Genomic DNA, 226342 nt, shown 5'->3' with positions numbered 1-226342 from the left:
TGTGCTGACTCTCGTGATTACAGGCGCGGCTCGACGCGCATGCGCTGCGGATTGTTCGGCAATGGCGGGCGACCGTAACGGTCATCACCGGCAGCGCCGAACGGCTGATCGTCGTCGCGATCATCGGCACGCGCCGCCGCGTTGGCCGCCTCGGCCTGCTCGCGGCGGGCGCGCGAGGCGCGTTCGATCGGGAAGCGGATCAGCACGAAAATCAGGTAGATGCCGAACGCAATCATGCCGTACATGAACAGATCGGAAATCGCCCGCCAGGCGTTGTTGCCGACCTTGAAGGCCAGGTCCAGCGCGGTAATGGCGATCGACGGCGCAACCTTGGCTTTCACCGGGTCAATGATGGTCGGGCTGAACAGCAACACTGCCATCAGCACCCGCAGCGGCTCGCGCAGCCAGCGCCACATCCAGCGGGTCAGGCGCATCCATACCAACAGGCAGCCCACAGCGGCAAAGGCGTAGAGGCCCCAGGCGATCAGATAGTCGTTCTCGGTCATGGTGTCCATGGCAAGGCAGGCAAAGAGGCGCTTATAGTAACGACTTTTCGCCCGTCAGGCTTGTCCCAATGCCAGACGGCCCGCAGCATACCCTGTGGGAGCGAGCCTGCTCGCGAAAGCGCCGGGTCAGTGAAACAAATGTCATCTGACAGAACGCTTTCGCGAGCAGGCTCGCTCTCACAGGGGCTGAGGCGGTTTCAACAACCGCGAACACCATTATTCCGAATACTGTCCGAGAGCCTTCCATGCCCGAATCCGCCCACGTCATCCGCGCCCCGATCGCCCGCAAGGCTGCCGGTGCCGACCCGTATGCCTGGCTGCAGGAACGCGACACTGACGCGGTGCTCGACTACCTCAAGGCCGAAAATGCCTATCAGGAAGCACAGACCGCCGATCAGGCCGGCCTGCGCGAACGCCTGTTCGAGGAGATCAAGGGCCGGATCCTCGAAACCGATCTGTCCTTGCCCTCGCCCTGGGGCCCGTATCTGTATTACACGCGCACCACGGCGGGTGACGAGTACGCCCGCCATTACCGTTGCCCGCGTCCGGCCGACGACAGCCTGACCCTCGACGAAAGCCGCGAGCAACTGCTGCTCGACCCGAACGTTTTGGCCAACGGCGGCTTCTTCTCGCTCGGCGCGTTCAGCATCAGCCCCGACCACCAGCGTCTGGCCTACAGCGTCGACGCCTCGGGCGACGAGATCTACACGCTGTTCGTCAAGGAGCTGGCCAATGACAAGGTCAGTGAACTGGAATTTCAGGACTGCGACGGCAGCATGACCTGGGCCAACGACAGCCTGACGCTGTTCTTCGGTGTGCTCGACGACACCCATCGCCCGCACAAACTGTTTCGCTATCGCCTCGACGGCACCGCCGCCGAAGAGGTGTTCCACGAGCCGGACGGGCGTTTCTTCCTGCATTGCTACCGCTCCAGTTCCGAGCAGCAATTGCTGCTGACCCTGGGCAGCAAGACCACCAGCGAAGTCTGGGCACTGGACGCGCATCAGCCGCACCTGCCCTTCACTTGCATGGCGCCTCGGGTCGAAGATCACGAATACGATGTCGACCACGGCGCGCTGGATGGCGTGTGGACCTGGTTCATCCGCACCAACCGTGACGGCATCAATTTCGCCCTGTATCAGGCGCCGGACACCGGTGTGGTACCGAGCGAAGCCGACTGGCAGAACCTGATCCCGCACAGCGACACGGTGATGCTCGACGGCGTGACGCTGAACACCGCGGCCATGACCCTGAGCCTGCGCGAAGGCGGTCTGCCGATCATCGAAGTTCATCCGCAAGGCCAGACGCCGTATCGCGTGCAATTGCCGGACGTGGCTTACAGCCTCTATGTGCAGAACAGCCTGGAGTTCGAGAGCGACCGCATCCGTCTGCGTTACGAGGCGCTGAATCGTCCGGCACAGGTGCGCCAATTGCTGCTGGCCAGCGGCGAGCAAACCGTCCTGAAAGAAACCCCGGTGCTCGGCCCGTTCGACGCCGACGCCTACGTCAGCCAACGCCTGTGGGCCACCGCGCCGGACGGTACGCAGGTGCCGATCAGTCTGGTGATGAAACGCGAAATGGCCGGCAAACCGGTGCCGCTGTATCTGTACGGTTATGGCGCCTACGGTTCCAGCCTCGACCCGTGGTTCTCCCACGCACGCCTGAGCCTGCTGGATCGCGGCATGGCCTTCGCCATCGCCCACGTACGTGGCGGCGGCGAGTTGGGCGAAGCGTGGTACCGCGCCGGCAAACAGGAACACAAGCACAACACCTTCAGCGACTTTATTGCCTGCGCCGAATTCCTGATCCTCAACGGCATCACCACCGCCGAGAAACTGGCGATCAGCGGCGGCAGCGCTGGCGGCTTGTTGATTGGCGCGGTGCTCAATCAGCGCCCGGATCTGTTCGGCGTGGCGATTGCCGAAGTGCCGTTCGTCGACGTGCTCAACACCATGCTCGACCCGGACTTGCCGTTGACCGTCACCGAGTACGACGAGTGGGGCAACCCTGAAGAGCCAGAGGTCTACGAGCGGATCAAGGCGTACGCGCCGTACGAAAACGTCACCGCGCAGAATTATCCGGCAACCCTGGTCATCGCCGGCTACAACGACAGCCGCGTACAGTACTGGGAAGCGGCCAAGTGGGTGGCGAAACTGCGCGCGACCAAGACCGACGACAACTTGCTGCTGCTCAAGACCGAACTCGGCGCCGGGCACGGCGGCATGAGCGGGCGTTATCAGGGATTACGTGACGTAGCGCTCGAATATGCATTTGTGTTCAAGGTTTTGGGCCTGGCCTGAGGAACTCCGCCGGTCACTTGGGTCTTAACTCCAGACCCCGGTGGTCGATACACCACAGATCCCATTGTGGGAGCGGGTTTGCTCGCGAATGCGGTGGGTCAGTCGACACTGATATTGACTGAACCACCGCATTCGCGAGCAAGCCCGCTCCCACAGGGGTCCGTGTAGTGCCTGAAAACCGTGAAAACAATAAAGACCGCAACGACATGTCAGAACCGACCTTACTGAACAACGAAATTCGCGACTGGCTGATGGATTGTGGCCTGTTCGATCAATTGCAACTGGCGGACTTTGCCGCAGCCTCGGGCTACTTCAGCATCAGCACCGTGGCGGAGGGCGAAGCGATCTTCCGTGAGGGTGATGCCGGCAGTTTCATGTGCATCCTCCACAGCGGCCAGGTCGCCGTGCAAAAGACTGGCCCCGACGGCCAGGTCATCACCATGGCCACCCTGCGCAGCGGTCGGGCGTTCGGGGAAATGGCCGTGCTCGATGGCGAACGCCGCTCGGCCACCTGCATCGCGGCGAGCAACTGCCAACTGCTCAATCTGGGCAAGGACTCGCTGGAAAAAATGCTCAACGACGCGCCGAAGATCGCCGCCAAGATCATCCGCGCCCTCGCCGTGTCCCTCTCCAAACGCCTGCGCATGGCCGACGGCCAACTGGCGGCGCAACAGGTTTAACCGCCGGGGGATTTGGCCTTGGTGCCGCCCGGTTCGATGCCCGGCACCGGTTGATCCTTGCTCGGCGGGCTGGGCATTTCGATCGGCACCAGCGGCGGGCTACCACTGCCGGCACCGGCCTTCGGTGCGCTGATCGGGGTGATTTGCGGATACGGGGTCGGCGTGGCGGTTCCCGGCGAGCCGGGTTGCGGCGTCGGGCTGACCGGAATGGTCTGCTGCGCCTGCACTGCAGTAATCGAGAGCGCGGCCAGGGCAATGGCCGTTAGAATGGTGCGCTTCATCAAGGGCTCCGTTTGGCCTTTAGTCTGCGCTCAGGCTACTCCCAACGGGCCTGCTTGCCTCCCCCCTTGTAGAGATTTCCATGAAACGTTTCGTTCTGCTCGACACCACGCCGATCCCTGACAACGGTGGCGCCCTGTGCCTGTTCGAGTATGGCGAGGATTTCGTCATCAAGATCCAGGGTGGCGACGGCGGGCAATTGATGAACACGCGCATGCACGGTTCGGAAGATGCGCTGGCCGAGTTCCCTTGCCGCAAGGTCGCCGGCCGGCCGAATTCGCGTGTATTGATCGGCGGTCTGGGCATGGGGTTCACCCTCGCCTCGGCGCTCAAGCATCTGGGCAAGGGTGCCGAGGTGGTGGTCGCCGAACTGGTGCCCGGCGTGGTCGAGTGGAATCGCGGGCCGCTCGGTGAAAAGTCCGGACGACCATTGCTCGACCCGCGCACAGTGATCCGTCAGGACGACGTGGCCAAGGTCCTGCAAAGCGAGCCGAACGGCTTCGACGCGATCATGCTCGACGTCGACAACGGCCCCGAAGGCCTGACCCAGAAGGCCAACAGCTGGCTGTACTCCGCCGCTGGCCTCAACGCCTGCGCCAAGGCCCTGCGGCCCAAGGGCGTGCTGGCGGTGTGGTCGGCCAGCGCTGACCGGCAGTTTTCCGACAAATTGAAGAAGGCCGGATTCAAGGCCGAAGAAGTCCAGGTCTTCGCCCACGGCAACAAGGGCACCCGCCACACGATCTGGATTGCCGAGAAGCTCAAGGGCTGAGCTAAACTCTGCACATAACCGTCATCAGTCTTTTTTACAAAGGTGAACCCATGAGTTCGTCCACCCCGACCAACACGTCGAAGCTCGATCGCATCCTTGCCGACAACCAGCGCGACAAGGAAATGGGCTACCGCGACAAGGCCCTGAAGATGTACCCGCACGTCTGCGGCCGCTGCGCCCGTGAGTTTTCCGGCAAGCGCCTGAGCGAACTGACCGTGCACCACCGCGACCACAACCACGACAACAACCCGCAGGACGGCTCGAACTGGGAGCTGTTGTGCCTGTACTGCCACGACAACGAACACTCGCGCTACACCGACCAGCAATATTTCGGCGACGGCTCGCTGAGCACGCCAAAAATCGCCAAGGCCACGCATAACCCGTTCGCCGCCCTCGCCGGCCTGATGAAAAAAGAAGACTGAAGATCTTCAGCGCCTGAACCGGCCCTTTCGCGAGCAGGCTCGCTCCCACATTTGATCGGTGGTGTACACAAAATCAATGTGGGAGCGAGCCTGCTCGCGAAGGCGGCCGGCCAGACACAACAGATCTCGAATCTGCCCGCCCTCCCCCAATCCCCGTATAATCGCCCTCTTTTTCCCGAAGGCACCCCGCTCGTGGCAGACAAACGTTACAGCTGCATTGGTTTGTACAACCCCAAATCACCGGAGAACGTCGGTTCGGTGATGCGCGCCGCAGGCTGTTACGGCGTGGCGTCGGTGTTCTACACCGGCAAGCGTTATGAACGCGCCGCCGATTTCGTCACCGACACCAAGCGCGTGCACTACGACATCCCGCTGATCGGCATCGACGACCTGAAAAAGATCCTCCCGCTCAACTGCGTCCCGGTCGCCGTGGAACTGGTCGAGGGCGCTCGCCCACTGCCGGAATACACCCATCCGGATCGTGCGCTGTACATCTTCGGCCCGGAAGACGGCTCGCTGGATAAAGAGATCCGCGACTGGTGCGAAGACGTCGTGTACATCCCGACCACCGGTTGCATGAACCTGGCGGCAACGGTCAACGTCGTACTCTACGACCGCATGGCCAAGGGCCTGAATACCCGCTCCGGGCCGAAATTCCGCTGAAACGTCGCACATCCGATGGAACGAGCCGGCCGCTGCGGCAGTCAGCTTATCTATCTATTGCACATTGCCTGGGAGACAGATCATGACCGAACTCAAACGCGTCCAACGTATCGATTCCACCCCGTTCCAGAGCCCGACCGAGCAGAACGTTCAGGGCTGGGAGCGCATCGGCTCGCTGGCCGGTGGCGTGATCATGGTCGGCAAGGGCCTGCGCCGTGGCGGCGTGTTCGGTCTGATTCAGGTGGCGATTGGCGGCGTGGCGATGGCCCGTGGCATCACCGGCCACAGCTCGGTGAAAAGCCTGCTGGAGAAAAGCCGTCAGGACATAAACAACGTGCGGGCGAAGATCGAGCGCGCCGGTGAAGAACTGAGCCAGCTCAAGGCCAACGCCGAGGCGGCGACCAGCACCGCGACGGTGACCGGCAATGATTCAGTGAAATCATCAAAAGCCGGGGTTTGATTCGAGATTTTCGTTGAGGCTTCTGGCCTCTTCGCGAGCAAGCCCGCTCCCACATTGAAAGCTGGAATGCGATCAAATGTGGGAGCGGGCTTGCTCGCGAAAGCGGTATTACTGCAGCAATGCGCTATCGAGGACTTTGGAGGATTCGCCCAGAACACTCTCGGCCAGTTGCACAAACTCCTTGGTACTCACCGTCCCCAGATGCATCGCCCCGCGCAACACATCATCCAGCGAACGTTTGTTGCGCGTCTTCAAGCGAATCTCGCGATCCAGTTCCTGCAAGACAATCACCGCTTTTGCAAGCTGCGCCGGGCTGATCTGTTCGCCGCGCAGGGTCGTGACTTTCTGACTGTCCTTGGTCAATTTCGCCTGCAACGCCTGATAGCGCTCATCGCTCATGCCCCCGGCACGCCGCAGCAGTTCGATCGCGTAGTACTCGGCAAAGCCTTCGCTGATCCAGTCGCTGCGCTGCTCGTCATTGATGCGCCCGAACACCTGCGCCAGCTCACGCACCAGCGCACTGCTGCCGCTTTCGCTGACCAGCGGCAAACGCGTGTTCAGGTAAATGGACTCGTGCGCGCCGAGGCTGCCGCGCCACATCGGGTCGTTGGCGCCGACGATCAGCAGTTTTTTCGGATGCCGGGGATAGACCGCTTGCACCTGTGGCCAGACGAACGTCAGCAAGGTCAGCACATCCATGCGACGCATGCCCTGCCCTTGTGGCGAGGCCACGGTGACTTCGGTTTCGCCCAGGCGGGTGCGGCGGCTGCCGAGGTGACCGGCGAGCATCCAGCCGGTCGGGCGGTCGAACAGGCGTGACGGGTTATCGATGCGGAATTTGTTCTTGCCGATGCGCGGCCAGGCGGTTTCAACGCTTTGCCAGCCATTGGGCAGTTCGAATTGCAGACGCGACACCAACTCGATGCCATCCTGCTGATCGAGCCTGGCCGGCGGCACCAGATCATCACCTCGCAGCAGCGCCCAGCTCGGGGTCATGCGCGTGTCGAAGCTGCCGCTCTTGCGGCCGTGGCTGATACTGACGCGATAAGTCAGGCTGGGCTTGTCGCCGATCGGGCGCCAGAGGCCCCGGGTCTGTTTGCCCGGGGTCAGTTGCCACTGGCCGTCGGCCTTGAAGTCGCTGTAATGGCTGCCGTCACCGAGGTCAAAGTCGAGACTGCGCACCGCTTCGCCTTTGGCCAGGGTCAGGCGTACTTCGGCCTGATCGCTTTGCGGCAACAGGCGTACGTGGTAATCGAGGTCGACTTTTTTCGCCGCCCACACTGGTGCGCTTAGCGCCAGCAGGCCGATCAGCGATGCCCGCAGCAATCCCCCAGCCATACACACTCCTTGTTGAATCCTGGAAACCCTGGGTGCTTAACCAGCCCGGAAAATCAGGTGATCTTCCCAGTCGTCCTCCGGCACACTGCCTTCGGCGAGCATGCGCCCGGACTGGGAAATCCGTTCGTGGTGCACCGCGTCACGATCGCCGCACACCAGGTGGTGCCACAACGGCAGATCCTTGCCTTCGCTGACCAGACGATAACCGCAGGTCGGCGGCAGCCATTTGAATTCTTCAGCCTGGCCCGGAGTGAGCTGGATACAGTCCGGGACAAACTTGATGCGATTCGGGTAGTCGCTGCACTGGCAGGTCTTCAGGTCCAGCAGTTTGCAGGCAATGCGCGTGTAATAGACGCTGTTGTCTTCTTCATCTTCGAGTTTCTGCAGGCAGCACAGACCGCAGCCGTCGCACAGCGATTCCCATTCCTCGTGATCCAGTTGCTCGAGGGTTTTGCGTTTCCAGAACGGTTCGACTTTGGCGGCCATGGCTCAAGCATCAACATCAGGTGGTGAAAAGGCCGCCAGTCTAGTGCCCAAGGCCTTGCGGGCCAAGCGCTGGCGACTGTCGGTAAATCGCGCTTGTCAGCCGAATCGCCGCCCAGTAGGGTTTTGCCACGAATTCATGACTCAAACACAGCAAGGAATCTTTCGATGAGTGCCAACCCTCGCGTCGCCGATTACGCCATTCACCCGCAGTTCACCGACCGCTGGTCGCCCCGCGCCTTCACCGGCGAAGCGATCCCGGAAGAAACCCTGCTGAGCTTTTTCGAAGCCGCACGCTGGGCGCCGTCGGCCTACAACTCGCAGCCATGGCGCTTTCTGTATGCGCGCCGTGACACGCCGAACTGGGGACGCTTCCTGGGTCTGCTGAATGAATTCAACCGCAGCTGGGCGCAACACGCTTCGGCGCTGGTGATCGTGATTTCGAAAACCACCTTCACCGCACCCGGTGCCAGCGAAGAGTCCCCGGCGCTGTGGCACACCTTCGACACCGGCTCGGCCTGGGGCCACCTGGCGCTGCAAGCGAGCATCAGCGGCTGGCACACCCACGGCATGGCCGGTTTCGATCAGGAGCTGACCCGCAAGGAGCTGAACATTCCGCAAGGTTATGCGCTGCATGCGGCGGTCGCTATCGGCAAGCTGGGTGACAAGGCGACCTTGGCCGAATACCTGCAAGCTCGTGAAATGCCGAGCCCGCGTCGTCCGCTGAGCGAGCTGGTGGCGGAAGGCGACTTCACCCTGTAAGCCAGCACAAAAATAAATGTGGGAGCGAGCCTGCTCGCGAAAGCGGTATGTCAGACAACGATGATGTTGGCTGACACTCCCCCTTCGCGAGCAGGCTCGCTCCCACAGTTTATTCGGCGAACATTCAGTAACCGCGGTTGAAATCCACTTCCCCGCGCAACGCTTCTCCTGCCTGATACGCCTTAAGGTTCTCGACAAACAACTGCACCATCAATGCCGGCGACGTCGGTGCCGAGCTGTGCCCGGTCAGCAGCAGGCCCCAGGCGGTCCAGAACGGATGGCGTTGCGGCAATGGCTCCTGACGGCAGACGTCGATCACCGCACCGGCCAGATGCCCTTCCTTCAGGGCTTCCACCAGATCCGCATCAACCACCGCCACGCCGCGCCCGACGTTGATGAACAACCCGGTCGGCTTGAATTGCTTGAACAGCGCCGCGTCGTAAATGTCGTGGGTGTGCTCGGTATTCGGCAGCAGATTGACCACGTAATCGACCGCGCCGACCAGTCGCGGCAGATCCGCCATCGAGCCGACTTCGACGAACGGCGCCTGCTCGCGCGCGCTGCTGGCGATGCCGTACAGCTCGACGCCAAACGGCAGCAGAAACTGCGCCACGCTCTGGCCGATATCGCCGGTGCCAACGATCAACACCTTGCGCCCGACCAGACTCTGGCCGGTGCGGTTGTCCCACTTGCGCTCGACCTGGCTGACCAGGCGCGCCAGCACTTCACGCTCGTGGCCAAGCATGTAGGTCAGCACGTATTCGGCCATCACCTGACCGAAGATTCCCACCGCGCGGGTCAGGCGATAATCGCGGCGCAAGCCGTCAGCGAGCAGCGGCGTGATGCCGGCCCAGGTCGATTGCAGCCATTGCGGCTCATGGCCCTGACGCAGCAGGGTCGCCAGCAGATCCGGCTGCCCCAGCCACACCGGGCAATCGGCCGCCTGCCGGGCCAGTTCGGCGGAGTCGCCACTGGTCAGTACTTCAAGCTCGGGGGCCGCCTGACGCAGCAGCCGGGCGTACACCGCGTGGTCGTGTTCAGCAATCAGAACGCGCATCTTCAAACCTTTCGCAAACCGTGCAGGCAACCGCCGAAGGAGTCGCGCTCCTTCGTGGCGGTCGTCGCCGTAAAATCAGTTCCAGGGTGGCAAGAGGCCCAGAACAGGGCCTCGCAGATCAGACCGGGTCGTTGCGTCGCAGCAATTCTTCGGGCAGGTGTTCGATGTACTCGTCCTCGGCCGGTGGCATCTGCAGGTGATAGCCCTGCTTGTCGAGGTTTTCCAGGACCACGACGATGTCCTCGGTGGCCAGCTTGCGCTCAGGCGACAGCACCAGATCGAAGGCATGTTTCGGCTTGCCGAACGCCAGCATCAGGGGCTCCGGCACACGCTCCAGAGCATCGCTCTTGAGCACATAAAGGTACATTCCGCTTCGCTTGGAGCTTTGGTAAATGGAGCAAATACGTTTCAAGGCTGTTCTCCGGCGGTGGCCAGGCTGTCGAGCAGCTTCTGGCCCATGAGTTCGCGGCGCCAGCCACGCAGCGACTCAGGCAATTGATAAGGGCCCTCGGGGAAGCCGCTTTTGACCAGCGCTTCGAGGGTTTTCTTGCGCAGCATCAGTTCCGGGGCGATGCCCAGGCGTTCGGCTTCGACCTGGCCGAGGGCGCGCAGTTGCTTGATCAGCGCAGCCGCTTCGACCGGCAATGGCTCCGGCACCGCCGGCGGCCATTGATCAGGCCCCACACTGCCAGAGCGCTTGATCAGATCAAGCAGAAATTGGCCGTCCTGACGCACGGTACGCGGGTGCATGTCTTCGATCTTGCCCAGCGCGGCGAGGTTGTCCGGCTGCGTGCGGGCCAGCGGCCACAGCGAGTGCTCACGGACGATGCGGTTGCGCGGCAGATCACGGGCACGCGCTTCTTTTTCACGCCAGGCGCACAGTTCACGCAGCACCGCCAGTTGCGCACGGGACAGTTTCCACGCCAGTTTGGCTTCGCGGTAGACCTCGTACGGGTCGGTCTCGCGGCGCAGGTTGGCGACCAGTTCGGCGCCGTCCTCCAGCACCCAGGCAAATTTGTCGTCGGACAGTTTCGGCCGCAGCTGTACGAAAACTTCCGCCAGATGCACTGCGTCTTCAGCGGCATAGCTGATTTGTGTGTCGGAAAGTGGACGCTGCAACCAGTCGGAACGGGTTTCGCCCTTCGGCAACTCAATGCCCAGCACTTCCTGCACCAGTCGCGAATAGCCCATCGAGAACCCGAGGTTCAGGTAGGCCGCCGCCAGTTGCGTGTCGAACAACGGCGCCGGCAGGCTGCCGGTCAGACGCAGCAGCACTTCGAGGTCTTCGCTGCAGGCGTGCAGGACTTTGAGCACCGCCGGGTTTTCCAGCAACGCCGCCAGCGGTTGCCAGGCGTCGATGGTCAGCGGATCGATCAGGTAGGCGCGTTTGCCGTCGCCGACCTGCAGTAAACCGGCAATCGGGTAGAAGGTGTCGACCCGCATGAATTCGGTGTCGAGGGCAACGAACGGCAGTTGCTGCCACTCGGCGCAAAACTGCGCGAGGCTTTCGTTGTCGCGAATCCAGTGAATATCGATGGCCACACGGCTCTCCCTTGAAGAATGGCGCGCAGTATATATCGCCGCCGGCGTTTTACGCGCCTGCGCTGGGCCAGAGCTGTAACGAAATGTCCTGCCAGAAAGAAAGAATAGTCTTACAGCGTGGTCAGCAAGAGGAATCCGAACCTCCCCATGTAGGAGAGCCATATCTAATTTTTAAATAATGCTCGGGAAATCTGATTTGCCGATAAGTGCTGCGCGCCGCCTAATCGACAGCCTCCGCAATCCAGAGTCTGCCGATGGAACACGTCCGCGCCCCCGCTCGCCCCGTTGCCTGGCTGATGTTCGGGATCATTCTCGTCGCACTCAATCTGCGCCCATCCATGGCCGCCGTCGGGCCGTTGCTGTCGGCAATTCGTGGCGATATCCCGCTGAGTTTCAGCGTGGCATCGCTGCTGACCATGCTGCCGGTGATGGCGATGGGGCTGGCGATGTTTTTCGGTATCGGCATCAGCCGGCGGCTGGGCGAGCAACGCACGGTGATCCTGTCATTGTTGATCATCGGCCTGGCGACGCTGTCGCGGCTGGTGCTCGATTCGGCACCGCAGTTGATTGGCAGCGCGGTGCTGGCCGGGATGGGTATCGCCCTGATTCAGGCGCTGATGCCGGTGCTGATCAAGTCGCGCTTCCCCGAACATGTGGCGCTGTGCATGGGCTTGTATGTCACATCGATCATGGGCGGCGCCGCGCTGGCCGCCTCATTTTCGCCGCTGGTGCTGGGGCAGACCGGCAGCTGGCGCATCGGGCTGGCAATCTGGGCGGCACTGGCCTTGCTCGCGTTGCTGGTCTGGTGGACACAGTCGATCCCGTCATCCATCCAAAACACGCCTGTAGGAAAAGAGTCCTTCACGCGTAATTCCCGCGCCTGGCTGCTCGCCCTCTTCTTCGGCCTCGGCACGGCGTCCTACACCTGCGTGCTCGCCTGGCTGGCGCCGTACTACGTGGAACAGGGCTGGAGCGAACAGCAGGCCGGGCTGCTGCTGGGTTTTCTGACCGCCATGGAGGTGATTTCCGGGCTGCTGACGCCGGCCATCGCCAACCGTAGCCGTGATCGCCGTACCGTCCTCGCAGCATTGCTGCTGCTGATCATCGGCGGCTTCTGCGGATTGATCCTCAGCCCGCAACACCTCAGCCTGCTGTGGCCGTGCCTGTTGGGGCTGGGGATTGGCGGCCTGTTCCCGATGAGCCTGATCGTCTCGCTCGATCACCTCGACAACCCGCAGCGCGCCGGCAGCCTGACCGCGTTCGTGCAAGGCATCGGCTACCTGATCGCCGGGCTTTCGCCGCTGCTGGCCGGAATCATCCGCGACCGTCTCGGCAGCTTCGAATGGGCCTGGTGGTCGCTGACCGCAGTGATGGTGGTGATGCTGCTGATAGTGCTGCGCTTTGACCCTCGGCTGTACGCCCGACACATCCGTTGAAGCCGAATGCCGCCGCCGGGCTAGAGGCCTGTTGCCATCTTTTTGCGGTTTATTGACCTACGTCGTGTTGCTAAAAGTTTCTGTCCCACTGGCGACATTGAAACGTCCTACAGGGCTTTGTCCTGGCACCATCGTTCCGCTACGATCATGCGCACACGTTTGCGCGGATTCAGCGCAAGGAGCACAGCGGGACGGAACGGATGCTGAACAGTAACTTGCTTCGAAAGCTCGACATGCAGGACCTCATGGTGTTTATCGCCGTGTATGAGCAAAGCAGCGTCACGGATGTCTCGGAGACGCTGTGCGTCAGCCAGTCCACTGTCAGCTATTGCCTGAAAAAATTGCGCACCAGTTTCGAAGACGAGTTGTTCATCAACACCCGCACGGGCATGCGTCCCACCTACAAGGCCGGCACCATGTACGGCCATGTGCAGAAGATCCTCGAAAGCATCAACCTGTGCCACGCCGGCGCCCCGGCCTTCGATCCGACCCGGCAAGCGGTGACCTTCAATATCTGCGCCCCGGAATACTTCGAGCAATTGGTGCTGCCACGGCTGTTGAAGCGTTTCGACTTCGACGATTTGCCGGTGGTGGTCAACATGCACAAGTTCGAGACCGATGTGCCCGCCGACGAACTGCGCGACGGCAGCCTCGACCTGGTGATCTGTTTCGGCCCCAACTTCCACCGCAGCCACACCGACCTTAAATCGCGGATGCTGCTGGAGGACGATCTGGTCTGTGTCTTCGACAAACGCGCCACGCCGCTGGAACCGCGCCTGAGCCTGCAGGCCTTCACCGAGCGGCGCCATGTGTTCCCGACACCGTGGACTTCCACCACCAACATGGTCGATGGCTGGCTGGCGCGTCAGGCGCAGAAACGGCAGATCGTCGCGCGTTCCAACAGCTACAGCGCGGCATTGAAGATGATCACCGGCACCGACTTCATCCTCACCCTGCCCCGGCGCATCCAGCGCCTGCTGACCAACGACGCGGTGTTCAATCACTGCGAGGCGCCGAACGGCCTGCCGGGGTTTACCCTCGACATGCAATGGAGCCAGAACGCCGATCAGGACAGCGCCAACGTCTGGCTGCGCGAGCAGGTGATCAAGGTGTGCAGTGAGCTGGAAGCGGCCTGAGTCCTACATGCCGATGGCGGTCTTGGTGTAGGAATCGCGGTCGATATCGAGCAACTCCACACACAACTGCACTTCGACCCCGGCCGGCCATTCGCACAGATCCTGCAACACCGCCAGCAGGCTGTCCGAGAGCTGCTTCTTGATCTGCGGCGAACGACCGCTGAGCAGCGCCAGCTTCACATGGATGAAAGCACGCTCACCCATGCCGGTACCGACCTTGAAGGTCTCGACCTTCACCGCCCGGCTCTTGATATCGAACTCCGCAGCGAACTGACCGGAACCCACCAGGGCGTTGTTGAGCCGGATCAACGCCACATCAGCGTTCAACTGCGGCAGGTTGGCGGTGTATTCCATGTGCAGGTGTGGCATGGGGTGCTCCAGTCAGTCGGCAGAAAGGTCGTACATATACCACAGCGCTGCCCTACTCTCCTGCGGCTTTTTCCGAGGTTATCGAGGCCGACGCCTGACGCAATGCCAGGCTTTCCCACAGCGCCACCAGCACCACGATCGCCGTGGTCAGCGCCCCGAGCACCAGCGCCGAAAACCAGTGATTCAACGCCAATGGCAGCGCCAGCATGAGCAACACCAGCCCCGCCAGATGCGACAACGGCGGCAGCGGTCGGTCGGACATGACCCACTTGAACAGCGCATTGCCCAACAGAAACAGCCAAGGCCCGCCCACGATCACCAGGATCCCGGCGTAACTGGCGTGATCCGGATGCACCAGCACCAGTTCGTCGGCCACCGCACTGACAATCACCCCGGCAACAATCAGCACGTGCAGGTAGGTGTAGGCGATGCGCGCCTGGCGCCCGGGATCGCTCGAATGCGCGATGCGGTGATGCGCGCGCTCGGCGCCGCTGTCGAAGTACACCCACCACATGCCGATGCTGCCCAGCACCGCCACCAGAAACGCCATGACTCCGGTGGCGCTCAGCGTCAGTTCAGCGAACGTCGCACCGGTGACCAGCAACGATTCGCCCAGGGCGATGATCACGAACAGCGCGCAGCGCTCGGCCATGTGATTGCCTTCGACGTTCCAGTCACTCAATGACGAACGCCCCAGCCCCGGCACCCAGAAATACAGCGAAGGCGAGATCAGCTCGATCAGCAGCGCCAGCGCCCAACACAGCAGACGTTGCTGCCCGTCAAGAAAGGCCCCGGCGATCCAGAACACGCCGGAGCACATCAACCACGCCAGAATTCGCTGGAAGTTGCGGGTCATGCTCAGCGATTCGCCACGCACCGCCCAGATCGCAAACAGCGTGCGCCCGACCTGCATGAACACGAACGCCGAGGCAAACATCAGCCCGCGCTCGGTGAAAGCCTTGGGGATCGAGGACGACAGCAACAGACCGGCGATCATCAGCCCGAACAGGCCGAGACGGATCGGCAATTTTTCCGGGTCGAGCCAGTTGGTGATCCACGAAGTGAAAATCCACACCCACCACACCGCGACCATCAACAGCGCCACCTGCACCGCGCCCAGAATCGACAACTGCGCGAGCAACGAATGCGAGAGCTGAGTCACGGCAAACACGAACACCAGATCGAAAAACAACTCGACCATGCCGACCTTGCCACTGTCGAGACTGCCGCGCCCACGCAGCAACGATCGGGAAATGCTCATCGGGACAGGCCTCCGCCAAGGTTACTGCCATTGAGCAAAGCAGCCCGACCAGACGAACGCAAACCCTTGTAGGAGTGAGCCTGCTCGCGATGGCGTCGTGTCAGACAACATCAATGTCGACTGACACACCCTCATCGCGAGCAGGCTCACTCCTACAGGGGAGATTTGTGGTGGGATTCAGGGGGCGGTCAGTGGCCGCTCACTCATGAACGCCTCAAGCCGCGACCGCAGCCAGCGCTCGGCCGGGTCGCTGTCGACGTGGCTGAGCCAGACCATCGACAGATCCAGCATCGGCGTCTTGAACGGAAACGGTTCCTTGAACAACAGCCCGGAGGCAGCCATGGCTTCGGCGGTGTAGTCCGGCAGGCTGGCGATCAGGTCGGTGCCGGCCAGCAATGCCGGCAGCGCACTGTATTGCGGCACCGACAACACCACATGCCGGGTGCGGCCGATTTCCGCCAGCCACTCATCGGCATAGCCGCTGATGTTGGCGGTGTGCGACACCAGTACGTGTGGGCGCGAACAGTATTCATCGAGGGTCAGCGGCGAATCCGAGGCGTCGGCGCGCAGAATGCTTGGCTGGATATGCCGCAGCAGTTTGCGCTTGGCATTGGCCGGCAGGCCCCGGGTCTGACTGATGCCGACGGTGATGTCGCCGGCGGCCAGCAGGTCGGGGATGCGCCAGTAGTCGACGTGTTGCACCACGAACACTACGCTGGGTGCTTCCTGACGCAGCGCCCGCAGCAACGGTGGCAGCAGGCCGAATTCGACGTCATCGGACAGGCCGATCCGGAACGTCATGTTGCTCACGGCCGGGTCGAAATCGTGAGTCAGGCTCAGCGCCACTGACAGCGAGTCGAGGGCCGGCGACAGGTACTTGAACAGCTCTTCGGCCCGGGCTGTCGGCTCCATGCGATGGCCGACGCGAATGAACAGCGGATCGTTGAACATCGCGCGCAAGCGATTGAGCGCCGAACTGATGGTCGGCTGGCCGAGAAACAGCTTCTCCGCCGCACGAGTGACGTTGCGTTCGAGCATCAAGGTCTCGAACACCACCATCAGATTGATGTCGGCCTTGCGTAATTCATTTCGATTCATCCATTGCCCCTACTCCCCGGTCTGCGGGCAGTTTAGAAAGGCCCATGGACAGCGTCTATGGGCGAAAGGAACAACACCGGCTCAATTCACCGTCAACGCCTGTATCCCGATCGCCAGCTTGCGCATGTCCTTGCCCATGCCCAACTCCCCCGGACTGATAGCGTTGGCGTATTTGAAACGAATATTCAGCACACCTTGTTGCTCGACACGCTGCTGCACTTCGACCGGCAACTCGACATTCAGGCGATTCGCTTCAGGCTTGACCAGCCGGGTGGACAGCACGCGTACATCGTTGACGAAAATTTCCACTGCTTGCTCGGTGTGTGAAGGGGCCAGCAGCGCAGTGGTTTCCAGCAAGAACGAGTGCACCCGAGCAGTCGGCCGCAGGGCAATTTGCGACTCATTCCCCTCGGACCAGGTGCCCCACGGTTCATTGTTCGCCCACCCTTTACCGAGGAAAAACGTCGCCAGACTGCTGGGATTGAACACGACTCTCTCGCCCGACTTGAGTGGCGGGATCAGCGTCAATGGGTCCGGGGCCGATATCGGCAGGCAGTCGGCGCAACGCCTCCAGCCCGGCGCCAACACGTTCAACCCGTCAATTCTGGCGAGCACATCGGTGTCACGATTCACGGTCAGAGCTGCTTCCAGCACAGTGCGGTTACTGAGCACGTACAGGGTATCGGCTGCATAGTTTCCAGAACTGACCATTCGATCCGACACCGCTTGAGCGGCTTCAGTGGCAACCGTACTGACGCGCCCAAGGTAGACCGCGTTGGTCGGCAAGTGATGGCGACCCGAGTAGTCGGCCAGGGTCATCCACTGTTCCGGATAATTCTCCGGTCGCAGCCAGCGCACTGCCTGATAACGCTTCGCCGCCTGCTCCCAGAACGGGTCGACCAATGGCGTCTTCCATGTGGGCGACGGCGTGGCCATGAAGAAACCGCGCGACACCGCCCAGCCGGCGCGCGTGTCTGCCACCTGAACCACCAGCGCCACACTCAGCAGCATCAACGCCACGCGCGAGGAGTGCCCGCGAATCACCACATAAAGGATCGCAAAAATGGCCATGTACATGAGCGGCCAGATCATTCGCCCCGAGCCACGAAAAATCGTGGCCACGGCAACCACCGCATCCGGCAGCGGAATCCTGAATTCGAATGGCCCTATGCCGATATTGTTGGAAACGGCGAATATCGCCAGCCCTGCCAGCGCGAGCAAAACCAACGGGTAACGGCGAGCCTTGGCTCCCAGGTCAGTCGTCCCTTGCAGCACCGGCACCAAGGCAAAGATCCCCAGGCAGATCACGCCCAGGCCCAGAAATGCAAACCCGTCGCCGTCGCCCAGTACACCTGGCATGTCCTGCAAGGTATAGGACCAGACACCCGCATCGAAAAAGGTCAGCACATTCGCCCGGAACAGGCCATACCCCATCAACGCCAGACCGCTGTCGCCGATGCTGAAATAACCCGCCTGCCAGCAGCAGACACTGACCAGCAGAAACAGACCGATCAACTCGATCAAGGCCTTACCCGTCGTCTGGCGCCGCTGAAGGGTTTTGGCGGCAAGGTCGGCAAGCCAGATCAACGCAACCATCGCCAGCAAATAAGCGTGCACCAGCGCAGCCGCCGCCAGCAGCGCGCCCCAGGCGAGGCGGCGTTTCGGCGTAAAGGGGCGCAATGCCAGATATAACCCCGCCAGCAACAGAAAATGCCCAGCCAGGGACAGATGTACGCTCATGCGGACGATCATCGCCGGAATGAACAAAAACATTCCGGCACCAAGCAAACGCAACGCCACGTCGCGACTGAACAGGCCAATCAGCTTCCAGGCAAACCAGCTCTGCAGAATGAAACACGTCAGTAGCCACAGCCCGAAATACTGGAAGGGTTCAGGCAACAGGGCTGAGAACGGTTTGAAGATAAAGGCGAACAACGGATTGGAATCCGAGAAAATTATCCCGTTACCCAACTCCAGCCCATAGCTCGGGTTAAGCCCCAGTGGAAACGTCCAGGGCGAATGACGAAAAAAAACCCAACCCTGATAGTGCGTGGCGGGGTCGCCGTCGCCCAGCCATGCAATGTTCATCGGGTTCAAGGCACGTGGGCCGACCACAATGAAAAACGCCAGAATTCCCAAGAGCACGGGCAGCAGCGCAGTCGCCCGATGTGTTGCGGAGAGCTTCATCGATACGTCCAGAAGTTGTGCAAGACAAACGTGAATGCCGGAATCGTCAGCGCCACCGCGACAATGCCCAACAGATAATTCAACCCGGCCACCTGCGCGGCCCAGGCGACAAACATCGCCAAGAGAAAACCGCACGCCGATACCGATAAAAATCGCAGCAATGTTCTGCCGTGCAGTCGGGCTGAGAAACTCCAGGTGGTGTTGATCACGTAAGACACCACCGTCGCCACGGCAAACGCCACTCCGTTGGCCAGCGGCGGTTGCGGCGCAACGAAATTGATGAACAGTACAGCCACCAGCGCATGCAGCGCGGTGACGAACAGACCGGTCACGGCAAAGCGCAGACCGCGCTGGATCAGCGTTTTCCTTTCAACTGAAGTCACGGTTTTTGCGCCAGCACGAACACGCTCAGCCCGGCCAGACGGTTGTGGCTCATCAGCGGCAGTTCGAGGCTGCACAACGTCTTGAGCACGCCGTTGACCAAGGGATGATGGCGTTTGAGCTGAGACTGCGGCGCTGCGGCCTGCGGCCCTTTGGGCAGCAAACGCAACGCCGCCGCGATCGGAAACACCGCGCCGAAATAGTAGGCACCGCGCTGCACGCTCAAACCGGCATCACGGGCCAGGGTTTCAAACTGCGGCAGGGTGTAGCGGCGCTTGTGTTCGAGGAAGTCGTCGTGACCGCTCCACAGGAACTGGAACGCCGGCACGGTCATCAGGAAACGGCTGCCGGACGGCACCTTGTCAACGTAAGCCTTGAGCAGACCAAGGTCATCGTCGACATGCTCCAGCACATCCATGAGCAGCACCAGATCGGCGTCGATGGCGTCGATATCGCGGCGGTAATGCACCGGTTTGCCGGCGGTGGTCGCATCGGAATCGGCGGGGTAACTGATGTCGACGCACCACGCTTCGCGCGCATCGGTTTGAGTCAGCAGGTGATGGGAGAAGAAACCCGAGCCGGCGCCCACGTCGAGAATCCGCGTGATCGGTACATCACCGAGCAGACGACGAGTCGCCGCCGCTTTGGAGCAGTAATACCAATGCTCACCGATGCTGTCGCCGAGGATATCGGTTTCCTTGAGATCCATGTTTCAGTCCTTGGGGTCGTAGACGCGACGCACCAGAAAAACCGGCCGGCGTTTGGATTCGATATAAGTGCGGCCGAGGTACTCGCCGAGTACGCCGATGCCAATCAATTGCAGGCCACCGAGGAACGTCACGGCCACCATCAGCGAGGCATAACCGGGCATGTCGACGCCGTGGATCAGCGTGCGCAACACGATAAAAATGGCAAAGGCAAAGGACACCAGCGACACCGCGGCGCCGATGTAAGTCCAGATCCGCAACGGTTCGGTACTGAAACTGGTGATGCCTTCCAGGGCAAAATTCCACAGCCGCCAGCCGTTGAATTTGCTCTGCCCCGCCACGCGCTCGGGCCGCTCGTAATCAACGTGGGTAGTCCGAAAACCGACCCAGGCGAACAGGCCCTTCATGAAGCGCCGGGACTCGGGCAAAGTCAGCAAGGCATCGACTACACAACGGTCCATCAGGCGGAAATCGCCGACGTTTTCCGGCAGCGGTTGCTCGGCGATCTTGTTGTGCAGGCGGTAAAACCAATGCGCCGACGTCTGCTTGGCCCAGGTGTCGCTGCGGCGGCTGACGCGATGACCGAGCACCACTTCATAGCCCTCGCGCCATCGCTCGATCATTTGCAGAATGACTTCGGGTGGGTCCTGCAGATCGGCATCGATAGGCACGACAATCTGCCCGTTGGCGATTTGCAATCCCGCAGACAACGCCGCCTCTTTGCCGAAGTTTCGGCTCAGATCGACGATGCGCAGCCGCGAGTCGTGCCGCTGACGATCCAGCAGCCGCTCAAGTGTGGCATCAGTGCTGCCGTCATTGATGAACACCAGCTCCAAAGCAATTGAGGCTTGGTGCTGGAAGACTTCATCGATGCGCAGAATGAACGCGTCGAGACTGTCCTCCTCGTTAAAAACCGGGACAACCAGCGATAACGTGACCCGTGTGGCCTGTGCCGTTCCATGCTCAGTCAATGGAGTGCTCTTTTTATAGTGTTTGTCGGTCGTCGAAGCATTTTCAACGCCATGAGCCGTCCCGTATTAAGCAGTAGCGTCGATAGCCTTGCAAGGTGCAAAGGGCGACATTCTGGCCAATCCAGACGCCGATGCGTGCGCTCTAGCCCGCACTCTTCAGAAACATCTGCCAACGATTGGAAACAAATACCCGATAGCGAAAAAAACTCGCTCCGCTAGGCTTGCGACGATGCGCCACACAGGTTGTCGCAAACACCATCGCAAGGAGCGAACTGAATGTATTTCGAGATCTACAGGCAATCCCGAGGCACCCCGAGCACCGGCAAAGGCCAATGGCGCTGGAGACTGCGGGCGGGGAACCACGAGACGATTGCCAGTGGCGAGTCGTATGTGAACAAGGCCGATTGTTTACACGTGATCGAGTTGATCAAGGGTGTGCAGGGGGAGACGCCGGTGAAGGAAATCTGATGGCGCCGCGTCCTACAGCCTCTTCCTTTTTCGTCTGAAGCACTGGCAAAGCACTTTTGCGCCCCTACGCTGTTCAGCGTACGGGGCCATCCAGCCCTGTTTCGCCAAATGATGTTCAAACTCAAAAGGAGCCGCACCATGGCTAGAGACAAAGCGAAAGACGACAAGCACTTCAACTGCACCCAAACACACGAAGCCGACTACGTCGCCAGCCTCTATCCGCACGCCAAGGACGAAGTGAAAACCTTCCTGGCCTCGGCTTGCAAGGACAACACCCTGCGCAACTCGACGCACAAGGAAGTGTATGACCTGATCAAACAGAAGCTCGGGCATCCGCAGCCGTGAGTGGCTGAGGCGGGTGCTCGGTAAAACTCGCAGATACAAAAAAGCCCCGTAGCTTCTCAGCTACGGGGCTATTTGCTCTGCTCGGGAACGACGTACATAAGATCTTGTAGTTCCACATCAGAATCAAGCTAGGCATGGGCCTCTCGGTCAAGAACATCCGCAACCCACTGATTAATGCTTTTTTGAGCCAATTGCGCTTTTACGGCAACAGTCGCATGAAGAGCTGGCGCCAAACGCAGACTGAGATTGCCCGAATAAGGCCTTTGCGGGGCACGACCCAGTTTTGCGCAAGTCTCCAGATAGTCAGTAACAGCCTCTTCGAACGCTGACCGAAGCTCTTTCACAGATTCGCCATGAAAACCTACTACGTCCTTGATCCCAGCGATATGACCAACAAAAAGACCATCTTCATCACTGTATTCAATTCGGGCTGCATACCCGTTGTAATTCATCACGTTCATGGAGTGACTCCTGCTTGTTCAAGGAAAGCCCGAGCATCACGAACCTGATAGGGCTTTGCTTCTTTATCCGGGTGAGGTCGGTGGAACGTAGCAACCACACCTCTTAATTCAAACCGAACTCGCGAACCATTGCCTTCCACGGTTCTGGCCCCGACCGCATTGAACAGAGACTCGATGCGCGCCCATTCCAACGTGGCGGGTGTGGGTCGTGAAAATATAGCTGCGAGCGTACCGAGTTGTTTGTTGTTCATAGTATTACACCATGATACCGCGCAGGAAAAATTGACAATCGCGATTCATATCGCTGATCCATGAAGCGCCCCCTTGAACAAGCGGACAACGCCACCCTCCAAGCTTGAAAACGGCGTCTTTTTATCCGAATCCGGTCAATATTGGGCACATAGGTCAGGATAAGGAGTGATTGGAAATAGAGCTGTAGGTAGACTCCGAGAGTTACGTACGAACCGGCATCAATCGAGTCACATCCGATTATCGAGTTTTCAACCTCGGGTTCCGGCGACAGGATTTGCTGATTACTCAAGCGAGCAGAAACAAAAAAGCCCCGTAGCTTCTCAGCTACGGGGCTTTTTCTATATATGGCGGAGAGATAGGGATTCGAACCCCTGCCACATCACACTCATGCCGCCTCAGGCCACGAAAGCATTGCCTTGGAGCCATCTGGGTTGGTCTAGAGAGGCCCGGATAGGCCCATGATATGTCCTAAATTTGCCCTAAAAAACGCTGAATAGCGCTCAGCTTTTTTTAGAGTGTGCAGCTCAGGTTAGATCCTAGTGCGAAACACCGCTAGCTAAAGAAAATCCAGGAGGCTACCCTAAGCACTGTCTATTCATACAGTTAAGGACCACCATGATGAGTGCTGAAATTATCGATTTCTATAGAGTTAAATCCGACTCCGAGGCGGCCGAGGACGCCGACCTGTTAGCTTTTTTTCAAAGGCTACCGCTCACCTTTTCTGCAGATCACAGTTCTGTAGCGAGAAAAATGCTGGGCTGGAGCATTGAGGCATTAGCCTTTCGTTCCTCCGTTTCCGTGAAAGCCATCAAAGATCTTGAGAGCGGCACAAGGAAGTTGAATCAGGTAACGATGCAAGCCTTGGCTTACGCCTTCGAGAACGAAGGGCTAATTTTTATGCCAGGTCACCCACCGTCTAAAGGCGAGAACTGCCGAGGCGCGACATCCAATCCCAAGCATCGCGACGATTTCCACTTAATCGAATAACGAACCAATGAAAAGCAGCAGCCAAGGGCGGTGAGTAACAGCCCCGTCGCCAGCCCAGTCGCCCTGTCATTAGCCAAACGGCAGCTAACGGCCAGAAGCGGACATTGGCAAGCCGCCTTTGGCCAAGAGCAGCCCGTCAGGGTCATGGCAAGCACAGCTGAACAATTGAGGCGTCGGGGCTCACTGTCCGACTATACAGGGAAAATTTTTCCCGCCGTTCGGGTACCGACACCTGCAGATGCGGCCGACAGCCATGCGGCAGCCCTTTAGAACACCATACTTTTCGATGGCTTGTTTCGCATAGTTTGAACAGGAAGGCTCAAAGCGGCAGGCATTTCGCAATCGAGAGGAAGCAACTCGCTGATAGCAACGAATTGCTGAGACGGCGCAAAGCTTGATCACCGGGGCTTGCGCATAGAAATCACGTAATATTGGTTCAGAACGTTTTTCTTCCCCATTAACGCGTCGAAACATCCCGGTTTGACTGAAACGCCAATCGTGTCTATCCGATAAAACTCCCCCCCATCTTCAGCATGAGTGTTGACCACATTTTATAGATAAACTGCGGCCTCGTTCACTCGGTGCTCCTTCGCACGAACTTCAATGGTTGGCGGCACTTGAACCATTTTGTAGATGTACATCCGTGATCACCTTGTGAATGCTTGTATTCCCATGACGACATCGTCACGCTCACCAAAAGCAAGCAGCGGGAATTACTTGATTGGGTCAGCCTGGGTATCAACCTGATCGGTGTTTTACCAGCCCCTCCGACCATGGCTGCTGCTCGTATGAGTTTGCGCCCTACCTTGTTTTTAGTACATCAGGACTGCGTAACAGCGCCAAGATGTTGTTGGGCGATTCAATGACCGAAGTGCTGGTCGGGCACTTGAACGCCACCATCGTCGGCACGATCGATGACTTCGTAAAACAGGCCCAAGGCAAACTTTCGGGCATTCTTGCCGATGCCGGGAACTTGGGGGCAAGCGCGGTAAAAGAAATTGCGAAAGGGCTTGAAGCCGTCGTCAACGGCAAGCTCGACGCAAAAGGCGATGCGCGCCGCGGGTCAGAAAATCACTGCTGCCGGCAATCAATTGCTTAGCGATCCCAAGGCGGCCATCAGCAATATCTTTGGGGCTGCATTTAGCGCCTACAAAGCCGTAGGTAAAGGAGTTGCCAATAGCGCAGCGAAAAACCTTCTGCCGGACCAGGCTAAAAAACTGGTGATGACGCACACCGGCACATTGAGAGCGATGGGGCCAGAAATCAAAACCCAACTGAGTAAGTTGGTTGATCCGGGAACGCGACACTCCGTCGGTTGGTTGTTGCAAAGGCTCAGCGGCGCTGTGGTGACTTGGCGTAAACGCCGAGGACATGGACAGAGCGCTAGTGTTAAACCTAATGCCACCAGTAAGGCGCAGAGCAGAGCAGGTGAAGGCCGGCTCGAAGCCAGCAGCCGTCAGGCTCCTGCGAATGCTAACGCCAAACCGCCAGGCAGCTTGGGATGAGCCGCTCGACGGTAGGCTTTCTATGAGCTCGCTCCCCTACCACCGAAAACTAGGGGAATGGTGCTCAGGGCAATCAGGTATCCCTACCCCGTTTTTTAGCTTCGGTTATCGGTGGCCCTATCAGACTGAAGAGCTTGTAGCAGGTAAATTTCCAGAGCGGAAACGTTAGCTCAGCTACCCCACTTATACTGAAGAGGTTGTCAGGTTTGCCTGGGCCCAGTTCTCAGCGGTCGTGAGTTGAATCGACTGCTGCTCGTTGAAGGTGCCTGCTTTAGGCCATGACACACCTTTGCCCTGAGCAAATACGGCACGGTACTTCTTGATGTGATGGGTGGGGTCTTTTTCCAATTCTTGGAGCAGGTACGGAACAGTCCACACGTTTCGTTTGAACGGGCGACCCAGCACACGTTCAAGGAGGCTGGCGACCTCTCCGTACGTCACAGTGTCTCCAGATAGATAAACAATTTCATTGCGAAAGCGGGGTTCGAAGAAAACGATTTCCGCTGTCAAGGCGCCGATGTCGTCTGGAGTCGTAAGCGTCACGCTGGTTTCGAGACTGCCTAGTGCGTTCACGGTGTCGTTTTCGAAATCGACCACCTCGAATACAGGCTCGAACAAAAAGCTGGTGAACATACCAGTCGAGATGATTACCCATTCAGTTTTATCCTGGGCGCGAAGCAATTCGCGAACATCAAGCTGAGCATCGAACAGATCCTGAGGACTGCCCCGACCGATTGCCTCGAAGTCGGCACCAAACTGCCACGGGAAGTAGCGCTTCACACCTGACTTCAGAGCAGCGGTAGCCAGTTTCATCGGGGTTTCCCGGCCTGCAACCATGCCTGCACAGCCGATTACGGTATCGTAACGTGCGAATACTTCCGCCAACTGATCGATTGAGTCATTCACGAGGTCTGCGGCTACCATCTGGATGCCTAGGGCCCGAAGCTCATCGATTTCAACCTTTTTCTCAGGAATTTGAGTGTTGATGGTCGAGTCCCTGAGGAGGACGCTGATTGTGGAACCTGGCGCACGCTTTGCTACCCGCGCCAGGTTGCGCAAAACCGGCAGTCCAAGCTCACCGGCGCCTAGAACGAGAATGGATTGGGGGGAAAGCTGGGTCACTTCGGTCATGATTTCTCCTGAGCCCTGTTGCCTGTAAGATGAACAAATGCTTGCACGATTAGGCAACGCTTGTAAGAAGGCACACCGGTGATACCAGACAAAGAAATGTCCAGTCAGGAGGCTCTCAGCCAAGCTGAGACAATCTGCCGAACGCTTAGAGAAGACGATGATGGCGTCAGAAGGGAAGTGCTTGCTCACGCAGGCAGCCGCTGGTCATTAGGCATTCTGCATGCCCTAGGGGTGTACGGCACAATGCGCCATGCCGAAATAAAACGGCAGATGACCGGAGTGACTCAGCGGATGTTGACTAAGACATTGCGCGCCATGGAGCGGGATGGCTTAGTGAATCGGCGGGAGTTTGATGAAATTCCACCACGTGTCGAGTATGAGCTCACGCCGCTAGGCATGGAACTATTGATCCGCATGTCCCCCATCTGGACGTGGGTTGTCGAAAACGTTGAGGATTTCCGCAAGGCGCGGCGTAATTTCGACAATCAGAATGATAAAAAGCCTGTATGGCAAATACCCACGTCGACACCATTAGGCTCAGAAGCGTCTGACTGATTTACTCGCAGCGTACTAGAAGCCCGGTGCTGAGGAATAGCGTAGTAATTAATCAATCGCACTGACGCTCTTTATTGGGCCATCAGCATGACCATGCATTGCACATAGTGACACCAGCACAGGCGACGCCTGCGCTGGCTGTTAATGTTGGGCCCCAATGCTGCTGCTCAGTCGACACTAAAAGGCCAAAGCATCGAAAAAATCAATAGTCTGATTTATTGCCAATAAATTGACTCGATTAGTCTCAGCAGGGTTATCTTCGCAGATGAAGCTGTGTCCTACTTCCTCATATATATAAAAAAGATTTGGCACACCCACACGATCAAGCGCGTCCTTCATTTGCACGCTTTGGAGATATGGAACCTTCCGATCCTTTTTCCCGGTTAAAATCAGCATCGGCGAAGTTCGAGATGTGGGGTGAAAAGCGGGACTGGCTGAGCGAAAACGAGCAGTGCGATCCTGGCCAGGCTCTGCCCCTATAAGCCTCCACTCCGGCGCATCATCTGGAATGTCAATTCCCAGCTGTAGCGCTTGATCACCGAGAGTGGTGAAGTCGAAAACTCCATACCAAGCCGCTACGCCATGAACGCTTGCCGTGACCGGACAATGCTGATCCTGACTACTTACCGATTCAGTTGGATTGCCCAGCGAGGCAGCCAACTGAGCTCCGGCTGACACGCCCCAAGCGTAGACCCTTTGCGGATCTATACCGAATGCATCAGCTTGGTTCAGCAGAAAACTGACAGCAGTTCGAACATCGTCGATTTGCGCTGGCCATTTCGCCTCTGAGCTAAGTCGGTAATTCACCGCTGCGACGACATAACCTCTGCTCGCAATATCGCCCAATAATCTCGGAAAGTCAGTGAAAACACCGCATCGGTGACTGTCACCACGCCTCCAACCTCCTCCGTGGATATAGATCAGCAGGGGTAACTGCCTTGGGTGAGGCTGCCCTTTCTTCAACGGGGAGTAGAGGTCGAGCGTCAGGGGACGGTAGCCATCAACTCTATGATATTGCAGCCCCCCAAGAAGCGTAACGCCGCTCGCAAGCACTGTCTCCATCACAGGGAAAAGATCTTTATAGACCATTGAAGGCTCAGTCACGGGGTTCAGCCAAGTTGTTGATCTGAGCAATTAGATTCATCCTCGGGTAGCGGAGATTGCCAATTGAGGCGGCCATAGCAGAGACGTCCAAGAACGGCATAGGCTCATGAGAGAGGTTATCGCCTCATTCAGCCAGTGCAGATCTGGTTTTTTTCATGAGGATTCAAGCGGGCATGGCGACATGGGCGTCGAACTCGCCACTGTCACCAAGAGCCTTAGCTACGAATCCACTTCGCAATTGGCGGTTAACGAAGCCCTGGACATACTCCGCCGCAATATCGCGGCCTTTAGGCACTGCCAGTGCCTGACGGATTTCTGTGAAGTTATCCATTAACACCCTCACGCCAGTAGTCGACTTGGCGAAACGCTCCAATGGTTGGCGAACACCAGCGGCTGCATCCAGGCCCAACTCCAGGAAGGTGTGGACAGCTTCAGACGAGGTTTCCGCTCGGACGAGGTTAGCATTCTTGAGTGTGCGGGACAGGAACAAGTCGTAGGCGGCACCCTTTCCTACGGCGATACGGTTTCCGCCTGTATCCAGAGCAGAGGCTCGATGGAATTTGCTATCGGTCTTCACAAGATAGGTTCCGTCGATACAAACGTAGGGGTTCGAGAACGCGATTTTCTCGGCCCGAACTGGCTCGATTGCCAGAAATGCAAGATCCCAAGCCTGTTCTTCTAAAGCAGCGAACACCTTGCCGGCAGCATCGTACGTCGCCATCGAAATTTGGATGCCAAGCTCATCGGCAAGGGCCTTTGCCAACGCAACTGACACTCCGGAAAGAACTCCAGTTTGCTCATCTCGCTTCGCCAAGACAGGATTGCCAAGGTTAATGGCCACCCGCAGTGTCCCGTGAGGAGCCAAATCCCTACACACGTTGGCAAGTTCAAATTTCACGATCGCTCGCTCCTTTCCGCTTCTGACTGGCTAGCGCCTGCCCCTTTCCAATGGATAATCATTTTTCCGATAATCAAAATCATGAGCGCACCTAATGCTCCAGCGGCGTAATGAGACCATGTCGGCACTGCCGGCACGCTAATGTCGGTGATCGCCATCCTACCCGCGATCCAGCCCAGCAGTGCCGCTCCCAGCGTGATGACTATCGGGTACCGATCCATGAAGTGCAGCACCAACTTGCTGCCCCAAATGATGATGGGAATGCTGATGACGATGCCGAAGATCACGAGTTCCAGTTGGCCGTTGGATGCTCCCGCCACAGCAACGACGTTATCCAGGCTCATCACCGCGTCGGCGACGATGATCGTTTTGATTGCCCCCAGAAGCTTGGGGCTCGCAGCCAAGTTGTCGTGAGCGTCCTCGCCTTCGGGAACGATCAGTTTGATCCCGATCCACAGAAGGAGCACGGCGCCAACTAGCTTTAGGTACGGCAGCTCCAGCAATTGCAGAGCGAAGAAGATCATGGCGATCCGGAGAAGGATCGCCCCCAACGCGCCACCAATGATGGCGCGATTGCGCTGAGCTTCTGGGAGCTTGCGGCAAGCCAGCGCGATGACCACCGCGTTGTCGCCACCCAGCAAAATATCGATGGCGATGATTTGCATCACCGCCAGCCAGAACCCTGGCGAGTTTATGAGTTCGATCAAAATGAGCTCTCCAAGCCAGGGGGCCGGTTAATCAGACAGTTTTGAAGATCATGCAGACCGGGCTGCCGGTCTTGATCACCTGACCGTTCGAGGTAAGCACCCCGGAAGCCTGATCAACATCAAAGCCGACAATGGTGTCTGTCTCTTCGTTGGCGACAAACAGACGCGTGCCATCCGGCGTCAGGTTCATGAAGCGAGGCTTACGTCCTTGAGACGAAGTGTGAGCCTTGGCAGCAAATGCCCCACTCTCTTCCAGCGCGAAAGTCGTCACACTGTCATGGCCCCGGTTCGACACGTAGAGGTATTTTCCAGACGGCGCCATCACGATGGCCGCGGCACGGCTATTGCCTGTGAAGTTCGACGGCAGAGTGGAGACAATTTCCTGAGGCTTTAGCGAGCCTTGCTCAGGATCGTAGGCGTACCCGGTGACGCTGCTGTCGAGTTCGTTTACGACGTAAGCGCTCTTCCCTACCGGCGTAAATACCACGTGGCGCGGGCCCGAGCCTTCGCGTGCTTTGACCATGCTGACCTGGGTGGCGCCATATTTCGCGTTGTTCTGCTGCACCCGGTAGACGAAGACGCCATCCAATCCTTTGTCGGGAATGACCAAGAATCGTCCGGACGGATCGAAAGGAATCATGTGTGGATGAGAGCTGCTTTGCTCCACTTTATGCGGCCCAGGCTCGCCAGGCAGCGACTCCAGATGAGCCAGCGCGCCGAGGCTACCATCATCCTGAATCGGGAAGATCGCAAAACCGCCAGTGGCATAGTTCGCAACAGCCAGGAACTTACCGGAAGGATCGACGCTGAGATGAACGGGGTTCTTGCCTTGGGTGCCAACTGTATTGAGCTTGGTCAGCTCACCGCTCTTCGCATCAATAGCGAACGAGCTCACCTCGCTGAGATCACCATGTACGCAGTAAAGATGAGTCTGCGAGTGGTCGAAGGTCAGAAACGATGGATTCACAAGATCATTGAGCGCCTGAACCAACGTGCACGCACCCGTTTCAGGCGCATAACGGTATACAGTAATGCCTACGCCACGGGCATTGCGCTCTTTGGTTGTGCGTGATCCAACATAAGCAAACCGAGGGGTATGCGACCGTTTGTTATTGGTCATCTTGCTTTTATCACTGGTAGCAGCAGCGTGTGCCGGGAGGGTGAAGCCACCAGCCAATACACCGCCTGCCGCGAGCGCAGAAAGCTGAATGAATTGGCGGCGGAGCATCGAGTGACGCGGGAATTCGGATGAACTCATGGTGTGGTTCTCTGTTGTTTTTATTATTGATCAGGGTTGTGCTCATGCCGGACGGAAGCCGACATGAGCACGGGCTGGATCAGAGGACTTCAGGAATCCGTACCCAGCCCTCCATCAGCCGGCGAGCACTGCGGCTCATCACAGCCTTGTCCACACTCCAGGCACCGTCCTCCAGCACAGTTTTTGCGCCTACTGCCACACTGCCAGCGGTATGCCCCATACGAACTTGACGATCCCCGATGTCACCCACGATACGATTCACCAGCGTGCCGTCGAGAGCTGCCGCGACGGCGACAGCGACTGCACCCGTACCCGTAATCGCATGGTGAAGTTTGCCCATCGACAAGATCCGGGCGATCACATCGATATCACCAGGCTCAACGAGCTTGCCGCCTGCCGCCTGATAGGCCTGAGGCTTGGCCACGAAGCACAGCTTCGGCGTGTGCGGACGCAGACGAGTTGCCTCTTCGGCGGTGGCGGCCAGTCCCATGGCAACGGTGCAGTGGGCACGGATGGTTTCGCAGCGTGCCAGCAGCTCAGCATCCCCATTGACCTGATCCTGAGTTTCGGTGCCCTTCAGGCCCACTCGGTCAGCTTCAACGAAGATGGTAGGGTTACCAGCGTTCAACAACGTGACGGGCATATTGCCAATGCCTGGAATATTTAGTTCGTCGATGGCGTTACCCGTCGGCAGGATGCTGCCCCCCGAGCCGCCTGGTTTAAGAAACTCCAGCACGACTTCAGCAGCGGGGAACGCCACACCGTCGAGCACGAAATCACCTTCTTCCAGAACCTCGCCGTTGCGCATAGGCACATGCGCGATGATGCGTTTCTGGATATTGGCCTGCCATATACGGACGACGGCGATGCCATCGCGAGGCGCATCTACCAGACCTTCAGAGATGGCGTATGGGCCGACAGCCGAGCTCAGGTTGCCGCAGTTGCCCGACCAGTCGATCACTGGCGTCTCGATGGCCGGAGCCCCGAACAGGTAATCCACGTCACAATCTTCGCGACTAGATTTACCGATGATCACCACCTTGCTGGTACTGGAGGTCGCACCACCCACCCCGTCGATCTGCTTGCCGTACACATCCGGGCTACCGATCACGCGGAGCAGGATGGCATCTCGCTCTTGGCCTGCAGGCGGCAGATCCTTGTCGAGAAAGAACACACCCTTGCTGGAGCCGCCACGCATGTAAACGGCTGGAATACGTCTTTGAGTCATTTGATATCTCCTGCGACAAATCAGCGGCACATCAGTTAGCGGATGCGTTCTTCATGCTTTCGATCAGCAACTGCGGCAACAGACCACCATTGCGGAAGTAACGAACGTCCTCGAAGGTATCCAGACGACTCACCACAGTGACGCGCTCGGTTTCGCCGTTTTCGCGCTCGATCACCAGAGTGACCTTGGCGCCTGGCTGGAAGTCATCGGTGATGCCTTCCACGCTGAACGTTTCGCGGCCATTCAGACCCAGGCTTTGGCGCGAGACACCCTGCTCGAACTGCAGCGGAAGAATGCCGAGACCCGCCAGGTTGGTACGGTGGATACGCTCGAAGCTCTCAGCTACTACCACGCGCACACCCAACAGGCGTGGGCCTTTAGCCGCCCAGTCACGAGACGAACCACTGCCATATTCTTTGCCGGCGACAACGATCAGGGACTGCTTGCGATCTGCGTAGATCTCGGCAGCCTGAAAGATCGTGGTGACCTCTTTCTCAGGCAGCAGCAGCGTCCATGGGCCTTCACGACCATCTTCGAGCAACTCGTTCTTGAGGCGCGGGCTGGCGAAGGTGGCGCGCTGCGCAGCCTCGTGGTTGCCGCGACGTGTGCCATAGGAGTTGAAGTCAGGCACCGCGATGCCGTGCGATTGCAGGTATTGGCCCGCATCGCTTTCCGGCAGGATCGCACCCGATGGAGAAATGTGGTCGGTGGTGATGTTGTCCGACAGCATGGCGAGGACGCGCATGTTGCTCAAGTCTTTGCTGATGTCAGTGGCCGTCACCGCATCGCTCCAGTAGGGAGGTTTGCGAATGTAGGTGCTGTTCGCTTGCCATGCGTATTGGTCGCTGACACCGGCGCGCAGGTCGCTGGCAATCAGTCCGGCTTCGCGCGGGACGTCTTCGTACGCCTTGTCGAACAGGTCGGCGGTGAGGTTTTCAGTCTCGATTGAGGTGAGTTCCTCGTCGCTTGGCCACAGCTCGTGCAGGTAAACAGGCACACCGTTGTCATCCACGCCCAGCGCGTCTTTTTCCGGATCGATCAGATAGGTACCGGCGATGGCGTAAGCAACGATCAGCGGCGGCGACATGATGAAAACTTCGCGAGCCAGCGGATGAACACGGCCTTCGAAGTTACGGTTGCCCGAGGTCGCAGCCACGGTTTCCAGCTTGCGGGTGCGGATCTCCTCTTCGATCTCAGGGCTCAGCAATGGCCCCGACATACCGTTACAAGTGGTACAGCCGTAACCGACCAGGTTGAAGCCCAGTGCATCCAGATCATTGTTCAGACCCGAACGCTCCAGGTAACCAGCAACCACCATCGAACCTGGCGCAAACGAAGTTTTTACCCATGGAGCGCGCTTCAGACCACGCTTGCGGGCGTTGCGTGCTACCAGACCAGCGGCGATCACACCACGGGGGTTGGAGGTGTTGGTGCAACTGGTGATTGCAGCCAATACGACCGAACCATTGTCCAGGCCAGTTGGTAGATTGGTTGCCGGTGCCTTCTGACCCAGCACGATACGCTGGTGAGGCTGTTTCGGGCCGGCGATGGAACGCTCCACGGTGCCGAGATCCAGGGTTACAACGCGGTTGTATTCAACCGCGCCGAGGCTGTCATGCCACAGGCCTTGAGCACGAGCATAGGCTTCAGTCAGCCCCGAGATCTGACCGCCACGACCGGTAATGCGCAGGTAATGCAGCGTGCGGTCGTCGATGGCAAACATGGCAGCGGTAGCGCCGAACTCAGGCGCCATGTTCGACAGGGTGCCTCGGTCAGCAAGAGACAACTGTGGAACACCTGGGCCGAAGAACTCCAGGAAGGAGCCGATCACGCCAGCCTTACGCAGCAGCTCGGTCAGAGCCAATGCGATGTCCGTTGCCAGGTAGCCTTGGGGCAAGGTGCCTTCCAGACGCACACCGACAATTTCAGGCAGACGAAGCATCAGGGATTTACCCAGCATAGCTGCCTCAGCCTCGATACCACCGACACCCCAACCCAGCACGCCGATGGCATTGATCATGGTGGTGTGGCTGTCGGTGCCGACCAGCGTATCCGGGAACGCCCACAGCTCACCATCACGGCGCTGAGTGCCAATTACGGTAGTCAAGCGTTCCAAGTTGATCTGATGAAGGATGCCTTTGCCCGAAGGGATGATCGACAAATTGCTGAACGCCTTGTTGCACCAGTCCAGAAACTGGAAACGTTCGGCGTTGCGCTCACGCTCAATGGCTTCGTTATCGGCGAGTGCACTGGCGTCACCCCAACGCTCTACGTTGAGCGAATGATCCACTACCAAGTGGGTCGGTGTAACAGGGTTAACCAGCCTCGGGTTGCCGCCTTGAGCAGCGACGGCATCGCGCAGACCCGCGAGGTCGACCAGCGCCGGCGTACCGAGCAGATCCTGCAGAACGACGCGAGCTGGACGGAAAGGAATGTCGAATTCTTTAGAGCGGGCGCAGATGACTTTGAGCGCGGCTTCAGGGTCAGCCTCTCCACGCAAAACGTTCTCGGCAAGGATTCGCAAGCTGTAGGGCAGCTTCGCGTAATCACCACCCAGGTCGGTCACGACCCCCCGGATGTCGCTGACACGGTACTCGATTCCGTTGGCGGAAACGATTTGACCCTTTGACTTAGGCATTGACTATTCCTCACAAACAACACGGGTAACGTTCTTGTGGGACGCATATTGCACTTTGTGATGATATAGGTCAATGTTGGGTCATCCGATTCATCTTGTTTGAGTGTCGGACGTACCCAACCAACGATTTCTACTGCGCATGCTCGCTCCTTCGACGTAGCGCCCAGTCAGGTACGGTAGAAAAAATAAAGATAAGAAAAATCGAGGCCCGCCATGATCAAGCTCTTTTGCCCCCGCTCCCCCACCACTCCCATTTGGATCGAGCCGGTCTCGACCTGAGACCTATTGCGCTATCCAGGCCATATGGCCGACCAGAGCCACATAGATCTGAAAAATGGGAGTTCGACCGTGCTAACAGTCCTTGGCTTTTCAATGGTTATCTGTTTCATGTACTTGATCATGACGAAGCGCCTTTCTGCGCTCATCGCGTTGATCTTGATACCTATCGTTTTCGCGCTGATCGGAGGCCATTACGTAGGCCTCGGTGCCATGATGCTCGACGGCGTCAAAACACTTGCTCCAACCGGCGTGATGCTGACCTTCTCGATTCTCTACTTCGGCATAATGATCGACGCTGGGCTGTTCGACGGGCTCGTCCGCTTCATCTTGAAAGTGGTGAAAGGCGACCCTCTCAAGGTCTCGGTAGGCACTGCGGTGCTGACGATGCTGGTGTCGCTGGATGGTGACAGCTCGACTACCTACATGATTGCCTGCGCTGCATTCCTGCCGCTGTATCAGCGACTGGGGATGAGCGTGCTGGGCATGACATGCCTGGTGAACATTGCCAGCGGGATCATGAATATCTCGCCGTGGGGTGGGCCAACTGCTCGCGCAGCAGCAGCGCTGCATGTGGATGCAATGGAGATTTTCCTGCCCATGATTCCTGGCATGCTGCTAGGTTGCGCCTGCCTCATCTTTACTGCCGTAGTCATTGGGCGCAAAGAGCGTGCGCGCATTGGCATTCTTGATATGGACGGTCTTCATCACGGCCCTGTGTCGCTGGGCAATGGATCAGCAGAGCAATGTGATGAAAATCGTCGTCCGAAAATGTTTTGGCCGAATTTGATCTTGACACTAGGCCTCATCACTTGCCTGATCATTGGCGCAATGCCTATCCAGATCCTGTTCATGGTCGGCTTCGCCATTGCCATCATGCTCAACTACCCGAACATTGAGCAGCAAAAAGCACGTATTGCCGCTCATGCGACGAATGTGTTGGCCGTTACAGCAGTCATTTTTGCTGCGGGCATTTTCACGGGGATCCTTTCCGGAACCGGCATGGTGGACTCAATGGCGAAAAGCTTGCTGCATGTAATCCCACCAAGCTTCGGCCCGTTCCTGGCTGTCTTCACCGCCCTCGTTAGCCTGCCGTTTACATTCTTCATGTCTAACGACGCGTTCTACTTTGGCATCCTTCCGGTGATCGCACAGACTGCAGCCCAATACGGGATAACTCCACTGGAAATCGCGCGGGCTTCGGTTGTGGGTCAACCCGTCCACCTACTCAGCCCGCTGGTGCCATCACTCTATCTGCTCGTTGCCTTGGCCAAAGTAGATCTCGGAGATCATCAACGCTTCGCGCTCAAATGGGCTATTTTGGCCAGCCTCGGCCTGTTGGTGGGCGGCCTTCTGTTTGGGGCATTTCCCTTCTATCAGGTTCGGTAAGCCCCGCTGGACGTCATAATTGAGGCGGAGGCCAAACGGTCTCTGCCACAGCGTAAAATGACGCGCTAGAATGGGCTTTCTTCGGTTCAGATCTCTGTGGTTTCCGACCTAATGCCTCTAAGCCCGCTGCAAGCACGCATCGCGCGTGACATCGTTTCCCACGTCCGACGTGAACGCTTCCCTGTTGGCCATCATCTGGTTGAATCACAGCTAGCGAACACACTGAATGTGTCGCGCACGCCTGTGAAGTTTGCCCTGGGCCATTTGGTTGAAAAGGGTATGCTGACCTACGACCGCAACAGGGGATTTTTCCTCGCGCGATCCAGTGACGACTTGAGCGACCTTGTCTCTGAAGTCATGGAGAAGAGCGACGATCCTCTGTACCTGACGCTTGCAGAACTTCGCCTCAGTCGGCAGCTTCCTGAACTGTTTACCGAGATCGAATTCATGCGGCAGTTCGATGTGTCCAGAGCAGCTCTGAGGGCCGTGCTGTCTCGGATGCAGCAAGAAGGGTGGGTTGAACAGCGTGCAGGCCAAGGGTGGCGTCTGCTTCCCATGATCGACTCTGTTGAGGCTTACGAAGAAAGCTACTCCTTCCGAGCGACCGTCGAACCTTCTGGCCTTTTGTCACCGACTTTTCAGATTGATCGCGAGACGTTGGCGGCATGTCGTAAGCAGCAGGAATTCATCGCGAACGGCGGCTACCTGACCATGACGCCTCAGGAGCTTTTTGAGGCCAATTCCCAGTTCCACGAGACATTGGCAGCGTGCTCGGGTAACCGTTTCCTGCAGCAGACTGTCCGCCGTCTCGACCAGTTACGACGCCTGGTGGAATACCGCCAGGCCAGCGCACGCACACCCCGTAAAGGCCAAGCGGAAGAGCACTTAGCGATTCTCGATTGCCTGGAACGTGGCGACCGCTTGGCTGCTGCTGACCAGATGCGGCGCCACCTTGAACAAGCTCGCCGACACAAAGTCGATCCTGCTTTGTTTGAATAAGATTTCCACTCCCTAGCCCCTAGAGCATTGACGCGATCAACCTGGTCGCATGCGCTCACTCCTGGCGCTTGGACGACGCTCTGCCAGCTAGCGGTATCGTCGTAGTCCCATAACGCGCTGATTGACTTATATTTCCATATAAAACATTCGAACTAAGACATCCGAGTGCGCGCTTTCGTGTCATTTTGCACCCAGCTCGATCACGCTGTTAGACGAGGTCGACCTCAAGTTTTGTAACCGTCCGGCAAACATATCTTCCTCGAACGACTGCTAAAGGCCATGGTTTCCACCTAATTTAAGTAGACACCATCTCTGGCCCAGAGAGCGGATTTCCCATGATCCATGGCGACCCGCAACATGTCGCTCATGTGACGGTACAGGCTGTTCGATGCAGCCAGGCCGGCATACAAAAGCCTCTCTCTGGTGCAAAGGCATGAGTAACCTACCGACTGATCGGACATAGACGCGCCCCACATCCCAAAATACGCATTAAGGCTTTTATTGAGTGGCCAAGTGCTATCCTGCCAATCTCCACCTGCCGTCTCACTGGGAGCATGACGTCGGCCAGTGAAACTGAGCAAAACCGATACGTTCCGCATGTCGACGCTCGCTGCTCACCAAGGCCTTTGACTCGCTATGACTTCAGATTACGGCAAAACCTGTTTTCACAGCATGCAAGGAGTGCAAGATGCAGTACGTGGCTTGTTTACGAGTTGGTCAGAATGACGTTAAGGCGCTGATAAATCTGGAAGACCACAGGCGGGAAGTAGTGGCTCCGCTGTTGGACATGCGAGGTGACGACGACAGACACCTTCAAACATTCCTAGCGAGTTGGACTGAGCATCCTTTTTTCCTGGACGTTTCAAGAATAGCTAAGGACGTTGGTGAAGAATTCATTACTACCAATGACCTGCACAATCCTCATGGCGCGTTTGAGAACAAACGTCGCTTCTTTTCCGATGTGGCAGCCATCAACCAGAATGTTATACCGGTGGTCTCCTGGGTTGATGACGATCCCCAACGAGCAGTCATCCAAAGTGCACTTGCTCTCCAGGGCGATTTCCCCCATATAGCCATAAGGGTTACCTGCCCGGAAAACCCCACCTCGACTTCGTGGAGCAGATTGCTATCAATCCTGGATGCTCTTGAACGCCCGGACACCGCGACGGTGATTTTAGACTTCGGTGCCACCGCTCCGGCCAACACCGCCTCAGGGTCAGATTTCAACGTATCCCTGAGACAACTGAACAGCTATCAGATACGAAATCTGATCCTCATGAGCACTTCCTTCCCTATCGATAAGCCGGCTTCAAACACTTCACGTTCCTCCGCCTGTTACGACGTTGCGTGGCAAGCAAGGGTCGATACCAGTGGCATAGAGTTGGATATCGTCTACGGGGATTACGCCGCCACCAATCCGACCGCCTCGATGGAATACATACGAGGCATGCCTGTGCTTCCTTTTGCCTGCTATTACACGCCAACAGAATGGTGGCAACGACGCAAAGGTTCGGACAAGGAGTTTGTACGGTACGTTGAAATCGCCCAAGAAATCAGAGGCCTGCCGGGTTACCACGGTGATGACTTTTGCTGGGCTACTCGTGAGTACAGCAGAATTGTCGCCACATCTACAGGTTACGGGAACAATGGCACATGGAATGGGTACAGGATCAATCAGCATATCTGCGCCATGATCGAGTCCATCGTAGATACGGATAACAGTTTCGATGACTTTGATGCCGACGACTTACTCTAGCGAGCGATAGCGTTGTTTCAAGCTTGCTAGTACATGCGATCTGATCACGTTCATGGGGAGGGCGTCGCATAGCTGGCGACGCACCTCTTTTATGAGGTTGCGACTTTTCGTTGGCACCCCATACTGGGCCGCGAGTGCGTCCAACTCGCTACGCCACAAGAATCCCGTAAGGTGAAATTTATCCTGGAGCTTGTTGGGCTTCGCCCTTCGAATCATCGCCATGCCCGAATAGTCATCGACTACGAGCACTCCAACATGCGGTAGACAGGACTCAAGAGCCTTCACCAAGTGCTTCGAATGGCAGCATAGCCAGACTTCGTCAAAGCATGCCATATAGGCCTGCTGCTGGCCTTCCCAGCGAGCCAAGGTATCAGCATGCGATTTGATTTCGAACGCGGTTAGCTTTCCATTGGCGTGAACGAGATCGGCGCGTCTGGCCTTATCAATGAAGCACAGCTCCTCGATGAAAACGTCACTCTCTTCATGGGACATCGCTTTCGCGACCCACTGCTTGAGGATTGGGCGGATTTCGGTTGGATTCAGCATGCGCGGATTATAGACAGACAGTTGAGGCTTCTCACGCTAAAAAAGCATCCGGTCGTCTAAGGCCACAGAGCCCGCATCTGTATGATAGCCATCTTGCACGAAGTGGGGATGCGCCCGGTAGAAGCTTGGTGGGTTCATTCCGATGCGGCTAGAAATTGGCATTTAGAGCGACGCCCGAGGCTAGAACCCAGTACTCAGCTCAGTAGCCCTGAAAATCGCTCTTCAGAAAGTCCCGCAGCGACAACGGCTTCGGCTTTTATCAGCGCACCATCGGAACATGTCGGCTTGTCCAGGCCTATCAGCGCGCTGGTGCTGTACAGCGTGGTATAAGCGGCGCCCGCTAACACTGGGCAAGTGGTCTGAATACACGGGGAGTCGATTACGCGATCGACTTTTCCATCCGGCGCATAACGCACCACCCTGCTGCCGCCCCATTCGGCATTCCAGAGAAACCCCTGCGCATCAATGCAAGAGCCATCTGGAGCGCCTTGACCGTCAACCGTCGTGAACACACGCTGGTTTTCCAGTGAGGGGTAATCGCAGCAGAAAATACGTCCCTGCAGGGAGTCCGCGTAATACAGAGTGAAGCCGTCCGGGCTGAAACAGATGCTATTCGGGATCGCCACTGCGGGAATGTCCAACGTTTCTGTTTCGAGCGTCGACGCATTGAGGCGGTGAAATCTGCCGATGGTTTGCACCTGCTCACTGGCGTCCATCGTGCTGAACACAAAGTTGCCCATACGGTCGCAGCGGCCATCATTGATTCGGGTTCCGGGTACACCAGGCGTGACTGCAATTCTGCTGAAACGGCCTGTGCTCAGCTGATAGTAGCCCAGGCAGGATGCCAGTCCCATTAGCAATACGTCTTCGTCTGCCGTGAGGGCAAATGAGCCTAGCGACTCGGGCAGCGGCCAGCACTGCACTTCACCGCTTACGAGATCTATAGCACGTAACTCGCAGCTTGGAATGTCCGTCCAGAACAGGCGTTCGGTTCTTTCACACCAGACAGGGCACTCGCCAAGCATGCTGGTGGTGTCGGTTAGAGTTTTAAACATGGTTGCTTCCTACGAAACAGAATGGGGTAAACAAGGTAGTCAGTTGGAGAAAAGCGCTGACCAACGGTCACCGAACAACGCGATAGCCAAACCTGCGAGCATCACCACCGTCCCGACCAACTTGATGGAAGACACCGGCCTCTCCAATGCCCCCATCAATCCGAAGTGATCGATCGCCAGTGACGAAATGATCTGCCCAGCGATAGCGAGGCCAAGCAGTGCTGACAGACCGATTTTCGGTGCCAGCACTACATAACTGAGCAACGCGCTGGCACCCAGCAAACCACCCAACAGGCTCCACCAAGGCTGTGCAGGTATGGCCGCCAGTGAGGCTGCTATCCCCCCGCGCATCAATGAAAAAATGCCCAGGCATACCGCGCCAGCAGTAAAAGAGAACAGCGCCGCCGCTACGGAGTCTCCACCCACACCTTTAGCGAGTTGGCCATTCAGTGTGGTCTGCAGGGTGATGCCAAGCCCCGCGCAGATGGCCAGCAGGTAGTAGGCTGCATTCATCTCACACCTCCTTACTTGGCTGACTCAAGCGGCAGGAATTTCTCGGCAAAGATATCCGGCTGATAGCCTGCAGCAGCAAACAGATGCTCACGGGACTCGTTGATCGCCGCACGCAGCCTTTCGCTATCCACACCTAAAACCTTGCCACCGCGCTTGACGATACGCCCGCCAATCATGACGGTGTCGACATTGCTGCGCTCTGCCGCATGTACCACGGTACCGAAGGCATTGCCTGACGGATAAAGGTTGATGTCCCGCGCGTTTATCAGGATCAGGTCAGCCTGCTTGCCGGGACTCAGGCTGCCGATTTTGTCCTGTAAACCGGCACAGACCGCGCCGTCGACGGTGGCGGATTTGAGCAAACCATGGGCGGGCAGGGTCACCACCGGATGATGGTCTTCACCGCAGCAGCGCTGGTGGTGCATGCCCATGACGCGCTGCAGGTAGAACGCCACCCGCATCTCCATGAACATGTCACCGCTGTAGGAGGTTTCGTTATCGACACTCAGGCCTGGACTGATACCGTGACGTTGGGCCGACTGCATGGCGAACATTCCATCTTCAATGCCGTAGTGGGCATCTGAACGCGGGCATACGTTGACCCGAACGCCAGCCTCGCGAAGGATTTTCCAGCCGGCGTCCGGCAGCGCGGTGCAGTGGTTGAAGATGTTGTCGGAACGCAGCAGCCCCTCGCGATGCAATCCTTCCAACTCAGCCGCCATGTCACCGCCAAAGAACTCGGTGATGATAGGCAGCCCTAGGCGTCGGGCCTCAGCCCACAGCTCAGGCTCCAACTGCGCCATCACCGCCAGAGAGAGCAGCGGGTTGTCGCCTTTCTTGATGTATTTTTCCTGCAGACGCTCCAGATTGCCCGGCCAGTGGGCTTTGTCCCACTCACCCGCAACCGGCGCCCCCGAGGCGTGTACGGCGCGTATGCCTGCATCGAGCAGCGCTTCGACAGCGGCATCGGAGTGCTCACCCGTGCGGCTGTTATGCGAGTTGTCCACCAAGGTCGTTATACCGGCATCGATGCAGCCCAATGCGCTCAGGAGGTTGCCGATATACATGTCCGCCGGGCGATAGTATTTGGCGAACGAGAAGTGGGTTGCGTTGCAGTAGTCCTCCAGGGTTGCGGCGTTCGGATTTATTCGCCGTAGTTGCCCCTCCCAGGAGTGACGGTGGGTATCGACCATGCCCGGCATAGCGATCATGCCGGATGCCTCAATCACGACAGAGTCGCCGGCTTCGAGATTTTCACCGATTGCCGTGATGGTGGTGCCTTCGATAAGAATATCGCCACGCGCCAGATTGCCGATGTCGCCATCCATGCTCAGTACAGTGGCGCCGCGGATAAGTGTGCGTGCGGCCGGAGCGACTGGGGCCTGCACAATGCTGCGGTTGTATTCAGCCATTTCAGTACACCTCTTCCAATTTCGTTGGAAGAAATGTACGCAAGGCGATACTGCGGGAAAAAGATGATTAAACTGTTTTTATTATTCAAGAATGACGAATAATAATGCTTTCCCCGGTCACTGCTTTGAGGCTGCTAACAGTCATGGATCGTATTCAAGCGATGCAGGTATTCGTCCGTGTGGCTGAGGCAGGAAGCTTTATCCAGGCGGCGCAGACGCTCTCTTTGCCGGCCTCGACGGTTACCAGCACCGTCAAGAATCTTGAGAAGTACCTGCAGGTGCGCTTGCTCAACAGAACCACGCGGCGGGTTAGTCTGACGCCTGAGGGCGCACAGTATCTGGCGCAATGCCGGGAAATATTGGAGCTGATAGAACACACAGAGACTAGTCTGACGGATTCCGTAAAACGGCCACAGGGACGTTTGCGGGTTGATATGCCGGGCGGCATTGCACACTTCATCGTCATGCCAAATCTGCAAGCTTTTTACATGCGCTACCCAGATATCTACCTAATGATCGGCGTCAGCGATCGGCAGGTTGACCTTGTTCAAGAGGGTGTAGATTGCGTCATTCGCACAGGCGAGCTCGACGATTCAACGCTTGTTGCGCGCCCCCTTGGCCGATTTCGCTGGGTGACCTGTGCATCTGTTGCCTATCTCGAAGAAAACGGTACTCCGCAAACACCACTGGATTTGTCACACCACCGGGCCATCCATTACTTTTCGGGCCACGCAAGGCACGCGGGCGAAATGCGCTTCGCCAGTGGCTCTGAAAAGCTCTCGGTTCAGGTGAACGGAACAACAGCCGTCAACGAGACTGGGCTCTACATAAAATTGTGCCTTGAAGGCTTTGGGCTGGCGCAACTCGCCGAGAACGTGGTTTCCGAGCACCTGCGAGAAGGGCGGTTGGTGGAAGTACTTGCTGACTGGCAACCGGCTTCGATTCCTGTGCACCTGTTATACCCGCATCAGCGCTTTCTTTCGCCAGCCGTGAGCGCATTCGCTGACTGGATCTCCGAGCTCGTTCGTGACGGGGATTCAGCCTGAGTTCAGTGGCTGCAGGGCTGAACAAACAGGCTCGAATATTCAGCTGGTGCGCCAATAGCGACGAGTAGCCAAGCGCAGCGAAGTGCTCGGCGGCCAGTGTGGCGAACGTATTGTTTAGTTCTCCCTTGGAGATGAGAAATGGCTTGGCACCGTTGATGATCAGTACGTTGCTCGCGAGGCTTAATCACCGACGATGAGGATCGTGATAGGGCCGCTCGGTGGCGATCGACACGTATTTGCCATGTTTGCTGGCCTAGCTGTGTTGCATGGGCGTGCTTCTGTAATGAGTGGGTTCGAGTTGAACATTGCGCCCGGCCAGCATGCCGGTGGATGCGCCGGCAACGGCGATTGCCGCTGTGATCAACAGCGGTGCTGTCCAGCCATCAGTCCAGTCGTGCAGTTGGCCCAGTAGCAATGGGCCTGTGGCCGCCATCAGATAACCCACACACTGCGCCATTCCTGATAGTGCCGCCGTGTCGCCGGCATTTTTTGTACGCAAGCCAATGAACGTCAGGCCAAGCATCATGCTAGCGCCAGAGCCGAAGCCCAGGAAAGCTGCCCACAACATGGCGTAGCTTGGTGCGTAAATGAGCCCGATCAAAGATGAGGCGGTTAACAGGCTAACGGTAGCGGCTGCCAGTTTCTGGTCTTTGAGACGGCGAAGCGTGGCCGCCAGAATCAAGCCGGGAATGGCGGTGGTCAATTGCAGCGTGCCGTGTACCATGCCAGCTTGCTCCGGGGATATACCATGATCCATCAGCATGGTCGGCAGCCAGCCTACGGCGACGTAAAAAGGCATCGCGTTCAGGCCCATAAACAGTGTGACCTGCCACGCCAGCGGTGAACTCCAGACGTTCACGGTTGCCGCTTGTTTGGGGCCGGACAGAACAATATGTTCGTGTTTTTTCAACTGGGGTAGCCACACAATCAGCGCCAACAGCGGGGCTGCTATCAACAAACTCAGGGCAATCGGCCATCCCCATGATTGGGTCAGCGGAATGATAACGGCGGAACCGGCAGCACCTGCTGCCCCCATCGTGATGGAGTAAGCGCCCGTCACAGACGCCATCTTCGTCGAGAAGTCGCGTTTGATCAGGCCAGGCAATAGCACGTTGCCCAGTGCGATCCCGGTGCCTATCAATACCGTACCGGCATACAACGCCCATGCGCTGCCTGCCGAGCGCAGCAGGATGCCTGCTGAAATGACCAACAGTGCACCGAAAAGCGTGCGTTCAATGCCGAACCTGCGGGCAACCGAAGCGCTAAGCGGGGAAAAGGCGGCAAAAGCCAGAAGTGGTAGTGAAGTAAGCAGGCCTAGAGCTGAGGCGCTTAAGCCAAAGTCATTCTGAATGAGCGGTAAAACAGGGGCGATGCCCGTAAAGGGAGCGCGTAGGTTTACGGCAATGAGCAGAATGCCCGCGACGAGCGCGATGGCATGCCACTTGTTTTTTGTATCTGACATATTCTGTAGCTGTCCTCTGAAAAGAAGACCACTGTAGAGAGCTTCAGAATTATCTAATATAGATATCAAGACACCTGATACCTAAATTATGCCAAGCTCAAAAAATGTCGTTACCTCGCCGGAAGATTTCGATTCAAATCTCTTCGCTCAGGCTGCGATTGCGCTCAAGGTTGCGCCTGCCCCCAATGATTCGGTTGCCCGCGCCCATGATCATCGAAAAGGCCAGCTAGTCCTGTCTTTGCACGGAGCGGTGAGCTGTGAGGTGCAGAACGCACTTTGGCTTGTGCCTCCCCAACATGCGGTATGGATTCCCGGCGGCACGCCGCACAGTTGCCGCATGACCGAAAACGCCCGCACTTGTTTTTTGTTTGTTGAACCCGATGCAGCAGAGATGCCTGACGCCTGCTGTACGGTTGCCATTACCCCCATTGTCCGCGAGATGATCCTTCACCTCGCAGAGCAGGAACCCTCCTGTCTTTGCGAGGGTAAAACTGCGCGGCTGGTTGCAGTACTGCTTGAGCAGCTTTCCGATGCTCCGCTGAAAGAGCTGCATTTGCCGATATCCGACCACCCCAAGATCAAACAAATCGCGGATACGCTCTTTGCAGACCCCGGTGACCGAACCACGTTGCGCGAGTGGGCCAATCGGCTTGCAACGAGTGAGCGAACGCTAGCCAGACTTGTGGAAAGTACGACTGGGCTGAGCTTCGGACGCTGGCGCCAGCAACTGCATCTGATGATCGCACTGAGTCATCTGGCAGAAGGCGTATCCGTGCAGCATGTGGCAGGCATCCTGGGCTATGACTCTGTTAACGCCTTTATCACGATGTTCAAGAAAGCTTTGGGAAAACCGCCCACTCTGTACTTTTCCTCTCTGCGATAGTGCTTTGCTTGTTAAATATCCGACCCATTGAGTCGTCGAGCCACCTGCACGATTCTGGGGATCACCCCCTGCTCAGCTTCTCCATCTGGAGTCCTCGTCGCAGACACCCACTGACCATCGGCATCACTAAATTCTGTAAAATGGGAAAGTGCGGTTCTGACACGGCCAGTCGTGAAGTGAGAATGGAGCCATCAAATAGTTAAGGATTGCTGACATGTCACGTTTCAAGGGCCGCCGCCTCAGGCAATACAGGTCGAGTTCGACCATCATAAAGATTTCAACATAGCTCACCCGACCATAGGCCTGTAATCCTAGGGATTGGTGAAGGCACCAGCCAGTTGCTACAACAGCCTGGCGGGAATATCCACCTCAGTGCGGGCACCTATGCCAAGAGCATGGGTACAAATGCTCTGAAGTGTGAACGGTGCGACGCAACAGTAATTCATGTCAATTCCTTCACTCGGGGCTGCTACTACAAAACCTCTAAGGTTCGGGCCTGCTTCCGCCCGCAAGCGAATGGAACGCATGGCCCCAACTGTCGTTTCGGTGTTGATAAGCAAATCGTTGAGCTCGCCAGCACCTCTAACTGCCTGGTCGAAAGCGTCCAGAAAAACCGCTTCCGCATGCGTCGGTCGCGGTGACAGAAGAGTTGAAAGCAAATGCTAGACGACTCAAGAAAGATGACGGTGGTGAGACATCCTCTACTGCCATCTGAACCTACACACCATCATCCAATCGGTTGTCCTCCTATATCAATACCGCACAAAGCGTCCTCAGACTGCGCGCAATGTGCGACGAAGACGCTGACATCGACGAGCACCTAGAACCAGTGTTTGCAGGCAATACCGTTGGCTGGAATCAGTTCTACTTCGACCATGCCCGGCAAATGGAGGCCCACTACGCCGTCTCAAAGAGTTCGACTCAATACCCGATCGCGATCCAAGGACGCGTGGGTAAGATCAAGCGGCGTGTCAACGGCGATACCACGCTCAATGTCATGAATCTCGAACGACTCAGGGTGACCCAGGATCCCAACGAACCCCACATATGGTATTAGCCTAGAAGTGGGTGTATGGGCGGCCTAGGCAAGCTGGTTTGATGGGCTAAGCGAAAACGACGAGTTCATAAAATCTGTCTGTGGAAAGCACCTCCCCCGGCCCGGAGCAAGGCCACCAAGGCGGGGTCTCTTGCATTACCGAATTGGCAAGTGCGTCAGTGTGCCGTGCCGGTTTCGCCAGGGTGGGCAGTCGCTTCTATTTTCTACCAATTGGTGGTCCCAAATGGGATGTCGGTGAGCTGCATGGGATTATCTCGGACGAGGGCGGGGTGGAATCGTACCAAGGTAACAAGGAAGCCAATAGATACAGATCCGGTTGATTTCATCAATGCTCGAGGGAAGTTGTTGCTCTCCCGTCGATTTACGTCCGTGTCCGCCCCCCCTTGACTGGCCGCTTCGGCCGATAGCTGCCGCTCACGAACGGCGGCTTTCGGCCAAAAGCGGACACTCAAAGATGCTAACGAAGCCAGGGAACGCAATCCTCCTGGACGCCAGTAGGATCCCTGGGCAGGAATGCGTTTTCTCCACTACCTACCTATCATCGCCTTCTCGGCTCTGATGGCCAGCTATGCCTAACTGTGGCTGATTATACCGACGTCTCTTTTAAATGATTTGGCTTAAACCAGTAATTACAGGTCATGGCAATCAACGCATCACTTAGAGCAAATGGCTTCTTCGCCGGCCTTTTGGAGTCAGAATTGTTGCTCGCTGCATCGCTCGAGTTACGGCTACTGGTACAAAAGGAAATAAATGAGAAAACAAAGAATGAACTGAGACAAAGATTTCTTTGGTTCGTGGTGGTGATTGCTGAACCCACTTTGGGATTTCGAATAGATAAGGCGTTCTCGATATTAATGGGACTGACTGAGATGAGCGCCTTAATGTCCGTAAAAGCAATTTTAAGAAAGGGCGAACTCTGTCCTATGGAAAACTTCCTCTTCTCCACATCTAAAGCAGGTTGCCTGTCGCCGCACTACAGTATTTCCATACTTAATGTGAGCGACATGACGGCTTGAGAGAGCACCGGTTCAGTTCAACGATGGGCTGCCCCACCTCAGGCCGATAAAAAATAACGTCATGCCCGGGATTACTTAAACGCTACAGACACCATTCCCCTTAATGCTGGAGTTGGAAGGCGAGTTCGCCGGACGCTTACACTAAAAATCTAAAAAAATAGCGAGGGGGGGGGCTGCCAACCGGCTAGAAAATGCAAATTTATTTTTATCTCCCTATATAATCAACGTCTGATGTTCGTACAGTTGACTATTCAGAAATGCCATCTTGCGTATCCTAGCTTACTGGTTTTTCTCGGACGAACTGGACGGACAGCTCTCCACTGGTCCAGCGTACAGATAAAACTATTTTATTCACTATGGTGGGTTCTTGTTGATTTTCAAATAGTATTTTTCGACCGGTCGTGAAGTTTAATTTCAGTACCAATGTTGGGTAATCGGTAAGATCTTTTTGTCCGACAGATTTATTAGATTTATTAGATTTATTTTTCGTGGATACGGGGGATGGTTCTTTTATGAGGTTTTCCGCAGCGAGTACATCAGAACGGGCTTTTTGGGATGCCTTGTCGTTTTTTCGTAATAACTTATTAGGCATTGAACCGGAAAGCGCGGTGGGAGTACCGACATCCGAATCAAACAAACCAGCAGTATGAAAAGTTTCGCCAGGAATATAGAGCTCGCTAAATGCGCGCTTTGCTTTTTTGCATTGAAGCTCAATATCTCTTTTCTCTTTGGCTTCGGCGTAATTTTTTTTATAATCATCAAGAAGCAAGTGATTGGTAATTCTTATTTTAACTTTCTCTACGAACTGGGATATTAAAAACGGATAATTGTGGGCAATCCATGTTTCCCCATCAGTTGTCCCGCTCCTGTCAAGTGGCCATGCGTTGTTCGGACTTGCAATGAAAATATCCGCAATTAAAATGTCGTCTGCTAATGGCATTTCACCTTTTTGGCCGGATAATTGAGTGAACGCATCTCTGATGGCATTATTTACTGCTGATGGTGTATCGCAAATGGTATGTTTCAGCTGAATAACCTTTCCTTGGCTTTTTCCCTCCTCGTTGTATTTATTGGTTGTTGTTGTAATGTCACCGCGGTTTTTTTTGACGACCTTGTTATTAACTTTTTCAGAAAAGCCTCCTGCGAAATTTTTTTTCTTAAGATGTTTTAGGCCTTTTGCGGATTCTACGTAATACCCCATTGCTATGCCAGTTATCGAATTTTCCCAACCATTGTGTTTGTCCAACAGCCAGTCTCGTGACTTTTTGTTTGCCGGCGTTTCCGGGAGTTCCTGCGTAGAAATTAGCATTTTCTCCAGAAGGTTGAGAGCGTTTTTGGCTCCGGGGTAATAAACTGAATCTGGCATTTCACCGACTCCATTACAGAATGGCGTTCAATAAATAATGAACGCCATTCCAAATATTAGTTTCTATAGATTGCTTTGGGCGATAAGACACCGGATGCAGCATCGAAGTGAAGCCCGATGGCCAGAAGGCCCTGATTATCCGGTGACTCTATATTGGAAAGGAAGGTACTGGAAACACTCAGCTGTTGAGGCTCGTCCGATGCATCATCTGCCACAAAGGTCCAAGCACTATCCGGCTTCAATTTGTATTGAAAGCAAAGTCGCTTGCTTTTGGGCTTTACATCGAGCTTGATTGCGTGTATCGGCTCCTCGGGTAAGTATAGAAACTGAGTGTCGATACCCGTGACAGAATCGGAAGTGATTTCTAACACTTGATCATCATCCGGCTCATTATGGGTTTCATAGGCGGGCTTAGCATTTTCCCGCGAAACACCTATCGTCAGCTGAACGGCATAGCCTTCATTGATTGACCAAAAACCACCACGTTTGATGAGCTTAAGCGCAAGCGAAGTCAGATTTCCCGCGATAATTAACTCTCGCCGATCTATCATCTTCGCCCATTCATTACTTCGCTGCGAATTGGCTACTATTTGCTTGTAGCTGGTGTATCCCAGGCTCTTCCCAACTGTGACTTTCGTCCACTTCTGTTTAGAAGCTGTACCACTGACCCTCATGGCTAAAGGGTTACCAGTTTTCGCGTTGTTGGAGTCATTACCGGCCGCGATTACCAAATCCGCCAGCTCTGAATGACGTGACACGATTAGCTGGTCGTTTTGCAATGTCCATCGCTGGGCAAAATTGGGTGACTCTGGGCTCACAACCAGGGCTTTGGTTTTAAGGTCGGCTGACAATAGTAGATCCATGAAGCTCCCAGCATCCTGCGCTTTTACAGCTGAGATCAACCGTCCTTTCGCATCCAGTTGCCATATTTGATGTGCACCATTGATGTCAGGTTGTGTAACTACCGAACATTGTGAAGTCGAAAGCACAGACTCCAGGCCTTCGCCGCCATTGATCGAAAGAACCGGACCGCCGTCGGCTAGCCGAAGTTTGAACCAGAGTGGAGCAGTGTCTTCGTTAGCGGCTTTGATTAGGTTGTCGACAAAATAGAGGGGTATCTCGTCCAGTTGCCATAGTCGATCATTACGGGTGTTATCTGTTCGTGCTTTCAGTAGAATTTTATTTTCCGCTGCAGCAAGCAGTGCGTGGTTTTTCCCAATCCCGACATTGGTGATTTCACCGGAGCCTGCTGATTCCCAGATTTGGTTATCTGCTTTACCAAGCTGATGGGCGATTAGCGTATAAACGGCATCTTGGGTACCAGAGGCCTTTTCGGGAGTGATGGCGAAAGTGATATCCCCGCGGGCGCCCCACGCGCCAGCCTTACGTGTGACCAGGCTCACTATGTGGCCTTCGGCAGTCATACGCCACAGCTGTGATCGCTCTGGCGCATCTTCACTTTTTTTCCAGACGATGGCAGTTCCTTCAAGCTCGGTGTCGGATGCCAAGCTCAATAGTGCGTCGTTATTTTTGTTGCCAATCGTGAAGTAGATATCCTTGGCCAGGCAGCCTACGGAATCTCCATATTCGCCATAAAAAAGGAACCACGCGTTTTCCTCAAATAGCAGAGCGCGTTTCGTTTGAGTTTTTGCATAGCGCTTCAACATTGCCCAGCACTTGCTGGATAACTCATCCGGTAACACGTTGATGCTCGGAATCAGGTTCTCTCTTTGAACTGCTGCCCAGCGTTTGTAATCGTAAAGCGATTCGGCCCATCGAGCCGCATCTTGAACCACGATGCCTTCACCGCCGACGGCATGGAAGGTTGATGATTGCGATTCGTTGCTGGACTTGTTCTTTTCGTCCGCCTGAGTGCTTTTTTCCGCAGATGCGGACAACTGCACATCAACTGTCGGTGCGCTGAGGCTAGCTTGAACCTTCGCTGCGAAACGTTCAGTCAGGCTGGATTTATCTTCCTTTCCGTCAAATACCTTCGACTGCGTTGCGAAAAGGCGTCCTCCTACTAGGGTCCGCGTCGAGACGAAATGCCCGTAATACCCGAGCACCTTTTTCAGAGCTTTGAACTGTTCGGTGTCGTCTTCTTTGTCCATGGCAGCCTGGCATTTTTCGAAAAAGCTCTGACTGGCGCATGGTTTATGTTCGTCGAACGACAATTCGATGCGGGGTAGGAAGAAGTTGGCCGTGGTGTACGACCTCTTTCCAATCATTCCAGCACTCGATTGCTCTTGGCTGGCATAGCTGGCTGCCATCCCGACGCCGACGGTCGTCATAGCTCCGCCGGCGACTGCTAGCGAAAAGGAGAGGTTGGATATTCCGCTTTTTTGCGTTTGATGCACCGCTTCAGAAAAGGTGAATTGGTTCTCAAAATAACCGGAAAACAGCGGTTTCCTGTACAGCACTGTGGCTGGAGACAGTTCATTGTTATCGACCTGTGTCGCACTGAAGTCCGGGCGACGGAGCACTTCTCGAAAGCTGGCATCTATAGACGTCGACGGATCGAGGACGATACCGCGGTAAAAACCAACACGATCGAGTAAGTCATCACGTTGAGCCACTGTCAGGTCAAAAAAATCCTGCGCATCCTTTAGAGGAGCCAATTGCGCCTGAAGCAATGCGACCTTTTCTTGAGGAGAGAACTCGTGTCCTTCGTGCTCAAGGCTTTCCATCTTCTCGAACAGCTTCGCGCTCAAATCCGGCGTTGATGCCTCGACGGCCTTCAACAACTGCGCACGCCTGTCTTTCGCTTCTTTCCGGAACTTCTCCGCTTCGGCCTCGCTTTCTTTCTCCATCTTGCGCACATCCAAAGCATGCTTGCGCAGCAAGATACGGTCGAGTCGTTTATCGATGTCGTCAGCGGAGATAGCATCCAGATCATCCGGTTCTTTGAATCCGTTGCTCTTCCGTTGCGGCGGTTCGTTGGAGAGGGGCCTTCCTCCCTCTGGGTTTTCCGAACCTTCGCCATCTTCAAGTACGTCGTCGACCATGAGCGCTTCTCTACGGATTGAGATTTGCGACTGACAGTGCCATATTGCCATTATCAGGTTCAAGACCCTTGGTGCAATGCCTCGACGTGAATGCGAAACCCGCTTTACTAAATTTCTGCAGATTCGAGCCACATTGCCGATACACGCTGATCCCAGAATAAATTGCAGTCTGAACAGCCCCCTTCACTTGGCTGGCAATTGCGCTTGAAACAGGTTTGTCGGAATGTCCCTGACACGGAAGCTAATTTTCACTGCGGTTGCCAGAAATCTTGCGCTAACTTTGCTAGCGACGGCGTCCCTTTTTGGTTTCTCTCCATCGGTATATGCCCTCTCCGCAGGGTGTACAACCTTGAACGCCCAAAGCGGTACGACGTCTTTCTCGCGATCATTTGCTGCAGGATCTTTCGATCCTGGTGATACCTTGACTGTCTCGTTTTCGGATAACGGTTCAAACGTCGGAAATTCCAATCCCAGTTCTGCAGATTCGGTCATTCTTCGTAATCCGACGACGTTTACCGCCTACTATGATTACCGAAGCAACACCGGTAGCGGAGGTAGTCACACTGGTGGTGCGACATCCTCACAGTTGACCGGTGGCGCGTTCGTCAGCATCAAAGCTGGGACATACTTGAGTGCAGTGTCGATTTCCTGTGGGTCGGCAGTATCCAGTGACGCCACGCTTTCCAATCTCATTCCGTCGACTGGCACGTTGTCTCCATCATTTTCTCCAGGTACCACCAGTTACAGTATTTCTGTTGCTAACAGCGTTTCTTCGATTGGCTTCACGCCGATTGCCAGCAGTGGCAATGCTACGATTAATGTAGGCAGCAATACGGTTGTATCTGGTGCGGCATCTCCCACGATCGGTCTAAGTGAAGGCACAAATCCGATCAGCATTTCCGTCACAGCCCAAGACGGCACCACCACGAATCTCTATTCAGTAAGCGTCTTGCGAGCAGTCGCAGTCCCAATTTCGAATGCAGTGACGGCGACTGTCTCGGCCAACAGTTCGAATAACATTGTCACGCTGTCCAACTCAGGAGGCGCTTATACGTCGGCTGCGGTGTCCGTAAATGCGTCTCATGGCAACGCAGTAGCGACAGGTACATCGATTTATTACACACCTACAGCCGGCTATTCAGGGGTAGATAGCTTCCAGTACACCCTTAGCAATGGAGCTGGTAACTCACAGTCTGCCACGGTGACAGTTACAGTGACGGCGCCACTGTTAGCGCTGTCGCCGGCGGCCGGAACACTAAACTCTGGTCAGATGGGTGTTGCGTACAATCAGTTCTTCAGTGCTTCGAGCGGTACAGCACCCTACAGTTATGTGGCTACGGGAGTTCCGCCAGGTCTTATTTTTGATCCCTCCAATGGGCACCTCAGCGGCATCCCGAGCAGCAGCGGTACCTATAATTTGTCTGTTACCGCTACCGATCATTTCGGTGCCACCGGTAGTGCCAACTACACGTTGAATGTTGCTGCTGCTGCGTTACCTGTCGCCAATCCAGTCTCCGCCACCGTTTCGGCCAATACCAGTAATGCTGTTTCCGTCGCGTTGTCGGGAGGCACAGCGACATTTGTAACGGTAGCGTCTGCACCGATGCATGGCATTGCCGTGGCTAGCGGTACTTCAATCACCTATACGCCGAATGCAGGTTATTCAGGCGTCGACAGTTTTACCTATACAGCAAGCAATGGTTCTGGCACATCTGCGCCGGCAGTGGTCACTTTGACCGTCACATCGCCGACACTTGTTCTGACACCGACTTCAGGCACGTTGACGTCGGCGCAGGTCGGCGGCACTTACAGCCAATCTTTCAGCGCATCCGGCGGTTCGGCTCCCTACAGTTACGTCGGTTCGGGCCTTCCCGTAGGTATGAACCTGGACTCAATCAGTGGACTGCTCAGTGGCTCGCCTACTGGTACAGGCACTTTCAATTTGTCTGTTACGGTGACAGATAGCCATGGCGCAACCGGAAGTGCGAACTACACGTTGAATGTTGCGGCTGGAGCACTACCCGTTGCGAATCCAGTCTCAACCACCGTTGTTGCCAACAGCAGCGGCGCGGTCGCATTGTCGATCAGTGGTGGGACGGCAACTGCTGTGGCGGTAGTAACACCGCCATCACACGGTTCGACGGCAGTCAGTGGAACTTCGATTTTCTACACACCGGTAGTAGGTTTCGCCGGCACAGATAGCTTCCGATACACAGCCAGTAATGCCTCGGGGACATCACCAGCAGCGACGGTCAGCATTACTGTCGCTCCGTCAGTGCTTACAGTTTCGCCGGCGGGGTCGGAGTTACCCAGTGCAACAGTTGGTGTCGCTTATTCGCAGCTCATTAGTGTTTCAGGCGGAGCCACCCCCTATCATTTTGTAGCGGCAGGCCTGCCAGCAGGGCTTATTATCGATGCATCCTCAGGCGTCATCAGTGGCATGCCGACCACCTCTGGTACGGCCAATGTTTTGGTAACAGTGAGCGATAATACGGGCACATCTGCGAAGGTTCCCTATAGCCTGACGGTGAATGGCTCGGTGCCAAGTGGCGCGGATCGTAGTACGTCTTTGTTGGCAGGTCAGTCACTAACGGTTGATCTCACCGATAACATCAGCGGCGGTCCATTTACTCAAGCCTCATTGCTTGATATCCCACCCAGAGCAATGGGACAGGTCAGTCTGAACGGTATGAACCTCACTTTTCTTGCGGCCGCTCAGGCCTCGGGAGCGACAGTGATCCATTACACGTTGAGCAACCGTTGGGGGACTTCTCAACCTATTGCGCTGAGCGTGCAGATTACCGGGCGATCCGATCCAAGCAAGGATCCAGAGGTTATCGGTATGGTCGGCGCTCAAGCACAGAGCTCCACGCGCCTTGCTCGCGCGCAGATCGACAACTTCAATGATCGGCTTGAACAGTTGCACGACGACGAAAGCCGGCGGAATAGAGGCTTCAATTTACAGTTGGGTCTACCGCAGTCCCGCCCATCTCGCACCGGAAATACCAGTGCTGCCGAGATGTATCAGGCACTGTCGTCGCTGAGCGGTAACGATGCTCCGGCAATTGAGCGGCACGCTGCAGCAGGTGAGCAGGATGGTTGGTTGGGAGACGATAACCTCGCGTTGTGGAGCGGCGGTTACGTGAATGTTAGTGATACTCATCGAGATGACGTCAAGTTCGACAGCACGATGGTGGGGGTTAGTGCGGGTGCTGACTATCGTTTCTTCGATACCTTCACCGCCGGCATCGGCTTCGGTTATGGAAGTGATTCGAGCGATATTGGTTCCCGGGATAGTCGCAGTAAGGGGCGCTCATTCAGCACCGCGTTGTATGGCAGCTTGCATCCTGGACGGATATTCGTCGACGGCTTACTCGGCTACAGCAGCTTGTCATTCGATAGTCGGCGCTACGTTACCGATAACGGAGGCCGCGCCAAGGGCAGCCGCGATGGAGATCAAATATTCGGCTCCCTGAGTTCTGGCTATGAGTTCCGGGACGAGAATTGGAAGGTCGCGCCTTATGGCCGCATGGATATTTCTTCGACCAAGCTGGACGGATTTCGCGAGAGCGGTAGCGGCATCTATGACCTGGCTTACGCGGAGCAGCGTATGACAGTGTTTTCTGGCGTTGGTGGGGTGCGCGGGCAATATGGCATACCGTTGACGCAGTCAGCCGTTACTCTGAGAGGTCGAGTCGAATACAGCCATACGTTTAGCGGCGATAGTACTGCACGTGTTGGCTATGCCGATGTCAGCGATTCTACCTATGCCATCTCAACGGTAGGGCAGAGCGAGAACATCATGACGGTGGCGCTGGGATTAGACTTCCTTCTGTCATCGGGCGTGAGTACTGGACTGACGTACCAGGGCTCATATGGACTCGGCGATGACTCAAGATCGAATGCGTTGATGTTTCGGGTCGGCAGCCGTTTCTAACCGCCGACCCAAGCGTCCTGCACACCCCATTACTCGCAGCCCGGCCATCTCTCCAGACAAATTATGTTTTTTTGCATAATTGCGCATAAAGCTAGTCTTTTAGATTTTGCCCGCCCGTTCACCAACCGGATCTCAAAGATCTAACCACATCAAGCGACGCTTTCATTGGCGAGCATGCTAATGCTTCATAGCGTGCTTGCCTCTGTTTCTTTGGCCCCACACTGAGGGTAGAACTGGGGGCCTTGGGCATTATCGCGACTACAAGGCCGCTCGTTGCCGGGCCTCTTCTCGTGCCTGAAGCTGCAACTGAAGCTGGGCTTGAATCTCGGTGTAGAGCTGAGCCTGCTCGTTATCACGGTCGGCTAAGTAACATCACTCAGGAGGATTGTGATCTGATAGACGACTTGATGACACGATACTCTGTGTATGAGCATTCTCAGGCAGACGATCTTCCAGCGGTCCCCCCCGAACTCGCCCAACTCGAAACAGATGTGCGATCGCTTGCGGACTGGATAGAGGGGTACTCGAAGCGAGTGGCCTGACCCACATTGAAACGCCGACTGCTTGTTACCTGTAGCGGTCGCTAGTGAGCGTCCGCTTTTGGCCGAAAGCGGACCATTTGGCTCACCCTGTGAACTCCTCTCGCCTTAGCACTCGTCCGATAAAAGTCCAAAGTCGTCGCTGGACACTTGAGCTGCTTCATTAAGCCGTTGACGTAGCGCAGCGGTCAGCTCCCGCTCCACTTCCCACGGGTCCGATAGCGCAGCAAGTTGAGGCGCCAACTGTGGCGACAGGCTCATCAGGGACTGATTGAGCGAACGCGCCGTTTCATAAGCGGCCTTCTGCACGAAGCTGACTTCCACCAGTTCACCTTGGGCCTTGCGAAACTCCATCTCCGCCATCCGCGCCAAGTAGTGCTCGCGATGCGCTCGTGCTTTCTGAAAGTCCGGGGACTGCCCTTGCGCGGGATCAGCGGGCGGCGGCGCAGCCATGTTAGTCGGCTCGGATTGTGCAGCGACGTGGCTGTACACATCACGCTGAATCCGCTCCTGTTGATGGCGAGCAGCGACGGCAGCCTTGCTCGGGTCGGCGGTATCGCGGATCAACGCTTCAGTGGCCAGCACGTCGACCTGCTTGCCATTGGGAGACAGGACCAGTCGGCCGTTTTCCTTAAGCCAGGTGATGTAACTCGGTGACCGGCCGATGTGCGCAGCGAAGGCGCTCTTGGATAGGTAGGTGGCTACGGTCATAAGCCCTCCTTTTCAGCGGCTTTTCAATGAATCCTTTCAAGATTTCAGTGGATTGAAATTTCAGTAAGCTGGCGGGCCTCCCACTAACAAGATCCCGCGGGTTTCCGACCCCGTGTCCTTTGAAAGTCCCCAGGGTCCCCGGCGGGTTTCTGCCGGGTCCGGCCGGTCGAGCCAGCATCCGAGTGCCATGCCCTGCCCCAATTCCGTTGGAAAGACGGACATCCCTGCAACCATTTCAGCTAGAGAGATTCCGCGAGTTCGATAACCCGTGTAGGGGGCGGCCCTTGGGGAGGACCCGTGAAATCTGCGCCCTACCCGGCCCGCCCGGCTCATGCTTTCGGCTCGGCCTCGCTCAGGTCCAGCCGCTTGGCCACCCAGCGCTCGTACAAGCCGATGGCGACATCGGCGCCGGCCATCGCGGTCAGGCAACCCAGGGCGCCCGCTGTCCAGATCGACAGGCCCGCACCGAACAGCAACATCATCGCCGACACGCCGCACACGATGCAGGCACCGGAGCGAAGTACTAGCCGGCGCAGTAACGCCCAACCTCGTGCCCCGTCCTTGTCGGCGCGCCACATCTCGCCGGACACACCGCCAACCAGGGAAAGAGCAATCACCAACCAGATCGGCATCTCTGCCAGTGCCTGTTGCTCGTTCGTCATTGCCCTGCCCCTTAAACAAAAAGACCCGGCGCAATGGTCGGGTCAGGTGGTGGGTGGCCTGCCGCGCTTTGCGGTCGCACCCATCGAAGATGGCCCCTTTTTACAGGTCGATTCTGGTGGCAGCAAGACCGTTTTAATGCCACCCGGTGAATGTGTGGGTGACACCCGGTGAACGGCTGGCGAATGTCGGTGAATATCTGTCCCGGCTGTCTTTTGCTTTTCTGGCGTCCCATGCGTCCCACCTCTTTAAAACGAGGTGGGACGTCTGAAAGCCCCGCAGATTGGGGCTCTGCCCCACCGTCCTACTTTTATCTCTCTTTTCTCGTGTATAGAAAGAAATTTAAAAAGCACGCGTGCGCGTAAACGCGCGTACCTGTACCCGCTACGCACACACGGGCGGGAGGCATGAAAAAGGTGGGACGGTGGGACAGCCCAACAACGACGCGGCCTGCGCCCGTCCCACCACCGCAAAAAGCGGTGGGACGGAGGCAGGCCAGTGGGACGGCATGAGCCAGAGAGATGCCCACGATCAAGCCGCTTCCCCCAGGAGGAAGTGCTCGACCACGATGTGGGCGTCGTGCAGGCGCTGGTAGTAGACGTTGCGCGTGCAGCCACTGCGGGTCAGACGTGCGGCTAAGGGCGCGTCAGGCTGGAAGTAATGCACCTTGACCACGGTCATCAGCTCGGGGTCGAGGCGTTTCTTGACGATGCGCTCAATGTCCAGCGAGGCTTCCAGCGGCACCCGGCTCCCGCGCCGGCCGCGCACCAGTTGACCACCGCTCTCCATCATCATGGCGACCATGTTGCCGCCCGAATAACCGGCGGCCACTTCGTCGCTGTGCAGCTCCTGGGCCCATTGTTTGAGGGCCATATCGATCGCTTTAATCATCGAAGCACGGCTCCTCGAATTCTTCCTTCTGAAGTGCAGGCGCCCTGCCCCAGTGCTCGGGTTTCTTGTACGCCCATGGCCGCTGACCGCTCTTGTTCAAAGCCCCCAGACGGAACCGTCGCCACCCCAGTCGATGCAGAATCGCACCGACGCGCATCTGCTCGGGTTTGCCCCAATGACCGGGATCGAGCTTGAGCGCCTGACTCATCACCTCACTGCCGGTGGTGGTCTCGCCAATCTGCGACTCTTCGAGCCAGTTCAGAATCGGTGTTTCCCATTCGTCCACCACAAAGCGTTCGTCCTGCTCCTCGCTGAACATCGGTGCTTCCTCTCGTGTCACCCACCAGAGATCGCCGGCCTCGAAGCAGAACACCGCTTCGGCCCACAGCTGGTCGCGGATCTCGCGCAGCAACGGCACATCGACCTTGGTACAGGCCACCGGCCAATAACGCCGGTTGCCGGTGGCGTCCTTGAGGTACTCGTCCTGGTTGGTGGTCCCGACGAAAACACACTGGCGTGGCACGTCCAACGTTCTGCGGCCATAGCTTTCGCGGTAGGTGTCGGTCGACGCCGAGAAGAACTGCTTGGCCTTGGTGCTCTCGGCCTTGTTGAAGCTGTCCAGTTCGCCCAGCTCGACAATCCACTTGCCACGAATCGCCTGAAAGCCGTCCTTGTCGCCGAGGGCAAACGGCGTGTCCATGAACCACTCGCCACCGAGCACGCTCATCGCGGTCGACTTACCGGCGCCTTGTACGCCTTCGAGGATCATCACCGAGTCCGCCTTGCAGCCCGGCTTCATCACCCGCGCCACGGCGGAGATCATCCAGCGCTTGCCGACCTTGGAGGTGTAATCCGTTGCCTTCACCCCCATCACATCCGTCAACCAACGCTCCAGGCGCGGCACACGATCCCATTCGAGTTTTTTCAGGTACTCGCGCACCGGGTGAAAGGCGTGGTCGTGGGCCACGACACTCACCGCCTCGATCACGTGCGACGACTTCACGCGCAGGTTGTACTGCTGCGCGAGCCACTTCATCACCCGCACGTCGTCGATGTCGGCCCACTCGCCGGTACCACCCCCATAAGGAGCAGCCCGCAGCTTGACGATCTTCGAGCTGAAGGCGCAGTAGCTGATCACCCCGGCCCAGCGTTCGTCATGCGCGAGGATCAGTTCGACGTTCTGCATGTGCGCGATCAGGGCCCCGCTCTCGCTGCGAGCCAGCTGATCTTTCCAGCCACCGGCGGCCGGTGGACGCACAACCGCGAGCACTTGTCGGCGAACCGCATCCAAACCTTCGGCGACGTGCAGGTCGTTGAAGTCGGTCCACTTGTCGTGGCGCTCGAGCGCGAAGGTCGGCGCAACCACCTGGGCACCGACAATCAGCGCGGCGTTGCCGGCCTTCTCTTCGCCGGGGTTCCACGCATCACCGTTGGGCTTGGTGGTCTTCCAGTCATCGTCGCGGCAGATGATCAGCGGGCATCCGGCAAAACGCTCACGCATGGCTTTGCACACCGCGAGCAGGTTGCCCGCATCGAAGGCCACCGCCACAGTGAGCGAGGTCGCCATGTGCAGGCTGGCGCCGGTGGCGTAACCCTCACACACCAGCACCGGTTCACCCGGCTCCGGGTGCGGACCGAGCAGGTGAAAGGTGCCCTCCTTCGCCATGCCGTAAGGCCAGTAGGATTTGTCGCGGCCAGTGTCTTCCTGCTTGCTGGGGAAGATCACCTGCAGGCCCATGATTTGATCACGGGCATTTTTCATCGGGACCAGCACGGCGCCGGTGCGCGGCGCGTAACGCACATTGATCCCGACGATCTGTTTGCGGTCCAGGTAGTCGCTGCGTCCGGTGGTCGGCATGCGCTCGAACAAACCCTGCGCCCTTTTCGCCGCCCGCCGCGCAGCGTTGTTCGCGATTTCGGCGGCACGGCGCTTGGCTTCCTCCTGGCGAGCGCGCATCACTTCGCGCTCTTCCGGCGACATGCGCCCGGCCTTGACCTTGATCTTCTGCGTCTCGCCCGAACGCCAATCACCGAAGGCGCCGAAGATCAGCGTGTCGCCCTTCTCCGTGCGCTGCTCGTGAACCACGTACCAGCCGTTCTTTTCCTTGCCCTTGTCCTGCGCTGTCTTGCAGCGGGTCAGCTTGCCGAACACCAGCGGTTGCGCTGGCTCCAGACCGTAGTCGGCGAATTGGCCCAATACCTCATCGAGCATGCTGAATCCCCCGCTCAGACAGGGACTGGCAGCTGATGCACTGCGAGCAACCCGGTTGGGCCAGTCGGCGTGCTTCCGGAATCGGATCGTCACAGGCTTCACAGAACAGCAAGGAATGGGCAGCACTCTCGGCCTTGGCAGCGCTGCGCGCTGCCATGGCCTGATCGATGCGTTCCTGCACCAGATCGTTGGCGAAATCGGCGATGTCAGCCACGGTCGGCACCTCGCGTCGTCTGGTTGACGTAGGTGGCGCGGTTGAACAACCCGAGCAGCCCTTGAATGCCGCGGAACACCTGCAGGCGAATCGCCGCCAGTTCCTGATCAGTCACCACACCGTCGCCAATGCTCTTGGCCCAGGTCTCGGCCAGATCGGCGACCTGACGGAAGTATTCGGCGATACCCGTGGTCAGGGTCTCGGGCATGTCGTTGGTGTAGGTGTCGGCTAGCTCCTGCCAGATCGTATCGCCGACCAGCGCATGCACCGCATCCAGAATGCGGCGATCCTTGGTCAGTTCGAGGATTTCGCCAAACTCCTGAATGTTGATGGAGTGGCTCGGATGGGTTGGCGACAGCTTGTGCTGCAGCGTGGTCGGGTTACGACCGGTCGTGGCAGCGATGGCAGCAGCGCCGCCTGGGTATTCGCGAGCGGCGTGGTACAGCGCTAAATCGAGCGGCAGGATTTCCCGCTGCGCCCGTTCCAGAGAACTGAGAGCGATTCGGCTCATGGCATTAATCCTAAAAGTTGCCAGTGCCATGCGACAGATGTTGGTGATACATTTGCCGCGTGGTCTGGAGAGGCCCAAACGCCGGTAACCCTTGCAGGGGACAACCGGCACCGTGCCGGGGCGAACAATCCGTTGTTCCCCCCTGGCGCAACAGCTGCCAGCTCTGTGGTAAGAACGGCAGCAACACCAAGGCTTCCGAGCCTTGGAAACGCGATGGAGGTCGGCGGCATGTGGTGTGCGCACCTACCGACATCGCGCCCCGGCAGCATGTGATGATGCTAACGGGAGGAACTGGGCGGCCCTTGGGTCGCCTTTTTTCTAGGTTTTATGCAGCGACAGCGGAAATAGCTGGAGCTGGAGCTGGAGCTGGAAAAAGATCAGGTAAATCAGGACGCAATTCGTGGGGTAACACTTTTCCTTCCGATGCCTTAGCAACCGAATGCACACGTTCGGTGGGAACCCGCCCCGCCCTGACCCATTTCCAGACATGCGGTTGCTTGACGTTGCAGCGGCGAGCAAGCTCTGACTGGTTGTTACCGCAAATCTTGATGACCTTTTCTAAGGCCTGCCGACATAGCTCGGCGTCTTTAACGCAGTAAGTCACTGATTAAGCTCTCCCTGATGAACGACGAAGCGAATCTACAACCTTCGTAATAGACAAGTCAACACCCAATAGTTTAGGACGCCCTATAACCGAGGTCGTAGAATTACCCCATGAAATACTTACCGATCGATCTCCTCCCCACGCTCTCCGATCGGCTGAAATATGCCATGGAGCAACTCAACCTCAGTCAAACTGATGTGGCGAAGCTTTCGGGATGCTCTCAAGCGACGATTTTCAAAATCGTAGATGGCCAAACACGAGAAAGCCGCAAAACAGGCGCTATAGCTCGCGGACTTAACCTTTCGTTACCGTGGCTTGAGAATGGCGATATGCCAGCCAGCATAGTGCCCATCACTCGTCGTCAGGAAAAATCACCCCCGCCTCTTATTCTTGAACCGGTATCCGCGTGGGATAACGACACCCCCTTGAATGATGACGAGGTGGAGATACCACTTTTTAAGCAAGTTGAGATTTCAGCTGGGGCAGGGAGAACAGCTGTTCAGGCTGAATATGGCCGTGTGCTTCGTTTTTCCCTTGCAACACTTCGGCAGTGCGGCGTCCACCCTGCTAATGCGTTATGTGCGCCAGTCACAGGTAGGAGCCAGGAACCGTTAATCCTTCACGGTGCGACGGTCGGAATAGACCGCGGCATGACCAAAATCATTTCTGACCATCTCTATGCCATTGAGCAAGAGGGCGCGCTGAGGATTAAATTCCTGGAACGTTTGGAGGGTGGTGGACTGAAGCTCGTGAGCTATAACAGAGCTGAACATCCAGATGAATCCTATACATTTGACCAGTTTGTAGAGCAGCAAATGAAAGTTTTAGGTCGAGTATTTTGGTGGTCGACAATCCGCCCCGTGAATGCTCCTCCTCTTCCAAGAAATTGAAGATCTAAAACCAAAGTAATTGCATCATGCTAACACCTAGGTTATTTTCGCCTCACTCTCCTACCACAGTGAGGCTTCACCATGCGTACCACCGCATCCCTGCATGTCCATCCGGCATGCGTCAGCAATCGAAAACTGATCGAACAGCTGCAGCTCGCCACGGGCTGCCTGGTCGTCATTCATAACAGCAAACCCAAGCTTGTCGCCAAGTCCTGTCAGCCCTCTCCTGTTCATCCGAACGGCGGAGGGCACGCGGCATGATCAAGTTCAAGATCGACAACCGTACCCTGCAGTTGCTCAATGCCCAGGTCAACCTGAGCGAGACCTTCAACCATGTTCTGCGCACAGCGCCGAAGCGCGAGTGCCTGGCATTCCGTCTCAAGGCTGAGCGCGGCCCCGTGGAAAGCACTTTTGTCATCGAGCTGGGCAGTGAACGCCACACGCTGACCCTGCCGAACGACAAGAAGATGCACCTCAAGCTAGCCGACTTCATCGAAGAGATTGCCAACGGCCCGCTTGATCCGAGCAACACCAGCGACCCGGCGCATCGCGCGCATGCCGATCGCCAATACGGCCGCTTTGACGTCCAGGACAAGCAACGGGTGTTCGAGCTGATTCGTACCGGCGGCGTGCTGAGCCTCGACATGGGTTTCGATCTGCCGCTGCACGTGGCTGTTCATCGCCCGCACACTCTCTCCTGCATCACCGCCATCCTCAGCATCGGCAAAAAGAGCCCGCGTACCCGGTGTTTTACCGCGTGCGGTACCGATGTCGAGATCTACGGCAAAGTCAGCGAATCCATCAGCCAAATTGCTGCAGCGGCCACTCCTGCTGCACACGCGGCTTAAGGTGGGCGACATGGAACGTACCCTCGCCCAAACAGCTGCTCATCTCGGCCTGACCCGCCCCAAGCTCATCGCCCGCATGCGCGAAAAGGGTCTGCTCAAGGGAAACCTGCCGGCGGATCTCAACCGTGACGATGATTATCTGCGGATCAAAAGCAGTCCCTGGTACGACGAGAAATACGGCATGCAGTACAGCCAGTCGACTCGGGTCAAGCAGGCCGGAATCCGCTGGCTGGCTGACCAGTTGGGTATCGACCTCCCCGCCATTCCGGCAGGCCGCCGTGACGTGGCCTAGGGAATACGCCCGACAGATCATCGCAATGCGAACACGTGAGGAGCGCAATGCCGCGCTCCAGGAGGTGCCTGAACATCTGCGGGAATTGACCAAACGCCATTGCCTGAACGCCTGGAACCACCCATCACGATCCAAACGCAAGGAGGCTCAATAGCCACATGAACAACGCGAACCAAACACCGCTTCGCCTTCATCCGGCGCCTGAATCGACCACCGTTGAAATGCTCTATCGCACTTTCGGGAATGTGCTGATCCCGCTGGAAAAAATTCGGGAGGCCTATTTTCGCAACCTGAATTCGCAGTTGTTCGTGACTGAGATCTACAACGGCCGGATTCAGCTTCCGATCACCACGATCGACGCCAGTCGCAAGGCACTTAAATACGTCCACATCCGGCACATGGCCTCGTTGATCGACATCTGCGCCTACAAGGCCGATGAAGACATGCAGCGACAGCAGGAAGACCAACCCGATGCTGCACCCACTCCATTAACGGCAGTTACCACTACCCCACGACAACCCCAGGAGCACACCAAATGATGACTCCAATACAAATAGTTGCACTCGTCATCCTGACGGCGCTCGCCGCTCTCCTTATTTGGGGCGATTACATCATGGGCCGCAGAGATGGTCTGGAGGTCGGCCTGCGCGAGAGTGAAGACATTCAGCGCGCCGTGAGCGCCAAAACCATACGCGAGCTTCAGGCCTCCCTGCAGTTCATCAGGGCTGATCACGCGCGCCTGGCACAAACTTGCAAACTTCTTGAAGCAAGTCCGCAGTTCGGCCCGACAGAAAAGCAGACGCTGGTCGCCATCGGCGACCTACTGCGAATTGCCGCCGAAACCTTCAGCGTATTTCGTACTGGCAAGAAGCTCGAGCGCGACGCCAGACCTCTACGAGAACAAGCGCTTCAATTAGCAAAACGCGTAGTAACCCAAAAAAGGACCGATCACATGAAAGGCATTCAGCCAAAAGGAGTGAGAGCATGAGCGCCGCAGAAAAAATTGATTTCCACATAACTCCAGGCGCCTGGTTTCGGCAGGATCTGCTGTATCCAGTTTTTGGATTAAGCACGGAAGCAGTCCGCAAATACCGATCCCGCGGGATCTGGCTAGAAGGGAAGCACTATCGAACCGACCCAGCGAACGTGCTTGTTTATAACAAGGAGGCCATTGAAAAGTGGATGGCAGGCCAACCATGACTGACAAGATGCCCACAGGCGTCGAGATGAATGGCAAGCAATTACGCATCTGGTTCATTTTCAACGGCCAACGTTGCCGAGAACCTCTCGAAGGAATCTCGAAAGTAAACAAAGCCGCAATTGCATACGCCGACAACAAACGGCGCACCATCTTAGCGGAGATTAGAGAGGGCCGTTTCGATTATGCGGCTCACTTTCCCAACTCACCAAGGGCCGCCATGTTCACGGACACCGGCGGCCCGTCCCTAAAGCGTACAGTCAAAGAAGGTATCGACCGATGGCTGGAGGTTCAAAGGGCGCTTAAAGCATCAAGTACCGTCGTTAACTATGTCAGCAAGGCCAAGCACGTCGATAACAAATTTGGCAAACGCCGAATCGTCGACATCAGCAAGAGCGATATAGAGCTATTCCAAGCTCAATTGCTAAAGCAAGGGCTATCCCCTAAGACAGTAAACGACATCTTCACCGTCGTTCGTGGCGTCTGGGCTGACGCCTTTGGCGACGGCATTTTGAAAGCCAACGCACTGGACCGAATCAGTAACGTCGGTTCGGACGTAGACCTTGAGCACGCCGATCCCTTCAGCCGCACCGAGATCGAGCTGATCGGCAAAGCGGATCCGGACAGACGACATGATAGCAGGATGATTGAGTTCAACTGCTGGGCCGGACTTTCGCTATCCGAGCTCATCGCGCTCGCTGTCGAAGATATCGATCTCGATGCCGGCCTAGTGCAGGTTCGTCGTGCGCTGGTCGTTGGTGAGTTCAAAGTCCCGAAAGAGCGCTCCAGGGTTAGGGTGATAGAGCTGATCGATCCTGCACTTGTACTGATGCGAGAGATCGTAGCTGCTGCAAGAGAGGTCCCCGCGGAAGAGATCACCGTTATCCAGCGTGACAACATCACGTCGAAGTAGATGAAAGTCAGGTTTCTTTTCCGCAGCTCCACCAGCGGGCTGCTATGGAGCGGAAAGACCTTGAGCAATTGGTTCACGGCTCACCTGAAGAAGGCAGAGGTCCGACACCGAGGCGCCAACCAATGCCGTCATACCTTCGCGAGCCAGATGCTGTCGAGCTATGTACCAGTGGAATGGGTAGCGAGACAGCTTGGACATGCTGACACCACGATGGTGAGAAAACATTATGGGAGGTGGATACCCAAAGACACCAAGAGCATGGCCGGTGTCGTGTCGAAAATGCTGGGGTTTAGGACGGACTAGAGCGGCATAACGGGCAAGGTTTATGCCCTAGAAATGCCCTAAATGGATCGACAGAAACGAAAAAGCCCCTGTAATCATCAATGATTACAGGGGCTTAGTCTTATTCGATAATGGCGGAGAGATAGGGATTCGAACCCTAGGTACCGGTGAAGGTACAACGGATTTCGAATCCGTCCCATTCGGCCACTCTGGCATCTCTCCAACGGCGCGCATCATAACAACACTTCTGCCGAAAGCAAACCCTCTTTCGAAAATTTCTTCGTGCTATCAGATGCTTGCGTCGATTAAAGCGGTACACCCAGACGATTGGCGACTTCTTCGTAGGCTTCGATGACGTCACCAAGGCCCTGGCGGAAGCGGTCTTTGTCCATCTTCTTCTTGGTGTCCTTGTCCCACAGGCGGCAGCCGTCCGGGCTGAACTCGTCGCCGAGGACGATCGAGCCGTCGCTGAACACGCCGAATTCAAGCTTGAAGTCCACCAGCAGCAGGCCTGCGTCGTCGAACAGTTTGCTCAGGACTTCGTTGACCTTGAGCGACAGTTCTTTCATGCGTGCCAGTTGCTCGGCGGTGCCCCAACCGAATGCCACGACGTGGGATTCGTTGATGAACGGGTCGCCCTTGGCGTCGTCCTTGAGGAACAGTTCGAAGGTGTACGGGTTGAGCTTCATGCCCTCTTCGACGCCCAGACGTTTTACCAGGCTGCCGGCGGCGTAGTTACGCACGACGCACTCGACCGGGATCATGTCCAGCTTCTTCACCAGGCACTCGTTGTCGCCCAGCAGTTTGTCGAATTGGGTCGGAATGCCGGCCGCTTCGAGTTTCTGCATGATGAAGGCGTTGAACTTGTTGTTCACCATGCCTTTGCGGTCGAGCTGCTCGATGCGCTTGCCGTCGAACGCCGAGGTGTCGTTGCGAAACAGCAGGATCAAACGGTCAGCGTCGTCGGTCTTGTAAACCGATTTGGCTTTGCCGCGGTAGAGTTCTTCACGTTTTTCCATGATGGGCTCCGCTTGCTAAGTAGATGGGCTAGGCGATATGGCGCCAGTCGAGCCCTGAATCTTGATCGGCCAGTTGCAGCCAGTCCGGGTCGCACCCGAGGGTGTCGACGAAACATTGCCGGGCCAGCTGCGGCAGATTGTTCTTGCTGCTCAGGTGGGCGAGAACCAGATGCTGCAAGCCCTGCCACCCCAACTCGGCCACCAGGAATGCCGCCTGATGGTTGTTCAAATGTCCCAGCTCGCCGCCCACCCGTTGCTTGAGAAAGTACGGATAGTGACCACGGGCCAGCATGTCGCGGCAATGGTTGGACTCGATCATCAACGCATCGAGATCCCGATAGCCGTCCAGCACCCGCTCGCAATAGGAACCCAGGTCGGTCAGCAGGCCGAAGCGCCGCTGCTCGTTATCACTGAATACGTACTGGGTCGGCTCCTGCGCATCATGGGCCACGGCAATGACCCCGATGTTCAGAGCGCCGATCTGCAGCTGCTCGCCGCCGGCCAGATAGCCTGCGGGTTCGATCGGTTTGCGCATCCCGCGCAGTGTGCCGCGACTGAGGTAGACCGGCAGATTGTAGCGCCGAGACAGCAAACCCACGCCATGCACGTGGTCGGCATGTTCGTGGGTTACGAGTATCGCGCTCAGTTGCGCCGGGTGAACCCCCAGACGCAACAGGCGTTTTTCGGTTTCCCGCAGGGAAAAACCACAATCCACCAGCACATAGGTATCAGCGCTGGCGATCAGCGTGCCGTTCCCTTGGCTACCGCTGCCGAGAACGGCAAAGCGCATGTGATCAGCCCAGGTTGTCCTGAATCACGCTCAACACTTTGCGCGCCACATCGGCCGGCGCAACGGTATTGATGTTCTTCTCTACGGTCACCTGAACGTTCTCACCGACCTTGCTCAGGCGAACCTGATAACGCTCGGCGCGGGCTTCAACTTCTTCCTTGGTCGGCGCACTGCCGAACAGGCTGCTGAAGAAACCAGGCTTGTCGTCTTTCTTCTCGGCTTTCTCGGCCAGGTTGATGTAGTACAGGCCCAGGCTGCGGTTGATGTCTTCAACGCGCCACTGACCTTGCTCCAGCGCACGACCGACGCTCGACCAGGCACGATCGAGGTCAGGACCGACGTTCAGCACCGGGTTGCCGCTGCCGTCTTCGCTGAGGCTGACACGGCTCGGGGTATCGAAGTCACGCGAAGCCAGCATCGACACCGAACCACCCTTCTCGGAGATCCGGCTCATGCTCGCGAGCATGTCGTCGACCAGCGCTGCGTCCAGGCCAGTGTTGACCGAACGGTTGGTGAAATCGACGTCGGCGGTGCTGCCGGCAGGACGCTCGGCGCTGACCACGTAGATTTCACTGGTGTTGCGCTGCACGCCTGGCTCGATACGCACCCGCACGCGGGTTTCGCTGTCGGCACCGACACCGGCGGCGCTCAGGCGCTTGGCCATGGCGGCGGACAGTTCGTCGGAATGCTGCCAGGTGGTGGTGAATTCGCCGGTTTGCGGACGCTGTTCATCCAGCCGGAAACCATTGTCCTGGAAGAACTGTACCGCCACTGGCCAGACTTCGGCCGGCGGGTGCTGGGCCACGACCCAACGCGAGTCACCGCTCTTCTGCAGCGAGTAGTCGGTCGCCTCGGCAACCGCCGTCAGCGGTTGCGGGCGCGGTACCACGTATTCGCCCTTCGCCGTGTCATCAGCCACGTTGCGCGGGATCGGCAACAGCGGATCCAGACGCTTGGAGGTGCTGACATTCGGTGGCAGTTGCATCGGTGCAGTCTGTTGCGCTTCCAGGTAATCGCTACCACGGTCACGGAAATAACCTTCCGGGCCCCAGACCCATCCGCAGCCACTGGTGCTGGAGATAATCAAGGCAAGTGCGGAAAGTCCGGCCATTCGCTTCATGCGTTGTACTTCCTCAATTAAACCAGGACGCTGCACTGGCGCAGGGCCGTGCGAAGCGTTTCATGACAAGGAGCGCTCAGCCAGGTCAACGGCAGGCGGATGCCTTCGTGCATCAGGCCCATTTCAACCAAAGCCCACTTCACCGGAATCGGGTTGGCTTCGATGAACAGGTCCTTGTGCAGCGGCATCAATTTTTCGTTGATCGCCCGTGCGGTCTCGGCGTCGCCTTTCAACGCGGCCTCGCACAGGTCAGCCATTTCGCGCGGGGCGACGTTGGCCGTTACGGAGATGTTGCCTTTGCCGCCCAGCAGGATCAGCTCAACCGCGGTCGGATCATCGCCGGACAGCACGATGAAGTCCTTGCTCACGCCGTCGATGATGGCTTTGGCGCGTTTCAGGTCGCCGGTGGCTTCCTTGATGCCGATGATGTTCGGCACGCTGGACAGGCGAATTACGGTCTCGGCCTGCATGTCGCAGGAGGTGCGGCCGGGAACGTTGTAGAGAATCTGTGGAATGTCGACGGCTTCGGCAATGTGCTTGAAGTGCTGGTACAGGCCTTCCTGGGTCGGCTTGTTGTAGTACGGAACTACCAGCAGGCAGGCGTCGGCGCCGGCTTCCTTGGCGTTGCGGGTCAGCTCGACGGCTTCGCGGGTCGAGTTGGCGCCGGTACCGGCGATCACCGGAATGCGCCCGGCTACCTGTTTGACCACGGCTTTGATGACGGCGATGTGTTCTTCTACATCAAGGGTCGCCGACTCGCCGGTAGTACCGACCGCGACAATGGCATGGGTGCCGTTCTTGAGATGGAAGTCCACGAGTTTGCTGAGGCTGTCCCAGTCAAGACGCCCTTGTGCATCCATGGGAGTGACCAGTGCCACCATACTGCCCGCAATCATGAAACCGCTCCTGCCGGAAAAAGAGAGCGGTAATGGTACTGGCGCCAAGATGCTTGCACAAGCGAAGTACTGCGCCGCCATTCCCCTTGGCGTCGGTTTTCGCTACCCTTCAGACTTTGATCGGTACAGATCAGCTTGTACGCCGGGTTCCAGCCTCCCCTTTCGGCCTCCCAGGCCCCGTTCCAGTGTCGCTGCTGCACGCTCCGCCTTTATTGGAGCGAATTGCGAGCCACGGCCCGGGGCTTTCTGAACGGGCACGCGCAGACGCTTCCCGACGGCCAACGCCCATCGACCTACCGACCGCTCATCGCTTTAGGAATGCTGCATGTCCACCCCCACAGTTCGCGAACAATTCCTTGTCATCAGTGCCCTTGGCGCCAACCCCATGGAGCTGACTAACGTCCTGTGCCGCGCCAGCCATGAAAATCGCTGCGCCGTCGTCACCTCCCGCCTGACTCGCCATGGCGAATGCAGCGCCCTGGTGCTGGAAATCTCCGGCAGCTGGGACGCGCTGGCCCGCCTCGAAGGCAGCCTGCCGACCCTGGCCAAGCGCCACGCATTTACCGTCAACGTGGTGCGCAGTGCGGCCCTGGAAAATCGTCCACAGGCCCTGCCGTACGTGGCTTATGTCAGCTCGGCGTATCGCCCGGACATCATCAATGAGCTGTGCCAGTTCTTCATGGATCACAACGTCGAGCTGGAAAACCTGACCTGCGATACCTATCAGGCCCCGCAGACTGGCGGCACCATGCTCAACGCCACGTTCACCGTAACGCTGCCGGCCGGCACCCAGATCAGCTGGCTGCGCGACCAGTTCCTGGACTTCGCCGACGCGATGAACCTGGATGCGCTGATCGAACCTTGGCGCCCACAAAACCCAATGTAAGGAAGCTTTCATGGCCGTTGTCATCGACCAACCGGTTGCGGATTTCGACGCACCTGCCACCAGCGGGCAGACCGTCAGCTTGTCCGCCCTGAAGGGCAAGCAAGTGGTGATCTACTTCTATCCGAAGGACAGCACCCCCGGCTGCACCACCGAAGGCCAGGGTTTTCGTGACCAGTACGCGGCGTTCCAGGCCGCTAATACCGAGATTTTCGGTATCTCCCGCGACAGCCTGAAGTCTCACGAGAACTTCAAATGCAAGCAGGAATTTCCGTTCGAGCTGATCAGCGACAAGGACGAAGCCGTCTGCCAGCTGTTCGACGTGATCAAGCTGAAGAAACTGTATGGCAAGGAATATCTGGGCGTTGATCGCAGCACGTTCCTGATCGACAAGAACGGTGTACTGCGTCAGGAATGGCGCGGCGTGAAAGTGCCGGGGCATGTGGATGCGGTGCTGGCTGCGGCTCAGGCCTTGAATAAAGCCTGAAGGTTTTGCGTCGCCCTCATTGACGCCTTCGCGAGCAGGCTCGCTCCCACATTGAACTTGTGAACGGCACAGATCCAATGTGGGAGCGAGCCTGCTCGCGAATAGCCTTCATCTAAAATCTGGCTCAACCGCTACAGCAGCGGAGCGACAACCGGCTCCTTGCGCGGCCACGCATCCAGCACGGCCTTGAACAGCGTCGCCAGCGGAATCGCGAAGAACACGCCCCAGAACCCCCACAACCCGCCAAACAACAGCACCGCGCAGATGATGGCCACCGGGTGCAGGTTGACTGCCTCGGAAAACAGCAACGGCACCAGCACGTTGCCATCCAGCGTTTGAATGATCCCGTAGACCGCCATCAGATAGATGAACTGATCGCTCCAACCCCACTGGAACAGCGCGATCAGTAACACCGGCACGGTCACCACCACCGCGCCGACGTACGGCACCACCACCGATACCCCGACCAGCAACGCCAGCAGCGCCGCATAGTTGAGGCCAAGCGCGACGAAGGCGATGTAGGTCACGCCGCCACAGATCACGATCTCGATGACCTTGCCGCGAATGTAGTTGGCGATCTGCCGGTTCATTTCCTGCGCCACGCGGGTGATCAGCGCTCGCTCACGGGGCAGATAGCCGCGCACCCACTCGCCGATCATGGCCCGATCCTTGAGAAAGAAGAACACCAGAATCGGCACCAGCACCAGATAGATCATGATGTTGACCAGCAGCGGCAGGCTCGACAGGGAAAAGGTCAGCGCCCATTGGCCGAACTTGCCGATTTCGCCACGCGCCGCTTCGATGGCCTGCAGCACCTGCTCGTCAGAGACCAGATGCGGATAGCGCTCGGGCAGCAACAGCAGCAGCGACTGCCATTTGGCCAGCATCCCCGGCAATTCGTTGAACAGCGTGATCAACTGATGCCACAGCAACGGCAAGACCACCACGATGAACACCAGCAACACGCCCATGAACAGCGCAAACACCAGCCCCACCGCCGCCGCGCCAGGCACGCGCATACGCTCCAGTGCGAGTACCAGCCCCTGCATCAGATACGCCAGCACCATCCCGGCCAATACCGGCGCGAGCATGCCACCGAGCGTGAGCACCGCGGTAAAGGCGAGAAACAGCAGCACCGCCAGCACCACCGCTTCTTCGTCGGAAAAGTAGCGCTGAATCCAGTCGCGTAACACTTTGAACATCAATAATCCTTAGGTCTTTTACGCTGTCGGTTTCAGGCTTTTTTCAACCAGTAACGGTAGACGCCCGCTTCGTCTTCTTCGCGCAGCAGCGTATGACCGGCCAGACGGGCAAAGGTGCGGAAGTCGCGCTGCGAACCCGCGTCCGTGGCGATCACCTTGAGCACCGCGCCGCTGGGCAACTTGTTGAGTTCCATCTTGGCCTTGAGCAACGGCAACGGGCAATTCAGGCCACTGGCGTCCAATTCACAGTCATGGGCTACAGCGTCGGTCATTGCGTCACTCCGGTTCAGGTGGTTGAGGCGCCTAGAATATCTGGTCGCAAGCCCGGTGTCCGGCTACAGTAAGGTCTTTGTCTTCTAAGGCTTTGTGCATGACATTTCTGCGCCCTACCCTGCTGACGCTCGCTTGCCTGCTCGCCTCACCGGGCTTTGCCGACGATCTGCCGTCACTTGGCGACGCCAGTTCTGCCATTGTCTCTCCGCAACAGGAATACCAGTTGGGCCGCGCCTGGCTGGCCATGTTGCGTAGTCAGGTTGCACAGCTCAACGATCCGCAGCTCAAAGACTACGTCGAATCCAGCGTCTACAAGCTGGTGGAAACCAGCCAGGTGACCGATCGTCGCCTGGAATTCATTCTGATCAACAGCCCGCAACTCAACGCTTTCGCGGCGCCGGGTGGCGTGGTCGGGGTCAACGGTGGCCTGTTCCTCAACGCGCAGACTGAAGGCGAATATGCCTCGGTACTGGCCCACGAACTGGCTCACTTGTCACAGCGCCACTTCGCGCGCGGTGTAGAAGCTTCGCAGCGGATGCAGGTGCCGATGATGGCGGCGCTGCTCGCCGGGATCGTGATTGCCGCCGCCGGTGGCGGTGATGCCGGGATCGCGACCATCGCCGGCACTCAGGCCGCAGCCATTCAGTCGCAGCGTACCTTCTCGCGCCAGAACGAGCAGGAAGCCGACCGTATCGGCATCCTCAACCTGGAAAAGGCCGGATACGACCCGCGCTCGATGCCGACCATGTTCGAACGTCTGATGCGCCAATACCGCTTCGACGCCAAGCCGCCAGAATTTCTGCTGACTCACCCGGTGACCGAATCGCGTATCGCCGACACCCGTAACCGCGCAGAACAAGCGCCAGCGGGCGGCATTGAAGACAGCATGCGCTATCAGTTGATCCGCGCCCGCGTACAGCTGATCTACGAAGAAACCCCGGGACTGGGCGCCAAGCGCTTCCGTGCACAACTGGATGAGAATCCGAAAAACGACGTGGCGCGCTACGGCCTGGCGATCGCTCAGATCAAGGGCGGCCAGCTCAATGAAGCCAGGGAGAACCTCAAACAGTTGCTGGCCAAGTCGCCCAACGAGATCATCTACAACCTCGCGCAGATCGACCTGGACATTACCAATAACCGCCTGCCGGATGCGCAAACGCGGGTTGACCGGATGCTCACGCAATATCCGGGCAACTACCCACTGAATCAGGTTCGGGTCGATCTGTTGCTGAAACAGAATCGCACCGCCGACGCCGAGAAAGCTCTCGACAGCTTGCTCAAATCCCGTCCGAACGATCCGGACGTGTGGTATCAGGTCGCCGAAACCCGTGGTCTGTCCGGCAACATCATTGGTCTGCACCAGGCCCGCGCCGAGTACTTCGCGCTGGTCGGCGATTATCGTCAGGCGATCCAGCAGCTTGATTTTGCCAAGCGCAAGGCGGGCAGCAACTTCCCGCTGTCCTCGCGGATCGATGCACGCCAGCGCGAGCTGATGGAGCAGGAGCGCATGATCAAGGACATGATGGGCTGAGTTTTCATCAGCGACATAAAAATTTCAGGCATAAAAAAACCGCCTCTTTCGAGGCGGTTTTTATTTCACCGCAACCGGGTTATTCAGCCAGTTTGAAGGTGATGAAGCTCGCACGACCTTCACGCAGAACGCGCATCGACACCGAACGATTCTTCGGCAGCGCCTTGGCGATCTCGGTGAACTCCTTGGTGGAGCCGATGGCCTGGTTGTTGAGGTGAGTAATCACGTCACCCGGTTGCAGACCGATCAAAGCCGCAGGACCGTCCTGAACTTCCTTGATCACCACTCCGCCCTTGAGGTCGTAGGTTTTCTTCTGCTCAGCGGTCAGTTCCGCCACCGAAACGCCGAGGCGGTTGCTGCTGCTTTCCGCACCCGACTTCGGCAGTGCAGCCAGCTCTTTGTCCTCATCCGGAATCGCGCCGACAGTCAACTCGACATTCTTGCGCTTGCCGTCACGGATCACTTCGAGGCTGGCCTTGGCGCCCGCTTTCAGCGCACCGACCAAGTGTGGCAGGTCGGCGGACATGACGATCGGCTGACCGTTCATGCTCAGGATCACGTCGCCCACTTGCAGGCCACCCTTGGCTGCCGGACCGTCATCCTGAATCTGCGCAACCAGCGCACCGGCCGGCTTATCAAGACCGAACGACTCGGCCAGATCCTTGTTCACTTCCTGGATGACCACACCCAGCCAGCCGCGGCTGACTTTGCCACCGCTTTTCAGCTGATTGGAAACGTCCATCGCCACGTCGATCGGAATGGCGAACGACACACCCATGAAGCCACCGGAACGGGTGTAGATCTGCGAGTTGATCCCGACCACTTCACCGTTCAGGTTGAACAGCGGGCCACCGGAGTTACCCGGGTTGATCGGCACGTCGGTCTGGATGAACGGCACGTAGTTTTCGTTCGGCAGGCTACGGCCGACGGCGCTGACAATGCCTTGGGTCACGGTGTGGTCAAAGCCGAACGGCGAACCGATCGCTACAACCCACTGACCCGCCTTCAGGTCCTGGGACTTGCCAAGCTTGAGCACCGGCAGATCCTTGCCATCGATCTTCAGCAAGGCCACGTCGGAGCGCGGGTCAGTTCCGATCAGCTTGGCTTTCATTTCACTGCGATCAGCCAGACGCACGAGGATTTCGTCGGCATCGGCAATCACATGGTTGTTGGTCAGGATGTAGCCATCGGAGGAAATGATGAAGCCCGAACCGAGCGATTGCGCTTCACGCTGACGATCGCCGCGCGGCGAACGCTGCTGAGGCGGCATGCCACGCTCGAAGAACTCGCGCAACATCGGCGGCAAGCCTTCCAGGTCAGGCATCTGCTGGTTCACCTTGCGGTCCGGCAGCTTCTGCGTGGTACTGATGTTCACCACTGCAGGCGAGGCCTGTTCAACCAGTTGGGTGAAATCCGGCAGGTCGGCCGCCTGGACAGCGGGGACAGCCTGACCCAGCACCAGCACGGTGGCGAAAATGGAGAGATAAGACTTCAAGCTAAGTATCGACATACAGCTCCCGTTACGACGAGCAGGGTTAAGCGATATGGAGCAAGGAACACCGGGAACCGCGGGCCGGTATTTTTGTTCCGGGAACAACAGACAAGGCCAGAGCCGTGAGGCTCTGACCTATAAAAAACTTTCGGGTGATTTGCAAATGAAAATGCTGAGCAAACATTTCATCTACGTCTCGAAGAAGAAGTGGAAATGACTGAAATCAGCTCACTGCTTGCTGGTTGCAGCGCCATCGTTGCGCATCGAAAGGGCAATCCTCTCGGCCGTGCCGATTGGAATTTCGCCGACCACCGTCACCATCATCTCGCCCTCAGGCGTAGTGAGGCGGCGGGAAACAGCGACAGTTGGCCCCAACTGCGTGCGGGTATCGGTCACTGTTGCACCGTTCAACGGCTCAAGAAATACCGAAAACCGTGCCAGCCCGTCGTCATACATCAGGCTACTGACTTGAGTCTTGGTTTCAGAATCTTTGTGTGAAGTGCTGCTGGTCAGCACAAAACCCGGAGGCAGCCAGTCGGAATGCCAGACCTGAGCCGTTTTCACGGCAGAGGCCTTGTCACTATCAATAGTGACGGCCTTGCACTCGGTGCCAGCTTGCAGATCTTTGTCCGACGGGACATCAGCGGTATCGAGGCTGGTGAACTGGAAACGCTCGAGTAGCTGCCCCTTGTCGTTGAGCAACAACGACTTCAGTGGCAAACCGGTCTGTTTATCCATATGCAGCTCGAAACCATAACGATGCTGGTCGCGGGGCGTCAGCGATACAATGACCGCATCACGCCCGGCCACGCGCGACTTGCCGATGACGGCAAGCTCATACCAGTTTTTCAGCTTTTGGGGATCAAGCGAACGAGCGGTCGAGTTGGGAGAGTCTCCCAACCCCGCAATCAGAGTGCCGCTGACGCATTGAGTATGCCCATCAACACGCACGACTTCCTGAGCCGAGCCGTCGAGCTGAAGCAAACGCTCGCGGACCTGACCGTTCTGGACACGATGCCAGATATTGTGGGTAGAAAAACTACCGTTACGCTCGTATACGAAAGTGCCTTGGAAGCTTTGCTGCTGCTCGGCCTGACCCAGGCGGATCAACCAGTCCTGGGCCTCGTCGGCATGGGCTGGAACAATGAACCAGCCGCTAAGCAGAAGCGAAAGTAGAGGTATGGCGCGCATGATCCTCCTTAACGGTTTTCCATGCTTGCTGCACGCGCATAAGGCAGAGCGCTTTCAGTACCTTTCAACGCAGCTTGCTGGGCATGCTGACGCAGATAGCCTGGCAGACGCTGATCGTGCCAGCCTGGCTGACCTTGCAGGACGCCGTTGGCCATCGGACCGGTAGTTTCCGAGCTTTCCTTGTAGCCTGCCAGAACAGCCGGGCCTTTGACCTGCGGCGCAACCAGCGAAGGCTGATTGGACTGCTGGGCCAGTTCGACGCCAGCGATTTCGTCCTGGTTGTACAGGCGCACACCAGCCAGTACCGCAACGGTCACCGAAGCCGCAACGGCCAGACGACCCAGGTTGCGCCAAGGGCCGCGGGATACTTTGGCTGGAGCCGTTTCGTCTTCCAGCGCAGCAGAAACTGCCGCAGCAATGTCCAGACGCGGAAGCAGCAGATCCTTGTGCATGGCTGCCCGAGCGATCTGATAACGAGCCCAGGTCTCACGGGTTTCAACATCGTCCAGTGCATTGATCACTCGACGCAATTCCAGTTCGTCCGCTTCGTTATCCATCACTGCGGACAGCGATTCCTGCAGGGCTTCACGACTCATGGCGTTCCTCTCTTGGCTGTCGCCGCTGTCTCAGTTTTCCTGCAACAACGGCTGCAGGGCTTTATCGATGGCCTCCCGGGCGCGGAAAATCCGGGAGCGCACGGTACCCACCGGACACTGCATGACGCTCGCAATGTCCTCGTAACTCAGACCATCGAATTCACGTAAAGTTAAAGCCGTACGTAAATCCTCTGGCAGTTGCTGAATGGTTCGATGGACGGTGCCTTCGATCTCATCCCGCAGCAACGCGCGTTCCGGCGATTCGAGATCCTTCAGGCCATGATCGCCGTCGTAGAACTCTGCATCTTCAGAACTTACATCGCTATCCGGCGGCCGGCGGCCGCGTGAAACCAGATAGTTCTTTGCCGTGTTGATGGCAATGCGGTAAAGCCACGTATAGAACGCGCTGTCTCCGCGAAAGTTTCCTAGCGCTCGGTAGGCCTTGATAAAGGCTTCCTGAGCCACATCCTGGGCTTCATGGGTGTCGTGCACGAAACGCACGATCAACCCGAGAATTTTGTGCTGATATTTCAGCACCAGCAGATCGAAAGCTCGCTTGTCGCCACGCTGAACGCGCTCGACCAGCTGCTGATCCTCTTCCTGGGTTAGCATGAACACTCCTCGATAAGCATGGAGGAGGCTTGCATAACTAAACGACCAGACTTGCAAACATAGACTCGGGCTTTTCGCAAAAGTTCTCCCCCTCCAGGCAAGTTTCCTGCGGGCTCTGATTTGGCACGCACGAAAAACGCAGCGCGGGATAAACCGGCTGCGCGAATAATCTTGTCATCGGTTCGCCGGCAAAAACCCAATCGCAGGTTCTGCATTGAAGCCGACACTGTCCCGTGCTTCTGGCAACTGACTATTGATCTTGGGCCTCTGGCAAAAGTTCCAATTATTTATAGCCGTGCTGAAGCGACATTGAGCAACCGCGTGCTGAAAAAGCCTGTTTCATCCTCGATACAGTCGCCTTTTCCCAAAACGACAGAAAAAAACGTCCGACGAAACGTCAAGCTTTTGTCGTCACAGTAGTTTCACAATGCCATACGGGCCCGGCTATTGTGCCGCTCCACCCCTCTATATACTAGTGGGCTGTGTGGCTGTCTTGACTCGCCGATCCAGCTGTCCTGCGCCACCCCCGATCCGGGTCGCTTTGAGCGGAATCCTGAAATGAGCCAACAGTTTCAACACGATGTTCTGGTGATTGGCAGCGGCGCTGCCGGTTTGAGTCTCGCGCTGACCCTGCCGGGTCATTTGCGCATTGCCGTATTGAGCAAAGGTGATCTGGCCAACGGCTCGACTTATTGGGCCCAGGGCGGCGTCGCTGCCGTGCTGGACGATACCGATACTGTCGAATCCCACGTCGACGACACCCTGAATGCCGGCGGCGGTCTGTGCCATGAAGACGCGGTGCGTTTTACCGTCGAGCACAGCCGCGAAGCCATCCAGTGGCTGATCGACCAGGGGGTGCCGTTCACCCGCGACGAACAGTCCGGCACCGAAGACGGCGGTTTCGAATTCCACCTGACTCGCGAAGGCGGCCACAGCCATCGGCGCATCATCCATGCCGCCGACGCAACCGGCGCAGCGATTTTCACCACCCTCCTCGCCCAGGCCAGAGAGCGCAGCAACATCGAACTGCTGGAGCAGCGAGTTGCCGTTGATCTGATCACCGAACGCCGTCTGGGCATGAGTGGCGAGCGCTGCCTCGGCGCCTATGTGCTGAATCGCGCGACCGGCGAAGTCGACACCTACGGCGCACGCTTCGTGATCCTCGCGTCCGGCGGCGCCGCCAAGGTCTACCTCTATACCAGTAACCCCGACGGCGCTTGCGGTGACGGCATCGCCATGGCCTGGCGCTCGGGCTGCCGAGTGGCGAACCTGGAATTCAACCAGTTCCACCCTACGTGCCTGTATCACCCGCAGGCCAAGAGTTTCCTGATCACTGAAGCCTTGCGTGGCGAAGGCGCGCACCTGAAGCTGCCCAACGGCGAACGGTTCATGCCGCGCTTCGACAAACGTGCCGAACTGGCGCCACGCGACATCGTCGCCCGCGCCATCGACCATGAAATGAAGCGCCTGGGCGTCGACTGCGTCTATCTCGACATCAGCCACAAGCCTGAAGCCTTCATCAAAAACCACTTCCCGACCGTCTACGAACGTTGCCTGGGTTTCGGCATCGACATCACCAAACAGCCGATCCCGGTCGTGCCGGCGGCGCACTACACCTGTGGTGGGGTGATGGTTGACCAGCACGGTCGCACCGACGTGCCGGGGCTGTACGCAATTGGCGAAACCAGCTTCACCGGCCTGCACGGCGCCAATCGCATGGCCAGCAATTCGCTGCTCGAATGCTTCGTTTATGCCCGCTCGGCGGCAGCGGACATCCTTGCACAACTGGATGACGTCACCGCGCCAACCGCCCTGCCCGAGTGGGACGCCAGCCAGGTCACCGATTCCGACGAAGACGTGATCATCGCCCACAACTGGGACGAGCTGCGCCGCTTCATGTGGGACTACGTGGGGATCGTGCGCACCAATAAGCGCCTGCAACGAGCGCAGCACCGCGTGCGTCTGTTGCTGGACGAGATCGACGAGTTCTACAGCAACTATAAAGTCAGCCGCGACCTGATCGAGCTGCGTAATCTGGCGCAAGTCGCCGAACTGATGATCTGCTCTGCCATGGAGCGCAAGGAAAGTCGCGGTCTGCATTACACCCTCGACTACCCGAACCTGTTGCCCGAGGCGTTCGACACTATTCTGGTGCCGCCCACCTACGCCGGCTGAACTTGAGCCGCACTCGCAGGCGTCGGTGCACATCCGCTGTCTGCGAGTCTCGCGGTACACAGATCGAGCGCACCCGCCGCTCCCCGCGCAAACGAAAGCGCAGCACCACGATCAACGGCAACGCCAGGCTGTCAGGGCGCAGCTGGACTGCTTGCCAGCCGCCCGCCTGATTCCACAATTGCCAGCCATCGGCATCGCGGCGCAATCGGCAAAAAGCCTGCGGATGCGTCAGCAGAATCTGCCGTGGCAACACCCACACGGCGTGCAGCAGACAGGCGAAAGCCCCGAGCAGACAGGCCCAGAGTGGAATCGACAGAAGAAACAACAGACCCAGCGCGAACGCCTGGGTCAACAGATACGCCGCCAGCAACTGCCGAGAGGCATGCCAGCGGCATTCGAACGTATTACTTGGGCTGAACACGGTCCAGGATCATCCGGACCATGCGCTGCAGCTCAGGGTCTTCGGACTCACTGCGCTCCATGAACCAGCCGAACATGTCCTGATCCTCACAGGTCAGCAGACGGACATACAAGTCGCGATCGACCTGGTTGAGGTGCGGATAGACCTCTTTCACGAACGGCACCAGCAGCACGTCAAGTTCCAGCATGCCGCGGCGGCTGTGCCAGAAGAGGCGATTGAGTTCAACTTGTTCGACCATGGAGCCCTCCTCAAATAGGCGCGCAGTATACAGCCCCGGCGCGGGTCGCACAGTCGGCTTTGGTCGGGCACCACCGATCCTTTATCAACTACCCATTTCAACAACGCGCCCTTATGATGTGCCCCAGACTTTTTTACCCTGCGATGACCCATGGCCGATTCTGCTTTTTTCTGCACCCTGTCTCATGAAGGCGTACTCGCGGTTCGCGGCGTGGATGCCGGCAAATTCCTGCAAGGCCAATTGACCTGCAACATCAATTACCTCAGCGACAGCCAGGCCAGCCTCGGCGCGCGCTGCACGCAAAAAGGCCGGATGCAGTCGAGCTTCCGCATTCTGCTCGAAGGTGACGGCGTGCTGCTGGCAATGGCCAGTGAACTGCTGGAGCCGCAACTGGCGGATCTGAAAAAGTACGCGGTGTTCTCCAAATCCAAATTGACCGACGAAAGCGCCGCCTGGGTGCGTTTTGGCCTGGAGCACGGCGACGCTGCGTTGGCCAGCCTGGGTCTGAACCTGCCAAGCGAAACCGACAGCGTGGTGCGCAACGCAGGCCTGATCGCGATTCGCGTCTCGCCGGACCGCGCCGAACTCTGGGTACCGGCCGATCAAGCCGATGCCATCAAGGCCAAACTGTCCGCCGCCCTGCCTGAAGGCGAATTGAACCAATGGCTGCTGGGGCAGATTCGCGCCGGTATCGGTCAGGTCATGCCGACCACCCGCGAGTTGTTCATCCCGCAGATGCTCAACCTGCAGGCCGTCGGTGGCGTGAGTTTCAAGAAAGGTTGCTACACCGGCCAGGAAATCGTCGCGCGCATGCAGTACCTGGGCAAGCTCAAGCGTCGTCTTTATCGCGTGCAACTGGACGCGAGCGAACTGCCGGAGCCGGGCACCCCGCTGTTCGCCCCAAGCCACAGCAGCGCCATCGGCGAAGTGGTGATTGCCGCCCGCGCCGCAGAAAAGATTGAACTGTTGGCGGTGTTGCAGGCCGAAGCTGCCGAAGCGGGTGATCTGCACCTGGGCGACCTCGAAGGGCCAGCCCTGCATTTGCTCGACCTGCCCTACGAACTGGATCGCGACCGCGAAATCCAGCGCTGATCGCAGCTTTTGTTGCAACACCCTAGAGAATCTACATGAGCGAGCTGGCAGATAAGGTCCAACAGGATTTGGTTGAGGCCATCGATAACGATGACCTGGTTCTGCCAACGTTACCGGAAGTGGCCCTGCAAATTCGCAAGGCCGCCGAAGACCCGGAGATCAGTGTCAGCGACCTGAGCAAAGTGATTGGCCGCGACACGGCGCTGTCGGCGCGCCTGATCAAAGTGGTCAACAGCCCGTTGCTGCGCGCGACCCAGGAAGTCACCGACCTGCACACCGCGATCACCCGACTGGGGGTGAACTACAGCAGCAACCTGGCGATCGGCCTGGTGATGGAACAGATCTTCCACGCCCGCTCCGAGGTGGTCGAACAGAAGATGCGCGAAGTCTGGCGCAAGAGCCTGGAGATCGCCGGCGTCAGCTACGCCCTGTGCCGTCGGCACACCCAACTCAAACCTGATCAGGCGGCGTTGGGCGGCCTGGTGCATCAGATCGGCGTATTGCCGATCCTCACATACGCCGAAGATCACTACGAACTGCTGTCGGACCCGGTCAGCCTCAACCATGTGATTGACCACATTCACCCGCTGCTGGGCGACAAGCTGTTGCGGGTCTGGGAATTTCCCGAACAACTGGTGGCGTTGCCGGGGCTGTACCTGGATTTCAAACGCGACTCGGCGCACCTCGATTACGTCGATCTGGTGCAGGTGGCGAGTCTGTATTGTCACAAGGACAGCGATCATCCGATTGCGCGGATTGACCCGCTCAGCGTGCCGGCGTTCAGGAAGCTTGGGATCGATCCGGAGAACAAGGAGTTGTGCGCGGATCTGGAAGAATCGCGGACGATGTTTTACTGATCCGGAACCGCGGCGCGGCCTTCGCGAGCAAGCCCGCTCCCACAGGGGATTTGTGTACGGCGTGGATTCCCTGTGGGAGCGGGCTTGCTCGCGAAGAGGCCCGCACCAAAACCACATTTATCCGGCAATAAAACTCACCCGGACCTTCAAACCGGCCTGCTCTCCATCGTGCAAGGTGATCTGCGCCAGATGCGCCCGGCAGATCTCTCCGACAATCGCCAGCCCCAACCCTGAACCCGCGACCTGCTGATTGCGCCGATAGAAGCGTTCAAACACCCGATCACGCTCTTCCAGGGGAATCCCCGGCCCGTCATCTTCAACCTCAAGCACCGCCGGCGCCGCGACCCGCAGAATCACGTTGCCGCCCGGTGGCGTATGCGCCAGTGCGTTGTCCACCAGATTGCTCAGCAGCTCATTGAGCAACGTCGGCTCACCGCGCAGCCACACCGGCTCATCCGCCTCCAGAGCCAGCGCGACCCCGCGCGCATGAGCCAACGGCGCCATAGCCATGCCCAGCTCGCGGGCCAACTGACTCAGATCGAGCAGTTGCGCGCCGCCCTCGGCAATCGCCCGGGCACCGTTTTCCACCCGCGCCAGCGACAGCAGTTGATTGGCCAGATGGGTCAGGCGATCAGTGCTTTGCGCAGAGGATTCCAGGGTTGTGCGCCAGGTTTCCGCTTCAGTCGAACGCAGCCCAAGTTCCAGCCGCGCCTTCAACGCCGCCAGTGGCGTGCGCAGTTCGTGGGCGGCATCGGCGATGAACTGCGCCTGCCGCTCGAACTGCCCGCGCAAGCGTTCGGTGAAGTGATTGAGCGCGCGCACCAGCGGCCACAATTCATGTTGCACTTCCACCAGCGGCAGCGGCCGCAAATCATCGGGCTGACGCTCCTCCACCGCCGTGCGCAAACGCTCCAGCGGGCGCAGCGCGGCACTCACCGCAAACCACACCAGCAACAAGGCGCCGATCGCGAGCATGCCCAGACGCAGCAGCGTATCGGCCGCCAGACTGCGGGCCATGCTGACTCGCGCCTCATCGGTTTCGGCGACACGGATTTCCGCCATGCCATTCATGTTCGGTTCGGTGACCGCTTTGAGCAGGCTGACCACGCGCACGTTCTGCCCGCGATAGGTCGCGTTATAGAAGCGCGCGAGCGCTGGATAATCGTCGGTTCTCGGCGTACCGGGTGGTGGTCCGGGCAGGTTTTCGTAGCCGGAAATCAGCTTCTGATGGATGTCGTTGACCTGGTAGTAAATCCGCCCGGCGCTGTCGTAAGCGAAGGTGTCCAGCGCCACGTAGGGCACGTCGGCGCTGAGGGTGCCGTCGCGCTGCGACAGGCCGGCGGCAATGGTTCGCGCCGAGGCCAGCAGGGTTCGGTCATAAGCCGTGTCGGCAGCTTCGCGCCCGTTCCAGTAAGCGCTCAGACCACTGGCGAGCATCAACACCACCAGCAGCAACGCGAGGTTCCACAGCAACCGCCAGCGCAGGCTGCTGGGCTTATGCATCGCGGCTTTCCAGCAGGTAACCAAGGCCACGGAAGGTCACGATCGCCACCGGTTGACCGTCGAGTTTCTTGCGCAGACGATGCACGTAGATTTCGATGGCATCGGGGCTGGCTTCTTCGTCGAGACCGAACACCTGTGCCGCCAGTTGCTCCTTGCTCATCACTCGTCCCGGGCGGGCGATCAACGCTTCGAGCACTGCCTGTTCGCGAGAGGTCAGGGTCAGCAGTTCTTCGCCGAGACTGAAGCGCCGGGTGTCGAGATCGTAGGCCAGCACGCCGCAGCGCTGCTGACGTTCGCCACCGAGCACACTGCGCCGCAGCAGGGCTTTGACCCGGGCTTCGAGCTCGGTCAATTCGAACGGTTTGGCCAGATAATCGTCGGCGCCGAGATTCAAGCCGTGGACTCGATCCTTCACGTCGCTGCGCGCTGTCAGCATCAACACCGGCAGGTTTTTACCGCGTGCGCGCAGGCGTGCCAGCACCTCGAAACCGTCCATGCGCGGCAGGCCGACATCGAGGATCGCCATTGCGTATTCCTCGCTGCCCAGCGCCAGGTCGGCGGCCACGCCATCGTGCAACACGTCCACGGTCAGACCGGTGCTCTTGAGCGCCTGGGCGACGCTTTCGGCCAGTTGCAAATGGTCTTCGACGAGCAGAACACGCATGGATCTCTACCTCATTCAGGGATGGCCGACGCCACTCTTTGCCGCGGAGTTTACAGCCGCAACCGCCGCTGTGAAGCCCGAAACCCGCGAAATCCAGCTGAAAGGTTAGTGAAAGGTTAGCCCGTTAGAGTCCGGTCACGGACAGTTTCGACTGCCGTCGCTGCTGCCACACAGCGCTACGAAAAACGCCTCGAAGCGTTTTCGACCAATAAGAACAATAAACGGAGTACACCCGCATGCCGTCCTTGCAGACCAAGGCTTCTACGCCTGTTCGTCCTTCTCGTTTGCGCCACGCCACCCTCGCCAGCACCGCTGCCCTCGCCGGTTTCTCACCGTTGAGCTACGCCGACTTCATCAAAGACAGTTCCGCCACCTTCGAAACCCGCAACATGTACTTCAACCGCGACTTTCGCGACGGCACCAGTGCCCAGCAAAGCAAGCGTGATGAATGGGCGCAGGGTTTCATGCTCAACCTGCAATCGGGTTACACCGACGGCACCGTGGGCTTCGGTGTCGATGCGCTGGGCATGCTCGGGGTCAAACTTGATTCGAGCCCGGATCGTACCGGCACCGGCCTGTTGCCGACCCACGATGACGGGCGCGCCGCCAACGAATACTCGAAAGTCGGCCTGACCGGCAAAGTGAAAATCTCTGCCACCGAACTGAAAATCGGCAGCCTGATTCCCGAACTGCCGATCCTCAAACCGAATGACGGGCGCATCCTGCCGCAGACGTTCGAAGGTGGTTTGCTGACCTCCAAAGAGCTCAAGAACCTGACCTTCACCGGTGGGCGTCTGGAGAAAGCCAAGGATCGCGACAGCACCGATTTCGAGGACATCGCCCTCAACAACAAGAACAGCCGCTTCGCTGGCACCGTGGCCGGCAAGCATTTCGATTTTGCCGGCGTGGACTACAAGTTCACCGACAAGATCACCGGCAGTTACCACTTCGCCCAACTCGACGAAGTCTATAACCAGCACTTCTTCGGTCTGGTCGCCTCGCGGCCGATGGGCCCGGGCACCTTCGCCACCGACCTGCGCTTTGCGGTCAGTGACGATCAGGGCGCGGCCCGTGGCGGCGAGATCGACAACCGCTCGCTCAACGGTCTGGTCAGCTACGCCCTGAGCGGCCACAAGTTCAGCGCCGGTTATCAGCACATGTCCGGCGACAGCGCGTTCCCCTATGTCGATGGCAGCGACCCGTACCTGGTCAACTTCGTGCAGATCAACGACTTCGCCGGCGCCGAAGAACGCTCCTGGCAGGCGCGTTACGACTTCGACTTTGCCCGCCTCGGCATCCCCGGCCTGTCGTTCATGAGCCGTTACCTGAGCGGTGACAACATCAAGCTCAAGAATGGCGAAGAAGGCAAAGAGTGGGAGCGCAACACCGAGATCAAATATGTAGTACAAAGCGGCGCCCTGAAGGACGTTGCCGTACGCCTGCGTAATGCCACCTACCGTTCCAACTACTCCGCTCGCGATGCCGATGAAGTGCGTCTGCTGGTGAGCTATAGCGTTGCCCTTTGGTAATTCAGTACGTCCATAACAACAACTCCCAAGGAGACATAGATGAACTTATCACTGCGTAAAGTTGCTCTGGCCGCTGGCGTCATGTTGTTCGCCGGCCAACTGATGGCCGAACCGAAACGTCCGGAATGCATCGCCCCGGCCTCCCCCGGCGGTGGTTTCGACCTGACTTGCAAACTGGCGCAGAGTGCGCTGGTCAACGAAAAACTGCTGACCAAACCGATGCGCGTGACCTACATGCCCGGCGGTGTCGGCGCGGTGGCGTACAACGCGGTCGTCGCCCAGCGCCCGGCCGATGCCGGCACGCTGGTGGCGTGGTCCAGCGGTTCGCTGCTGAATCTGGCGCAAGGCAAGTTTGGTCGTTTCGATGAAACCAATGTGCGCTGGCTGGCCGCCGTCGGCACCAGTTACGGTGCCATCGCGGTGAAAAGCGATTCGCCTTACAAGACCCTCGACGATCTGGTCAAAGCCCTGAAGAAAGATCCGAGCTCCGTGGTGATCGGTTCCGGCGGCACCGTCGGCAGCCAGGACTGGATGCAGACCGCACTGATCGCCAAGGCTGCCGGGATCAACCCGCGTGACCTGCGTTATGTCGCCCTCGAAGGTGGCGGCGAAATCGCCACCGCGCTGCTCGGCGGTCACATCCAGGTCGGCAGTACCGACATCTCCGACTCCATGCCGCACATCCAGAGCGGTGACATGCGTCTGCTCGCAGTGTTCGCCGACAAGCGCATCGACGAGCCGGAAATGAAAGACATCCCGACCGCGCGCGAGCAGGGCTACGACATCGTCTGGCCGGTGGTGCGTGGTTTCTACCTTGGGCCAAAAGTCAGCGACGAAGACTACGCCTGGTGGAAAGACGCCTTCGACAAACTGCTGGCCTCCGATGAGTTCGCCAAGCTGCGCGATCAGCGTGAACTGTTTCCGTTCGCCATGACCGGCCCGGAGCTGGACACCTACGTGAAGAAGCAGGTCGCGGACTACAAAGTGCTGGCCAAAGAGTTCGGCCTGATTCAGTGATCGTCTCTGTCTAGCGGCTGCGGCCTCGCGCATCGAGGCCTCGGCACAGGAGTTTCCCATGCTCTTACAACGCATTTTCGCCTCGGTGCTATTGCTGGCCTGCGTCGGCCTGGCGCTGATGGCGTGGCCGTATCAAGCGGCTTTTTCTTACGAACCAGTCGGCCCGCGCGCCTTTCCTCTGCTGATGCTCGGCCTGATGGGCGTGGCGCTGCTGTACATGGTGTTCCGCCCGGCACCGATCAAACACAGCGAAGACGAGCCACCGCTGGATCGCGAAACCCTGACCAAGATCGGCATCTGCGTGCTGTTGCTGCTGGTGTTCGCCGGCCTGTTCGAACCGCTGGGCTTCATCCTCAGCAGCATCCTGATCGGCATCCCGATGGCGCGCCTGTATGGCGGTCGCTGGCTACCGAGCATTGTGGTGACAACGTTGATGGCCATCGGTCTGTACCTGCTGTTCGACCGTCTGATGGACGTTCCACTGCCTCTGGGCCTGCTCGACGTTCTGGAGAACTGATATGGATACTCTCGGTTATTTGGGTCAGGGCTTCGGCGTCGCGCTGAGTCCGTACAACCTGGTCACGGCCCTGACCGGCACGCTGATCGGCACCGTGGTCGGGCTGTTGCCGGGCCTGGGTCCGATCAATGGCGTGGCCCTGCTGATCCCGATCGCCTTTGCCCTCGGCCTGCCGCCGGAGTCGGCGCTGATTCTGCTGGCGGCGGTGTATCTGGGTTGCGAATACGGCGGGCGGATCAGCTCGATCCTGCTGAACATTCCGGGCGAAGCCTCCACCGTGATGACCACCCTCGACGGCTATCCGATGGCGCGTCAGGGTCTGGCCGGTGTCGCCCTGTCGCTGTCGGCGTGGAGTTCGTTCATCGGTGCGTTCATCGCCACCTGCGGCATGGTGCTGTTCGCCCCGTTACTGGCGAAATGGGCGATTGCCTTCGGCCCGGCGGAATACTTCGTGTTGATGGTGTTCGCGATTGTCTGCCTCGGCGGCATGGCCGGTGATCGACCGCTGAAGACTTTTATTGCGGCGTTGATCGGGCTATTTCTGTCGACCGTCGGCATCGACGCCAACAGCGGCGTATACCGCTTCACCGGCGACAACATTCACCTGACCGACGGCATCCAGTTCGTGGTGCTGGTACTGGGTCTGTTCTCGGTCAGTGAAATCCTCCTGCTGCTGGAAAAAACCCATCGCGGTCAGGAAGCGGTGAAAGCCACCGGGCGCATGATGTTCAACTTCAAGGAAGCGGCGTCGGTGTTCGTGGTGAACATCCGTTGCGGCCTGCTGGGTTTCATCATGGGCGTGTTGCCGGGTGCCGGCGCGACGCTGGCCAGTGCTGTGGCCTACATGACCGAAAAACGCATCGCCGGTGCCGGCGGCAAATTCGGTCAGGGTGACGCCCGTGGCCTTGCCGCTCCGGAAACCGCGATCGGCGCTTCGGCCTGCGGCGCACTGGTGCCGATGCTGACCCTCGGCGTACCCGGTTCGGGCACCACCGCCGTGATGATCGGCGCGCTGTCGCTGTACAACATCACCCCGGGGCCGCTGCTGTTCCAACAGCAACCGGACATCGTCTGGGGCCTGATCGCTTCGTTGTTCATCGCCAACATCATGCTGGTGATCCTCAACATCCCGATGATCCGCATCTTCACCCGCATCCTCGCCGTGCCGAACTGGGCACTGGTGCCGGTGATCGCGATCATCACCGGGATAGGCGTCTACGCCGTGCATGCGACCACTTTCGACCTGTTCCTGATGGTCGGCATCGGCATCTTCGGCTACATCCTGCGCAAGCTGGATTTCCCGCTGTCGCCCGTGCTGCTCGGGTTCATCCTCGGTGGGCTGATGGAACAGAACCTGCGTCGTGCACTGTCGATCTCCAACGGTGCGCTGGAAATCCTCTGGTCGAGCCCGATCACTTTCGGCGTGTGGATCCTGACCGCGATCATGTTGCTGATGCCTCTGCTGCGCATCTGGCGCAAACGCTCGGCGGCGCAACGCGCCATCGCCGATGTCTGATCGGTCTTCCCTCCGAAGCTGGTGGGCGACCCCGCTGGTCGGTCTGCTTGGCGGTTTCATCGCCAGCCAGATCGGCTGGCCACTGCCGTGGATGGTCGGCTCGTTGCTGGCGATCATCCTCGTGCGCTGCCTGACTCCGTGGCAACTCACGGAAATCCCCGGCGGGCGCAAATGCGGCCAATGGATTGTCGGCATCGGCATCGGCCTGCACTTCACCCCGTTGGTGATGGAGCAGGTGCTGAGTCATTTCGGATTGATCTTCTTCGGTGCCCTGGTCACCAGCCTGTCGGCGGTGGTCGGGGTGTGGTTGATGCGCCGCACCGGCGAAGATCGCGCCACGGCGTTTTTCTCAAGCATGCCCGGCGGCTCCGGGGAGATGGTCAACCTCGGCGCGCGCAATGGCGCGCTGCTCAGCCATGTCGCCGCGGGGCAGAGTCTGCGGGTGCTGGTGGTGGTGCTGTGCGTGCCCGCCGCGTTCAAGTATCTGCTGGGCGACGGCACGCCGATTTCCCACGCCGGCAACGTCGATTGGCGCTGGCTGGCGATTCTGTTTCCTACGGGCGCCCTGCTCGCTTGGCTCTGGCAGCGTTTGCGTCAACCCAATCCGTGGCTGTTCGGCCCGTTGCTGGTCAGTGCCACGGTGAGCATTGCCTGGGATTTGCACATCGGCCTGCCGGACGGTGGAAGCCAGATCGGCCAGTGGCTGATCGGCAGCGGGCTGGGCTGTCACTTCAACCGACAGTTCTTCCGCCGCGCGCCGTCATTCATGGGCCGTACGCTGATCGGCACGGCGCTGACCATGTTGATCGCGACATTGGCGGCTTTGGGCTTGAGTGCGCTGACCCATCTGGATCTGCGTTCGCTGACGTTGGGCATGATGCCCGGGGGGATTGCCGAGATGAGTCTGACGGCGGAGACCCTGCAACTGTCGGTGCCGCTAGTGACGGCGATGCAGGTGATGCGGCTGCTGTTTGTACTGTTTCTGGCGGAGCCGTTGTTCAAGTACTGGAACCGTAATCCCGAGTAATACCGCGCCGCCCTTTTCGCGAGCAGGCTCGCTCCCACAGGGTTTTGAGGTGTTCACACAATCTGTGGCAACCACAGGAACCTGTGGGAGCGAGCCTGCTCGCGAAGGGGCCCGCCCATTCAACCCATCAAATCGGCGGCAGACGCCACTCAATTGGCTCTTCGCCATTTTGCTCGAGAAACTTGTTGGTCCGACTGAAATGCCCGCAGCCGAGGAAGCCACGATAAGCCGACAACGGCGACGGATGCACCGACGTCAGCACCAAATGCTTGGTCGCATCAATCAGCTTCTGTTTGCTCTGCGCATGCGCACCCCACAGCATGAACACCAGATGCGGCTGGCGTTCGCTGACCACCTCAATGATCCGGTCGGTGAAGAACTGCCAGCCCTTGTCCTTATGCGCGTTGGCATTGGCCCGCTCGACGGTCATGGTGGTGTTGAGCATCAGCACGCCCTGATCGGCCCAGCTCTGCAGGTAGCCGTGGTCGGGAATGTCGATGTTCAAGTCGCGCTTCAACTCTTTATAGATGTTGACCAGCGACGGCGGCGCCGGCACGCCCGGTTGCACCGAGAAGCACAAACCATGGGCCTGGCCCGGGCCGTGATACGGGTCCTGGCCGAGGATCACCACTTTGACTTTATCCAGCGGCGTCGAATTCAGCGCATTGAAAATCAGCGGTCCCGGCGGATAGATTTCCTTGCCGGCCGCCCGCTCCTGCTGCAGAAAATTGCGCAACTCTGCCATATAAGGCTGGTCGAATTCAGCACGCAGTGCCTCCTTCCAGCTCGGTTCGAGTTTGATACGGTCGTCAGCAGTCATGGTCATACCCGGCAAAAACAATGGGGCGAACCCTAGGAAAGCCGACCACGCTTGTCAATTGATCTGACACAGATCCGGCACTTTCCCACACAGCGATCATACTGAACGCTCAATTTCCCGATCGAGGTCACGATGAATCCGCACTTCGAAGAACTCACCGGCACCGACGGCGCCCGCCTCGGGATCGCCAGCCTGGATGCTGAAAAGTCGCTCAACGCGCTGTCCTTGCCGATGATCAATGCGCTGAGCGACAAACTGAACGCCTGGGCCAAGGATCCACAAATCGTCTGCGTGCTGCTGCGCGGCAACGGCGCCAAGGCGTTCTGCGCCGGCGGCGAAGTGCGCAGCCTGGTGGAGGCCTGCCGCGCCCACCCCGGTGAAGTCCCGCCACTGGCGGCGCAGTTTTTCGCCGCGGAATATCGCCTGGACTACAGCCTGCACACCTACCCCAAACCGCTGATCTGCTGGGGCCACGGTTACGTGCTCGGCGGCGGCATGGGCCTGTTGCAAGGCGCGAGCACGCGGATCGTCACGCCGAGCAGTCGCCTGGCGATGCCGGAGATCACCATCGGTCTGTACCCGGACGTCGGTGCCAGTTGGTTTCTCTCACGGTTGCCGGGCAAGCTCGGCTTGTTCCTCGGTCTGACGGGTGCACACATGAACGGCCGCGATGCGATCGATCTGGATCTGGCCGACCGTTTCCTGCTTGAAGAGCAGCAACCGCAGTTGATCGAAGGCCTGCTGCAACTCAACTGGCAGGAACAGACCGACATGCAGCTCAACAGTCTGTTCAAGGCCCTGCAACAGGAAGCCGTCGGGCAGATGCCCGAGGCGCAGTGGTTACCCCGCCGTCAGCGGATCGACGAACTGCTCGACGTCAGCGACGTCACCTGTGCCTGGAAAGCCATCAGCCTGCAACGCGACAGCAGCGACCCGCTGATCGCCCGCGCCGCGAAAACCCTGAGCGAAGGCTCGCCGCTGACCGCGCATCTGGTCTGGGAACAGATCCTCCGCGCCCGCTATCTGTCGCTGGCTGAAGTGTTTCAGATGGAATACACCCTGAGCCTCAACTGCTGCAGGCACCCGGAATTCAGCGAAGGGGTTCGCGCGCGGCTGATCGACAAGGATCAGAAACCGCACTGGCATTGGCCGGACATCAATAACGTCCCGGACGCGGTGGTGGAAGCGCATTTTCACAAGGTCTGGGAAGGTCGGCATCCGTTGGCGGATCTGACGCAATACTGAACGCCCGGTAAATCGCAGGCACAAAAAAAGCGGCGCTCAATGCGCCGCTTTTTTGTTTGCGGATGATTACCAGCGACCGCCTCGCCCGCCGTGGTCACCGCGGTTACCGTGATGATCACGGCCGCCACGGTCACGATCCCAACCACCACCGCGGTGCCCGTCCCAGCGCCCGCGATCGTTGTCGTGCCAGCGGCGGCTCTCGTAGTAGCGCGGCGCTGGTTGGTAGTAGCGTGGCGCCGAGTAGTAACGCGGAGCCGGTTGGTAGTAACGCGGGGCCGCCTGATAGTAGCGCGGGGCCGAGTAATAGGTGCTGCCACCGCTGTAATAGGTGCCGCCAGTGTTGTAGTAAGCCGGAGCGGGTGAGGTGTAGACCTCCGAGCTGTAATAACTGTCTGCGTAGGAGTAGGGAGCGCAACCGGCAACGGAAAACATCATCGCAGCAAGTAGAAGAATTCGTCGATACATGGCGGCCTCCTGGACCGCGGGTAGCCACACCAGCGACGCTGGCAGGCATCAGTCGTTTATTCGGTGACTGACGAAACATCTGACAGCGTTTTCCGAATCTGGTGCGCTTCCGTAACAAGTTGAAACATGTGATTGATGAAATCCTGTTCATTTGGAAACCACTGTCATTCAGCCGCTGATCAGTGGTGCCCACCGTGATAGCCGCCGCCGTGATAACCGCGTCCGTAACCGCCGCGATAGCCGTGACCACCGTAGTAATAGCGCCCACCACCGTAGTAGCGCGGGCCGTAATAACCGCCGTAGTAATACGGCGAGTAATAGCCTGGATAGTAGTAAGTGGCAGGGTAAGCATCGTAAGGACCGGCGTAGTAATAACACCCGGACAGACCCAGGCCGAGCACCGCTCCCAGCAGCACCCGGCGCAACAGTTTGGAAGTAACCATGACGGCCTCCTGAAAGACCTGCGGCCGCAGCAGGACAGCGCAGCCGACACAGTTTTGACTGTCAGGTCCGGGGCAAGTGCCGGGCGCGTAAAGGCTTCAGATCAGCGGTGTCAGTCACACTGAAAATCCTCTGTGGGAGCAGGCTTGCTCGCGAAAGCGGTGGGTCAGTGACGAATCACTGACTGACAGGACGCCTTCGCGAGCAAGCCCGCTCCAACAGTTAGCCTGCGTAATGCCCAGGAATACATCGGTGCCACCACCGTACATGCTGATGACACCTTGCATATCCTGCTGTCTCGGGCCGATCATGCGATGTAGCAGGCCAGACAAACTGGCCGTAACCGCAATTGCGTGGAAATGCCTTACTCGTCCTATGCCTGATTCCGACATCAAACCCGACCTCTGCCCGGCCTGCGGCGCGCGCAACGACTGCAGCCTGGCTGACCCACGCACTGCCGACCAGGCCTGCTGGTGCTATGCCGTGAGCATCGATCCGGCAGTGCTTGAAGCCTTGCCCGCAGCGATGCGCAATCAATCCTGTCTGTGCCCGCGCTGCGCGCAGGTCGAGGCGCAACTGCAAGCAGCGCCGCGGCCGATCCCGTAAGATACGCGCCCCTTTATCCGCCGATTCCTGACCATGCGCGTCGACCGCTTCCTCAGCAACCTGCCCCGCTACAATCGTCAGCAAGTTCGCCTGTTGCTGGTGGAAAAGCGCGTGCGGATCGACGGAAAAGTCGTCAGCGACCCGCACAGCGAAGTGCTGGAATTCAGCCGCGTCGAAGTCGACGAAGAAGTGCTGCAACTCGGCAAACCGGCACGCTACTTCATGCTGCACAAGCCGCCGGGGTGCGTCAGCGCCACTCGCGATCCGCAGCACCCGACGGTGCTTGACCTGATCGATGAACCGGACAAGGACGACCTGCACATCGCCGGTCGCCTCGACTTCAACACCACCGGACTGATGTTGATCACCAACGATGGCAGCTGGTCGCGACGCCTGACCCAACCGCAGACCAAACTGCCGAAGGTCTATTACATCGAGACCGAACAGGAGATCGGGCCGCAATACGCGCTGACGTTTGCCGATGGCATCTACTTCGCCTTCGAAAACCTGACCACGCAACCGGCGCAACTCGAAGTGCTCGGCCCGAGGGCGGCGCGTCTGAGCATCGTCGAGGGTCGCTACCATCAGGTGAAGCGCATGTTTGGTCACTTCAACAACAAAGTCTTGCGCCTGCACCGCGAATCCATGGGCCCGCTGTCGCTGGATAACGCGCTAAAACCGGGCGAGTACCGCGCTTTGCGCACCGAAGAGATCCATTTGTTCTAAGCCGGCGACCGCTCAGCAGAAGTTGTCGAACAATTTACCAACGGCACTTGCGCGATCCCCATCCCACTGCTTGAATCAGGACGTCGGCCAAATTGTGACCGATGAGTCACCACATACTTCCAAGAAACTTTTTGCCGGTCGTCAGCCCCTTGGGTTGCGCCTCAGCCGGCAGACTGCCCGCCAATAACAACACCCGTCGACCGCAGTCATGGATCGACATGGGCCAAGCAAATTCCAGGCGTATGCCTACCTGTCACAAAGCTCGTGCAATCTCTATTTGCGCGCATACCCGCTTGCTTGCCAGGAGTCTTATGACATGAGGCCAGAAATCGCTGTGCTGGATATACAGGGTCAGTATCGGGTTTACACGGAGTTCTATCGCGCAGACGCCGCAGAAAAGACCATCATCCTGGTCAACGGCTCGATGGCCACGACTGCGTCGTTTGCACAAACTGTGAAAAACCTGCACCCGCAATTCAACGTGGTTTGCTACGACCAGCCCTACGCGGGCCGGTCGAAAATCCACAATCGTCACGAGAAACATCTCACCAAAGAAGTCGAAGGGCAGATCCTGCTGGAGCTGATCGACCACTTCGGCGCCGAACATGTGCTGTCGTTTTCCTGGGGCGGCGCAGCCACCCTGGTTGCCCTGGCCCATCAGCCGCGGCGTATCGAGAAAGCCGTGATCAGCTCGTTCTCGCCGGTGATCAACGCACACATGCTTGATTACCTTGAGCGCGGTGTCGATTACCTCGGCCAGCGCGATGGCGACCGCGTCGGGCACCTGGTCAACAGCACTATCGGCAAACACCTGCCGTCACTGTTCAAGCGCTTCAACTATCGCCACGTCAGCAGCCTGGCCGAACACGAATACGGGCAGATGCACTTCCACATCAGTGACGTACTGCACAGCGATCGCCAGTGCTATTTGAATGCGGCGAAGAAGATCAACGTGCCGGTGTTGTTTCTCAACGGCGAATGGGATGAATACACCGCCGCCGAAGACGCCCGGATATTCGGCAACCATGTGGCGCACAGCACCTTCACCACGCTGCAGGCCACCGGCCACTTCCTCGACATGGAGCACAAGGCTGCATGCCGCGATAGCCAGAACGCCTTGCTCGGTTTCCTGAAACCCTCAACGCAGTCGAGCCGAACGCGTTACGCGTTCGTCCAGGATCACCATGCATTGGCCATTTGAAAAAGCGTCGTCGCGAGCGAGTCTGTGGGGTTGAAAAACCAGCATTGATTGTCCTGCAGATTTGCCCGCGAATGACCGTTTTCAATGCTGTAACGCGCTGCGAGCAAAAGAAAAACTTCAAATCTGCGCCCGACTCTGGTACAAAGTCAGCCGCTCTGAGCGGGTATAGTTTAGTGGCAAAACGAAAGCTTCCCAAGCTTTAGTTGAGGGTTCGATTCCCTCTACCCGCTCCACTCATTCAGGTCTCACGTCGTGTTATGACGGGGGATGCAGGAACAGAAAAACCGGCCTACAGGGCCGGTTTTTTTGTGTCCGGGATTTTGTGGGAAGGCACCATGAATGATGATTCTCCTGATTCGGACCTCTCCTCAACCAAATTTGAATAATTCCATTTTTCTGTGGGTTATTGCGATTTTTAAAAGATAAGCCACAATAAACAGGAATAACGCATGGATGACAATTTCCTGGATAAATCCAGAATTACCGGGTTTAAAGTAGCTTTTGAGGTGTAAGACCCATTATGTTGGATTTGAGCCTTAGCAAGCCAAGTGAGATCGTCAAGCGGATCTGTGAACGCCTGCGCACTGATCGACTCGCTCTGGAGATGACACAAGCAGATGTGGCCGCACGTGCCGGCATCGGAACCAACACGGTATCCAATCTTGAGGCCGGGCGTAATGTGGGCTTCGAAAATCTGGTGCGCGTCGCCATGGTACTTGGACGCAGCAAGGAACTCGAAAATCTGTTCCTGCCAAAGCTTGAAACTCTGGACGACATCCTGCGCTACGAAAACAGCGCCAAGCGTCAACGCATCAAAAGGAAATCCGAAAATGCTTGAGCGAGTGGACGTCTACTACGAAGGCTGGGGTGAACATTGGCAGTGGGGCACGCTGGCTTCCACCACAGCTCTGACCGGTCGGCCGCTGGTCGTGTTTGAGTACAGCGACGAAGCGAAAAAAAGAGGACTCGAACTTTCGTCCCTGAAACTTCCTTTACAAGGCGCAAAATTAAGCCGGGATTTCCCGCAACATCAGTTGGGATTGCCAGGCCCCGTCTATGACTCGCTGCCCGACGGTTGGGGCATGCTGCTGATGGATCGTCTATTCAAACGTCGCGGCCTGAATCCCGCACGCATCGGCCCCTTGGAGCGACTGGCCTACATTGGCAACAATGCCATGGGCGCCATGTCGTTCAAGCCTGTGGCGCCTGACGTACTAGAACCGCAGATGCATGTTCCCATTGAATTGCTTGCAGCCGAAGTGCAGCAAGTGCTCAAAGGTGAAGGGGGTGAGCTTCTTCAGAAGTTGTTGCTGGTGGGAGGATCTCCGCAAGGTGCCAGACCAAAAGCTCTGGTCTATCGCGATCCTGATACCGGGACGTTCACCACTGCCGCCACTCCGGATTTTGAAGCATGGCTGGTGAAATTCCCGGCCCAGCACGAACACCCCGAAGTGTGCGCTATCGAAATGGTCTATGCCGAGTGCTTGCGCCTCTGCGGCATTCAAACACCAGACACGCAATACTTCAGTCTGTCAGACGGAATGGCTGCCTTCGCCAGCAAACGCTTTGATCGACAGGACGGGCTGCGCGTCCCCATGCAAAGTCTCGCAGCTTTCACCGGAGCAGATTTTCGATCCCCTGGAGCATTGGACTACGTCAACTTCCTGCGCGCGACGCAGAGATGCACCAATGATGTACGAGAAAAAGCTCGAGCGTTCGAGCGAGCTGTATTCAACGTTGCGTTCCACAATCGAGACGATCACCCCAAAAACTTTGCCTACACCATGTCACGAACTGGCGACTGGAAATTAGCCCCGGCTTACGATGTGACCTTTTGCGAGGGGCCGGGTGGGTATCACCAGATGGATGTGATGGGCGAAGCGCTGGAAATCGACCGAAAGGCCATGCTTGGACTGGCAGAAGAGGCGGAGGTTGGTGCCTATGAGGCAGGAGTTATAATTGAGCGCTTTTGCGACGTATCCAGCCAATTCTCGACTGTGGCAAATGATCTTTATCCTGGCGTGATCACTCAGGAAACCCTGCGTACCATTCAAAGCCGAATTGATCACAACATCAAGTTGTTGCGATGACTGCATATCCTTGCAAATCACACTTTTTGAAACCCTGAAGATTTTTCCGACATTACAGATCCACAACAAACCACGGTTCTCACCATCCCCACGACCCGCTAGCATTTCCACTTCACCCACCAACCCTCCCCCCTGCGCGGCCATCGACGAATACGCGTTTTGACTTTCGAGGGACTCCATGGCGCGGCCCCTGTGCCGCTGATGACCGAACTCAAAAGAGCACTTTCCCATGACGCAAAACATTTACGACGACCCCGAATTTTTTCACGGTTACAGCCAAATGAACCGTTCAATCGGCGGCCTCGATGCCGCACCGGAGTGGCCGGCGCTCAAGGCGTTGCTGCCATCGATGCACGACTTGAATGTGGTCGACCTCGGCTGCGGCTATGGCTGGTTCAGCCGTTGGGCCAGTGAACATGGCGCCGCCCATGTGCTGGGGCTGGATGTCTCGGAAAAGATGCTGGAGCGCGCGCGCGAAACCACAGCGGCGGCGAACATCCGCTATGAACGCGCCGACCTCGAACATCTCGACTTGCCGGCCTGCAGTTTCGATCTGGCCTACAGTTCGCTGGCGCTGCACTACATCAAGGATCTGGCCGGACTGTTCGCCCATCTGTACGCGGCGCTGAAACCGGGTTCGCATTTTGTGTTCTCCATCGAGCACCCGATCTTCATGGCCCCGCGCAATCCAGGCTGGCTGGTCGACAGCGATGGCCACAAGCGCTGGCCGCTGGACAGCTATCAGATGGAGGGCGAGCGGGTGACCCACTGGCTGGCCGACGGGGTGATCAAGCAGCATCGCACGATGGGCACGCTGTTGAATTCGTTGATCGCGGCGGGTTTTGCCATTCGCCATGTCAATGAATGGGGGCCGAGCGATGCGGAGGTGGCGGCGCAACCAGCGCTGACTGAAGAGCGGGAGCGGCCGATGATGTTGTTGGTGGCGGTGCAGCGCTAATTCGCGGCATATGCATTGTGGCGAGGGAGCTTGCTCCCGCTGGGGCGCGAAGCGCCCCGAATATCTTGGGCCTGCTCCGCAGTCCAGCGGGAGCAAGCTCCCTCGCCACAGAATGGGTGTTTGCCGTTACCGAGTCGCGACGATAAATAGCCGTGGAAACGGCAACAGCACCGAACCATCCGGCAACGCCGGATAAGCCTCGGCAACCGCCGCCATATACTGCGTGAGATATTGCGCCCGCTCCTCTTCAGTCAGCGGGCTCAGAAACGGAATCAAGCCACTGCCCTTGAACCACTCCACGATCCCCGCCGCTCCACCGGACAACTGATGGTGATAGGTAGTACGCCACACATCGACCCGCGAACAGTGCGGACGCAACATCGCGAAGTATTCTCTGGCACTCGCCATGTCGGTGCGCTGTCCGGCGGCGCCTGCCAGTTTCGCGGCCCACGGGCCGTTGGCGGCAACTTCGCGCATCAGTCGATGGGAAGGTTCGTTGAGGTTATCCGGCATCTGGATCGCCAGACTGCCACCGTCCGAAAGTTTATCCGCCAACGCCGGCAGCAACGTCGCGTGATCCGGCACCCACTGCAACACAGCGTTGGCGAAGATCACATCGAACGGGCCTTGATCCGCCCAACTATCGATTTCCGCGACTTCGAACTGTAACTGCGGCAGCCGCTTGAGCGCCGCGTCAATCATGTCCGCCGAGCTGTCCAGGCCCCGGACCTGCGCCTGCTCAAAACGCTGCACCAGCAGCTCGGTGGAGTTACCCGGACCGCAACCGATATCGACCACCGATCGCGCCTGAACCGTGGGAATCGCCGCCAGCAGATCACGGGCCGGGCGAGTGCGTTCATCTTCGAAAGCGACGTATTGTCTGGCGGACCAACTCATTGCGTTCTCCAGTCGGGACATTCCTGCGGTTCGTCACAATACAGGCAGCGCTGCGGACAGTTCCAGAGAGGCTTATTGCAAGGGATGTCTCCGCCTTCACAATTATTGGCAGGAGTCATTTGTAAGTAGAATTTTCATCGCGCCCCGGATGTCTGAATTTCAAGCTCTCCCAATAAGGAACATCGCAATGAAATTCGCGAAAATCTCCCAGACCCTGGCCCTCTGGGCCGGTAGCCCGAAAACCTTCATGGGCGCGTTGATCCTGATTTTTCTGTGGGGGTTGAGTGGGCCGATTTTTGATTTCAATGACACCTGGCAACTGATCATCAACACCTCGACCACGATCATCACTTTTCTGATGGTGTTCCTGATTCAGAACACGCAGAACCGTGATACCGACATCCTGCACCTGAAGCTTGATGAGTTGTTGCGGGTGAACAAGGAAGCGCAGAACGCAATGCTCGGGCTGGAATCGCTGGATCTCAAGCAACTCGAGGCGCTGCGCAAGCATTACCGCAGCCTGGGGGAAAGCGAGGTATTCGATCTTGAAGGGCTGGGGGAGAAGAGCAAGCCGAAGCAGGATTTGAATGACTGCTAAGTAAAGTTGAACAAAACAAAAGATCGCAGCCTGCGGCAGTTCCTACACCGTTCTATGTAGGAGCTGCCGCAGGCTACGATCTTTTGATTGGCAGTTGGTATCAGCGACTGGCTTGCAGCGCTCGGGCCATTTCCAGATGGCTTTGCAGTTTTGGCAGCGTCTCGTCGGCAAATGCCTTGATTTCCGGTACGTCGGTCGACTGCGCTTCCTGCTGGATCTGCTGGATGGCCTCTTCGGTCGCTTTCACCTGGCTCGCGGCGTAGGCCTGGTCGAAGGTTTCACCGTCCTTGACCTGAGGGATCATGGTCTTGGCCTTGTCGGCAATTTCTTCACGGGGAGCGACCGGCAGATCGAGTTTCTTCGCGATCTTCGCCAGATGCTGGTTGGCCGTGGTGCGGTCATTGATTACGACAATGGTGTAATCCTTGACCTCTTTGGATTCGGATTTCTGGTGCGCCAGCCGGCTGGCTTCAATGTCGGCCATGCCTTTGGCGGACGCATCGTTGATGAAGTCGGCAGGCGACTGGGCGAATGCTGTGCCCGCGAACAAACCCAACAGCGTGGCAAAACTGAAACGACGTATCTGGGTGGCCATCCGGCTCATGGTCGCGCCCTCCTATCTCTGCAAATTCAAGCGGGGGCTTGCGCCCCCGCCTCTCAATCAAAACTACCTCACCGACTACTTCGACTTCTGAGCTGGCTTGCGGCCCATTTCGGTTTTCGCAGGCTCTTTGTCGACTGTCGTGGTGGTGGTTTTCCCACCTTTGCGACCGGCTTCAGACGCCTTCGTTCGATCGTTGGAGAAGTTTCCCGAGTTCGAGTTTCTTGAATTAGGCATGATTCTCTTCCTCTTGGTGTTGATCGTTGGCGAGCAGATGCCCGCCTAGATTGAGAATTGCCGGACTGCCAAAGGTTTAGAAAAGTTGCCCGCGCCGCGACGAACGGCGCGCACTGTTTCAGCTATCCACCGCCCGATGATTGAGGCGTTTGGCGGCGTACATCGCTTGGTCGGCATGCCGGAACAATTGTTGCTCCTCACTGCCATGTTCGGGATAACGGGCCACGCCGATGCTCGGTTCGATATACAGGTTGTGACCGTCCAGGCGCATCGGCTGCACCAGCACCTGGCGGATTTTTCCGGCCACGATGTCGGCGTCTTCAGCGGCGTGAACGCTGTGCAACAGCACCACGAATTCGTCGCCACCGATGCGCGCCACGGTATCGGTATCACGTACGCAGCCCTTGAGCCGACTCGCCACCGTTTGCAGCAGCATGTCGCCGACCGCATGGCCAAAGGTGTCGTTGACCTGTTTGAAACGATCCAGATCGACGTACAGCAGCGCCATGTTTCCCGAGGTATCACGGGCAGCGGCCAGCGCAGCCTTGAGGCGGTCTTTGAGCAACCCGCGATTGGGCAACTGGGTCAGTTGATCGTATTGCGCCATGCGCTTGAGCCGCGCGTGCAACTGCTGGCGCTCGATGGCGGTGGCGACCTGGGCGCAGACGTATTGCAGCAGTTCCTTGTCCTGCTCGGTGTAACGCTCGCCGCCCGGCAGGCTTTTGACAATCAGCGCACCGATGGTGCCGTTCTTCGAATTCAGCGGCACACCGAGCCAGCACGGTGAGTCCTGCCCCGCCACCAGCGCGGCGAAGTCGGGCGAGGCGTCGGGGCTGTCCGGCGTCAGCAGAATCGGCTGACCGCTGCGGATGACCTCCGCACACAAACGCCCGGTAACGGTGCCAGGTTGCTCGGGCTGCAATTCGAGATCGTCGACGTGATAGGGAAAATTCAGCTGCGCACAGTGCTCGTCGTACAGCGCCACGGAGAAATTCAGCGCCGGCAGCCATTCGCCGATGATCAGGTGGATGCGCTTGAACAGCGCCAGCAAGTCTTCGGCGACATGCGCCGCTTCGGAAATCGCGTACAGCGCAGCCTGACGCGATTCCGCCTGCTTGCGCTCGGTGATGTCGCGGGCCACGGCGATGCGCAGTTGATCGACCTCCGACCAGCGCGCCGACCAGAGGATGTTGACGATGCGGCCATCCTTGCGCACGTAACGGTTTTCAAAGTTGTGCTTGGGTTCGCCGCTCATGATGTCGTGGGCGGCGGCCAAGGTGCGCTGGCGGTCTGCGGGATGCACCAGTTCGATCATCGACCGGCCGATCAACTCGTCAGGCGTATAACCAAAAATACGCTCGCAGGCAGCACTGACAAAAACGAAACGGCCCTGCCTGTCCACCGCGCAGACGGCATCCAGCAACAGGTCCATATAACTCGCCAACGGCGCGGAATTTCGGCTTTCCATGGTTCAGCGTGGGTGTCCGGACAATGCAGCACTGTTCAACCATCCCTGACCCTTTGTTCACGCATCCCTGCACACAACTTCAAGCCTTGTTCGGCAGCAATCCCGGTAGTGCGTGCATCAGTGCGTTGATCGCAAAACCGATGAACATCACGCCACACAAACGCGTGATCATCAGCTCGTGGCGCTGATACAGCGTGCGCACCCGTCGGGCGCCGACAACGCCGATCAAGATAGCGTAAGCCAGCAATCCGCCGAGAAAGCTCAGGGCGATCAGCGCCGGCAACATCGACCAGTTGAGCAGTTCGGCGCGGCTCGACAGCAGCGCCGTAAACGTCGCCACCGCCACCGGGTACGCCTTGGGATTGGTCAGGCCGAACAGGATGCCGTGCCAGAACGGCTGACGCGCTGCGCCCTGTGGCTGATCAGCGCTGCGCCGCTGGGCTCGCACTGCGCGCCAGCCAAGCCAGAACAGGTACAAGCCGCTGAGCACACCCAGCACATCGAATGCGGTGCTGCCGATCTCGCGGGCACCGACGATGGCGATCAGCGCGGTGCTGCACCAGACCACATCGCCAAGCAAATGCCCACAAAGAAACCCGGCCCCGGCCCGTCGCCCATGCGCCGCGCCAATGCCGAACACTGCCAGAACGCCCGGCCCGGGCGTGATGCCGTAAATGAAACCCGAGGCCAGAACGGCCATTAGCAGCGATGGAGTCATGGAAAACCTGCTGGCGCCAGTACAAATGATGGCCAGTCTATATCAGCCCAATGTGTCTGATCACGACGCGTCGTAAAAACGCATGCCCGTGTACGGTTTCAACCGACAGGCTGCCAGTCGCGAAGCCAGATCACCGACGTGAACCTCAAGCTTGTGGCCATCAGGGTCAAGAAAGTAGAACGACGCACCTTCGCTGCGGTTGTCGCGCCATTCCTTCACATTCGCCGCTTTTAGCGTCTGCACAAACAATGGAAAATCTGCCTCGGCGAGGCTGAACGCGTAATGGGTGTAGTCGACGGACGGCTCGGTGGTGCGCTGCGCATCCAGCGACAGACACAACCACAGCCCCGGCAGCGACAGATAGGCACCGGCGTCCCACGAGGCTTCGACGCGCAGACCCAATACATCGCGATAGAACGCCAGGCTACGGGGCAAATCACTGACGGCGAGGGTCAGGTGGTTGAGGCCGGTGAGCATGATTCAGTAACCTCTGAGATCTTCAGGGACGTTGTACTGCTGGCCATCGTACGTCAGGGTGATCTGTTTTTTCTTCAGGTCGGTGTTTGTCGAAACGCACTGATTGCCGGACTTGGTGTTTTTCATTTTGCTGCCGGTGGTGGTGACGATCAGATCGGCGAAACCATTGTGGCTCGTTGGAGCGATCTCGAGGGTCCGGCGGATTTTTTTGCTGTAGCCCTCGCAGTCATTCACGAACTCACCGTTGTCCTTGAAGACCACCAGGCCTTCAAGCACCGGACGTAACTCGTCCCCCTCGCGAACATACAGCGCCAGATCGGTTTTCTCGTAGGGCATGGCGTGGGAACTGTGCGCGAATTTCGCTCGCAGCCCAAAAGCGCGGATATCCGGCGTCAAACGGTAGCGCGCCGTGTCGATGCGCACATCATCCAGGCGCACGGCATCGGAGTTGTAGGCCCCCGGCTTACGGTAGGTGGCGATGGGTTTGGCGTTGCTCGCATTGAGCAGCGCCAGATCCAGATCGAACGCCCCGGCATCGTCACCACCAGAATCGGCCAGATAGGTGGATTTGACCGAAATCGCCTGACTCGGGAACGCCGGCCAGACGTTGCAGCGTGACATGGATTTGCCGTCGAAACTCTTGGTGGTGCAGGCGGCGTGGGCGTGGGGGGTGATGGCCAGCAAACCGAGGGCGATCAGGAGTCTGGTGGGGTTGAGCATGGTTCTTCCTTGATAAGTGTCGTGTTGGGCTGGCGGGTTACAGGCCTTGGAAACCGTTTGGCAAAACGTAGGATTTTCCGTCGTAGTGCAATGTTGTCAAAACGGGTTTGTTGTCAGTGGTTTTAGTTTTACATGCGTCTCCCGTCCCCACACTTGTTGTGTCTTTCTCCAAGGTTTTGACAATCAGATCTGCATAGCCGTGAGAGCTCGTTTTAGCGATTTCTACCGTTCTTGAAATCTCATATCGCTCGCCTTCGCAGTCACCATCCCACTCGCCGCCATACCGATAAACCACTAATTTATCCAATACCGGGCGCAATTTTTCGCCCTCTTTCACGTAGAGCGAAAGCAGGTTTTCTTCCATCGGATTGATTCGGGATCCGTTAGTGGATAACGCACGTACGCCAAAGGCACGAAGTTCGGCAGTCAGTGCGTAGCGAGCCGTATCGAGCGTTATTTCTCGCAAACTGACGCCATCCAATACAAATGCAGCCGCTTTGTAATACGTCGCAATGGGCTTCGATTGAGCAGTGTCCAGAACGGACAAGTCGAAATCGTAGGTACTCAGCGCTTCTGGGTCATCAGATGGGGATCCGCGCTTAAACTGTGCAGTGGCGTTGATGGTTAATCCTGGATATGCAGGCCACTCCTTGCAGACAGAAAGATCCAGATCTTCTGCCATCGGTGTTGGCACGCAACCAGCCAACACCTGCCCCGCCATCAACCACCCACTCAGGGCCACCCACCCGATCCATCCAGACTTCACTGTCACATCCCACTCCTTGATAACGTTTTCAGCCGCGCACTATCCCCTCCTCAATCCGGCGATTCAACCAGTTCAACGCCTGATCCCCACCCCGGCGCTTATGCCACGCCAGCACAAACGTGAACGGCGCAATCTCGAACGGTGGCGGCAGCACAATCAATTCCTGCTGATCAATCTCGCACACGCTGCGCGACGACACCGTGAGAATCAGATCCGTACCGCTGATCAACTCGGGGGCGACGTTCCAGTGCGGCAGGCTGATGGCGACGCGGCGGCGTTCGCGCAGTGAGGTCAGCGCCCGCTCGATTTCCGGGGTGCCGCTGCCGCGCATTTCCAGCAAAACATGCGGGCGCGACAGGTAGGTCGGCAAATCCAGTACGCCGTCGGCCAGCAAGCTGCGGCGATCCAGCAGGCAGACGTAGCGCTCTTCGAACAGCACGCTGCTACGCAACTCGTTGGGCATTTCCGGGAACACCCCGGCGGCCACGTCGATGTCGCCGTTGAGCACCCCCTCCAGCATGCCTTCGCGGCTGGCGTGGCTGATTTGCAGGTCGATGCCCGGTGCCTCGCGGCGCAAGGTGCGGATCAGTCCAGGCAGGATGATGGCCGCGCCGTAGTCGGACATTGCCACACGAAAGGTCCGCCGCGCAGTGGCCGGATCGAAAGTGTTCGGCGCCAGCAGCGACTGCACCTGGGCCAACGCTTCGGCCAGTGGCGCAACCAGTTCCAGCGCCCGCGCCGTAGGCACCAGCGTCGAACCGGCGCGCACCAGCAGCGGATCGCCGAGCAAGTCGCGCAGCCGCGCCAGCGCATGGCTGACCGCCGGTTGACTCAGGTGCAGCCGCTCGGCAGCGCGGGTGACGTGTTGCTCGCTGAGCAAGGCATCGAGGACCACCAGCAGGTTCAAATCAATACGGCGTAGATCATTCATCTCGTGCATGTTCTGGATGACAAAACGGAATTTAAATCTGCTCGACGAATACTCTAGAGTCCAGAAAAACCTGTTGGAGAGTGAGCATGAGTACGTTGCAGTGGGTTGGCTTGTTGCTGCTGGCCGCGTTTGCCGGGGCGGTGGTGCCGTTTCAAAGTGCGATCAACAGCAACCTGGCGCGGGGGCTTGGCCATCCGCTATGGGCAACCTTGGCCTCGTTGCTGGTGAGTGTGTTGGTGCTGTTGCCGGTGATTCTGGCGTTGCGCCTGCCGCTGCCGTCGCTGGGTTTTATCAGCAAGGCGCCGTTGTGGATGTGGGCTGGCGGTGCGTTCGGCGTGTGCTTTGTGGCGCTGGCGGTGATGTTGCTGCCGAAGCTCGGCGCGTCGGGGTTTGTTGCGCTGGCCTTGGCCGGCCAGGTGATTGCGTCGATGCTGCTGGATCACTTCGGGTTGTTTGGGCTGGTGGAGAAACAGCTGACGGCGTCGCGGGTATTGGGCGCGTTGTTGCTGATTGGCGGGGTGGTGTTGATTCAGTTTGGTGGGGTGTTTGAGCGGAATGTGGCGGCGGTTGGCTGATCTGAGAGCTCATGGTTTTGTGGTGTTGACGAGTCAGTCTTCGCGAGCAGGCTCGCTCCCACAGTTGATCGCATTTCAACTGTGGGAGCGGGCTTGCTCGCGAAAGGGCCGGTGAGTTCGGCTAAAAAATATCAGGACGGCGCATCTCAAAACGCATTACGGAAAATCTCCTCGATCTGCCGCTGATCCGCCGCCCGTGGGTTGGTCAGACCGCACGCGTCTTTCAACGCGTTGGTGGCGAGCACTGGAATATCGCTGAGCTTGGCGCCGAGTTCACGCAGGCCGCCGGGAATATCGACGTCCTTGGCCAGACAACGGATCGCGTTGATCGCCGCCTGAGCGCCCTCTTCCGGGCTGAAACCACGGATGTCCGCACCCATGGCGTGAGCGACGTCAGTCAGGCGTTCGGCACAGATCAACGCGTTGAAGGTCTGCACATGCGGCAGCAGCACGGCGTTGCACACGCCATGGGGCAAGTCGTAGAAACCGCCCAACTGGTGGGCCATGGCGTGCACGTAGCCAAGCGATGCGTTGTTGAACGCCATGCCGGCGAGGAACTGCGCGTAAGCCATGTTTTCCCGCGCCGCGAGGTCGCTGCCGTCACGCACGGCCAGGCGCAGGTTGTTGCTGATCAGGGTCATGGCCTTCAGCGCGCAGGCGTCGGTGATCGGGTTGGCCGCAGTCGAAACGTAGGCTTCGATGGCGTGGGTCAGCGCGTCCATGCCGGTGGCGGCAGTCAGGCTTTTCGGCATCGCGACCATCAGGGCCGGGTCGTTGACCGACAGCAGCGGCGTGACGTTGCGGTCGACGATGGCCATTTTCACGTGGCGCGATTCGTCGGTGATGATGCAGAAACGGGTCATCTCGCTGGCGGTGCCGGCGGTGGTGTTGATGGCGATCAGCGGTAATTGCGGCTTGCTCGATTGATCGACGCCTTCGTAGTCGCGGATCTGCCCGCCGTTGGTCGCACACAGAGCAATGCCCTTGGCGCAGTCATGGGGCGAACCGCCGCCCAGCGACACCACGAAATCGCAGCGACTGTCCTTGAGCAGCGCCAACCCGGCCTCGACGTTGGCGATGCTCGGATTCGGTTTGGCGCCGTCGAAGATCACCGAATCGATGTCCTGCATCGCCAGTTTTTCGGCAAGCATGGTCGCCACGCCAGCCTTGGCCAGCCCCGCGTCGGTGACGATCAGCGCCTTGCGAAACCCATAGTTGCGGATCGCAACCATGGCCTCGTCGAGGCATCCATTGCCCATGATGTTTACCGCCGGAATGAAAAAGGTGCTGCTCATGCGCGTCTCCTGACTGGGGCCGAATCGACTGCTCCGATACGGCGGATGTGCACAGGATCGACCGATCGGTCACCACCGATGTTGATCTGGCTCAATGCCCGCTCGTGATAAAGTCGCCGTCCATCCGCCCTTTGTTTTGAGACTGCCCACTCAATGACCGATTTTCTGGACGTCGACGCCACCCTCGAAGACTGGAGCGCCCTGCGCGCCACCGCCGACTTCAACGGTCTGCTGGTGGGCAATGGCGCCAGCCGCGCGGTGTGGGACGATTTTGGCTATGACTCGCTGTTCGAAAACGCGCGCACCGTGGAGGAGAAACCGCTGAGCCCATCGGAGCTGAGCGTGTTCGACGCGATGCAGACGCGCAGCTTCGAGCAGGTACTCGGCGCGCTGAAAACCACCAGCCGGGTCAACAAGGCGTTGGCCGTCAGCTCGGCGGCACCGCGCAATCGCTACTATGCGATCAAGGAAGCGCTGATCAACAGCGTGCACGCGGTGCACATTCCATGGCGCCTGGTGCAGGCCTCGACCCTGGCCACGCTCAATGAAGAACTGGCGCGGTATCGCACGGTGTTCACCACCAATTACGACCTGCTCAGCTACTGGGCGATCCAGCACCGCAGCGAGGCGATCGACGACCTGTTCAACGGTCCCGACGCCAGTTTCGATCTGAGCGCAAGCAGCAGCGCCAAACCGCGTCTGTTGTATCTGCACGGCGGGCTGCACCTGGTGCGCAATCAGGACGGCGCCGCGCGCAAACTGACCTCGACCGAGGGCACCCTGCTCGGCAGTTTCGCGATCAACAACACAATCAAGACCCTCGACGACGTGCCGCTGTTCGTCAACGAAGGGCCGAGCGCAGACAAGCTCAAGACTATCCGCAGTTCGGATTATCTGTCGTTCTGTTATGAGCAGTTATTGGGACACGCGCAGAACCTGTGCATCTTCGGTCATGCGCTGGGCGAGCAGGATGCGCACATCGTGAGGGCACTGCGTCTGGCAAAACCGGCGAGCGTGGCGATCTCGATTTATCCGCGCAGTGCGGCGTTCATCCAGCATCAGAAACGCCATTACGCCAAGGTGTTCGAGGGCACCGGGATTGCGTTGCGGTTTTTTGATGCGAAGACGCATGCGTTGGGGAGTCCGAAGCTTTCGGTTCCCGTCGAGATTTGATGTAAGCAGTACTGACGCCTTCGCGAGCAAGCCCGCTCCCACCTTGGAATGCATTCCAAATGTGGGAGCGGGCTTGCTCGCGAAGATTTTTCTGGCGGCTCATTCTTCCGAGCTGTGCACCACCACCAGCAACTGCGCCTGCACCTCGCCCACCGACCTGATCCGGTGCGGCTTCTGCGCGTTGAAGTGCAGCGCATCGCCACGTTCGAGCAGCACCCGCTCGTTCATGAAATCCACTTCCACCTGCCCTTCGTGGACGAACAGAAACTCCTCGCCCAAATGCTCCTTGAAGGTCTTGTCGGTGAACTCGCGCGGCGGGTAGATGATGAACGGCAGCAGGTTGCGTTCGCTGACCTGATGCGCCAGCACCGCATACCCCGGGCTCTGATCGTTGGCCGCCAGTGACTGGCGTTCGTGGCTGCGTACCAGGCTATAGCTGTCGAGGCTGACGTTGTCTTCGGAGAACAATTCCTCGACCTTCACGTTCAGTGCCTTCGCCAGTTTCAGCGCGGCCGCAATCGACGGGGTGTTCAGCCCGCGCTCGACCTTCGACAGATAACTCTTGGTCATGCCGGATTTTTCCGCCAGCGCCTCAAGTGTCACGCCAAGTTTTTTTCTCAACAATTTCAAACGGATAGACATGCGCAGCAGTTATTCCATCAAGGAAACGACGATTGATGCTTGCTTATGACACTTTGTGTCATATAGGCTCTTTAGTGTCATTTGCAATCACCCAAAGGACACAGACATGGCCAAGACATTAGCACTACCCAAAGAGCAACTGGTCAAGCAAGCGCTGACCCAGATGCAAAACACCCTGGCGGATAATACGTGGACTGACCGGCAAAAGCTGGCGCTGACCTGCCGGATCCTGTTCGAGAGCGGTCACGACTCCGGTCTGGCCGGACAAATCACCGCTCGCGGCCCGCAGCCGGGGACCTATTACACTCAACAACTAGGCCTGGGTTTCGATGAAATCACCGCGAGCAATCTGCTGCTGGTCAACGAAGATCTGGAAGTGCTCGAAGGCCACGGCATGGCCAACCCGGCCAACCGTTTCCACAGCTGGGTCTACCGCGCCCGGCCGGACGTGAACTGCATCATCCACACGCACCCGACGCACATTGCCGCGCTGTCGATGCTGGAGGTGCCGCTGCAGATTTCCCACATGGACCTGTGCCCGCTGTACGACGACTGCGCGTTTCTCGAAGGCTGGCCGGGCGTGCCGGTGGGTAACGAAGAGGGCGAACTGATTGCCGGTGCACTGGGCGACAAGCGCGCGATTCTACTGTCGCACCACGGCCAACTGTCGACCGGCAGCACGATCGAAGAAGCCTGTGTCATCGCCCAACTGATCGAGCGCGCCGCCAGACTGCAGCTGCTGGCGATGGCCGCCGGCACGATCAAACCGATCATTCCGGCGCTGGGGCGCGAGGCCCATGACTGGGTGTCGAAACCCAAACGCCACGCCGCCGCCTTCAACTACTACGCCCGGCAGAACCTGCGCCAACACGCCGATTGCCTGAACTGATTTCAGCTTTTTCCGGAGACTCATCATGTCCAATATTCACGGCATCATCGGCTACACCATCACCCCGTTCGGCACCCACGGCGAAGGCCTCGATCTGCCGGCGCTCGGCCAATCGATCGATCGTCTGATCGACAGCGGCGTCCATGCCATCGCCCCGCTCGGCAGCACCGGCGAAGGCGCCTACCTGAGCGACGCCGAATGGGATCAGGTCGCCGAGTTCAGCATCAAGCACGTGGGCAAACGGGTGCCGACCATCGTCAGCGTGTCCGACCTGACCACCGCCAAAGCCGTACGCCGCGCACGCTTCGCCGAAGCCCATGGCGCCGACGTGGTGATGGTGCTGCCGGCGTCGTACTGGAAGCTCACTGAAGCGGAAATCCTCGCGCACTACCGCGCCATCGGCGACAGCGTCGGTGTGCCGATCATGCTCTACAACAACCCGGCCACCAGCGGCACCGACATGTCGGTCGAGCTGATTCTGCGCATCGTCAATGGCGTGGAAAACGTGACCATGGTCAAGGAGAGCACCGGCGACATTCAGCGCATGCACAAGCTGCAATTACTCGGTGAAGGTCAGGTGCCGTTCTACAACGGCTGCAATCCGCTGGCACTGGAAGCGTTTGCCGCCGGGGCGAAGGGTTGGTGCACCGCCGCGCCGAACCTGATCCCGCAGTTGAACCTGGATCTGTATGCGGCCGCTCTGGCCGGTGATCTGCAGCAGGCACGCGAGTTGTTCTACCGCCAGTTGCCGCTGCTGGACTTCATCCTCAAGGGCGGTTTGCCGGCGACGATCAAGGCCGGATTGCGCGAGACGGGGCTGGAGGTTGGTGATCCGCGCTTGCCGGTGTTTCCGTTGAGCGAAGCTGGGCAAGCTCAGCTAAAAGCAATCCTCAACACCCTGCGCTAACACACACAAACCCATGTGGGAGCGGGCTTGCTCGCGAAAGCGGTGGATCAGTCACTGCAGATGTCGACTGACACGACGCCTTCGCGAGCAAGCCCGCTCCCACATTTTTGCTCTTAAGTGTTCTTCAGAGCACCGGCAAGGTCTTGTCCTTGATCACTTTGCTCGGCCCATTGGCCTTGACGCTCGCGATGCCTTTGGCACACGCGGCATCGTTGGAGTACGACTCGCTGCTGCCGATGATCTGATGGTTGGCAGCCTTGAGGTTGAAGTAAGGATGACCATCCTTGGTGGTCTTTTTCTCATAGCGTTCATCCAGCGGGCTATTGGTCTGCACCGAAGCGATGCCGCTGTCGGCAGCCGCGCGGGTGGTGTAGAGCTCGCTGATGAGAATGGTTTCAGCGTTGGCGGCTTTCAGCACAAACCTGAACTGGCCGTTACTGCTTTTGCTCACTTCGTACCATCCGGACATGCTCGTTTCTCCTTGGCGGTTGAAAGGTTTTGCGCCAATGAGTAAAGACCAGCCCAAGATTTCTGTCGCCTGTAATGGCCTCTTCGCGAGCAAGCCCGCTCCCACAGTAGATCTCCAGTGATCACAAAAATAGGTGAGCACTCGGCAATCAATGTGGGAGCGAGCCTGCTCGCGAAGGCGTCACCCCGGTGTTGGCTATTTCACCCCGCCCGCACCACCGACAACTCCGGCGCACTCACCCGTCGCTGACTCAGATACCGCGTGCAACTCACCCGCAGGAACGAGGCAAAATTCACCACCTCCCCGCGATAATCCATCACCTCTTCATACAGTTTGGCGATCAGTTGATTGGTGGTCATGCCATCGACTTCGGCGATTTCGCTGAGGATGTCCCAGAACTGGTTTTCCAGGCGCAGCGTCGTCACCACGCCGCAGATGCGCAACGAGCGCGAGCGGGATTCGTAGAGAATCGGGTCGGCCTTGACGTAGAGCTCGCACATCGGCGGATCCTCGTTACAGGGTGATCTTGGTGCCGAGCAGACCGAGGAAACCGGCCAGCCAGTTCGGATGCGCCGGCCACGCTGGCGCAGTCGCCAGATTGCCTTGAACGTGGCCGTCGGTCACCGGGATATCGATGAACGTGCCACCGGCCAGTCGCACTTCCGGGGCGCAGGCCGGATAGGCGCTGCACTCACGACCTTCGAGAACGCCCGCTGCCGCCAACAGTTGCGCACCGTGGCAGACCGCCGCAATCGGCTTTCCAGCCTTGTCGAAGGCGCGCACCAGCTCCAGGACTTTTTCGTTCAGGCGCAGGTATTCCGGCGCACGACCGCCGGGGATCAGCAGCGCGTCGTAATCGGCCTCGGTGACCTTGGCAAAGTCGAAATTGAGGGCGAACAGGTGACCGGGTTTCTCGCTGTAAGTCTGGTCGCCTTCGAAGTCATGGATCGCGGTGCGCACGGTCTTGCCCGCAACCTTGTCCGGGCACACGGCGTGCACAGTGTGACCGACCATTTGCAGGGCCTGGAACGGCACCATCACTTCGTAGTCTTCGACGTAATCGCCGACCAGCATCAGGATTTTTTTCGCGGCCATGGGGAGGACTCCTCTGGGAATGGACTTGCAGGAGTATTCAAGGTAGACCTTATCCGTTGGGGCGGGTAACAACCGGCTACTACCTCGAAGACCGCGTTATCGTTCTTCGCGAGCAGGCTCGCTCCCACACTGGAATGCCATCCACTGTGGGAGCGAGCCTGCTCGCGAAGAGGCCCTCAAACTGTACGCCTAAGTCTGTGCCTAGCTGTAACAGCCCGACCCGCCCGGTTTATGGCTAGATGAAGCCACCTTCCTGTCACCTTCAATTCTGGTCACTCACATGTCCTCGCGCGAAAACACCGGCATGGCCCTCGGCCTGCTCGGGGTTGTGATTTTCAGCCTGACCCTGCCCTTCACCCGGATCGTGGTGCAGGAACTGCATCCGCTGCTCAACGGCCTCGGCCGCGCGCTGTTCGCGGCGATTCCCGCGGCAGCGTTGTTTTTATGGCGACGCGAGAAGTGGCCGAGCTGGCAGCAGATCAAAGGCCTGAGCCTGGTGATCGCCGGGGTGATTCTTGGCTTCCCGGTGCTGTCGGCGTGGGCCATGCAGACCTTGCCGGCGTCCCACGGCGCGCTGGTCAACGGTTTGCAGCCGCTGTGCGTGGCGCTGTATGCGGCGTGGCTGTCCCACGAGCGGCCGTCGAAAGCCTTCTGGGCCTGCGCCGCACTGGGCAGTGCGCTGGTGCTCGGCTACGCGTTGTACACCGGAGCCGGGAGCATTCAGGCCGGTGACTTGTTGATGCTCGGCGCGATTGCCGTCGGCGGTCTGGGTTATGCCGAGGGTGGCCGGTTGGCCAGGGAAATGGGCGGCTGGCAGGTGATCTGCTGGGCGCTGGTACTGTCGACGCCGCTGCTGATCGGGCCAGTGTTGTATCTGGCGCTGCAACATCACGGTGCAGTGTCAGCCAAGGCCTGGTGGGCGTTCGGCTACGTGGCGCTGTTTTCGCAGTTTCTCGGCTTCTTCGCCTGGTACGCCGGGTTGGCGATGGGCGGGATTGCGCGGGTCAGTCAGATCCAGTTGCTGCAGATCTTTTTCACCATCGCGTTTTCGGCGCTGTTCTTTGGTGAACATGTCGAGCCGATTACCTGGGTCTTTGCCTGCGGGGTGATCGCGACCGTGATGCTCGGGCGCAAGACCGCCATCAAACCCCATGTGGGAGCGAGCCTGCTCGCGAAGGGGCCATAACAGCCAGCAGCATCCTTGGCTGGCAGTCTGCCTTCGCGAGCAGGCTCGCTCCCACAAGGTCAGGCGAGTAAGCCGTCGGCGCGCAGCAGGGTTTCCAGACAGTGCTCGCTGATGTTGTAGAAATCCTTGAGCTCCTGAATCTTCACCAGCAACTGAGCCGGGTCCACCGGCTCGGCGCGTTTCACCGCGAGAATCATCTTGTTCTTGTTGGTGTGTTCCAGCGAGATGAATTCGAACACTTTGGTCTCGTAACCGCAGGCTTCGAGGAACAGTGCACGCAGGCTGTCGGTGACCATTTCCGCCTGTTGGCCCAGGTGCAGACCGTATTGCAGCATCGGCTTGAGCAGCGCCGGGCTCTGGATCTGCAGGCGGATCTGTTTGTGGCAGCACGGCGAGCACATGATGATCGACGCGCCGGAACGGATGCCGGTGTGGATCGCGTAGTCGGTGGCGATGTCGCAGGCATGCAGGGCGATCATCACGTCCAGTTCGCTCGGCGCCACGCTGCGCACGTCACCGCACTTGAACACCAGCCCCGGGTGCTCCAGTTTCGCCGCGGCGGCGTTGCACAGGTTGACCATCTCTTCGCGCAGCTCGACGCCGGTGACTTCGCCTTCGGCCTTGAGCGTGTTGCGCAGGTAATCGTGGATGGCGAACGTCAGGTAACCCTTGCCCGAGCCGAAGTCCGCCACCCGCACCGGTTTGTCCAGCGCCAGCGGTGACGAGGTCAGCGCGTGGCTGAAGACTTCGATGAACTTGTTGATCTGCTTCCACTTGCGCGACATCGCCGGGATCAGCTCGTGTTGCGCGTTGGTCACGCCCAGGTCCTTGAGGAACGGCCGGCTCAAGTCCAGAAAACGGTTCTTCTCACGGTTGTGCTCGGCGGACGGCGCTTCACGCAATTGCTGAGGTTTGCTCTTGAACAGTGAACTCTTGCCCTTTTTGCTGTATTCGAGCTGGGCTTCGTCGGTCACGGTCAGCAAATGCGCATTCTTGAACGCGGCCGGCAACAGCTCGGCAATCACCGCCACGCCTTCGCTCAGCGGCAGATTCTTGGTGATGTCGCGGGTCTTGTAGCGATAGACAAACGACAGGTTTGGCTGCGCCTTGACCGTCACCGCTTTGATGATGATCCGCTGTAGATCCGCCTCTTCACCCATGTACTTGGCCAGCACCAGTTTGATGAAGCCGTTGTGTTCGAGGCTGGTTTGCAGCAGCTCGATGAACTGGGTGTGGTGATCGGGTGCGGGCTTGAGGGAGGGGGCGGTAACGGACATGGAAAAGCGGCCTCGGACGGGCGAAATCGGGAATGGCGGGTATTTTAGGGGGGATGGCGCTTGGGGACACGTTCTTATTTACCCAACGGCACAAGAACTCAGCGCACTGCCTGGCCCCTGTGGGAGCGGGCTTGCTCGCGAAAGCGGCGTATCAGGCGACATTGATGGTGAATGTCAGACCGTATTCGCGAGCAAGCCCGCTCCCACACTGGCTCGGCGTAATGCGGCCATATGTATCAGACAGGCCTTGCTCAGCGGGACCGGGGAGAACCGCACCCAGACTCAGCCCAACACAATCAACCGATTGGGCAATTCATTCCTCACCTGCGTCACCGGCACGTGCACCTTGAGCAGTTCCCCACAGGCCTCGATGCAGGTGACAAAGCCCTCGAGCGTGCGCCCCTGCCGCACCTGCTCGGTGAACGCGGCGACGATCGCGTCCCAGCTTTTGTTGTCCAGCCGCCGGGAAATCCCCTCGTCCACCAGAATCTCCACGTAGCGCTCGGCCTCGCAGACAAAGATCAGCATCCCGGTGCTGCCGACGGTGTGGTGCAGGTTCTGTTCGAGGAACTGCCGCCGCGCCAGGTTCGATGCGCGCCAGTGGCGCACGCGGCGCGGGATCAGATGGGTGGTGATCTTCGGCAGGCGAAACAGCAGGCACAGGACGATGAACAGCCCCCATTGCACCAGCAACAGGCTGTGCATGGTCAGCCAGCCAGTCAGGTAATGGACGATGCCCGGCACCAGCAGCGCCAGCAGGCTGGCCCACAGCAGCGGAATGTACGCGTAGTCATCGGCGCGGGCCGCCAGCACGGTGACCAGTTCGGCGTCGGTGTCGCGCTCGACCCGGGCAATCGCCTCGGCGACTTTGCGTTGTTCGTGTTCAGTCAGTAATGCCATGTCGAAAAGTGCCTGATCATTATTGTTGTGTGTTCACCAGCCGCCGGACGAACCGCCGCCGCCGAAACTGCCCCCGCCGCCGCTGAAGCCCCCGCCTCCACCGCCACCGCCAAATCCACCACCGCCGAAACCGCCCCCGCCTCCGGAGCCGCCACGGCCGGCGGGAAGCATACCGAGCATCTGGCAGACAAACACGGTCAGGATGAACAACACCACCAGAAAAACGAACAACAGCGGATGCCGCGAGACAAAATCGCTCTGCGGATCACCGCTCGACTCGTACACCGTCGATGGCTCGTCCAGAGGATTGCCGCCGAGCACCACCAGCATCGCCGCCACGCCGTCGCTGATGCCCTTGCTGAAATTGCCGGCCTTGAACGCCGGGGTGATCACTTGATGGATGATCACCGAACTCTGCGCATCGGTCAGCCGATCCTCCAGGCCATAGCCGACTTCGATGCGCAGTTTGCGCTCGTCACGGGCAACGATCAGCAGCGCGCCGTTGTTCTTGTCCTTCTGACCGATGCCCCAGTGCCGGCCCAGTTGCACGCCGTAATCCTCGATGGTGGTGCCCTGCAGATCAGGCACCGTGACCACCACCAGTTGCTCGCCGGTCGCCTGTTCATGCGCCTGCAATTGCTGGCTCAACTGGGCGCGCACCGAGGGCTCGATCATCTGCCCCTCGTCCACCACCCGCCCGCTCAGCGCCGGGAACGTCAACTCCGCCCGGGCGCTGAGGGCGAACAGCCACAGCATCAGCACCAGGCCTATCTTCAACACACGCATGGGCAACCTCGAATCAGAACTTCACTTCCGGGGCCTTTTCCGCACCGGGGGTGGTGGCTTCGAAGGTTTCGCGAATCGGCAGGTCGCTGTACATCACGCTGTGCCAGAGGCGCCCGGGAAACGTGCGGATCTCGGTGTTGTATTTCTGCACCGCCAGAATGAAATCGCGCCGCGCCACGGCAATCCGGTTTTCCGTGCCTTCGAGCTGCGATTGCAGGGCAAGGAAGTTCTGGTTGGCCTTCAGGTCCGGATAACGCTCGGAGACCACCATCAAACGGCTGAGCGCGCCACTCAACTGATCCTGAGCCTGCTGGAACTGCTTGAGTTTTTCCGGATTGTCGAGGGTGCTGGCATCGACCTGGATCGACGTCGCCTTGGCCCGCGCCTCGACCACGGCGGTCAGGGTCGCCTCCTCATGCTTGGCGTAGCCTCTGACGGTCTCCACCAGGTTGGGGATCAGGTCGGCACGGCGCTGGTACTGGTTCTGGACCTGGCCCCAGGCCGCCTTGGCCTGTTCATCGAGGGTCGGGATATTGTTGATGCCGCATGCGGTCAACAAAGTGGCAAGCACCAGCAGCGTGGCGACCTGCAGACGCGAGCGGTAGGTTGGACTGACATTCATCAAAGTGATGCTCCCTGGCATATTTCATAAAAAACCGACCGTGAAACCTTCTGCATCAGCGGTTGGGGCATAATCGGCCGCGCCACTGGATTGCAACGGGCCGATGGGCTAAAAAGAGGCCCTGCGCAAACGCAGCCGAGTGTCGGCGGGCGTTTTTGGCTCGGTCATTTTGAGCCTGCACCCGAACAACAATAGTCGCTCCCTAACTTTTGGCTGGCCGGCATTGCATTGCCGCTTGGGCCCTTGAGAAAAATATTCATGAAGAAGCTGTGTTTGCTGGGCCTGTTCGTCAGCCTGGCCAGTCATCAAGTATTGGCCGCCACGACCCCGGTACCCCTGGAAAACAAGGACGCGTTCATCAGCAATCTGATGAAACAAATGACCCTCGATGAAAAGATCGGCCAGTTGCGCCTGATCAGCATCGGCCCGGAAATGCCCCGTGAGTTGATCCGCAAAGAGATCGCCGCCGGCAACATCGGCGGTACGTTCAACTCGATCACCCGCCCGGAAAACCGTCCGATGCAGGACGCGGCGATGCGCAGTCGCCTGAAGATTCCGATGTTTTTTGCGTACGACGTGATCCACGGTCACCGTACGATTTTCCCGATTCCGCTGGCCCTGGCATCGAGCTGGGACATGGACGCCATCGGTCAGTCCGGGCGCGTTGCCGCCAAGGAAGCCGCGGCCGACAGCCTCGACATCACCTTCGCGCCGATGGTCGACATCTCCCGCGATCCGCGCTGGGGCCGCAGCTCCGAAGGGTTCGGTGAAGACACCTACCTGACCTCGCGCATTGCCAAAGTGATGGTCAAGGCCTATCAGGGCGACACGCCGAGCGCAGCCGACAGCATCATGGCCAGCGTCAAGCACTTCGCCCTGTATGGCGCGGTCGAGGGCGGGCGCGACTACAACGTCGTCGACATGAGCCCGGTGAAGATGTACCAGGACTATCTGCCACCGTACCGCGCGGCGATCGACGCCGGTGCCGGCGGGGTGATGGTGGCGTTGAACTCGATCAACGGCATCCCGGCCACCGCCAATACCTGGCTGATGAACGACCTGCTGCGCAAGGACTGGGGCTTCAAGGGCCTGGCCGTCAGCGACCACGGGGCGATCTTCGAGCTGATCAAGCACGGCGTGGCCGCCGACGGTCGTGAAGCGGCGAAGCTGGCGATCAAGGCCGGCATCGACATGAGCATGAACGACACCCTGTACGGCAAAGAGCTGCCGGGGCTGCTCAAGTCCGGCGAGATCGAACAGAAAGACATCGACAACGCCGTGCGCGAAGTGCTCGCCGCCAAGTACGACATGGGCCTGTTCAAGGACCCGTACCTGCGCATCGGCAAGGCCGAGGATGATCCGGCTGACACTTACGCCGAGAGCCGCCTGCACCGCGCCGAAGCCCGTGACGTGGCACGTCGCAGCATGGTGTTGCTGAAGAACCAGAACGACACCCTGCCGCTGAAGAAAGACGCAAAAGTCATGCTCGTCGGCCCATTGGCCAAGGCCCCCATCGACATGATGGGCAGTTGGGCCGCCGCCGGTAAGCCGGCGCAATCGGTGACCCTGTTCGACGGCATGAGCTCGGTGATCGGCGACAAGGCCAACCTGATCTACGCCCGTGGCGCCAACATCACCAGCGACAAGAAGATCCTCGACTACCTGAACTTCCTCAATTTCGATGCTCCGGAAGTGGTCGATGACCCGCGCCCGGCCAACGTGCTGATCGACGAGGCGGTGAAAGCGGCCAAGGACGCTGACGTGATCGTCGCCGCTGTGGGCGAGTCCCGTGGCATGTCCCACGAATCCTCCAGCCGCACCGACCTGAACATCCCGGAAAATCAGCGCGAGCTGATCCGTGCCCTGAAAGCCACCGGCAAACCGCTGGTACTGGTGCTGATGAACGGCCGTCCGCTGACCATCCTCGAAGAGAACCAGTCGGCTGATGCGATTCTGGAAACCTGGTTCAGCGGCACCGAGGGCGGTAACGCGATCGCCGACGTGCTGTTCGGCGACTACAACCCGTCGGGCAAATTGCCGGTGACCTTCCCGCGTTCCGTGGGCCAGATCCCGACCTACTACAACCACCTGAGCATTGGCCGGCCGTTCACGCCGGGCAAACCGGGCAACTACACCTCGCAGTATTTCGATGACACCACCGGTCCCCTGTTCCCGTTCGGTTACGGCTTGAGCTACACCCAGTTCACGCTGAGCGACATGGCGCTGTCGTCAACCACGCTGAACAAGACCGGCAAGCTCGATGCCAGTGTCACCCTGAAAAATACCGGCAAACGTGAAGGCGAAACCGTGGTGCAGCTGTACATCCAGGACGTCGCCGGTTCGATGATTCGCCCGGTGAAAGAACTGAAGAACTTCCAGAAAGTCATGCTCAAGGCCGGCGAACAGAAAGTCGTGCACTTCACCATCACCGAGGATGACCTGAAGTTCTACAACGCCCAGCTCAAGTACGCGGCCGAGCCTGGAAAGTTCAACGTGCAGATCGGCCTGGATTCGCAGGATGTGACGCAGCAGAGTTTTGAGTTGCTGTAATTATTCAGTAACCAATCCCCGTGTGAGAGGGGCCTTTGTGGGAGGGAGCTTGCTCCCGAATGCGATGTATCAGCTAAATAAATGCTGAATGACATGCCGCCTTCGGGAGCAAGCCCCCTCCCACATTGGAATCCACTGGTTTCGAAATTGGCGTTAACCGCGTCTGTCGAGGATATTGACCACCAACCGATCCACCCAGCCCCAAACCCGCTGCTTCACCCGCCGCCACAACGGCCGGCGCTGCCACTCCTCCAGACTGACCTGCTGGCTCAGACCGAAATCCTTCTCGAAACTCTGCACCACCGCTGCCGTCAACGACGGGTCCAGCGCCTCCAGATTCGCCTCCAGATTGAAACGCAGGTTCCAGTGATCGAAGTTGCACGATCCGATACTCACCCACTCGTCCACCAAGACCATTTTCAGGTGCAGGAAGCACGGCTGATATTCAAAGATCTGCACCCCGGCCTTGAGCAGGCGCGGGTAGTAGCGATGGCCGGCGTAACGCACCGACGGGTGATCGGTGCGCGGCCCGGTGAGCAGTAACCGGACGTCGACACCGCGAGCAGCAGCCTTGCGCAGCGAGCGGCGGATTTTCCAGGTCGGCAGGAAATACGGGGTGGCCATCCAGATGCGCTTCTGCCCGCTGTTCAGTGCACGAAACAGCGACTGCAGAATGTCGCGATGCTGACGGGCATCGGCATAGGCCACACGGCCCATGCCCTCGCCCATGTCCGGGACCTTGGGCAAGCGTGGCAGGCCGACATGCGCCGAAGGTTTCCAGGCCCGGCGATGGCGGTTGGCGATCCATTGCCGGTCGAACAGCACTTGCCAGTCGAGCACCAGCGGGCCGTTGATTTCCACCATCACTTCGTGCCACTCGCTGCTGTCCTGCCCCGGTGTCCAGAATTCATCGGTAACACCGGTGCCGCCGACCACCGCCAGACGCTGATCGACCAGCAGCAATTTGCGGTGATCACGATAGAAGTTGCCGACCCAGCGCCGCCAGTTCAGGCGATTGTAGAAACGCAGTTCGACCCCGGCTTTGGTCAGGCGCTGACGCAGGTGCAGGGTAAACGCGAGGCTGCCGTAGTCATCGAACAGGCAGCGTACCCGCACTCCGCGCTCGGCGGCCTGGACCAGCGCCTGAACCACGGCCTCGGCACAAGCGCCCGCCTCCACCAGATACAACTCCAGTTCGACCTGCTCCTCGGCGCGGGCAATTTCCACCAGCATGCGCGGGAAGAATTGCGGGCCGTCGATCAACAGTTCGAAGCGGTTGCCGTCACGCCACGGAAACACCGCACCGCGCATGTCAGCGCGCCGTGAAAATCAGCACCGCACCCACCGGTACCGACAGACTGATGGCCGACAGGCCGGCCAGGTCGCGCAGGGTTTCCAGCCCCGGCGCCAGATCGAAATCCTCGGCGTTGATCACCAACGGCTCCAGGGTCACCACTTGAAAACGCCGGTCGTCGAGACGGGTGGCCAGCAACTCTGCCGGGTATTCATGTTGCTTGCCGTGCAGGTTGACGGTCAGCGGCAGACGCAATTCCAGCTGCGCACCGGGGGCCAGATCGTTGATCGGGCGCAGGTCGATCCGGGTGCTGATGGTCGCTTCGGGGAATTGCTCGATCTGGAACAGCTCCTTGCGCATGCGCTCGTCGCGCAGCGGGATGCCGCTGTTGATCGAATCCAGCTCGACTTCGACTTCAGCGCGGCCATCCGGATCGACCTTGCCGTGCAGCACCAGAAAGCGCTGCACTTCAGAAATGTGGGCGTTTTTCGTGCTGACGAACGACAGCCGCGACGACTCGCCATCCAGATACCAGTTGGCCTGCGCCGGCAGCGCGGCGGCAGTCAGCAGCAGACTGGCGAAGGCTGTATAGAGGGAGCGGTTGAACATTGAATACTCGTGGGGGCGATAAACCTGCACGAACCTTAACCGCCCACGCCGTTATTGCAAACTGATCGCCGCAAATCTATCGATTGGTGAAACCTCCTGTGGGAGCTGGCTTGCCAGCGATAGCGTCGGGACAGGCTATATCTCTGTTGACTGACACACCGTCATCGCTGGCAAGCCAGCTCCCACAGGGTTATCTATTGACTGGAGGATCGAGGGTTTCAGGGATTGAGGCGGCAGCCCTGCCGTTCGCTCAGCCACTGGGCACGATTGCTGCGGCCCATGCCGCTGACGGTGATGGTTTTGCTCGCGCTGTCATCGCTAAAGTGGCTGGTTGGCAGCCACTGTTTCACATAACCCCGGCAGTATTCGGCATCGTTGTTCATCACGTAACGACACGAACAATATTCCTTGGCCGTGTACGCGCTGATGATGTCGGGGAACGCCCAGAGGTTTTCCCGTTCGAGCCAGATCCAGCCGAGCAGCACGATCAGCGCCAACAGCAACACCCGCTTCAACAGCTTCATGGCTGCACCGCCTTGAGCACGCGTTTGAGCAGCTCGTTGTGGCGATAGCTGCCGTCGCGGTCTTCGGCGTAACGCACGATCACCAGTTTCTCGCTGGGGATCACATACAGCGCCTGGCCCCAGTGGCCGAGGGCGGCGAAGGTGTCGGGCGGCGCGTCGGGCCACGGCGCGGCGGCGCCATCCGCCGGGCGATTGAGCCACCACTGACCACCGGGCACCGCTTCGTCCTGATGCACCTTGTAGCCGGCAAAGGCAGTGCGGTTGAAAGCGACCCAATCCTTGGGCAGCAATTGCCGGTCGTGCCAACGTCCGTCGCGAGCCATCAGCAGACCGACCCGCGCCAGATCCCGCGCCGTGAGATAGGCATAAGAGGACGCGACAAACGTACCGCCGGCATCGGTTTCCCACACGGCGTGGCGGATGCCCAGCGGCTCGAACAACGCGGTCCATGGATAGTCGGGATAACGCTGCGGGCCCACCATGTTCTTCAGCGCCGCCGCCAGCAGATTGCTGTCGCCACTGGAGTAACGGAACGTCTGCCCCGGCGGCGCATAAGCGTCGTGATTGGCAGTGAACGCGGGCATGTCGCGGTGCCCACGGGTGTAGAGCATCGCCACCACCGAGGATTTCAGCGGCGCGTATTCGTAGTCTTCCTGCCAGTCCAGCCCGGAAGCCCAGTGCAGCAGATCCGCCACGGTGATCGCCGGATGTTTTTCCAGCGCCGGATAAAACTTCGAAACCGGATCATCCAGTTTGAACAGGTCTTCGCCATACGCCACACCGAGTACCGTGGCCATCAGGCTTTTGCTGATCGACCAGGTCAGGTGCGGGGTCTCGGCACGGGTCGGGCCGGCGTAGCGTTCGTAGATCAACTGGCTGTCGCGGATGATCAGCAGCGCGTCCGTGCGGATGCCCTGGCGGGTAGTGTCGTCGCGGGGCGGGAAGGCGTAGGTCTCTAATGCCTCGACCGCTGCGCCGCTGATTTTTGCGCCAGTCGGCCATTGCTCACCGGGCCATTGCTCGGCCTGGACCGTGAAGCTGATCAGCAGCAGAAACAGGGACAGGCTTTTGCGCATGGTGAGGGCTCTTGGGGAGAACCTGCTGAGGGTAGTCTTGCCACATGACAGATGTGTGGTGTTTTTGCCGCCGCCTTCGCGAGCGAGCCCGCTCCCACATTTGAAACGCATTCCAAGGGTGGGAGCGGGCTTGCTCGCGAAGAGGCCAGTCAGCCCACCGCCAAAGCCTTGGCCAAGCGCTTGGCCCGCGCCCCCGCCGCCAACTGCATCACCCCCTGATCACGCTGCCACATCTGCGCCCACTCAGGACTACCCTCGGCCAACGCCTGATCGATCTCGCCCTTCAGCGCATCAAACTGCGCAAACAAACCGCCCAACAGCACATGCCCGGCCGGGTTATTCGGTGGCTGGCGACTCGCTTCCGCGCACCCGGCCAACAGCGCCAGCAAGCGCAACAGCAGCGGCTGCGACCAGCCACTGTCCTGACCGACGCCATACAGCCACGCGGTCATCGCGCTCAGCACATAGACATCTTCCAGGCTACGAAACGGCTTCACATAAGCGTCCCAGCCATCGCCCGCGAGCAATTCGCACAACGCGCCGTCCAGATGCAGCCGACCGTGACTGATGTCCGGCATCAGCGGCAGCGCCGGGAGTTTTTCCACACGCACGCCGGGCTCGCCGGGGTAAACCACCGCCAGACTCAGGCGCGGGGTTTCGCCGGGTTCTTCACTGCGCGCGGCGACGAGCAGCCAGTCCGCCGCGTCCCCGGCGGTGACGAAATCCTTTCGCCCATTGAGGCGCAAATCCGTCAGGCGCGTCTGCATGTCCGCCGGGCGCAGGCTGCGCTGTTCGGTCGCACACAACGCGCCAAGACTTGGCGGCGCGCTCGGCCAGAGCATGCGCAACGCCGCCTGATACCCCACCAGAAACGCCAGCCCCGGCGTCGCCATCCGCCGCCCTCCGGCCACCGCCAGTTCGAACGGCGTCACGTTGCCCAATTGATGCAGCAAGGTAGCGAAACCTTCCGCCAGATCAGTCACGGCGGGCAGGCGTTCATGGCTTTCGAGCAGGCTGGGCCAGGGCATAAGAGGCTCCTTGAGGGCTGTCATACAAGCATCACCAAACGTTCACGGTGATGACACCGGGGCTACATAGCCTGACTTTGCACAACATGGCTGCATAAAGAAAGTCGATCGGCTGCAACCCACGACGGGTTCAAGGCCCGTACGGAGATTCAAATGACTCAGATCGCCCGCATCAGCGACACCGGCAATGAACGCCGCCTGCAAGCCGAACGCCTGATCGGCGCCGAGGCCTTGCAGCAAGCCCAGGCCTTGCGCTTCAGCGTATTCAGCGGCGAGTTCAACGCCAAGCTGAAAGGCGCGGAACTGGGTCTGGACATGGATGACTATGATGTTCACTGCAGCCACATCGGCGTGCGTGACCTGAACACCGGACGTCTGGTCGCCACCACCCGTTTGCTCGATCACACCGCTGCCAGCAGCCTGGGCAAGTTCTACAGCGAAGAAGAATTCAGCCTGCACGGCCTCGCCCATCTGCAAGGCCCGATCCTCGAAATCGGCCGCACCTGCGTCGACCCGGCCTACCGCAACGGCGGCACCATCGCCGTGCTCTGGGGTGAACTGGCCGAAGTGTTGAATCAGGGCGGCTACAGCTATCTGATGGGTTGCGCGAGCATCCCGATGCAGGACGGCGGCGTGCAGGCCCACGCGATCATGCAGCGTCTGCGCGAACGTTATCTGTGCACCGAACACTTGCGCGCCGAACCGAAGAAGCCGCTGCCGTCGCTGGATATCCCATCGAACGTGATCGCCGAAATGCCACCGCTGCTCAAGGCCTACATGCGCCTGGGCGCGAAGATCTGCGGCGAGCCGTGCTGGGACGAAGACTTCCAGGTCGCCGACGTGTTCATCCTGCTCAAGCGCGACGAACTCTGCCCGCGCTACGCCAAGCACTTCAAGGCGGCCGTGTGATGAGCCGGTTGCGCGTGTACGCGCGAATCGCGCGGGTGCTGCTGGTGGTGGCGCTGGGCCTGACCATGGCCAGCGTCTTCGGCGTGTTCGAACGTCTGGGCCTGGCGCACTCGATGCAACGTCGGCAGCGCTGGTCGCGGTTTTTCATGGCGCGTTTGAGCAATGCCCTGCCCTTTCGCGTGACCGTGCACGGCGACCTGCCGAAGCAGCCGATGCTGTGGGTCAGCAATCATGTGTCATGGACTGACATTCCGCTGCTGGGCATGCTCACGCCGCTGTCGTTTCTGTCCAAGGCCGAAGTACGCACCTGGCCGGTGGCCGGCTGGCTGGCGGCGAAGGCCGGCAGTCTGTTTATCCGTCGCGGTTCGGGTGACAGCCAGTTGATCCGCAAACAGATGACCCGTCACCTGCAAACGCAACATCCGCTGCTGATGTTCCCGGAAGGCACCACCACCGATGGGCGTTCGCTGCGCACCTTTCATGGTCGCTTGCTGTCGGCGGCCATCGATTCGGAGGTGATGCTGCAACCGGTGGCGATCCGTTATCTGCGCAATGGCGAAATCGACGCGCTGGCGCCGTTCATTGGTGACGATGATCTGCTGTCGCATCTGATGCGTCTGTTCAGCCACGACTGCGGCGATGTCGAAGTGCATCTGCTCAAGCCGATCGCCTGTCAGGGCCGCGAACGTGCGGCGCTGGCGTTCGAAGCGCAGCAGGCGGTGCAGAAGGCGTTGTTTGGTGATATCGCCAAAGCGGCCGAACCGCGTCGCGCCGGCGAACTGATCGCTGCCTGAAACACAGATCCCCCCCCTGTGGGAGCGAGCCTGCTCGCGAAAGCGGTGGATCAACAACATGAATGTTGAATGACACTGCGCTTTCGCGAGCAGGCTCGCTCCCACATTTAGATCTTCAGTGGCTCAGCTTTTTTTGGGCGAAGTCCTGAAGTTGCGGATAGAACAAGCGGAAGTCTTCACTCAGCGGCTCATACAAACGCCGCAACTCCTGCATCGCCCCCGCCAGCTCCTCAGGCCGGGTCAGGCGGCGGGAGATCCCGCGCAGCACCTGCTCCAGCACTTCAAATTCCTGATACGAACCCAGCCAGTCATTGGCAACCATGTGCGGCGCGATCTTCGCCAGGCGTTCTGGCAATTGCCGTTCATTCGACAGCACCCGGTAAACAGCGCGGGTGAAATGTTCCAGCGGCTGATCGGCGTACAGCGTCCAGTCGCGCGCCAGGCAATGGTCGAAAAACACATCGAGGACAATCCCGGCATATCGCCGCCGGGTCTCGGTGAAACGCCCGAGGGCGATGTCCACCAACGGATGGCGATCGGTGAATACATCAATCCGCCGATGCAACTGAATCGCCGCTTCAATCTGCGGCGCAAACTGCCCCTGCAGGCGTCCTTTGACGAAATCGCCATACAGACTGCCGAGTAATTGCTCGGGGTGCTGGCCTCCGAGGTGTAAATGTGCGAGATAGTTCATGGGCGCAGCTTAGCACTGCGCGCTTTCATCGTTACAGCACACGTATCGTTATAACCCGATATACCGATTTATGCGGTCGTCAGATCAAATTCATATTGGTATATCGCGAAATACCGATTTAAAGTTCGCCTCATCGCGATATAGCGCTACACATCACGAGCATAAAGCCATGAACCTCGACCTCGACGAAATAATAAAAGCCCTGGCACACCCAGTACGGCGAGACATTCTCATCTGGCTGAAAGACCCCAAAGCCCAGTTTCCTGAGCAGATTCACAACCACGAGTACGGCATCTGCGCCGGGCAGATCGATCAACGCTGCGGCCTGTCGCAGTCGACCGTCTCCGCCCACCTGGCGACCCTGCAACGCGCAGGTCTGATCAGCAGCCAGAAAGCCGGCCAGTGGCACTTCTTCAAACGCAACGAGGACGTGATCCAGGCGTTCCTCGACGCCATCGTCAAAGAGCTCAGCGCTCCCACAAGGAATTGATTCAAATGCCCCTCTCGCTACTCATCCTGGCCTTGAGCGCCTTCGCCATCGGCACCACCGAGTTCGTCATCATGGGCCTGCTGCCCGATGTGGCGGCCGACCTCGGTGTGTCGATTCCCGGCGCCGGCTGGCTGGTGACCGGTTACGCCCTGGGCGTGGCCATCGGTGCGCCGTTCATGGCACTGGCCACTGCCAGACTGCCGCGCAAGGCCGCACTGGTAGCGCTGATGGGCATTTTCATCGTCGGTAACCTGCTGTGCGCCATCGCCAGTGACTACAACGTGCTGATGTTTGCCCGTGTCGTCACCGCGCTGTGCCACGGTGCGTTCTTCGGTATCGGTTCTGTAGTAGCCGCCGGGCTGGTGGCGCCGAACAAACGGGCGTCGGCCGTGGCGCTGATGTTCACCGGGCTGACCCTGGCCAACGTGCTCGGTGTACCGCTGGGCACGGCGCTGGGCCAGGAAGCCGGCTGGCGCTCGACCTTCTGGGCGGTGACCGTGATTGGTGTAGTGGCGCTGATCGGTCTGATCCGCTTCCTGCCGGCCAAGCGTGACGAGGAAAAACTCGACATGCGCGCCGAACTCGCCGCCCTCAAAGGCGCCGGCATCTGGCTCTCGCTGAGCATGACCGCGCTGTTCGCCGCGTCGATGTTCACCCTCTTCACCTACGTCGCGCCGCTGCTCGGTGATGTCACCGGTGTCTCGCCAAAAGGCGTGACCTGGACCCTGCTGCTGATCGGCCTCGGTCTGACGGTGGGCAACATCATCGGCGGCAAACTGGCGGACAAGCGTCTCGGCGCCACCCTGATCGGCGTGTTCGTGGCGATGGCGGTGGTTTCCACCGTGCTGAGCTGGACCAGCGTTGCGCTGATCCCGACGGAGATCACCCTGTTCCTCTGGGCCACCGCTTCGTTTGCCGCCGTCCCGGCGCTGCAAGTCAACGTGGTGACCTTCGGCAAGGCCGCACCGAACCTGGTGTCGACCCTGAACATCGGCGCATTCAACATCGGCAACGCCCTGGGCGCCTGGGTCGGCGGCAGCGTCATCGCCCACGGTTTCGGCCTGACCAGCGTGCCCCTGGCCGCCGCCGCGTTGGCCGTGCTCGCGCTGCTGGTGACCCTGATCACTTTCCGTCAGAACGGCGACGCCGGTCTGGCCCCCGCTACCCACTGATTAACCACTTCACTGACGAGGGTTGTACACATGGCAACTATTTTCGATCCGATCAAACTGGGCGACCTCGAGCTGTCCAACCGCATCATCATGGCTCCACTGACCCGCTGCCGCGCCGACGAAGGCCGCGTGCCGAACGCGCTGATGGCTGAATACTACGTACAGCGCGCGTCGGCTGGCCTGATCCTGTCCGAAGCCACTTCGGTGACGCCGATGGGCGTCGGCTACCCGGACACCCCGGGCATCTGGTCCAACGACCAGGTGCGCGGCTGGACCAACGTGACCAAAGCCGTGCACGCTGCTGGCGGCAAGATCATCCTGCAACTGTGGCACGTCGGCCGCATCTCGCATCCGTCGTACCTCAACGGCGAAACCCCGGTCGCGCCGAGCGCCATCCAGCCTAAAGGTCACGTCAGCCTGGTGCGTCCATTGGCCGACTATCCGACCCCGCGAGCTCTGGAAACCGCTGAAATCGCCGAGATCGTCGAGGCCTACCGCACCGGTGCCGAAAACGCCAAAGCCGCCGGTTTCGACGGCGTGGAAATCCACGGCGCCAACGGCTACCTGCTCGACCAGTTCCTGCAAAGCAGCACCAACCAGCGCACCGACAACTACGGTGGCTCCCTGGAAAACCGTGCGCGTCTCCTGCTGGAAGTGACTGACGCAGCGATCGACGTCTGGGGCGCCGGCCGTGTCGGCGTGCACTTGGCACCCCGCGCCGATTCCCATGACATGGGCGACGACAATCTGGCCGAGACTTTCACTTATGTGGCTCGCGAGCTGGGCAAGCGCGGCATCGCCTTCATCTGCTCCCGCGAGAAAGAAGGCGCCGACAGCCTCGGCCCACAGCTGAAAGAAGCTTTCGGCGGCGCGTACATCGCCAACGAACGCTTCACCAAGGACAGCGCCAATGCGTGGCTGGCTGAAGGCAAGGCTGACGCGGTAGCGTTCGGCGTACCGTTCATTGCCAACCCGGATCTGCCGGCACGCCTGAAGGCCGACGCACCGCTGAATGACGCACGTCCTGAGTTGTTCTACGCGAAAGGCCCGGTCGGTTATATCGATTATCCAACGCTGTAAACAACAACAACTAACAAGTAAGCCCCGCCTCGAAAGAGGCGGGGCTTTTTTATTTTCATACATTTAAAGATTCGCCATCAGAACAATATAAACCTAAGCTCCGCCCAGCAACTCATCAATTACAACCCACCAACTTAATCAAGCAAGGTTATATAAAAATGAATGATATAGATCCAAACAAACTTACATTCCTTCTGCAAATCACCAATGCCACGGACTCTACTTTCTGGCTTGAGGATTCCTCTCCAAAGCACCCACCCCTGACGCGTATCGACAAGATCCTCCCCTACCAGACCGTCTTCATGATGTTTGAAGGAGATCCTCATCTGAAGCAGGACATCGTTATTGATTACGATATCAAAAAGGAGGTATTCAGCACTTACGTCTGCTACACCAACTACAAACAGAAAGTACAATTCGACACTACGCTCAGTTATTGCTACCGACAAATGGCGGGGCACCGGCCTCCAAAGGTCGAACTCTTCTGGGATACCAATGCTTTCTCTATTGGCGCCGAACCTATCACCTGCGGCGCGGCATTGGAAAATGAAAACCCGGTTTACCCTTACAGCTATAAGATGATCGCATTCATGACGCCATCGGCCTGATAGAGAGTTTACTGCTCATGCAGTAACGGTACGGACAATGCTGACATTATAAAGGCGCGAGCAAACTCAAGGCCGTGGCTCAAGACCATCGGAAGTAACGCAGCCTGGTGGTGAGGATCGGGCAAAGGGAACTCAGAAACGAAACGGATCGGTTGGTGCGTATCGGCTGCTCGGCGCCCTTTTAGCCCGAGTCGTTAACATTCATTCACACAGTCGACACAAAACCCCTACAAAATACGTAGCTCGCTACCTATCAACCTGGCCAACGTACGTATATAAAAGCACCCATTACAAAAAGACTTGAAGCAGGGACATTTCCCCCGCTTCAAGTCTTGACACGGATAGATTCAATTACGCATTTTGTTTCATTTGCGCAGGCTGGGGCTCAGGCGCAGCATATCCAGTCCTGTATCGACCCAGCGCTCGGCTTCGGCATGCAATTGAAAGCTGTCCGGCGCCAACAGCCATCCATACAGGAGGCCATCGATATACGCATGAATGCTGATGGCCGCCCGGGCAGTGTCGAGATCTTCCGGCAACTGGCCGCGATTGACCGCATTACGCAGGGTCAGACCGATGCGCAGGTTGCAATCGAGACTGGCCGTGCGGCGCTGCTGGCGCAGATCGCACATTTCATCGGTGAATTCGCACTTATGAAACAGAATCTCGTTGATGCGACGGGTCTTCGGATCCAGGGCTACCTGATGAAACAGATGGATCAACAGCTTGCGCATGCACCCCAACGGGTCGAGTTCGTCCTCGCTCTCGCTGGCCTTGGCCAATTCATCCAGCGGTTCATGCAGGCTGTCGAGCATCGCCTGCACCAGATCGGCCTTGTTGCTGAAATGCCAATAGATGGCACCGCGCGTCACGCCGGCCATCGTCGCGATATCCGCCAGGGTCGTGCGGGCCACACCCCTTTCATAAAACGCTTTCTCGGCCGCTTCGAGAATCTGGCTGCGCGTTTCCTGAGCTTCCTCTTTGGTACGACGGACCATGGCAGTAAAACCTCAAACAGGATGTTTCAGGGATGGCTGAATATCCGCTGAATAAAGAGGGGGCTGATCTCTCACGAATCGGCTCCCCGGCCTACAATTTCAAACCTTGCGACGCATTTTGTAACAGGGTGGGTACGACGCCAAGCTATTTACAAACAGCCATGAACGTAAGTATATTCCTTAGCAAGCTACTTATCCACTCGACCCGATTTTTTTACCCTTTCACACTTCTTGTGCGCAATGCGCGCGCCTGACCCGAGGATCTTCATGCAATTCAAGCCAGCTGTTACCGCTCTGGTCACTGCCGTCGCCCTGGCATCGCTGCTCAGCGGATGTAAAAAGGAAGAAGCGGCCCCAGCCGCTCCGCCTCCTCAGGTCGGCGTCGTCACCCTGCAACCACAAGCGTTCACCCTCACGTCGGAACTGCCGGGGCGCACCAGTGCGTACCGCATCGCTGAAGTTCGACCACAGGTCAACGGCATCATTCTCAAACGTCTGTTCAAGGAAGGCGGCGACGTCAAAGCCGGCCAGCAGCTGTATCAGATCGATCCGGCAGTCTATGAAGCGACCCTGAAAAGCGCCGAAGCCAACCTGCGTTCGACCAAGTCGATCTCCGACCGCTACAAGCAACTGGTCGACGAGCAGGCCGTGAGCCGCCAGGAATACGACACCGCCGTCGCCAATCGCATGGAATCGGAAGCGTCGTTGCAGAGTGCGCAGATCAACGTGAAATACACCAAGGTCTACGCGCCGATCTCCGGCCGTATCGGCCGTTCTTCGGTGACCGAAGGCGCACTGGTCAGCAATGGTCAGGCCGACGCGATGGCGACGATCCAGCAACTGGACCCGATCTACGTCGACGTTACCCAGTCCTCGGTTGAGCTGCTGGAACTGCGCCGCGAGCTGGAAAGCGGTCGCCTGCAGAAGGCCGGCGACAACTCGGCAGCGGTCAAGTTGACCCTTGAGGACGGCAGCCAATACAAGCTCGACGGTAAGCTGGAATTCTCCGAAGTATCGGTTGATCCGACTACCGGTTCCGTGACCCTGCGCGCCGTGTTCCCGAACCCGGATCACACCCTGTTGCCAGGCATGTTCGTCCGCGCCCAGTTGCAGGCCGGGGTCAACGCCGCGGCCATTCTGGCTCCGCAACAAGGCGTGACCCGTGATCTCAAGGGCACTCCGACCGCACTGGTCGTCGGCCCGGACAACAAGGTTGAACTGCGTCAGCTCAAGGCCAGCCGTACCGTTGGCAGCCAGTGGCTGATCGAAGATGGCCTGAAAGCCGGCGATCGTCTGATCACCGAAGGCCTGCAATACGTTCGCCCAGGTGCTCAGGTCAACCCGACCGAAGCGACCAACGTAGCCAAGAACCCGGCCCCCGCTCAAGCAGCTGACAAAGCCGCTGGCGGCAAAGGGGAGTAACTCATGTCGAAATTTTTTATCGACCGTCCGATTTTCGCCTGGGTAATTGCCCTGGTGATCATGTTGGTCGGGGCACTATCGATCCTGAAATTGCCAATCAACCAGTACCCGAGCATTGCACCGCCGGCCATCGCGATCTCCGTGACCTACCCGGGCGCTTCGGCGCAAACCGTGCAGGACACTGTGGTCCAGGTGATCGAGCAGCAGCTCAACGGTATCGACAACCTGCGTTATGTGTCCTCGGAAAGTAACTCCGACGGCAGCATGACCATCACCGCGACCTTCGAGCAAGGCACCAACTCCGACACCGCGCAGGTTCAGGTCCAGAACAAGCTGAACCTGGCCACCCCGCTGCTGCCACAGGAAGTGCAGCAACAGGGTATCCGCGTGACCAAGGCAGTGAAGAACTTCCTGCTGGTGATCGGCGTGGTGTCGCGTGACGGCAGCATGACCAAGGACGACCTGTCCAACTACATCGTGTCGAACATGCAGGACCCGATCTCGCGGACCGCCGGTGTCGGTGACTTCCAGGTCTTCGGTGCCCAGTACGCGATGCGCATCTGGCTAGATCCGGCCAAGCTGAACAAGTACAACCTGACGCCGTCGGATGTCAGCGCCGCGATTTCGGCGCAGAACGTCCAGGTGTCTTCCGGTCAGCTCGGCGGCTTGCCGGCGCTGCCTGGCCAGCAACTGAACGCCACGATCATCGGCAAGACCCGTCTGCAGACTGCCGAGCAGTTCAAGGCGATCCTGCTTAAGGTCAATCAGGACGGCTCCCAGGTCCGTGTCGGCGACGTGGCCGACGTCGGTCTGGGCGGTGAAAACTCGAGTATTTCCGCCCAGTTCAACGGTAGCCCGGCGTCCGGTCTGGCGGTAAAACTGGCCAACGGTGCCAACGCCCTCGACACGGCCAAAGCGCTGCGCAAGACGATTGACGACCTCAAGCCGTTCTTCCCGCAAGGCATGGAAGTGGTGTTCCCGTATGACACCACTCCGGTCGTGACCGAGTCGATCAAGGGTGTGGTTGAAACCCTGGTCGAAGCGATCGTGCTGGTGTTCCTGGTGATGTTCCTGTTCCTGCAGAACTTCCGCGCCACCGTCATCACCACGATGACCGTGCCGGTGGTATTGCTCGGTACGTTCGGCATCCTCGCCGCCGCCGGTTTCAGCATCAACACCCTGACCATGTTCGGTATGGTGCTGGCCATCGGCTTGCTGGTGGACGACGCCATCGTCGTGGTGGAAAACGTCGAGCGGGTGATGGCCGAAGAAGGCCTGTCACCGAAGGAAGCGACCAAGAAGTCGATGGGTCAGATCCAGGGTGCCCTGGTCGGTATCGCCCTGGTGCTGTCGGCGGTACTGCTGCCGATGGCGTTCTTCAGCGGTTCCACCGGTGTGATCTACAAGCAGTTCTCGATCACCATCGTCTCGGCCATGGCCCTGTCGGTAATGGTTGCACTGATCTTCACCCCGGCGCTCTGCGCAACCATGCTCAAGCCGATTGCCAAGGGTGACCACGGCACGCCGAAAAAAGGTTTCTTCGGCTGGTTCAACCGCAATTTCGATCGCGGTGTCAGGAGTTACGAGCGCGGTGTCGGCAACATGTTGTCGCGCAAAGCCCCGTATCTGCTGGCGTACCTGCTGATCGTCGTCGGCATGATCTGGCTGTTCACCCGCATTCCAACCGCGTTCCTGCCGGAAGAAGACCAGGGCGTACTGTTCGCCCAGGTGCAAACCCCGGCCGGTTCCAGTGCGGAACGTACTCAAGTCGTGATCGACGAGATGCGTACCTACCTGCTGGATAAAGAGGCGGGTGCGGTGTCCTCGGTGTTTACCGTGAACGGCTTCAACTTCGCCGGTCGTGGTCAGAGTTCGGGTCTGGCGTTCATCATGCTCAAGCCGTGGCACGAGCGAGATTCGGGCAACAGCGTGTTTGCCCTGGCACAGCGTGCGCAGCAACACTTCTTCAGTTTCCGCGATGCGATGGTGTTTGCGTTCGCCCCGCCTGCGGTACTGGAATTGGGTAACGCCACCGGTTTCGACGTGTTCCTGCAGGACCGCGCCGGTATCGGTCACGAAAAACTGATGGAAGCCCGCAACCAGTTCCTCGGCATGGCCGCGCAGAGCAAGGTGCTCTACCAGGTACGTCCGAACGGTCTGAACGACGAGCCGCAATACCATCTGGAAATCGACGATGAGAAAGCCCAGGCCCTGGGTCTGAGCCTCTCCGACATCAACAGCACCCTGTCGATCTCCTTCGGTAGTAGCTACGTCAACGACTTCATCGACCGTGGTCGGGTGAAGAAGGTGTATGTGCAAGGTCAGGCCGGTGCGCGCATGAGCCCTGAAGACCTGAAGAAGTGGTACGTGCGCAACAGCGCCGGGACCATGGTGCCGTTCTCCGCGTTCGCCAAGGGCGAGTGGATCTACGGTTCGCCGAAACTGGCCCGTTACAACGGCGTCGAAGCGATGGAAGTGCTCGGTTCTCCGGCGCCGGGTTACTCCACCGGTGAAGCGATGGCCGAAGTCGAAGCGATTGCCAAGAAACTGCCGGCCGGTGTCGGTATCTCCTGGACCGGTCTGTCCTACGAGGAACGTCTGTCGGGCTCGCAAGCGCCAGCGCTGTACGCCCTGTCGCTGCTGATGGTGTTCCTGTGTCTGGCGGCGCTGTATGAAAGCTGGTCGATTCCGATCGCGGTCATGCTCGTGGTACCGCTGGGGATCATCGGTGCGCTGATGGCCACCAGCCTGCGCGGGCTGTCCAACGACGTGTACTTCCAGGTGGGCCTGTTGACGACCATCGGTCTTGCGGCTAAAAACGCCATTCTGATCGTCGAGTTCGCCAAAGAGCTGCATGAACAAGGGCGCAGTCTGCGCGATGCGGCGATCGAAGCGTGCCGCATGCGTCTGCGACCGATCATCATGACCTCGCTGGCGTTCGTCCTCGGTGTAGTACCGTTGGCGATCTCCACCGGTGCCGGCTCGGGTAGCCAGCACGCGATCGGTACTGGCGTGATTGGCGGTATGCTCACGGCCACGATCCTGGCGATCTTCTGGGTCCCACTGTTCTTCGTCACGGTTTCGTCCATCGGCCAGCGTAAAATCGCCGACCCGGACGAGACGACTGAAACTCCTAAAGAGGCTGGCCAATGAGCAAGTCGCTACTCTCCATCGCAGTCGCCGCCTTCGTGCTGAGCGGTTGCTCGCTGATCCCCGATTATCAGCAGCCTGAAGCACCGGTCGCGGGCCAGTACCCGCAGGGCCCGGCGTACTCGCCGGCCCAGGCTCCGGCGCAAGCCGCTGCCGAGCAGGGCTGGAAGCAGTTTTTCCATGACCCGGCCCTGCAACAGCTGATCCAGGTGTCGCTGGAAAACAACCGCGACCTGCGTGTCGCGGCGCTGAACATCGACGCCTATGCGGCTCAATACCGCATCCAGCGTGCTGACCTGTTCCCGGCGGTATCGGCCAATGCCAGCGGCAGCCGTCAGCGGGTTCCGGCCCGCGCTTCGCAGACCGGTGAAGCGAACATCAGCAGTTCCTACACCGCGACCGTCGGCATCAGCGCCTACGAACTCGACCTGTTCGGTCGGGTGCGCAGCCTGAGCGAACAAGCGCTGCAACAATACTTCGCCACCGAAGAAGCGCGCCGCAGCACGCAGATCAGTCTGGTGGCCAGTGTCGCCAACGCTTACATGACCTGGCAGGCCGACAAGGAGCTGCTCAAGCTGACGCAAGACACCCTCGGTGCCTTTGAAGAAAGCTACAAGCTGACCAGCCGCAGCAACGAAGTCGGTGTGGCCTCGGCGCTGGACCTGGCGCAGTCGCGCACCTCGGTGGAAAACGCCCGGGCGCAATTGGCCAAGTACACCCGTCAGGTGGCTCAGGATGAAAACAGCCTGACCCTGCTGCTCGGCACCGGCATCCCGGCCAATCTGCAAGCGGCCAAACCGCTGTCGGATGACCTGCTCAGCGATGTACCGGCCGGTCTGCCTTCGGACCTGCTGCAGCGTCGTCCGGACATCCTGCAAGCCGAGTACAACCTGAAAGCGGCCAACGCCAACATCGGCGCCGCCCGTGCAGCGTTCTTCCCGAGCATCAGCCTGACCGCCAACGCGGGCAGCCTGAGTCCGGACCTGTCCGGTCTGTTCAAGGGCGGCTCGGGTACCTGGCTGTTCCAGCCGCAGATCAACCTGCCGATCTTCAACGCCGGCAGCCTGCGTGCCAGCCTCGACTATGCCAAGATCCAGAAGGACATTGGCGTGGCGAACTACGAGAAGTCGATTCAAACCGCCTTCCAGGAAGTCGCCGACGGCCTGGCTGCCCGCCAGACCTACACCGAGCAGTTGCAGGCGCAGCGTGACTTCGTCGCGGCCAACCAGGATTACTACCGCCTGGCCGAGCGTCGTTACCGCATCGGTGTCGACAGCAACCTGACCTTCCTCGACGCCCAGCGTCAGTTGTTCAGTGCGCAACAGGCACTGATCACCGACCGCCTCGCGCAGCTGACCAGTGCGGTCAACCTGTACAAGGCCCTGGGTGGTGGCTGGAATGCGCAGACCGCGCAGAACGAACCGCTGAAAGAAGAAGCACCGAAGATGAAGCTGTTCTGATCATCCGGTGAACACAAGGAGCCCGCCATTTGGCGGGCTTTTTGTTGCCTGTCAGAAAAGTGTGTGGTTTGGGCTGGCCCCTTCGCGAGCAGGCTCGCTCCCACAGGGGATCGCATTCCAAATGTGGGAGCGAGCCTGCTCGCGAAGAGGCCCTGACAGACACTATAAAATCCAGCTGTATCTTGCGTTCGATAATCGCCCAAAACCCGCTTTCCCCGATTGAATCCCGCCCATCGCCCCCCGCACCATTCGCTCCACAAAACCAATAACAACAGGTTCGACTCCATGCTCCCGCGCCCTGTCCCGTCCGGCTGATCGCCGCCGCTTCATCCCTGATTCTGCAAGCTCGTGCCCGCCCCGAAAATGGCGGCAACGGCTCCGTTCGACCTAAAAAAATAACAAGAGACCCTGCGATGACTCATCCAACTGCGCCGTACGCACTCCCCGGCCTGATCGCCCTGGCCCTGACCGGCGTCGCCCTCCCCGCCGCAGCCGAAGAAGCCGGTTTCGTCGAAGGTGCCAAGGTCAACCTCAACCTGCGCAACTTCTACATCAACCGCAACTTCACCAACCCGACCAAGGCTCAGGGCAAGGCTGAAGAGTGGACGCAGAACTTCATCCTCGACGCCAAATCCGGCTTCACCCAAGGCACCGTTGGCTTCGGCATGGACGTGCTCGGCCTGTACTCGGTGAAACTTGATGGCGGCAAAGGCACCGGTGGCACGCAACTGCTGCCGCTGGATCACGACGGGCGGCCGGCGGACAACTTCGGTCGCACCAACGTCGCGTTCAAGGCCAAGCTCTCTCAGACCGAAATCAAGGTTGGCGAATGGATGCCGGTGCTGCCGATCCTGCGCTCGGATGACGGCCGTTCGCTGCCGCAAACCTTCCGTGGCGGGCAGATCACTTCGAAGGAAATCAACGGGCTGACCCTGTATGGCGGGCAGTTCCGCGCCAACAGCCCGCGCGACGACAGCAGCATGAGCGACATGTCGATGACCGGCAAAGCGGCGTTCACCTCCGATCGCTTCAACTTTCAGGGCGGCGAGTACGTTTTCAACGAAAAACGCACGCAGATCGGCCTGTGGAACGCCGAACTCAAGGACATCTACAGCCAGCAATACCTCAACCTGACTCACAGCCAGCCACTCGGCGACTGGACGCTGGGCGCCAACCTCGGCTTCTTCTACGGCAAGGACGACGGCAGCGCCCGCGCCGGCGAACTCGACAACAAGACCTGGTCGGGGATGTTCTCGGCCCGCTACGGCGGCAACACCTTCTACGTCGGCCTGCAAAAACTCACCGGCGACAGCGCCTGGATGCGGGTCAACGGCACCAGCGGCGGCACCCTGGCCAACGACAGTTACAACGCAAGCTACGACAACGCTCAGGAACGCTCCTGGCAGGTGCGCCACGACTACAACTTCGCCGCCCTGGGCATCCCCGGCCTGACCCTGATGAACCGCTACATCAGCGGCGACAACGTACACACCGGAACCATCACCGACGGCAAGGAATGGGGCCGCGAATCGGAACTGGGCTACACCGTACAGAGCGGCACCCTGCGCGACCTCAACGTGCGCTGGCGCAACTCGACCATGCGCCGCGACTTCAGCAACAACGAGTTCGACGAAAACCGTCTGATCATCAGCTATCCGATCAGCCTGCTCTGAACCCGCACGCCGGCGCTGCACAAGCGGCGCCGGCATCAACCACTGGTCAGCCCGGACTGGCGATTTGTCGAGGCGCAGATACAGTCAACAGAGTGTGTAAATTCTCCAGCCTGCTGTAGGAGCCCTTAGTTTTCTTCCGTTATCTCCGGATGCTGTACGCGAAGCTGCCTTGGCCACGGAGGTCAGGTATGAGCAAGCGAATAGTTATCGTCGGTGGCGGTGTAGGTGGAACCATGCTGGCCAATCAACTGGTCGGCAAGCTGTATCCCGAAGTTCTACGCGGCGACGTCTCGATCACATTACTGTCCAGTTCCCCCGATCATTACTACAAACCTGCGTTCATGTACGTGGCGTTCAGTCAGTTCTTCGAAGAGGAACTCAAACGTCCGGAACGCTCATTGTTGCGCCCGGAAATCAGTTTCCACGTTGAAGAAGTCACCCGTTTCGACTTTCCCGGGCAGCAATTGCGCACCCGTACCGGCAAGCGCTTCGACTATGATTTTCTGGTGATCGCCACCGGCTGCGTGCCGGCGCCGGAACGCATCGAGGGTCTGCAAGAAGCCGGCGACCACTTCTATCAATACCTTCCTGCCCGGCAGCTGGCGCAACGCCTGAACAGCATCGAAAAAGGCCGGATTTTCATTACCGTGTCCTTCCCGCAGACACCGAACGTCCCGCACCAATGCGGAATCGCACCCGTGGAAACGACATTGATGCTGGATGATTTGTTGCGTCGTCGAGGTGTTCGCGAGCAGGTGGAAATCATCTACACCTACCCGACGGTTGCCCAGCTATTGCGCAATTGTCTGTTCTTGCAGCGCCCCACGGGTGAAATTCTGCCGAGCATTTTTGCCCGGAAAAACATTCAATTTCAGCGCGGCTTCACCCTGAGCCATGTGGATCCTGATGCAAAAATCGCCTACTCAGCCGAGGGCGATGCGCAACCCTTCGACATTCTGATGGCTACTCCACCCATCCAGGCCGTCGAGGTGGTGCGTGGGTGCGGCATCTCACACGCCGCCAATGATGAAGGATGGCTGCCGACCAATCACGAAACGCTGCAGGTCTACGGTCTGGAGAATGTCTACGTGATCGGCGACACCGTCGACCTGCCGGTCAGCAAGGCCGGCGGCGCCTGTCATAACCAGGCGCCGGTGATCGCCAACAACATCACCGCCCAGATCCGTCTTGGCGCACCCAACTCGGTATACGACGGGCGGGTACAGGCGGTAGCCCAAATGGGCCTGAATGCCGGGATGCCACTCTGGTACGACTACGCCCACGATGTATTGCCAACACCCCCGACCAAATTGGGCGGTCTGCTCAGAAACGGTTTCAATCGCGGTCTTTACTGGGCGGTGGCCCGGGGAATGCTATGACCCTGCACAGGGAGGAGTGATTGCTCATGAACATGCCCGAGGAAATGTCAGCCACGCCCGGGTTCACTGCGCTGATGGCAAAACTGCAGCCGTTAATCGATGGCGGACGCCTGGAGAATATTGTCGACCTGCTTTCCCTGGTTTCCGATATCGCCGATCTGCTCGACGCGGCCATGGTGGAAAAACTCGCGCAATTGTTCGAGAGCAGCACAGCCGCCACCTGGACAGTCAGTAATGCAGTGCGCGTAGCCAAAGCCGAAGTATCGGCACAGTCAGCGGCGCCGGGCACTCTGGCATTGCTCAAACTGCTGAATGAAGAGGACACACGCAAAGGCGTGGCCGTTGTCCTGAAAACCCTCAACGTCATTGGACGACAACTGTAATCCGCCAGAGAGGACCTCCTCATGAGCGCCAAACTCGAAACGGCAGGGAACGCCTGCACCCACTGGGACGCCAAGGCGTACCAGCAGTTTTCCCGTCTCAGGCAACGCCCGGTCAACGAATTGCTCGACCGTATCGATCTGCACGACCCCAGACGAATTTATGACCTGGGCTGCGGCACCGGCATCGCCACTCAACGGCTGGCCGAGCGCTGGCCGCGTGCGCAGTTGCTGGGTGTCGACAGCTCGCGGCAGATGCTTGATCAGGCCCGGTGCCTGCCGATCAACGCCCAATGGCAAGAGTGCGACCTGCTCGACTGGCAACCTGAACAACCGGCCGATCTGCTGCTCGCGGCGGCGGTGCTGCATTTCATTGGCGATCATCAACACCTGCTGCCGCGCCTGCTGGGGTATCTGCGCCCGGGCGGCTGTCTGGCGGTGCACATGCCGGACTGGCGCGATGCCTTGTGGTATCGATTGATGCTCGACACCCTCGACGACGCGGGACCGGGACACACCCCCATCGGCACACCGCAACTGCGCCAGTGCATGGCTGCGCGGTCATTGTTGACACTGGAGGATTATTACCGCGTGCTGGCGCCGCTGACCACGTCGCTGGAGATCTGGGAAACCGAGCAATTGCAGGTGGTTGGCGGCAAATCGCCGGTGTACGACTGGGTGAAGGTCTCGGCGCTGCGGCCGGTAATGCAGACGCTGACGTCTCAGGAACAGGCGCGGTTTATCTATCACTTCCTGATGCGGGTGCATAAACATTACCCGCCGGAGAAAAACGGGCAGACTCTGTTTCCGTTCAAGCGGATTTTCATTGTCGCCAAGGTCTGAGTGTCTGTGCTGATTGATGCATCACGGGGTCTGCCGCTTTCGCGAGCAAGCCCGCTCCCACAGGGAAATGCATTCCCAATGTGGGAGCGGATTTTCATTGTCGCCAAGGTCTGAGTGGCTGTGCTGATTGATGCATCACGAGGTCTGCCGCTTTCGCGAGCAAGCCCGCTCCCACAGGGAAATGCATTCTAAATATGGGAGCGGGCTTGCTCGCGAAGGCGTCAGTTCAGGCACCATCACTCCCGGGATTCGACTCCCAGTTCATCCCACACCGACTCCGCCAGATGGAACGTCGCATTCGCCGCCGGGATCCCGCAATAAATCGCGCTCTGCATGATCACTTCCTTGATCTCGCTCCGGCTCACACCGTTGTTGGCCGCCGCACGCAGATGCAATTTCAGCTCGGCCTCGCGGTTCATCCCGATCAGCATGGCGATGGTGATCAGGCTGCGCGTGTGCCGTGGCAGGCCCGGACGGGTCCAGATGTCGCCCCAGGCGTGACGGGTGATCATCTCCTGGAATTCCGAGTTGAACTCGGTCAGCGCATTCAGGCTGCGATCGACGTGAGCATCGCCCAATACTGCACGGCGGACTTGCAGGCCTTCGTCGTAACGTTGTTTCTCGTCCACAAACTTCCCCTCACTGAGCGTTCAGAAACGCCAACACACGATCACTGAAAGCGGCACTGGCCTGCACGTTGGACAGGTGCGCAGCATAGAACTCGGCGTACTCGGCGCCGCGCACATGCTCCCGAATGAAATGCCCACCGGACGGTGGCGTTACCGCATCTTCGGTACCCGCGATCACCAGCAGCGGCAGGTTGATCGAGGCCAGTTGCTCACGGAAATCGGCATCGCGCACCGCCGCGCAATTGGCCGCATAACCTTCAGGCGACGTCGCCGCGAGCATGTCGGTGATCTTCTTCGCCGCGGCCGGATTGGCCGCGGAAAAATCCGGGGTAAACCACCGGGCAATCGACGCATCACGCAATGCGACCATCGCTGCCGGGCCATCACGCAACACGGTTTCGATGCGCGGGTTCCACACCGACGGATCACCGATCTTTGCGGCGGTGTTGCACACGATCAGTTTGTGCAGACGATGACCGGCATTGATCCCCAGCCACTGGCCGATCAACCCGCCCATCGACAGTCCGCAAAAATGCGCACGCTCGATGTGCAGCGCATCCAGCAGACTCAGCACGTCGCGGCCCAGTTGCTCGATGCTGTAAGGCCCCGGCGTCACCAACGACTGGCCGTGACCACGGGTGTCGAAACGCAGCACCCGGAAGTACTCGGTGAACGCCAGCATCTGCGCGTCCCACATGTGCAGGTCGGTGCCCAGCGAGTTGGACAGCACCAGCACCGGTGCGTCGACCGTGCCTTCAATAACGTAATGCAGTTCGCCATCGGCGAGTTGAACGAAAGCCACAGCCCTCTCCTTTCAGACAGACAATGCGTTGTGTTCGGCCACTGCGCGCTCGACCCAGGTTTGTGCCTGGCCGAGGTAATGCGCGGGGTCGAGCAGATGATCCAGTTCGGTGCTGCTCAGTTCGGCGGTCACTTGCGGCTCGTCGCCGAGCACCGCACGCAGGTGGCGCTGTTCGGCCACCGCGCGTTTGCAGCATTGTTCAAGCAAGTGATGCGCGGTGTCGCGACCAACCCGTTGCGCGAGGACGATGCTCACCGCTTCGGCCAGAACCAGCCCTTGGGTCAATTCGAGGTTGCGCGCCATGCGTTCGGCATCGACCTCCAGACCATCGGCCAGCAAGCGTGCCTGTTGCAGCGCACCGGACACCAGGCAGCAGATCTCCGGCAGGGTTTCCCATTCGGCATGCCACAGACCGAGGCTGCGTTCGTGCTCTTGCGGCATGGCGCTGAAAAGCGTCGAGACCAGCCCCGGTACCCGGGTCGCCGCACCGATCAACACCGCCGCGCCGACCGGATTGCGCTTGTGCGGCATGGTCGAGGAACCGCCCTTGCCCGGTGCCGACGGCTCGAACACTTCCGCCGCTTCGGTCTGCATCAACAGACTGACGTCGCGCCCGAGTTTGCCGAGGCTACCGGCGATCAAACCAAGCACCGCGCCGAACTCGACGATGCGATCCCGCTGGGTGTGCCACGGTTGTTCAGGCAAAGTCAGTTGCAGCTCTTCGGCCAGCGCCTGCGCGATTGGCAGCGCTTGCTCGCCGAGCGCCGCGAGGGTGCCGGAAGCACCGCCGAATTGCAGCACCAGCAGCCGCGGCTTGAGTTCGCGCAGACGCTGACGGCTGCGGGTCACCGCGCCAAGCCAACCGGCAATCTTCATCCCGAGAGTCACGGGTGTCGCGTGCTGCAGCCAGGTGCGCCCGGCCAGTGGCGTCGTCGCATGACTTTTGGCTTGGGTGGCGAGCGAATCGGCCAGCGCTGCCAGATCGCTTTCAATCAGCTCCAGCGCCTGCCGCAATTGCAGGACCAGCCCGGAATCCATCACGTCCTGACTGGTGGCGCCCAGATGCACATAACGCTCGGCCTCGGCACTGCTCGCGGCGATCTGCTTGCCCAACGCCTTGACCAGTGGAATCGCCGAGTTGCCGGCCGTGGCAATCGCCTCGCCCAGCGCCGCGAAGTCATACAGACCGGCATTGCAGGCGGCGGCAATCGGCGCCACGGCGGACGCCGGAATCACCCCGACCCGTGCCTCGGCCCGGGCCAGCGCCGCTTCGAAATCGAGCATCGCCTGCACCCGGCCCTGATCGCAGAACACCTCGCGCATGTCGCGGGCCGTGAAATAGGCATCGAACAATTGATTGCCCGGTCGCTGAGTCATAAACAGTCCTTGCCGGCGCGGGCCAATGCGGCCCGCGCACATCGGTTTACAGATCGTGGTGCAAGTACGCCGCCTGTTTCGGCAGGCGCAAGCTGAACAGGAACGCCACCGCCATCATCACCGTGACGTACCAGTAGAACGCGTTTTCCATGCCCCCGGCCTTCAGGCTCAGGGCCACATATTCCGCCGAACCGCCGAAGATCGCGTTGGCCACCGCATAGGCCAGACCGACGCCAAGGGCGCGGACTTCCGGCGGGAACATTTCGGCCTTCACCAGGCCGCTGATCGAGGTGTAGAAACTGACAATCGCCAGCGCCACGGTGATCAGCAAAAAGGCCAGAATCGGGCTGCTGATGCTTTTCAGGCTCAACAGGATCGGCACAGTGAACAGCGTGCCGAGCGCGCCGAACCAGAGCATCGAATTACGTCGGCCGATCTTGTCGGCGAGCATGCCGAACAGCGGCTGCATGCACATATACAGGAACAGCGCGCCGGTCATGATGTAGCTGGCGGTCTTGGCGTGCATGCCGGCGGTGTTCACCAGGTACTTCTGCATGTACGTAGTGAAGGTGTAGAAAATCAGCGAGCCACCGGCGGTGTAACCGAGCACGGTGATGAACGCGGCTTTGTGATCACGGAACAGCGCGCGGATGCTGCCGGCGTCCTTGTTCTCGCGCATTTCCTTGCTGGTGGTTTCTTTCAGGGAGCGACGCAGGAACAGCGAAATCACCGCCGCCACCGCACCGACCACAAACGGAATCCGCCAGCCGTAAGCACGCAGTTCATCTTCACTGAGGAACTGTTGCAGGATCACCACCAGCGACACCGCCAGCAGTTGCCCGCCAATCAGCGTCACGTACTGGAACGAGGCGAAAAAGCCGCGCTGGCCCTTGAGCGCGACTTCACTCATGTAGGTGGCGGTGGTGCCGTACTCGCCGCCCACCGACAGGCCTTGCAACAGCCGCGCGAACAGCAACAGCAGCGGAGCCCAGACGCCGATGCTGGCGTAAGTCGGCAGACAGGCGATGAGCAGGGAGCCGAAGCACATCATCAGCACCGAAATCATCATCGAGGTCTTGCGGCCCTTCTTGTCCGCCAGCCGCCCGAAAATCCAGCCGCCAATCGGGCGCATCAGAAACCCGGCAGCGAACACCCCGGCCGTGTTGACCAGTTGCACCGTGGGGTTGTCGGAGGGGAAAAATGCCGGGGCGAAATAGATCGCGCAGAAGGCGTAGACGTAGAAGTCGAACCATTCGACGAGGTTGCCGGACGAGGCACCGACAATGGCGAAGATGCGCTTGCTGCGCTCCTCGCCGGTGTAATGAGCGGTGGTAGTGGTCATTGTTTTTTACTCTGAAGGGACAGGTGAGAGTCTAGACACACTTCGCAACAGTCCCGTTCCACAGTTCCATCTGCAACACAGTTCTCCCCTGTGGGAGCGAGCCTGCTCGCGAAGAGGGAGTGCCAGACGACATTTACGTTGGCTGACCCACCGCTTTCGCGAGCAGGCTCGCTCCCACAGGGGATTGGGGCGAACTTCAGTAATCGAAGAACACCGTCTCAGCCTCAGTGCCCTGCAAAATCACATTCCACTGATACACACCCGCCGCATCCGGCTTCGCCAGCAACGTCCCGCGGCGCTCCGCCGGCACACATTCCAGCAGCGGATCATCGACGTTCGCCGGGTCGCCTTCGAAGTAGATGCGTGTCAGCAAGTGCTTGACCAGACCACGGGCAAACACCAGCACCACCAGATGCGGGGCCTGGGTCGAGCCCTTCAGGCCTTCGACCGTGCCCGGTTTGATCGTGGTGAAACGGAAGCGCCCTTCGGCGTCCACCGGCACCCGGCCAAAACCTTCGAAGTGCGGATCCAGCGGTTTGTCCTGCTCGTCTTCCGGGTGCGCGTACTTGCCGGCGGCGTTGGCCTGCCAGACTTCGAGCATCGCGTCGTTGACCACATCGCCGTTGCCGTCAACGACTTGGCCGGTGATCGCCACGCGCTCGCCGAGGGTTTGTTCGACCGCGAGGTTTTCGCGGTTCAGCCAGGTCAGGCCGATGTGGTAGTACGGCCCGACGGTGTGGGACGTGGTGGCAGTCAGCGTCATCTTATTTCTCCATCGGCGTGGCGTCGCGGCCGCGCAAGACGATGTCCCAGCGATAGCCGAGGGCGTAGGACGGAATGGTTTTTTCCAGATCGAAAGCGGCGATCAGACGTTCCTTGGCGGAGGTGTCCGGCACGCAGTTGTAGATCGGGTCGTAGGCCAGCAGCGGGTCGCCGGGGAAATACATCTGCGTCACCAGACGGGTGAGGATGCTCGGCCCGAACAGCGAGAAATGGATGTGCGCCGGGCGCCACGCGTTGTGGTGGTTACCCCACGGATAGGCGCCGGGCTTGATGGTCTGGAACTGATACCAGCCATCGGCGTCGGTCACGGTGCGGCCGGTGCCGGTGAAGTTCGGGTCCAGCGGTGCGTCGTGCAGGTCGCGCTTGTGGTTGTAGCGACCGGCGGCGTTGGCCTGCCAGATCTCCACCAGAATCCCCGGCACCGGCAAACCGTTTTCGTCGAGCACACGGCCGTGAATGATGATGCGCTCGCCCAACGGCTCGCCGTCGTGCTGCGCGGTCAGGTCGTTGTCTTTCTCGGCGACGCGTTCGGCACCGATGGTCGGGCCGGTGATCTCCGACAACGAATGCGGCAGAAACACCAACGGCTTGGACGGCGAGCGCAGGTTGGTGGATTGATACGTCGGGTGCAGGTATTCAGGCTGGGTGCCTTCCTGCGGACGACGGTAGCCAGGCTTGTCAGTCATTTCGCTTTCCTCAGTTCTTATCAGTCGACGCGCTGCGTCAGACGCGTTCGATGGCCAGGGCCAGACCCTGCCCGACGCCGACGCACATGGTCGCCAGACCTTTCTTGCCGCCGGTCTTTTCCAGCTGATGCAACGCGGTCAGCACCAGTCGCGCGCCGCTCATGCCCAACGGATGGCCCAAGGCAATCGCGCCACCGTTCGGGTTGACCTGCGGCGCATCGTCGGCCAGACCCAATTCACGCAGCACTGCCAGGCCCTGGCTGGCGAAGGCTTCGTTGAGTTCGATCACATCGAAATCGCTGACCGCCACGCCGAGACGCTCGATCAGTTTGCGTACCGCCGGCACCGGGCCGATGCCCATCACCCTAGGTGCAACACCGGCGCTGGCCATACCCAGCACTTTGGCCCGTGCTGTCAGGCCGTGTTTTTTCACCGCTTCCGCCGACGCGAGAATCAGCGCGGCGGCGCCATCGTTGACCCCGGACGCGTTGCCGGCGGTGACAGTCTTGTCCGGGCCGTTGACCGGTTTGAGTTTGGTCAGCGCTTCAAGCGTGGTGTCGGCGCGTGGATGCTCATCCTGGCTGACCACGGTTTCGCCCTTCTTGTGGGCGATCCGCACTTCGACGATTTCCTCGGCGAAGTAGCCCGCAGCCTGCGCGGCGGCCGTGCGTTGCTGACTGCGCAGGGCGAAAGCGTCCTGATCGGCACGCAACACTTTATAGTCGTCGGCGACGTTGTCGGCGGTCTGCGGCATCGCATCGACGCCGTACTGGGCTTTCATCAGCGGGTTGATAAAGCGCCAGCCGATGGTGGTGTCTTCCAGCTTCATGTTGCGCGAGAACGCTGCGTCCGCCTTGCCCATCACGAACGGCGCGCGGGACATCGACTCGACGCCGCCGGCAATCGCCAGCTCCATCTCGCCGCTGGCAATCGCACGGAAAGCAGTGCCGATCGCGTCCATGCCCGAAGCGCAGAGACGGTTGAGGGTCACGCCCGGCACGCTGTCCGGCAGCCCCGCCAGCAGCAGCGCCATGCGCGCCACGTTGCGGTTGTCTTCGCCAGCCTGGTTGGCGCAGCCGAGGAACACTTCATCGATCGCGTTCCAGTCCACCGACGGATTGCGTTCCATCAGCGCCTTGATCGGCACGGCGGCCAGATCGTCGGCGCGCACGGCGGACAGACCACCGCCGAACCGGCCGATAGGGGTACGAATCGCGTCGCAGATATACACGTCACGCATCATGCTTCTCCCGGTGCCTGGCCGTGGGCGGCGGCGGTGCGCGCTTCGAGATCGCGCAGTGCAGTCAGTTCGACCTCGGTCGGTGCAGCCGTGGTTTCAACGTTATCGGCAAAGCGGATCGCCCAGCCGGTGGCGGCGACCACTTGCTCGCGGGTCACGCCCGGGTGCAGGGCGGTGACCACGAATTCGTGGGTGCCCTGCTCCGGTTCCATGATGCACAGGTCGGTAATGATCCCGACCGGGCCAGCACCCGGCAGGCCCAGACGCTTGCGCGAATCGCCGCCCTCGCCATGACCGACCGAGGTAATGAAGTCGAGCTTGTCGACGAACGAACGCGCCGACTGCTTGAGGATGATCAACACGCTCTTCGCCGAACCGGCGATCTCCGGCGCGCCACCGGCACCCGGCAAACGCACTTTCGGCGCGTGGTAATCGCCGACCACGGTGGTGTTGATGTTGCCGAAACGGTCGACCTGCGCGGCGCCGAGAAAACCGACGTCGATGCGCCCTCCCTGCAGCCAGTAGCGAAAAATCTCACCGGTCGGGACGACGGTGTCGGCGGTTTCCGCCAATTCGCCGTCACCGATCGACAGCGGCAGCACGCTTGGCTTGGCGCCAATCGGGCCGGATTCGTAGATCAGCACCACGTCCGGCGACGAAGTCAGGCGCGCAAGGTTGGCGGCTTTCGACGGCAGGCCGATGCCGACGAAGCACACCGAGCCGTTCTTCAGGCGACGGGCCGCAGCGACGGTCATCATTTCATTGGTGGTGTAAGTCATTACTTGGCCTCCGAAGCAGCGGCCAACTTGGCCTGGAACTCGCTGAAGTCAGCGCAGCCATGGATGTATTCGTTGATCCACGCGGTAAACGTCTCACGGTCGCGGGCGATCGGATCCCACGCCTGATAGAAGCGATTGTCACGCTCGGTGTAACCGTGGGCGTAGGACGGATGCGCGCCGCCGGGTACGTGGCAAACCGCGCTCAAGGCCCAGGTCGGCAGCACGCAAGCGTTCATCGGGGCGTTGAGGTTGTCGACGATTTCCTCGACGGTGACGATGCAGCGCTTGGCCGCCAGTGCCGCTTCTTTCTGCACCCCGAGAATGCCCCACAGCAGCACGTTGCCCTGACGGTCGGCTTTCTGCGCGTGGATCACGGTGACGTCTGGACGCACCGACGGCACGGCCGCCAGCACTTCACCGGTGAACGGGCAGGTCACGGACTTGATCAGCGGGTTGACCTTCGGCAGGTCGGAACCGGCGTAGGCCCGCAGTACGGCGAACGGTAGGCCGGAAGCGCCGGCGACGTAGGCGTTGGCCAGGTCGGCGTGGCTGTGCTCTTCGATTTCCAGGGCATGCGGCCACTGCTTCTCGACCGCATCGCGCAGACGGTGCAGCGAACCCACACCCGGATTGCCGCCCCAGGAAAAGATCAGCTTGCGTGCACAACCGGCACCGATCAGTTGGTCGTAGATCAGGTCAGGCGTCATCCGCACCAGGGTCAGATCTTTCTTGCCCTGACGAATGATTTCATGACCCGCCGCCGTAGGGATCAGGTGAGTGAAGCCTTCGAGCGCGACGGTGTCGCCGTCGTTGACGAATTGCTTCACCGCGTCGTGCAGCGAAAGGATCTCAGCCATGGAGCAGGCTCCCGTTTTTGTAGTGAATCGCCAGTGATAAAAAGGCGCGAGGTTCAGCGCCGGAGTCACTGAAGATTAAGCCGCTGAAAATCGCCAAACAATCCGATAATCGACTGAGTGTTCGTTTATCGAACGGATTGTTACTCCCCTAACTATCTCCTCATTCGCGAGCAGGCTCGCTCCCACATTGGAATGCATTTCAAAATGTGGGAGCGAGCCTGCTCGCGAAAAGACCGGAACATTCAACGCAAATCAAAATGACTCGACTCAAGTCGCATCCGCATGACTGACCATGCCTTTGATCACCACCGCAGTCGTCGCCAACGCCGCCGGAATCACCAGCGCCGTCAACACCTGCTCAAAGTTCCAGCCCAACCCCAGCAACGTCGCGCCCATCCACGCCCCGAGAATCGCGCCAAAGCGACCAATCCCGAGCATCCACGAGACCCCGGTCGCGCGCCCCTGGGTCGGATAAAACCGTGCCGCCAGAGACGGCATCGCCGATTGCGCGCCGTTGACGCACATACCCGCCACCAACACCAAGGTCGCGAGCAATGTGATATTGCCCAGGCTCTGCCCTACCGCGTAGGCAAACACCCCGGCCAGCAGGTAGAAAGTGCCGATGACCTTGTGCGGATTGAAGCGATCCATCGCCCAACCCACAGCGACCGCACTCAACACCCCGCCAAACTGGAACAACGCGCCAATGAACGCCGCCTGCTCCATGCTCGCGCCGCTGTCACGCATCAGGGTCGGCAGCCAACTGGTCAGCAGATAAACGATGACCAGGCCCATGAAGTAGGTCAGCCACAGCAGCAAGGTGCCGACGCTGTAGGTGCCGGAGAAAATCACCGCGAACACATTGCGCGCCTTGACGGTTTTCTGTTCCGGCACGCTGAAACTCGAGGCCTGCGCGACGGTGACCGGATCGATCGGCGACAAGGTCTTGCGTACTTTGTCGGTGCCGCGATTGCGCACTACCAGAAAACGCGCCGACTCCGGCAGCCAGAACAGCAGCACCACCGCGAGGATCAGCGGCAGGATCCCGCCGATCAGCAGCAGGCTGTGCCAGCCGAACGCCGGGATCAGCTTCGCCGAAATGAAACCGCCACCGGCCATGCCGAGGTTGAAGCCGCAGAACATGCTGGTCACCAGCAAGGATTTCTTGCGCTCCGGGGTGTATTCCGAGAGCAGCGTGGTGGCGTTGGGCATGCCGGCGCCCAGACCGAGGCCGGTGAGGAAGCGCAACACCAGCAGTTGCTCGACGTTGGTGCTGTAGGCCGAGGCCAGGCTGAAAGCGCCGAACAGCAGCACCGCGCCAACCAGCACCACTTTGCGTCCGAAGCGGTCAGCCAGCGGGCCGGAACCCAGTGCGCCGAAGACCATGCCGATCAACGCGGCGCTCATTACCGGGCCCAGGCTGGCGCGGTCGATGCCCCAGTCCTGGGACAGTGCCGGCGCGATAAACCCCATCGCCGCGGTGTCGAGACCATCGAGAAATACAATCAGGAAACACAGGATCACCACCCGCCACTGATAGCGCGAGATCGGTTGGGCATTGATGAAGGTCTGCACGTCGAGGCAGTTACCTACAGCGGACTGAGGCTGGTTCATTATTTTTATTCCACGCAAAAAACGCAGTCGAACGGCGGCCGGCCAAAGAGCGGCACGGTCACAAGAATAGAAGATCGATATCAGGCGTTGCGGTGAATCCGGCAACAGGGAACGGAGCTGAGACAGTCGGGGAGCATGCGCATGGTGAGTTGCCTCTTGTCATTATTATGGGAGTCGACAATCCGGCAGGCTCATTCAAATCTGCGCCGGATGACGCTGCCGCGACATTAATGATCCGGGGCTTTTAGCGTCAATTCGATAAACGCAACACTGTGCGTTTATCGAACAGCTTCATCAGGCGAACAACTGCGCGCTGAGGTCGCGGCTGGCACTGAGCAGGCCCGGCAGGAAGCGTTGTTCCAGTTCGGTACGGCTGACGCGGCCGGCGTGGGTGCTGACATTAAGCGCCGCCACCACCTGGCCCGACGCGTCGTAGACCGGCACGGCAATCGAACGCAGGCCTTGTTCGAGTTCCTGATCGACAATGCACCATCCCTGCTGCCGTACTTCCTGCAGGCATTCGAGCAGACTTTCCGGGGTGTGCAGCGTGCGGCTGGTCTTGGCCACCAGTTCGGCATGGTCGAGGTATTCGCGCAGCGAGGTGTCGTCCAGCGCCGCCAGCAGGATGCGGCCCATCGATGTGCAATAGGCCGGCAGACGCCCGCCCACCGACAGGTCCACCGAGATCAGCCGTTGCGTGGTCGCCGAGCGGGCGATGTACAAAATGTCGTCACCTTCGAGCGTGGCCATGTTGCAGGCTTCGTGCAGTTGCTCGCTCATGCGGTCGAGGTACGGCTGGGCCGACACCGCCAGCGGCGTCGACGACAGATACGCGTGGCCGAGGGTCAGCACTTTGGGCAACAACGAGTACGTGCGGCCATCGGTGGTGGCGTAACCCAGTTTGATCAGAGTGTGCAGGCAACGGCGCACAGCAGCGCGGGGAATTTCTGTGCGATGGCTGATCTGGGCGATGGTCAGGTGCCGCTTGCGCTCCTGAAACGCCTGCACCACCGCCAGGCCACGGGCCAGCGAGGTCATGAAATCCGGATCGCCGGTCAGCGCCTGGATGCGTTTGGCCGGCGAAGCGACGATCGGCGGCGCCACGGAGGTGAAGGAGTTGCGCATTTGATCGTTCATTTCTTGTCCTTGTTTCCGGCACGGATCAATGGCTATACAAGCGGCTCGCCAGCAGATGCACAAGAGTCGAGACGCCAAGATTGGGCGATTATCGAACCGCCGACCGATTATCGCAATCCATCAGCCGCTGTCCTTCTTGGCTTCTTCATTCGTTCACCTGCCTGTTCATCCAACTTCGCATGCCTCATTAGTTGATCGACTTAATGGCGCCAGAAACTGAACGCGAGTCCTTAAAAGGTTTCGGCGAATTTCAACTAGCGATAAAACTTGTCAGTAACAAAACGATCACACATCCCGAACCGTTTTTAACTTGGCAAAGATAGTCATTCCCGAATCGACCGCTATAATGCACCTCAGTGGCGCCACGTTTTCACTGGCCGAGGGTGCCGCCCGCTGACCCGATGCCTATTGCCGTCAGCCCGGCCAGCGCCTGACGCTCATTATTCATGCACCGCCAGCGCGCTTGCTGAAACAGGAAACTGATGCTGCGTCAGTTTTAATCTGGTGCCGTAGCCGCCTGCAACATGGAAGTCTTGATCGCCCTGCCGATAACGCCAATGCCTGAACCGGCATGGCCCTTCGGTGGACGTGTTCAATCGACTCGTTGCCGTGCGTTTCACCAGATATTTATCTCAACTCAAACAGGTAGCACTGTGACGAAAGACGAACTGCGCGCGGAACTTGAGCGCCAGGAACAACGTTACAAGGAAGTTTACGGCGGGGAAGTCACCACCTACGCCGCGCAACCCGAACCGGAACGCAAGGCATGGCGTAAACGCCCCACCGTTCAGGATCAGGTTTTCCAGCAAGAACTGAAAAAGATGGAAGAAGAACTCAAAACCGAAGAGCCATGAACGGGCGATCCTGAGATTTTCGAGAGTCTGCGTCGCCACCGGCTAAAAGCGCGGTGATCCGACCATGCCTTGCGCGCCCGCTATCCGCGGGCAGCGGCCCACCTCCCCCGGCCTGCACGGGAAAGGAGCGTGTCTGACTCGTTTCAGAGATATTTCACACAGGCGTTTGAGGCTCTCGGGCGCTCGACGAAATGCCTGCTGCCCGAAGGTTTTTTCAAGCTAATCAAACACTTGAAAAACCCTGCAACATGCTCGGGCATTGCACCTTGCAACAATTTAATTCGACATTGATTGCTACCGATGAGCAGGTAGGGGATCGATTTCCAGTCTTTTCTGGCATAATCGCGCCCCCTTATGACCGGGTCAGAAAACCTTCATGATCGATTTATTCAGCGGACTGGATGCTTGGGTGCTTGTGAGCCTCTTGCTCGCCCTGACGTTTGTCCTCGCCTTCGAGTTCATCAATGGATTTCATGACACCGCTAACGCGGTAGCCACTGTTATCTACACCAAAGCCATGCCGCCTCACCTGGCGGTGTTCTTCTCCGGTGTGTTCAACTTCCTCGGCGTGTTGCTGGGCGGCGTTGGCGTGGCGTATGCCATTGTTCACCTGCTGCCGGTGGAACTGCTGATCAATGTGAACACCGGCCATGGCCTGGCGATGGTGTTCTCGTTGCTCGCCGCGGCGATCACCTGGAACCTGGGCACCTGGTACTTCGGTATCCCGGCCTCCAGTTCCCACACCCTGATCGGCTCGATCCTCGGTGTCGGCCTGGCCAACGCCCTGATCAACAACATCCCGTTGGCCGACGGCGTGAACTGGCAGAAAGCGATCGACATCGGCGCCTCGCTGGTGTTTTCGCCAATGGCTGGCTTCCTGATTGCCGCGTTGATCCTGATCGGCCTGAAGTGGTGGCGTCCGCTGTCGAAGATGCACAAGACCCCGGAACAGCGCCGCAAGATCGACGACAAGAAGCACCCGCCGTTCTGGAACCGCCTGGTCCTGGTAATCTCGGCCATGGCCGTGAGCTTCGTGCACGGTTCCAACGATGGCCAGAAAGGCATCGGCCTGATCATGCTGGTACTGATCGGTATCGTGCCTGCGCAGTTCGTCCTCGACCTGAGCAGCACCACCTACCAGATCGAGCGCACCCGCGACGCGACCCTGCACCTGAGCCAGTTCTACAAGCGCAATGCCGATTCCCTGGGCGAATTTCTGGCCCTGGGCAAAAGCGTTGAAGGCGACCTGCCGGAGAAATTCCGCTGCAACCCGCAGCAGACCGAACCGACCATCAACGCCCTGCTTGGCACCCTTAAAGGTGTAGCGGACTACCATTCGCTGTCCTCGGAAAGCCGCATCGAAGTCCGTCGCTACTTGCTGTGCTTGGACGACACCGCGAAGAAAGTCGGCAAGCTGCCAGGCTTGGAAGCGCGTGAGAAGGCTGACCTGGACAAACTGCGCAAAGACCTGACCACCACCACTGAATACGCCCCGTTCTGGGTGATTCTGGCGGTGGCCCTGGCCCTTGGCCTGGGTACCATGGTCGGCTGGAAACGCGTGGTACTGACCATCGGCGAGAAGATCGGCAAGCAAGGCATGACCTACTCTCAAGGCATGTCGGCGCAGATCACTACCGCCAGCTTGATCGGTATGGCCAACATCTTCAGCCTGCCCGTGTCGACCACTCACGTGCTGTCCTCGGGCGTGGCGGGCACCATGGTCGCCAACAAGAGCGGCCTGCAGGGCGGGACTGTTCGCACTATCCTGCTGGCGTGGGTGCTGACCTTGCCAGCGACTGTGGCGCTGTCGGCTGGTTTGTTCTGGTTGGCATCCAAAGCGCTGGGTAGCTGATAGACCGCAGTACATGAGAAAGGCGCGATTCGTGAGGATCGCGCCTTTTTTTGTTTTGGCTGCGAGTTGGATTGGGGGAATATCCATTGCTGCGGGGGTTGCTGATTACGGTTCCGCCCTTACGGCGGGTCACTTTTTCCAAACGCCGAAAAAGTAACCAAAAAGGCTTCCCCCGGCGTACGGCACTTCGCTGAGGCTCAGTGTTCCCTCGCTACGGTGTCCATCCGGGGGCATCGCCTCCGGTTTGCTTCGCTGCACCTCCTCTCGATGTATGCGGCTTCGCCGCATGGCGCTGCGCGCCTAACCCCCTGATGGACACCTACGCTCGGCCTGCCGAAGGGGCTGAAGATCAAAAGCCACATCAAGAGCCAAAGCCAAAGCCAAAGCCAAAGCCAAAGCAGATCAAAAGATCACAGCCTTCGGCAGTTCCTACAGGGGATTGGGTGTATTCAGTTTTGAGATTTGGTCGGCTGTCAGGCCGCCTTCGCGAGCAAGCTCGCTCCCACAGTTGGATGAGTGCATTCAGTCAGAGATCGGTCGGCTCGTAGGCCGCCATCGCCAGCAGGCTGGCTCCTACAGAAAAGCAAAAGCCGAGCGCACGCTTTTCCACCACTCAACACGATGAGCGTTAGCTCGAGTACCGCTTTTGATCTGAGGGCCCGTCGGCAGGCTGAGTGGAGGGATTTATCCGGGGGTGGGAGCGCAGCGACCGTTTGGCGCAGCCAAACACAGCGAGAGGAGGTGCAGCGAAGCAAACCGTAGGCGCTGCCCCCGGATGAATCCCGCAGCGAAGGAACCCGAGCCTAAGCGAGGGCCGAACGTCAGGGTAAAGCCTTTTGGGTTACCTTTTCGGCGTTTGGAAAGGGTGACCCGCCGTAAGGGCGGAACCCTAAGCCGCCATTACCGCAGCAACGGATATTCACAAAGCACACCCAAAGTCTGGTCGGCCCAAAGGCCGCCAAGACACAAAAAAAAGGGCAACCGAAGTCGCCCCAAAATGCCTTGCGTGCTCATCAAACCCGGAAAGACCTACTTCTTGCGCTTATTCGCATCCTTCCAGATAAAAAATCCAAACCCTGCAAAAAACAGAACCATGAGCCCCACGGTCAGAACCCCGGCAAACACCACGTTATCGAAAAACATGACTGTGGCCTCCTGGCCCCTGCTTTGCTGCGATGGAGCTAAGTTAACCAATCACGCAGGCGCAGAAATTGACCAGGATCAAGTCCGGTCAACACAGAAGGCAAAGGCGGGAAAATAACTGACCTGCATCAAAGGATGCAGGGGAAGATCAACGCTTTTTCGGTTTCTTTTTCGGCTTTTTCTGGGCTTTTCCCAACGGCATGGCTTGCTCGAAGGCCTTGCGCACTTCGTTCAGCCGCTTTTCGTTGAGATCGTGCACACGCTTGGCGCGCTCGGTGCCGAGGTCGATCAGTTTTTCATCTTGGCTCATGACGTTCAGCGCATCACTTGGAGAAAACACAACTGCCGCATCAGAGGCAGGACTGCGCCAATCATGCAGCCTGACGCCAGCGCTCGACAACAATTGATGTAAATAAGCAGACTCAGATCTCGATATCGACCCACAAGCCCTGACGCGGCTGATCTTCCATCAGCGGCACCACCGGCACGGTATTGTCGGCATTCAGCTCGGTGCCCGGCACGGCCAGATGCTCTTCCGGGTCTTCGTCGGCTTCGCGACGGCGACGATCACGTTGCTGCTGACGGCGCTGTTCCTCGCGCGCCAGCAGTCGATCCTCTTCCGGGTCGCGTTTTTGCAGGTCGATCGTGCTTTCGTTGGAGCTTTCCTGCACCGGCACCACCGGAGGAATGTCCGGCCGCTGGCGAATCGGATCCTGCTGGGAAGTGATCGGCACAGCGCTCAGGGGGAGCATCGGTGGCAGCATATAAAGGGTCTCCTGTCAGCAGGCTATCGGCTGCGGCAAAGGCGCCTTGAGCCATCCGTCGCAAATCTGTGACGCACTTGGCACCTGCAGGAGCTGCCGCAGGCTGCGATCTTTAATGGAACACCGTAGAACGCAAGCGTTCCCGAAGATCAAAAGATCGCAGCCTTCGGCAGCTCCTACACTCGTAAACCTTTGGTCTGGAGGCCGGCATTCCGTTAAGATAGCCCGCTTTTTCAAGGTGGGAGTCAGGCAGCATGGCGCAGCAGTATCAACCGGGGCAACGCTGGATCAGTGACAGCGAAGCAGAGCTTGGTTTAGGCACCGTTCTGGCACAGGACGGCCGCTTGTTGACCGTGCTTTACCCGGCCACTGGCGAAACCCGCCAGTACGCGCTACGGAATGCGCCCCTCACCCGCGTACGGTTCTCGCCGGGTGACACCATTACTCACTTCGAAGGCTGGAAGATGACCGTGCGCGAAGTCGACGACGTCGACGGGCTGATGGTCTATCACGGCCTCAACGGGCAGAACGAAGCCGTCACCCTGCCGGAAACCCAGCTGTCGAACTTCATTCAGTTCCGTCTGGCCAGCGATCGTCTGTTCGCCGGGCAGATCGACCCGCTGTCGTGGTTCTCCCTGCGCTACAACACCCTGGAACACACCAGCCGCCAGTTGCAGTCTTCGCTCTGGGGCCTGGGCGGCGTGCGTGCGCAACCGATCGCGCACCAACTGCACATCGCCCGTGAAGTCGCCGACCGCATTGCGCCACGGGTTCTGCTGGCGGACGAAGTGGGTCTGGGGAAAACCATCGAAGCCGGTCTGGTGATCCATCGCCAACTGCTCTCGGGCCGCGCTAACCGTGTGCTGATCCTGGTGCCGGAAAACCTGCAGCACCAGTGGCTGGTGGAAATGCGCCGCCGCTTCAACCTGCAGGTCGCGCTGTTCGACGAAGAACGCTTCATCGAAAGCGATGCCACCAACCCGTTCGAAGACACCCAGCTGGCATTGGTTGCCCTGGAGTGGCTGGTCGAAGACGAGAAGGCGCAGGACGCCTTGTTCGCCGCCGGCTGGGATCTGATGGTGGTCGACGAAGCCCACCACCTGGTGTGGCACGAAGACAAGGCCAGCCCCGAGTATTCGCTGGTCGAACAATTGGCTGAAGTGATTCCCGGCGTGCTGCTGCTCACCGCGACCCCGGAACAACTCGGTCAGGACAGCCACTTCGCCCGCCTGCGCTTGCTCGACCCGAACCGTTTCCATGACCTGGCCGCGTTCCGCGCCGAGAGCGAGAACTATCGCCCGGTGGCCGAAGCCGTTCAGGAACTGCTCGACAAAGGGCGCCTGTCGCCTGCAGCACACAAGACCATCCACGGTTTCCTCGGCAACGAAGGCGAAGCCCTGCTGACTGCGGTCAACGATGGCGACAGCGAAGCCAGCGCGCGTCTGGTGCGTGAACTGCTCGACCGCCACGGCACCGGCCGCGTGCTGTTCCGTAACACCCGCGCCGCCGTGCAGGGTTTCCCGGAGCGCAAACTGCACCCGTACCCGCTGCCATGCCCGGACGAATACCTCGAACTGCCGCTGGGTGATCACGCCGAGCTGTACCCGGAAGTCAGCTTCCAGGCCCAGCCGGACGCCAGCGAAGAAGAGCGCTGGTGGAAATTCGACCCGCGCGTCGAGTGGCTGATCGATCAGCTGAAAATGCTCAAGCGCACCAAAGTGCTGGTGATCTGCGCCCACGCCGAAACCGCGATGGACCTGGAAGACGCGCTGCGCGTGCGCTCCGGCATCCCGGCCACGGTGTTCCACGAAGGCATGAACATCCTTGAGCGTGACCGCGCAGCCGCCTACTTCGCCGACGAAGAGTTCGGCGCGCAAGTGCTGATCTGCTCGGAAATCGGCAGTGAAGGTCGCAACTTCCAGTTCGCTCACCACCTGGTGCTGTTCGATCTGCCGTCGCACCCGGATCTGCTTGAACAGCGTATCGGTCGTCTCGACCGGATCGGCCAGAAGCACATCATCGAACTGCACGTGCCGTACCTGGAAACCAGCCCGCAAGAGCGCCTGTTCCAGTGGTACCACGAAGCGCTGAACGCGTTCCTCAACACCTGCCCGACCGGCAACGCCTTGCAGCATCAGTTCGGCCCGCGCCTGCTGCCGCTGCTTGAAGAAGCCGACGACGGTGAGTGGCAAGCGCTGATCGACGAAGCGCGCACCGAGCGTGAGCGTCTGGAAGCCGAGCTGCACACCGGCCGCGACCGTCTGCTGGAGCTGAACTCCGGCGGTTCGGGCGAAGGCGATCAGTTGGTCGAGGACATCCTTGAGCAAGACGATCAGTTCGCCCTGCCGATCTATATGGAAACCCTGTTCGACGCGTTCGGCATCGACAGCGAAGACCATTCGGAAAACGCCCTGATCCTCAAGCCGAGCGAGAAGATGCTCGACGCCAGCTTCCCGCTGGGCGATGACGAAGGCGTGACCATCACCTACGACCGCAACCAGGCGCTGTCGCGCGAAGACATGCAGTTCATCACCTGGGAACACCCGATGGTGCAGGGCGGCATGGACCTGGTGCTGTCCGGCTCGATGGGCAACACCGCCGTCGCACTGATCAAGAACAAGGCACTGAAACCGGGCACGGTGTTGCTGGAACTGCTCTACGTCAGCGAAGTGGTTGCACCGCGCTCGCTGCAACTGGGCCGCTACCTGCCACCGGCCGCCCTGCGCTGCCTGCTCGACGCCAACGGCAACGATCTGTCGGCCCGCGTCTCGTTCGAAACCTTGAACGATCAACTGGAAAGCGTGCCACGCGCCAGCGCCAACAAGTTCATCCAGGCCCAGCGCGATCAGCTGACGCCACGGATCAACGCCGGTGAAGACAAGATCACCCCGCGTCACGCCGACCGCGTGGCCGAGGCCCGTCGTCGTCTCGCGGCGGACACCGACGAAGAACTGGCGCGCCTGACCGCGTTGCAAGCGGTCAACCCGACTGTACGCGACAGCGAACTGGATGCGTTGCGCAAGCAGCGTGAACTGGGTCTGGCGATGCTGGATAAAGCGGCATTGCGTCTGGAAGCGATACGGGTGTTGGTGGCGGGTTAAGCCGCCCTGCTCCAGCGTTGAAAACAACAAGGCCCGCAGTGATGCGGGCCTTTTTGTTTGTCTGTTATTTATCCGGTGATGCTACTGGCCCTTTCGCGAGCAGGCTCGCTCCCACAGGGATTGTGTTCACGCTGGAGATCCAATGTGGGAGCGAGCCTGCTCGCGAAGGCGGTTATGCAGTCGCCACAGAAACATCAGGCTCAACCACTGCCACCAACCCCTCCTTCATCCGCTGCGCATCGCGCACAAAACACCGCGCCGCCAGAAACAGAAACACCATGGTGAAGAACAGCGCCACCGGAATCAGGTACATCGCGTCATGCAGCCCCACAGCCTTGAACGCCTCAGTCATCTGCTCGGCCCCCGCCGAGAGCATCGCCGATTTGGCGAAATGGTCGGACAAGGCCCCCACCACCACTGGCCCCAAGCCGCCGCCGAGCAGGTACAGCCCGGCAAAGAACAGCGCCATCGCTGTGGCCCGCAGGCGTGGTTCGACCACGTCCTGAATCGCCGTGTACACGCAGGTGTAGAAGTTATAGGCAAACAGCCAGCCGACGCTGAACACCGCGACGAACACGCCGATCTCGACCCGTCCGGCATGCAGCGCCCACGCGGTGCACAGGGTCGAGATGATCAGGCTGAAGCCGGCAAACAGCAGCCGGCCGTTGGCGACTCGTTGATGAATCTTGTCAGCGATCCAGCCGCCGAGGGTCAGACCGATCAACCCGGTGACGCCGACGATCACGCCGGTCGCCACCGCCGCCTCCTGCAACGGCATCAGGAAGTAGCGCTGCAGCATCGGCACCAGAAACGAGTTGCAGGCATAGGTGGCGAAGTTGAAGCACAAACCGGCCATCACCAGCCACAGGAATGTCGGCACCGCCAGCACCCGGCGGATAGGCTTGTCGACTCTCTCTTGGGACACCTGCACGGTTTCCGCCGCGCCGCGTTTGGGTTCCTTGATGAAGAACATGAACACCGCGAGGATCAGCCCCGGCACCGCCGCGATAAAGAACGGCGCGCGCCAGCTGTCAAATGCCTTGACCATCGCGCCGATGGTGAAGAATGCCAGCAACAGGCCCAACGGCAGGCCGAGCATGAAAATACCCATGGCCCGCGCCCGACGGTGCGCCGGGAACAGGTCACCGATCAACGAGTTGGCGGCCGGCGCGTAACTGGCCTCGCCAATGCCGATGCCCATGCGCACCAGCAGAAAACTCCAGAAACTGCCGACCAGCCCGTTGACCGCCGTCAGCGCGCTCCAGGTCGCCAGGCCCCAGCCCATCAGTTTGCTGCGCGAACCGGTATCGGCCATGCGCCCCAGCGGCAGGCCGGCGATCGCATAAACCAGGGTGAACGCGGTGCCGACGATTCCCAGTTGAAAATCGCTGAGGTGCCATTCCATGCGGATCGGCTCGATGATGATCGCCGGAATGGTGCGGTCGAAGAAATTGAACAGGTTGGCAAGGAACAACAGGAACAGAATGCGCCAGGCATTCGCCGCTTGGGTCGAGTTCTGCATGGGTCCGTCTCTTTATTGTTATGTGGGCTTCACTGCCGACGCATCCGAGCCCGGAACCTGCAATCTAGACAGGCCTGCCGAGGCTGTCTGTGATCATTCGTCAGCCTGATAACGGGCCATGGCACTGTAACGAAACGTAAGCCCTTGATAACACTGAAATCCCCCATAAACCGGGGGTTTCGCGGCAAAACCCGGCTACAAAAAAATACTTTCGCGCCCCCCTTCCCAAGTTCATGGCGAAGCCTAGAATAGCCGCCGGATCCGTCCGGATTCGCCGATCAACCCCTTTGATACCCTCCCCATGTCCGAAGTCAGTCCGTGTCTGAATTGCGGTGCCTGCTGTTCCCATTTTCGCGTGTCTTTTTTCTGGGGTGAATGCGCCTCCTCCGGCGGTACGGTGCCCGATGAACTGGTGACGCAGATCAGTCCCAGTCGGGTAGCGATGAACGGCACCGACTGCAAATCGCCGCGGTGTACGGCGTTGATCGGTGAAGTGGGCAGTAACGTGCAGTGCTCGATTTACGAGCAACGCTCCAGTCCCTGCCGCGAATTCGATGCTTCCTGGGAATACGGCGAACAGAATGTCGATTGCGACAAGGCGCGCGCCCGCTTCGGCTTGCCGCCGCTCGAACCGGAATGGAATCAGATCCCTTACGACCAAACCGCCTGATGGTTTAGCGCCAATCGCTATAAGGCTCATGCCGAAATGGTTGGCGCCAATGTGCCACTACCGCTTGCATGGCAAAAACCGCCTCTATACTCCTCTCATTCGCCTGCGTTGCTGACGCAGCAGGGACGACTTCACAGACGGGGATGCTATGGAGTGGCTTGGTTTGCAGTTTGTTACCGAGCTGCCGCAGAGCGGGCAGGTCATTCTCGATTGCACACACAATCCCTTGCTGGTGCTGGTGGCCTATCTGGTCGCCTGCGCCGCGAGTTTTGCCACCCTCGACATGGCCGAGCGGGTTGGCCACGCCGAAGATCCGGGTTCGCAGCGGGTCTGGCGCTGGATCGGCGCCACCTGCCTGGCTGGCGGCATTTGGGCCATGCACTTCATCGCCATGCTGGCATTCCAGGCGCCGCTGGAAATCCATTACGAACTGGCCACCACTCTGTTTTCCCTGGTGATCGCCCTGCTCGCCTCATGGCTGGCGATGCACACCCTGAGCGTGCCTCAACCCTCGCTGATGCAATACCTGAAAACCGCCATCGTTATTGGCCTGGGCATCGCCGGCATGCATTACGTCGGCATGGCGGCGATGCACTCGGTGGCCACTGCGTATTACCAGCCGCTGCTGTTCTGCCTGTCGATCGTGATTGCCATCGGCGCCAGCTTCGCCGCGCTGTGGGTCGCCGGTTATCTGCGTGAAGGCAGCGGCCGTTTTCATCAGTTGCTCAAATACACCGCCGCAGTGATCCTCGGCGCCGGCATCATCAGCATGCACTTCACCGGCATGGCCGCGTTGCATCTGGTGGTGCCCGAGGGCGCAGCACCGACCCTGAGCGGCGAAACCAATTACCTGCAACTGGGCCTGACCGTCGCATTGATCATCCTGCTGATTCTCGGCAGCGCGATCAGCGCGGCACTCGCCGACAAGAAACTGCAAAGCAAGGAACACGATCTGCGCCGGGTCAACGCCCTGCTCGGCCAGCTCGATCAGGCGCGGATGTCATTGCAGCAAGTGGCCAATTACGACGCGCTGACCAACCTGATCAACCGCCGCGGTTTCAACCAGCTTTTCGCCGAGAAACTCAACCAGAAAACCAGCGAAGGCGGCATGCTCGCGGTGATGTTTCTCGACGTCGACCACTTCAAGCGAATCAACGACAGCCTCGGCCATGACGCCGGCGACGCCCTGCTCAAAGTCATCGCCAATCACATCAAAGGCTCGGTGCGCAGCCATGAAGACGTGGTCGCCCGCTTCGGCGGTGACGAGTTCTGCATCCTGATCAGCCTGCGTGAACGTGAGGAAGCGCGCAACATGGCGCAACGGATCATGCTGAAAATGAAGGAGCCGATCGAACTGGCCGGCCGCCGTATGGTGATGACCACCAGCATCGGCATCAGCCTGTTCCCCGACGACGGCACCACCTGCGAAGAACTGCTCAAGCACGCGGATCTGGCGCTGTATCAATCCAAGGGCGCCGGGCGTAACGGCCTGCATTTTTTCAGTGCCAACATGAAGACCCGCGCCAGCCTCGAACTGCAACTGGAAGAAGAACTGCGCCAGGCCCTGCGCGAAGAAAACGGGCTGACGCTGTATTACCAACCGATCTTCGAACTGAAAACCGGTCGAGTGACCAAACTCGAAGCGCTGATCCGCTGGCAGCATCCGGTGCATGGCTTGCTGGCCCCGGATCGCTTCATCGCGATCGCCGAAACCAATGGCCTGATCGCCGAACTGGATAACTGGGTGTTGCGCCGGGCCTGCACTGACCTTGGCGAACTGACGCGGCATGGCTGCAACGACCTGAAAATCGCCTGGAACTGCTCGCCGCTCAACCTTGCCCGGGAAGAGCTGGCCGATGAGATCGAAAGCGCACTGCGCAGCGCTGGCGTTGCGCCGGAACGGCTGGAACTGGAAGTCACCGAAAACGCGCTGATGGGCAACATCGCCAACACCCTGGTGCTGCTGCGGCAGATTCGCGCCCTCGGGGTGTCGCTGTCGATCGACGACTTCGGCACTGGCTATTCATCGCTGGCCTACCTCAAGCGCCTGCCGCTCAATACGCTGAAAATCGACCGCTCGTTCATCCTCGACATTCCCACGGCGACCGCCGACATGGAGATCGTCCAGGCGATCATCGTCATGGCCCACACCCTGCATTTGCAGGTGGTGACCGAAGGCGTGGAGAGCCTGGAACAGTACGAATTCCTCGAGCGCTCAGGCTGCGATTTCATTCAGGGCTACCTGCTCAGCCGCCCGGTGCCGCTGGACGAGTTACGCCCGGTGCTGGAAGAAATCAATCAGCGCAAACACTCGCACGCGGTCAATCCGTTGAGTCTGGCGCGCGGTACATTTGTACCAGTGTCGCTGGATCCTTCTGCAAAAAGCCCTGCGCCCCATGCAGGCGCATCAATTGTGCGGCCAATCCGCTGATCGGCGTGGCCGAGCCTTGTTCGCGGGAGAATTTCACTGCGGTATCGAGGTCCTTGAGCAGCGTGCGCACGTGCCATTTCACCGGTTCGAAACGGCTCTCGGCCATTTGCGGGGCGAGGATCTGCAACGGTTTCGAATCGGCAAAACCACCGGCCAGCGCTTCGGCAATCAGGCTCGCATCGACTCCGGCCTGTTCGGCCAGCGCCACTACTTCGGCGATCACCAGCGCATTGCAGGCGACGATCATCTGGTTGCAGGCCTTGGTCACTTGCCCGGCGCCGATGCCACCCATGTGCGTGACCCGTTGACCAAGGCTGAGCAGCACCGGGCGCACCCGCTCCAGATCCGCCACCGCGCCGCCGACCATGATCGCCAGACTGCCGGCCTCGGCACCCACCACGCCGCCGGACACCGGTGAGTCGAGCCAGCTCATCCCGGTCTTGTCAGCCAACTCGGTGGCCATTTCGCGGGTAGCAGTCGGTTCGAGGCTGGAAAAGTCCACCAGCAACTGGCCGCTTTTCGCACATTCGGCGACACCCCCGGCGCCAAACACCACCTCGCGCACCACCGCCGTGTCGGCCAGACAGAGCATCACCACGTCCGCGTGTTCGCACAGTTCAGCGGGGCTTGCCACCTGCCGGGCGCCGGCCTCGACCAGTGGCGCGCACTTGGCCGGGTTGCGATTCCACACGGTCAACGGGTAGCCGGCAGCCAGCAAACGGCGGCACATCGGCAGGCCCATCAGGCCGATTCCGGCAAAACCCAACGAAGGGAGCGTTGACATCATTTCGCCTCTTTTTGATTAAAGATCACTGAATAATGGCCGATTCATGAGCGATCAGGAAAGGATTCCCCCGTGCGACGATCAGGCCAAGCCCCTGACGCCCGGGCCAAATTCGCGCAATAAAAGACGCGAGATCTTATTCCGTGAGGCTCGCTGACACTGGTCAGCGGACCAACCAGTCCAGGTATATGGCGCACAATGACTTCTAAAAACAATCCCGCCACTGCGGTATCCGATCTGACCCTGAGCCCTGCCGCAAATAGCCCGTCATCATCGAAGCCATTGCCTCCCTCGCGCCCGCTGGGCACTCAGCAATATCTGTACTACACCGAAACCAACACCGACCGCATCCTCGACAACCTCGATGGCCTGCGTGATCTGGTGTTCCCGCGTCCACCGCACCTGGAAGGCGACAACGAACAGCACAACGATCAGGAATTTCCCTCGGTGTGCCTGATCGGCCTCGGTCGCTGCGGCTCGAACATCGCCCTCGATGTCGCGGAGCTGGTGTACAACGCGCGCAAGTTCTACCTCAACGAATTCAACAATGAAGACCGCGCGGCGGATCGGCGTCTGGCCGACAAGGGCTACAGCCCGGCGCAGTGGATCAAAAACAACCTGCGGATCGGCACCAACAAGTCGAGCAAACCGGTGTTCCTCGTCGAACCGCTGGTGATGCTCGGCGACCTCGACAAGGACATCGCCGGGCGCATCCGCTTCTCGCGCAAGGGCGAGAAAAGCGGCTTCCTGCGCGATTACAGCAAAATGAAGATCATGGACTTGTCCGAAGTCCACGCCGGTGGCGCCGGTAACGCGCCAATCCTCGGCCAGTATCTGGCGAAGATCATCCTCAACAAGGACACCCAGCGCTTCTCCAGCCCTGACTGGAAAATGATCCACTCGTACCTGATCGACAGCTGCGGCATCAAGGCCAACCAGTCGCGCCTGTACTTCTCGATCTTCAGTGCCGGCGGCGGTACCGGTTCGGGCATGGCCTCGGAATTCGGTCTGGCCCAGCAGCACTCGTACATGAACAAGACGTTCGACACCAAGCCGATGGACGAGCACGACGGCAAGAGCGGGCATTCGTTCGTGTTCGAGCCGATCTTCACCAGCGGCATCTGCGTGCTGCCGAACATTTCCGATCACCGCAGTGAAATGTCCGAGGCGCTGCACATCAACGCCGGCCGCCTGCTGTGCAAATACCTGTCGGAAGAATGGGATTTCTCCTACAACTTCGCCAATGAAGACAGCAGCGAAGCCAGCGTCATGGGCCGTATCCGCCCATGGAACGCGATGATGCTGATCTCCAACGACATCATGCGTTACGCCGAAGAGAGCGATGACGGCAACATCCAGAACATTGATGTCAATGCGATGGAGAAGCACGCCAACCAGTACATCTCGCAGCAGATCTTCAACATTCTGACGGCGCAGGCGGTGACCACCGACTACGACCAGAACTACTTCCGCCGCGCCGGCATCGACATCGGCGAAACCATTCGCCTGGATGCCAACGACCTGTTCATGAGTCTGGCCGGCCCGGTGGCGATTGCCTACGCCGAATCGGTGGTGCCGGAAACCCCGCCGCCGAGCAGCGACAAGTTCAAGGTCTTCGACAAAGAGCCGCAGCGTCTGAACATCGATGACCTGTTCTTCCGTTCGATCGACCTGCCGCACTTCAATAAAGTCACCCAGGCCATCGAAGGCATCAGCCTGCTGCCGATCGAATCCAAGCGCTATCGCGCCTCGCTCGAGCAGTACAAGAATTCCGGCTACGACGCCGCGGCGCTGCACGACCTGCACTTCTTCAAGAACTGCTCGTCGGTGGTCTCGATCGTCTCGTTGCCCAAAGACTACAAACTGTCGTACATGGACCTGAACCGGTTGAAGACCCACCTCAACAGCCTGTTCCCCAACACCACGCTCAAGCGTTATGCGCTGGTGATCGGCGCTTCGGCCAACCTGTCGCTGACCACCCTGATCGCCAAGAGCCCGTGCCTGTCGGACGACTTCCTGACGTTGATCGTGGCGTTCATCAAGCGCTGCTTCGCCAAGACGCCGTACCGTTTTGACGAGACTTTGGACAACTCGATCCTCGACTTCATCATTAATGAAGAGTTCGACGAAGACCGCATCGACGATCTGCTCAACGAGTTCGAGAACCCGGCGAAGATCCTCGACACCAACTGGTACGCGATCAAGCCGATGTACGAGAAGAAGTACCGCGAGCTGATCAACGACAAGGACAAGTTCGTCTCGATCAACGACATTCGCCTGTCGCGCGATTGCGTGAAGAAGTCGATCAAGTACCTGCGCGAGATCTACCGTCACCGGATCGGCAAGACCAAGGTTATTTCCCTGAATAACCATACGGGCAAGACTTACTCGGTCTGATCCAGACCGAGTTGCCCTATTCGCGAGCAGGCTCGCTCCCACAGGGAAATGCATTCCAAATGTGGGAGCGAGCCTGCTCGCGAAGAGGCCGCTCCAAACACCGCAAAACCTTGATTGCCAATATCCAGAAACAATTAAGCAGCCCTTCGGCTGCTCAATAAACTGTTCCCGTTACGTTTACGTCACCGTGAGGCCACCCACGCTTGTGGCCTTTCTCTACGGCAACGTGCCATCACGCTACTCGGCTACACACTTTTCGCTGCTGGCCAGGCGCACTACAAAGGTGCATAAGCTCAGACGGCCGCCCTTTCCTGGATCAGAATCCATGGACTCACCACCACCGCCCATAGCTGCGGATCACGCTCGAAAATATCCAGCGCCCGCGTTTCAGAGAGCTTGGCGACCTTGTCCTCGGCCAGCCAGGCGGCGACTTTCTCGCCATCATCCGATGCCACGGCCTCGGCGGCGGCGATCAAATCCAGGGCTGGGTCGACCCACAATAGGGCACCCTTGGCGAAGAACGGCTCCAGCTCTTTCCAGGTAATAGATGCGGTTTCACCAAGCAGCTTGGCATAGAGGGTGCTAGGTTCTTGATTCATGGGACTGTCCGGAAAAGAAATCGACGCGAATGATAACGTCGGTGGTCCGGCAGAAAAACCCGGTTGCAAATGGCTTCACCGAACGAAAAGAGCAGGAACGCCAAGGAATGCTGGTGTTTGGGATATATGCCCGCGAAAGCCCCGCCGCAATTCTGTCTTTTTCATTCAAAAATGCGACACCCCCAAGTTTTGCCCCTCGGCGCCTGCTTCCCAGGCCAACAACCGGCGCTCTACACTGTACCGGTACAGTTGCCGGGGGCATTTCCGGAGGGTATCGCAAAGATATCTGACCCGGTTCTGCTGCTGCGGCGCCAGAACTCAAAAAAATTACAACAGTAAGAGTGGAGCACTATGACTAAGGCTACTAAGCAGATTTCCAAACTGTTTGCCGCTATGGTTCTGGCCGGGGTTGCCAGCCATTCGTTCGCCGCTGACACCATCAAGATCGGTATCGCCGGCCCTAAAACCGGTCCTGTAGCCCAATACGGCGACATGCAGTTCAGTGGCGCGAAAATGGCCATCGAACAGATCAACGCCAAGGGCGGCGTCGACGGCAAGAAACTCGAAGCCGTTGAATACGATGACGCGTGCGATCCGAAACAAGCGGTAGCGGTCGCGAACAAGGTCGTCAACGACGGCGTCAAGTTCGTGGTCGGTCACCTGTGCTCCAGCTCCACCCAGCCTGCTTCGGACATCTACGAAGACGAAGGCGTCGTGATGATCACCCCGGCTGCCACCAGCCCGGACATCACCGCCCGTGGTTACAAAATGGTCTTCCGCACCATCGGTCTGGACAGCGCCCAGGGCCCTGCCGCCGGTAACTACATCGCCGACCACGTGAAGCCGAAAATCGTCGCCGTACTGCACGACAAGCAGCAATACGGTGAAGGCATCGCTACCGCAGTCAAAGCGACCCTGGAGAAGAAAGGCGTGAAAGTCGCCGTGTTCGAAGGCGTCAACGCCGGCGACAAGGACTTCTCCTCGATGATCGCCAAGCTCAAGCAAGCCAACGTCGACTTCGTCTACTACGGCGGCTACCACCCGGAGCTGGGTCTGATCCTGCGTCAATCTCAGGAAAAGGGCCTGAAAGCCAAGTTCATGGGTCCGGAAGGCGTGGGTAACGACTCCATTTCGCAGATCGCCAAAGACGCCTCCGAAGGCCTGCTGGTGACCCTGCCGAAATCCTTCGACCAGGATCCGGCCAACGTTGCCCTGGCAGATGCCTTCAAGGCGAAGAAAGAAGACCCGAGCGGCCCGTTCGTGTTCCCTTCCTACTCGGCGGTTGAAGTGATTGCCGAAGGCATCAAGGCAGCCAAATCCGAAGACGCGGCCAAAGTGGCCGAAGCCATCCACGCCGGCACCTTCAAGACCCCTACCGGCGACCTGAGCTTCGACGCCAAGGGCGACCTGAAGGACTTCAAATTTGTGGTTTACGAGTGGCACTTCGGCAAACCGAAAACTGAAGTTTCGCCTCAGTAAGGCGCGCCCTGACTGACTGCCAATAAAGCCCACGGCGTGCCGTGGGCTTTGTTTTACGAATGTATGGGCCGCGCTGGCGTGATCCGCCAGTCTCCCCACCTGAAAATCTCAAAACCGTCATCAGCGGTTCGCTGGCAAAACCCGGATTCGAAGTGGATAAAGATCCACGGGGCCGGGCGGGAAAATGACTCCACCAGTGAAATGCGTATCAGGTTTTTAGGAGCGTTGTAATGCCTGACATCTATCACTTCTTCCAACAGCTGGTTAATGGCCTGACCATTGGCAGCACGTATGCCCTGATCGCCATCGGCTATACGATGGTTTACGGCATCATTGGAATGATCAACTTCGCCCACGGCGAGGTGTACATGATCGGTTCCTACGTGGCGTTCATCGCCATCGCCGGGCTGGCCATGATGGGAATCGACAACGTCCCGCTGTTGATGACCGCCGCGTTCATCGCGAGCATCGTCGTCACCAGTTCCTATGGTTACAGCATCGAACGGATCGCCTACCGCCCCCTGCGCGGCAGCAACCGTCTGATTCCGCTGATTTCCGCGATCGGTATGTCGATCTTCCTGCAGAACACGGTTCTGCTCGCGCAAGACTCCAAGGACAAATCCATCCCCAACCTGATCCCCGGCAACTTCTCCATCGGGCCAGGTGGTGCACATGAAGTGCTGATTTCCTACATGCAAATCGTGGTGTTCGTGGTGACCCTGGTCGCCATGCTCGGCCTGACGCTGTTCATCTCCCGCTCTCGCCTGGGTCGCGCCTGCCGCGCCTGCGCCGAAGACATCAAGATGGCCAACCTGCTGGGCATCAACACCAACAACATCATCGCCCTGACCTTCGTCATCGGTGCTGCGCTGGCAGCCGTCGCCGCAGTGCTGCTGAGCATGCAGTACGGCGTGATCAACCCCAACGCCGGTTTCCTCGTCGGCCTCAAGGCCTTCACCGCTGCGGTACTCGGCGGGATCGGCAGCATCCCCGGCGCCATGCTCGGCGGGCTGGTGCTTGGGGTGGCGGAAGCCTTTGGCGCCGATATCTTCGGCGACCAGTACAAGGACGTCGTGGCTTTCGGCTTGTTGGTTCTGGTGCTGTTGTTCCGTCCGACCGGCATTCTGGGCCGTCCGGAGGTTGAGAAAGTATGACTAGGAATCTTAAACAGGCACTGTTCAGTGCCTTGCTGGTGTGGGCCGTGGCCTACCCGGTACTCGGTCTGAAACTGACCATCGTCGGCATCAACCTCGAAGTGCACGGCACCAGCCCGGCCATTCTGGCGACCATCGCCGTGTGCTCGGTGCTGATGTTCCTGCGCGTGCTGTTCAACCAGCAGATCAGCAAGGCGTGGAAATCCTCGCCGGGCCTGCCGTTGATCCCGGCCAAGGCCAGCAACTTCCTGACCCTGCCGACCACGCAACGCTACATCATCATTGCGCTGATCCTCGGTGCACTGGTGTGGCCGTTCTTCGGCTCCCGTGGTGCGGTGGACATCGCCACGCTGATCCTGATCTACGTGATGCTCGGCCTCGGTCTGAACATCGTCGTCGGTCTAGCCGGTCTGCTTGACCTGGGTTACGTCGGCTTCTACGCCGTCGGCGCCTACAGTTACGCGCTGCTGTCGCACTACTACGGCCTGAGCTTCTGGATCTGCCTGCCGATTGCCGGCCTGATGGCGGCGACGTTCGGCTTCCTGCTGGGCTTCCCGGTGTTGCGTCTGCGCGGTGACTATCTGGCGATCGTGACCCTCGGTTTCGGCGAAATCATTCGTCTGTTCCTGCGTAACCTGACCGACATCACCGGTGGCCCGAACGGCATCAGCAACATCGAGAAACCGACGTTCTTCGGCCTGACCTTCGAACGTAAAGCGGCGGAAGGCATGCAAACCTTCCACGAATATTTCGGCCTCGAATACAACTCGATCAACAAGGTGATCTTCCTCTACCTGGTGGCCCTGTTGCTGGCGCTGGCAGCGCTGTTCATCATCAACCGCCTGCTGCGCATGCCGATCGGCCGTGCGTGGGAAGCGCTGCGTGAAGATGAAATCGCCTGCCGTGCACTGGGTCTGAATCCGACGATCATCAAGCTGTCGGCGTTCACCCTGGGTGCGAGCTTCGCCGGTTTCGCCGGTAGCTTCTTCGCTGCCCGTCAGGGTCTGGTGACGCCGGAATCGTTCACCTTCATCGAGTCGGCGATCATCCTCGCCATCGTCGTGCTGGGTGGCATGGGCTCGCAGCTGGGCGTGATTCTCGCGGCCGTGGTGATGATCCTGTTGCCGGAAATGATGCGTGAGTTCAGCGAATACCGGATGTTGATGTTCGGTGCGCTGATGGTGTTGATGATGATCTGGCGTCCACAAGGTCTGCTGCCGATGCAACGCCCACACATGGAGTTGCGAAAATGAGCCGCGAGATCCTTAAAGTCGAAAACCTGAGCATGCGCTTCGGCGGCTTGCTGGCGGTCAATGGCGTGGCCCTGACCGTCAAGGAAAAACAAGTGGTGGCGCTGATCGGGCCGAACGGCGCGGGCAAGACCACCGTGTTCAACTGCCTGACCGGTTTCTACCAGCCATCGGGCGGCAGCATCCTGCTGGACGGCGAGCCGATCCAGGGCCTGCCGGGGCACAAGATCGCCCTCAAGGGCGTGGTGCGCACCTTCCAGAACGTGCGGTTGTTCAAGGACATGACGGCGGTCGAGAACCTGTTGATCGCCCAGCACCGTCACCTGAACACCAACTTCCTGTCCGGCCTGTTCAAGACCCCGGCGTTCCGCAAGAGCGAACGCGAGGCCATGGAATACGCCGAATACTGGCTGGAAAAGGTCAACCTGAAAGAGTTCGCCAACCGTACCGCCGGCACCCTGGCCTACGGTCAGCAACGACGTCTGGAAATCGCCCGCTGCATGATGACCCGTCCGCGGATCCTCATGCTCGACGAACCGGCCGCCGGTCTGAACCCGAAGGAAACCGAAGACCTCAAGGCGCTGATCAGCGTGCTGCGTGAAGAGCACAACGTCACCGTGCTGCTGATCGAACACGACATGAAACTGGTCATGAGCATTTCCGACCACATCGTCGTGATCAACCAGGGCACACCTCTGGCTGACGGTACGCCGGAACAGATCCGCGACAATCCTGAAGTGATCAAAGCCTACCTGGGGGAAGCGTAAATGCTGCAGTTCGAAAACGTTTCCACCTTCTACGGCAAGATCCAGGCCCTGCATAGCGTCAACGTCGAAGTCCGCCAGGGCGAGATCGTGACCCTGATCGGTGCCAACGGTGCCGGCAAGTCCACGCTGCTGATGACGCTCTGCGGTTCGCCGCAGGCGCACAGCGGCAGCATCCGCTACATGGGTGAGGAACTGGTCGGCCAGGACTCGTCGCAGATCATGCGCAAGAGCATCGCCGTGGTGCCGGAAGGTCGTCGGGTGTTCGCCCGACTGACCGTCGAAGAGAACCTGTCCATGGGCGGCTTCTTCACCGACAAGGGCGACTATCAGGAGCAGATGGACAAGGTCCTCGGCCTGTTCCCGCGCCTGAAAGAACGCTTCAACCAGCGCGGCGGTACCATGTCCGGCGGCGAACAGCAGATGCTCGCCATCGGCCGGGCGCTGATGAGCAAGCCGAAACTGCTGCTGCTCGACGAGCCGTCGCTGGGCCTGGCACCGATCATCATCCAGCAGATCTTCGACATCATCGAACAGCTGCGCAAGGACGGTGTAACGGTGTTCCTGGTCGAGCAGAACGCCAACCAGGCGCTGAAAATCGCTGACCGTGCGTACGTTCTGGAGAACGGTCGCGTGGTCATGCAAGGCACCGGTGAAGCGCTGCTGACCGACCCGAAAGTGCGCGAGGCGTACCTCGGCGGTTGATCCTTTTCGCTGAACAGAAAAACGGCCTTCGGGCCGTTTTTTTTGTGCCTGGCAGATAGATTGAATCCAACACAGATCCCCTGTGGGAGCGGGCTTGCTCGCGAAAGCGCTGTGTCATCCGACATCAATGGTGTCTGACACTACGCCTTCGCGAGCAAGCCCGCTCCCACACAATCAAAAGCCGTCAGTAGGGGTTGCAGTACTGCGCCACCGCCTTCGCCTGATCGACATAAGGCCGTGCCGGCTCAAGGTTCCACTCAGGCTTGTTCCTCACAGGCTTGCCGTCGTAGACCGCCGCCAGATGGCAAACCATCTGCCGCCGCAATGACCCGCCATTGACGCTGTACTCACGCCATTGCGCATCGTCCTTGTGCTTGTTGTACAGCTCGGCAAACATCCGGTCGGTCTGGTCGTCCTTGATCGCCCGACCACACGCAGTCGGTACTACCGAGAGCGACCAGGTCTTCGGCCCCAGTTTCGGATCGGGACGTTGTACCCAGGTGCTGGACTCGATGTACTTGTCGCAGAATTTCGGTTCTGTCGGCGTCGAGGTCTGGATGCACGAGAAAGAGGCCTTGGCCACCGGCGTTCTCGGGAAGTCGATCTTGATGATGTTGCGATCCTTGCCGGTCTTGGCCTTGTAATCCTTTTGATTGGCCAAGGCATCATTCAAGCCGCGCTGATCGCTGTAGAAAAACGCCAGAATCGGCAGTTCATCGGTTTTCGGATTGCCCAGGCGCAGCTCCGTCTGAGTCTGAAACTCGCGACTGTTGATGACTTTGCGCGCGCCCATGAAGTTACGAAAGGCGTCGACCCGCTCCTTGCTGCTCATCGGATTGCGCATGTTGAAACCGCACTGCAACTGGTCCTGCTGGCGATTGTTGTTGTACTGGGTGAAGTGCGCCACCCAGGCATTCGGACTCGTGATAGGTGGCTTCATGGCCTGGCAGACTGCCTCGGTCGGGGCGGTGTTCTTGTTGTCGCCACAGCCACGATCGTTGCGAAAGTCGGTCCAGGCATCGTTGGGAAACGCGCAATAGACATGCACCGGCGTCTCGGGGTCTTTCACCAGATCCCGTGGCGTAATCAGGTAGCCGTTCTGCGTGCTCATGCCAGGGTCTTCATAACTGATGCCGTCGGCGCGCATGAACGAGGCGGCAAACGTGCCCAGCTCCACGGCTTTCGGGCTGGGGTTCCAGACGTCCCACTTTTGCCCCTTGGCCGGATCGGCCCGGTGCGTGCCGCGCACCAGCAGCCCCGAGCAGTCCGAGGCGGGGTCCTGACCGCAACTGTCGACGGTATTGTTGTAGAGTTTTTCAACCTTCCTCAGCGTTTCGTCGCATGACTCGGCATTGGCCCATGCCGCATGCACCAACAGCGGCAACACGAGCAACGGGGCGATCCTGTTCAGACGTTTCTTCATGGCTTGCATCTCCTTGATTAGCCAACACACTCAACGCGGGACCGGGTTGCAACCCGCGGCGCGAGTCTCGCTGTCCGACAACGCTGGCCTGAACGGTTCCAGATTCCATGGCGTCTTGTTGCGGTAATTGACCAGCACGCAGCGCAGTTGCTGACGCATGCTGCCAGCGGACTTTTCGTTGTCGCGCCAGTTGCTGTCCGGCCCCTTGAGGGCGAACAACTGATCGTACAGAGCGCCGACCTGCTCACCGGGCAAGGCGCGTCCCGCCGCGGTGGGCACGATGCTCAGGCTCCATTCATCCTCGCGGGTGCCGGGGTCGTAACGTTTGATCCAGTCGGCGGAGGCGATGTATTGCGGCACCGGGGCCCCACCCACCACCATTTCGGCGATCGCCTGATCGGCAGCGACATAGCTGAAACGCTGTTCGGCTGGCTTGGTGAAGTCCAGACGCAGGATCGGCACGCTGTAGCCCTGGGCCTGGAGTTTTTTCTGGAAATTGCGCGCGCTGTTCAGACCGTTCTCCGGTTTCGGCGGCGCCTGATCACCGCGGGTGGCGAAATTCTGCGTGCTGTTGACGTTGTAGATGAAGGCATCGATGTACTTCATGTTTTCGCTGCCATCGTTGCTCGCGGTGGCGTTCTTCAACATGAATTCGTTGACCTGGGCACTGAAGGCAAAGGGGTCCTTGTTGGTGGTGTTCGGGCGCGACTCGTGCACGCGGATCATCGCGTGCCAGTCGCTGGGTTTTTCCGCGTTCCACGAACATTGGCTGTACTGGATCGGCCCCTTCATCAGCCCGGTGTATTTCTGCGTCCACTGCTCGGCGGTGGTGACACCGGCCTCGGCACAGGTGCCGTATGCCAGCGCGGCATTGCGATTGTTCAGCGTGACTTGCGCCGCGCGCGGCGGTTCGCGGCTGTCGAAGAAACCGCAGCCATACCATTTGCGCTCCGGCCCGGTGCCGCCATCAAACGCATAGATGCAGGTGAAACCCTGCTCTTTGACCGGCAGCTTCAACGCCGCCGCATCGGTGGGTGTGCGCAGGATGAAACCGGCCGGATGAATCAGAATCCGCGTGCTCAGATCCTTGCGAATCCACGAATAGGAAGTGGCGCCGATCTTGATCGCATAGGGGCTGTAATCCCACGGATTGAACGGCCCGTCATTGACCATGCGCAAGGTCACGCCGCTGCAGTAATACAGCCCGCGCGCAGCACCGGTATCGGGTTCCTGGCAGCTGTTCTTGAGGGTGTTGTAATTACTGTTGATGCGTTTGAGCGTGTCCAGCGGATCAACCTGCGTCTGGGCGCAAACCGTGCCAAACAGCAAGGGCAGCGTGCAGGCGAGCGCAAAAGATGAAGTCCTGCGCAATAGCGCAGCGCGGGCTGAGCGATCCTTCGTCATGAGATACCGTCCTGGTAAATCGGCCTGTCAGAGTTGGCCGTTGAAATGACTATAGAACAGGCGAGAGTGAACACAATCCAGTGTGGGAGCGGGCTTGCTCGCGAAGGCGTAGTGTCAGACGCCATTGATGTTTGATGACACACCGCCTTCGCGAGCAAGCCCGCTCCCACAGTGGATTGCCGTGTTCGAAGATTTTTCTGAAAAATTTGCACTGCGCTGTAACGCATCGCCATGAGCGTTCTCTAGTGGGGTAAGCAAGCGCACTTCGCTTGTAAAACCCAAGCTCAAATCTGGAGAAACATCATGACTGCTACCACTCGCACCCTGTCCGCCGCTGCACTGGTTCTGGCTCTTGGTTCCGCCCTGAGCATGACCGCCGTTTCCAGCGCCAATGCCGCCGACAACAGCAACATGGAAAAATGCTTCGGCGTGGCCATGAAGGGTCACAACGATTGCGCCGCGGGCGCGGGCACTACCTGTGCCGGCACAGCGAAGATGGACTACCAGGCCAACTCGTGGAAGTTCGTGCCGAAAGGCACCTGCACCACCACCGAGAGCAAGACCTCGCCGACCGGTTTCGGTCAGATGGAAGCCTATAAAGCCAAGTCCTGATCCACAGCCTGCCCGAGTGACGCCCATGTTCACCACCAACGAACCTGTCCCACCGCGCACTCGGGCAGCCATCTGCGGGCTCCCGCCCCGTGCGGGGCTGGGGCTCAAGACCGGGCACTTGCGTGAAGTGCTCGGCGCCCGACCGGACCTCGGTTTCTTCGAAGTCCACGCCGAAAACTACATGGTCGACGGCGGTCCGTTTCATCATTTTCTCGGGTTGATCCGCGAGCAGTATCCGCTGTCGCTGCACGGCGTCGGGCTGTCGATCGGGGCCGAAGGGTCGCTGGATACTCAACACCTGCAACGCCTGAAAACTCTGATCGAACGCTATCAACCGCAAGCCTTTTCCGAACACCTGGCCTGGTCAAGCCACGGCCCGGTGTTCCTCAATGACCTGCTGCCGCTGGCGTATGACACGCCGACGCTGAACCGCGTCTGCGCGCATATCGACCAGGTGCAGAACAGCCTCAAGCGCCCGATGCTGCTGGAAAATCCAGCGACCTATCTCGGCTTCGAACGCTCAACCATCGATGAGCCGGCGTTCATCGCCGAGGTGATCCGTCGCAGCGGCTGCGGTTTGCTGCTCGACGTCAACAACGTCTACGTCTCGTGCATCAATCATCAACGCGATCCACTGACCTACCTCGACGCGCTGCCGTTGCACGCGGTTGGCGAGATTCATCTGGCCGGGTTCGCCGAAGACGCCGACAGCCTCGGCGACCGCTTGCTGATCGATGATCACGGCGCGCCGATTGATGACGCGGTCTGGGCGCTATACCGACAGGCGCTCGAACGCGTTGGCCCGGTGGCAACGTTGATCGAGCGGGACAATCAGGTCCCGGCGTTCAATGTGCTGCTGGGCGAGGCGCAGCAGGCCGAAGCGTTGTTGCTGCACGCTGGGAGTCGGCCATGAGCACTCAAGCCGACTTCAGCGCCGCCCTGCTCGACACCCGCCTGCCCTGCCCCGCTGGCCTGTGCAGCGCCAACGGTGCTGATCCTGCCAGCCGATTCTCGGTGTATCGCAATAACGTGCAAGGTTCGTTGATCAACGCGCTGGCCGACAGTTATCCGGTGGTGCAGCAGTTGGTCGGCGAGGAATTCTTCCGTGGCATGGCCGGCATATTCATCCAGCAGCAGCCGCCGCACAGTCCGTTGATGAGCCGTTACGGCGACGGTCTGGCGGACTTCATTGACGCATTCGAACCGGCGGCCGAGGTGCCGTATCTGGCCGATGTCGCACGGCTCGAACGCTTGCGCACCCGCGCTTATCACGCCGCCGATGCCGCGACGGTCAGTGCGCAACAGATCAGCGCTGCACTGGCCGATCCGCAAACACTCGCCGAACTGGACATCACCCTGCATCCCTCGCTGCACCTGCTCGATTCGGCTTACGCGGTGGTTTCGATCTGGGCGGCGCATCAAGGAGAAGCGACGCAGGCAGGCATCGACATCCATCAAGGGCAACACGCACTGGTGCTGCGCAACACTCTGGAGGTCGAGGTGTTTGCCCTCGATCACGGCGCCAGCGTATTCATCCGCCATCTGCTGCATCACCGACCGCTGCTGCAAGCCGCGCAAGACAGTCCACCTTTCGATCTGCCGCAGACGCTCGCCCTGCTGATCGGCCACAACGCCATCACCGACCTGAACACCAAGGTATCGCCATGAACAACCTCATCACTCGCGCCATCGGACTCATGGAAAAAATCCCCCACAGCCTGATCGCCTTCATCGCGCGGTTCTCGATTGCCGCGGTGTTCTGGAAGTCCGGGCAGACCAAGGTCGAGGGGCTGGCCATCGACTTGATCGACGGCACCTTGCAACTCGGCTGGCCACATTTGGCGGACTCGACGATTCCGTTGTTCCAGAGCGAATACCACGTACCGCTGCTGTCACCGGAAATCGCCGCGCACATGGCGGCGTTTGCCGAACACTTCTTTCCGGTGCTGATATTGATCGGCTTCGCCACGAGGTTTTCGGCGCTGGCGCTACTGGGCATGACGCTGGTCATCGAGGTATTTGTCTACCCCGATGCCTACCCGACCCATGGCACCTGGGCGGCAGTGTTGCTGTACCTGATGGCGACCGGGCCGGGGAAATTGTCGATCGATCACATGATCGCTCACCACTTCGTAAAATAAAAAATCCATGTGGGAGCGAGCCTGCTCGCGAATGCGGTTTCACAGTCACTCCATGTGTTGACTGAACCAACGCATTCGCGAGCAGGCTCGCTCCCACAGAGGAATTGGAGTTAGCGCTGAAGCCGATCCAGCGCCTCGCCGCTGCGTTTGAACCAGCCAATCAGATAATCCGCCAGCACTTGCGTGCGTTTGGGCAAGCCGCCCTGGTAGGGGTGCACCAGATACATCGGCATCCGGCGCGTCTGAAAATCGCGCAGCAGCCAGCGCAACCGGCCATCAGCCAACTCCGTTTGCAGCAGGTACGACGGCAACCGAGCGATACCGGCGCCGGCCAGTGCGGCTTTCTTCAGCAGGTTGTAATGGTTGCTGGCGAACGGCCCCGACACCCGCACCCGCAGCAATTCGTGCTGTTGGTGATACAGCCATTCCTCGCGGCCACTGTAGTGGCTGTTGAGCAGGCAACGGTGTTCGGCCAGCTCCTGCGGGGTCAGCGGTTCGCCGAACTGTTCTAGATAGGCCGGGCTGGCGCAGGTCATTTCCTGCCAAGCCAGCAGCGGCTTGGCCACCAGCCGCTCGTCATTGGCCACCTCGGAGCGAATCGCCAGATCGAAGCCATCCCGGGACAGGTCGCGATAGTGGTTGTTCAGCTCCAGCTCGATCAGCACCTCGGGGTATTTCTGCGAGAACTCCAGCAGCAAGCCGTCGAAAAACGTTTCCCCCAGCGACACCGGCACCGTCATCCGCACCGGGCCGGCCATGTCGTCCTTCAAGCGCGCCAATGCCTGACGCGCGCGTTCCACCTGAACGACCAGCGCCTGCGCCTGGGGCAACAGCGCGGCGCCGGCGGCAGTCAGGCTCAGACGGCGCGTCGTGCGTTGCAGCAACACCACGGAAAACTGTGCTTCCAGCTGACTGATGCGTTTGGACAACTGGCCCTTGCTGCAACCCAGTTGCTGCGCCGCCAGGGTAAAGCTGCCGGCCTCGATCAACACCGCAAACGCCGCCAGATCATCCATTTCACTCATGGATTGTTTCCATTTGAAAACCAAAGGTTGCCTATTAGTGCGCTTATCCGCAGAAAAAACCACTCTAGACTGAAACCTCGTTCAACCCATTGAGGAACAGTCCCATGAAGATTCTGTTGATCGGTGCCGCCGGCACCATCGGTTCGGCCGTGGAGAAAGAGCTGAGCCAGCGTCACGAAGTGATTCGCATCGGTCGCAGCAGCGGCGACTTCCAGGTGGACATCAGCGACAGCGCCTCGATTCGCAAACTGTTCGAGCAGACCGGCAAGTTCGACGCGCTGATCTGCGCCGCCGGCAACGTGACCTTTGCTCCGCTCGGCGAGATGAACGCTGACAGCTTCGCCCTGGGCCTGAAAGACAAGCTGATGGGCCAGGTCAACCTGCTGCTGATCGGCCGCGAATACGCCAACGACGGTGCCTCGTTCACCTTCACCACCGGCGTGCTCAGCCACGACCCGATCCGCACCGGCGCCTCGGCGGCACTGGTCAACGGCGCTCTGGACAGCTTCGTCAAAGCCGCCGCCATCGAATTGCCGCGAGGCCTGCGTATCAACTCGATCAGCCCGACCGTGCTGCTGGAAGCCATGGGCAGCTATGCCCCGTACTTCCGTGGCTACAAGCCGGTTCCGGCAGCCGATGTGGCGTTGGCCTACGCGAAAAGTGTCGAAGGCCTGCAAACCGGTCAGACCTTTCACGTGGGCTAAACCCTTGTGATCAACGGTCAGCCTGCGTAACGTGGCGACACTTGTCTGGAGAGCCGAAGATGCGTGTTGCCCGTTCGTTGATCGTTGTTGCCCTGCTGCCGTTGTTCGCCGCCTGCCAATTGCTCGATGGCCCGCGTGAAAGCGCGTCCCACATCGGACAAACCCGGATGCAAGGGCAGTTGACCGCAGCCGAGGGCAAACTGGTGTTCCAGCCGTGTGGCGAACAGCGTCAGTACGTGGTCAACGACATCGGCGGCACCAGCGTGCTGCAAGAGGCTGCGACCCTCGCCGACCAACAGGGCAAGCTGTTTGCCGATGTGCGCGGGAAGATCGCCGGCGACCGGCTCGACCTTGGCCAGTTGTATCGCGTCGAGCGTTCCGGCACCGCGTGCGATGACCCGAACTTCAAACTGTTGATCCTGCGTGCCGCCGGGCACGGTCCCGAGTGGAACGTCAAAGTCAGCGGCAAGGGCATGGTCATCGACCGTGAAGGCCAGCCGGCGCTGGCGGTGCCTTATGTCGAAGAGCAACTGGGCGACGGCCGCTTCAACCTCAGCAGCGAAGCCAACAACCAGCGCATCGAGTTGTGGGTCGCGCCGCAGCGCTGCGTCGACAGCAGCACCGGCAGCGTGCAGCACATGAGCGCCGAGTTGCGCATCGACGGCAAGGTCGAGCGTGGTTGCGGGTATTTCGGCGGATCGCGTAACGACTGAGCGTTTTAGCCTCACCGGATCCGGCCTTTGCGGCTTATAATCGCGGCCTTCAAACGCCCTGGCGCAGTTGTGCGCCCCGCGAATCCGGATCCTCGCCATGTTACGAATCACCGAACTCAAGCTGCCAATCGACCATCCCGAAGAAGACCTGCGTGCCGCCATCGTGCAGCGCCTGGGCATCGCCAGCGATGATTTGCTCGATTTCACCTTGTTCAAGCGCAGCTACGACGCGCGCAAAAAGTCCTCCGAACTGTGCTTCATCTACACCATCGACCTCACCGTGCGCGACGAGGCCAAGGTGCTGGGCAAGTTCGCCGACGACCGTAACGTCAACGTGGCGCCGGATGTCAGCTACAAATTCGTCGGTCAGGCGCCAAGCGACCTGAGCCAGCGCCCGATCGTGGTCGGTTTCGGCCCGTGCGGGATTTTCGCCGGCCTGCTGCTGGCGCAGATGGGCTTCAAACCGATCATCCTTGAACGCGGCACCGAAGTTCGTCAGCGCACCAAGGACACCTGGGGCCTGTGGCGTAAAAGCGTGCTCAACCCCGAGTCCAACGTGCAGTTCGGCGAAGGCGGCGCGGGCACGTTCTCCGACGGCAAGCTGTACAGCCAGATCAAGGATCCGAAGTTCCTTGGCCGCAAAGTCCTGCACGAGTTCGTCAAGGCCGGTGCGCCGGAAGAGATTCTCTACGTCAGCAAACCGCACATCGGTACGTTCCGTCTGACCGGCATGGTCGAGACCATGCGTGAAGAGATCCGCGCCCTGGGTGGCGAAGTACGCTTCCAGGAACGCGTCACCGACGTGCTGATCGAAGACGGTCAACTGGTCGGCGTCGAGCTGGCGAGCGGTGAAACCCTGCATTCGAAACACGTGGTTCTGGCCCTCGGCCACAGTGCCCGCGACACCTTCCGCATGCTTCACAGCCGTGGCGTGTTCATGGAAGCCAAGCCGTTCTCGGTGGGTTTCCGCATCGAGCACCCGCAATCGCTGATCGACCGTGCGCGGCTGGGCAAGTACGCCGGCCACCCGAAGCTGGGCGCCGCCGACTACAAACTGGTGCACCACGCCAAGAACGGCCGTTCGGTCTACAGCTTCTGCATGTGCCCGGGCGGCACCGTGGTGGCGGCGACTTCCGAGCCGAATCGCGTGGTCACCAACGGCATGAGCCAGTACTCGCGTAACGAGCGCAACGCCAACTCCGGGATCGTCGTCGGCATCACCCCGGAAGTCGATTACCCGGGCGGCCCGCTGGCCGGGATCGAGTTGCAGGAGCGTCTGGAATCCCACGCGTTCATCCTCGGCGGCAGCGACTACAAGGCCCCGGCGCAACTGGTCGGCGACTTCATCAACGGCACCCCGTCCACCGAACTGGGCGAAGTCGAGCCGTCGTACAAACCGGGCGTGGCCCTGGGCGACCTGGCCTTGGCGCTGCCGGACTTTGCCATCGAAGCGATTCGTGAAGCGTTGCCGGCGTTCGAGAAACAGATTCGCGGCTACTCGCTGCACGACGCGGTGTTGACCGGGATCGAAACCCGTACCTCGTCGCCGCTGCGCATCACGCGTAACGAATCGCTGCAGAGCATGAACGTCAAAGGTCTGTTCCCGGCGGGTGAAGGTGCGGGTTATGCGGGCGGGATTCTGTCGGCGGGTGTGGACGGGATTCGGATTGCCGAGGCCGTGGCGCGGGACATTCTCGGTCTGGAAAACTGATCAGCCAAATCTGCAAAACGCGCAATCCTGTGGGAGCTGGCTTGCCAGCGATGACGGACTCAGATTCGACATTGATGTTGACTGACAATCCGCTATCGCTGGCAAGCCAGCTCCCACAGTGGTTTTCGGTGTATCAGATATTCGCGCGCAACACCGAGGTCGGCAACGGCTCACCTTTCTCGGCACTCGCCGCCACCGCCGCAATCAATCCCTCCAGCTCATAGCCCTGCGCCTTCAGCCAGGCCTGATCGTAATAGGTGTCGGCATAGCGCTCGCCGCCATCGCACAGAATCGCCACGATCGACCCCGACTCCCCCGCCGCTTTCATCTGCTGCGCCGCCATCAGCGCGCCGATCAGGTTGGTGCCGCTCGACCCGCCGACATGCCGTCCCAGACGCTGCGCCAGATAATGCATGGCCGCCAGCGACAAGGCGTCCGGCACCTTGACCATCGCATCGATCACCTTGGGCAGGAACGACGCCTCGACCCGGGGCCGGCCAATGCCTTCGATCCGTGAACCGCAGTCCAGACGCAGACTGGCGTCACCGGTCTGGTAGTAATCGAAGAACACCGAACGCTCGGCGTCGGCGCACAACACTCGGGTGCAATGCTGGCGATAACGCACATAGCGGCCGAGGGTCGCGGTGGTGCCGCCGGTGCCGGGGCTGGAAATCAGCCAGCTCGGTTCCGGGTGTTTCTCGAAACGCATCTGCTGGAAGATCGACTCGGCGATGTTGTTGTTCGCCCGCCAGTCGGTGGCCCGCTCGGCGTAGGTGAACTGGTCGATGAAGTGGCCGCCATGCTCGCGGGCCAGACGTTCGGATTCGGCGTAAATCTGCGTCGGATCCTTCACCAGATGGCTCTGGCCACCGTAGAAGGCGATCTGCGCGATCTTCTCTTTCGAGGTGGTCGCCGGCATCACCGCAATGAACGGCAAACCGAGCATGCGCGCGAAATACGCTTCGGAAATCGCCGTCGAACCGCTGGACGCCTCGATCACCGGCGCGCCGGGTTTGAGCCAGCCGTTACACAATGCATACAGGAACAGCGAACGTGCCAGACGATGTTTGAGGCTGCCGGTGGGATGGCTCGACTCGTCCTTGAAATACAACTCGATGCCTGCAAACCCCGGCAGCGGCAAGGGGATCAGATGGGTGTCGGCGCTGCGCTGGAAGTCCGCTTCGATGATGCGGATGGCTTCGCGGGCCCACTGGCGGTTGTCGCTCATGGTCATGCTCTCGTTGAGTCGGGCAGGAGTAGCCTTGTCACAGGCTCAGTCCCCCAGCATAGGAAAAAACCGGCAAGGCTCACAGATACAGCTGAGGCTCAATTCATCCACCAACTGCCAGGTTCTGGGCAAATGGGTATCAGGCTTTTGCAGTAATTGCGCAGAACCCATCTCCCCGTTCTTTGAACTGAAGCGGCCTGCTCGCCCCCCTGCCAGACAAATAGCGAACAATCCGCACTTAATCAAAGATCCGTCCTACAGCCAGCAATTGTCCGCTTCGTTAACGTCGTGCAGCCCTTTCGAAGGGTTGTCGATGGATGAACGAAAGGACGCTCAGTGGCTCGCAACAAGGACATTCCCCGGGTTCCCAACCCGCCGGCGGGCGACGGTCATCACGTCACCTGGCGCTACATGACGGCCACTGAACTGGCCGAGCGCGACGCCCGACAAAATGCATACGACGCCATGCTGGCGCGGCAGGAGGCTTTCGAGCGCAGTCGAGAGGTTGCGGCGAAAAAGCCTGATCCCGTACGCGCCGGGTGCGTGTTCGCCAAGTCCTGCAAATTGCCGGACGCGATCATCGACTACGCGAATCCTTCGGGGATGGTACCCACCGACAGCCTGAAAGATTACGGAGATCTGGTCCTGCTCGGCGGCCGTGAAGCCGATGACAGCGGCGGCGTTCCACTCAAGAAAATCAGCGGCACTGCCATCCCGGCAGGCCTGGGCACCTTCGCCTTTGCGGGTGAGGCGTTCAAGGCATTGCCCGCCATCGCTTCCGCCGCCGTTGTGACACCTTTGGTCGGGCTGGTGGCGTTGCTCATGCCATCGAACCTGGGCGACAGCGCCCTCTACACCGAAGACCAGTTGCTCGCCCTCAGACAGGCTCGAACCCGCGTGCGCCTACATGTCGAACAACAGGCCGACGGCAGCCTCAAGGGTTATGGTTTCTACACCGGCAAGAATCGCGACTGGGAAATGGTTGATGTCGCGCAGTTCATCGCACGTGATAACCGCTTTGTCGCAGACCTCGGCGAAGGCATCGAACTGATCTGGACGCCCGCCGTGGACGGCTCCGACATCCTCGGCATCCCCGCGCTGGAGGCCGCTCCGCAGGCACCGCATATCTGGGTGTACCCACCGACAAAAGCGGCGGACGGGATTCTGGTGAATCCGGTTTATCCGCCGGAGTATCGGGATTTCATTCTGGTGTTTCCGGCGGATTCGGGGGTTCGGCCGGTTTACATTGTGCTCAGTCGAGCTCGCGACCATGCCTACTACGACCACCCGAAGACGCTACCTGCGTTTCCTGATGCAGTCAGAGTGAAGTCCAAGTCATCGGTTCAGGGGGGAGGAAAGCGGCGAGCACGCTGGGTAGACCGCAAAGGTCGGATCTATGAATGGGATTACAAAAGCAATGCTGTAGAAAAATACGACAAACTGGGAACCACTCATTTGGGTGAGTTCAATCATATTACTGGTGAACAAACCGGGCCTGCCGAGCCGGATAGAAGAACCTCTAGAAATTAAGGGACTAAAACATGCGTTACCTTTCAATAACCGGGTTTTACCCTGACGAATTCCAAGACAGCTCGCTACAGTTTGAAATGGATATCAACGGTAGCGAAATGAATGAAAAGGTTGCACAGCTCATTGAATCCAAGCCACTTAACGAACTGGAGCCTGGAGAGTTGTTATTGAGCCGGGATCAAGTAAGCGCATTGGAGGTCCTTCTGAAAGTCAGCTTCCCAAAGGGTCTGGAGTATTTTATGGGTACCTGTGCCCAGCACTAAGCAGTCGAATTGAAACAAACAAAAAACCCCGACCAGTCACCTGATCGGGGTTTTTCTTTACCGCTAGTTGCCGCTTAGTGCGAAACGCGGCTGGTGCCACCGACGGTGGAGATGCGCACGCGCTCACCAACACGGAACACTTCGTTTTCCTGAACCTGTTGCACGTAGGCGCGCATGCTGCCGTCGTCTTCGCGCACGGTGATTTCCACGCCCTGGGTGCGGGTCAGGCCTTCTTCAGTCGCGGAACCGATCAGACCACCGGCCACAGCACCGATGACCGCCGCGACGATGCTGCCTTTGCCGCCACCGATGGCGCTGCCGCCGACACCGCCGACCACTGCGCCTGCAGCGCCGCCGATCGGGGTCTTGGTGCCTTCGATTTTCACCGGACGCAGGGATTCGATGGTGCCCATGCGAATCGTCTGCACACGACGCGCTTCGTCACGGGAGTAGGAGTCACCGGTCAGGCTCGACTGGCAGCCGGTCAGCAACATCGCCATCGTGGAAAAGGAAGCAACCAGCAGAACAGACTTACGCATAGCATCAACTCCAAAAGAACATGTGTTCATTAAACCCCGCTGCTTGACGCCTGTCACGACGCAGCCCGGATAAACTTGATTTTATTCAGGCCCGGTACAGGCACCTGCAAACTCACCCAACAGTAGCGCCAAATCGCCCAATCCGCCCTGCCGACCCAAGGATTTTCATGGATTACCTGATCATTTTCGTCACCACCATCGCCGGCCTGTACTTCCACGGGTGGCTGTACGTGCGGATCAAACGCTGGATGGATCGTGATCTGGCCCTGTCGCTGGCGGGCAAGGATGAAGACAAACGCGCCTTCATGCTGGAACGACTGGCCGATGCCCGCGTGCAGAGGATCAAGCGTCGGGACCTGCCGAAGTGGCTTGAGGCCGCTGCGGCAGGCTATCCCGCTCGGTAGACTGCTCAGGGCGCCAGACGTTCAAGAATCCAGTTGGCGCCCTGCTGACGGTAGTTCAGGCGATCGTGCAGACGACTTGGACGGCCCTGCCAGAACTCGATGCGCTCAGGCAGCAGGCGGTAACCGCCCCAATGTTCCGGGCAGTCGGGCTGAGTATCGCTGAAGCGCTGTTCGGTGGCCTTGAGCAGATCCTCCAGCTCGCCGCGCCCGTTGATCACCCTACTCTGCGGTGAGGCCCAGGCGCCGAGCCGGCTGCCCAGCGGTCGCACCTGATAATACGCGTCGGACTCTTGCGGCGTGACCTTCACCACTCGCCCTTCGACGCGCACCTGGCGTTCCAGGGTTGGCCAGAAAAACGTCATGGCCGCGAAAGGATTCGCCGCCAGATGCTGGCCCTTGGCGCTGTCGTAGTTGGTGAAAAAGGTGAAGCCCTGCGCGTCCAGGCCCTTGAGCAGCAGAATGCGGCAATGCGGTCGACCGTCCGAATCCACCGTGGCCAGGGTCATGGCGTTGGCTTCCACTGGCGCCTGTTCGGTTTTCACCGCGTCGGCAAACCACTGGTGGAACAGCGCAAAGGGTTCGGCCGGGGCTTGCGCCTCGGTCAGACCGTCCCGGGTGTAATCACGACGCATATCTGCCAGAGCCTGGGTCATGGCGCATTCCTTTTCGTTAGCGGATCACTGCTTGGAAGTATCGCTGGCGGCGACTTTCTTGTCTGTGGTCGCCGCTTTGGCCGGAGCGGTTTTCTTGGCCGGCGTTTTTGCCGGTGCCTTGGTCGCTGCTTTCTTCGCAGGTGCCTTGGCGGCGGCTTTCTTCGCTGGAGCCTTTTTGGTTGCAGGTACGGCGGCCTTCGAAGCAGCCGGCGCCGGGGTGACCGGTTTGGCTGCAGGCTTGACGTCCTGTGCGGCAAGCATCGTGGTCGGTGCCGGCGCCGGCATGTTGTACTTGCTCAACAGCGCAACCATGGTGTTCTGCGGGGTCACCAGCAGTTCGACGCGACGGTTCAGGGCACGGCCTTCGGCGCTGTCGTTGGCCGCACGCGGGGCATCGCCGCCCATGCCGCGCAGCATCAGGCGATCACGCTGCAAGCCGCTCAGGCGGAAGATCGCCGCCACGGACTGGGCGCGCTCCTGGCTGAGTTTGACGTTGGCCGGCGCGGCGCCGGTGTTGTCGCTGTGACCGAGTACCAGAACTGCGGTTTTCGGGTCAGCTTCGAGGATTTTCGCGACGTTGGTGAACGGGCTGAGGGTCACCGGCAGCAGCATGGCCGGACGCTTCGGGTTGAACGAGCCTTCAACCGGCGCGATCACCACCAGCACGTTGTCACGGCGCTCGAGTTGCAGGTTGCTGTCCTTGATCGCCGCACGCAGGCGCGGTTCGTAGTCATCCAGCCAGGCCTGGGTGACTTTCGGGTCAGGCATCGGCACCACTTTGGCAGTCGATTGATCCTTGCCGCCGAACGGCCACCACCACTTGGTGCCGGTGTCGGCATCGGCCTTGGCCACTACCGCCGGTTTGGCTTCTGGTTTGACTTCGGGTTTCACCTCGGCTTTGGCCGCCGCATCATCGGAACCGCCGAACGGCCAGTACCAGTGGCTGCTGCTTTCAGTCTTGGCCACCGGTGCGGTCGCGGCAGGTTTGAGCGGCGCCGGGGCTACGGCAGGAGCCGGAGCCGGGGCCGGCTCTTTGGCCGCCACTTTGTCGGAGGACCCGAACGGCCACCAGCTACCGCCGTCCGCATCGTTTTTAGGAGTCTGTGCACAACCGGTGATCGCAACACACAGGGCCAGGGCGAGAGTTTTTTTGGATGACATTGAAAATCCACAAAGTGAAGTAATGAAAAATCAGAGCTCTTTTGCCCGGATAAACTGACGCTTTGAATCGAAAAACCGGATCTGGTTCCAACCCTGGAACCTCATGTAAAGCTTTACAGACAAGTGGCAACTACCCGCGCCAGTTGCTGCGCGCGCGGATCCATCAAGACGTACGGCCCAAGGGTATTTGTCACAAAACCGAACGCGACATCGTGCTCGGGATCAGCAAAACCCACTGAACCGCCCGCCCCCGGATGACCAAACGCCCGCGGGCCGAGGCCGTAGGTGGCGTTCGCCATGTCCGGTTGATCGAGCATGCAGCCCAGACCGAAGCGGGTGCGGGTCAGCAGGGTCTTGTCCTCGCCGTAGCTGTGTTCGCGGGTCAGCTCTTCGAGCATTTCGCTTTCAAGCAGGCTGCCGTCGAGCAAACCGGCGTAGAAACCGGCCAGGCTGCGCGCGTTGCCATGACCATTGGCGGCCGGCTGCTGCATGCGCCGCCATTCCGGTTTGTTGGTGCTGGTGAGCACCGACGGCGGATTGGTGAAGGCGCGAGTGGTCATGGCGGTCGGTTCGCGCATGGTCACTTGCAACAGGCGCTGGGCCGCGGCATCGCCGACGTTGCCCTTGCCCCGTGCAATATGCGCCACGCGGTGGAACTCTTCGTCAGGCAGGCCGACGTGGAAATCCAACCCCAGCGGCTTGGCGACGCGGGCGACAATCGACTCGCCCGGCCCACAACCGTCAGCGCGACGCAGCAACTCCCCGACCAGCCAGCCATAGGTGATGGCGGCATAGCCGTGGCCGGTGCCCGGCGTCCACCACGGCGCTTCGGCCGCAAGGGCGTCGACCATGGTCTGCCATTCGTAGAGGGCGGCAGGCGCCAGCAACTCGCGCAGGGCCGGCAGACCGGCCTGATGGCAGAGCAGTTGGCGCAGGGTGACGGATTCTTTACCGGCGGCAGCGAATTCCGGCCAGTAGCGGGCAACCGGTGCATCCAGTTGCAGTTTGCCTTCGGCCACCAGTTGCAGCGCCGTGACCGCGGTGAAGGTCTTGGTGCAGGAAAACAGGTTGGCGATGGTGTCGCTGTGCCAGGCTTCGGTACCATCCTTGTCGGCAGTACCGGACCAGAGGTCGAGGACGGTTTCTCCGCCGACCTTGATGCACAGGGCTGCGCCGCGTTCCTGGGGATCGTCGAACAGTGCCGCGAAAGCCTCGCGCACCGCTTCGAATTGAAGCTCGTAATGTCCCTGAATCTGCACCCGCAACTCCCCCGCGAAAACGCTCTACAAAGTGGCCCGCATTGTTCCAGCCCTTGAGGGATTTGGGAACAGCTGCGGGCCGGACGGTTGAATGCTGTAGTGAGGCGGCTGACGCCTTCGCGAGCAGGCTCGCTCCCACACTGGATCGATGGTGTTCACAAATCCGATGTGGGAGCGAGCCTGCTCGCGAAGAACGATGACGCGGTCTAAACCTTAATGACCATTGCCCGAGTGCCCACCGGCATGCCCGCCCCCCGGGCCTTTGCCGGCTTCAGCCTTGCGCCCGCCTTCGGCTTCATGACCGGCGGCGGCCGCTTTCTCAGCCTCCTTGCCCAACTGATCGATCGCCTGCAAATTGCTCTTGCGTACCGCCTCGACAAAGCCCTGATACGGCAGATCGGTAATCCCCACCAGGCCGAAGTGCCCGTTCTCGCCATCGAGCAGACGCCCGGTCACCGGTTGATCCAGATACTGGAACCAGTGCACGCCGACAATCGACGGCTCACTCAACGCCTGTTTGAGGAAGTTGGCATACGCCGGGCCGCGATCTTCTTCCCGCGCCAGTTGCGTCACGCCCCCCCAGAACGGGCCACGATCACTGGAGCCGAAGTTGAATTCGGTGATCAGCACCGGTTTGTCGAGGGCACGCAGAGCGGCGAAGTCATAGCCGTCCTGTGGTTTCAGCGTGTACATGTTGAAACTCAACACGTCGCAATACTGCGCGCAGGACGCAACCGCTTCCGGAGTGCTGGTGGCGAAACGGCCACCGAGCAGCAACTGATTCGGCGCGTGCCACTTCAGCGAATCGGAGATGGTTTTGAAGTAAGTGTCGGCGAACACTTTCTGGAAGTATTTGAAGTCGTTTTCGATTTCCGGGTGCTCCGGATTCGGCATCGGTGGCACGAAACCCGGGTCTTCCATCAATTCCCACGCCGGCAGATCAATGCCCCACGCTTTCGACAGCCCCGCCTGGTTGCGGTACTTGTCGCGCAGTTGCTTGAGGAATGCGCGCTTGGCCGGCACGTCGGTGGTCATTTTCAATGTGCCGTAGGCCAGAGCGTAGCGCGACTGCGGGTCGTCGCCGGGGCCGGCCCAGGCCAGTTCGTTGTCGGCGTAGTAGCCGATCAACCACGGATCATCACGATGATCGCGGGCAGCAATGGCCACGGCACGCTCGGTGGCCATGGCGAAACGCGGGTCGAACGGGTCAGGCATGCCGCCCCACCAGTCGCTGCCGGTGCTGATGCTGGTGTAGTCGCCGACGATCGACAGCGGCAAGGTGTACGGCACCCGCTCGGCGTCGGCGAGCGAGTCGGCACTCCAGTTGCCGACGGTGTTGAAACCCCAGGCCTGCAGGCGATCGAGGGTGTGCGTGGCCCACTTCTGCTGATCGACCGTGGCCTTGCACGGCGCAGCGACGGGTTGATCGGCAGCCTTTTCAGCAGTCGTCGCTACGGCGTCTGTTTTCGCCGCTGCGGCGACACCGGCCTTCGCCTCGTTTGACTTTGGCACAGGCTCGGCAGCTTTTAATGCTGTTTCTTCAACCGCACCAGCCTTGGCCGCTTCAGCAATTCCGGCCTTGGTATCGCTGTCCGGTTTGCAGGGCTCGCCGTAAACCCGCTGCAGGTTGGCGCCATAGAAGTCGTACCAGCGCCCGTTGCCATAGCCGCGGCCCTGATCGGCGCCGTTGCCGCCACGGTTATCGCCTTCGCCGAAATGGCTGGCGAGCGGCTCGTCGGCCTTGGGCAGGGATTCGAACATCCACTCACGCCCGGCCACGTAAGTCTGGTTGACCTGCGGGCTGACGGTGTTCACCCCCAGCGAATAGAACGGATGCCCTTCCGGCGTCACCAGATACCAGCGACCGTCACGCTTTTCGGTGCGGAAAAAACCGCTGGCCTTGAACGCCGGGCCTTTATTCCAGCCACCGAACTTGTCCAGCGAGGACTTTTCGCGCTCGGCCAGCCAGGTTTTCAGCTGTTGCTGTTCCTTGGCGGCGGCGGATTTCAGTTGTTCGTCGTTGCTGATTTTTTCCGGCCATTTGCTGCGGGTCGATTGACCGTAGGCGTCCACCAGATTGCCGTAGACGGCCTGGGTCACAGCATCGCCGTCCTGCACGCCGAATCGCTCGAGCAGCAGGCTCTGCGCGGCTTTCGGCTGATCCATCCACAGACTCACCGACACCACCTGGCTGCGATCCAGTTCACCGCTGCTGCTGGCCAGCAGAATTCGCTGGCCATCAACATTCATCGGCATCGGCGGCCCGGCCTTCATGCCCTGGCTCAGCGGCGAGGTCGCCACCAGCGGCACCAAAAGGGTTTGCACCGGGCCGGCCGGCAGGTCGACGCGGCTGGTCAGGGTCTGGCCGTTATTGCTCTGGATTTGCACATAGACCGTCACGGCCCAGTTCATTGCACTCTGCAGACGCAGGCTCATCATGCCCGACTGCGACCAGTCCCAGGCGCCGGTTTGCGGGGTCAGGCGCAGGGTCGGACGGGCTACCGGGTTGAAGGTCACCCGGCGCAGCACTTCACCTTCCGGGGTTTGCTCGGCGTTGGCTTGTGGCAGGTCAGTGTTTTCGGTGACGACTTTCACCACGTCGGCAGGACGGACGAAGTTGAACAGGGTCTGCTGACCCGCAGGCGCCGCCAGTAACGGGGCAGCGAAAATCAAGGCGAATACGGCAGGCAACGAACGGCGAATCATAAGAACGGAGTTCTCCCTAACGACCAACTAAGGCCAATGGAAAAGCATGGCAGAGAGATAGACAGCGCGGCGGGCAAAACTGCCCACCGTTGTCTCAGGATATTTCACGACGGAAAGGAGGCAACGCATTGAGGATCGCCTTGCCGTAGCGCTGGGTGACCAGGCGCCGATCAAGCAAGGTGATGGTGCCGCGGTCTTCTTCGGTACGCAGCAGACGCCCGCAGGCCTGGACCAGCTTCAACGAGGCGTCGGGCACCGAGATTTCCATGAACGGATTGCCGCCACGGGCCTCGATCCACTCCGACAGCGCCGCCTCGACCGGATCGTCCGGCACCGAGAACGGGATCTTGGCGATCACCACGTGCTCGCAATAGGCACCCGGCAAATCCACGCCTTCGGCGAAACTGGCGAGGCCGAACAGCACGCTGGAATCGCCGCCATCGACCCGCGCCTTGTGCTTGTTCAGGGTTTCCTGTTTCGACAGGTTGCCTTGAATGAACACTTGCTTGCGCCAGTCGCGGTCGAGGCCATCGAACACGTCCTGCATCTGTTTGCGCGAGGAGAACAGCACCAGCGTGCCGCGCGAGCCTTCGACCAGATCCGGCAACTCGCGGATGATCGCCGCGGTGTGAGCCGCGGCGTCGCGTGGGTCGGCCTTCAGATCCGGCACCCGCAGCACACCGGCATCGGCGTGATGGAACGGGCTCGGCACAACGGCGGTGACGGCTTTTTTCGGCAGACCGGCGCGCATGCGGAAACGGTCGAAGGTGCCCAGTGCCGTCAAGGTTGCCGAGGTCACCAGGCAGCCGTAAGCCACGTTCCACAGGCTGCGGCGCAGGGTTTCTGCGGCGAGAATCGGGCTGGCGTTGACCTCGATGTCGAACAGCGAACCGCTTTCGGCCAGCGTCAGCCAGCGCGCCATCGGCGGGCTGTCTTCCGGGTCTTCGGCGGTAAATGCAGTCCACAATTCCCAGTTGCCCGACGCCCGCGACAACAGGCTGCCGAACAGCGGATACCACTCCTCGGCCTGATTGCTGGCGATGCCGATGTTGACCTCGCCGTCCATGCCTTCCTTGAGCAGGTCGGTCAGGCGGGTGAACAGATCGTTGAGCCGCGAATAACCCTTTTTCAGCTCAATGCCCATTTCGCGCATGTGCTCGGGAATCACCCCGCCGACGAAACGATGGCGTGGCCGCTCGCGACCTTCGACGTCTTCGCCGGGCTTGAAATCGGCAATCTGCTCGCACGCGGTGAACATGAACTGCTGCTGGGTCTTGATCTCGCGCGCCAGCTCGGGCACTTGCTCGATCAGCTTGCCGAGATCGCCCGGCAGCGGATGCTGGGCCAACAGTTTGGTGAGGTTCTTCGCGGTGGTTTCCAGCCAGTCGGCAGTGGAACGCAGACGCGTGTAGTGGGCGAAGTGGCCGATGGCCTTGTCCGGGAGGTGATGGCCTTCGTCGAACACGTAAATGGTGTCACGCGGATCCGGTAGTACCGCGCCGCCGCCCAAAGCGAGGTCAGCCAGCACCATGTCGTGGTTGGTGACGATCACGTCGACCTTGCCCATGCCTTCGCGCGCCTTGTAGAAAGCGCACTGGCCGAAGTTCGGGCAGTGACGGTTGGTGCACTGGCTGTGATCGGTGGTCAGGCGCGCCCAGTCGGCGTCTTCCAGCGCGTTGGGCCAGCTGTCGCGGTCGCCGTCCCATTTATTGCCGGCGAGCTTCTCGATCATGCTGGTGAACAGCTTCTGACTCGCCTCGTCGACCTCGATCTTGAAGCCTTCCTCTTCGAACAACTGGGCGGTGGCGGTTTGCGCGTGGCCTTCCTGCAGCAGCATGTCGAGCTTGGACAGGCACATGTAGCGACCACGGCCCTTGGCCAGCGCGAAGCTGAAGTTCAGCCCGCTGTTGCGCATCAGGTCGGGCAAGTCCTTGTAGACGATCTGCTCTTGCAGAGCCACGGTCGCGGTGGCGATCACCAGGCGCTTGCCGGCCAGCTTCGCCGTCGGGATCGCCGCCAGGCTGTAGGCCACGGTCTTGCCGGTACCGGTGCCGGCTTCCACCGCGACAATCGCGGGGTCGCCACTGCGCCGGCCTTCGTCGTCGGTGTCGATATCCCCGAGGACTTTGGCGATTTCAGCGATCATCAGGCGCTGGCCGTAACGCGGCTTGAGGCTCTTGGCTTCAAGAAAACGCGAATAGGCGCCCTGGATCGTGGTTTTGAGTTCAGTGCTGATCATTGATTGTCGGGCGCTAAAAACGCTGGATAAATTTTCAGTGGTTTCGGATGGCGGCTATCATACCCCGCTAATTAATCCTGCGCAGAACGGAGTGCCCCAATGACACCTTTTAGCCTCGTTTATCCGCTGCATGTCCTGTCCGCCCTGGTCTGGGTCGGCGGCATGTTTTTCGCCTGGATGGTCCTGCGTCCGGCGGCGGTCAAGGCTCTCGACGGCCCTGCTCGCCTGACCTTGTGGGTGGAAGTGTTTCAAGGTTTTTTTCGTTGGGTCTGGGTCGCGGTGATCCTGTTGCCGATCAGCGGCGTGGGCATGTTGCATTTACAGCAGGTCGATTTCGAGACCGCGCCGAAGTACGTGCAGGTGATGATCGGGCTGTACGTGGTGATGACGGCGCTGTTTATCCGGATTCAGGGTTTGATGCTGCCAGAGTTGCGTAAAGCCGTTGAAGCCAAGGAATGGCCAATGGGTGCGGCGGTGCTGGGGCGGATTCGCCGGGTAGTGGGGATCAATTTGATTGTCGGGTTGGTGCTGGTGGCGATTGCGGCGGCGCGGCCGATGTTCTGACCCACTGACAACTTGGACTTTTTTTGTGGTGAGGGAATTTATCCCCTCACCTCAAATAGTGCTGTTACTCAGAGGCGCTGCACAGTCACCGCCCCCGCCGCACCTACCGGCCCAGGCTGACCATCCGCCCCGGCCTTGCCGTTCTTGCCGCCATCGGCGCGATACACCAGGCAGCCCTTGGACTGGCCGCCCTTGCCTGCCTTGCCGCCGACACCCGCTGGGCCACCGGCACCGCCCGCGACGTTGACCTTGATCAGCTCGGCCGGAAACTCGCGCGGCACTTCCAGACGCACCAACGCACCCGGTGCACCCGGCTGGCCGTCACTGCCATTGCTGCCGTCAAAACCATGACCGGCCGCGCCCCAGGTGCAGCCCGGATCTTCGCCGTTGCCGCCATCCAGGCCGACGAAACCCGGTGCGCCGGTGCCGCCACGGGCATCGACAAACAGTTTTGGCGCGTTCAGTGCCTTGAACTGCAAATTCAGATTGCGCCCGGCACGGGCAGCTTTTTCATAGGTGCCCGGCGCGCCGCGTGCGGTGATCAGGCTGCCTTCGGACAGTTCGGCACGAATGACTTTCATGTCCAGCGCCTGTTCACTCGGGACGATCGCGATGCGCGCTTCATGGCCCAGACGCAATTCACCGACGGTCAGCTCGGTCACATTGGCAGGAATCAGCAAGGTGCCGTAGTCCGCCACTTCCAGGCGTTCCAGCTGCAAGGTGCTGGCGGTGTTGGGCAAACGCATCAGGGAGTTGGTTTCGACGCTGACCACCTGGGCGCAGGCCAGAGGACTGATGAGTGCAGCGAGCAGGCAAAGTTTACGCATGGGAAGAAGCCTCCGGAGCGGCCGGGGCCGGGATGGTTTGCAGGTGAAAAACGCCGAACAGCAGGATGCGCAGACGGTCGCGCCACGGGTTGGGACGCCCTTTGAGGCGCGAGAAAAGCAACTCCAGCACATGCAGCGCCAGCAGCGAGGCACCGGCCAGATTGACCAGCGCATGCAGCGGATGCACAAACGGCAGCAGCAAATTGACCACCACCACGCACCAGAACAGCAGGGTCAGCAAACGCCCCAGCCCCCAGAAAACCTTCATACGCTCCCCCGTGTCGGAATTATTCTTTGGGCGCACAGTAACGGCTTACGCGGGGGATAAGCCAGAGGGGCAAAAGAAAAAACATTTGTCAGTCGTCGGATCGCCGCCGGTTCGACGACGATCGTCGACCGGCAGCTCTAGCCTGCGGACTACAGACAAGTCCTAGCGATTGATATGCAACTCCACCCGACGGTTTTTTGCCCGTCCCTCGTCCATTGCGTTGTCAGCCACCGGCTCGCTCTCGCCGCGCCCTTCACTGGTCAGTTTGTCCGGCGCCAGGCCCTGACTCAGCAGGTACGCCGCCACGCTGCTGGCGCGTCGTTCCGACAGTGCCTGGTTGTAGGCGTCCGAACCTTTGCTGTCGGTATGGCCGATAACCTTGATGCTGACCACGTCGGCGTTGCGCAATTTGTCCATCAGCGTATCGAGCTGGGCCTTAGCGGCCGGGGTCAGATCCGACTTGTCGAAATCGAACAACACATTGCCGGCATCGCTGAGGGTGATGACTTCCGATTGCGGCGCAGGCTCGGGGGCTTTTGTAGTGACCGGATATTGCGGCAGCGGACAGCCGCGATGATCGACCGGGGTATTGGCCGGGGTGTCAGGGCAACGGTCGCGGCGGTCGAACACGCCATCGCCGTCTTCATCGCCATCCTGGGCATAACAGATCAGCCCGCCAGTCAGAATCCCCAGCGCCGCACCGCCGCCGGCCCAGCCGCCACTTTCAATGGCGCCAAGACCGCCACCGACCAGCCCGCCGATCAGGCTGCAGATCGGCCACGTACGTTGATTGAGGGGGGCATCGCCATCGCTATGAGTGGCGCAACCGGTGAGCAGGCTGCCCAGCAGCAGCACCGGCAAGACGGACCTTGAGAAAACAGTCATTGTGAAAGCTCCTGTGTCACCGGCCCATACCGGTTACACAGGAGTAAAGACCCGCATCCGCGACTGCACAAGCCGCGGATGCGAGAGGGGCTAGCGGACGATTTTGATTTCGGTACGACGGTTCTGTGCGCGACCGTCAGCGGTTTTGTTATCCGCCACTGGCTGGCTTTCACCCATGCCCGATACCGAAACGAAGCTGGCACGCGGCACACCCTGCTGGATCAGGTATTCCACCACCGAGTGCGCACGGCGATCCGACAGTTTCTTGTTGTAGGCATCGCTGCCGACGCTGTCGGTGTGGCCGGTCACGGTCAGTTGCGCCGTGGACGACTCTTGTTTCAGGCGCGTGGCGACTTTATCCAGCACCTGTTTGTCGGAGCCGGTCAGGGTGGCTTTGTCGAACTGGAAGTGCACATCGCGAATGACGATAGTTTCTTCCTTGACCACAACCGCCTCTTCTACCACTGGCGCAGGGGCAGGTGGTGGGCAGCCGTCAGCATCGACCTGCACGCCTTTAGGCGTGTGCGGGCACTTGTCGCGACTGTCCGGTACACCATCTCCGTCTTCGTCGCCATCACCGTGCACCCAGCAATAGGCCGCTGCCGTACCACCGACAATCAGCGCGCCGTAGCCGGCCCACGACGAACTTTCCGTCGCGCCGAGACCGGCACCGACTACACCACCGACCGCCGCACAGGTCGGCCAGTCGGTTTTCTGCAAACCTGCGCAACCAGTCAACACACTGGTTAGCAGAATCAAAGGTAATGCTGTCCGAACTATGCTCATCTGGTTTTCTCCTGAGGGATCGGCTTAGAACCGATTCACGGAGTAAAGACCGGAGTTTTAATCTCCGCCAGCAATAGGCCACTGGCATTTGGGACCGTGTTCACAGGGATTCGGCACTTTTGCCGCCCGCGGCAAATCGGGGTCTAGGCCGGATCCGTCTGGCGCGCTAGTCTTGGCGATCTGATTGAGGAGCTTCGATGAACGTCGCCATTTCTTCGCGCACGCCGCAACAGGCGCTGGCTGCTTTACTGGATCGCTATGCCCCGGCGCGTTTACTGCTGATCGGCGCCAGCGAATTTCCGGCGCTCGCCGCTTTCAAGCAGGCACATCCGGACACCTGCGTGGCCCACGCCGCACCCGGTGCATTGCCCGCCGAACTGGCGGCGCGGCGCTTCGACCTGGCGCTGGTGGTCGATTGCCTGGAGCACCTGCCCAAGCGTGACGGCTTGAATCTGCTGGGCGGGATTCGCAACCTCAACGCCAGTCGCATTGCAGTGCTGGCGGATCTGCCGGCCAGCGGCTGGCAGGAAACCGATTTCTACTCGCTGGCGCTGCAGGCCAGTGAACGCTTCCAGCGTGACGATCAGGTACTGACCCTGTTCACCTATGATCTGCTTGACTACAAACAAGTCCCCGACTGGCTCAACTCGCGATTCTGGGCCAATCCGGAAAACTTCGGCAAATACTGGTGGTAATGCAATGAGTACAGCCATTTGCCCGTGCGGCAGCGGCAACCTGCTGGAGGCCTGCTGCGGCCACTATCACGAAGGCCACCCGGCGCCTTGCGCCGAAGCGCTGATGCGTTCGCGCTACAGCGCCTACGTGCTGGGGCTGATCGATTATCTGGTGGCCACCACCCTGCCCGCCCAGCAGGCCGGTCTGGATCGCCAGTCGATCAGCGCCTGGAGCGCGCAGAGCACCTGGCTCGGCCTTGAAGTCGAAAGCTCGGAAGTGTTCGGCGGCCAACCCGAGCATGCCTTCGTCACCTTTACCGCGCGCTGGCACGACAGCCAGGGCGAACACAGCCACCGCGAGCGCTCCTCGTTCGTGCAGAACGCCGGGCGCTGGTACTTCATCGACCCTACCGTGCAGTTGAAGCTGGGGCGCAATGACGCGTGCCCGTGTGCCAGCGGGCAGAAGTTCAAGAAGTGCTGTGCGGGGTATTTCGGCGCATAAAGGGAAGTGCCGACTAGACTGGGGCACAAAGGGAGTTTTTTCGATGCTCGGTCACTGTCGCACACTGCATGGCTTGTTATTGATGCTGATCCTGAACCTCGGCGGTTGCGCCTCATGGTTCAGCGACGACAGCGTCGACCCCGCCGTGCACCTGGTAAAAGTCGAGGTGGTGCGGGCCAAGCTGCTCGAACAGAAATTCATCCTGCACTTTCGCATCGACAACCCCAACGACAGCGACCTGACGGTGCGCGGCATGGAATATCGCATTCATCTGGCAGACCTGTTGCTGGCCGAAGGGGAGCATGAACACTGGATCACGGTAGGGCCGAAAAGCAGCGCGTTCTATCGGATACCGATCCGCACCAACCTGTGGCCGCGGGTCAAGGACGTGGTGAAAATGCTGAAAAGTCAGCACCAGCAGGTGCCCTATCGATTGCAGGGTGAGATGGAAACCGGTTTATTCATCGCCCACTACGTGCACCTGGAGCGCAATGGCGTGATAATCCCCGCCGATTTAATTCCGGAGCACAACCGATGACTCAGCAACCTCATGTCCATGGCCCTGACTGCAACCACGATCATGACCATCATCACGATCACGACCATGGCCATGTCCACGGCCCGAACTGCGGCCACGCCCACCAGGAACCGGTGCGCAACGCCCTGAAAGACGTCGGCCGCAACGACCCTTGCCCATGCGGCAACGGCAAGAAATTCAAGAAGTGCCACGGCGCTTGATGTTTCAGGTGAAGATATTCTTCGCCTGACACATTGCCTTCGCGAGCAAGCCCGCTCCCACAGTTGACCGCGTTCCCGCTGACTGAACGCAGTCGACTGTGGGAGCGGGCTTGCTCGCGAATGGGCCGGCACATTCACCCCAAACTGTTCAGACAGCCGCCAGAATCTGCTTCGCACTGACCACCGTCGCATACTCCCCGTGCACATTCCCCAGCGACATCCCGTGCACTTCTTCGGCTGAACGCGGTGTGCCGAAATAATCGGCCTTGTCGAAGGTGAAACACGCATCCTCCGCCACCCACGCCTCAAACCCCAGATTGCCCGCCGTGCGCGCTGTAGATTCCACCGAGTTGTTGGTCGCTACACCAACAATGATCAATTGCCCGATCCCCGTCTCACGCAGCTGCGCTTCCAGCCCCGTGGCACAAAACGCATCCGGTACCTGTTTCTGGATCAGCCATTCACCGTCCTGCGGCATGAATCGCTGCTGAAATTCCACCCCTGACTGCCCGGGCCAGAACACCGAATCCGGTTCACGCGACAGATGCTGCACATGAATCACCGGCCGCCCGCTACTGCGCCACGCCCTCAGTAAATCGAGCATGCGCTCTTCAGCCTGTGGGTTATTCCGCCGCCCCAGGCGCGGCTGCAGAATGCCTTGTTGCTGGTCGATGATGATCAGTGCAGCGTTGGCCTGAAGCTCCATGGCGTCTTCTCACGAGAGTCATTTGATTCCCGCACTTCATCACCCACCCCTGCAAATAAGCAAGCCATCAGACAATCATCGATCAATGGCAAGAAATAACCACTCGCCCCGCTTGCGCGGCCATCTCCTGCTCACTAACGTAGCGGCTTTATTGCGCCCCCAGCCTCTACACCCCCGCAGGAGCTTTGCCATGGCCTCGCCAGCCCTTACACATTTTCTTCCCCGGTTCGGCGTTGCCGCAGCAGTGACCGGTGTCTTGAGCCTGTCCGGTTGCCAGACCTGGAACGCGCAGGACACCCTCCCGCCTACCTCCGGCGTGCAACCGCTCAAGGGCCTGGCGCAGAACGTTTCGGTGCGACGCAATGCCATGGGCATGCCGTTGATCGAAAGCAACAGCTTCCACGACGCGCTGTTCACCCTCGGTTACGTGCATGCCAGCGACCGCATCAACCAAATGGTCACCCTGCGCCTGCTGGCCCAGGGCCGACTGGCGGAAATGTCCGGCGCCTCGATGCTCGACGCCGACCGCTACATGCGCGCGGTCAACCTGAAGAAAAGCGCCGACGAGCTGTACAAGGCCTCGTCGCCACGCCTCAAGCGTTTCTTCGAAGTCTATGCGCGGGGCGTCAACGCCTACCTGTTCCGCTATGCCGACAAACTGCCGGGTGATCTCGCTTCCAGCGGCTACAAGCCGGAATACTGGAAACCGGAGGATTCGGCGCTGATGTTCGCGTTGCTGAACTTCAGCCAGTCGGCCAACCTGCCGGAAGAGATTGCCTCGCTGGTGCTAGCGCAAACCGTGAGCAGCGACAAACTCGCCTGGCTGACCCCGTCCGCACCGGATGAAAACCTGCCACTGGCCGAGACTGACAAGCTGCAAGGCCTCAAGCTCAGCGGGCAGATTCCGGGCCTGACCGAGCTGAGGAACGCCAGCCAACAATTGGCGGCGGTGAATCTGCTGGGCGCCAGCACCTCGAACAACTGGGCCATCGCCCCGCAACGCAGCCGCAGCGGCAAGAGCATTCTCGCCAGTGACAGCCACGGCCCACTGGCGGCACCGTCGCTGTGGACCTTCGTGCAGATCCGCGCGCCGAAATATCAGGCCGCCGGTGTCACCGTTGCCGGTTTGCCGATGATCCTCGGAGGCTTCAACGGCAAAGTCGCGTGGAGCGCCACCAGCGTGCTCGGCGACAACCAGGACCTGTTCCTGGAAAAAATCCGCCGTCAAGGCAACAGCCTGACCTATGAGGTCAATGGCAAATGGCAGCCGCTGGGCGTGCGCAACGAAACCTATTTCGTCAAAGGCCAGCGGCCGATTCGCGAAGCGGTGTACGAAACCCGACACGGCGCACTGCTCAACAGTGCTCAGGCCGTACAGGGCAACGGTTTTGGCCTGGCCCTGCAAACCCCGAGCTTCACCGACGACAAATCGCTGGACGCATTTTTTGACCTGACCCGTGCGCAGAACGTTGAACGCGCGTCAGACGCCAGCCGCGAGATCCGCGCCATCGCCCTGAACATGGTATTCGCCGACGCCAGCAACATCGGCTGGCAGGTCACCGGGCGTTTCCCCAACCGGCGCGAAGGCGAAGGCCTGCTGCCATCGCCGGGCTGGGAAGGTCGCTACGACTGGGACGGTTACGCCGACCCGATGCTCCACCCGTACGATCAGGACCCGACCCAAGGCTGGCTCGGCACCGCCAACCAGCGGGTCATTCCTCACGGCTACGGCATGCAGCTGTCCAACTCATGGGCAGCGCCAGAGCGCGGCGAACGTCTGACGGAACTGGCCGGCAGCGGCAAACAGGACGGTCGCAGCGTAATCGCCATGCAGTACGACCAGACCACCACCTTCGCCGCCAAACTGAAGAAAATGTTTGAAGCGCCGGGCATGAAGCAGCCGCTGAAACAGGCGATCGACGCCCTGCCGGAAGCCGATCGCAGCAAGGCGCGCGAAGCGTTTACCCGCTTGATGGCGTTTGACGGCAAGCTCAGCCCGACCTCGGCGGATGCGGCGATCTATGAGCTGTTCCTGCAAGAAAGCATGAAGCAGATCTTCCTCGACGAGCTCGGCCCCGAGTCGAGCCCGGCGTGGAAAGCCTTTATCGCCAATGGCGACTTGTCCTACGCAGCGCAGGCCGATCACCTGCTCGGGCGCGAAGACAGCCCGTTCTGGGATGACCTGCGTACCCCGCAGAAAGAAGACAAGGCGCAGATTCTGGCGCGCAGTCTGGCGGCGGCGATCAACGCTGGCGACAGTCAGTTGGGCGGCGACCGCAAGGCCTGGCAGTGGGGCAAACTGCACAGCTACACGTGGAAAAACGCCAGCGGCCAGACCGTTCGCGGCCCACTGGCTGCCGGCGGCGATCACACCACGCTCAATACCGCAGCGTTTGCCTGGGGTCAGGACTTCAACACCACCCGTGCGCCGTCGATGCGTTTCATCGTCGACTTCAGCCAGAGCGAGCCGCTCATGGGGCAGAACGGCACTGGCCAGTCCGGCAACCCGGCCAGCCCGAACTACCTCAACGGCATCGACGCCTGGCTCAAGGGTCAGTACATCGGCTTGCCGATGCAGCCGCAGAACTTTGACCGGGTGTATGGCAAGACGCGTTTGACCCTGACCCCCGGCAAATAAACGCAGTTCCCTTGTGGGAGCGAGCCTGCTCGCGAAGACGGAGACACAGTCAGAATAGATGTGTCAGTTAAACCGCTTTCGCGAGCAGGCTCGCTCCCACATTGGTTTTGTAGCGACTCTAAAATAATCGATAGAACTTCCGGACTCGCGCCAACCTCATAGCTAACAAGCCCCCCATTCTGGTAACGACATGGACCTTGTTATCGCCCGCCCCGAAGGTTTGTATTGCCCTGCCGGGGATTTCTACATTGATCCGTGGCGCCCGGTCGAGCGCTCGGTGATCACCCATGCCCACGGCGATCACGCCCGTAACGGCAATCAGCACTACCTTGCCAGCAGCGCCAGCGAAGGGATTTTGCGTGCGCGTCTGGGTCAGGACATCAACCTGCAAACCCTCGCCTACGGCCAGCGGCTCACCCATCACGGCGTGACCTTGAGTTTCCATCCCGCCGGGCATGTGCTCGGTTCGGCCCAGGTGCGTCTGGAATACGGCGGCGAAGTCTGGGTCGCATCGGGAGATTACAAGATCGAACCCGACGGCACCTGTGCGCCGTTCGAACCGGTGCGCTGCCACACCTTCATCACCGAATCGACTTTCGGCCTGCCGATCTACCGCTGGCAACCACAGGCGCAGGTGTTCAGCGAGATCAACCAGTGGTGGCAGGCGAACATCGCGGCGGGCAAGGCCAGCGTGTTGTTCTGTTATTCATTCGGCAAGGCTCAGCGGATTCTGCACGGCATCGACGCCAGCCTCGGCCCGATCCTCAGTCACGGTGCGGTCGAGCCGCTGAACCGGGTCTACCGCGAGGCCGGCGTGTACCTGCCGCCGACGATCTACGCCGGCGATGTGAAAAAGTCCGACCCGATCATGCGTCAGGCGCTAGTCATCGCCCCGCCCTCGGCCGGTGGCAGCACTTGGATGCGCCGGTTCGGTGACTACAGCGACGCCTTCGCCAGCGGCTGGATGCGCCTGCGCGGCACCCGGCGGCGTCGTGGGGTGGATCGCGGCTTTGTGCTGTCGGATCACGCCGACTGGCCCGGCCTGCTCTGGGCCATCGAACAGACCGGCGCCGAACGGGTGATGGTCACCCACGGTTCGATCGGTGTGCTGGTCCGGCATCTGCGCGAACAAGGCCTGGACGCGCAGGGTTTCAACACCGAATACGGCGACGATGAAGAGGAGAACATTGGCGCCGAGCCGGTTATCGCCGAGGTGCAAGCATGAAAGCTTTCGCCGAGCTGTACGCCGAACTCGACGCCACCACGTCAAGCAATGCCAAACTGGCGGCGATGCAAACCTACTTCGCTCAAGCAGCACCACAGGACGCGGCATGGGCGGTGTACTTTCTGTCCGGTGGACGCCCGCGGCAACTGGTGCCGGTGCGCATCCTGCGCGAACTGGCGGTGGAAGTCTCGGGACTGCAACCATGGCTGTTCGAGGAAAGTTATCAATCCGTTGGCGATCTGGCGGAAACCATTTCCCTGGTGCTGCCGGAAAATTCGCACAGCTCCGAGGCCGGTCTTGCCGAATGGATTGAAGACAAGCTGCTGCCGCTGCGCGGTGAAACCCCGGAGTACCTCGCCCGCCACCTGCCCGCGCTGTGGGCGCAACTGGATCGGCCGAGCCTGATGCTGTGCATCAAATTGATCACCGGCAGCTTCCGCGTCGGCGTGTCGAAACTGCTGGTCACCCGCGCGCTGGCATCGATGGCCGGCCTCGACAGCAAACGCGTGGCGCAGCGCCTGGTGGGTTACACCGACCTGTCGAACCGGCCGAACGCGACCAGCTACCTGAAACTGATCGCGCCGGAATCCGCCGACGAACATGCGCAACGTGGCGGCCAGCCCTACCCGTTTTTCCTCGCGCATGCCTTGTCGCAACCGGTCGAGGAGTTTGAAGCGCTGCTGGGGCCGGCGAGCAACTGGCAAGTGGAATGGAAGTGGGATGGCATCCGCGCGCAGGTGGTCAAGCGCGAGGGTCGGCTGTGGGTCTGGTCGCGGGGTGAAGAACTGGTCACCGAGCGTTTCCCCGAATTCGACACACTGGTCCACGCGTTACCCGACGGCACGGTAATCGACGGCGAAATCGTGGTCTGGAAAAGCACCCATCCGAGCACCGCAGACGCCTTCGACCCGCAATCGAGCGCACCGCCGGCGGTGCAACCGTTCGCGCTGCTGCAGCAACGCATCGGGCGTAAAACCCTCGACAAGAAAATCCTCGAAGAAGTGCCGGTGGTGGTGCTTGCCTACGATTTGCTGGAGTGGCAAGGCGAAGACTGGCGCAACCGTCCGCAGGCCGAACGACGCGCGCAACTGGAGCAGGTCATCGCTCACGGTAACAACCCGGTGTTACTGGCCTCGCCGATTCTGACCGGCAGCGACTGGTTCGATCTCGCCCGCCAGCGTGAAGCCTCACGGCGCCTCGGTGTCGAGGGCATGATGCTCAAGGCCCGCGACGCCCTGTATGGCGTAGGCCGGACCAAGGACATGGGCGTGTGGTGGAAGTGGAAGGTCGACCCATTCAGCGTCGATGCGGTGTTGATCTACGCCCAGCGCGGACATGGCCGGCGCGCCAGCCTGTACAGCGATTACACCTTCGCCGTGTGGGACGGCCCGCCCGAGTCCAGCCAACGGGCGCTGGTGCCGTTCGCCAAGGCCTATTCGGGGCTGACCGACGAGGAAATGCGCCAGGTCGACAGCATCGTGCGCAAGACCACCGTGGAAAAGTTCGGCCCGGTCAGCAGCGTCAAGCCGAGTCTGGTGTTCGAACTGGGTTTCGAAGGCATCGCCCTGTCGCGGCGACACAAGAGCGGCATCGCCGTGCGTTTTCCAAGGATGCTGCGCTGGCGGCAGGACAAGACGGTGGATGAGGCCGATAGTCTGGCAACGTTGCAGGATTTGCTGGCCTGACCCGGTTTTCCGGGACAAACCTCCAATCGTCCTGAATGAACATCCTGTAGTGAGTGGATTTTCTGGTGAGGAGATCTTGTGGTGAGGGGATTTATCCCCGATGGGCCGCGAAGCGACCCCCCATCATTCTTTCAGTAAACCGCGTGTACCGGATTTGCGACTGCTGCGCAGACGATCGGGGATAAATCCCCTCGCTACAAGTATTCTGAATCACTAAAAAATGCCTGCATCGACCCAACTTGGTGCAGCTCAATCCCCACGCCCATTCCCGTGCACCAATCCCTCTCCCTCCTCCCTCCCCCAACCTTTTAAAACACTTGTTCGGGACTCTGGTTCGGAAATTGCTACTTTCTATAGGTCGTACGCGTTCCAGTAACAATAATTCTGCGCCACAAGCGCTCATATTGGTTCTTAGGGATTGAATAATGAAAAAAGCATTGCTGACCCTTTCTGCACTGGCGTTGTGCATGGCTGCCGGCTCCGCGCTGGCCAAGGAATACAAAGAGCTGCGTTTTGGCGTTGATCCTTCCTACGCACCGTTCGAGTCGAAAGCGGCCGACGGCAGCCTGGTGGGCTTCGACATCGACCTGGGCAACGCAATCTGCGCCGAGCTGAAGGTCAAGTGCAAATGGGTTGAAAGTGACTTCGACGGCATGATTCCGGGCCTCAACGCCAACAAATTCGACGGTGTGATCTCGTCGATGACCGTGACCCCGGCCCGTGAAAAGGCGATCGACTTCTCCAGCGAGCTGTTCTCCGGCCCGACTTCCTACGTGTTCAAGAAGGGCTCCGGCCTGAGCGATGACGTCGCTTCCCTCAAGGGCAAGTCCGTCGGTTACGAGCAAGGCACCATCCAGGAAGCCTACGCCAAGGCCGTATTGGAGAAGGCCGGGGTAAAAATCCAGGCTTACGCCAACCAGGATCAGGTCTACGCCGACCTGAAAAACGGCCGCCTCGACGCCTCGATCCAGGACATGCTGCAAGCCGAACTGGGCTTTTTGAAGTCGCCGGATGGCGCCAACTACGAAGTCAGCAAGCCGGTCGACAGCGAATTGCTGCCAGCCAAAACCGCTGTCGGTATTAAGAAAGGTAACAAAGAGCTGAAGGCGCTTTTAGATAAAGGTATCAAAGCGTTACACGATGACGGCAAATACGCCGAGATTCAAAAGAAACACTTTGGCGATCTGAATCTGTACAGCGGTAAATAATACCCTGGCGCCCATCACTCGATGGGCGCCTTTTCCATCCGCTCAGGTTGCTGATTTATGTTCGAAAACCTCTTACAAAATCTGGGGCTCTCCGCCTTCAGCCTCAAGGGCTTCGGCCCGTTGCTGTTGGAAGGCACCTGGATGACCATCAAATTGTCCGCGTTGTCGCTGCTGGTGGCCGTGTTGCTCGGGCTCTTGGGCGCCAGTGCCAAACTGTCGAAATCCAAACTGCTGCGCCTGCCTGCCCAGCTCTACACCACGCTGATTCGCGGGGTGCCGGATCTGGTGCTGATGCTGTTGATTTTCTACAGCCTGCAAACCTGGCTGACCGCCCTGACCGACGTCATGGAGTGGGACTACATCGAAATCGACTCTTTCACCGCCGGGGTGATCACTCTGGGCTTCATCTATGGCGCGTATTTCACCGAAACCTTCCGTGGGGCAATCCTCGCCGTACCACGCGGTCAGGTCGAAGCGGCCACCGCTTATGGCCTCAAGCGCGGCCAGCGTTTTCGCTTCGTGGTGTTCCCGCAAATGATGCGCTTCGCCCTGCCGGGCATCGGCAACAACTGGATGGTGATGCTCAAGGCCACCGCGCTGGTGTCGATCATCGGCTTGGCCGATCTGGTCAAAGCCGCGCAGGACGCCGGTAAAAGCACCTATCAACTGTTCTACTTCCTGGTACTCGCCGCCTTGATCTATCTGCTGATCACCAGTGCATCCAACGTCATCCTGCGCTGGCTTGAGCGTCGCTACGCCGCCGGTGCCCGGGAGGCCGTACGATGATCGAACTCCTGCAGGAATACTGGAAACCCTTCCTTTATACCGACGGTACCAACATCACCGGTCTGGCGATGACCCTGTGGCTGCTCAGCGCCTCGATTTTCATCGGTTTTCTGGTATCGATCCCGTTGTCGATTGCCCGGGTATCCCCGCATTTCTATGTGCGCTGGCCGGTGCAGTTCTACACCTACCTGTTCCGTGGCACGCCGCTCTACATCCAGTTGCTGATCTGCTACACCGGGATCTACAGCCTGGCCGCCGTGCGCGCGCAGCCGTTGCTCGACAGTTTCTTTCGCGATGCGATGAACTGCACGATCCTCGCGTTCGCCCTCAACACCTGCGCCTACACCACGGAGATTTTCGCCGGGGCGATCCGCAGCATGAACCATGGCGAAGTCGAAGCGGCCAAGGCCTACGGCCTGACCGGCTGGAAGCTGTACGCCTACGTGATCATGCCGTCGGCGCTGCGCCGGTCGTTGCCGTATTACAGCAACGAAGTGATCCTGATGCTGCACTCGACCACCGTGGCCTTCACCGCGACCATCCCCGACATCCTGAAAGTTGCGCGGGACGCCAACTCGGCGACCTACCTGACCTTTCAATCGTTCGGCATCGCCGCGCTGATCTACCTGACCATCACCTTCGCGCTGGTCGGCCTGTTCCGCCTCGCCGAACGCCGATGGCTGGCATTCCTCGGGCCGACCCACTAGGAAAACCTGTAATGCGACACCAGATCCATGACCTGTTGGCCCCGGTGCCGGGGACCGCACGACAGATCCACAGCTTCCACTTCGGCCCGGAGCAGGCCCAAGGCAAGATCTACATCCAGTCCTCGCTGCATGCCGACGAAATGCCCGGCATGCTCGTGGCCTGGCACCTCAAGCAGCGACTGGCGGAGCTGGAAGCCGCCGGGCGCCTGCGCAGCCAGATTGTGCTGGTGCCGGTGGCCAACCCGGTCGGCCTCGAACAAGTGCTGATGGACGTGCCGCTGGGCCGGTACGAGATGGAGAGCGGGCAGAATTTCAATCGCTGGTTCGTCGACCTCAGCGAAGACATCGGCAACGACATCGAGGGCAAACTGGGCGACGACCCGCAGCGTAACCTTGAGCTGATCCGCGCCAGCCTGCGCAACGCCCTCGCCCGTCAAACGCCCGGCACACAACTGCAATCCCAGCGCCTGACCTTGCAACGGCTAGCGTGCGATGCCGACATGGTGCTGGATCTGCACTGCGATTTCGAATCCGTGGTTCATCTCTACACCACGCCCGAAGCGTGGCCGCAGGTCGAGCCGCTGGCGCGTTACATCGAAGCTCAGGCCAGTCTGCTGGCCACCGATTCCGGCGGCCAGTCATTCGACGAATGCTTCACCCTGTTGTGGTGGCAACTGCAGGAGCGCTTTGGCGAACACTTCGAGATTCCGCTGGGCAGCTTTTCGGTGACCGTGGAATTGCGCGGCCAGGGTGACGTCAATCACCCAATGGCCAGTCGTGACTGCCAGGCCTTGATCGATTACCTGATCCAGTTCGACGCGATCGTCGGCGAGACCAAGCCGCAGCCGCCCCTGCCGTTCCCCGCCACGCCGCTGGCCGGCGTCGAACCGGTGACCACGCCGGTGGGCGGCTTGCTGGTGTACACCGCCACGGCCGGGCAATACCTGCAAGCCGGGCAACAGATTGCCGAAATCATCGACCCGATCCACGACCGGGTCACCCCCATTCATTGCACTGCCGCCGGCCTGCTGTACGCCCGCTCGCTGCGGCGCATGGCTACTGCCGGCATGGTGATCGCCCACGTGGCGGGCGCCGAAGCCTATCGCAGCGGCTACCTACTTTCGCCTTGAGGATGTCTGTCCCATGTACAAATTGACTGTTGAAGGTCTGCACAAAAGCTATGGCGACCATCAGGTACTCAAAGGCGTTTCGCTCAAGGCCAAAACCGGCGACGTGATCAGCCTGATCGGCGCCAGCGGCTCGGGTAAAAGCACCTTTTTGCGCTGCATCAACTTCCTCGAACAACCCAACGACGGCGCCATGAGCCTCGATGGCCAGGCGATCCGCATGGTCACCGACCGCCACGGCATGCACGTCGCCGACCCGAATGAACTGCAACGCCTGCGCACGCGACTGGCCATGGTGTTCCAGCATTTCAACCTGTGGAGCCACATGACCGTGCTGGAAAACATCACCATGGCCCCGCGCCGGGTGCTGGGTTGCAGCAAGCAGGAAGCTGAAGACCGCGCCCGCCGCTACCTGGACAAGGTCGGCTTGCCGGCGCGGGTTGCCGATCAGTACCCGGCGTTTCTCTCCGGCGGCCAGCAACAGCGGGTGGCAATTGCCCGGGCGCTGGCGATGGAGCCGGAAGTGATGCTGTTCGACGAACCGACCTCGGCGCTCGACCCGGAGCTGGTAGGTGAAGTGCTGCGGGTGATTCAGGGACTGGCCGAGGAAGGCCGGACGATGATCATGGTAACCCATGAAATGAGCTTCGCCCGCAAGGTCTCCAGCCAGGTGTTGTTTCTGCATCAAGGCCTGGTGGAAGAAGAAGGCGCGCCGGAAGACGTGCTGGGCAACCCGAAGAGCGAACGGCTGAAGCAGTTCCTCAGCGGGAACCTCAAGTAACAGACGCAGATAAAAACCTGTGGGAGCGGGCTTGCTCGCGAAAGCGGTGTGTCAGTCAAAACTGTTCTAACTGGCACACCGCTTTCGCGAGCAAGCCCGCTCCCACAGGTGTGTGTGCTCGCAGAAAATTAAACTTGTCCCGCAACGGCGCGGTCACTGAAGGAACACTTTCAGAGCGCACGCCGCCGGTATGCCGACCTCCACCGACTTCGCAAAACTCTGGTTCAGCGCACGCAACTGGCAGCCGTTCGCCTTTCAAAAGCAGGTGTGGGCCGCCGTTAAAAAAGGTCAGTCGGGGTTGCTCCATGCCAGCACCGGCGCCGGTAAAACCTATGCGGTGTGGTTCGCCGCGCTCAACCGCTTCGCCCGCATCAAACCCAGCGTTGCAGACAGCAAAAAACGCAAACCACCAGCTGAACCACTGACCGTGCTGTGGATCACGCCGATGCGCGCCCTCGCCGCCGACACCGCGCGCGCCTTGCAAGCGCCGGTCAGCGATTTGCAGATTCCATGGAGCATCGGTCTGCGCACCGGCGACACCAGCAGCGCCGAACGTGCGCGTCAGGGCCGGCGCCTGCCGACCACGCTGATCACCACCCCGGAAAGCCTGACCCTGCTGCTAGCCCGTGCCGACGCTAGGACTGCGTTGTCGAGCCTGCGGATGATCGTCGTCGATGAATGGCACGAACTGCTCGGCAACAAACGCGGCGTGCAGCTGCAACTGGCCCTCGCCCGTCTGCGCCATTGGCAACCCGAACTGATCGTCTGGGGCGTGTCCGCCACCCTCGGTAATCAAGCCCACGCCGAACAGGTGCTGATCCCACAGGGTGGCGGCATCAGCGTGCAGGGCCAGAGTGAAAAATCACTCAAGGTCGACACCTTGATCCCACCGGCCATCGAGCGTTTTCCGTGGGCCGGGCACATCGGTCTGAAGATGCTGCCGCAGGTGGTCGCCGAACTGGACGCCTGCGCCAGCAGCCTGGTGTTCACCAATACCCGCGCACAATCGGAAATCTGGTATCAGGCGCTGCTCGAGGCGCGGCCGGACTGGGCCGGGCTGATCGCGTTGCACCACAGCTCACTGTCCCGCGAGACCCGCGACTGGGTCGAGCAAGCGTTGAAGGACGGGCAGTTGAAAGCCGTGGTCTGCACCTCGAGCCTGGATCTGGGCGTGGACTTTCTGCCGGTGGAACGGGTGCTGCAAATCGGCTCGGCCAAAGGCGTGGCGCGGCTGATGCAACGCGCCGGGCGCTCCGGTCACGCGCCTGGGCGCACCTCGCGAGTGACGCTGGTGCCGACCCACAGCCTGGAACTGATCGAAGCCGCTGCCGCAGGCGACGCCGTGGCGCAACGACTCATCGAACCGCGTCTGTCGCCGCACAAACCGCTCGATGTGCTGGTGCAGCATCTGGTCAGCATGGCGCTGGGCGGTGGCTTTATTCCCGAGGAGCTGTACGAAGAAGTGCGTGGTGCCTGGGCTTATCGTGACCTGACACTGGCAGATTGGGCCTGGGCGCTGGCTTTCGTACGTCATGGCGGGATGTCGCTGACGGCCTATCCGGATTACCGCCGGGTCGAACCGGATGAACACGGTGTCTGGCGCGTCCCCGATGCGCGATTGGCACGCCGGCATCGCATGAGCATCGGCACCATCGTCAGCGACGCCAGTATCAACCTGAAATTCTGGAGCAAGGGTGGCGGCGGCAAGCAGTTGGGCAGTGTCGAGGAAGGCTTTATCGCGCGGCTGAAACCGGGTGACGGCTTTCTGTTTGCCGGGCGTTTGCTGGAATTGGTGCGAGTGGAGAACATGACCGCGTACGTCAAACGCAGCACCGCGAAAAAAGCCGCCGTGCCGCGCTGGAATGGTGGGCGGATGCCGCTTTCCAACGAACTGGCCGCCGCCGTGGTCAGCCGCTTCACGGCGGCGGCGCGCGGTGAGTTCGTCGGCCCGGAAATGCACGCGCTGCAGCCGTTGCTGCAAACCCAGGCGCGCTGGTCGGGTCTGCCCACCTCCGACAGTCTGTTGGCCGAAGCGCTGAAATCCCGTGAAGGCTGGCACCTTTTCCTTTATCCGTTTGCCGGGCGCCAGGTGCATCTGGGGCTCGCCAGCCTGTTGGCGTGGCGCGTGAGTCAGCGCCAGCCACTGACGTTCTCGATTGCGGTGAATGATTACGGGCTGGAGTTGCTCAGCGCCACGCCGGTCGATTGGTTCGAGCAATTCGATGCGGCGCTGCTCAGCCCCGAGCATCTGCTGCGCGACGTGCTGGCCAGCCTCAATGCCGGGGAGTTGGCGTTGCGGCGTTTTCGCGAGATCGCGCGGATCGCCGGGCTGGTGTTCGCCGGTTATCCCGGCGCGCCGAAAAGTACCCGACAGGTACAGGCCTCCAGCGGATTGTTCTTCGAGGTGTTCAAGCAGTACGACGCCGACAACCTGCTGCTGGCCCAGGCCGGGGAAGAAGTCTTACGGGAAGAACTGGATATTCGTCGTCTGGAACAGACATTGGAGCGGATCAACCGGATGAAACTGGACATGCACCTGATCAAACGTCCTACACCGCTAGGCTTTCCGTTGCTGGTGGAGCGCATGCGCGAAAGCATGAGTTCGGAAAAACTCGCTGACCGCATCCGGCGCATGGTCGGCGATCTGGAGAAATCCGCCGACAAGGGTCAAGCCTCATGAGTGCAGCGTATCCAGTGCGCCTGGCTGGTGAGGAGCTCTGGCTGCTGCCGGAAAAGGCCCTGTATTGGCCGGCGCAGCAAGCACTGCTGATCGCCGATGTGCATTTCGGCAAGGCCGCGGCCTATCGCAGCCTCGGCCAGCCGGTACCACAAGGCACCACGACGGCGAATATCGAAGTGCTCGACCGCTTGCTGGCCAGACTGCCCTGTCGGCAGCTGATTTTCCTCGGTGACTTTCTGCACGGCCCCGGTTCGCATGCGACGGGTACGCTGAATGCCTTGGCCGAATGGCGTGCACGGCACGCGGATCTGCCGATGACGCTGATTCGCGGCAACCACGACAAACGTGCCGGGGATCCACCGACGGCGCTGAATATCCGGGTGGTTCCGGAACCGATGCTGCTCGGGCCGTTTGCCCTGCAACACGAACCCGCCCCGCATCCCGAACGACACGTGCTGGCCGGGCATGTGCATCCGGTCTATCGGCTCAACGGCAAGGGGCGGCAGCGTTTGCGCCTGGCATGTTTTCGACTGGGTGAGCGATTGAGCCTGCTGCCGGCCTTTGGTGCCTTTACCGGTGGTTATCAGGTCGAGAAAGACGCTCAGTGCAGGATTTTCGTCATCGGCGACAACGAAATATGGCCCGTCAGTTGAGGTCTTGGGCAAACCCCAACTGACTGGCCATTCATGGAGTAGCGACTCAGGCCACTGGTGCGGGTGGCGGCTCGTCCGGCAGCGTCGGCTCGCCGGGTTCGGTCGGTTGTTCGTTAGGGGTGTCGGGATCAGGCTGACCGGGAATGCCGCCTGCCATATGGAAAGCCGGGTGTGCCAACAATGACCAGGCCAAAACGCCAACCTGATTGGGCTCAAGCCTTGCCAGTTGGGCGGTGATATGCGGATCGATCTTCATGCAACCTCCTCGGCGAAGGCCCGCTTTGCCAGAAGCAAAAACGGGCAGTACACCCCATAGAGTGTCTGCCCGCCAAAGAATTCCCGCGAACTGCCGGATGGATCAGGTACGCGGCAGGGTCACGCCACGCTGGCCCTGATATTTGCCGCCGCGATCCTTGTACGAAACTTCGCATTGCTCGTCGGATTCGAGGAACAGCATCTGCGCCACGCCCTCGTTAGCGTAGATTTTCGCCGGCAGGTTGGTGGTATTGGAGAATTCCAGGGTCACGTGGCCTTCCCACTCAGGCTCGAGCGGGGTGACGTTAACGATGATACCGCAGCGCGCGTAGGTGCTTTTACCCAGGCAGATGGTCAATACGTTGCGCGGAATGCGGAAGTATTCGACGGTGCTGGCCAGGGCGAAGGAGTTCGGCGGGATGATGCAGACGTCGCTGTGGATGTCGACAAAGCTGCCGGCGTCGAAGTTTTTCGGATCGACGATCGCCGAATTGATGTTGGTGAACACCTTGAAATGATTGGTGCAGCGCACATCGTAGCCGTAGCTCGACACACCGTAGGAGATCACACGGCTGTCGTCGCTGCCGCGCACCTGGCGCTCGACGAAGGGCTCGATCATGCCGTGTTCCTGCGCCATGCGGCGAATCCACTTGTCCGATTTGATGCTCATGGCGGGTGTCCTGAATAGCGAGGTGGAAAAAATCTGTCCGGCATCTTACCGGGCGCGCCGCCGGGTTCAAAGTCCGCGCTGCAATTCTCGCCGAACACCCTGGAAATACAGGCCCTGGCGACGAACCGTCACACCGTCGATCCCTAAAACAGAGAAACCTTCGCAAGAAACATTGGCACGTTCCGGAAAAAGGGTTAAGGTGGCGCCACTGTGTTGCTTGTGTCACTGAGAATCTCTACACGATATGTTGAATTTCGATCCAACCATCTACAAGAATTTTTCCTGCTCTTTGCACTCAGTCTCGGCCAGGGTTCTTCCTGAGTCGCAGTTATCTTTGTTCAAGGAGTTACACCATGTCTAATCGCCAAACCGGTACCGTTAAGTGGTTCAACGATGAAAAAGGCTTCGGCTTCATCACTCCACAATCCGGTGACGACCTGTTCGTTCACTTCAAAGCTATCCAATCCGACGGCTTCAAAAGCCTGAAAGAAGGCCAACAGGTTTCTTTCATCGCTACCCGCGGTCAGAAAGGCATGCAAGCTGAAGAAGTACAAGTTATCTAACTTGTAGCTTCTTTAGAAAAGAGCCCCGCCCTCAAAGCGGGGCTTTTTTGTGGGCGTGTGTTTTTTAACGGCCACAAAAAAGCAGCCCTCACGGCTGCTTTTTTTTCGACTTGCCTTACCAGGCCACGCCAAACCCTGCGGTGTAGCGGGTCTTGTTCAAATCCGCATCCTTGGTACCACTGATGATGTCGCGTTCGGCCTTGAGGTTGAGCGACGCCCAGTCGGTGACCTTGTAGCGCAAGCCCATCTCGGCATCGAGCGCATAGTTGGCTACGTCAGACAGCGGCTTGCCCAGTTCGCCATTGGTGAAGAACTCGACTTTTTTGCCGATCAGGTAACGGTTGTAATCCCACTTCATGGCGACCGAATAGAAGTTGTCCTTGCCGCCATCGCTGTACTCGTAATCGGTGCGGTTGAGCAGCGAACCGAGCGAGAACGCGCCCAGCTCGTCGTCCCAGAACTGGTAACCCGGACCGGTACCGACCACACGCTGACGCGACAGCTCTTCAACGTAGTCGCGCTTGTAGTTCAGGCGCCCCTGCCAGAACCATTTGTCGGTGAGGAAGCGGTCAAGTGCGTATTCGGCGCGCCAGTTATTGGTGGTGACCTGCTCGTCCTGCACTTCGCGGTTGTATTCGCCCTCGGCGGTGTGCCGCCAGCGGCCATGACGCGCGGTGGTCTTGAAGTCGATGTCGTAGTCGTCGGTGTCCTTTTCCGCCCGTTGATAATCCATCGCCAGGCCAATATTGCCTTTCCATACCAGATCCTCGACCACCGGTTTGGGTTTGAGAATCTGCTGAATGCTCGCCAGCTCGACGGTCTTCGGCGCCTCGCCGTTGGCCAGGGTGACCTTGCCGTCATCGGCAGCGGTCAGCGACTTGGCTTTTTCACCGTTGTAGGCGTCCTGTTTGACCAGCAGTTCCTGATCGCTTTGCAGGGTCTTGACCTCTTTCCAGTCGATGCTGACCGCACCCGCATACTGGGTCTGAATCAGCAATTTGCCGCCATCGAAAACGGAGATCTTACCGCTCAGCTTGTCACCGTTCTTTAACCAGACGGTATCGGCAAGCAGCGGCGTGGAGGCACTGAAGACAGCAAGGCACAGCAAGGTTCTGGACAACATAAGCGGATCGAGGGCTCAAGTTTGCGAAAAAGGTCGGCATTATCCGTAGGAATAAGACCCTGACAAGGACTGACCGAGCGATTTCCATTGAGTTCATTTCTCATCTGGCCAACGAGCGATTACGCTTGAGCCCATCGATACGACTATTGTTCAGGAACCGCGCAGGTGAAAGAGCCGAATCATCCCGAGGAAAGCGAAGCGCAAATCCGACGCACGGCGCTTTATTCCACCCTTGCCCAAGTGCCTGAGGGCAAGGTGGTCAGCTATGGTCAGTTAGCTGAACTCGCAGGGTTGGGGCGCGCCGCCCGCTGGGTCGGTCGGACCCTGAGCCAATTGCCCGGCGATACCAAACTGCCGTGGCACCGGGTATTGGGTGCCGGCGGTCGGATCAGCCTGCCGCCGGGCAGCCCTTCGGGGGACGAACAACGGGCACGATTGCGTTCTGAAGGCGTCACCGTCCTGAACAATCGTGTGGATATTCAGCGCCATGGCTGGCGTCCGGTAGAGCACAGCGGTTAGAGTGCGCGCTTTGTTTTCGCAATCTTGAGGCAGACTTCAGCCCATGCCCCGTAAAACCTGGCGCGCCGCGCTCGCCGCCTATGCCAGTCCCTCGACGCTCGTGCTGTTGTTGCTCGGTTTTGCTGCCGGCCTGCCGTACATGCTGGTGTTTTCGACGCTTTCCGTCTGGCTGCGTGAGGCCGGCGTTGCCCGTGAAACCATCGGCTACGCCAGCCTGATCGGTCTGGCGTACGCCTTCAAATGGGTCTGGTCACCGCTGCTCGACCAATGGCGCCTGCCTTTATTGGGCAAGCTGGGCCGCCGCCGTTCGTGGCTGGTGCTCTCGCAGACGCTGGTTATTCTGGGCCTGATCGGCATGGGCTTCTGTGATCCACAGAAACACCTGTCCTGGCTGATCGCCATTGCCGTTATCGTCGCTTTCGCTTCCGCCACCCAGGATATTGCGGTCGACGCCTATCGCCTGGAAATCGCCGACGACAGCCGCCAAGCCGCGCTGGCTGCCAGTTACATGTCCGGCTACCGCGTCGCCGCCCTGCTCGCCACGGCGGGCGCGCTGTTCTTTGCCGAAGGCTTCGGCTCCACCGGTTTCAACTATCAACATTCGGCCTGGACCGGCACCTACGCGCTGTTCGGCGTGTTGATGGTCCCTGCCCTGCTGACTTCGCTGCTGATGCGCGAGCCGCCAGTGCCACTGCGCACGCAGCTGCAGGCCGGCCGCTACAGCTTCGCGCATCAACTGGCCTCGGTATTCGTACTGATCGTGTTGCTGGTGTCGGTTCCGGCGATGTTCACCCAGCTCTACAACACCGATTTCGCCAGCGTATTGTTCGGCCAGATGAGTCCGCTCGACCTGCTGCTCGAAGACCGCGCTTTCCTGCGCGCGATCCTCTATACCCTGCTCACCGGCCTGTGCCTGTCGACCATGGGCCGTCGCGGCCTGGCGCCAGTGTTGACTCCGGTCAACGACTTCATCCTGCGCTACCGCTGGCAGGCGTTGCTGCTGCTCGGACTGATCGCCACCTACCGCATGTCCGACACGGTGATGGGCGTAATGGCCAACGTGTTCTATATCGATCAGGGCTTCACCAAAGACCAGATCGCCAGCGTCAGCAAGATCTTTGGCCTGATCATGACCCTGGTCGGCGCCGGCATGGGCGGCCTGCTGATCGTGCGCTTCGGTATCCTGCCGATCCTGTTCATCGGTGGCGCGGCGTCGGCGGCGACCAACTTGCTGTTCGTGATGCTCGCCGATATGGGGCCGAACCTGAAGATGCTGGTGGTCACCATTTCCCTCGACAACTTCAGTTCCGGCCTCGCGACCTCGGCGTTCGTCGCCTACCTGTCGAGCCTGACCAACCTCAAATTTTCGGCCACCCAGTACGCCCTGCTCAGTTCGATCATGCTGTTGCTGCCACGCCTGATGGGTGGTTACTCCGGAGTGATGGTCGAGAAGTTCGGCTACCACAGCTTCTTCATGATCACGGCGCTACTCGGCGTGCCGACACTGCTGCTGATCGCCCTGCACTGGTTCCAGGAAAATCGCCGCGCGGGCCCGACGCCAACCCCCGAGCCTGCACCGACCTCCGTCGTCGAAGAGTCGTAGGACATTTCAGCAACGGCGGGAGGATTCCCGCCGTTGAGCCTCACCGCCGAGCGCAATCCTGTACGTCGGCAAATCTCGCCGGTACACTGCTCCGTCATTTCCAGTCATAGCAACCGACAACGGCCAACCATGCGCACCAGTCAATTTTTGCTCGCCACACAGAAAGAAACGCCTTCCGATGCGGTCGTCGTCAGCCACCAGCTGATGCTGCGCGCCGGCATGATCCGCAAACTCGCTTCGGGCCTGTACACCTGGCTGCCGATGGGCTTGCGGGTAATGCGCAAGGTTGAAGCCATCGTTCGCGAAGAAATGAACGCTGCCGGTTCTCTTGAAGTGTTGATGCCGAGCACCCAACCGGCCGAGCTGTGGCAGGAATCGGGGCGCTGGGAAGAATACGGCCCTGAGCTGCTGCGCATCAAAGACCGCCACGGTCGCGATTTCTGCGCGGGCCCGACCCACGAAGAAGTGATCACCGATCTGATGCGCAACGAGTTGAGCAGCTACAAACAGCTGCCGATCAACCTGTACCAGATCCAGACCAAATTCCGTGACGAAATCCGCCCACGCTTCGGTTTGATGCGCGGCCGCGAATTCATCATGAAGGACGCCTACTCGTTCCACGCCGATCAGGCTTCGCTGCAGGTCACCTACGACCGCATGCATCAGGCGTACTGCAACGTGTTCACCCGTCTGGGCCTGAAATTCCGTCCGGTTGAAGCCGACAACGGCTCGATCGGTGGCGCTGGCTCCCACGAGTTCCACGTACTGGCCGAGTCCGGCGAAGACGACATCGTCTTCAGCAACGGTTCCGACTACGCGGCGAACATCGAGAAAGCCGAAGCCGTGCCACGGGAAACCTCGCGTCCAGCGCCGGCCGAAGAGCTGCGCCTGGTCGACACTCCAGACACCAAGACCATTGCCGCGCTGGTGGAAAAATTCAATCTGCCGATTGAAAAGACCATCAAGACCCTGATCGTCCACGCCGAAGAGCCAGGCAAGCTGATTGCTCTGATCATCCGTGGCGACCACGAGCTGAACGAAATCAAGGCTGCCAACCAGCCAGGCGTGGCCAGCCCGCTGGTCATGGCTTCCGATGCCGAACTGCGTGACGCCATTGGCGCCGGCGCCGGTTCGCTCGGCCCGCTGAACCTGCCGCTGCCGATCATCATCGACCGCTCGGTCGAACTGATGAGCGACTTCGGCATCGGTGCGAACATCGACGACAAGCACTACTTCGGCGTGAACTGGGAGCGCGATCTGCCGGTTCCAACCGTTGCCGACCTGCGTAACGTCGTGGCCGGTGACCCAAGCCCGGACGGCAAAGGCACCCTGGAAATCAAGCGCGGTATCGAAGTCGGGCACATCTTCCAGCTGGGCAACAAGTACAGCAAGGCGATGAAGTGCGAAGTGCTGGGCGAGAACGGCAAACCGGTCACCCTGGAAATGGGTTGCTACGGTATCGGCGTATCCCGCGTGGTCGCTGCCGCCATCGAGCAGAACAACGACGAGAAAGGCATCATCTGGAGCGACACCCTGGCGCCGTTCCAGATCGCCCTGGTACCGCTGCGTTATGAAACCGAGCAGGTGCGCGAAGCCACTGACAAGCTGTACGCAGAACTGACGGCGGCCGGTTTCGAAGTGTTGCTGGACGATCGCGACAAGAAAACCAGCCCGGGCATCAAGTTCGCGGACATGGAGCTGATCGGCATTCCTCACCGGATCGTGGTCAGTGACCGCGGCCTCGCCGAAGGCAACCTAGAATACAAGAGCCGCACCGAAGCCGAAGCGCAAGCGCTGCCGGTTGCCGATGTGCTGTCCTTCCTTCAGGCCCGTATCCGCCGCTGAATCCAGATAGAGACCTCATGTTCAAGCGAAACACCTTGGGCCTCGGTGGTGCCGCCTTGTGCGGCGCCCTGCTGGTCAGCGGCTGTGCCAATCAGATGTCACAGCGCAGCGAGCACGAAGAGCGGGTCGAGCGCAAATTGCTCGATCACAGCCTGCAGATCGATGTCGGTGAGCCTAAGGTGCTCGAGCTGCCGCAACGACGCGTGAAGATCAACGAACAGAAGACCTTCGAAGTCACCGAGTTTGAGGTCACCCGTCGTTACGATCGCTACACGCCTTATCAGCCCTGGCGCGAAATCTACGAGATTCCGCTGGGTGCAGTGGCCGTGGTCGCCGGTATTGGCGCGAATGTGGTCAACGTATTCGCTCTGGGCAACCTGCCGGACAGCGTGACCAAGGACTGGTTGAACTACGGCATTGCCGGGGTCAACCCGTTCATGAACGTGCAGTCCCACGGTCGTGCGCAACAGAACCTGGCCGGTATCGATGAAGTCCAGCGCGACAAGCGCACGGAGTATTCGAGCCTGCCGTGGAGCGAGCGTCCGGTGCAGGTCAAGGCCGGCAAGCAGACCTTCGACATGACCACTGACCGCAACGGCGTGCTGCGCCTGAACCTGCTGGACAGTCCGTTCGCCGAAAATGACCTGAACCATATCGGCAAGCTGCAGATCAGCGTCGAAGACGGCAAGGATGACGTGCACAGCGACTCATCCCTGGCGATCAGCAGCCATTTGCGCAGCAAGTTGCTCGAAGCGCACGGGTTGATTTACGACGATCTGGAAGACGACGAAGTGAGCCAGTGGGTTCACCGGGTCAAACGTCTGTCGGAACTGGGTCTGGAAGAAGAAGCCAGCGAGCTGGAGCAAAGCCTGATCGAACTGACGCGTAACGATCCTGAGTTGCAGGCGGAATTTCTCAAGTCGCTGACCAAGGATGCGGGGCGCCTGGTCGCCGATCCGGGACCGAATTAACAGCAAAAGCTTCGCGAGCAGGCTCGCTCCCACAGTGGAATGCAATCTAATGTGGGAGCGAGCCTGCTCGCGAAGAGGTCCTGACAGACACCACAAATCTACCGCTCGAACAACTCCATCTGCTCAAACCCGCCGCGCAAATCCTCCAGCCTCACCCCCACCCCCAACAACCGCACCGGTTTCCCACCCCGGTTGAACGCCTGCGTCAGCATCAACTGATAACTGCCCAGATCGCGCCCTGCCCCGGCTTGCTCCAGTGTGGTCTGGGTAAAGTCATGGAACTTCACTTTGACGAACGGCTTGCCTGGGCGATAACTGCTGTCGATCCGCTCCATGCGGGTTTTCAGGGTTTCCAGCAGCTCAGGCAGCTTGTCGAGGCAACTGCGCAGATCCGGCAGATCGACGTCGTAGGTGTTTTCCACACTGATTGACTGACGGCGGCTGTCGTTGTGCACCAACCGGTCATCGATCCCACGGGCCAGACTCCAGAGTCGCTCACCGAAACTGCCGAATTCACGCACCAGCGCCAACTTGTCCCACTCGCGCAGTTGCAGGCAATCGACGATGCCGAGCTTGCCCAGCTTGTCGGCGGTAACTTTGCCGACGCCGTGCAACTTGCTCACCGGCAAGCCACTGACGAAATCCTCGACCTGATCCGGGGTAATCACGAACAACCCGTTGGGCTTCTTCCAGTCACTGGCGATCTTGGCCAGAAACTTGTTCGGGGCCACGCCAGCAGAGACGGTGATGTGCAACTGATTGGACACCCGCCGGCGGATATCCTGCGCGATGCGCGTGGCACTGCCGCCAAAATGCGCGCTGTCGGAGACGTCGAGGTAGGCCTCATCCAGCGACAGCGGCTCGATCAGGTCGGTGTAATCGCGAAAGATCGCATGGATTTCCTTCGAGGCTTCGCGATAGGCCTCCATGCGCGGCTTGACGATGATCAGGTCGGGACACAGCTTCAAGGCATGCCCGGACGACATTGCCGAACGTACGCCATACGCCCGCGCTTCATAGTTGCAGGTGGCAATCACCCCACGCCGATCCGCCGACCCGCCCACCGCCAGCGGTTTGCCGGCCAGGTTCGGGTCGTCGCGCATCTCGATGGCGGCGTAGAAACAGTCACAGTCGACGTGGATGATTTTTCGCTGGGTCATGACAGAAGAGGAAACATGGCGAGCCGGAAACGCAGTATCTCACTGAGACCTGTATATAGCACCAGTGGTACGAAGGTTCTTTTCAGCCTGTGGGAAAACAACGATGAATTTATTTTCTCAATCGAGAATCACCGGCCGATAGAGCTGAAACCCTTGTCCCGCCTGCCCTGCGCGCCCGTCTCCTGCACTGTAAAAAGCGCTAACCGATTGAACAGGAACAGATTTTATCCAGATTCAAGGTTGACACCCCGGCGATCCTCTGTAGAATGCCGACACACAGACGCGGGATGGAGCAGTCTGGTAGCTCGTCGGGCTCATAACCCGAAGGTCGTCGGTTCAAATCCGGCTCCCGCAACCAAACATCAAAAAAGGCT

226 protein-coding genes, 3 tRNA genes and 1 pseudogene (1 of these 230 cut by a window edge) are annotated in these 226342 nt (G+C 59.5%); 112 read left to right on the top strand and 118 right to left on the bottom strand.

Features of this window, described 5'->3' with window-relative positions; translation table 11 throughout:
• Position 1, bottom strand: a 1-nt sliver of a protein-coding gene (locus tag H043_RS0127735) for a class II glutamine amidotransferase (protein WP_007969599.1). Its footprint begins 776 nt before the window's first position; only 1 of the gene's 777 nt is visible here; its start codon straddles the left edge of the window (only 1 of its three bases is visible, at position 1); its stop codon lies beyond the left edge, outside the window.
• Between the two features lie 16 nt (positions 2–17).
• Complete coding sequence (locus H043_RS0127730; protein ID WP_027614526.1) at positions 18–515, bottom strand: hypothetical protein; 498 nt, start codon at positions 513–515, stop codon at positions 18–20.
• Positions 516–751: 236 nt separating this feature from the next.
• On the opposite strand from H043_RS0127730, the gene H043_RS0127725 reads away from it, so the two are divergent.
• Both H043_RS0127725 and H043_RS0127720 read left to right on the top strand, forming a co-directional pair.
• On the top strand, positions 752–2806 hold the full coding sequence (locus tag H043_RS0127725) for a S9 family peptidase (RefSeq protein ID WP_027614525.1): 2055 nt from the start codon (positions 752–754) through the stop codon (positions 2804–2806).
• Positions 2807–3012: 206 nt separating this feature from the next.
• A complete protein-coding gene (locus tag H043_RS0127720; RefSeq protein ID WP_027614524.1) occupies positions 3013–3486 on the top strand; it encodes a cyclic nucleotide-binding domain-containing protein in 474 nt (157 codons plus the stop codon).
• Here the strand turns inward: H043_RS0127720 and H043_RS0127715 are convergent.
• Positions 3483–3767 carry a hypothetical protein gene (locus tag H043_RS0127715; RefSeq protein WP_027614523.1) on the bottom strand — a complete coding sequence of 95 codons (285 nt, stop codon included), beginning with the start codon at positions 3765–3767 and terminating at the stop codon, positions 3483–3485. The genes H043_RS0127720 and H043_RS0127715 overlap by 4 nt on opposite strands.
• Positions 3768–3847: 80 nt before the next feature.
• On the opposite strand from H043_RS0127715, the gene H043_RS0127710 reads away from it, so the two are divergent.
• From H043_RS0127710 to H043_RS0127695, 4 genes are all read left to right on the top strand, one after another.
• On the top strand, positions 3848–4534 hold the full coding sequence (locus tag H043_RS0127710) for a spermidine synthase (protein ID WP_027614522.1): 687 nt from the start codon (positions 3848–3850) through the stop codon (positions 4532–4534).
• A gap of 50 nt (positions 4535–4584) precedes the next feature.
• On the top strand, positions 4585–4956 hold the full coding sequence (locus H043_RS0127705) for a YajD family HNH nuclease (RefSeq protein ID WP_003222612.1): 372 nt from the start codon (positions 4585–4587) through the stop codon (positions 4954–4956).
• A gap of 192 nt (positions 4957–5148) precedes the next feature.
• On the top strand, positions 5149–5619 hold the full coding sequence (locus H043_RS0127700; protein ID WP_007911337.1) for an RNA methyltransferase: 471 nt from the start codon (positions 5149–5151) through the stop codon (positions 5617–5619).
• Between the two features lie 82 nt (positions 5620–5701).
• Entirely contained in the window at positions 5702–6079 is a 378-nt protein-coding gene (locus H043_RS0127695; protein WP_027614521.1) for a DUF2892 domain-containing protein, read from the top strand.
• A 108-nt stretch (positions 6080–6187) separates the two neighbouring features.
• Here the strand turns inward: H043_RS0127695 and H043_RS0127690 are convergent, their stop codons facing one another.
• Both H043_RS0127690 and H043_RS0127685 read right to left on the bottom strand, forming a co-directional pair.
• Positions 6188–7417 (bottom strand): hypothetical protein, encoded by a 1230-nt coding sequence (locus tag H043_RS0127690; protein ID WP_027614520.1) that lies wholly within the window; start codon positions 7415–7417, stop codon positions 6188–6190.
• A gap of 36 nt (positions 7418–7453) precedes the next feature.
• Positions 7454–7903, bottom strand: a complete 450-nt coding sequence (locus H043_RS0127685) for a YcgN family cysteine cluster protein (protein ID WP_027614519.1) — start codon at positions 7901–7903, stop codon at positions 7454–7456.
• 165 nt (positions 7904–8068) lie between these two features.
• Here H043_RS0127685 and H043_RS0127680 point away from each other — a divergent pair, with 165 nt between their 5' ends.
• Positions 8069–8662 (top strand): nitroreductase family protein, encoded by a 594-nt coding sequence (locus H043_RS0127680; RefSeq protein WP_027614518.1) that lies wholly within the window; start codon positions 8069–8071, stop codon positions 8660–8662.
• A 124-nt stretch (positions 8663–8786) separates the two neighbouring features.
• Here H043_RS0127680 and H043_RS0127675 read toward each other — a convergent pair whose 3' ends face one another.
• The 3 genes from H043_RS0127675 to rnd all read right to left on the bottom strand — a co-directional run bounded on the left by H043_RS0127675 (position 8787) and on the right by rnd (position 11261).
• Positions 8787–9719 (bottom strand): D-2-hydroxyacid dehydrogenase, encoded by a 933-nt coding sequence (locus tag H043_RS0127675; RefSeq protein WP_027614517.1) that lies wholly within the window; start codon positions 9717–9719, stop codon positions 8787–8789.
• Between the two features lie 118 nt (positions 9720–9837).
• Entirely contained in the window at positions 9838–10131 is a 294-nt protein-coding gene (locus H043_RS0127670; protein ID WP_027614516.1) for a YcgL domain-containing protein, read from the bottom strand.
• Entirely contained in the window at positions 10128–11261 is a 1134-nt protein-coding gene (rnd, locus tag H043_RS0127665; protein ID WP_027614515.1) for a ribonuclease D, read from the bottom strand. Before rnd ends, H043_RS0127670 begins: the two co-directional genes overlap by 4 nt.
• Positions 11262–11515: 254 nt before the next feature.
• Here rnd and H043_RS0127660 point away from each other — a divergent pair, with 254 nt between their 5' ends.
• Together H043_RS0127660 and H043_RS0127655 are read left to right on the top strand one after the other, a co-directional pair.
• Positions 11516–12697 (top strand): cyanate transporter, encoded by a 1182-nt coding sequence (locus H043_RS0127660; RefSeq protein WP_027614514.1) that lies wholly within the window; start codon positions 11516–11518, stop codon positions 12695–12697.
• A 200-nt stretch (positions 12698–12897) separates the two neighbouring features.
• Positions 12898–13833 (top strand): LysR family transcriptional regulator, encoded by a 936-nt coding sequence (locus tag H043_RS0127655; RefSeq protein WP_027614513.1) that lies wholly within the window; start codon positions 12898–12900, stop codon positions 13831–13833.
• A gap of 3 nt (positions 13834–13836) precedes the next feature.
• Here the strand turns inward: H043_RS0127655 and H043_RS0127650 are convergent, their stop codons facing one another.
• From H043_RS0127650 to H043_RS0127620, 7 genes are all read right to left on the bottom strand, one after another.
• Positions 13837–14202, bottom strand: a complete 366-nt coding sequence (locus H043_RS0127650) for a 5-carboxymethyl-2-hydroxymuconate Delta-isomerase (RefSeq protein ID WP_027614512.1) — start codon at positions 14200–14202, stop codon at positions 13837–13839.
• A 52-nt stretch (positions 14203–14254) separates the two neighbouring features.
• A complete protein-coding gene (locus H043_RS0127645; RefSeq protein WP_027614511.1) occupies positions 14255–15463 on the bottom strand; it encodes a low temperature requirement protein A in 1209 nt (402 codons plus the stop codon).
• Between the two features lie 177 nt (positions 15464–15640).
• Complete coding sequence (locus H043_RS0127640) at positions 15641–16561, bottom strand: LysR substrate-binding domain-containing protein (protein WP_027614510.1); 921 nt, start codon at positions 16559–16561, stop codon at positions 15641–15643.
• 81 nt (positions 16562–16642) lie between these two features.
• Positions 16643–18748: a DUF6311 domain-containing protein gene (locus H043_RS0127635; RefSeq protein WP_027614509.1), complete on the bottom strand. Its 2106-nt coding sequence runs from the start codon at positions 18746–18748 to the stop codon at positions 16643–16645.
• Complete coding sequence (locus H043_RS0127630) at positions 18745–19131, bottom strand: GtrA family protein (protein ID WP_027614508.1); 387 nt, start codon at positions 19129–19131, stop codon at positions 18745–18747. Before H043_RS0127630 ends, H043_RS0127635 begins: the two co-directional genes overlap by 4 nt.
• Complete coding sequence (locus H043_RS0127625; RefSeq protein WP_027614507.1) at positions 19128–19838, bottom strand: bifunctional 2-polyprenyl-6-hydroxyphenol methylase/3-demethylubiquinol 3-O-methyltransferase UbiG; 711 nt, start codon at positions 19836–19838, stop codon at positions 19128–19130. The genes H043_RS0127630 and H043_RS0127625 overlap by 4 nt, the downstream gene beginning before the upstream one ends.
• Positions 19839–19841: 3 nt before the next feature.
• Positions 19842–20807 (bottom strand): glycosyltransferase family 2 protein, encoded by a 966-nt coding sequence (locus H043_RS0127620; protein WP_027614506.1) that lies wholly within the window; start codon positions 20805–20807, stop codon positions 19842–19844.
• A gap of 276 nt (positions 20808–21083) precedes the next feature.
• Between H043_RS0127620 and H043_RS0127615 the strand changes: the two genes are divergently transcribed.
• Complete coding sequence (locus H043_RS0127615; protein WP_007963291.1) at positions 21084–21275, top strand: DUF1508 domain-containing protein; 192 nt, start codon at positions 21084–21086, stop codon at positions 21273–21275.
• A 138-nt stretch (positions 21276–21413) separates the two neighbouring features.
• Positions 21414–21620 (top strand): hypothetical protein, encoded by a 207-nt coding sequence (locus tag H043_RS0127610; RefSeq protein ID WP_027614505.1) that lies wholly within the window; start codon positions 21414–21416, stop codon positions 21618–21620.
• Between the two features lie 128 nt (positions 21621–21748).
• On the opposite strand, the gene H043_RS0127605 is transcribed toward H043_RS0127610, so the two are convergent.
• Positions 21749–22081 (bottom strand): type II toxin-antitoxin system HicB family antitoxin, encoded by a 333-nt coding sequence (locus H043_RS0127605; RefSeq protein ID WP_027614504.1) that lies wholly within the window; start codon positions 22079–22081, stop codon positions 21749–21751.
• Positions 22078–22332 carry a type II toxin-antitoxin system HicA family toxin gene (locus tag H043_RS30190; protein ID WP_081730304.1) on the bottom strand — a complete coding sequence of 85 codons (255 nt, stop codon included), beginning with the start codon at positions 22330–22332 and terminating at the stop codon, positions 22078–22080. Before H043_RS30190 ends, H043_RS0127605 begins: the two co-directional genes overlap by 4 nt.
• A 619-nt stretch (positions 22333–22951) precedes the next feature.
• On the opposite strand from H043_RS30190, the gene H043_RS0127600 reads away from it, so the two are divergent.
• A complete protein-coding gene (locus H043_RS0127600; protein WP_049827965.1) occupies positions 22952–23320 on the top strand; it encodes a helix-turn-helix transcriptional regulator in 369 nt (122 codons plus the stop codon).
• A 180-nt stretch (positions 23321–23500) separates the two neighbouring features.
• Here H043_RS0127600 and yidD read toward each other — a convergent pair whose 3' ends face one another.
• The gene (gene yidD / locus H043_RS30185; RefSeq protein ID WP_219738115.1) at positions 23501–23794 is read right to left on the bottom strand and encodes a membrane protein insertion efficiency factor YidD; all 294 of its coding nucleotides are present in this window, start codon (positions 23792–23794) and stop codon (positions 23501–23503) included.
• Between the two features lie 388 nt (positions 23795–24182).
• On the opposite strand from yidD, the gene H043_RS30900 reads away from it, so the two are divergent.
• The gene (locus tag H043_RS30900; protein WP_226939984.1) at positions 24183–24419 is read left to right on the top strand and encodes a hypothetical protein; all 237 of its coding nucleotides are present in this window, start codon (positions 24183–24185) and stop codon (positions 24417–24419) included.
• Positions 24370–24825: a hypothetical protein gene (locus H043_RS30895; RefSeq protein WP_226939985.1), complete on the top strand. Its 456-nt coding sequence runs from the start codon at positions 24370–24372 to the stop codon at positions 24823–24825. The genes H043_RS30900 and H043_RS30895 overlap by 50 nt, the downstream gene beginning before the upstream one ends.
• A 183-nt stretch (positions 24826–25008) precedes the next feature.
• Here H043_RS30895 and H043_RS0127590 read toward each other — a convergent pair whose 3' ends face one another.
• Positions 25009–25956: an aromatic alcohol reductase gene (locus H043_RS0127590; protein WP_027614501.1), complete on the bottom strand. Its 948-nt coding sequence runs from the start codon at positions 25954–25956 to the stop codon at positions 25009–25011.
• A 96-nt stretch (positions 25957–26052) separates the two neighbouring features.
• Between H043_RS0127590 and H043_RS0127585 the strand changes: the two genes are divergently transcribed.
• Complete coding sequence (locus tag H043_RS0127585) at positions 26053–26511, top strand: helix-turn-helix domain-containing protein (protein WP_027614500.1); 459 nt, start codon at positions 26053–26055, stop codon at positions 26509–26511.
• A 177-nt stretch (positions 26512–26688) separates the two neighbouring features.
• Here H043_RS0127585 and H043_RS0127580 read toward each other — a convergent pair whose 3' ends face one another.
• From H043_RS0127580 to H043_RS0127550, 6 genes are all read right to left on the bottom strand, one after another.
• Complete coding sequence (locus tag H043_RS0127580) at positions 26689–27600, bottom strand: alpha/beta hydrolase (protein ID WP_027614499.1); 912 nt, start codon at positions 27598–27600, stop codon at positions 26689–26691.
• A 178-nt stretch (positions 27601–27778) separates the two neighbouring features.
• Entirely contained in the window at positions 27779–28513 is a 735-nt protein-coding gene (locus tag H043_RS0127575) for a transporter substrate-binding domain-containing protein (RefSeq protein ID WP_027614498.1), read from the bottom strand.
• Entirely contained in the window at positions 28510–29220 is a 711-nt protein-coding gene (locus H043_RS0127570; RefSeq protein WP_027614497.1) for a TerC family protein, read from the bottom strand. Before H043_RS0127570 ends, H043_RS0127575 begins: the two co-directional genes overlap by 4 nt.
• Before the next feature lie 31 nt (positions 29221–29251).
• Positions 29252–30478, bottom strand: coding sequence for a lactonase family protein (locus H043_RS30170; protein WP_226939986.1), 1227 nt, complete (start codon positions 30476–30478; stop codon positions 29252–29254).
• A 79-nt stretch (positions 30479–30557) separates the two neighbouring features.
• A complete protein-coding gene (prpF, locus tag H043_RS0127555; protein ID WP_027614494.1) occupies positions 30558–31706 on the bottom strand; it encodes a 2-methylaconitate cis-trans isomerase PrpF in 1149 nt (382 codons plus the stop codon).
• Between the two features lie 31 nt (positions 31707–31737).
• Positions 31738–34344 (bottom strand): aconitate hydratase, encoded by a 2607-nt coding sequence (locus H043_RS0127550; protein WP_027614493.1) that lies wholly within the window; start codon positions 34342–34344, stop codon positions 31738–31740.
• Positions 34345–34692: 348 nt separating this feature from the next.
• On the opposite strand from H043_RS0127550, the gene H043_RS0127545 reads away from it, so the two are divergent.
• The 3 genes from H043_RS0127545 (at position 34693) to H043_RS0127535 (ending at position 38764) form a co-directional block, all read left to right on the top strand.
• Positions 34693–36009 carry a CitMHS family transporter gene (locus H043_RS0127545; protein WP_026019990.1) on the top strand — a complete coding sequence of 439 codons (1317 nt, stop codon included), beginning with the start codon at positions 34693–34695 and terminating at the stop codon, positions 36007–36009.
• A gap of 111 nt (positions 36010–36120) precedes the next feature.
• Entirely contained in the window at positions 36121–37008 is an 888-nt protein-coding gene (locus H043_RS0127540) for a GntR family transcriptional regulator (RefSeq protein ID WP_027614492.1), read from the top strand.
• Between the two features lie 688 nt (positions 37009–37696).
• Positions 37697–38764: a hypothetical protein gene (locus tag H043_RS0127535; RefSeq protein ID WP_027614491.1), complete on the top strand. Its 1068-nt coding sequence runs from the start codon at positions 37697–37699 to the stop codon at positions 38762–38764.
• Here the strand turns inward: H043_RS0127535 and H043_RS0127530 are convergent.
• From H043_RS0127530 to H043_RS0127515, 4 genes are all read right to left on the bottom strand, one after another.
• Positions 38756–39310, bottom strand: coding sequence for a sce7726 family protein (locus H043_RS0127530; RefSeq protein ID WP_027614490.1), 555 nt, complete (start codon positions 39308–39310; stop codon positions 38756–38758). The two genes, H043_RS0127535 and H043_RS0127530, sit on opposite strands and share 9 nt — an antisense overlap.
• Before the next feature lie 194 nt (positions 39311–39504).
• Positions 39505–40365 carry an SMP-30/gluconolactonase/LRE family protein gene (locus tag H043_RS0127525; protein WP_027614489.1) on the bottom strand — a complete coding sequence of 287 codons (861 nt, stop codon included), beginning with the start codon at positions 40363–40365 and terminating at the stop codon, positions 39505–39507.
• 39 nt (positions 40366–40404) lie between these two features.
• Positions 40405–40878, bottom strand: coding sequence for a DMT family transporter (locus H043_RS0127520; RefSeq protein WP_027614488.1), 474 nt, complete (start codon positions 40876–40878; stop codon positions 40405–40407).
• A gap of 11 nt (positions 40879–40889) precedes the next feature.
• On the bottom strand, positions 40890–42290 hold the full coding sequence (locus H043_RS0127515; RefSeq protein WP_027614487.1) for an amidohydrolase family protein: 1401 nt from the start codon (positions 42288–42290) through the stop codon (positions 40890–40892).
• 143 nt (positions 42291–42433) lie between these two features.
• On the opposite strand from H043_RS0127515, the gene H043_RS0127510 reads away from it, so the two are divergent.
• The gene (locus H043_RS0127510; protein ID WP_027614486.1) at positions 42434–43336 is read left to right on the top strand and encodes a LysR family transcriptional regulator; all 903 of its coding nucleotides are present in this window, start codon (positions 42434–42436) and stop codon (positions 43334–43336) included.
• Positions 43337–43589: 253 nt separating this feature from the next.
• Here the strand turns inward: H043_RS0127510 and H043_RS0127505 are convergent, their stop codons facing one another.
• Positions 43590–44798 carry an MFS transporter gene (locus tag H043_RS0127505; protein ID WP_027614485.1) on the bottom strand — a complete coding sequence of 403 codons (1209 nt, stop codon included), beginning with the start codon at positions 44796–44798 and terminating at the stop codon, positions 43590–43592.
• Positions 44799–44886: 88 nt separating this feature from the next.
• On the opposite strand from H043_RS0127505, the gene H043_RS0127500 reads away from it, so the two are divergent.
• The 3 genes from H043_RS0127500 to H043_RS0127490 all read left to right on the top strand — a co-directional run bounded on the left by H043_RS0127500 (position 44887) and on the right by H043_RS0127490 (position 47754).
• Complete coding sequence (locus H043_RS0127500; protein ID WP_049827964.1) at positions 44887–45681, top strand: helix-turn-helix domain-containing protein; 795 nt, start codon at positions 44887–44889, stop codon at positions 45679–45681.
• Between the two features lie 787 nt (positions 45682–46468).
• Entirely contained in the window at positions 46469–46738 is a 270-nt protein-coding gene (locus H043_RS0127495; protein WP_219738114.1) for a hypothetical protein, read from the top strand.
• 638 nt (positions 46739–47376) lie between these two features.
• Positions 47377–47754: a hypothetical protein gene (locus tag H043_RS0127490; RefSeq protein WP_027614482.1), complete on the top strand. Its 378-nt coding sequence runs from the start codon at positions 47377–47379 to the stop codon at positions 47752–47754.
• 274 nt (positions 47755–48028) lie between these two features.
• Here H043_RS0127490 and H043_RS0127485 read toward each other — a convergent pair whose 3' ends face one another.
• Positions 48029–49120, bottom strand: a complete 1092-nt coding sequence (locus H043_RS0127485; RefSeq protein WP_027614481.1) for a hypothetical protein — start codon at positions 49118–49120, stop codon at positions 48029–48031.
• 56 nt (positions 49121–49176) lie between these two features.
• Positions 49177–52125 carry an RICIN domain-containing protein gene (locus H043_RS0127480; RefSeq protein ID WP_158248890.1) on the bottom strand — a complete coding sequence of 983 codons (2949 nt, stop codon included), beginning with the start codon at positions 52123–52125 and terminating at the stop codon, positions 49177–49179.
• 223 nt (positions 52126–52348) lie between these two features.
• On the opposite strand from H043_RS0127480, the gene H043_RS30160 reads away from it, so the two are divergent.
• Positions 52349–56062: an autotransporter domain-containing protein gene (locus tag H043_RS30160; RefSeq protein ID WP_081730302.1), complete on the top strand. Its 3714-nt coding sequence runs from the start codon at positions 52349–52351 to the stop codon at positions 56060–56062.
• A gap of 647 nt (positions 56063–56709) precedes the next feature.
• Here the strand turns inward: H043_RS30160 and H043_RS0127470 are convergent.
• The 7 genes from H043_RS0127470 to H043_RS31320 form a co-directional block, all read right to left on the bottom strand.
• Positions 56710–57312, bottom strand: coding sequence for a hypothetical protein (locus H043_RS0127470; RefSeq protein WP_027614479.1), 603 nt, complete (start codon positions 57310–57312; stop codon positions 56710–56712).
• 329 nt (positions 57313–57641) lie between these two features.
• Positions 57642–57974, bottom strand: a complete 333-nt coding sequence (locus H043_RS0127465; protein ID WP_027614478.1) for a phage holin family protein — start codon at positions 57972–57974, stop codon at positions 57642–57644.
• 529 nt (positions 57975–58503) lie between these two features.
• Complete coding sequence (locus H043_RS0127460) at positions 58504–58863, bottom strand: hypothetical protein (RefSeq protein WP_027614477.1); 360 nt, start codon at positions 58861–58863, stop codon at positions 58504–58506.
• Positions 58856–61075, bottom strand: a complete 2220-nt coding sequence (locus H043_RS0127455) for a VapE domain-containing protein (protein ID WP_027614476.1) — start codon at positions 61073–61075, stop codon at positions 58856–58858. Before H043_RS0127455 ends, H043_RS0127460 begins: the two co-directional genes overlap by 8 nt.
• Entirely contained in the window at positions 61065–61289 is a 225-nt protein-coding gene (locus H043_RS0127450) for a TraR/DksA family transcriptional regulator (RefSeq protein WP_008080171.1), read from the bottom strand. Before H043_RS0127450 ends, H043_RS0127455 begins: the two co-directional genes overlap by 11 nt.
• Entirely contained in the window at positions 61282–61800 is a 519-nt protein-coding gene (locus H043_RS0127445) for a phage regulatory CII family protein (protein WP_025112490.1), read from the bottom strand. Before H043_RS0127445 ends, H043_RS0127450 begins: the two co-directional genes overlap by 8 nt.
• Positions 61801–62125: 325 nt before the next feature.
• Entirely contained in the window at positions 62126–62404 is a 279-nt protein-coding gene (locus H043_RS31320) for a YdaS family helix-turn-helix protein (RefSeq protein ID WP_081730301.1), read from the bottom strand.
• Positions 62405–62514: 110 nt separating this feature from the next.
• On the opposite strand from H043_RS31320, the gene H043_RS30145 reads away from it, so the two are divergent.
• From H043_RS30145 to H043_RS0127400, 8 genes and pseudogenes are all read left to right on the top strand, one after another.
• Positions 62515–63294, top strand: a complete 780-nt coding sequence (locus H043_RS30145; protein ID WP_081730300.1) for a S24 family peptidase — start codon at positions 62515–62517, stop codon at positions 63292–63294.
• Positions 63295–63375: 81 nt separating this feature from the next.
• The gene (locus H043_RS30140; RefSeq protein WP_081730299.1) at positions 63376–63555 is read left to right on the top strand and encodes a hypothetical protein; all 180 of its coding nucleotides are present in this window, start codon (positions 63376–63378) and stop codon (positions 63553–63555) included.
• Positions 63552–64142 (top strand): hypothetical protein, encoded by a 591-nt coding sequence (locus tag H043_RS0127425; protein WP_027614474.1) that lies wholly within the window; start codon positions 63552–63554, stop codon positions 64140–64142. Before H043_RS30140 ends, H043_RS0127425 begins: the two co-directional genes overlap by 4 nt.
• Positions 64143–64152: 10 nt before the next feature.
• Positions 64153–64434: a phage antirepressor KilAC domain-containing protein gene (locus tag H043_RS0127420; protein WP_027614473.1), complete on the top strand. Its 282-nt coding sequence runs from the start codon at positions 64153–64155 to the stop codon at positions 64432–64434.
• A gap of 158 nt (positions 64435–64592) precedes the next feature.
• Positions 64593–64973 (top strand): pyocin activator PrtN family protein, encoded by a 381-nt coding sequence (locus H043_RS0127415; protein ID WP_027614472.1) that lies wholly within the window; start codon positions 64593–64595, stop codon positions 64971–64973.
• Entirely contained in the window at positions 64970–65422 is a 453-nt protein-coding gene (locus H043_RS0127410; RefSeq protein ID WP_049827962.1) for a hypothetical protein, read from the top strand. Before H043_RS0127415 ends, H043_RS0127410 begins: the two co-directional genes overlap by 4 nt.
• Positions 65419–65634, top strand: coding sequence for an excisionase family protein (gene xisR, locus H043_RS0127405; protein ID WP_027614470.1), 216 nt, complete (start codon positions 65419–65421; stop codon positions 65632–65634). Before H043_RS0127410 ends, xisR begins: the two co-directional genes overlap by 4 nt.
• A pseudogene (locus tag H043_RS0127400) lies at positions 65631–66848 on the top strand (DUF3596 domain-containing protein). Before xisR ends, H043_RS0127400 begins: the two are co-directional and overlap by 4 nt.
• Before the next feature lie 111 nt (positions 66849–66959).
• On the opposite strand, the gene H043_RS0127390 reads toward H043_RS0127400, so the two are convergent.
• From H043_RS0127390 to dapA, 5 genes are all read right to left on the bottom strand, one after another.
• A tRNA-Ser gene (locus H043_RS0127390) sits at positions 66960–67049 on the bottom strand.
• 83 nt (positions 67050–67132) lie between these two features.
• Positions 67133–67846 (bottom strand): phosphoribosylaminoimidazolesuccinocarboxamide synthase, encoded by a 714-nt coding sequence (gene purC, locus H043_RS0127385; protein ID WP_007963288.1) that lies wholly within the window; start codon positions 67844–67846, stop codon positions 67133–67135.
• 28 nt (positions 67847–67874) lie between these two features.
• Complete coding sequence (locus tag H043_RS0127380; RefSeq protein WP_027614467.1) at positions 67875–68636, bottom strand: MBL fold metallo-hydrolase; 762 nt, start codon at positions 68634–68636, stop codon at positions 67875–67877.
• Between the two features lie 4 nt (positions 68637–68640).
• Positions 68641–69756 carry an outer membrane protein assembly factor BamC gene (gene bamC, locus H043_RS0127375; RefSeq protein WP_027614466.1) on the bottom strand — a complete coding sequence of 372 codons (1116 nt, stop codon included), beginning with the start codon at positions 69754–69756 and terminating at the stop codon, positions 68641–68643.
• A 17-nt stretch (positions 69757–69773) separates the two neighbouring features.
• Positions 69774–70652, bottom strand: coding sequence for a 4-hydroxy-tetrahydrodipicolinate synthase (gene dapA / locus H043_RS0127370; RefSeq protein ID WP_027614465.1), 879 nt, complete (start codon positions 70650–70652; stop codon positions 69774–69776).
• Positions 70653–70977: 325 nt separating this feature from the next.
• Here dapA and H043_RS0127365 point away from each other — a divergent pair, with 325 nt between their 5' ends.
• Complete coding sequence (locus tag H043_RS0127365; RefSeq protein WP_007963284.1) at positions 70978–71538, top strand: glycine cleavage system protein R; 561 nt, start codon at positions 70978–70980, stop codon at positions 71536–71538.
• 10 nt (positions 71539–71548) lie between these two features.
• Positions 71549–72022 carry a peroxiredoxin gene (locus H043_RS0127360; RefSeq protein WP_027614464.1) on the top strand — a complete coding sequence of 158 codons (474 nt, stop codon included), beginning with the start codon at positions 71549–71551 and terminating at the stop codon, positions 72020–72022.
• A gap of 131 nt (positions 72023–72153) precedes the next feature.
• Here the strand turns inward: H043_RS0127360 and H043_RS0127355 are convergent, their stop codons facing one another.
• Together H043_RS0127355 and H043_RS0127350 are read right to left on the bottom strand one after the other, a co-directional pair.
• Positions 72154–73224: an AI-2E family transporter gene (locus H043_RS0127355; RefSeq protein ID WP_027614463.1), complete on the bottom strand. Its 1071-nt coding sequence runs from the start codon at positions 73222–73224 to the stop codon at positions 72154–72156.
• 32 nt (positions 73225–73256) lie between these two features.
• Positions 73257–73496 (bottom strand): sulfurtransferase TusA family protein, encoded by a 240-nt coding sequence (locus H043_RS0127350; protein WP_007963279.1) that lies wholly within the window; start codon positions 73494–73496, stop codon positions 73257–73259.
• A 98-nt stretch (positions 73497–73594) separates the two neighbouring features.
• Here H043_RS0127350 and H043_RS0127345 point away from each other — a divergent pair, with 98 nt between their 5' ends.
• Positions 73595–75028, top strand: a complete 1434-nt coding sequence (locus tag H043_RS0127345) for a M48 family metalloprotease (protein WP_007963277.1) — start codon at positions 73595–73597, stop codon at positions 75026–75028.
• A gap of 79 nt (positions 75029–75107) precedes the next feature.
• Here H043_RS0127345 and H043_RS0127340 read toward each other — a convergent pair whose 3' ends face one another.
• The 4 genes from H043_RS0127340 to rpoE all read right to left on the bottom strand — a co-directional run bounded on the left by H043_RS0127340 (position 75108) and on the right by rpoE (position 78919).
• On the bottom strand, positions 75108–76538 hold the full coding sequence (locus tag H043_RS0127340; RefSeq protein ID WP_027614462.1) for a DegQ family serine endoprotease: 1431 nt from the start codon (positions 76536–76538) through the stop codon (positions 75108–75110).
• A gap of 210 nt (positions 76539–76748) precedes the next feature.
• Positions 76749–77711 (bottom strand): MucB/RseB C-terminal domain-containing protein, encoded by a 963-nt coding sequence (locus H043_RS0127335; protein ID WP_027614461.1) that lies wholly within the window; start codon positions 77709–77711, stop codon positions 76749–76751.
• Between the two features lie 8 nt (positions 77712–77719).
• Positions 77720–78307, bottom strand: coding sequence for a sigma-E factor negative regulatory protein (locus H043_RS0127330; RefSeq protein ID WP_003222558.1), 588 nt, complete (start codon positions 78305–78307; stop codon positions 77720–77722).
• Positions 78308–78337: 30 nt separating this feature from the next.
• Positions 78338–78919: an RNA polymerase sigma factor RpoE gene (gene rpoE / locus H043_RS0127325; protein ID WP_003172477.1), complete on the bottom strand. Its 582-nt coding sequence runs from the start codon at positions 78917–78919 to the stop codon at positions 78338–78340.
• A 558-nt stretch (positions 78920–79477) separates the two neighbouring features.
• Here rpoE and nadB point away from each other — a divergent pair.
• Positions 79478–81094: an L-aspartate oxidase gene (gene nadB, locus H043_RS0127320; RefSeq protein ID WP_027614460.1), complete on the top strand. Its 1617-nt coding sequence runs from the start codon at positions 79478–79480 to the stop codon at positions 81092–81094.
• Here nadB and H043_RS0127315 read toward each other — a convergent pair.
• Both H043_RS0127315 and H043_RS0127310 read right to left on the bottom strand, forming a co-directional pair.
• Positions 81063–81515 (bottom strand): protein YgfX, encoded by a 453-nt coding sequence (locus tag H043_RS0127315; RefSeq protein ID WP_027614459.1) that lies wholly within the window; start codon positions 81513–81515, stop codon positions 81063–81065. The genes nadB and H043_RS0127315 overlap by 32 nt on opposite strands.
• On the bottom strand, positions 81499–81753 hold the full coding sequence (locus tag H043_RS0127310; RefSeq protein WP_003222550.1) for a succinate dehydrogenase assembly factor 2: 255 nt from the start codon (positions 81751–81753) through the stop codon (positions 81499–81501). Before H043_RS0127310 ends, H043_RS0127315 begins: the two co-directional genes overlap by 17 nt.
• Positions 81754–81903: 150 nt before the next feature.
• Between H043_RS0127310 and H043_RS0127305 the strand changes: the two genes are divergently transcribed.
• Both H043_RS0127305 and H043_RS0127300 read left to right on the top strand, forming a co-directional pair.
• Positions 81904–82845 (top strand): folate-binding protein YgfZ, encoded by a 942-nt coding sequence (locus H043_RS0127305; RefSeq protein ID WP_027614458.1) that lies wholly within the window; start codon positions 81904–81906, stop codon positions 82843–82845.
• A 35-nt stretch (positions 82846–82880) separates the two neighbouring features.
• Positions 82881–83702 (top strand): HDOD domain-containing protein, encoded by an 822-nt coding sequence (locus tag H043_RS0127300; protein WP_027614457.1) that lies wholly within the window; start codon positions 82881–82883, stop codon positions 83700–83702.
• A 117-nt stretch (positions 83703–83819) separates the two neighbouring features.
• On the opposite strand, the gene H043_RS0127295 is transcribed toward H043_RS0127300, so the two are convergent.
• Entirely contained in the window at positions 83820–85205 is a 1386-nt protein-coding gene (locus tag H043_RS0127295; RefSeq protein WP_027614456.1) for a sensor histidine kinase, read from the bottom strand.
• Complete coding sequence (locus H043_RS0127290) at positions 85198–85869, bottom strand: response regulator (protein ID WP_003222545.1); 672 nt, start codon at positions 85867–85869, stop codon at positions 85198–85200. Before H043_RS0127290 ends, H043_RS0127295 begins: the two co-directional genes overlap by 8 nt.
• Positions 85870–86105: 236 nt before the next feature.
• Between H043_RS0127290 and H043_RS0127280 the strand changes: the two genes are divergently transcribed.
• The 5 genes from H043_RS0127280 to H043_RS0127260 are packed head-to-tail and all read left to right on the top strand — an operon-like array spanning position 86106 to position 91475.
• On the top strand, positions 86106–87398 hold the full coding sequence (locus tag H043_RS0127280; protein WP_027614455.1) for an OprD family porin: 1293 nt from the start codon (positions 86106–86108) through the stop codon (positions 87396–87398).
• Positions 87399–87437: 39 nt separating this feature from the next.
• Positions 87438–88415 (top strand): tripartite tricarboxylate transporter substrate binding protein, encoded by a 978-nt coding sequence (locus H043_RS0127275; RefSeq protein WP_027614454.1) that lies wholly within the window; start codon positions 87438–87440, stop codon positions 88413–88415.
• A gap of 58 nt (positions 88416–88473) precedes the next feature.
• The gene (locus H043_RS0127270; protein ID WP_027614453.1) at positions 88474–88932 is read left to right on the top strand and encodes a tripartite tricarboxylate transporter TctB family protein; all 459 of its coding nucleotides are present in this window, start codon (positions 88474–88476) and stop codon (positions 88930–88932) included.
• Between the two features lies 1 nt (position 88933).
• Positions 88934–90448 (top strand): tripartite tricarboxylate transporter permease, encoded by a 1515-nt coding sequence (locus tag H043_RS0127265; protein WP_027614452.1) that lies wholly within the window; start codon positions 88934–88936, stop codon positions 90446–90448.
• Complete coding sequence (locus tag H043_RS0127260; RefSeq protein WP_027614451.1) at positions 90441–91475, top strand: AbrB family transcriptional regulator; 1035 nt, start codon at positions 90441–90443, stop codon at positions 91473–91475. The genes H043_RS0127265 and H043_RS0127260 overlap by 8 nt, the downstream gene beginning before the upstream one ends.
• A gap of 127 nt (positions 91476–91602) precedes the next feature.
• Here H043_RS0127260 and ung read toward each other — a convergent pair whose 3' ends face one another.
• Positions 91603–92295, bottom strand: a complete 693-nt coding sequence (gene ung, locus H043_RS0127255; RefSeq protein WP_027614450.1) for a uracil-DNA glycosylase — start codon at positions 92293–92295, stop codon at positions 91603–91605.
• A 132-nt stretch (positions 92296–92427) separates the two neighbouring features.
• On the opposite strand from ung, the gene H043_RS0127250 reads away from it, so the two are divergent.
• Positions 92428–93540 (top strand): enoyl-CoA hydratase/isomerase family protein, encoded by a 1113-nt coding sequence (locus H043_RS0127250; protein WP_027614449.1) that lies wholly within the window; start codon positions 92428–92430, stop codon positions 93538–93540.
• 66 nt (positions 93541–93606) lie between these two features.
• Here H043_RS0127250 and H043_RS0127245 read toward each other — a convergent pair whose 3' ends face one another.
• Both H043_RS0127245 and H043_RS0127240 read right to left on the bottom strand, forming a co-directional pair.
• The gene (locus H043_RS0127245) at positions 93607–94005 is read right to left on the bottom strand and encodes a hypothetical protein (protein WP_007963255.1); all 399 of its coding nucleotides are present in this window, start codon (positions 94003–94005) and stop codon (positions 93607–93609) included.
• Between the two features lie 179 nt (positions 94006–94184).
• Positions 94185–94448, bottom strand: a complete 264-nt coding sequence (locus H043_RS0127240; protein ID WP_027614448.1) for a hypothetical protein — start codon at positions 94446–94448, stop codon at positions 94185–94187.
• A gap of 373 nt (positions 94449–94821) precedes the next feature.
• On the opposite strand from H043_RS0127240, the gene H043_RS0127235 reads away from it, so the two are divergent.
• From H043_RS0127235 to H043_RS0127205, 7 genes are all read left to right on the top strand, one after another.
• A complete protein-coding gene (locus H043_RS0127235; protein WP_027614447.1) occupies positions 94822–95052 on the top strand; it encodes a cysteine-rich CWC family protein in 231 nt (76 codons plus the stop codon).
• A gap of 33 nt (positions 95053–95085) precedes the next feature.
• Entirely contained in the window at positions 95086–95778 is a 693-nt protein-coding gene (locus H043_RS0127230) for a pseudouridine synthase (RefSeq protein WP_027614446.1), read from the top strand.
• 316 nt (positions 95779–96094) lie between these two features.
• Positions 96095–96979 carry an alpha/beta fold hydrolase gene (locus H043_RS0127225; RefSeq protein WP_027614445.1) on the top strand — a complete coding sequence of 295 codons (885 nt, stop codon included), beginning with the start codon at positions 96095–96097 and terminating at the stop codon, positions 96977–96979.
• 159 nt (positions 96980–97138) lie between these two features.
• A tRNA-Gly gene (locus H043_RS0127220) sits at positions 97139–97212 on the top strand.
• Between the two features lie 287 nt (positions 97213–97499).
• Positions 97500–97817, top strand: coding sequence for a helix-turn-helix domain-containing protein (locus H043_RS0127215; RefSeq protein ID WP_027614444.1), 318 nt, complete (start codon positions 97500–97502; stop codon positions 97815–97817).
• Complete coding sequence (locus tag H043_RS0127210; RefSeq protein ID WP_027614443.1) at positions 97810–99069, top strand: type II toxin-antitoxin system HipA family toxin; 1260 nt, start codon at positions 97810–97812, stop codon at positions 99067–99069. Before H043_RS0127215 ends, H043_RS0127210 begins: the two co-directional genes overlap by 8 nt.
• 229 nt (positions 99070–99298) lie before the next feature.
• Positions 99299–100027, top strand: a complete 729-nt coding sequence (locus H043_RS0127205) for a class I SAM-dependent methyltransferase (RefSeq protein ID WP_027614442.1) — start codon at positions 99299–99301, stop codon at positions 100025–100027.
• A 126-nt stretch (positions 100028–100153) separates the two neighbouring features.
• On the opposite strand, the gene tam is transcribed toward H043_RS0127205, so the two are convergent.
• Positions 100154–100924 (bottom strand): trans-aconitate 2-methyltransferase, encoded by a 771-nt coding sequence (gene tam / locus H043_RS0127200; RefSeq protein ID WP_027614441.1) that lies wholly within the window; start codon positions 100922–100924, stop codon positions 100154–100156.
• Between the two features lie 187 nt (positions 100925–101111).
• On the opposite strand from tam, the gene H043_RS0127195 reads away from it, so the two are divergent.
• A complete protein-coding gene (locus H043_RS0127195; protein ID WP_027614440.1) occupies positions 101112–101522 on the top strand; it encodes a low affinity iron permease family protein in 411 nt (136 codons plus the stop codon).
• Between the two features lie 100 nt (positions 101523–101622).
• Here H043_RS0127195 and H043_RS0127190 read toward each other — a convergent pair whose 3' ends face one another.
• The 8 genes from H043_RS0127190 to H043_RS0127155 all read right to left on the bottom strand — a co-directional run bounded on the left by H043_RS0127190 (position 101623) and on the right by H043_RS0127155 (position 107449).
• Complete coding sequence (locus H043_RS0127190) at positions 101623–102126, bottom strand: DUF4142 domain-containing protein (RefSeq protein ID WP_027614439.1); 504 nt, start codon at positions 102124–102126, stop codon at positions 101623–101625.
• A 75-nt stretch (positions 102127–102201) separates the two neighbouring features.
• On the bottom strand, positions 102202–102360 hold the full coding sequence (locus tag H043_RS30130) for a KGG domain-containing protein (protein ID WP_081730298.1): 159 nt from the start codon (positions 102358–102360) through the stop codon (positions 102202–102204).
• Between the two features lie 118 nt (positions 102361–102478).
• On the bottom strand, positions 102479–103828 hold the full coding sequence (locus H043_RS0127180; protein ID WP_027614437.1) for a bifunctional diguanylate cyclase/phosphodiesterase: 1350 nt from the start codon (positions 103826–103828) through the stop codon (positions 102479–102481).
• A 79-nt stretch (positions 103829–103907) separates the two neighbouring features.
• Entirely contained in the window at positions 103908–104546 is a 639-nt protein-coding gene (locus tag H043_RS0127175) for a LysE family translocator (protein ID WP_027614436.1), read from the bottom strand.
• A gap of 60 nt (positions 104547–104606) precedes the next feature.
• Complete coding sequence (gene fos, locus H043_RS0127170; RefSeq protein WP_027614435.1) at positions 104607–105023, bottom strand: fosfomycin resistance glutathione transferase; 417 nt, start codon at positions 105021–105023, stop codon at positions 104607–104609.
• 3 nt (positions 105024–105026) lie between these two features.
• Positions 105027–105743: a hypothetical protein gene (locus tag H043_RS0127165; RefSeq protein WP_027614434.1), complete on the bottom strand. Its 717-nt coding sequence runs from the start codon at positions 105741–105743 to the stop codon at positions 105027–105029.
• Positions 105744–105780: 37 nt separating this feature from the next.
• On the bottom strand, positions 105781–106515 hold the full coding sequence (locus tag H043_RS0127160; protein WP_027614433.1) for a hypothetical protein: 735 nt from the start codon (positions 106513–106515) through the stop codon (positions 105781–105783).
• A gap of 22 nt (positions 106516–106537) precedes the next feature.
• Positions 106538–107449, bottom strand: a complete 912-nt coding sequence (locus H043_RS0127155; RefSeq protein ID WP_027614432.1) for a LysR substrate-binding domain-containing protein — start codon at positions 107447–107449, stop codon at positions 106538–106540.
• A gap of 77 nt (positions 107450–107526) precedes the next feature.
• Between H043_RS0127155 and H043_RS0127150 the strand changes: the two genes are divergently transcribed.
• Complete coding sequence (locus tag H043_RS0127150) at positions 107527–108015, top strand: DMT family transporter (RefSeq protein WP_027614431.1); 489 nt, start codon at positions 107527–107529, stop codon at positions 108013–108015.
• A gap of 146 nt (positions 108016–108161) precedes the next feature.
• Here the strand turns inward: H043_RS0127150 and yiaY are convergent, their stop codons facing one another.
• The gene (gene yiaY / locus H043_RS0127145) at positions 108162–109310 is read right to left on the bottom strand and encodes an L-threonine dehydrogenase (RefSeq protein WP_027614430.1); all 1149 of its coding nucleotides are present in this window, start codon (positions 109308–109310) and stop codon (positions 108162–108164) included.
• Between the two features lie 153 nt (positions 109311–109463).
• Here yiaY and H043_RS0127140 point away from each other — a divergent pair, with 153 nt between their 5' ends.
• Positions 109464–110483, top strand: coding sequence for a DUF4917 family protein (locus H043_RS0127140; protein WP_027614429.1), 1020 nt, complete (start codon positions 109464–109466; stop codon positions 110481–110483).
• A gap of 99 nt (positions 110484–110582) precedes the next feature.
• Here H043_RS0127140 and H043_RS0127135 read toward each other — a convergent pair whose 3' ends face one another.
• Positions 110583–111125, bottom strand: a complete 543-nt coding sequence (locus H043_RS0127135; RefSeq protein ID WP_027614428.1) for a helix-turn-helix domain-containing protein — start codon at positions 111123–111125, stop codon at positions 110583–110585.
• Positions 111126–111231: 106 nt separating this feature from the next.
• Between H043_RS0127135 and H043_RS0127130 the strand changes: the two genes are divergently transcribed.
• Together H043_RS0127130 and H043_RS0127125 are read left to right on the top strand one after the other, a co-directional pair.
• Positions 111232–112014 carry an aldolase gene (locus H043_RS0127130; RefSeq protein WP_027614427.1) on the top strand — a complete coding sequence of 261 codons (783 nt, stop codon included), beginning with the start codon at positions 111232–111234 and terminating at the stop codon, positions 112012–112014.
• A 22-nt stretch (positions 112015–112036) separates the two neighbouring features.
• Complete coding sequence (locus tag H043_RS0127125; protein WP_177325680.1) at positions 112037–112921, top strand: dihydrodipicolinate synthase family protein; 885 nt, start codon at positions 112037–112039, stop codon at positions 112919–112921.
• 124 nt (positions 112922–113045) lie between these two features.
• Here H043_RS0127125 and H043_RS0127120 read toward each other — a convergent pair whose 3' ends face one another.
• The 3 genes from H043_RS0127120 to H043_RS0127110 form a co-directional block, all read right to left on the bottom strand.
• On the bottom strand, positions 113046–113390 hold the full coding sequence (locus H043_RS0127120; RefSeq protein ID WP_027614425.1) for a YegP family protein: 345 nt from the start codon (positions 113388–113390) through the stop codon (positions 113046–113048).
• Positions 113391–113590: 200 nt separating this feature from the next.
• Positions 113591–113890 carry a ribbon-helix-helix domain-containing protein gene (locus tag H043_RS0127115; RefSeq protein WP_027614424.1) on the bottom strand — a complete coding sequence of 100 codons (300 nt, stop codon included), beginning with the start codon at positions 113888–113890 and terminating at the stop codon, positions 113591–113593.
• 13 nt (positions 113891–113903) lie between these two features.
• Positions 113904–114485 carry a DJ-1/PfpI family protein gene (locus tag H043_RS0127110; protein WP_027614423.1) on the bottom strand — a complete coding sequence of 194 codons (582 nt, stop codon included), beginning with the start codon at positions 114483–114485 and terminating at the stop codon, positions 113904–113906.
• Between the two features lie 280 nt (positions 114486–114765).
• Between H043_RS0127110 and H043_RS0127105 the strand changes: the two genes are divergently transcribed.
• On the top strand, positions 114766–115671 hold the full coding sequence (locus H043_RS0127105; protein WP_027614422.1) for a DMT family transporter: 906 nt from the start codon (positions 114766–114768) through the stop codon (positions 115669–115671).
• A 59-nt stretch (positions 115672–115730) separates the two neighbouring features.
• Here H043_RS0127105 and H043_RS0127100 read toward each other — a convergent pair whose 3' ends face one another.
• The 4 genes from H043_RS0127100 to H043_RS0127085 form a co-directional block, all read right to left on the bottom strand.
• Entirely contained in the window at positions 115731–116948 is a 1218-nt protein-coding gene (locus H043_RS0127100; protein WP_027614421.1) for an SAM-dependent methyltransferase, read from the bottom strand.
• Between the two features lie 282 nt (positions 116949–117230).
• Positions 117231–117848 carry a TPM domain-containing protein gene (locus tag H043_RS0127095; RefSeq protein WP_027614420.1) on the bottom strand — a complete coding sequence of 206 codons (618 nt, stop codon included), beginning with the start codon at positions 117846–117848 and terminating at the stop codon, positions 117231–117233.
• A 33-nt stretch (positions 117849–117881) separates the two neighbouring features.
• Positions 117882–118634 carry a YgcG family protein gene (locus tag H043_RS0127090; protein ID WP_027614419.1) on the bottom strand — a complete coding sequence of 251 codons (753 nt, stop codon included), beginning with the start codon at positions 118632–118634 and terminating at the stop codon, positions 117882–117884.
• A 13-nt stretch (positions 118635–118647) separates the two neighbouring features.
• Positions 118648–119256 carry a LemA family protein gene (locus H043_RS0127085; protein ID WP_007963199.1) on the bottom strand — a complete coding sequence of 203 codons (609 nt, stop codon included), beginning with the start codon at positions 119254–119256 and terminating at the stop codon, positions 118648–118650.
• A 258-nt stretch (positions 119257–119514) separates the two neighbouring features.
• Between H043_RS0127085 and bglX the strand changes: the two genes are divergently transcribed.
• On the top strand, positions 119515–121806 hold the full coding sequence (bglX, locus tag H043_RS0127080) for a beta-glucosidase BglX (RefSeq protein WP_027614418.1): 2292 nt from the start codon (positions 119515–119517) through the stop codon (positions 121804–121806).
• A gap of 153 nt (positions 121807–121959) precedes the next feature.
• On the opposite strand, the gene H043_RS0127075 is transcribed toward bglX, so the two are convergent.
• The 5 genes from H043_RS0127075 to H043_RS0127055 all read right to left on the bottom strand — a co-directional run bounded on the left by H043_RS0127075 (position 121960) and on the right by H043_RS0127055 (position 126337).
• The gene (locus tag H043_RS0127075) at positions 121960–123117 is read right to left on the bottom strand and encodes a phosphatidylserine/phosphatidylglycerophosphate/cardiolipin synthase family protein (RefSeq protein WP_027614417.1); all 1158 of its coding nucleotides are present in this window, start codon (positions 123115–123117) and stop codon (positions 121960–121962) included.
• 1 nt (position 123118) lies between these two features.
• On the bottom strand, positions 123119–123709 hold the full coding sequence (locus tag H043_RS0127070) for a YceI family protein (protein ID WP_027614416.1): 591 nt from the start codon (positions 123707–123709) through the stop codon (positions 123119–123121).
• Between the two features lie 218 nt (positions 123710–123927).
• On the bottom strand, positions 123928–124233 hold the full coding sequence (locus H043_RS0127065; protein WP_027614415.1) for a hypothetical protein: 306 nt from the start codon (positions 124231–124233) through the stop codon (positions 123928–123930).
• Entirely contained in the window at positions 124230–125309 is a 1080-nt protein-coding gene (locus H043_RS0127060; RefSeq protein WP_027614414.1) for a serine hydrolase, read from the bottom strand. The genes H043_RS0127065 and H043_RS0127060 overlap by 4 nt, the downstream gene beginning before the upstream one ends.
• 149 nt (positions 125310–125458) lie before the next feature.
• Positions 125459–126337 (bottom strand): acyl-CoA dehydrogenase family protein, encoded by an 879-nt coding sequence (locus tag H043_RS0127055; protein ID WP_027614413.1) that lies wholly within the window; start codon positions 126335–126337, stop codon positions 125459–125461.
• A 153-nt stretch (positions 126338–126490) separates the two neighbouring features.
• On the opposite strand from H043_RS0127055, the gene olsB reads away from it, so the two are divergent.
• Together olsB and H043_RS0127045 are read left to right on the top strand one after the other, a co-directional pair.
• A complete protein-coding gene (gene olsB / locus H043_RS0127050) occupies positions 126491–127246 on the top strand; it encodes an L-ornithine N(alpha)-acyltransferase (RefSeq protein ID WP_027614412.1) in 756 nt (251 codons plus the stop codon).
• Positions 127246–128040, top strand: a complete 795-nt coding sequence (locus H043_RS0127045; RefSeq protein WP_027614411.1) for a 1-acyl-sn-glycerol-3-phosphate acyltransferase — start codon at positions 127246–127248, stop codon at positions 128038–128040. The genes olsB and H043_RS0127045 overlap by 1 nt, the downstream gene beginning before the upstream one ends.
• A gap of 115 nt (positions 128041–128155) precedes the next feature.
• Here H043_RS0127045 and H043_RS0127040 read toward each other — a convergent pair whose 3' ends face one another.
• Positions 128156–128734, bottom strand: coding sequence for an ACP phosphodiesterase (locus tag H043_RS0127040; RefSeq protein ID WP_027614410.1), 579 nt, complete (start codon positions 128732–128734; stop codon positions 128156–128158).
• A 169-nt stretch (positions 128735–128903) separates the two neighbouring features.
• Here H043_RS0127040 and H043_RS0127035 point away from each other — a divergent pair, with 169 nt between their 5' ends.
• The 4 genes from H043_RS0127035 to H043_RS0127020 all read left to right on the top strand — a co-directional run bounded on the left by H043_RS0127035 (position 128904) and on the right by H043_RS0127020 (position 132084).
• A complete protein-coding gene (locus H043_RS0127035) occupies positions 128904–129224 on the top strand; it encodes a helix-turn-helix transcriptional regulator (protein WP_003222436.1) in 321 nt (106 codons plus the stop codon).
• Between the two features lie 5 nt (positions 129225–129229).
• The gene (locus H043_RS0127030) at positions 129230–130396 is read left to right on the top strand and encodes an MFS transporter (protein WP_003222434.1); all 1167 of its coding nucleotides are present in this window, start codon (positions 129230–129232) and stop codon (positions 130394–130396) included.
• Positions 130397–130426: 30 nt separating this feature from the next.
• A complete protein-coding gene (locus tag H043_RS0127025; protein ID WP_027614409.1) occupies positions 130427–131476 on the top strand; it encodes an alkene reductase in 1050 nt (349 codons plus the stop codon).
• Between the two features lie 158 nt (positions 131477–131634).
• On the top strand, positions 131635–132084 hold the full coding sequence (locus H043_RS0127020) for a hypothetical protein (RefSeq protein WP_027614408.1): 450 nt from the start codon (positions 131635–131637) through the stop codon (positions 132082–132084).
• Positions 132085–132449: 365 nt separating this feature from the next.
• Here the strand turns inward: H043_RS0127020 and emhR are convergent, their stop codons facing one another.
• Positions 132450–133082, bottom strand: coding sequence for an efflux system transcriptional repressor EmhR (gene emhR / locus H043_RS0127015; protein WP_027614407.1), 633 nt, complete (start codon positions 133080–133082; stop codon positions 132450–132452).
• Between the two features lie 267 nt (positions 133083–133349).
• Here emhR and emhA point away from each other — a divergent pair, with 267 nt between their 5' ends.
• The 7 genes from emhA (at position 133350) to H043_RS0126980 (ending at position 143389) form a co-directional block, all read left to right on the top strand.
• Positions 133350–134504 (top strand): efflux RND transporter periplasmic adaptor subunit EmhA, encoded by a 1155-nt coding sequence (gene emhA / locus H043_RS0127010; protein ID WP_027614406.1) that lies wholly within the window; start codon positions 133350–133352, stop codon positions 134502–134504.
• A 3-nt stretch (positions 134505–134507) separates the two neighbouring features.
• Positions 134508–137657, top strand: a complete 3150-nt coding sequence (gene emhB / locus H043_RS0127005; RefSeq protein WP_027614405.1) for an efflux RND transporter permease subunit EmhB — start codon at positions 134508–134510, stop codon at positions 137655–137657.
• The gene (emhC, locus tag H043_RS0127000; protein WP_027614404.1) at positions 137654–139114 is read left to right on the top strand and encodes an efflux RND transporter outer membrane subunit EmhC; all 1461 of its coding nucleotides are present in this window, start codon (positions 137654–137656) and stop codon (positions 139112–139114) included. The genes emhB and emhC overlap by 4 nt, the downstream gene beginning before the upstream one ends.
• 413 nt (positions 139115–139527) lie before the next feature.
• Entirely contained in the window at positions 139528–140787 is a 1260-nt protein-coding gene (locus H043_RS0126995; RefSeq protein ID WP_027614403.1) for an OprD family porin, read from the top strand.
• A gap of 188 nt (positions 140788–140975) precedes the next feature.
• Positions 140976–142166: an FAD/NAD(P)-binding oxidoreductase gene (locus H043_RS0126990; protein ID WP_027614402.1), complete on the top strand. Its 1191-nt coding sequence runs from the start codon at positions 140976–140978 to the stop codon at positions 142164–142166.
• Between the two features lie 26 nt (positions 142167–142192).
• The gene (locus tag H043_RS0126985; protein ID WP_027614401.1) at positions 142193–142549 is read left to right on the top strand and encodes a DUF1641 domain-containing protein; all 357 of its coding nucleotides are present in this window, start codon (positions 142193–142195) and stop codon (positions 142547–142549) included.
• A 21-nt stretch (positions 142550–142570) separates the two neighbouring features.
• Positions 142571–143389 carry a methyltransferase domain-containing protein gene (locus H043_RS0126980; protein WP_027614400.1) on the top strand — a complete coding sequence of 273 codons (819 nt, stop codon included), beginning with the start codon at positions 142571–142573 and terminating at the stop codon, positions 143387–143389.
• A 236-nt stretch (positions 143390–143625) separates the two neighbouring features.
• Here H043_RS0126980 and pcaC read toward each other — a convergent pair whose 3' ends face one another.
• The 11 genes from pcaC to pcaR all read right to left on the bottom strand — a co-directional run bounded on the left by pcaC (position 143626) and on the right by pcaR (position 154635).
• On the bottom strand, positions 143626–144018 hold the full coding sequence (gene pcaC, locus H043_RS0126975) for a 4-carboxymuconolactone decarboxylase (protein WP_027614399.1): 393 nt from the start codon (positions 144016–144018) through the stop codon (positions 143626–143628).
• A gap of 10 nt (positions 144019–144028) precedes the next feature.
• On the bottom strand, positions 144029–144820 hold the full coding sequence (gene pcaD, locus H043_RS0126970; protein ID WP_027614398.1) for a 3-oxoadipate enol-lactonase: 792 nt from the start codon (positions 144818–144820) through the stop codon (positions 144029–144031).
• A 12-nt stretch (positions 144821–144832) separates the two neighbouring features.
• Positions 144833–146197, bottom strand: coding sequence for a 3-carboxy-cis,cis-muconate cycloisomerase (locus H043_RS0126965; RefSeq protein ID WP_027614397.1), 1365 nt, complete (start codon positions 146195–146197; stop codon positions 144833–144835).
• Positions 146198–146243: 46 nt separating this feature from the next.
• Entirely contained in the window at positions 146244–147539 is a 1296-nt protein-coding gene (locus tag H043_RS0126960; protein ID WP_027614396.1) for an MFS family transporter, read from the bottom strand.
• A 196-nt stretch (positions 147540–147735) separates the two neighbouring features.
• A complete protein-coding gene (pcaG, locus tag H043_RS0126955) occupies positions 147736–148302 on the bottom strand; it encodes a protocatechuate 3,4-dioxygenase subunit alpha (protein WP_027614395.1) in 567 nt (188 codons plus the stop codon).
• Between the two features lies 1 nt (position 148303).
• Positions 148304–149008: a protocatechuate 3,4-dioxygenase subunit beta gene (gene pcaH, locus H043_RS0126950; protein ID WP_027614394.1), complete on the bottom strand. Its 705-nt coding sequence runs from the start codon at positions 149006–149008 to the stop codon at positions 148304–148306.
• A gap of 37 nt (positions 149009–149045) precedes the next feature.
• Positions 149046–150251 (bottom strand): 3-oxoadipyl-CoA thiolase, encoded by a 1206-nt coding sequence (pcaF, locus tag H043_RS0126945; protein WP_177325677.1) that lies wholly within the window; start codon positions 150249–150251, stop codon positions 149046–149048.
• On the bottom strand, positions 150248–151027 hold the full coding sequence (locus tag H043_RS0126940; protein WP_027614392.1) for a CoA-transferase subunit beta: 780 nt from the start codon (positions 151025–151027) through the stop codon (positions 150248–150250). Before H043_RS0126940 ends, pcaF begins: the two co-directional genes overlap by 4 nt.
• A complete protein-coding gene (locus H043_RS0126935) occupies positions 151027–151884 on the bottom strand; it encodes a CoA transferase subunit A (RefSeq protein WP_003222404.1) in 858 nt (285 codons plus the stop codon). The genes H043_RS0126940 and H043_RS0126935 overlap by 1 nt, the downstream gene beginning before the upstream one ends.
• Before the next feature lie 267 nt (positions 151885–152151).
• Positions 152152–153498 (bottom strand): MFS transporter, encoded by a 1347-nt coding sequence (locus H043_RS0126930; protein WP_027614391.1) that lies wholly within the window; start codon positions 153496–153498, stop codon positions 152152–152154.
• A gap of 294 nt (positions 153499–153792) precedes the next feature.
• Positions 153793–154635 carry a pca regulon transcriptional regulator PcaR gene (pcaR, locus tag H043_RS0126925; RefSeq protein ID WP_007963153.1) on the bottom strand — a complete coding sequence of 281 codons (843 nt, stop codon included), beginning with the start codon at positions 154633–154635 and terminating at the stop codon, positions 153793–153795.
• 653 nt (positions 154636–155288) lie between these two features.
• On the opposite strand from pcaR, the gene H043_RS0126920 reads away from it, so the two are divergent.
• Positions 155289–155489, top strand: coding sequence for a hypothetical protein (locus tag H043_RS0126920; protein WP_003222398.1), 201 nt, complete (start codon positions 155289–155291; stop codon positions 155487–155489).
• A 376-nt stretch (positions 155490–155865) separates the two neighbouring features.
• Entirely contained in the window at positions 155866–157341 is a 1476-nt protein-coding gene (locus H043_RS0126915) for an inorganic phosphate transporter (RefSeq protein WP_003222397.1), read from the top strand.
• A gap of 1029 nt (positions 157342–158370) precedes the next feature.
• Here H043_RS0126915 and ccoM read toward each other — a convergent pair.
• The 3 genes from ccoM to H043_RS0126900 form a co-directional block, all read right to left on the bottom strand.
• Positions 158371–158484 carry a cytochrome c oxidase subunit CcoM gene (ccoM, locus tag H043_RS30940; protein WP_003222396.1) on the bottom strand — a complete coding sequence of 38 codons (114 nt, stop codon included), beginning with the start codon at positions 158482–158484 and terminating at the stop codon, positions 158371–158373.
• A 148-nt stretch (positions 158485–158632) separates the two neighbouring features.
• Positions 158633–158794, bottom strand: a complete 162-nt coding sequence (locus H043_RS30545) for a hypothetical protein (protein ID WP_096797040.1) — start codon at positions 158792–158794, stop codon at positions 158633–158635.
• Positions 158795–158906: 112 nt separating this feature from the next.
• Entirely contained in the window at positions 158907–159248 is a 342-nt protein-coding gene (locus tag H043_RS0126900; RefSeq protein WP_027614390.1) for a hypothetical protein, read from the bottom strand.
• 254 nt (positions 159249–159502) lie between these two features.
• Between H043_RS0126900 and rapA the strand changes: the two genes are divergently transcribed.
• Entirely contained in the window at positions 159503–162349 is a 2847-nt protein-coding gene (gene rapA, locus H043_RS0126895; protein ID WP_027614389.1) for an RNA polymerase-associated protein RapA, read from the top strand.
• 172 nt (positions 162350–162521) lie between these two features.
• Here the strand turns inward: rapA and H043_RS0126890 are convergent, their stop codons facing one another.
• A complete protein-coding gene (locus tag H043_RS0126890; RefSeq protein WP_027614388.1) occupies positions 162522–163871 on the bottom strand; it encodes an MFS transporter in 1350 nt (449 codons plus the stop codon).
• 301 nt (positions 163872–164172) lie between these two features.
• On the opposite strand from H043_RS0126890, the gene H043_RS0126885 reads away from it, so the two are divergent.
• Together H043_RS0126885 and H043_RS0126880 are read left to right on the top strand one after the other, a co-directional pair.
• Entirely contained in the window at positions 164173–164541 is a 369-nt protein-coding gene (locus tag H043_RS0126885) for a YkgJ family cysteine cluster protein (protein WP_027614387.1), read from the top strand.
• Positions 164542–164689: 148 nt separating this feature from the next.
• Positions 164690–166972: a bifunctional diguanylate cyclase/phosphodiesterase gene (locus H043_RS0126880; RefSeq protein ID WP_027614386.1), complete on the top strand. Its 2283-nt coding sequence runs from the start codon at positions 164690–164692 to the stop codon at positions 166970–166972.
• Here H043_RS0126880 and H043_RS30125 read toward each other — a convergent pair.
• Positions 166863–167759 carry an NAD(P)-dependent oxidoreductase gene (locus H043_RS30125; protein WP_027614385.1) on the bottom strand — a complete coding sequence of 299 codons (897 nt, stop codon included), beginning with the start codon at positions 167757–167759 and terminating at the stop codon, positions 166863–166865. The two genes, H043_RS0126880 and H043_RS30125, sit on opposite strands and share 110 nt — an antisense overlap.
• Positions 167760–167954: 195 nt before the next feature.
• Here H043_RS30125 and H043_RS0126870 point away from each other — a divergent pair, with 195 nt between their 5' ends.
• Entirely contained in the window at positions 167955–170153 is a 2199-nt protein-coding gene (locus H043_RS0126870) for a hypothetical protein (protein ID WP_027614384.1), read from the top strand.
• A 293-nt stretch (positions 170154–170446) separates the two neighbouring features.
• Here H043_RS0126870 and H043_RS0126865 read toward each other — a convergent pair whose 3' ends face one another.
• A complete protein-coding gene (locus tag H043_RS0126865; RefSeq protein ID WP_027614383.1) occupies positions 170447–170752 on the bottom strand; it encodes a DUF2288 domain-containing protein in 306 nt (101 codons plus the stop codon).
• A 351-nt stretch (positions 170753–171103) separates the two neighbouring features.
• Here H043_RS0126865 and H043_RS0126860 point away from each other — a divergent pair, with 351 nt between their 5' ends.
• The 5 genes from H043_RS0126860 (at position 171104) to H043_RS0126840 (ending at position 176104) form a co-directional block, all read left to right on the top strand.
• On the top strand, positions 171104–172231 hold the full coding sequence (locus H043_RS0126860; protein ID WP_027614382.1) for a branched-chain amino acid ABC transporter substrate-binding protein: 1128 nt from the start codon (positions 171104–171106) through the stop codon (positions 172229–172231).
• Positions 172232–172461: 230 nt separating this feature from the next.
• Positions 172462–173385 (top strand): high-affinity branched-chain amino acid ABC transporter permease LivH, encoded by a 924-nt coding sequence (livH, locus tag H043_RS0126855; protein ID WP_027614381.1) that lies wholly within the window; start codon positions 172462–172464, stop codon positions 173383–173385.
• Entirely contained in the window at positions 173382–174638 is a 1257-nt protein-coding gene (locus tag H043_RS0126850; protein WP_007969481.1) for a high-affinity branched-chain amino acid ABC transporter permease LivM, read from the top strand. The genes livH and H043_RS0126850 overlap by 4 nt, the downstream gene beginning before the upstream one ends.
• Positions 174635–175402 carry a high-affinity branched-chain amino acid ABC transporter ATP-binding protein LivG gene (gene livG / locus H043_RS0126845; protein ID WP_007969480.1) on the top strand — a complete coding sequence of 256 codons (768 nt, stop codon included), beginning with the start codon at positions 174635–174637 and terminating at the stop codon, positions 175400–175402. Before H043_RS0126850 ends, livG begins: the two co-directional genes overlap by 4 nt.
• Positions 175403–176104: an ABC transporter ATP-binding protein gene (locus tag H043_RS0126840; protein ID WP_003222380.1), complete on the top strand. Its 702-nt coding sequence runs from the start codon at positions 175403–175405 to the stop codon at positions 176102–176104. It abuts the gene before it with no gap.
• Positions 176105–176288: 184 nt separating this feature from the next.
• Here H043_RS0126840 and H043_RS0126835 read toward each other — a convergent pair whose 3' ends face one another.
• Together H043_RS0126835 and H043_RS0126830 are read right to left on the bottom strand one after the other, a co-directional pair.
• A complete protein-coding gene (locus H043_RS0126835) occupies positions 176289–177527 on the bottom strand; it encodes a DUF2599 domain-containing protein (protein WP_027614380.1) in 1239 nt (412 codons plus the stop codon).
• A 30-nt stretch (positions 177528–177557) separates the two neighbouring features.
• Complete coding sequence (locus H043_RS0126830) at positions 177558–178931, bottom strand: DUF2599 domain-containing protein (protein ID WP_027614379.1); 1374 nt, start codon at positions 178929–178931, stop codon at positions 177558–177560.
• 303 nt (positions 178932–179234) lie between these two features.
• Here H043_RS0126830 and H043_RS0126825 point away from each other — a divergent pair, with 303 nt between their 5' ends.
• The 4 genes from H043_RS0126825 to H043_RS0126810 are packed head-to-tail and all read left to right on the top strand — an operon-like array spanning position 179235 to position 181684.
• Complete coding sequence (locus H043_RS0126825) at positions 179235–179543, top strand: DUF2282 domain-containing protein (protein ID WP_027614378.1); 309 nt, start codon at positions 179235–179237, stop codon at positions 179541–179543.
• Positions 179544–179568: 25 nt separating this feature from the next.
• The gene (locus H043_RS0126820; protein WP_027614377.1) at positions 179569–180456 is read left to right on the top strand and encodes a DUF692 domain-containing protein; all 888 of its coding nucleotides are present in this window, start codon (positions 179569–179571) and stop codon (positions 180454–180456) included.
• Entirely contained in the window at positions 180453–181211 is a 759-nt protein-coding gene (locus tag H043_RS0126815) for a DUF2063 domain-containing protein (protein ID WP_027614376.1), read from the top strand. Before H043_RS0126820 ends, H043_RS0126815 begins: the two co-directional genes overlap by 4 nt.
• Positions 181208–181684 (top strand): DoxX family protein, encoded by a 477-nt coding sequence (locus H043_RS0126810; protein WP_027614375.1) that lies wholly within the window; start codon positions 181208–181210, stop codon positions 181682–181684. The genes H043_RS0126815 and H043_RS0126810 overlap by 4 nt, the downstream gene beginning before the upstream one ends.
• A 110-nt stretch (positions 181685–181794) precedes the next feature.
• Here the strand turns inward: H043_RS0126810 and H043_RS0126805 are convergent, their stop codons facing one another.
• Positions 181795–182709, bottom strand: a complete 915-nt coding sequence (locus H043_RS0126805; RefSeq protein ID WP_027614374.1) for a LysR family transcriptional regulator — start codon at positions 182707–182709, stop codon at positions 181795–181797.
• A 104-nt stretch (positions 182710–182813) separates the two neighbouring features.
• On the opposite strand from H043_RS0126805, the gene H043_RS0126800 reads away from it, so the two are divergent.
• From H043_RS0126800 to H043_RS0126790, 3 genes are all read left to right on the top strand, one after another.
• The gene (locus H043_RS0126800; protein WP_027614373.1) at positions 182814–183413 is read left to right on the top strand and encodes a short chain dehydrogenase; all 600 of its coding nucleotides are present in this window, start codon (positions 182814–182816) and stop codon (positions 183411–183413) included.
• A gap of 59 nt (positions 183414–183472) precedes the next feature.
• Positions 183473–184126, top strand: coding sequence for a COG3650 family protein (locus H043_RS0126795; protein ID WP_027614372.1), 654 nt, complete (start codon positions 183473–183475; stop codon positions 184124–184126).
• A gap of 97 nt (positions 184127–184223) precedes the next feature.
• A complete protein-coding gene (locus H043_RS0126790) occupies positions 184224–185837 on the top strand; it encodes an NAD(P)/FAD-dependent oxidoreductase (RefSeq protein ID WP_027614371.1) in 1614 nt (537 codons plus the stop codon).
• 133 nt (positions 185838–185970) lie between these two features.
• Here the strand turns inward: H043_RS0126790 and H043_RS0126785 are convergent, their stop codons facing one another.
• Entirely contained in the window at positions 185971–187071 is a 1101-nt protein-coding gene (locus tag H043_RS0126785; RefSeq protein ID WP_177325676.1) for a PLP-dependent cysteine synthase family protein, read from the bottom strand.
• A gap of 330 nt (positions 187072–187401) precedes the next feature.
• Between H043_RS0126785 and H043_RS0126780 the strand changes: the two genes are divergently transcribed.
• The gene (locus H043_RS0126780) at positions 187402–188595 is read left to right on the top strand and encodes an S-type pyocin domain-containing protein (RefSeq protein ID WP_027614369.1); all 1194 of its coding nucleotides are present in this window, start codon (positions 187402–187404) and stop codon (positions 188593–188595) included.
• A gap of 11 nt (positions 188596–188606) precedes the next feature.
• Positions 188607–188858, top strand: coding sequence for a pyocin S6 family toxin immunity protein (locus tag H043_RS0126775; RefSeq protein WP_027614368.1), 252 nt, complete (start codon positions 188607–188609; stop codon positions 188856–188858).
• Between the two features lie 74 nt (positions 188859–188932).
• Here the strand turns inward: H043_RS0126775 and H043_RS0126770 are convergent, their stop codons facing one another.
• Positions 188933–189397, bottom strand: coding sequence for a glycine zipper 2TM domain-containing protein (locus H043_RS0126770; RefSeq protein WP_007969461.1), 465 nt, complete (start codon positions 189395–189397; stop codon positions 188933–188935).
• Between the two features lie 167 nt (positions 189398–189564).
• Between H043_RS0126770 and H043_RS0126765 the strand changes: the two genes are divergently transcribed.
• Positions 189565–189801, top strand: coding sequence for a hypothetical protein (locus H043_RS0126765; RefSeq protein ID WP_027614367.1), 237 nt, complete (start codon positions 189565–189567; stop codon positions 189799–189801).
• Positions 189802–189806: 5 nt separating this feature from the next.
• Here the strand turns inward: H043_RS0126765 and pdxH are convergent, their stop codons facing one another.
• From pdxH to dinG, 5 genes are all read right to left on the bottom strand, one after another.
• Positions 189807–190454, bottom strand: coding sequence for a pyridoxamine 5'-phosphate oxidase (gene pdxH / locus H043_RS0126760; protein WP_027614366.1), 648 nt, complete (start codon positions 190452–190454; stop codon positions 189807–189809).
• Positions 190455–190478: 24 nt separating this feature from the next.
• A complete protein-coding gene (locus H043_RS0126755; protein ID WP_027614365.1) occupies positions 190479–191615 on the bottom strand; it encodes an OmpA family protein in 1137 nt (378 codons plus the stop codon).
• Positions 191616–191728: 113 nt separating this feature from the next.
• Complete coding sequence (locus tag H043_RS0126750; protein WP_027614364.1) at positions 191729–192874, bottom strand: EstA family serine hydrolase; 1146 nt, start codon at positions 192872–192874, stop codon at positions 191729–191731.
• A gap of 213 nt (positions 192875–193087) precedes the next feature.
• On the bottom strand, positions 193088–195580 hold the full coding sequence (locus tag H043_RS0126745) for a beta-galactosidase (protein ID WP_027614363.1): 2493 nt from the start codon (positions 195578–195580) through the stop codon (positions 193088–193090).
• A gap of 94 nt (positions 195581–195674) precedes the next feature.
• Positions 195675–197819, bottom strand: a complete 2145-nt coding sequence (dinG, locus tag H043_RS0126740) for an ATP-dependent DNA helicase DinG (protein ID WP_003222341.1) — start codon at positions 197817–197819, stop codon at positions 195675–195677.
• Between the two features lie 99 nt (positions 197820–197918).
• Here dinG and H043_RS0126735 point away from each other — a divergent pair, with 99 nt between their 5' ends.
• Positions 197919–198383, top strand: coding sequence for a DUF2269 family protein (locus H043_RS0126735; RefSeq protein ID WP_027614362.1), 465 nt, complete (start codon positions 197919–197921; stop codon positions 198381–198383).
• Between the two features lie 68 nt (positions 198384–198451).
• On the opposite strand, the gene H043_RS0126730 is transcribed toward H043_RS0126735, so the two are convergent.
• From H043_RS0126730 to H043_RS0126715, 4 genes are all read right to left on the bottom strand, one after another.
• Entirely contained in the window at positions 198452–199210 is a 759-nt protein-coding gene (locus H043_RS0126730; RefSeq protein WP_027614361.1) for a collagen-like protein, read from the bottom strand.
• Entirely contained in the window at positions 199203–199478 is a 276-nt protein-coding gene (locus H043_RS0126725) for a DUF1145 domain-containing protein (protein WP_027614360.1), read from the bottom strand. The genes H043_RS0126730 and H043_RS0126725 overlap by 8 nt, the downstream gene beginning before the upstream one ends.
• Before the next feature lie 162 nt (positions 199479–199640).
• Positions 199641–200363, bottom strand: a complete 723-nt coding sequence (locus H043_RS0126720) for an OmpA family protein (RefSeq protein WP_027614359.1) — start codon at positions 200361–200363, stop codon at positions 199641–199643.
• A gap of 90 nt (positions 200364–200453) precedes the next feature.
• Positions 200454–201149, bottom strand: a complete 696-nt coding sequence (locus tag H043_RS0126715; protein ID WP_027614358.1) for an OmpA family protein — start codon at positions 201147–201149, stop codon at positions 200454–200456.
• Between the two features lie 197 nt (positions 201150–201346).
• On the opposite strand from H043_RS0126715, the gene H043_RS0126710 reads away from it, so the two are divergent.
• The 4 genes from H043_RS0126710 to H043_RS0126695 are packed head-to-tail and all read left to right on the top strand — an operon-like array spanning position 201347 to position 203063.
• Entirely contained in the window at positions 201347–201844 is a 498-nt protein-coding gene (locus H043_RS0126710; RefSeq protein WP_027614357.1) for a DUF6231 family protein, read from the top strand.
• 4 nt (positions 201845–201848) lie between these two features.
• The gene (locus tag H043_RS0126705; RefSeq protein WP_027614356.1) at positions 201849–202325 is read left to right on the top strand and encodes a YchJ family protein; all 477 of its coding nucleotides are present in this window, start codon (positions 201849–201851) and stop codon (positions 202323–202325) included.
• A 43-nt stretch (positions 202326–202368) separates the two neighbouring features.
• Positions 202369–202863, top strand: a complete 495-nt coding sequence (locus H043_RS0126700; protein ID WP_027614355.1) for an LEA type 2 family protein — start codon at positions 202369–202371, stop codon at positions 202861–202863.
• A complete protein-coding gene (locus tag H043_RS0126695; protein WP_003198420.1) occupies positions 202860–203063 on the top strand; it encodes an SEC-C metal-binding domain-containing protein in 204 nt (67 codons plus the stop codon). The genes H043_RS0126700 and H043_RS0126695 overlap by 4 nt, the downstream gene beginning before the upstream one ends.
• Positions 203064–203211: 148 nt before the next feature.
• Here H043_RS0126695 and H043_RS0126690 read toward each other — a convergent pair whose 3' ends face one another.
• Positions 203212–203769, bottom strand: a complete 558-nt coding sequence (locus H043_RS0126690) for a cysteine hydrolase family protein (protein WP_027614354.1) — start codon at positions 203767–203769, stop codon at positions 203212–203214.
• 190 nt (positions 203770–203959) lie between these two features.
• On the opposite strand from H043_RS0126690, the gene H043_RS0126685 reads away from it, so the two are divergent.
• The 10 genes from H043_RS0126685 to pdeM all read left to right on the top strand — a co-directional run bounded on the left by H043_RS0126685 (position 203960) and on the right by pdeM (position 217259).
• A complete protein-coding gene (locus H043_RS0126685) occupies positions 203960–206407 on the top strand; it encodes a penicillin acylase family protein (RefSeq protein ID WP_027614353.1) in 2448 nt (815 codons plus the stop codon).
• A 190-nt stretch (positions 206408–206597) separates the two neighbouring features.
• Positions 206598–207632 carry a ligase-associated DNA damage response exonuclease gene (locus H043_RS0126680; protein ID WP_027614352.1) on the top strand — a complete coding sequence of 345 codons (1035 nt, stop codon included), beginning with the start codon at positions 206598–206600 and terminating at the stop codon, positions 207630–207632.
• Positions 207629–209317 (top strand): ATP-dependent DNA ligase, encoded by a 1689-nt coding sequence (locus H043_RS0126675; RefSeq protein ID WP_027614351.1) that lies wholly within the window; start codon positions 207629–207631, stop codon positions 209315–209317. The genes H043_RS0126680 and H043_RS0126675 overlap by 4 nt, the downstream gene beginning before the upstream one ends.
• A gap of 425 nt (positions 209318–209742) precedes the next feature.
• The gene (locus H043_RS0126670; protein ID WP_003222321.1) at positions 209743–210525 is read left to right on the top strand and encodes a transporter substrate-binding domain-containing protein; all 783 of its coding nucleotides are present in this window, start codon (positions 209743–209745) and stop codon (positions 210523–210525) included.
• A gap of 57 nt (positions 210526–210582) precedes the next feature.
• A complete protein-coding gene (locus H043_RS0126665; RefSeq protein WP_003222319.1) occupies positions 210583–211311 on the top strand; it encodes an ABC transporter permease in 729 nt (242 codons plus the stop codon).
• Positions 211308–212018, top strand: coding sequence for an ABC transporter permease (locus H043_RS0126660; RefSeq protein WP_027614350.1), 711 nt, complete (start codon positions 211308–211310; stop codon positions 212016–212018). Before H043_RS0126665 ends, H043_RS0126660 begins: the two co-directional genes overlap by 4 nt.
• A gap of 11 nt (positions 212019–212029) precedes the next feature.
• Entirely contained in the window at positions 212030–213148 is a 1119-nt protein-coding gene (locus H043_RS0126655; RefSeq protein ID WP_027614349.1) for a succinylglutamate desuccinylase/aspartoacylase family protein, read from the top strand.
• Positions 213149–213161: 13 nt separating this feature from the next.
• Positions 213162–213926 carry an ABC transporter ATP-binding protein gene (locus H043_RS0126650; RefSeq protein ID WP_003222314.1) on the top strand — a complete coding sequence of 255 codons (765 nt, stop codon included), beginning with the start codon at positions 213162–213164 and terminating at the stop codon, positions 213924–213926.
• A gap of 190 nt (positions 213927–214116) precedes the next feature.
• Positions 214117–216606: a ligase-associated DNA damage response DEXH box helicase gene (locus tag H043_RS0126645; RefSeq protein ID WP_027614348.1), complete on the top strand. Its 2490-nt coding sequence runs from the start codon at positions 214117–214119 to the stop codon at positions 216604–216606.
• Positions 216603–217259 (top strand): ligase-associated DNA damage response endonuclease PdeM, encoded by a 657-nt coding sequence (pdeM, locus tag H043_RS0126640; RefSeq protein WP_027614347.1) that lies wholly within the window; start codon positions 216603–216605, stop codon positions 217257–217259. The genes H043_RS0126645 and pdeM overlap by 4 nt, the downstream gene beginning before the upstream one ends.
• A 46-nt stretch (positions 217260–217305) precedes the next feature.
• On the opposite strand, the gene H043_RS0126635 is transcribed toward pdeM, so the two are convergent.
• Positions 217306–217515, bottom strand: a complete 210-nt coding sequence (locus H043_RS0126635) for a hypothetical protein (RefSeq protein WP_027614346.1) — start codon at positions 217513–217515, stop codon at positions 217306–217308.
• 102 nt (positions 217516–217617) lie between these two features.
• Complete coding sequence (dcd, locus tag H043_RS0126630; RefSeq protein ID WP_003222308.1) at positions 217618–218184, bottom strand: dCTP deaminase; 567 nt, start codon at positions 218182–218184, stop codon at positions 217618–217620.
• A 353-nt stretch (positions 218185–218537) separates the two neighbouring features.
• Here dcd and H043_RS0126625 point away from each other — a divergent pair, with 353 nt between their 5' ends.
• Positions 218538–218747, top strand: a complete 210-nt coding sequence (locus H043_RS0126625) for a cold-shock protein (RefSeq protein WP_002554837.1) — start codon at positions 218538–218540, stop codon at positions 218745–218747.
• Between the two features lie 115 nt (positions 218748–218862).
• Here the strand turns inward: H043_RS0126625 and H043_RS0126620 are convergent, their stop codons facing one another.
• Positions 218863–219870 (bottom strand): DUF481 domain-containing protein, encoded by a 1008-nt coding sequence (locus tag H043_RS0126620; RefSeq protein WP_027614345.1) that lies wholly within the window; start codon positions 219868–219870, stop codon positions 218863–218865.
• Positions 219871–220035: 165 nt separating this feature from the next.
• Between H043_RS0126620 and H043_RS0126615 the strand changes: the two genes are divergently transcribed.
• From H043_RS0126615 to H043_RS0126600, 4 genes are all read left to right on the top strand, one after another.
• Complete coding sequence (locus H043_RS0126615; protein ID WP_027614344.1) at positions 220036–220389, top strand: MGMT family protein; 354 nt, start codon at positions 220036–220038, stop codon at positions 220387–220389.
• A 43-nt stretch (positions 220390–220432) separates the two neighbouring features.
• Positions 220433–221992: an AmpG family muropeptide MFS transporter gene (locus H043_RS0126610; RefSeq protein ID WP_027614343.1), complete on the top strand. Its 1560-nt coding sequence runs from the start codon at positions 220433–220435 to the stop codon at positions 221990–221992.
• Positions 221993–222121: 129 nt separating this feature from the next.
• The gene (locus tag H043_RS0126605; protein ID WP_027614342.1) at positions 222122–223837 is read left to right on the top strand and encodes a proline--tRNA ligase; all 1716 of its coding nucleotides are present in this window, start codon (positions 222122–222124) and stop codon (positions 223835–223837) included.
• 17 nt (positions 223838–223854) lie between these two features.
• Complete coding sequence (locus H043_RS0126600) at positions 223855–224808, top strand: hypothetical protein (protein ID WP_027614341.1); 954 nt, start codon at positions 223855–223857, stop codon at positions 224806–224808.
• A gap of 98 nt (positions 224809–224906) precedes the next feature.
• Here H043_RS0126600 and dinB read toward each other — a convergent pair whose 3' ends face one another.
• Positions 224907–225968 carry a DNA polymerase IV gene (gene dinB, locus H043_RS0126595; protein ID WP_027614340.1) on the bottom strand — a complete coding sequence of 354 codons (1062 nt, stop codon included), beginning with the start codon at positions 225966–225968 and terminating at the stop codon, positions 224907–224909.
• 281 nt (positions 225969–226249) lie between these two features.
• Between dinB and H043_RS0126590 the strand changes: the two genes are divergently transcribed.
• Positions 226250–226326 (top strand) — tRNA-Met (locus tag H043_RS0126590).
• Positions 226327–226342 lie beyond the last annotated feature (16 nt).

The sequence above is a fragment of the Pseudomonas sp. URIL14HWK12:I6 genome, assembly GCF_000514195.1.
Taxonomy (GTDB): Bacteria; Pseudomonadota; Gammaproteobacteria; order Pseudomonadales; family Pseudomonadaceae; genus Aquipseudomonas; species Aquipseudomonas putida_A.
Note: the sequence above shows the minus strand (reverse complement) of the source record. Positions and strands in the feature narration are given on the sequence as shown.

Bases quoted from the DNA above. Each gene is read 5' to 3' on its own strand.
- H043_RS0127510 (WP_027614486.1), top strand. From the start codon at position 42,434: ATGGATCGTATTCAAGCGATGCAGGTATTCGTCCGTGTGGCTGAGGCA.
- H043_RS0127335 (WP_027614461.1), bottom strand. From the start codon at position 77,711: ATGCGCGCCATACCTCTACTTTCGCTTCTGCTTAGCGGCTGGTTCATT.
- H043_RS0127100 (WP_027614421.1), bottom strand. From the start codon at position 116,948: ATGTCCGTTACCGCCCCCTCCCTCAAGCCCGCACCCGATCACCACACC.
- emhB (WP_027614405.1), top strand. From the start codon at position 134,508: ATGTCGAAATTTTTTATCGACCGTCCGATTTTCGCCTGGGTAATTGCC.
- H043_RS0127205 (WP_027614442.1), top strand. From the start codon at position 99,299: ATGACGCAAAACATTTACGACGACCCCGAATTTTTTCACGGTTACAGC.
- H043_RS0126885 (WP_027614387.1), top strand. From the start codon at position 164,173: ATGTCCGAAGTCAGTCCGTGTCTGAATTGCGGTGCCTGCTGTTCCCAT.
- H043_RS0127660 (WP_027614514.1), top strand. From the start codon at position 11,516: ATGGAACACGTCCGCGCCCCCGCTCGCCCCGTTGCCTGGCTGATGTTC.
- H043_RS0126940 (WP_027614392.1), bottom strand. From the start codon at position 151,027: ATGACTTACACCACCAATGAAATGATGACCGTCGCTGCGGCCCGTCGC.
- H043_RS0126860 (WP_027614382.1), top strand. From the start codon at position 171,104: ATGACTAAGGCTACTAAGCAGATTTCCAAACTGTTTGCCGCTATGGTT.
- H043_RS30900 (WP_226939984.1), top strand. From the start codon at position 24,183: ATGACCGAAGTGCTGGTCGGGCACTTGAACGCCACCATCGTCGGCACG.
- H043_RS0127210 (WP_027614443.1), top strand. From the start codon at position 97,810: ATGCTTGAGCGAGTGGACGTCTACTACGAAGGCTGGGGTGAACATTGG.
- H043_RS0127060 (WP_027614414.1), bottom strand. From the start codon at position 125,309: ATGCGCAAAAGCCTGTCCCTGTTTCTGCTGCTGATCAGCTTCACGGTC.
- H043_RS0126715 (WP_027614358.1), bottom strand. From the start codon at position 201,149: ATGAGCATAGTTCGGACAGCATTACCTTTGATTCTGCTAACCAGTGTG.
- H043_RS0127415 (WP_027614472.1), top strand. From the start codon at position 64,593: ATGAACAACGCGAACCAAACACCGCTTCGCCTTCATCCGGCGCCTGAA.
- H043_RS0127410 (WP_049827962.1), top strand. From the start codon at position 64,970: ATGATGACTCCAATACAAATAGTTGCACTCGTCATCCTGACGGCGCTC.
- H043_RS0126735 (WP_027614362.1), top strand. From the start codon at position 197,919: ATGACACCTTTTAGCCTCGTTTATCCGCTGCATGTCCTGTCCGCCCTG.
- H043_RS0127270 (WP_027614453.1), top strand. From the start codon at position 88,474: ATGCTCTTACAACGCATTTTCGCCTCGGTGCTATTGCTGGCCTGCGTC.
- H043_RS0127155 (WP_027614432.1), bottom strand. From the start codon at position 107,449: ATGCACGAGATGAATGATCTACGCCGTATTGATTTGAACCTGCTGGTG.
- H043_RS0127645 (WP_027614511.1), bottom strand. From the start codon at position 15,463: ATGAGCATTTCCCGATCGTTGCTGCGTGGGCGCGGCAGTCTCGACAGT.
- pcaG (WP_027614395.1), bottom strand. From the start codon at position 148,302: ATGACGCTGACTGCCACCACGTCCCACACCGTCGGGCCGTACTACCAC.
- H043_RS30125 (WP_027614385.1), bottom strand. From the start codon at position 167,759: ATGATGTCAACGCTCCCTTCGTTGGGTTTTGCCGGAATCGGCCTGATG.
- H043_RS0126980 (WP_027614400.1), top strand. From the start codon at position 142,571: ATGAGCGCCAAACTCGAAACGGCAGGGAACGCCTGCACCCACTGGGAC.
- H043_RS0126665 (WP_003222319.1), top strand. From the start codon at position 210,583: ATGTTCGAAAACCTCTTACAAAATCTGGGGCTCTCCGCCTTCAGCCTC.
- livH (WP_027614381.1), top strand. From the start codon at position 172,462: ATGCCTGACATCTATCACTTCTTCCAACAGCTGGTTAATGGCCTGACC.
- H043_RS0127350 (WP_007963279.1), bottom strand. From the start codon at position 73,496: ATGACCGACGCTGTAGCCCATGACTGTGAATTGGACGCCAGTGGCCTG.
- H043_RS0127030 (WP_003222434.1), top strand. From the start codon at position 129,230: ATGCCCCTCTCGCTACTCATCCTGGCCTTGAGCGCCTTCGCCATCGGC.
- H043_RS0127495 (WP_219738114.1), top strand. From the start codon at position 46,469: ATGTGCGACGAAGACGCTGACATCGACGAGCACCTAGAACCAGTGTTT.
- H043_RS0126930 (WP_027614391.1), bottom strand. From the start codon at position 153,498: ATGAACCAGCCTCAGTCCGCTGTAGGTAACTGCCTCGACGTGCAGACC.
- H043_RS0127040 (WP_027614410.1), bottom strand. From the start codon at position 128,734: ATGAACTATCTCGCACATTTACACCTCGGAGGCCAGCACCCCGAGCAA.
- H043_RS0127150 (WP_027614431.1), top strand. From the start codon at position 107,527: ATGAGTACGTTGCAGTGGGTTGGCTTGTTGCTGCTGGCCGCGTTTGCC.
- H043_RS0127090 (WP_027614419.1), bottom strand. From the start codon at position 118,634: ATGCGTGTGTTGAAGATAGGCCTGGTGCTGATGCTGTGGCTGTTCGCC.
- H043_RS0126840 (WP_003222380.1), top strand. From the start codon at position 175,403: ATGCTGCAGTTCGAAAACGTTTCCACCTTCTACGGCAAGATCCAGGCC.
- H043_RS0127245 (WP_007963255.1), bottom strand. From the start codon at position 94,005: ATGTATCGACGAATTCTTCTACTTGCTGCGATGATGTTTTCCGTTGCC.
- H043_RS0126655 (WP_027614349.1), top strand. From the start codon at position 212,030: ATGCGACACCAGATCCATGACCTGTTGGCCCCGGTGCCGGGGACCGCA.
- H043_RS0127120 (WP_027614425.1), bottom strand. From the start codon at position 113,390: ATGTCCGGATGGTACGAAGTGAGCAAAAGCAGTAACGGCCAGTTCAGG.
- H043_RS0127250 (WP_027614449.1), top strand. From the start codon at position 92,428: ATGAATCCGCACTTCGAAGAACTCACCGGCACCGACGGCGCCCGCCTC.
- H043_RS0126775 (WP_027614368.1), top strand. From the start codon at position 188,607: ATGCGTTACCTTTCAATAACCGGGTTTTACCCTGACGAATTCCAAGAC.
- H043_RS0127290 (WP_003222545.1), bottom strand. From the start codon at position 85,869: ATGCGTGTTCTGCTCGTCGAAGACCATTTGCAACTGGCCGAAAGCGTC.
- H043_RS0127140 (WP_027614429.1), top strand. From the start codon at position 109,464: ATGACCGATTTTCTGGACGTCGACGCCACCCTCGAAGACTGGAGCGCC.
- H043_RS0127675 (WP_027614517.1), bottom strand. From the start codon at position 9,719: ATGCGCGTTCTGATTGCTGAACACGACCACGCGGTGTACGCCCGGCTG.
- H043_RS30130 (WP_081730298.1), bottom strand. From the start codon at position 102,360: ATGCCTAATTCAAGAAACTCGAACTCGGGAAACTTCTCCAACGATCGA.
- H043_RS0126695 (WP_003198420.1), top strand. From the start codon at position 202,860: ATGACTCAGCAACCTCATGTCCATGGCCCTGACTGCAACCACGATCAT.
- H043_RS0127515 (WP_027614487.1), bottom strand. From the start codon at position 42,290: ATGGCTGAATACAACCGCAGCATTGTGCAGGCCCCAGTCGCTCCGGCC.
- H043_RS0127300 (WP_027614457.1), top strand. From the start codon at position 82,881: ATGAGCGAGCTGGCAGATAAGGTCCAACAGGATTTGGTTGAGGCCATC.
- H043_RS0127330 (WP_003222558.1), bottom strand. From the start codon at position 78,307: ATGAGTCGTGAAGCCCTGCAGGAATCGCTGTCCGCAGTGATGGATAAC.
- H043_RS0127685 (WP_027614519.1), bottom strand. From the start codon at position 7,903: ATGGCCGCCAAAGTCGAACCGTTCTGGAAACGCAAAACCCTCGAGCAA.
- H043_RS0126765 (WP_027614367.1), top strand. From the start codon at position 189,565: ATGGATTACCTGATCATTTTCGTCACCACCATCGCCGGCCTGTACTTC.
- H043_RS0126635 (WP_027614346.1), bottom strand. From the start codon at position 217,515: ATGAAGATCGATCCGCATATCACCGCCCAACTGGCAAGGCTTGAGCCC.
- H043_RS0127260 (WP_027614451.1), top strand. From the start codon at position 90,441: ATGTCTGATCGGTCTTCCCTCCGAAGCTGGTGGGCGACCCCGCTGGTC.
- H043_RS0126660 (WP_027614350.1), top strand. From the start codon at position 211,308: ATGATCGAACTCCTGCAGGAATACTGGAAACCCTTCCTTTATACCGAC.
- H043_RS0126815 (WP_027614376.1), top strand. From the start codon at position 180,453: ATGAGCACTCAAGCCGACTTCAGCGCCGCCCTGCTCGACACCCGCCTG.
- H043_RS0127065 (WP_027614415.1), bottom strand. From the start codon at position 124,233: ATGAAGCTGTTGAAGCGGGTGTTGCTGTTGGCGCTGATCGTGCTGCTC.
- H043_RS0126805 (WP_027614374.1), bottom strand. From the start codon at position 182,709: ATGAGTGAAATGGATGATCTGGCGGCGTTTGCGGTGTTGATCGAGGCC.
- H043_RS0127045 (WP_027614411.1), top strand. From the start codon at position 127,246: ATGAGCCGGTTGCGCGTGTACGCGCGAATCGCGCGGGTGCTGCTGGTG.
- H043_RS0127710 (WP_027614522.1), top strand. From the start codon at position 3,848: ATGAAACGTTTCGTTCTGCTCGACACCACGCCGATCCCTGACAACGGT.
- ung (WP_027614450.1), bottom strand. From the start codon at position 92,295: ATGACTGCTGACGACCGTATCAAACTCGAACCGAGCTGGAAGGAGGCA.
- yiaY (WP_027614430.1), bottom strand. From the start codon at position 109,310: ATGAGCAGCACCTTTTTCATTCCGGCGGTAAACATCATGGGCAATGGA.
- H043_RS0127540 (WP_027614492.1), top strand. From the start codon at position 36,121: ATGCCTCTAAGCCCGCTGCAAGCACGCATCGCGCGTGACATCGTTTCC.
- dinB (WP_027614340.1), bottom strand. From the start codon at position 225,968: ATGACCCAGCGAAAAATCATCCACGTCGACTGTGACTGTTTCTACGCC.
- H043_RS0127490 (WP_027614482.1), top strand. From the start codon at position 47,377: ATGGCAATCAACGCATCACTTAGAGCAAATGGCTTCTTCGCCGGCCTT.
- H043_RS0127445 (WP_025112490.1), bottom strand. From the start codon at position 61,800: ATGAGCCGAATCGCTCTCAGTTCTCTGGAACGGGCGCAGCGGGAAATC.
- H043_RS0126690 (WP_027614354.1), bottom strand. From the start codon at position 203,769: ATGGAGCTTCAGGCCAACGCTGCACTGATCATCATCGACCAGCAACAA.
- H043_RS0127110 (WP_027614423.1), bottom strand. From the start codon at position 114,485: ATGGCCGCGAAAAAAATCCTGATGCTGGTCGGCGATTACGTCGAAGAC.
- H043_RS0127195 (WP_027614440.1), top strand. From the start codon at position 101,112: ATGAAATTCGCGAAAATCTCCCAGACCCTGGCCCTCTGGGCCGGTAGC.
- H043_RS0127640 (WP_027614510.1), bottom strand. From the start codon at position 16,561: ATGAATCGAAATGAATTACGCAAGGCCGACATCAATCTGATGGTGGTG.
- H043_RS0127355 (WP_027614463.1), bottom strand. From the start codon at position 73,224: ATGTTCAAAGTGTTACGCGACTGGATTCAGCGCTACTTTTCCGACGAA.
- H043_RS0127310 (WP_003222550.1), bottom strand. From the start codon at position 81,753: ATGGTCGAACAAGTTGAACTCAATCGCCTCTTCTGGCACAGCCGCCGC.
- H043_RS0127305 (WP_027614458.1), top strand. From the start codon at position 81,904: ATGGCCGATTCTGCTTTTTTCTGCACCCTGTCTCATGAAGGCGTACTC.
- rpoE (WP_003172477.1), bottom strand. From the start codon at position 78,919: ATGCTAACCCAGGAAGAGGATCAGCAGCTGGTCGAGCGCGTTCAGCGT.
- H043_RS0127035 (WP_003222436.1), top strand. From the start codon at position 128,904: ATGAACCTCGACCTCGACGAAATAATAAAAGCCCTGGCACACCCAGTA.
- fos (WP_027614435.1), bottom strand. From the start codon at position 105,023: ATGCTCACCGGCCTCAACCACCTGACCCTCGCCGTCAGTGATTTGCCC.
- H043_RS0127180 (WP_027614437.1), bottom strand. From the start codon at position 103,828: ATGGAAAGCCGAAATTCCGCGCCGTTGGCGAGTTATATGGACCTGTTG.
- emhC (WP_027614404.1), top strand. From the start codon at position 137,654: ATGAGCAAGTCGCTACTCTCCATCGCAGTCGCCGCCTTCGTGCTGAGC.
- H043_RS0126985 (WP_027614401.1), top strand. From the start codon at position 142,193: ATGAACATGCCCGAGGAAATGTCAGCCACGCCCGGGTTCACTGCGCTG.
- H043_RS30895 (WP_226939985.1), top strand. From the start codon at position 24,370: ATGCGCGCCGCGGGTCAGAAAATCACTGCTGCCGGCAATCAATTGCTT.
- H043_RS0127730 (WP_027614526.1), bottom strand. From the start codon at position 515: ATGGACACCATGACCGAGAACGACTATCTGATCGCCTGGGGCCTCTAC.
- H043_RS0127505 (WP_027614485.1), bottom strand. From the start codon at position 44,798: ATGTCAGATACAAAAAACAAGTGGCATGCCATCGCGCTCGTCGCGGGC.
- pdeM (WP_027614347.1), top strand. From the start codon at position 216,603: ATGAGTGCAGCGTATCCAGTGCGCCTGGCTGGTGAGGAGCTCTGGCTG.
- H043_RS0127500 (WP_049827964.1), top strand. From the start codon at position 44,887: ATGCCAAGCTCAAAAAATGTCGTTACCTCGCCGGAAGATTTCGATTCA.
- H043_RS0127130 (WP_027614427.1), top strand. From the start codon at position 111,232: ATGGCCAAGACATTAGCACTACCCAAAGAGCAACTGGTCAAGCAAGCG.
- H043_RS0126865 (WP_027614383.1), bottom strand. From the start codon at position 170,752: ATGAATCAAGAACCTAGCACCCTCTATGCCAAGCTGCTTGGTGAAACC.
- emhR (WP_027614407.1), bottom strand. From the start codon at position 133,082: ATGGTCCGTCGTACCAAAGAGGAAGCTCAGGAAACGCGCAGCCAGATT.
- H043_RS30160 (WP_081730302.1), top strand. From the start codon at position 52,349: ATGTCCCTGACACGGAAGCTAATTTTCACTGCGGTTGCCAGAAATCTT.
- H043_RS0126700 (WP_027614355.1), top strand. From the start codon at position 202,369: ATGCTCGGTCACTGTCGCACACTGCATGGCTTGTTATTGATGCTGATC.
- H043_RS0127605 (WP_027614504.1), bottom strand. From the start codon at position 22,081: ATGAACGTGATGAATTACAACGGGTATGCAGCCCGAATTGAATACAGT.
- H043_RS30190 (WP_081730304.1), bottom strand. From the start codon at position 22,332: ATGAACAACAAACAACTCGGTACGCTCGCAGCTATATTTTCACGACCC.
- H043_RS0127135 (WP_027614428.1), bottom strand. From the start codon at position 111,125: ATGTCTATCCGTTTGAAATTGTTGAGAAAAAAACTTGGCGTGACACTT.
- H043_RS0127240 (WP_027614448.1), bottom strand. From the start codon at position 94,448: ATGGTTACTTCCAAACTGTTGCGCCGGGTGCTGCTGGGAGCGGTGCTC.
- H043_RS0127265 (WP_027614452.1), top strand. From the start codon at position 88,934: ATGGATACTCTCGGTTATTTGGGTCAGGGCTTCGGCGTCGCGCTGAGT.
- H043_RS0127535 (WP_027614491.1), top strand. From the start codon at position 37,697: ATGCAGTACGTGGCTTGTTTACGAGTTGGTCAGAATGACGTTAAGGCG.
- H043_RS0126880 (WP_027614386.1), top strand. From the start codon at position 164,690: ATGGAGTGGCTTGGTTTGCAGTTTGTTACCGAGCTGCCGCAGAGCGGG.
- H043_RS0126770 (WP_007969461.1), bottom strand. From the start codon at position 189,397: ATGCGTAAGTCTGTTCTGCTGGTTGCTTCCTTTTCCACGATGGCGATG.
- H043_RS0127380 (WP_027614467.1), bottom strand. From the start codon at position 68,636: ATGCGCTTTGCCGTTCTCGGCAGCGGTAGCCAAGGGAACGGCACGCTG.
- H043_RS0127590 (WP_027614501.1), bottom strand. From the start codon at position 25,956: ATGACCGAAGTGACCCAGCTTTCCCCCCAATCCATTCTCGTTCTAGGC.
- pdxH (WP_027614366.1), bottom strand. From the start codon at position 190,454: ATGACCCAGGCTCTGGCAGATATGCGTCGTGATTACACCCGGGACGGT.
- H043_RS0127070 (WP_027614416.1), bottom strand. From the start codon at position 123,709: ATGTTCAACCGCTCCCTCTATACAGCCTTCGCCAGTCTGCTGCTGACT.
- H043_RS0127055 (WP_027614413.1), bottom strand. From the start codon at position 126,337: ATGCCCTGGCCCAGCCTGCTCGAAAGCCATGAACGCCTGCCCGCCGTG.
- H043_RS0127175 (WP_027614436.1), bottom strand. From the start codon at position 104,546: ATGACTCCATCGCTGCTAATGGCCGTTCTGGCCTCGGGTTTCATTTAC.
- H043_RS0127715 (WP_027614523.1), bottom strand. From the start codon at position 3,767: ATGAAGCGCACCATTCTAACGGCCATTGCCCTGGCCGCGCTCTCGATT.
- H043_RS0126600 (WP_027614341.1), top strand. From the start codon at position 223,855: ATGTTCAAGCGAAACACCTTGGGCCTCGGTGGTGCCGCCTTGTGCGGC.
- H043_RS0127225 (WP_027614445.1), top strand. From the start codon at position 96,095: ATGAGGCCAGAAATCGCTGTGCTGGATATACAGGGTCAGTATCGGGTT.
- H043_RS0126915 (WP_003222397.1), top strand. From the start codon at position 155,866: ATGATCGATTTATTCAGCGGACTGGATGCTTGGGTGCTTGTGAGCCTC.
- H043_RS0127275 (WP_027614454.1), top strand. From the start codon at position 87,438: ATGAACTTATCACTGCGTAAAGTTGCTCTGGCCGCTGGCGTCATGTTG.
- H043_RS30145 (WP_081730300.1), top strand. From the start codon at position 62,515: ATGAAATACTTACCGATCGATCTCCTCCCCACGCTCTCCGATCGGCTG.
- H043_RS0126755 (WP_027614365.1), bottom strand. From the start codon at position 191,615: ATGTCATCCAAAAAAACTCTCGCCCTGGCCCTGTGTGTTGCGATCACC.
- H043_RS0127105 (WP_027614422.1), top strand. From the start codon at position 114,766: ATGTCCTCGCGCGAAAACACCGGCATGGCCCTCGGCCTGCTCGGGGTT.
- bamC (WP_027614466.1), bottom strand. From the start codon at position 69,756: ATGAAGCGAATGGCCGGACTTTCCGCACTTGCCTTGATTATCTCCAGC.
- H043_RS0126825 (WP_027614378.1), top strand. From the start codon at position 179,235: ATGACTGCTACCACTCGCACCCTGTCCGCCGCTGCACTGGTTCTGGCT.
- H043_RS0126835 (WP_027614380.1), bottom strand. From the start codon at position 177,527: ATGAAGAAACGTCTGAACAGGATCGCCCCGTTGCTCGTGTTGCCGCTG.
- H043_RS0127625 (WP_027614507.1), bottom strand. From the start codon at position 19,838: ATGGATCTCAAGGAAACCGATATCCTCGGCGACAGCATCGGTGAGCAT.
- H043_RS0127365 (WP_007963284.1), top strand. From the start codon at position 70,978: ATGTCCACCCCCACAGTTCGCGAACAATTCCTTGTCATCAGTGCCCTT.
- H043_RS0126870 (WP_027614384.1), top strand. From the start codon at position 167,955: ATGACTTCTAAAAACAATCCCGCCACTGCGGTATCCGATCTGACCCTG.
- H043_RS0126795 (WP_027614372.1), top strand. From the start codon at position 183,473: ATGCGTGTTGCCCGTTCGTTGATCGTTGTTGCCCTGCTGCCGTTGTTC.
- H043_RS0127520 (WP_027614488.1), bottom strand. From the start codon at position 40,878: ATGAATGCAGCCTACTACCTGCTGGCCATCTGCGCGGGGCTTGGCATC.
- H043_RS0126720 (WP_027614359.1), bottom strand. From the start codon at position 200,363: ATGACTGTTTTCTCAAGGTCCGTCTTGCCGGTGCTGCTGCTGGGCAGC.
- dinG (WP_003222341.1), bottom strand. From the start codon at position 197,819: ATGATCAGCACTGAACTCAAAACCACGATCCAGGGCGCCTATTCGCGT.
- emhA (WP_027614406.1), top strand. From the start codon at position 133,350: ATGCAATTCAAGCCAGCTGTTACCGCTCTGGTCACTGCCGTCGCCCTG.
- yidD (WP_219738115.1), bottom strand. From the start codon at position 23,794: ATGTTTCGACGCGTTAATGGGGAAGAAAAACGTTCTGAACCAATATTA.
- xisR (WP_027614470.1), top strand. From the start codon at position 65,419: ATGAGCGCCGCAGAAAAAATTGATTTCCACATAACTCCAGGCGCCTGG.
- H043_RS0127095 (WP_027614420.1), bottom strand. From the start codon at position 117,848: ATGGCATTACTGACTGAACACGAACAACGCAAAGTCGCCGAGGCGATT.
- H043_RS0126745 (WP_027614363.1), bottom strand. From the start codon at position 195,580: ATGATTCGCCGTTCGTTGCCTGCCGTATTCGCCTTGATTTTCGCTGCC.
- H043_RS0126705 (WP_027614356.1), top strand. From the start codon at position 201,849: ATGAGTACAGCCATTTGCCCGTGCGGCAGCGGCAACCTGCTGGAGGCC.
- H043_RS0127680 (WP_027614518.1), top strand. From the start codon at position 8,069: ATGAGTGCCAACCCTCGCGTCGCCGATTACGCCATTCACCCGCAGTTC.
- H043_RS0126830 (WP_027614379.1), bottom strand. From the start codon at position 178,931: ATGACGAAGGATCGCTCAGCCCGCGCTGCGCTATTGCGCAGGACTTCA.
- H043_RS0127165 (WP_027614434.1), bottom strand. From the start codon at position 105,743: ATGCTCAACCCCACCAGACTCCTGATCGCCCTCGGTTTGCTGGCCATC.
- prpF (WP_027614494.1), bottom strand. From the start codon at position 31,706: ATGACTCAAAGACGTATTCCAGCCGTTTACATGCGTGGCGGCTCCAGC.
- bglX (WP_027614418.1), top strand. From the start codon at position 119,515: ATGAAGAAGCTGTGTTTGCTGGGCCTGTTCGTCAGCCTGGCCAGTCAT.
- nadB (WP_027614460.1), top strand. From the start codon at position 79,478: ATGAGCCAACAGTTTCAACACGATGTTCTGGTGATTGGCAGCGGCGCT.
- H043_RS0127585 (WP_027614500.1), top strand. From the start codon at position 26,053: ATGTCCAGTCAGGAGGCTCTCAGCCAAGCTGAGACAATCTGCCGAACG.
- H043_RS0127345 (WP_007963277.1), top strand. From the start codon at position 73,595: ATGACATTTCTGCGCCCTACCCTGCTGACGCTCGCTTGCCTGCTCGCC.
- H043_RS0126670 (WP_003222321.1), top strand. From the start codon at position 209,743: ATGAAAAAAGCATTGCTGACCCTTTCTGCACTGGCGTTGTGCATGGCT.
- H043_RS0127600 (WP_049827965.1), top strand. From the start codon at position 22,952: ATGAGTGCTGAAATTATCGATTTCTATAGAGTTAAATCCGACTCCGAG.
- H043_RS0127610 (WP_027614505.1), top strand. From the start codon at position 21,414: ATGGCTAGAGACAAAGCGAAAGACGACAAGCACTTCAACTGCACCCAA.
- H043_RS0126935 (WP_003222404.1), bottom strand. From the start codon at position 151,884: ATGGCTGAGATCCTTTCGCTGCACGACGCGGTGAAGCAATTCGTCAAC.
- H043_RS0127425 (WP_027614474.1), top strand. From the start codon at position 63,552: ATGATCAAGTTCAAGATCGACAACCGTACCCTGCAGTTGCTCAATGCC.
- H043_RS0126965 (WP_027614397.1), bottom strand. From the start codon at position 146,197: ATGACTCAGCGACCGGGCAATCAATTGTTCGATGCCTATTTCACGGCC.
- H043_RS0126650 (WP_003222314.1), top strand. From the start codon at position 213,162: ATGTACAAATTGACTGTTGAAGGTCTGCACAAAAGCTATGGCGACCAT.
- H043_RS0127295 (WP_027614456.1), bottom strand. From the start codon at position 85,205: ATGCATAAGCCCAGCAGCCTGCGCTGGCGGTTGCTGTGGAACCTCGCG.
- pcaR (WP_007963153.1), bottom strand. From the start codon at position 154,635: ATGAACGATCAAATGCGCAACTCCTTCACCTCCGTGGCGCCGCCGATC.
- H043_RS0127025 (WP_027614409.1), top strand. From the start codon at position 130,427: ATGGCAACTATTTTCGATCCGATCAAACTGGGCGACCTCGAGCTGTCC.
- H043_RS0127020 (WP_027614408.1), top strand. From the start codon at position 131,635: ATGAATGATATAGATCCAAACAAACTTACATTCCTTCTGCAAATCACC.
- H043_RS0126680 (WP_027614352.1), top strand. From the start codon at position 206,598: ATGGACCTTGTTATCGCCCGCCCCGAAGGTTTGTATTGCCCTGCCGGG.
- H043_RS0127550 (WP_027614493.1), bottom strand. From the start codon at position 34,344: ATGCCTAAGTCAAAGGGTCAAATCGTTTCCGCCAACGGAATCGAGTAC.
- dcd (WP_003222308.1), bottom strand. From the start codon at position 218,184: ATGAGCATCAAATCGGACAAGTGGATTCGCCGCATGGCGCAGGAACAC.
- purC (WP_007963288.1), bottom strand. From the start codon at position 67,846: ATGGAAAAACGTGAAGAACTCTACCGCGGCAAAGCCAAATCGGTTTAC.
- H043_RS0127465 (WP_027614478.1), bottom strand. From the start codon at position 57,974: ATGACGAACGAGCAACAGGCACTGGCAGAGATGCCGATCTGGTTGGTG.
- H043_RS0127085 (WP_007963199.1), bottom strand. From the start codon at position 119,256: ATGAATGTCAGTCCAACCTACCGCTCGCGTCTGCAGGTCGCCACGCTG.
- H043_RS0127615 (WP_007963291.1), top strand. From the start codon at position 21,084: ATGTATTTCGAGATCTACAGGCAATCCCGAGGCACCCCGAGCACCGGC.
- H043_RS0126960 (WP_027614396.1), bottom strand. From the start codon at position 147,539: ATGACCACTACCACCGCTCATTACACCGGCGAGGAGCGCAGCAAGCGC.
- H043_RS0126610 (WP_027614343.1), top strand. From the start codon at position 220,433: ATGCCCCGTAAAACCTGGCGCGCCGCGCTCGCCGCCTATGCCAGTCCC.
- H043_RS0127235 (WP_027614447.1), top strand. From the start codon at position 94,822: ATGCCTGATTCCGACATCAAACCCGACCTCTGCCCGGCCTGCGGCGCG.
- H043_RS0127215 (WP_027614444.1), top strand. From the start codon at position 97,500: ATGTTGGATTTGAGCCTTAGCAAGCCAAGTGAGATCGTCAAGCGGATC.
- H043_RS0127360 (WP_027614464.1), top strand. From the start codon at position 71,549: ATGGCCGTTGTCATCGACCAACCGGTTGCGGATTTCGACGCACCTGCC.
- H043_RS0127280 (WP_027614455.1), top strand. From the start codon at position 86,106: ATGCCGTCCTTGCAGACCAAGGCTTCTACGCCTGTTCGTCCTTCTCGT.
- H043_RS0127650 (WP_027614512.1), bottom strand. From the start codon at position 14,202: ATGCCACACCTGCACATGGAATACACCGCCAACCTGCCGCAGTTGAAC.
- pcaH (WP_027614394.1), bottom strand. From the start codon at position 149,008: ATGACTGACAAGCCTGGCTACCGTCGTCCGCAGGAAGGCACCCAGCCT.
- H043_RS0127340 (WP_027614462.1), bottom strand. From the start codon at position 76,538: ATGTCGATACTTAGCTTGAAGTCTTATCTCTCCATTTTCGCCACCGTG.
- H043_RS0126800 (WP_027614373.1), top strand. From the start codon at position 182,814: ATGAAGATTCTGTTGATCGGTGCCGCCGGCACCATCGGTTCGGCCGTG.
- ccoM (WP_003222396.1), bottom strand. From the start codon at position 158,484: ATGTTTTTCGATAACGTGGTGTTTGCCGGGGTTCTGACCGTGGGGCTC.
- H043_RS0126820 (WP_027614377.1), top strand. From the start codon at position 179,569: ATGTTCACCACCAACGAACCTGTCCCACCGCGCACTCGGGCAGCCATC.
- H043_RS0127530 (WP_027614490.1), bottom strand. From the start codon at position 39,310: ATGCTGAATCCAACCGAAATCCGCCCAATCCTCAAGCAGTGGGTCGCG.
- H043_RS0127115 (WP_027614424.1), bottom strand. From the start codon at position 113,890: ATGTGCGAGCTCTACGTCAAGGCCGACCCGATTCTCTACGAATCCCGC.
- pcaF (WP_177325677.1), bottom strand. From the start codon at position 150,251: ATGATGCGTGACGTGTATATCTGCGACGCGATTCGTACCCCTATCGGC.
- dapA (WP_027614465.1), bottom strand. From the start codon at position 70,652: ATGATTGCGGGCAGTATGGTGGCACTGGTCACTCCCATGGATGCACAA.
- H043_RS0127720 (WP_027614524.1), top strand. From the start codon at position 3,013: ATGTCAGAACCGACCTTACTGAACAACGAAATTCGCGACTGGCTGATG.
- olsB (WP_027614412.1), top strand. From the start codon at position 126,491: ATGACTCAGATCGCCCGCATCAGCGACACCGGCAATGAACGCCGCCTG.
- H043_RS0126645 (WP_027614348.1), top strand. From the start codon at position 214,117: ATGCCGACCTCCACCGACTTCGCAAAACTCTGGTTCAGCGCACGCAAC.
- H043_RS0126725 (WP_027614360.1), bottom strand. From the start codon at position 199,478: ATGAAGGTTTTCTGGGGGCTGGGGCGTTTGCTGACCCTGCTGTTCTGG.
- rapA (WP_027614389.1), top strand. From the start codon at position 159,503: ATGGCGCAGCAGTATCAACCGGGGCAACGCTGGATCAGTGACAGCGAA.
- H043_RS0126625 (WP_002554837.1), top strand. From the start codon at position 218,538: ATGTCTAATCGCCAAACCGGTACCGTTAAGTGGTTCAACGATGAAAAA.
- H043_RS0127190 (WP_027614439.1), bottom strand. From the start codon at position 102,126: ATGAGCCGGATGGCCACCCAGATACGTCGTTTCAGTTTTGCCACGCTG.
- H043_RS30170 (WP_226939986.1), bottom strand. From the start codon at position 30,478: ATGAGTTCATCCGAATTCCCGCGTCACTCGATGCTCCGCCGCCAATTC.
- H043_RS0127470 (WP_027614479.1), bottom strand. From the start codon at position 57,312: ATGACCGTAGCCACCTACCTATCCAAGAGCGCCTTCGCTGCGCACATC.
- H043_RS0126785 (WP_177325676.1), bottom strand. From the start codon at position 187,071: ATGACCATGAGCGACAACCGCCAGTGGGCCCGCGAAGCCATCCGCATC.
- H043_RS0126890 (WP_027614388.1), bottom strand. From the start codon at position 163,871: ATGCAGAACTCGACCCAAGCGGCGAATGCCTGGCGCATTCTGTTCCTG.
- H043_RS0127525 (WP_027614489.1), bottom strand. From the start codon at position 40,365: ATGTTTAAAACTCTAACCGACACCACCAGCATGCTTGGCGAGTGCCCT.
- H043_RS0127705 (WP_003222612.1), top strand. From the start codon at position 4,585: ATGAGTTCGTCCACCCCGACCAACACGTCGAAGCTCGATCGCATCCTT.
- H043_RS0127655 (WP_027614513.1), top strand. From the start codon at position 12,898: ATGCTGAACAGTAACTTGCTTCGAAAGCTCGACATGCAGGACCTCATG.
- H043_RS30545 (WP_096797040.1), bottom strand. From the start codon at position 158,794: ATGAGCCAAGATGAAAAACTGATCGACCTCGGCACCGAGCGCGCCAAG.
- H043_RS0126850 (WP_007969481.1), top strand. From the start codon at position 173,382: ATGACTAGGAATCTTAAACAGGCACTGTTCAGTGCCTTGCTGGTGTGG.
- H043_RS30140 (WP_081730299.1), top strand. From the start codon at position 63,376: ATGCGTACCACCGCATCCCTGCATGTCCATCCGGCATGCGTCAGCAAT.
- H043_RS0127455 (WP_027614476.1), bottom strand. From the start codon at position 61,075: ATGCTCGATGAGGTATTGGGCCAATTCGCCGACTACGGTCTGGAGCCA.
- H043_RS0126675 (WP_027614351.1), top strand. From the start codon at position 207,629: ATGAAAGCTTTCGCCGAGCTGTACGCCGAACTCGACGCCACCACGTCA.
- H043_RS0127635 (WP_027614509.1), bottom strand. From the start codon at position 18,748: ATGAAGCTCTCCGCAACACATCGGGCGACTGCGCTGCTGCCCGTGCTC.
- H043_RS0126990 (WP_027614402.1), top strand. From the start codon at position 140,976: ATGAGCAAGCGAATAGTTATCGTCGGTGGCGGTGTAGGTGGAACCATG.
- H043_RS0126790 (WP_027614371.1), top strand. From the start codon at position 184,224: ATGTTACGAATCACCGAACTCAAGCTGCCAATCGACCATCCCGAAGAA.
- H043_RS0126810 (WP_027614375.1), top strand. From the start codon at position 181,208: ATGAACAACCTCATCACTCGCGCCATCGGACTCATGGAAAAAATCCCC.
- livG (WP_007969480.1), top strand. From the start codon at position 174,635: ATGAGCCGCGAGATCCTTAAAGTCGAAAACCTGAGCATGCGCTTCGGC.
- H043_RS0126995 (WP_027614403.1), top strand. From the start codon at position 139,528: ATGACTCATCCAACTGCGCCGTACGCACTCCCCGGCCTGATCGCCCTG.
- H043_RS0126900 (WP_027614390.1), bottom strand. From the start codon at position 159,248: ATGCTGCCACCGATGCTCCCCCTGAGCGCTGTGCCGATCACTTCCCAG.
- H043_RS0126685 (WP_027614353.1), top strand. From the start codon at position 203,960: ATGGCCTCGCCAGCCCTTACACATTTTCTTCCCCGGTTCGGCGTTGCC.
- tam (WP_027614441.1), bottom strand. From the start codon at position 100,924: ATGAGTTGGTCCGCCAGACAATACGTCGCTTTCGAAGATGAACGCACT.
- H043_RS0127460 (WP_027614477.1), bottom strand. From the start codon at position 58,863: ATGATTAAAGCGATCGATATGGCCCTCAAACAATGGGCCCAGGAGCTG.
- H043_RS0126605 (WP_027614342.1), top strand. From the start codon at position 222,122: ATGCGCACCAGTCAATTTTTGCTCGCCACACAGAAAGAAACGCCTTCC.
- H043_RS0127230 (WP_027614446.1), top strand. From the start codon at position 95,086: ATGCGCGTCGACCGCTTCCTCAGCAACCTGCCCCGCTACAATCGTCAG.
- H043_RS0127420 (WP_027614473.1), top strand. From the start codon at position 64,153: ATGGAACGTACCCTCGCCCAAACAGCTGCTCATCTCGGCCTGACCCGC.
- H043_RS0127690 (WP_027614520.1), bottom strand. From the start codon at position 7,417: ATGGCTGGGGGATTGCTGCGGGCATCGCTGATCGGCCTGCTGGCGCTA.
- H043_RS0127695 (WP_027614521.1), top strand. From the start codon at position 5,702: ATGACCGAACTCAAACGCGTCCAACGTATCGATTCCACCCCGTTCCAG.
- H043_RS0126730 (WP_027614361.1), bottom strand. From the start codon at position 199,210: ATGCGTAAACTTTGCCTGCTCGCTGCACTCATCAGTCCTCTGGCCTGC.
- H043_RS0127580 (WP_027614499.1), bottom strand. From the start codon at position 27,600: ATGGTCTATAAAGATCTTTTCCCTGTGATGGAGACAGTGCTTGCGAGC.
- H043_RS0127075 (WP_027614417.1), bottom strand. From the start codon at position 123,117: ATGCGCGGTGCGGTGTTTCCGTGGCGTGACGGCAACCGCTTCGAACTG.
- H043_RS0126620 (WP_027614345.1), bottom strand. From the start codon at position 219,870: ATGTTGTCCAGAACCTTGCTGTGCCTTGCTGTCTTCAGTGCCTCCACG.
- H043_RS0127485 (WP_027614481.1), bottom strand. From the start codon at position 49,120: ATGCCAGATTCAGTTTATTACCCCGGAGCCAAAAACGCTCTCAACCTT.
- H043_RS0127725 (WP_027614525.1), top strand. From the start codon at position 752: ATGCCCGAATCCGCCCACGTCATCCGCGCCCCGATCGCCCGCAAGGCT.
- H043_RS0126710 (WP_027614357.1), top strand. From the start codon at position 201,347: ATGAACGTCGCCATTTCTTCGCGCACGCCGCAACAGGCGCTGGCTGCT.
- H043_RS0127480 (WP_158248890.1), bottom strand. From the start codon at position 52,125: ATGGTCGACGACGTACTTGAAGATGGCGAAGGTTCGGAAAACCCAGAG.